The sequence below is a fragment of the Bradyrhizobium sp. HKCCYLR20261 genome (assembly GCF_051168435.1).
GTDB lineage: Bacteria > Pseudomonadota > Alphaproteobacteria > Rhizobiales > Xanthobacteraceae > Bradyrhizobium.
In genome coordinates this window covers 103,850-334,535 of record NZ_JBNPUZ010000007.1, presented here as the reverse complement: position 1 = coordinate 334,535, position 230,686 = coordinate 103,850, and the positions used below count along the sequence as shown (strand labels likewise).

At 65.0% G+C, this 230,686-nt stretch carries 204 protein-coding genes and 1 pseudogene (2 of these 205 cut by a window edge); 90 read left to right on the top strand and 115 right to left on the bottom strand.

From position 1 onward, the window contains the following. Positions 1–19 carry the 3' portion of an EAL domain-containing protein gene (locus ACQR1L_RS19595; RefSeq protein ID WP_434859551.1) on the top strand. It extends 1,556 nt beyond the left edge of the window, so only the last 19 of its 1,575 coding nucleotides appear in the window; the start codon falls outside the window, past its left edge; its stop codon occupies positions 17–19. Between the two features lie 13 nt (positions 20–32). On the opposite strand, the gene ACQR1L_RS19590 is transcribed toward ACQR1L_RS19595, so the two are convergent. Continuing rightward, on the bottom strand, positions 33–461 hold the full coding sequence (locus ACQR1L_RS19590) for a CHRD domain-containing protein (protein ID WP_434859550.1): 429 nt from the start codon (positions 459–461) through the stop codon (positions 33–35). Between the two features lie 171 nt (positions 462–632). On the opposite strand from ACQR1L_RS19590, the gene ACQR1L_RS19585 reads away from it, so the two are divergent. Beyond that, positions 633–1,289: a TetR/AcrR family transcriptional regulator gene (locus tag ACQR1L_RS19585; protein WP_434859549.1), complete on the top strand. Its 657-nt coding sequence runs from the start codon at positions 633–635 to the stop codon at positions 1,287–1,289. A gap of 369 nt (positions 1,290–1,658) precedes the next feature. Here ACQR1L_RS19585 and ACQR1L_RS19580 read toward each other — a convergent pair whose 3' ends face one another. Continuing rightward, complete coding sequence (locus tag ACQR1L_RS19580) at positions 1,659–2,378, bottom strand: GntR family transcriptional regulator (protein ID WP_434859548.1); 720 nt, start codon at positions 2,376–2,378, stop codon at positions 1,659–1,661. A 174-nt stretch (positions 2,379–2,552) separates the two neighbouring features. Here ACQR1L_RS19580 and ACQR1L_RS19575 point away from each other — a divergent pair, with 174 nt between their 5' ends. Genes ACQR1L_RS19575 through ACQR1L_RS19560 form a run of 4 tightly spaced genes read left to right on the top strand, consistent with a single transcriptional unit; the run spans position 2,553 to position 7,214 of the window. Further along, entirely contained in the window at positions 2,553–3,446 is an 894-nt protein-coding gene (locus ACQR1L_RS19575) for a VOC family protein (RefSeq protein WP_434859547.1), read from the top strand. Between the two features lie 30 nt (positions 3,447–3,476). Next, positions 3,477–4,997: a bifunctional 3-(3-hydroxy-phenyl)propionate/3-hydroxycinnamic acid hydroxylase gene (locus ACQR1L_RS19570; protein ID WP_434859546.1), complete on the top strand. Its 1,521-nt coding sequence runs from the start codon at positions 3,477–3,479 to the stop codon at positions 4,995–4,997. 31 nt (positions 4,998–5,028) lie between these two features. Next, positions 5,029–6,348: an MFS transporter gene (locus tag ACQR1L_RS19565; RefSeq protein WP_434859545.1), complete on the top strand. Its 1,320-nt coding sequence runs from the start codon at positions 5,029–5,031 to the stop codon at positions 6,346–6,348. A 14-nt stretch (positions 6,349–6,362) separates the two neighbouring features. Further along, on the top strand, positions 6,363–7,214 hold the full coding sequence (locus ACQR1L_RS19560; RefSeq protein ID WP_434859544.1) for a fumarylacetoacetate hydrolase family protein: 852 nt from the start codon (positions 6,363–6,365) through the stop codon (positions 7,212–7,214). Positions 7,215–7,602: 388 nt separating this feature from the next. On the opposite strand, the gene ACQR1L_RS19555 is transcribed toward ACQR1L_RS19560, so the two are convergent. From ACQR1L_RS19555 to ACQR1L_RS19505, 11 genes are all read right to left on the bottom strand, one after another. After that, positions 7,603–9,183, bottom strand: a complete 1,581-nt coding sequence (locus ACQR1L_RS19555; protein ID WP_434859543.1) for a DHA2 family efflux MFS transporter permease subunit — start codon at positions 9,181–9,183, stop codon at positions 7,603–7,605. A 10-nt stretch (positions 9,184–9,193) separates the two neighbouring features. Beyond that, positions 9,194–10,462, bottom strand: a complete 1,269-nt coding sequence (locus tag ACQR1L_RS19550; protein WP_434859542.1) for an HlyD family secretion protein — start codon at positions 10,460–10,462, stop codon at positions 9,194–9,196. A 174-nt stretch (positions 10,463–10,636) separates the two neighbouring features. Next, positions 10,637–11,326 (bottom strand): YoaK family protein, encoded by a 690-nt coding sequence (locus ACQR1L_RS19545; protein WP_434859541.1) that lies wholly within the window; start codon positions 11,324–11,326, stop codon positions 10,637–10,639. A 20-nt stretch (positions 11,327–11,346) separates the two neighbouring features. Next, positions 11,347–12,756, bottom strand: a complete 1,410-nt coding sequence (locus ACQR1L_RS19540; protein ID WP_434859540.1) for an alginate export family protein — start codon at positions 12,754–12,756, stop codon at positions 11,347–11,349. Between the two features lie 4 nt (positions 12,757–12,760). Next, positions 12,761–13,651, bottom strand: a complete 891-nt coding sequence (locus ACQR1L_RS19535) for a glyoxalase (RefSeq protein ID WP_434859539.1) — start codon at positions 13,649–13,651, stop codon at positions 12,761–12,763. A 27-nt stretch (positions 13,652–13,678) separates the two neighbouring features. Continuing rightward, positions 13,679–14,104, bottom strand: a complete 426-nt coding sequence (locus ACQR1L_RS19530) for a DoxX family protein (protein WP_434859538.1) — start codon at positions 14,102–14,104, stop codon at positions 13,679–13,681. Continuing rightward, positions 14,104–15,981 carry an amidohydrolase gene (locus tag ACQR1L_RS19525; protein WP_434859537.1) on the bottom strand — a complete coding sequence of 626 codons (1,878 nt, stop codon included), beginning with the start codon at positions 15,979–15,981 and terminating at the stop codon, positions 14,104–14,106. Before ACQR1L_RS19525 ends, ACQR1L_RS19530 begins: the two co-directional genes overlap by 1 nt. Next, positions 15,978–16,265 (bottom strand): XapX domain-containing protein, encoded by a 288-nt coding sequence (locus tag ACQR1L_RS19520; protein ID WP_434859536.1) that lies wholly within the window; start codon positions 16,263–16,265, stop codon positions 15,978–15,980. Before ACQR1L_RS19520 ends, ACQR1L_RS19525 begins: the two co-directional genes overlap by 4 nt. 14 nt (positions 16,266–16,279) lie before the next feature. Continuing rightward, a complete protein-coding gene (locus ACQR1L_RS19515; RefSeq protein ID WP_434859535.1) occupies positions 16,280–16,924 on the bottom strand; it encodes a hydrolase in 645 nt (214 codons plus the stop codon). Positions 16,925–16,954: 30 nt separating this feature from the next. Next, positions 16,955–17,461 (bottom strand): hypothetical protein, encoded by a 507-nt coding sequence (locus ACQR1L_RS19510; protein WP_434859534.1) that lies wholly within the window; start codon positions 17,459–17,461, stop codon positions 16,955–16,957. A 15-nt stretch (positions 17,462–17,476) separates the two neighbouring features. Continuing rightward, positions 17,477–18,301, bottom strand: a complete 825-nt coding sequence (locus ACQR1L_RS19505; RefSeq protein ID WP_434859533.1) for an alpha/beta fold hydrolase — start codon at positions 18,299–18,301, stop codon at positions 17,477–17,479. Between the two features lie 150 nt (positions 18,302–18,451). On the opposite strand from ACQR1L_RS19505, the gene ACQR1L_RS19500 reads away from it, so the two are divergent. Further along, entirely contained in the window at positions 18,452–19,498 is a 1,047-nt protein-coding gene (locus ACQR1L_RS19500; RefSeq protein WP_434859532.1) for an AraC family transcriptional regulator, read from the top strand. Between the two features lie 17 nt (positions 19,499–19,515). Here the strand turns inward: ACQR1L_RS19500 and ACQR1L_RS19495 are convergent, their stop codons facing one another. Then, complete coding sequence (locus tag ACQR1L_RS19495; RefSeq protein WP_434859531.1) at positions 19,516–19,974, bottom strand: nuclear transport factor 2 family protein; 459 nt, start codon at positions 19,972–19,974, stop codon at positions 19,516–19,518. Between the two features lie 118 nt (positions 19,975–20,092). Continuing rightward, positions 20,093–20,893 carry a bifunctional hydroxymethylpyrimidine kinase/phosphomethylpyrimidine kinase gene (gene thiD / locus ACQR1L_RS19490; RefSeq protein ID WP_434859530.1) on the bottom strand — a complete coding sequence of 267 codons (801 nt, stop codon included), beginning with the start codon at positions 20,891–20,893 and terminating at the stop codon, positions 20,093–20,095. Between the two features lie 122 nt (positions 20,894–21,015). Between thiD and ACQR1L_RS19485 the strand changes: the two genes are divergently transcribed. Continuing rightward, positions 21,016–21,261 (top strand): Lrp/AsnC ligand binding domain-containing protein, encoded by a 246-nt coding sequence (locus ACQR1L_RS19485; RefSeq protein ID WP_434859529.1) that lies wholly within the window; start codon positions 21,016–21,018, stop codon positions 21,259–21,261. A gap of 345 nt (positions 21,262–21,606) precedes the next feature. Then, positions 21,607–22,671: a helix-turn-helix domain-containing protein gene (locus ACQR1L_RS19480; protein WP_434859528.1), complete on the top strand. Its 1,065-nt coding sequence runs from the start codon at positions 21,607–21,609 to the stop codon at positions 22,669–22,671. Here the strand turns inward: ACQR1L_RS19480 and ACQR1L_RS19475 are convergent. After that, complete coding sequence (locus tag ACQR1L_RS19475) at positions 22,625–25,132, bottom strand: bifunctional diguanylate cyclase/phosphodiesterase (protein WP_434859527.1); 2,508 nt, start codon at positions 25,130–25,132, stop codon at positions 22,625–22,627. The two genes, ACQR1L_RS19480 and ACQR1L_RS19475, sit on opposite strands and share 47 nt — an antisense overlap. Before the next feature lie 245 nt (positions 25,133–25,377). On the opposite strand from ACQR1L_RS19475, the gene ACQR1L_RS19470 reads away from it, so the two are divergent. After that, positions 25,378–26,538 (top strand): ABC transporter substrate-binding protein, encoded by a 1,161-nt coding sequence (locus ACQR1L_RS19470; protein ID WP_434859526.1) that lies wholly within the window; start codon positions 25,378–25,380, stop codon positions 26,536–26,538. Positions 26,539–26,576: 38 nt separating this feature from the next. Here ACQR1L_RS19470 and ACQR1L_RS19465 read toward each other — a convergent pair whose 3' ends face one another. The 11 genes from ACQR1L_RS19465 to ACQR1L_RS19415 all read right to left on the bottom strand — a co-directional run bounded on the left by ACQR1L_RS19465 (position 26,577) and on the right by ACQR1L_RS19415 (position 42,023). Next, the gene (locus ACQR1L_RS19465) at positions 26,577–27,497 is read right to left on the bottom strand and encodes a c-type cytochrome (protein ID WP_434859525.1); all 921 of its coding nucleotides are present in this window, start codon (positions 27,495–27,497) and stop codon (positions 26,577–26,579) included. Between the two features lie 137 nt (positions 27,498–27,634). After that, positions 27,635–28,087: a c-type cytochrome gene (locus ACQR1L_RS19460; protein ID WP_434859524.1), complete on the bottom strand. Its 453-nt coding sequence runs from the start codon at positions 28,085–28,087 to the stop codon at positions 27,635–27,637. A gap of 132 nt (positions 28,088–28,219) precedes the next feature. After that, positions 28,220–30,529 carry a xanthine dehydrogenase family protein molybdopterin-binding subunit gene (locus tag ACQR1L_RS19455; protein WP_434859523.1) on the bottom strand — a complete coding sequence of 770 codons (2,310 nt, stop codon included), beginning with the start codon at positions 30,527–30,529 and terminating at the stop codon, positions 28,220–28,222. A gap of 210 nt (positions 30,530–30,739) precedes the next feature. Then, positions 30,740–31,705 (bottom strand): DUF1775 domain-containing protein, encoded by a 966-nt coding sequence (locus ACQR1L_RS19450; RefSeq protein ID WP_434859522.1) that lies wholly within the window; start codon positions 31,703–31,705, stop codon positions 30,740–30,742. A 12-nt stretch (positions 31,706–31,717) separates the two neighbouring features. Beyond that, positions 31,718–32,140 (bottom strand): copper uptake system-associated protein, encoded by a 423-nt coding sequence (locus ACQR1L_RS19445; RefSeq protein WP_434859521.1) that lies wholly within the window; start codon positions 32,138–32,140, stop codon positions 31,718–31,720. Positions 32,141–32,149: 9 nt separating this feature from the next. Next, positions 32,150–34,324 carry a TonB-dependent receptor family protein gene (locus tag ACQR1L_RS19440; RefSeq protein WP_434859520.1) on the bottom strand — a complete coding sequence of 725 codons (2,175 nt, stop codon included), beginning with the start codon at positions 34,322–34,324 and terminating at the stop codon, positions 32,150–32,152. Between the two features lie 41 nt (positions 34,325–34,365). Continuing rightward, the gene (locus ACQR1L_RS19435; protein ID WP_434859519.1) at positions 34,366–34,749 is read right to left on the bottom strand and encodes a DUF2946 family protein; all 384 of its coding nucleotides are present in this window, start codon (positions 34,747–34,749) and stop codon (positions 34,366–34,368) included. Between the two features lie 114 nt (positions 34,750–34,863). Next, entirely contained in the window at positions 34,864–36,393 is a 1,530-nt protein-coding gene (gene murJ, locus ACQR1L_RS19430) for a murein biosynthesis integral membrane protein MurJ (RefSeq protein ID WP_434859518.1), read from the bottom strand. Between the two features lie 333 nt (positions 36,394–36,726). Then, positions 36,727–38,466 carry a DUF6119 family protein gene (locus tag ACQR1L_RS19425; protein ID WP_434859517.1) on the bottom strand — a complete coding sequence of 580 codons (1,740 nt, stop codon included), beginning with the start codon at positions 38,464–38,466 and terminating at the stop codon, positions 36,727–36,729. Positions 38,467–39,820: 1,354 nt separating this feature from the next. After that, on the bottom strand, positions 39,821–40,969 hold the full coding sequence (locus ACQR1L_RS19420; RefSeq protein ID WP_434859516.1) for a DegT/DnrJ/EryC1/StrS family aminotransferase: 1,149 nt from the start codon (positions 40,967–40,969) through the stop codon (positions 39,821–39,823). Positions 40,970–41,021: 52 nt separating this feature from the next. After that, positions 41,022–42,023: a Gfo/Idh/MocA family protein gene (locus tag ACQR1L_RS19415; RefSeq protein ID WP_434859515.1), complete on the bottom strand. Its 1,002-nt coding sequence runs from the start codon at positions 42,021–42,023 to the stop codon at positions 41,022–41,024. A 347-nt stretch (positions 42,024–42,370) separates the two neighbouring features. Here ACQR1L_RS19415 and ACQR1L_RS19410 point away from each other — a divergent pair, with 347 nt between their 5' ends. Beyond that, positions 42,371–43,084, top strand: a complete 714-nt coding sequence (locus ACQR1L_RS19410) for a DUF1223 domain-containing protein (RefSeq protein WP_434859514.1) — start codon at positions 42,371–42,373, stop codon at positions 43,082–43,084. 7 nt (positions 43,085–43,091) lie between these two features. On the opposite strand, the gene ACQR1L_RS19405 is transcribed toward ACQR1L_RS19410, so the two are convergent. From ACQR1L_RS19405 to ACQR1L_RS19380, 6 genes are all read right to left on the bottom strand, one after another. Further along, the gene (locus tag ACQR1L_RS19405) at positions 43,092–45,311 is read right to left on the bottom strand and encodes a tetratricopeptide repeat protein (RefSeq protein ID WP_434859513.1); all 2,220 of its coding nucleotides are present in this window, start codon (positions 45,309–45,311) and stop codon (positions 43,092–43,094) included. 82 nt (positions 45,312–45,393) lie between these two features. Beyond that, complete coding sequence (locus ACQR1L_RS19400) at positions 45,394–47,616, bottom strand: tetratricopeptide repeat protein (protein ID WP_434859512.1); 2,223 nt, start codon at positions 47,614–47,616, stop codon at positions 45,394–45,396. A gap of 90 nt (positions 47,617–47,706) precedes the next feature. Next, a complete protein-coding gene (locus ACQR1L_RS19395; RefSeq protein WP_434859511.1) occupies positions 47,707–49,926 on the bottom strand; it encodes a tetratricopeptide repeat protein in 2,220 nt (739 codons plus the stop codon). Positions 49,927–49,995: 69 nt separating this feature from the next. Further along, on the bottom strand, positions 49,996–51,408 hold the full coding sequence (locus ACQR1L_RS19390) for a mannose-1-phosphate guanylyltransferase/mannose-6-phosphate isomerase (RefSeq protein WP_434859510.1): 1,413 nt from the start codon (positions 51,406–51,408) through the stop codon (positions 49,996–49,998). Positions 51,409–51,420: 12 nt separating this feature from the next. Further along, positions 51,421–52,437, bottom strand: a complete 1,017-nt coding sequence (locus tag ACQR1L_RS19385) for an NAD-dependent epimerase (RefSeq protein WP_434859509.1) — start codon at positions 52,435–52,437, stop codon at positions 51,421–51,423. A 10-nt stretch (positions 52,438–52,447) separates the two neighbouring features. Beyond that, positions 52,448–53,731, bottom strand: coding sequence for a nucleotide sugar dehydrogenase (locus ACQR1L_RS19380; protein WP_434859508.1), 1,284 nt, complete (start codon positions 53,729–53,731; stop codon positions 52,448–52,450). Between the two features lie 195 nt (positions 53,732–53,926). On the opposite strand from ACQR1L_RS19380, the gene ACQR1L_RS19375 reads away from it, so the two are divergent. Beyond that, positions 53,927–54,889, top strand: coding sequence for a lysylphosphatidylglycerol synthase transmembrane domain-containing protein (locus tag ACQR1L_RS19375; RefSeq protein WP_434859507.1), 963 nt, complete (start codon positions 53,927–53,929; stop codon positions 54,887–54,889). Between the two features lie 3 nt (positions 54,890–54,892). Here ACQR1L_RS19375 and asnB read toward each other — a convergent pair whose 3' ends face one another. The 3 genes from asnB to ACQR1L_RS19360 form a co-directional block, all read right to left on the bottom strand. Beyond that, complete coding sequence (gene asnB / locus ACQR1L_RS19370; RefSeq protein ID WP_434859506.1) at positions 54,893–56,863, bottom strand: asparagine synthase (glutamine-hydrolyzing); 1,971 nt, start codon at positions 56,861–56,863, stop codon at positions 54,893–54,895. A gap of 16 nt (positions 56,864–56,879) precedes the next feature. Beyond that, complete coding sequence (locus tag ACQR1L_RS19365; protein WP_434859505.1) at positions 56,880–58,856, bottom strand: TIGR04372 family glycosyltransferase; 1,977 nt, start codon at positions 58,854–58,856, stop codon at positions 56,880–56,882. A 612-nt stretch (positions 58,857–59,468) separates the two neighbouring features. Then, positions 59,469–60,548, bottom strand: a complete 1,080-nt coding sequence (locus ACQR1L_RS19360; RefSeq protein WP_434859504.1) for a hypothetical protein — start codon at positions 60,546–60,548, stop codon at positions 59,469–59,471. Positions 60,549–60,886: 338 nt separating this feature from the next. Here ACQR1L_RS19360 and ACQR1L_RS19355 point away from each other — a divergent pair, with 338 nt between their 5' ends. The 15 genes from ACQR1L_RS19355 (at position 60,887) to ACQR1L_RS19285 (ending at position 76,873) form a co-directional block, all read left to right on the top strand. Then, positions 60,887–62,389, top strand: coding sequence for an MBOAT family O-acyltransferase (locus tag ACQR1L_RS19355; RefSeq protein WP_434859503.1), 1,503 nt, complete (start codon positions 60,887–60,889; stop codon positions 62,387–62,389). Between the two features lie 51 nt (positions 62,390–62,440). After that, the gene (locus ACQR1L_RS19350) at positions 62,441–63,649 is read left to right on the top strand and encodes a hydrolase (RefSeq protein ID WP_434859601.1); all 1,209 of its coding nucleotides are present in this window, start codon (positions 62,441–62,443) and stop codon (positions 63,647–63,649) included. Between the two features lie 92 nt (positions 63,650–63,741). Beyond that, positions 63,742–64,887 (top strand): hypothetical protein, encoded by a 1,146-nt coding sequence (locus ACQR1L_RS19345; RefSeq protein WP_434859502.1) that lies wholly within the window; start codon positions 63,742–63,744, stop codon positions 64,885–64,887. Between the two features lie 471 nt (positions 64,888–65,358). Next, a complete protein-coding gene (locus ACQR1L_RS19340; RefSeq protein ID WP_434859501.1) occupies positions 65,359–66,864 on the top strand; it encodes a PfkB family carbohydrate kinase in 1,506 nt (501 codons plus the stop codon). 9 nt (positions 66,865–66,873) lie between these two features. Beyond that, on the top strand, positions 66,874–67,596 hold the full coding sequence (locus ACQR1L_RS19335) for a nucleotidyltransferase family protein (RefSeq protein WP_434859500.1): 723 nt from the start codon (positions 66,874–66,876) through the stop codon (positions 67,594–67,596). Positions 67,597–67,704: 108 nt separating this feature from the next. Then, positions 67,705–68,643: an NAD-dependent epimerase/dehydratase family protein gene (locus ACQR1L_RS19330; RefSeq protein WP_172112740.1), complete on the top strand. Its 939-nt coding sequence runs from the start codon at positions 67,705–67,707 to the stop codon at positions 68,641–68,643. Further along, positions 68,640–69,248 (top strand): SIS domain-containing protein, encoded by a 609-nt coding sequence (locus tag ACQR1L_RS19325; protein ID WP_035640025.1) that lies wholly within the window; start codon positions 68,640–68,642, stop codon positions 69,246–69,248. The genes ACQR1L_RS19330 and ACQR1L_RS19325 overlap by 4 nt, the downstream gene beginning before the upstream one ends. A 12-nt stretch (positions 69,249–69,260) precedes the next feature. After that, positions 69,261–70,259, top strand: a complete 999-nt coding sequence (locus tag ACQR1L_RS19320; protein WP_434859499.1) for an NAD-dependent epimerase/dehydratase family protein — start codon at positions 69,261–69,263, stop codon at positions 70,257–70,259. 42 nt (positions 70,260–70,301) lie between these two features. After that, positions 70,302–71,150 (top strand): transketolase, encoded by an 849-nt coding sequence (locus ACQR1L_RS19315; protein WP_434859498.1) that lies wholly within the window; start codon positions 70,302–70,304, stop codon positions 71,148–71,150. Further along, positions 71,147–72,070, top strand: a complete 924-nt coding sequence (locus ACQR1L_RS19310; protein ID WP_434859497.1) for a transketolase family protein — start codon at positions 71,147–71,149, stop codon at positions 72,068–72,070. Before ACQR1L_RS19315 ends, ACQR1L_RS19310 begins: the two co-directional genes overlap by 4 nt. Positions 72,071–72,078: 8 nt before the next feature. After that, positions 72,079–73,116: a zinc-binding dehydrogenase gene (locus ACQR1L_RS19305; protein ID WP_434859496.1), complete on the top strand. Its 1,038-nt coding sequence runs from the start codon at positions 72,079–72,081 to the stop codon at positions 73,114–73,116. A gap of 9 nt (positions 73,117–73,125) precedes the next feature. After that, on the top strand, positions 73,126–73,740 hold the full coding sequence (locus ACQR1L_RS19300; RefSeq protein ID WP_434859495.1) for a hypothetical protein: 615 nt from the start codon (positions 73,126–73,128) through the stop codon (positions 73,738–73,740). Beyond that, positions 73,727–74,764, top strand: coding sequence for a phosphotransferase (locus tag ACQR1L_RS19295; protein ID WP_434859494.1), 1,038 nt, complete (start codon positions 73,727–73,729; stop codon positions 74,762–74,764). The genes ACQR1L_RS19300 and ACQR1L_RS19295 overlap by 14 nt, the downstream gene beginning before the upstream one ends. 27 nt (positions 74,765–74,791) lie before the next feature. Then, complete coding sequence (locus ACQR1L_RS19290; protein WP_434859493.1) at positions 74,792–75,454, top strand: class I SAM-dependent methyltransferase; 663 nt, start codon at positions 74,792–74,794, stop codon at positions 75,452–75,454. 201 nt (positions 75,455–75,655) lie between these two features. Next, the gene (locus ACQR1L_RS19285; protein ID WP_434859492.1) at positions 75,656–76,873 is read left to right on the top strand and encodes a methyltransferase domain-containing protein; all 1,218 of its coding nucleotides are present in this window, start codon (positions 75,656–75,658) and stop codon (positions 76,871–76,873) included. Between the two features lie 51 nt (positions 76,874–76,924). Here the strand turns inward: ACQR1L_RS19285 and ACQR1L_RS19280 are convergent, their stop codons facing one another. Beyond that, on the bottom strand, positions 76,925–77,893 hold the full coding sequence (locus ACQR1L_RS19280; protein WP_434859491.1) for a hypothetical protein: 969 nt from the start codon (positions 77,891–77,893) through the stop codon (positions 76,925–76,927). Between the two features lie 552 nt (positions 77,894–78,445). On the opposite strand from ACQR1L_RS19280, the gene ACQR1L_RS19275 reads away from it, so the two are divergent. The 10 genes from ACQR1L_RS19275 (at position 78,446) to ACQR1L_RS19230 (ending at position 91,111) form a co-directional block, all read left to right on the top strand. Beyond that, the gene (locus ACQR1L_RS19275; protein ID WP_434859490.1) at positions 78,446–78,982 is read left to right on the top strand and encodes a WbuC family cupin fold metalloprotein; all 537 of its coding nucleotides are present in this window, start codon (positions 78,446–78,448) and stop codon (positions 78,980–78,982) included. After that, entirely contained in the window at positions 78,979–79,719 is a 741-nt protein-coding gene (locus ACQR1L_RS19270; protein ID WP_434859489.1) for an SDR family NAD(P)-dependent oxidoreductase, read from the top strand. Before ACQR1L_RS19275 ends, ACQR1L_RS19270 begins: the two co-directional genes overlap by 4 nt. A 70-nt stretch (positions 79,720–79,789) precedes the next feature. After that, positions 79,790–81,055 (top strand): methyltransferase domain-containing protein, encoded by a 1,266-nt coding sequence (locus ACQR1L_RS19265; protein WP_434859488.1) that lies wholly within the window; start codon positions 79,790–79,792, stop codon positions 81,053–81,055. A 168-nt stretch (positions 81,056–81,223) separates the two neighbouring features. Then, a complete protein-coding gene (locus ACQR1L_RS19260) occupies positions 81,224–82,066 on the top strand; it encodes an ABC transporter permease (RefSeq protein WP_434859487.1) in 843 nt (280 codons plus the stop codon). Between the two features lie 22 nt (positions 82,067–82,088). Next, positions 82,089–82,838 carry an ABC transporter ATP-binding protein gene (locus ACQR1L_RS19255; protein WP_434859486.1) on the top strand — a complete coding sequence of 250 codons (750 nt, stop codon included), beginning with the start codon at positions 82,089–82,091 and terminating at the stop codon, positions 82,836–82,838. 41 nt (positions 82,839–82,879) lie between these two features. Beyond that, on the top strand, positions 82,880–83,947 hold the full coding sequence (locus tag ACQR1L_RS19250; protein WP_434859485.1) for a glycosyltransferase family 2 protein: 1,068 nt from the start codon (positions 82,880–82,882) through the stop codon (positions 83,945–83,947). After that, positions 83,944–86,067: a TIGR04372 family glycosyltransferase gene (locus ACQR1L_RS19245; protein WP_434859484.1), complete on the top strand. Its 2,124-nt coding sequence runs from the start codon at positions 83,944–83,946 to the stop codon at positions 86,065–86,067. Before ACQR1L_RS19250 ends, ACQR1L_RS19245 begins: the two co-directional genes overlap by 4 nt. Positions 86,068–86,356: 289 nt before the next feature. Continuing rightward, entirely contained in the window at positions 86,357–88,789 is a 2,433-nt protein-coding gene (locus ACQR1L_RS19240) for an NF038122 family metalloprotease (protein WP_434859483.1), read from the top strand. Positions 88,790–88,946: 157 nt separating this feature from the next. Further along, complete coding sequence (locus ACQR1L_RS19235) at positions 88,947–90,104, top strand: glycosyltransferase family 4 protein (protein ID WP_434859482.1); 1,158 nt, start codon at positions 88,947–88,949, stop codon at positions 90,102–90,104. Continuing rightward, positions 90,101–91,111: a glycosyl transferase gene (locus ACQR1L_RS19230; protein WP_434859481.1), complete on the top strand. Its 1,011-nt coding sequence runs from the start codon at positions 90,101–90,103 to the stop codon at positions 91,109–91,111. The genes ACQR1L_RS19235 and ACQR1L_RS19230 overlap by 4 nt, the downstream gene beginning before the upstream one ends. On the opposite strand, the gene ACQR1L_RS19225 is transcribed toward ACQR1L_RS19230, so the two are convergent. From ACQR1L_RS19225 to rfaD, 4 genes are read right to left on the bottom strand one after another with little or no spacing between them, the layout of a single operon-like run. After that, positions 91,097–93,010, bottom strand: a complete 1,914-nt coding sequence (locus ACQR1L_RS19225; protein ID WP_434859480.1) for an SDR family NAD(P)-dependent oxidoreductase — start codon at positions 93,008–93,010, stop codon at positions 91,097–91,099. The genes ACQR1L_RS19230 and ACQR1L_RS19225 overlap by 15 nt on opposite strands. Further along, positions 93,007–94,290, bottom strand: coding sequence for an O-antigen ligase family protein (locus ACQR1L_RS19220; protein WP_434859479.1), 1,284 nt, complete (start codon positions 94,288–94,290; stop codon positions 93,007–93,009). The genes ACQR1L_RS19225 and ACQR1L_RS19220 overlap by 4 nt, the downstream gene beginning before the upstream one ends. Continuing rightward, a complete protein-coding gene (gene rfaE1, locus ACQR1L_RS19215; protein WP_434859478.1) occupies positions 94,287–95,759 on the bottom strand; it encodes a D-glycero-beta-D-manno-heptose-7-phosphate kinase in 1,473 nt (490 codons plus the stop codon). Before rfaE1 ends, ACQR1L_RS19220 begins: the two co-directional genes overlap by 4 nt. Before the next feature lie 47 nt (positions 95,760–95,806). Continuing rightward, on the bottom strand, positions 95,807–96,787 hold the full coding sequence (rfaD, locus tag ACQR1L_RS19210) for an ADP-glyceromanno-heptose 6-epimerase (protein ID WP_434859477.1): 981 nt from the start codon (positions 96,785–96,787) through the stop codon (positions 95,807–95,809). 149 nt (positions 96,788–96,936) lie between these two features. Here rfaD and waaF point away from each other — a divergent pair, with 149 nt between their 5' ends. The 3 genes from waaF to ACQR1L_RS19195 are packed head-to-tail and all read left to right on the top strand — an operon-like array spanning position 96,937 to position 99,183. Continuing rightward, complete coding sequence (gene waaF, locus ACQR1L_RS19205; protein ID WP_434859476.1) at positions 96,937–98,001, top strand: lipopolysaccharide heptosyltransferase II; 1,065 nt, start codon at positions 96,937–96,939, stop codon at positions 97,999–98,001. Between the two features lie 57 nt (positions 98,002–98,058). Next, positions 98,059–98,655 carry a D-sedoheptulose 7-phosphate isomerase gene (locus ACQR1L_RS19200; protein WP_434859475.1) on the top strand — a complete coding sequence of 199 codons (597 nt, stop codon included), beginning with the start codon at positions 98,059–98,061 and terminating at the stop codon, positions 98,653–98,655. Continuing rightward, a complete protein-coding gene (locus ACQR1L_RS19195; protein WP_434859474.1) occupies positions 98,656–99,183 on the top strand; it encodes a D-glycero-alpha-D-manno-heptose-1,7-bisphosphate 7-phosphatase in 528 nt (175 codons plus the stop codon). It begins immediately after the preceding gene. Here ACQR1L_RS19195 and ACQR1L_RS19190 read toward each other — a convergent pair. Beyond that, on the bottom strand, positions 99,165–100,211 hold the full coding sequence (locus tag ACQR1L_RS19190) for a glycosyltransferase family 4 protein (protein WP_434859473.1): 1,047 nt from the start codon (positions 100,209–100,211) through the stop codon (positions 99,165–99,167). The two genes, ACQR1L_RS19195 and ACQR1L_RS19190, sit on opposite strands and share 19 nt — an antisense overlap. Before the next feature lie 131 nt (positions 100,212–100,342). Between ACQR1L_RS19190 and galE the strand changes: the two genes are divergently transcribed. From galE to ACQR1L_RS19170, 4 genes are all read left to right on the top strand, one after another. Next, the gene (gene galE, locus ACQR1L_RS19185; protein WP_434859472.1) at positions 100,343–101,356 is read left to right on the top strand and encodes a UDP-glucose 4-epimerase GalE; all 1,014 of its coding nucleotides are present in this window, start codon (positions 100,343–100,345) and stop codon (positions 101,354–101,356) included. A 105-nt stretch (positions 101,357–101,461) separates the two neighbouring features. Further along, positions 101,462–103,267 carry an ABC transporter ATP-binding protein gene (locus ACQR1L_RS19180; RefSeq protein WP_434859471.1) on the top strand — a complete coding sequence of 602 codons (1,806 nt, stop codon included), beginning with the start codon at positions 101,462–101,464 and terminating at the stop codon, positions 103,265–103,267. Between the two features lie 30 nt (positions 103,268–103,297). Continuing rightward, positions 103,298–103,996, top strand: coding sequence for a fumarylacetoacetate hydrolase family protein (locus tag ACQR1L_RS19175; RefSeq protein WP_434859470.1), 699 nt, complete (start codon positions 103,298–103,300; stop codon positions 103,994–103,996). Between the two features lie 1,509 nt (positions 103,997–105,505). After that, entirely contained in the window at positions 105,506–106,291 is a 786-nt protein-coding gene (locus tag ACQR1L_RS19170) for a hypothetical protein (RefSeq protein WP_434859469.1), read from the top strand. 169 nt (positions 106,292–106,460) lie between these two features. Here the strand turns inward: ACQR1L_RS19170 and ACQR1L_RS19165 are convergent, their stop codons facing one another. Continuing rightward, positions 106,461–107,564 (bottom strand): cyclase family protein, encoded by a 1,104-nt coding sequence (locus tag ACQR1L_RS19165; RefSeq protein ID WP_434859468.1) that lies wholly within the window; start codon positions 107,562–107,564, stop codon positions 106,461–106,463. A 118-nt stretch (positions 107,565–107,682) separates the two neighbouring features. Here ACQR1L_RS19165 and ACQR1L_RS19160 point away from each other — a divergent pair, with 118 nt between their 5' ends. Next, positions 107,683–108,756 (top strand): CobW family GTP-binding protein, encoded by a 1,074-nt coding sequence (locus ACQR1L_RS19160; protein WP_434859467.1) that lies wholly within the window; start codon positions 107,683–107,685, stop codon positions 108,754–108,756. 127 nt (positions 108,757–108,883) lie between these two features. Here the strand turns inward: ACQR1L_RS19160 and ACQR1L_RS19155 are convergent, their stop codons facing one another. From ACQR1L_RS19155 to ACQR1L_RS19140, 4 genes are all read right to left on the bottom strand, one after another. Continuing rightward, a complete protein-coding gene (locus ACQR1L_RS19155; protein ID WP_434859466.1) occupies positions 108,884–109,291 on the bottom strand; it encodes a hypothetical protein in 408 nt (135 codons plus the stop codon). A 69-nt stretch (positions 109,292–109,360) separates the two neighbouring features. After that, a complete protein-coding gene (locus ACQR1L_RS19150; RefSeq protein WP_434859465.1) occupies positions 109,361–110,290 on the bottom strand; it encodes an aspartyl/asparaginyl beta-hydroxylase domain-containing protein in 930 nt (309 codons plus the stop codon). A gap of 235 nt (positions 110,291–110,525) precedes the next feature. Next, positions 110,526–110,681: a hypothetical protein gene (locus ACQR1L_RS19145; RefSeq protein WP_434859464.1), complete on the bottom strand. Its 156-nt coding sequence runs from the start codon at positions 110,679–110,681 to the stop codon at positions 110,526–110,528. A gap of 421 nt (positions 110,682–111,102) precedes the next feature. Next, on the bottom strand, positions 111,103–111,795 hold the full coding sequence (locus ACQR1L_RS19140; RefSeq protein ID WP_434859463.1) for a PilZ domain-containing protein: 693 nt from the start codon (positions 111,793–111,795) through the stop codon (positions 111,103–111,105). A 711-nt stretch (positions 111,796–112,506) separates the two neighbouring features. Between ACQR1L_RS19140 and cpaB the strand changes: the two genes are divergently transcribed. Genes cpaB through ACQR1L_RS19120 form a run of 4 tightly spaced genes read left to right on the top strand, consistent with a single transcriptional unit; the run spans position 112,507 to position 116,834 of the window. After that, positions 112,507–113,313, top strand: a complete 807-nt coding sequence (gene cpaB / locus ACQR1L_RS19135) for a Flp pilus assembly protein CpaB (protein ID WP_434859462.1) — start codon at positions 112,507–112,509, stop codon at positions 113,311–113,313. Between the two features lie 17 nt (positions 113,314–113,330). Beyond that, positions 113,331–114,800: a type II and III secretion system protein family protein gene (locus ACQR1L_RS19130; protein WP_434859461.1), complete on the top strand. Its 1,470-nt coding sequence runs from the start codon at positions 113,331–113,333 to the stop codon at positions 114,798–114,800. A gap of 34 nt (positions 114,801–114,834) precedes the next feature. Next, a complete protein-coding gene (locus tag ACQR1L_RS19125) occupies positions 114,835–115,572 on the top strand; it encodes a CpaD family pilus assembly protein (protein WP_434859460.1) in 738 nt (245 codons plus the stop codon). Continuing rightward, positions 115,569–116,834 carry an AAA family ATPase gene (locus ACQR1L_RS19120; protein WP_434859459.1) on the top strand — a complete coding sequence of 422 codons (1,266 nt, stop codon included), beginning with the start codon at positions 115,569–115,571 and terminating at the stop codon, positions 116,832–116,834. Before ACQR1L_RS19125 ends, ACQR1L_RS19120 begins: the two co-directional genes overlap by 4 nt. A gap of 3 nt (positions 116,835–116,837) precedes the next feature. On the opposite strand, the gene ACQR1L_RS19115 is transcribed toward ACQR1L_RS19120, so the two are convergent. The 3 genes from ACQR1L_RS19115 to ACQR1L_RS19105 form a co-directional block, all read right to left on the bottom strand. Continuing rightward, a complete protein-coding gene (locus ACQR1L_RS19115; protein WP_434859458.1) occupies positions 116,838–117,707 on the bottom strand; it encodes a tetratricopeptide repeat protein in 870 nt (289 codons plus the stop codon). Between the two features lie 96 nt (positions 117,708–117,803). Further along, a complete protein-coding gene (locus ACQR1L_RS19110; protein ID WP_035640658.1) occupies positions 117,804–118,049 on the bottom strand; it encodes a PilZ domain-containing protein in 246 nt (81 codons plus the stop codon). A gap of 118 nt (positions 118,050–118,167) precedes the next feature. After that, positions 118,168–120,096 (bottom strand): FAD-binding monooxygenase, encoded by a 1,929-nt coding sequence (locus ACQR1L_RS19105; RefSeq protein WP_434859457.1) that lies wholly within the window; start codon positions 120,094–120,096, stop codon positions 118,168–118,170. A gap of 98 nt (positions 120,097–120,194) precedes the next feature. On the opposite strand from ACQR1L_RS19105, the gene ACQR1L_RS19100 reads away from it, so the two are divergent. Continuing rightward, positions 120,195–120,647 carry a MarR family winged helix-turn-helix transcriptional regulator gene (locus ACQR1L_RS19100; protein WP_434859600.1) on the top strand — a complete coding sequence of 151 codons (453 nt, stop codon included), beginning with the start codon at positions 120,195–120,197 and terminating at the stop codon, positions 120,645–120,647. Positions 120,648–121,065: 418 nt separating this feature from the next. On the opposite strand, the gene ACQR1L_RS19095 is transcribed toward ACQR1L_RS19100, so the two are convergent. Next, positions 121,066–122,523: a flavin-containing monooxygenase gene (locus ACQR1L_RS19095; protein WP_434859456.1), complete on the bottom strand. Its 1,458-nt coding sequence runs from the start codon at positions 122,521–122,523 to the stop codon at positions 121,066–121,068. A 149-nt stretch (positions 122,524–122,672) separates the two neighbouring features. On the opposite strand from ACQR1L_RS19095, the gene ACQR1L_RS19090 reads away from it, so the two are divergent. After that, positions 122,673–123,398 (top strand): hypothetical protein, encoded by a 726-nt coding sequence (locus tag ACQR1L_RS19090; protein ID WP_434859455.1) that lies wholly within the window; start codon positions 122,673–122,675, stop codon positions 123,396–123,398. A gap of 146 nt (positions 123,399–123,544) precedes the next feature. Continuing rightward, complete coding sequence (locus tag ACQR1L_RS19085; protein WP_434859454.1) at positions 123,545–124,276, top strand: alanyl-tRNA editing protein; 732 nt, start codon at positions 123,545–123,547, stop codon at positions 124,274–124,276. A 265-nt stretch (positions 124,277–124,541) separates the two neighbouring features. On the opposite strand, the pseudogene ACQR1L_RS19080 reads toward ACQR1L_RS19085, so the two are convergent. After that, positions 124,542–125,033: pseudogene (locus tag ACQR1L_RS19080) on the bottom strand (AAA family ATPase). A 268-nt stretch (positions 125,034–125,301) separates the two neighbouring features. Between ACQR1L_RS19080 and ACQR1L_RS19075 the strand changes: the two are divergent. From ACQR1L_RS19075 to ACQR1L_RS19055, 5 genes are all read left to right on the top strand, one after another. Next, positions 125,302–126,048, top strand: coding sequence for a DUF6881 domain-containing protein (locus ACQR1L_RS19075; protein WP_434859453.1), 747 nt, complete (start codon positions 125,302–125,304; stop codon positions 126,046–126,048). Between the two features lie 184 nt (positions 126,049–126,232). Then, positions 126,233–126,511, top strand: a complete 279-nt coding sequence (locus tag ACQR1L_RS19070) for a PepSY domain-containing protein (RefSeq protein ID WP_172112682.1) — start codon at positions 126,233–126,235, stop codon at positions 126,509–126,511. Between the two features lie 54 nt (positions 126,512–126,565). Beyond that, on the top strand, positions 126,566–127,183 hold the full coding sequence (locus tag ACQR1L_RS19065; protein WP_434859452.1) for a cytochrome b/b6 domain-containing protein: 618 nt from the start codon (positions 126,566–126,568) through the stop codon (positions 127,181–127,183). Positions 127,184–127,353: 170 nt separating this feature from the next. Beyond that, the gene (locus ACQR1L_RS19060; protein WP_434859451.1) at positions 127,354–128,385 is read left to right on the top strand and encodes a hypothetical protein; all 1,032 of its coding nucleotides are present in this window, start codon (positions 127,354–127,356) and stop codon (positions 128,383–128,385) included. Between the two features lie 107 nt (positions 128,386–128,492). After that, complete coding sequence (locus ACQR1L_RS19055; protein WP_434859450.1) at positions 128,493–129,365, top strand: urea carboxylase-associated family protein; 873 nt, start codon at positions 128,493–128,495, stop codon at positions 129,363–129,365. A gap of 73 nt (positions 129,366–129,438) precedes the next feature. On the opposite strand, the gene ahcY is transcribed toward ACQR1L_RS19055, so the two are convergent. The 3 genes from ahcY to ACQR1L_RS19040 form a co-directional block, all read right to left on the bottom strand. After that, entirely contained in the window at positions 129,439–130,860 is a 1,422-nt protein-coding gene (gene ahcY, locus ACQR1L_RS19050; RefSeq protein WP_434859449.1) for an adenosylhomocysteinase, read from the bottom strand. Between the two features lie 201 nt (positions 130,861–131,061). Next, positions 131,062–132,258: a methionine adenosyltransferase gene (metK, locus tag ACQR1L_RS19045; protein ID WP_434859448.1), complete on the bottom strand. Its 1,197-nt coding sequence runs from the start codon at positions 132,256–132,258 to the stop codon at positions 131,062–131,064. A gap of 76 nt (positions 132,259–132,334) precedes the next feature. Beyond that, the gene (locus ACQR1L_RS19040; RefSeq protein WP_006609480.1) at positions 132,335–133,684 is read right to left on the bottom strand and encodes a hypothetical protein; all 1,350 of its coding nucleotides are present in this window, start codon (positions 133,682–133,684) and stop codon (positions 132,335–132,337) included. 157 nt (positions 133,685–133,841) lie between these two features. On the opposite strand from ACQR1L_RS19040, the gene ACQR1L_RS19035 reads away from it, so the two are divergent. Both ACQR1L_RS19035 and ACQR1L_RS19030 read left to right on the top strand, forming a co-directional pair. Beyond that, entirely contained in the window at positions 133,842–135,524 is a 1,683-nt protein-coding gene (locus tag ACQR1L_RS19035) for a caspase family protein (protein ID WP_434859447.1), read from the top strand. Between the two features lie 148 nt (positions 135,525–135,672). After that, the gene (locus ACQR1L_RS19030; RefSeq protein WP_434859446.1) at positions 135,673–136,056 is read left to right on the top strand and encodes a DUF2147 domain-containing protein; all 384 of its coding nucleotides are present in this window, start codon (positions 135,673–135,675) and stop codon (positions 136,054–136,056) included. 126 nt (positions 136,057–136,182) lie between these two features. Here the strand turns inward: ACQR1L_RS19030 and ACQR1L_RS19025 are convergent, their stop codons facing one another. Then, complete coding sequence (locus ACQR1L_RS19025; protein ID WP_434859445.1) at positions 136,183–136,890, bottom strand: response regulator transcription factor; 708 nt, start codon at positions 136,888–136,890, stop codon at positions 136,183–136,185. A 543-nt stretch (positions 136,891–137,433) separates the two neighbouring features. Between ACQR1L_RS19025 and ACQR1L_RS19020 the strand changes: the two genes are divergently transcribed. From ACQR1L_RS19020 to ACQR1L_RS19000, 5 genes are read left to right on the top strand one after another with little or no spacing between them, the layout of a single operon-like run. Continuing rightward, complete coding sequence (locus tag ACQR1L_RS19020; RefSeq protein WP_434859444.1) at positions 137,434–138,666, top strand: acyl-CoA dehydrogenase family protein; 1,233 nt, start codon at positions 137,434–137,436, stop codon at positions 138,664–138,666. A 28-nt stretch (positions 138,667–138,694) separates the two neighbouring features. Next, on the top strand, positions 138,695–139,243 hold the full coding sequence (locus tag ACQR1L_RS19015; protein WP_434859443.1) for an NAD(P)H-dependent oxidoreductase: 549 nt from the start codon (positions 138,695–138,697) through the stop codon (positions 139,241–139,243). A 47-nt stretch (positions 139,244–139,290) separates the two neighbouring features. Further along, a complete protein-coding gene (locus ACQR1L_RS19010) occupies positions 139,291–140,091 on the top strand; it encodes an alpha/beta fold hydrolase (RefSeq protein ID WP_434859442.1) in 801 nt (266 codons plus the stop codon). A gap of 23 nt (positions 140,092–140,114) precedes the next feature. Continuing rightward, entirely contained in the window at positions 140,115–140,558 is a 444-nt protein-coding gene (locus tag ACQR1L_RS19005; RefSeq protein ID WP_434859441.1) for a cupin domain-containing protein, read from the top strand. A 45-nt stretch (positions 140,559–140,603) separates the two neighbouring features. Next, positions 140,604–141,890, top strand: a complete 1,287-nt coding sequence (locus ACQR1L_RS19000) for an MFS transporter (RefSeq protein WP_434859440.1) — start codon at positions 140,604–140,606, stop codon at positions 141,888–141,890. Between the two features lie 167 nt (positions 141,891–142,057). Here ACQR1L_RS19000 and ACQR1L_RS18995 read toward each other — a convergent pair whose 3' ends face one another. The 6 genes from ACQR1L_RS18995 to ACQR1L_RS18970 all read right to left on the bottom strand — a co-directional run bounded on the left by ACQR1L_RS18995 (position 142,058) and on the right by ACQR1L_RS18970 (position 148,288). Further along, complete coding sequence (locus ACQR1L_RS18995) at positions 142,058–143,176, bottom strand: cobalamin-independent methionine synthase II family protein (protein WP_434859439.1); 1,119 nt, start codon at positions 143,174–143,176, stop codon at positions 142,058–142,060. Positions 143,177–143,531: 355 nt separating this feature from the next. Further along, positions 143,532–144,248 carry an ABC transporter ATP-binding protein gene (locus ACQR1L_RS18990; protein ID WP_434859438.1) on the bottom strand — a complete coding sequence of 239 codons (717 nt, stop codon included), beginning with the start codon at positions 144,246–144,248 and terminating at the stop codon, positions 143,532–143,534. Beyond that, positions 144,248–144,994, bottom strand: coding sequence for an ABC transporter ATP-binding protein (locus ACQR1L_RS18985; protein WP_434859437.1), 747 nt, complete (start codon positions 144,992–144,994; stop codon positions 144,248–144,250). The genes ACQR1L_RS18990 and ACQR1L_RS18985 overlap by 1 nt, the downstream gene beginning before the upstream one ends. Next, positions 144,991–146,028 carry a branched-chain amino acid ABC transporter permease gene (locus tag ACQR1L_RS18980; RefSeq protein WP_434859436.1) on the bottom strand — a complete coding sequence of 346 codons (1,038 nt, stop codon included), beginning with the start codon at positions 146,026–146,028 and terminating at the stop codon, positions 144,991–144,993. Before ACQR1L_RS18980 ends, ACQR1L_RS18985 begins: the two co-directional genes overlap by 4 nt. A 7-nt stretch (positions 146,029–146,035) precedes the next feature. Continuing rightward, positions 146,036–146,905 (bottom strand): branched-chain amino acid ABC transporter permease, encoded by an 870-nt coding sequence (locus tag ACQR1L_RS18975; RefSeq protein ID WP_434859435.1) that lies wholly within the window; start codon positions 146,903–146,905, stop codon positions 146,036–146,038. A 240-nt stretch (positions 146,906–147,145) separates the two neighbouring features. Then, on the bottom strand, positions 147,146–148,288 hold the full coding sequence (locus ACQR1L_RS18970; protein ID WP_434859599.1) for an ABC transporter substrate-binding protein: 1,143 nt from the start codon (positions 148,286–148,288) through the stop codon (positions 147,146–147,148). A gap of 368 nt (positions 148,289–148,656) precedes the next feature. Between ACQR1L_RS18970 and ACQR1L_RS18965 the strand changes: the two genes are divergently transcribed. Next, on the top strand, positions 148,657–148,938 hold the full coding sequence (locus ACQR1L_RS18965; protein WP_434859434.1) for a hypothetical protein: 282 nt from the start codon (positions 148,657–148,659) through the stop codon (positions 148,936–148,938). A gap of 142 nt (positions 148,939–149,080) precedes the next feature. Here ACQR1L_RS18965 and purU read toward each other — a convergent pair whose 3' ends face one another. Beyond that, on the bottom strand, positions 149,081–149,944 hold the full coding sequence (purU, locus tag ACQR1L_RS18960; protein WP_434859433.1) for a formyltetrahydrofolate deformylase: 864 nt from the start codon (positions 149,942–149,944) through the stop codon (positions 149,081–149,083). Positions 149,945–150,097: 153 nt separating this feature from the next. Between purU and ACQR1L_RS18955 the strand changes: the two genes are divergently transcribed. Next, positions 150,098–150,940: a uroporphyrinogen-III synthase gene (locus ACQR1L_RS18955; protein ID WP_434859432.1), complete on the top strand. Its 843-nt coding sequence runs from the start codon at positions 150,098–150,100 to the stop codon at positions 150,938–150,940. 131 nt (positions 150,941–151,071) lie between these two features. Here the strand turns inward: ACQR1L_RS18955 and fcl are convergent, their stop codons facing one another. The 3 genes from fcl to ACQR1L_RS18940 form a co-directional block, all read right to left on the bottom strand. Continuing rightward, on the bottom strand, positions 151,072–152,055 hold the full coding sequence (fcl, locus tag ACQR1L_RS18950) for a GDP-L-fucose synthase (protein WP_434859431.1): 984 nt from the start codon (positions 152,053–152,055) through the stop codon (positions 151,072–151,074). After that, entirely contained in the window at positions 152,039–153,094 is a 1,056-nt protein-coding gene (gene gmd / locus ACQR1L_RS18945; protein ID WP_434859430.1) for a GDP-mannose 4,6-dehydratase, read from the bottom strand. The genes fcl and gmd overlap by 17 nt, the downstream gene beginning before the upstream one ends. Before the next feature lie 148 nt (positions 153,095–153,242). Continuing rightward, on the bottom strand, positions 153,243–153,917 hold the full coding sequence (locus ACQR1L_RS18940; protein WP_434859429.1) for a Crp/Fnr family transcriptional regulator: 675 nt from the start codon (positions 153,915–153,917) through the stop codon (positions 153,243–153,245). A gap of 323 nt (positions 153,918–154,240) precedes the next feature. On the opposite strand from ACQR1L_RS18940, the gene ACQR1L_RS18935 reads away from it, so the two are divergent. From ACQR1L_RS18935 to ACQR1L_RS18890, 10 genes are all read left to right on the top strand, one after another. After that, on the top strand, positions 154,241–155,062 hold the full coding sequence (locus tag ACQR1L_RS18935) for an ABC transporter ATP-binding protein (RefSeq protein WP_434859428.1): 822 nt from the start codon (positions 154,241–154,243) through the stop codon (positions 155,060–155,062). Next, a complete protein-coding gene (locus ACQR1L_RS18930; protein ID WP_434859427.1) occupies positions 155,059–156,990 on the top strand; it encodes a long-chain fatty acid--CoA ligase in 1,932 nt (643 codons plus the stop codon). Before ACQR1L_RS18935 ends, ACQR1L_RS18930 begins: the two co-directional genes overlap by 4 nt. A gap of 121 nt (positions 156,991–157,111) precedes the next feature. Next, positions 157,112–158,005, top strand: coding sequence for a branched-chain amino acid ABC transporter permease (locus tag ACQR1L_RS18925; RefSeq protein WP_434859426.1), 894 nt, complete (start codon positions 157,112–157,114; stop codon positions 158,003–158,005). A gap of 110 nt (positions 158,006–158,115) precedes the next feature. Next, on the top strand, positions 158,116–159,189 hold the full coding sequence (locus ACQR1L_RS18920) for a branched-chain amino acid ABC transporter permease (protein ID WP_434859425.1): 1,074 nt from the start codon (positions 158,116–158,118) through the stop codon (positions 159,187–159,189). A 57-nt stretch (positions 159,190–159,246) separates the two neighbouring features. Beyond that, positions 159,247–160,533, top strand: coding sequence for an ABC transporter substrate-binding protein (locus ACQR1L_RS18915; protein ID WP_434859424.1), 1,287 nt, complete (start codon positions 159,247–159,249; stop codon positions 160,531–160,533). 164 nt (positions 160,534–160,697) lie between these two features. Further along, positions 160,698–161,537: an ABC transporter ATP-binding protein gene (locus tag ACQR1L_RS18910; protein WP_434859423.1), complete on the top strand. Its 840-nt coding sequence runs from the start codon at positions 160,698–160,700 to the stop codon at positions 161,535–161,537. A gap of 166 nt (positions 161,538–161,703) precedes the next feature. Then, the gene (locus tag ACQR1L_RS18905) at positions 161,704–162,927 is read left to right on the top strand and encodes a phenylacetate--CoA ligase family protein (protein WP_434859422.1); all 1,224 of its coding nucleotides are present in this window, start codon (positions 161,704–161,706) and stop codon (positions 162,925–162,927) included. A gap of 133 nt (positions 162,928–163,060) precedes the next feature. After that, on the top strand, positions 163,061–164,251 hold the full coding sequence (locus tag ACQR1L_RS18900; RefSeq protein WP_434859421.1) for a CaiB/BaiF CoA transferase family protein: 1,191 nt from the start codon (positions 163,061–163,063) through the stop codon (positions 164,249–164,251). A gap of 167 nt (positions 164,252–164,418) precedes the next feature. Continuing rightward, positions 164,419–164,580, top strand: coding sequence for a hypothetical protein (locus ACQR1L_RS18895; protein WP_434859420.1), 162 nt, complete (start codon positions 164,419–164,421; stop codon positions 164,578–164,580). A 515-nt stretch (positions 164,581–165,095) separates the two neighbouring features. Further along, positions 165,096–169,061 (top strand): autotransporter domain-containing protein, encoded by a 3,966-nt coding sequence (locus ACQR1L_RS18890; protein ID WP_434859419.1) that lies wholly within the window; start codon positions 165,096–165,098, stop codon positions 169,059–169,061. 222 nt (positions 169,062–169,283) lie between these two features. Here ACQR1L_RS18890 and ACQR1L_RS18885 read toward each other — a convergent pair whose 3' ends face one another. The 6 genes from ACQR1L_RS18885 to ACQR1L_RS18860 all read right to left on the bottom strand — a co-directional run bounded on the left by ACQR1L_RS18885 (position 169,284) and on the right by ACQR1L_RS18860 (position 176,024). After that, entirely contained in the window at positions 169,284–170,804 is a 1,521-nt protein-coding gene (locus ACQR1L_RS18885; protein ID WP_434859418.1) for a tripartite tricarboxylate transporter permease, read from the bottom strand. Between the two features lie 129 nt (positions 170,805–170,933). After that, positions 170,934–171,476, bottom strand: coding sequence for a tripartite tricarboxylate transporter TctB family protein (locus tag ACQR1L_RS18880; protein WP_434859417.1), 543 nt, complete (start codon positions 171,474–171,476; stop codon positions 170,934–170,936). Between the two features lie 24 nt (positions 171,477–171,500). Next, the gene (locus tag ACQR1L_RS18875) at positions 171,501–172,487 is read right to left on the bottom strand and encodes a Bug family tripartite tricarboxylate transporter substrate binding protein (protein WP_434859416.1); all 987 of its coding nucleotides are present in this window, start codon (positions 172,485–172,487) and stop codon (positions 171,501–171,503) included. A gap of 132 nt (positions 172,488–172,619) precedes the next feature. After that, a complete protein-coding gene (locus ACQR1L_RS18870) occupies positions 172,620–173,417 on the bottom strand; it encodes an enoyl-CoA hydratase/isomerase family protein (RefSeq protein WP_434859415.1) in 798 nt (265 codons plus the stop codon). Next, on the bottom strand, positions 173,417–174,610 hold the full coding sequence (locus tag ACQR1L_RS18865; protein ID WP_434859414.1) for a pyridoxal-phosphate-dependent aminotransferase family protein: 1,194 nt from the start codon (positions 174,608–174,610) through the stop codon (positions 173,417–173,419). Before ACQR1L_RS18865 ends, ACQR1L_RS18870 begins: the two co-directional genes overlap by 1 nt. Before the next feature lie 208 nt (positions 174,611–174,818). Beyond that, the gene (locus ACQR1L_RS18860; RefSeq protein ID WP_434859413.1) at positions 174,819–176,024 is read right to left on the bottom strand and encodes a pyridoxal-phosphate-dependent aminotransferase family protein; all 1,206 of its coding nucleotides are present in this window, start codon (positions 176,022–176,024) and stop codon (positions 174,819–174,821) included. 128 nt (positions 176,025–176,152) lie between these two features. On the opposite strand from ACQR1L_RS18860, the gene ACQR1L_RS18855 reads away from it, so the two are divergent. From ACQR1L_RS18855 to ACQR1L_RS18845, 3 genes are all read left to right on the top strand, one after another. Next, positions 176,153–176,914 carry a GntR family transcriptional regulator gene (locus tag ACQR1L_RS18855; protein WP_434859412.1) on the top strand — a complete coding sequence of 254 codons (762 nt, stop codon included), beginning with the start codon at positions 176,153–176,155 and terminating at the stop codon, positions 176,912–176,914. 122 nt (positions 176,915–177,036) lie between these two features. Then, positions 177,037–179,991 carry an FAD-binding and (Fe-S)-binding domain-containing protein gene (locus ACQR1L_RS18850; protein ID WP_434859411.1) on the top strand — a complete coding sequence of 985 codons (2,955 nt, stop codon included), beginning with the start codon at positions 177,037–177,039 and terminating at the stop codon, positions 179,989–179,991. A 166-nt stretch (positions 179,992–180,157) separates the two neighbouring features. Then, entirely contained in the window at positions 180,158–180,586 is a 429-nt protein-coding gene (locus ACQR1L_RS18845) for a GlcG/HbpS family heme-binding protein (RefSeq protein WP_434859410.1), read from the top strand. Positions 180,587–180,612: 26 nt separating this feature from the next. Here the strand turns inward: ACQR1L_RS18845 and ACQR1L_RS18840 are convergent, their stop codons facing one another. Together ACQR1L_RS18840 and ACQR1L_RS18835 are read right to left on the bottom strand one after the other, a co-directional pair. Further along, positions 180,613–180,930, bottom strand: coding sequence for an addiction module antidote protein (locus ACQR1L_RS18840; RefSeq protein ID WP_434859409.1), 318 nt, complete (start codon positions 180,928–180,930; stop codon positions 180,613–180,615). 38 nt (positions 180,931–180,968) lie between these two features. Then, positions 180,969–181,220 (bottom strand): type II toxin-antitoxin system RelE/ParE family toxin, encoded by a 252-nt coding sequence (locus tag ACQR1L_RS18835; protein ID WP_434859408.1) that lies wholly within the window; start codon positions 181,218–181,220, stop codon positions 180,969–180,971. Between the two features lie 385 nt (positions 181,221–181,605). Between ACQR1L_RS18835 and ACQR1L_RS18830 the strand changes: the two genes are divergently transcribed. Next, the gene (locus ACQR1L_RS18830; RefSeq protein WP_434859407.1) at positions 181,606–182,610 is read left to right on the top strand and encodes an SDR family oxidoreductase; all 1,005 of its coding nucleotides are present in this window, start codon (positions 181,606–181,608) and stop codon (positions 182,608–182,610) included. A gap of 87 nt (positions 182,611–182,697) precedes the next feature. Further along, entirely contained in the window at positions 182,698–183,060 is a 363-nt protein-coding gene (locus ACQR1L_RS18825; protein WP_434859406.1) for a VOC family protein, read from the top strand. Between the two features lies 1 nt (position 183,061). On the opposite strand, the gene ACQR1L_RS18820 is transcribed toward ACQR1L_RS18825, so the two are convergent. The 7 genes from ACQR1L_RS18820 to ACQR1L_RS18790 form a co-directional block, all read right to left on the bottom strand. Further along, a complete protein-coding gene (locus tag ACQR1L_RS18820; protein ID WP_434859405.1) occupies positions 183,062–183,931 on the bottom strand; it encodes a GNAT family N-acetyltransferase in 870 nt (289 codons plus the stop codon). Positions 183,932–184,653: 722 nt separating this feature from the next. Beyond that, on the bottom strand, positions 184,654–185,433 hold the full coding sequence (locus ACQR1L_RS18815; protein WP_434859404.1) for an enoyl-CoA hydratase/isomerase family protein: 780 nt from the start codon (positions 185,431–185,433) through the stop codon (positions 184,654–184,656). A 72-nt stretch (positions 185,434–185,505) separates the two neighbouring features. Beyond that, positions 185,506–186,243 (bottom strand): esterase/lipase family protein, encoded by a 738-nt coding sequence (locus ACQR1L_RS18810; RefSeq protein ID WP_434859403.1) that lies wholly within the window; start codon positions 186,241–186,243, stop codon positions 185,506–185,508. After that, complete coding sequence (locus ACQR1L_RS18805; protein ID WP_434859402.1) at positions 186,243–189,668, bottom strand: acyl-[ACP]--phospholipid O-acyltransferase; 3,426 nt, start codon at positions 189,666–189,668, stop codon at positions 186,243–186,245. The genes ACQR1L_RS18810 and ACQR1L_RS18805 overlap by 1 nt, the downstream gene beginning before the upstream one ends. 94 nt (positions 189,669–189,762) lie before the next feature. Then, the gene (locus ACQR1L_RS18800; RefSeq protein WP_434859401.1) at positions 189,763–189,963 is read right to left on the bottom strand and encodes a hypothetical protein; all 201 of its coding nucleotides are present in this window, start codon (positions 189,961–189,963) and stop codon (positions 189,763–189,765) included. 100 nt (positions 189,964–190,063) lie between these two features. Then, a complete protein-coding gene (locus tag ACQR1L_RS18795; RefSeq protein ID WP_434859400.1) occupies positions 190,064–190,330 on the bottom strand; it encodes a hypothetical protein in 267 nt (88 codons plus the stop codon). A gap of 171 nt (positions 190,331–190,501) precedes the next feature. Then, a complete protein-coding gene (locus ACQR1L_RS18790; RefSeq protein WP_434859399.1) occupies positions 190,502–192,589 on the bottom strand; it encodes a molybdopterin oxidoreductase family protein in 2,088 nt (695 codons plus the stop codon). A gap of 341 nt (positions 192,590–192,930) precedes the next feature. Here ACQR1L_RS18790 and ACQR1L_RS18785 point away from each other — a divergent pair, with 341 nt between their 5' ends. Continuing rightward, entirely contained in the window at positions 192,931–193,617 is a 687-nt protein-coding gene (locus ACQR1L_RS18785) for a GntR family transcriptional regulator (RefSeq protein WP_434859398.1), read from the top strand. Between the two features lie 14 nt (positions 193,618–193,631). Beyond that, entirely contained in the window at positions 193,632–194,675 is a 1,044-nt protein-coding gene (locus ACQR1L_RS18780; RefSeq protein WP_434859397.1) for a TRAP transporter substrate-binding protein, read from the top strand. Positions 194,676–194,752: 77 nt separating this feature from the next. Here the strand turns inward: ACQR1L_RS18780 and ACQR1L_RS18775 are convergent, their stop codons facing one another. Next, positions 194,753–195,484, bottom strand: a complete 732-nt coding sequence (locus ACQR1L_RS18775; protein ID WP_434859396.1) for a Crp/Fnr family transcriptional regulator — start codon at positions 195,482–195,484, stop codon at positions 194,753–194,755. A 551-nt stretch (positions 195,485–196,035) separates the two neighbouring features. Further along, a complete protein-coding gene (locus ACQR1L_RS18770; protein WP_434859395.1) occupies positions 196,036–196,749 on the bottom strand; it encodes a helix-turn-helix domain-containing protein in 714 nt (237 codons plus the stop codon). Positions 196,750–196,890: 141 nt separating this feature from the next. Between ACQR1L_RS18770 and ACQR1L_RS18765 the strand changes: the two genes are divergently transcribed. After that, positions 196,891–197,208: a c-type cytochrome gene (locus ACQR1L_RS18765; protein WP_434859394.1), complete on the top strand. Its 318-nt coding sequence runs from the start codon at positions 196,891–196,893 to the stop codon at positions 197,206–197,208. Positions 197,209–197,227: 19 nt separating this feature from the next. Here ACQR1L_RS18765 and ACQR1L_RS18760 read toward each other — a convergent pair whose 3' ends face one another. From ACQR1L_RS18760 to ACQR1L_RS18750, 3 genes are read right to left on the bottom strand one after another with little or no spacing between them, the layout of a single operon-like run. Further along, a complete protein-coding gene (locus tag ACQR1L_RS18760; protein WP_434859393.1) occupies positions 197,228–198,328 on the bottom strand; it encodes an ABC-type transport auxiliary lipoprotein family protein in 1,101 nt (366 codons plus the stop codon). Between the two features lie 3 nt (positions 198,329–198,331). Beyond that, complete coding sequence (locus ACQR1L_RS18755) at positions 198,332–199,111, bottom strand: ABC transporter ATP-binding protein (RefSeq protein WP_434859392.1); 780 nt, start codon at positions 199,109–199,111, stop codon at positions 198,332–198,334. A gap of 3 nt (positions 199,112–199,114) precedes the next feature. Further along, the gene (locus tag ACQR1L_RS18750) at positions 199,115–200,251 is read right to left on the bottom strand and encodes an MlaE family lipid ABC transporter permease subunit (RefSeq protein ID WP_434859391.1); all 1,137 of its coding nucleotides are present in this window, start codon (positions 200,249–200,251) and stop codon (positions 199,115–199,117) included. A 160-nt stretch (positions 200,252–200,411) separates the two neighbouring features. Between ACQR1L_RS18750 and ACQR1L_RS18745 the strand changes: the two genes are divergently transcribed. Then, on the top strand, positions 200,412–200,675 hold the full coding sequence (locus ACQR1L_RS18745; protein WP_434859390.1) for a hypothetical protein: 264 nt from the start codon (positions 200,412–200,414) through the stop codon (positions 200,673–200,675). Next, complete coding sequence (locus ACQR1L_RS18740; RefSeq protein ID WP_434859389.1) at positions 200,676–201,176, top strand: phage holin family protein; 501 nt, start codon at positions 200,676–200,678, stop codon at positions 201,174–201,176. Positions 201,177–201,201: 25 nt separating this feature from the next. Here the strand turns inward: ACQR1L_RS18740 and ACQR1L_RS18735 are convergent, their stop codons facing one another. Next, positions 201,202–203,895: a bifunctional acetate--CoA ligase family protein/GNAT family N-acetyltransferase gene (locus tag ACQR1L_RS18735; RefSeq protein ID WP_434859388.1), complete on the bottom strand. Its 2,694-nt coding sequence runs from the start codon at positions 203,893–203,895 to the stop codon at positions 201,202–201,204. 229 nt (positions 203,896–204,124) lie between these two features. Between ACQR1L_RS18735 and ACQR1L_RS18730 the strand changes: the two genes are divergently transcribed. Both ACQR1L_RS18730 and ACQR1L_RS18725 read left to right on the top strand, forming a co-directional pair. Then, the gene (locus ACQR1L_RS18730) at positions 204,125–205,114 is read left to right on the top strand and encodes a zinc-dependent alcohol dehydrogenase family protein (protein WP_434859387.1); all 990 of its coding nucleotides are present in this window, start codon (positions 204,125–204,127) and stop codon (positions 205,112–205,114) included. A 25-nt stretch (positions 205,115–205,139) separates the two neighbouring features. Further along, positions 205,140–206,684 carry an AAA family ATPase gene (locus ACQR1L_RS18725; protein ID WP_434859386.1) on the top strand — a complete coding sequence of 515 codons (1,545 nt, stop codon included), beginning with the start codon at positions 205,140–205,142 and terminating at the stop codon, positions 206,682–206,684. A 45-nt stretch (positions 206,685–206,729) separates the two neighbouring features. Here the strand turns inward: ACQR1L_RS18725 and ACQR1L_RS18720 are convergent, their stop codons facing one another. Then, positions 206,730–208,403: a PHA/PHB synthase family protein gene (locus ACQR1L_RS18720; RefSeq protein ID WP_434859598.1), complete on the bottom strand. Its 1,674-nt coding sequence runs from the start codon at positions 208,401–208,403 to the stop codon at positions 206,730–206,732. A 212-nt stretch (positions 208,404–208,615) separates the two neighbouring features. After that, complete coding sequence (locus ACQR1L_RS18715) at positions 208,616–209,083, bottom strand: hypothetical protein (protein ID WP_434859385.1); 468 nt, start codon at positions 209,081–209,083, stop codon at positions 208,616–208,618. 55 nt (positions 209,084–209,138) lie between these two features. Here ACQR1L_RS18715 and ACQR1L_RS18710 point away from each other — a divergent pair, with 55 nt between their 5' ends. Next, positions 209,139–209,867, top strand: a complete 729-nt coding sequence (locus ACQR1L_RS18710; protein ID WP_434859384.1) for a CBS domain-containing protein — start codon at positions 209,139–209,141, stop codon at positions 209,865–209,867. A 57-nt stretch (positions 209,868–209,924) separates the two neighbouring features. Here ACQR1L_RS18710 and ACQR1L_RS18705 read toward each other — a convergent pair whose 3' ends face one another. The 25 genes from ACQR1L_RS18705 to ACQR1L_RS18585 form a co-directional block, all read right to left on the bottom strand. After that, on the bottom strand, positions 209,925–211,193 hold the full coding sequence (locus ACQR1L_RS18705; protein ID WP_434859383.1) for a CaiB/BaiF CoA transferase family protein: 1,269 nt from the start codon (positions 211,191–211,193) through the stop codon (positions 209,925–209,927). A gap of 154 nt (positions 211,194–211,347) precedes the next feature. Beyond that, positions 211,348–211,809: a GNAT family N-acetyltransferase gene (locus ACQR1L_RS18700; protein ID WP_434859382.1), complete on the bottom strand. Its 462-nt coding sequence runs from the start codon at positions 211,807–211,809 to the stop codon at positions 211,348–211,350. A 4-nt stretch (positions 211,810–211,813) separates the two neighbouring features. Further along, positions 211,814–212,113, bottom strand: a complete 300-nt coding sequence (locus ACQR1L_RS18695; RefSeq protein WP_434859381.1) for a hypothetical protein — start codon at positions 212,111–212,113, stop codon at positions 211,814–211,816. Then, complete coding sequence (locus tag ACQR1L_RS18690) at positions 212,110–212,493, bottom strand: hypothetical protein (RefSeq protein WP_434859380.1); 384 nt, start codon at positions 212,491–212,493, stop codon at positions 212,110–212,112. Before ACQR1L_RS18690 ends, ACQR1L_RS18695 begins: the two co-directional genes overlap by 4 nt. A gap of 1 nt (position 212,494) precedes the next feature. After that, a complete protein-coding gene (locus ACQR1L_RS18685) occupies positions 212,495–212,737 on the bottom strand; it encodes a hypothetical protein (RefSeq protein WP_434859379.1) in 243 nt (80 codons plus the stop codon). A 126-nt stretch (positions 212,738–212,863) separates the two neighbouring features. Beyond that, entirely contained in the window at positions 212,864–213,547 is a 684-nt protein-coding gene (locus ACQR1L_RS18680; protein WP_434859378.1) for a hypothetical protein, read from the bottom strand. Positions 213,548–213,784: 237 nt separating this feature from the next. Further along, complete coding sequence (locus ACQR1L_RS18675) at positions 213,785–214,792, bottom strand: phage tail protein (protein ID WP_434859377.1); 1,008 nt, start codon at positions 214,790–214,792, stop codon at positions 213,785–213,787. A gap of 231 nt (positions 214,793–215,023) precedes the next feature. Then, positions 215,024–215,542, bottom strand: a complete 519-nt coding sequence (locus tag ACQR1L_RS18670) for a hypothetical protein (protein ID WP_434859376.1) — start codon at positions 215,540–215,542, stop codon at positions 215,024–215,026. A 7-nt stretch (positions 215,543–215,549) separates the two neighbouring features. After that, positions 215,550–216,710, bottom strand: a complete 1,161-nt coding sequence (locus ACQR1L_RS18665; protein ID WP_434859375.1) for a hypothetical protein — start codon at positions 216,708–216,710, stop codon at positions 215,550–215,552. A gap of 27 nt (positions 216,711–216,737) precedes the next feature. Further along, complete coding sequence (locus tag ACQR1L_RS18660) at positions 216,738–217,616, bottom strand: tail fiber domain-containing protein (protein WP_434859374.1); 879 nt, start codon at positions 217,614–217,616, stop codon at positions 216,738–216,740. Positions 217,617–218,439: 823 nt separating this feature from the next. Continuing rightward, positions 218,440–219,303, bottom strand: coding sequence for a hypothetical protein (locus ACQR1L_RS18655; protein WP_434859373.1), 864 nt, complete (start codon positions 219,301–219,303; stop codon positions 218,440–218,442). Positions 219,304–219,502: 199 nt separating this feature from the next. Beyond that, positions 219,503–219,853, bottom strand: a complete 351-nt coding sequence (locus ACQR1L_RS18650; RefSeq protein ID WP_434859372.1) for a hypothetical protein — start codon at positions 219,851–219,853, stop codon at positions 219,503–219,505. Positions 219,854–219,911: 58 nt separating this feature from the next. Continuing rightward, positions 219,912–220,226 (bottom strand): hypothetical protein, encoded by a 315-nt coding sequence (locus ACQR1L_RS18645; RefSeq protein WP_434859371.1) that lies wholly within the window; start codon positions 220,224–220,226, stop codon positions 219,912–219,914. Next, positions 220,223–221,695, bottom strand: a complete 1,473-nt coding sequence (locus tag ACQR1L_RS18640; protein ID WP_434859370.1) for a hypothetical protein — start codon at positions 221,693–221,695, stop codon at positions 220,223–220,225. The genes ACQR1L_RS18645 and ACQR1L_RS18640 overlap by 4 nt, the downstream gene beginning before the upstream one ends. Positions 221,696–221,815: 120 nt before the next feature. Continuing rightward, positions 221,816–222,427, bottom strand: a complete 612-nt coding sequence (locus ACQR1L_RS18635) for a hypothetical protein (protein WP_434859369.1) — start codon at positions 222,425–222,427, stop codon at positions 221,816–221,818. Continuing rightward, complete coding sequence (locus ACQR1L_RS18630) at positions 222,427–223,464, bottom strand: hypothetical protein (protein ID WP_434859368.1); 1,038 nt, start codon at positions 223,462–223,464, stop codon at positions 222,427–222,429. The genes ACQR1L_RS18635 and ACQR1L_RS18630 overlap by 1 nt, the downstream gene beginning before the upstream one ends. A gap of 1 nt (position 223,465) precedes the next feature. Continuing rightward, a complete protein-coding gene (locus tag ACQR1L_RS18625; protein WP_434859367.1) occupies positions 223,466–223,897 on the bottom strand; it encodes a hypothetical protein in 432 nt (143 codons plus the stop codon). A gap of 22 nt (positions 223,898–223,919) precedes the next feature. Then, positions 223,920–224,573: a phage adaptor protein gene (locus ACQR1L_RS18620; protein ID WP_434859366.1), complete on the bottom strand. Its 654-nt coding sequence runs from the start codon at positions 224,571–224,573 to the stop codon at positions 223,920–223,922. Continuing rightward, a complete protein-coding gene (locus tag ACQR1L_RS18615) occupies positions 224,564–224,902 on the bottom strand; it encodes a hypothetical protein (protein WP_434859365.1) in 339 nt (112 codons plus the stop codon). The genes ACQR1L_RS18620 and ACQR1L_RS18615 overlap by 10 nt, the downstream gene beginning before the upstream one ends. After that, positions 224,902–225,213 carry a hypothetical protein gene (locus ACQR1L_RS18610; RefSeq protein WP_434859364.1) on the bottom strand — a complete coding sequence of 104 codons (312 nt, stop codon included), beginning with the start codon at positions 225,211–225,213 and terminating at the stop codon, positions 224,902–224,904. Before ACQR1L_RS18610 ends, ACQR1L_RS18615 begins: the two co-directional genes overlap by 1 nt. Before the next feature lies 1 nt (position 225,214). Further along, positions 225,215–225,577: a hypothetical protein gene (locus ACQR1L_RS18605; protein WP_434859363.1), complete on the bottom strand. Its 363-nt coding sequence runs from the start codon at positions 225,575–225,577 to the stop codon at positions 225,215–225,217. An 81-nt stretch (positions 225,578–225,658) separates the two neighbouring features. After that, positions 225,659–226,621, bottom strand: a complete 963-nt coding sequence (locus ACQR1L_RS18600) for a DUF5309 domain-containing protein (protein ID WP_434859362.1) — start codon at positions 226,619–226,621, stop codon at positions 225,659–225,661. Positions 226,622–227,068: 447 nt separating this feature from the next. Beyond that, positions 227,069–227,518 carry a hypothetical protein gene (locus tag ACQR1L_RS18595; protein WP_434859361.1) on the bottom strand — a complete coding sequence of 150 codons (450 nt, stop codon included), beginning with the start codon at positions 227,516–227,518 and terminating at the stop codon, positions 227,069–227,071. A 492-nt stretch (positions 227,519–228,010) separates the two neighbouring features. Continuing rightward, positions 228,011–228,310, bottom strand: coding sequence for a hypothetical protein (locus tag ACQR1L_RS18590; RefSeq protein WP_434859360.1), 300 nt, complete (start codon positions 228,308–228,310; stop codon positions 228,011–228,013). Further along, entirely contained in the window at positions 228,303–229,937 is a 1,635-nt protein-coding gene (locus ACQR1L_RS18585; protein WP_434859597.1) for a portal protein, read from the bottom strand. The genes ACQR1L_RS18590 and ACQR1L_RS18585 overlap by 8 nt, the downstream gene beginning before the upstream one ends. A 138-nt stretch (positions 229,938–230,075) precedes the next feature. Here ACQR1L_RS18585 and ACQR1L_RS18580 point away from each other — a divergent pair, with 138 nt between their 5' ends. Next, positions 230,076–230,378: a hypothetical protein gene (locus ACQR1L_RS18580; protein WP_434859359.1), complete on the top strand. Its 303-nt coding sequence runs from the start codon at positions 230,076–230,078 to the stop codon at positions 230,376–230,378. Between the two features lie 92 nt (positions 230,379–230,470). Here the strand turns inward: ACQR1L_RS18580 and ACQR1L_RS18575 are convergent, their stop codons facing one another. After that, on the bottom strand, positions 230,471–230,686 hold the 3' portion of the coding sequence (locus ACQR1L_RS18575; protein ID WP_434859358.1) for a hypothetical protein. Its footprint extends 399 nt past the window's final position; only the last 216 of its 615 coding nucleotides appear in the window; the start codon falls outside the window, past its right edge; its stop codon occupies positions 230,471–230,473.

Here is a 230,686-nt window from a genome sequence, read left to right as displayed (position 1 = left end):
GCCGGAGCTGGCGGCGTAGCGCGCTCGTCCAACTACTGCCTGATCATCTGGCCGCGGATCTCGCCGCCCGGGTTGGCCTGGGTGTGGATGTTGGCGTACCACTTCCCGGCCAGCAGATCGGCGGCCTGCGCCTCGGTGAGCGCCGCCGCGCCGGTGATCGGCGGCTCCGGACTCTTGAACGGCAGCACGATGCCGGCGGTCTTGCCGGGCTCGCTCGGGCCGTGGAAATGCGCGCCGATCGGCGGCCCGCTGAGGCCTGAGAAGGTGATCTTCCAGGTCAGCGTCCTGGTCGCGATGTCGAAGGTTGCCTCCGCGGTGCCCGAGGCCGTACTCGCGTTCGGCGGCACCTCGTTTGCGGCCTTCAGCTCCGATTTCAGGACGACGGTGTCGGCGTGAGCGAGCGGCGCGGCCGCGAGGCCGGCCAAGAAGGCGAGCAGCGCCCAGCCAGACGTCCGATGCATGGTTTCCCCCAGATGTTTTCCGCAGTCTGGAGTGTGAGACCCCTCGAGGCAAGCCGATATTCCGCAAGCCGTACTGAACCCGCGGCAGCCGGCTTGATTGATCAGAAGCGGCCGCTGTGCCAAACAGGCGGACCCCCACGAGGAGCACGACAGAAGGCGATGGCGGAACGGATGGCTGCTTCCAAGACGGCGCGCGGCAAGGTCGGACGGCCCTCGCTCGAACGTGCCGGCGAGGTCGAGGAGCGCATCCTGGATGCCGCCAAGACGGTGTTCCTCGCCCACGGCTTCGAGGGCGCCAGCGTCGACGAAATCGCGCAGACCGCGCGGGCCGGCAAGCCGACAATCTACGCGCGCTTCCCCAGCAAGGCGGCGCTGTTCGCGGCGGTGATCGCCCGCCAGGCGGCGAACAACACGCAATATGAGAATTTGGTGCCGCAGGGGCGCAGCTTCCGCGCGCGCCTCGTCAACCTGGCGCTGACGCTGATCGAGCGCGCCTTCGTCGGCGAGACCATCGGCCTGATGCGCACGGCGATCGCCGAGAACCCGCGCTTCCCCGAACTGACGCTGGAGATCCAGGATTCGGCGCGCGAGCGCGCGACGCGCAATGTCGGCCAAGCGATCGCCGAATTGGCACGCGCCGAAGGCCTTTACGGCAAGGGCGCCTTCGCAGCCGACAGGATCGGGGAGACCGCGAAGATCTTCATCGATCTCGTCGTGTTCTCGATGCTGTTCCGCGCCCTGCTCGGCGAAGACATGCGCGCGCTGAAAAAGGAAGCGCAGGCCTATGTGGAAGGGCGTGTGGATTTTTTCCTGTCGGCGGCGACGTGAGAAGGCAGTCCAACAGCATCTGCGCGGAACACGGCTCAGCAAATAGTCCGTATAAGCGCCCGGACTGACGAGAGGAGAGAATGCATGCAACTCTCTCCGCACGTCATCCCGGGGCGTTCGCGCGCAAAATGGCGCAGCCATTTTGGAGCAGCGCGAACGAGCCCGGAATCCATAGCCTCAGGCTGCGATGAGGTGCGAGCTGCGCGTGGCGGAAAGCGTGGGCCACGCTGACAGACGTGGTTATGGATTCCGGGCTCGCGCTGCGCGCGCCCCGGAATGACGGGGGGAGAGAGCCGGCACATCACTCACGATGTTGGGGATGCGCTAGGCGTCGCGCTGGAGCTGGCACTCCGGCAGATGCCGCAACACCTATTTCTCCCCGCCCCTCGCCCTCAGCTCCGGAAAGATCGTCTCGTCCTGCAGGATGACGTCGGCCGTGCGCTGGTAGTGCGCGGTCAATAGCGCGACCGCGCCCTCGACATCGGCGTTCAGCACCGCCTGCACGATTGCGGCGTGCTCGTCGCCGACGGCGCGTGACGGGAACGCCTTGCGGATCGAGAGCCGGCGGTAGCGATAGAGCTGGTCGGCGAGCTGCTCGCAGAATCCGATCAGAGATTGCGAGCCGCAATTTGCGATCAGAACGCGATGATAGATCCGGTGCAGCTTTTCCCACTCCTTATTGTCCTCGAACGTCGTGGCGCTGAGCGAGCGCGGCGCGCGGCTGAGGCGATGCTGCGCCAGCACCAGTTGTTCCTCCCAGGACGGCGTTGCCGCCTTCATCGACTCCCGCAGCGCCAGCGCCTCGACCCAGCAGCGCGTCTTGGTCAGTTCGGCGAGCTCGGCGCGACTGATGTCCTTGACGTAGAAGCCGCGCTGCTCGCGCACCTCGACCAGCCCGTCGGCGGTGAGGCGGTTGAGCGCCTCGCGCAGCGGCGTCTGCCCGGTCTGATAGGTCTCGGTCAGGAAGCGCATCTGTAGCTTGCGCGACGGTGCCAGCCGCCCGGACAGCAGGTCCTCGCGCAACCGGTCATACACATGGCTTGCCTGGGTCGACGGGCCCTGCCCGTCGGCCTCGATCACCGCGTCCAATTTCGATCTCCCTCGGAATCGCCGCTCATGTATAGAGCTTGGTCTCGAGACATAAAATTTATAAATTATGATTGATTTCAATTTTTTATGTAATAAAAGAGCTCAGCCGCCTCGCCGGCCGAAAGCAAAAAGCATCGCGCGCTCCTGCCAGGGATCGCGCCGGAGGACTCGTCCATGACCCGATTTCCGGTCACGGCTCTGCGCAGCGTCGACCTCGGCACGTCCGATCTCGGCCGGTCCGAGGCGTTCTATCGCGACGTCTGGGGGCTGGAGCGGGTCGCGACGGCCGATGGCGTCGTCTATCTGCGCGCGACCGGGAGCGACCATCACGTCGTCGCGCTGCACCGAAGCGACCGCACCGAGTTGAAGGCGGTGACGTTCCGCGTCGCCGAGGTCAGCGATTTCGAGCCCATCGCCCGCCACGCCATCCGCGAGGGCGCGACCTTGATCGCGGCCGCCGCGCCGAACCCGGCGCCAGATGGCGGCGTGATCCTGAGCCTGCGCAGCCCGGAGGGCTGCACGCTGCGCTTCGTGCATGGCGACATCACGCATGAGGCCAGGCCATCGCGGCCGGAGCTGCCGGAGCGCCTCGCCCACGTCAATCTCAACAGCACCGATGTGGACCGCACCGCCGCGTTCTATGAGAAGGCGCTCGGCTTCCAGCTGACGGATCGCTCGGCGGCGATGGCCTTCGTCCGCTGCAATTCCGACCACCATGCCGTCGTCATCGCGAGCGCCAAGGTGAACAGCCTGAACCACGTCGCCTTCCTGATGCCGACCTGGGAGGGCGTGATGCGCGGCGCCGGCCGCATGATCGATGCCGGCTATCCGATCGCCTGGGGCGTCGGCCGCCACGGGCCGGGCAACAACGTGTTCGCCTATTTCATCGATCCCGTCGGTACCGTCATCGAATACACCGCCGAGGTGCTGCAGGTCGACGACGACTATGTCGTGCACGGCCCGGAGCATTGGGTCTGGCCGCCCGGCCGCACCGATCAATGGGGCATCGCGCCGCCCAAGGCCGATCACGTCAAGGCCGCGCAGCTCGCGGTCGGCTTCGCCGCCTGATCCCAGTCCCAGCTACGAGCCTCCCGCGTCATGTCAGCAGAACATCATCAGGTCGTCATCATCGGCTTCGGTCCGACCGGCGCCGTCGCAGCCAGCCTGCTCGGCCGCGCGGGCATCTCCACGCTCGCGATCGACCGCGCCCGCGAGATCTACGACAAGCCGCGTGCGATCGCCCTCGACCACGAGATCATGCGGCTGTTCGACAATCTCGGCATCGCCGGTGAGGTCAGCCGCTACGTCGCGCCGTTCCCGGCCTCCGAGCACTTTGGCGCGCAAGGGCAATTGATCCGGCGCATCGACATGGTCGGCGAGCCCTACCCGCTCGGCTACACGCCGAGCATGGTGTTCACCCAGCCGCCGGTCGAGCAGGTGATGCGCGACCGTGTCGCCGCCTGTCCCTCGGTGACGGTCGAGCTCGGCACGACGCTGACCGACATCCGGCAGGATGCGAACGCGGCAACCGTCGTGCTGCAGCGAGAGGACGGCAGCACGCGCGAGGTCAGCGCCGACTACGTCATCGCCTGCGACGGTGCCTCCAGCACCGTTCGCCAGACATTCGGCATCCGCTTCGACGATCTCGACTTCGACGAGCCGTGGCTGGTGGTGGACCTGCGCGTCAACGTGACAGGCGCCGGCAAGCTGCCAAAGACGGCCGCTCAGTTCTGCAATCCGGCGCGGCCGACGACCTACATCATCGGGCCCGGCAATCACCGCCGCTTCGAGATCATGCTCCGCCCCGGCGAGGACCGCCATGCAATGGAGCAGCCGGATCAGGTCTGGCGCCTGTTGTCGCCCTGGCTCTCTCCCGAGGATGGCGAGCTGTGGCGCGCGGCGAGCTATCGCTTCCATGCGCTGGTCGCGAGCCGCTGGCGGCAGGGCCGCGTGCTGCTCGCCGGCGACGCCGCGCATCAGCAGCCGCCCTTCATCGGCCAGGGCATGTGCCAGGGCCTGCGCGATGCAGCGAACCTCAGCTGGAAGCTGATCCGCGTGCTGCGCGGCAAGTCGCATGACACGCTGCTCGACAGCTACGAAGCCGAGCGCAGCACCCATGTGCGCGAGCTCACCACGCGCATCAAGGCGATCGGCCGCGTCATCTGCGAGCAGGATCCGGTCGCCGCGGCAGCGCGCGACGAACGCATTCTCGCCGAAGGCGGCGGCGCGCCACGCACCATCACCCGGCAGGAGATCGTGCCGCCGCTCACGACGGGGTTGCTGGCCTCGAAGCCGAACGCCGCCAACGGCACGCTGTTTCCGCAGCCCTGGATCGTCGGCGACGGCGGCCGCGCACTGCTCGACACGGTCGCTGGCACCGGCTGGCGCCTCGTGCTCGACGGCCGCGCGCTGAACGCTCCGGCCCTGCCGTCCGACATCACGGCGATCGCCATCGGCGGCGGCGGCCTGCGGGAGGAAAGCGGCGTGGTCGAACGCTGGTTCGAGCGCCATGGCTGCCACGCCGCGCTGGTGCGGCCCGACCACTACGTCTACGGCGTCGCCAAGGACGCTCCGGAACTTGCCGCGCTACTGAGCGAGCTGAACGACCGACTGAACTAATCAAAACAACAACATCACACGGGGAAGCGCCATGACGACACCAACGGGAGCCACGACCGGATCGGCAGGAGGACGCGCCATCGCCGTCCTCATCATGCTGTTCCTGTTCCAGACCTTGAACTTCTTCGACAAGCTGGTGTTCGGCCTGTCGGCCGTGCCGATGATGAAGGAGCTGGGCCTGAGCCCGAAGGATTTCGGCCTGATCGGCAGCAGCTTCTTCCTGCTGTTCTCGCTGTCGGGCATGGCGGTCGGCATGTTCGTGGTCGGCCGCTTCCCGGTGAAATGGCTGCTGCTGATCATGGCCGGCATCTGGTCGGCGACGCAGCTGCCGATCTTCTTCTCCAGCTCGATCGCCGTGCTGGTGATCTGCCGCATCATCCTCGGCGCCGGCGAAGGCCCTGGCCTGCCGACCGCGCTGCATGCCTGCTACAACTGGTTTCCGCAGGACAGGCGCAGCGTGCCGAGCGCCGTGGTGCTGCAGGGCATCAGCGTCGGTCTGTTGGCGGGCGGTCCGATCCTGACTTATGTGATCGTCAACTATGGCTGGCGCACTGGCTTCCTGTTCTGCGGCCTGCTCGGGCTCGCCTGGATGGTCGGCTGGTTCTTCGTCGGCGGCGAAGGCCCCTACTCGGCGCAGGCGCCGCAGGCCGTTGCGAGCGACAAGGCGCTGCCCGCGCGCGTGCTGTGGGGCGATGCCACCGTGATCGGCGTTATCATCATGTCGACCGCGTCGTACTGGATCGTCGGCATGTCCGCGACGTGGCTGCCGCCTTTTCTGCAGCTCGGGCTTGGCTACAAGCAGGTCGAGGTCGGCTGGATCATTTCGGGCATCTACCTGTTCCAGTCGCCGCTGCTGCTCGGCGGCTCATGGCTCACGCAATTCCTGCAGCGTAAGGGCTTCAGCCTGCGCGCCTGCCTCGGCCATGCCTCGGGGCTGGCGCTGCTCGCCGCCGGCTGCGCGCTGCTGCTCAGCATCGTCACCACGGGCCCGCTGCAACTCGCCTGCGTCGCGATTGCCTTCGCAGCTCCCAGCCTCACCACGATCTTCGGCCCGGTCGCGCTCGGCGCCATCGCGCCGGCCGTGCAGCGCGGCCGTCTGATCGTCGTGATCTATTCGGGCAACGCCGCCTCGGCGCTGATCTCGAACGCGCTCACCGGCTGGATCGTCGGCGAGGCCGGTCCCAACGCGCCGCTCGGCTATGCCCATGCCATGACCTTCACCGCCGGCGTGCTCATCGTCGGCGCCATCTCCGCCTTCGCCCTGATCTTCCCGGAGCGCACCATTGCGCGCTTCGCGCGGACGGCGCAGGAACCAACCTCCCCCTCCGCCATCGCGGCGGTCTCGACCTGACCAGAGGACATCCCATGAAATTCGCGAGCTTCACCATCAACAACACGCCGTCCTGGGGACTGGTCGAAGGCGACGAGGTCGCCGATCTCGGCGTCGTCTTGCGCGATCGCTTCCCGGACCTGAAATCGGCGATCACCGCCGATGCGCTGAAGGAGGCGGCGGCGGCGGCCAGCGGCGCCAAGCGGCATGCGCTGTCGGCCATCACCTTCCTGCCTGTCATCCCCAACCCCGACAAGATCCTCTGCATCGGCCTGAACTACGAGACCCACCGCAAGGAGACCGGCCGCTCAGAGGTCGAGAACCCCACGGTGTTCGGCCGCTTCGCCAACAGCCAGACCGGGCATCTTGCGAACATCATCCGCCCGCGTGTCTCGACCGATCTCGATTTCGAAGGCGAGCTCGCCATCGTCATCGGCAAGCCCGGCCGCTACATCCCGCGCGCCGAGGCCTTCAAGCACATCGCCGGCTATGCCTGCTACAATGAGGGCAGCGTGCGCGACTTCCAGCGCCATACGCATCAGTTCACCCCGGGCAAGAATTTCCCCGACACCGGCGCGTTCGGGCCGTGGCTGGTGACGGCTGACGAGATCGACGATCTCGGCCCGCTCAAGCTGCAGACGCGGCTGAACGGCGAGGTGGTGCAGGAGGCGACGATCAGCCAGATGATCTTCGATATCCCGCGCCAGATCGAATATTGCTCGTCCTTCACCCGGCTCGAGCCCGGCGACGTCATCGCCACCGGGACCCCCGGCGGCGTCGGCTCCCGCCGCACGCCCCCGCTGTGGATGAAGCCGGGCGACGTGGTGGAGGTCGAGATCGACAAGATCGGGCTGCTGCGGAACGGGATCGCGGACGAAGCGGTGTGAGCTCGCCTTGTAGGGTGGGCAAAGCCGCCGCCGAAGGCGGCGGCTTGTCCACCGTGCATCGGCGAACTCATCAGCCAACGGTTGGCACGCCGCCATTGTCGCCGGCGTTGGTGGAGAGAGCACGGCAGCGCCTTTGCCCACCCTACAATCGAACGCTCTCCTCCGTCATTCCGGGGCATTCGCGCGCAAATGGCGAAGCCATTTTGAGGCAGCGCGAATGAGCCCGGAATGACGGGAAGCGGGAGCGAGAGTCAGGAGGCCATTGTCATTCCGGGGCAGCCCGCCAGGGCTGAACCCGGAATCTCGAGATTCTCAGGTGCGCAACTGCGCAACGTAGTTCGATGCTTGCGCATCGCCCCGGAATGACAGCCGAGATCCCAATTCCCCCTCAATGCGCCATTGCCGGGCCGCCGCCGAGCTTCACCTTGCGCAAGGTCAGCGCCAGCGGAATCGCCGAAAGTGAGATCAGCATCAGCGCCCAATACACATCCACATAGGCCAGCAGCGAGGACTGCATCTGCACGGTCTGGCCGATCCAGGCCAGCGCCTGCTGCTTCGCCAGTACCATCGAGCTGCCGTGGGCGGCGAAGTAGTTGGTCACCTGGTTCAGCGTGTCCTGATAGGCCGGGTTCGACGGGATCGTGCCCTCGACGAGACGGTTTTGGTGGAACTGGCCGCGATGCGCGAGGATATTGGCGGCGAGAGACACGCCGATCGAGCCGCCGGTGTTACGCGCGGCGTTGATCAGCGCCGAGGCCTGGTCGGTTCGTTCAGGGGGAATGCCGTTGTAGGACGCGGTCGTGATCGACAGGAAGATCAGCGGCAGGCCGATGCCGATCAGCATGCGGGACTCCGCGAAGAACCAGAAGTCGACATTGGCGTAGACCCGCGTCAGGTCATACATCGCGAACGCCACGACGGCGGCGCCGGTCATGATCATGTATTTCGGCTGTACCTTGCCGGAAAGCCGCCCGACCGCGAACATCATGGCCATGGTGACCAGGCCGCCGGGCGACAGCACGAGGCCGGCCCAGGTGGCGGTATAGCCGAAATCCTGCTGCACCATCTGCGGCAGCATCTGCGTGGTGCCGAGCAGGATGGCGCCGGTCGCGAGCATCACCAGGAAGCAGGCGCCGAACTGGCGCGAGGCCAGCATGCGCACGTCGACCGTCGGGTTCTTCTGGTTCATCTCCCACGGGATCATGGCGATGAAGGCGGTGACACAGACCGCGGCAGTGATCACGATGAAGCGGGAGTCGAACCAGTCGTCCTCCAGGCCGCGATCGAGCATCAGTTCGAGCGCGCCAAGGAAGGTCGCGACCAGGATGAAGCCGACGACGTCGAAGCCATGCGCCTGCTTGCGCCGCTCCTCGGTGACCTCCTGCGGCTCCTTGAGGATCAGCCCGATCAGCACCATCGCGGCGACGCCGACGGGACCGTTGATCAGGAAGCACCAGTGCCAGGAGGCATTGTCCGAGAGATAGCCGCCGAGCGTCGGACCGACCACAGGCGCGACGACAACGGCGACGCCGAACAGCGCGAACGCCTGGCCACGCTTCTCAGGCGGAAAGGAATCGGCGAGGATCGATTGCGCCACCGGCACCATGCCGCCGCCGCCGAGCCCCTGCAGGATCCGGAACAGCAAGAGCACCTGGAGGTTCCAGGCGAAGCCGCACAGCACCGAGCTCAGGGTGAACAGGCCGAGGCACATGATGAAGAAGGTCTTGCGGCCCAGGCGCTTGGCGAGATAGCTCGACGCGGTCAGGATGATCGCGTTGGAGACGAGATAGGTCGTCACTACCCAGGAGGATTCGTCCTGGCTGACGCCCATGCCGCCCGCGATATAGGGCAGCGCGACGTTGGCGATGGTGGTGTCGAGCACCTCCATGAAGGTCGCGAGCGCAACCAGCACCGCGATGATCCACGGACTGCCGGCGCGCGGCGCGGAGGGAGCAGCAGCCTCACTCATGGCGAACCTCTTACAGCACGGCCTTCAGCCGCTCATAGAGCGAGGGCTTGGGATCGACCCGCACGGTCGGCACCACCGACATGCCTGGGCCGAGCGCGACATCGGTCGGCGGATCGTCCATGTCGATCTTCACCGGCACGCGCTGCACGATCTTGACGTAGTTGCCAGTCGCGTTCTGCGGCGGCAGCAGCGAGAACGCCGGGCCCGAACCGGACTGCACGCTGGCGACATGGCCGCGGATCTCGCGCTCCGGATAGGCGTCGATCTCGAGGGTCACCGGCTGGCCGGGACGCATCTGGTCGAGCTGAGTCTCTTTGAAATTGGCGGTGACCCAGACCTCGTCGGGCACGAACATCGACAGCGCCGTGCCTTGGGCGGCGAACTGGCCGTCGGCGGCGCTGAGGTTGACGACACGGCCCGGCTGCGCCGCGGTCACCGTGGTGTAGGACAGATTGAGCTGCGCCTGGTCGCGCTGCGCCTGCGCCTGGGCGAGATTGGCATCGGCGCTCTCGCGCTGCGCCTTCAGCGACTCGAGCTGCCGCTGCGCGACCTGCAGGTTGGCCTGCGCCGAGGTCAGTCCGGCCTTCGCCTGCTGGAGCTGCGAGGTATATTGCTGCTCGCTCTGCACCGTGCCGGAGCCGGTGCGGGCGAGCTGCTGATAGCGGTCGGCCTGCTGCTGGGCGAAGGTCAGCCCGGCCTGCGACTGCTCGACCTGGGCCTGGCCCGCGGTGATCTGCGCCTGCTGCACCGCGATCTGCGCGTCGATGTTGTGGATCGCGGCCTCCGCCGATCGCACCTGCGCCTCGGCCTGCGTCAGCGCCGTCCTGTAGTCGCGGTCGTCGATGCGGGCGATCACATCGCCGGCCTTGACATGCTGGTTGTCGGTGACCGGAACCGCGGTGATGTAGCCCGAGACCTTCGGCGCGATCGAGAACTGGCGGGCCGCGATGAAGGCGTCGTCGGTGCTCTCGAAATGGCCCGCCGCGTCGTAATAGATGTAGCCTCCGGTCGCGGCGGCCAGCAGCAGAACGAGTCCCAGCGCGGTCCCCACCGGATGCCGCCGCAGCACGCCTCGGCGCGGCTTGTCGCCCTGCTCGCTCTGCCCCTCCGGGGCGGGAGCAGTCTCATCCGGCTGATGCGTTTCCCGATCGGCCTCGCGGCGGAGCTCCTTGACGGCATCGCCGCGCCATTGCTTCAACGCGCGCTCGCGCGCCGGGATGGCCGGATCGGAAGGCTTGGAGGGCGGCGTGGACTCGGTGGTGGACGACTGGACGGCCATTGCGGCGCTCCGAAAAGAACGAAACTGTTCCGTTCTAAAATAGAGAACGGATCTCAACAGGCAAGCCCGGAGCCCCGCTTCTGGATCGATAACTTTTCGTGAGCGGACCCTAAAATTTCCGTCATCCAATCGTGGGCACGATCGGATCGGCTGGCCGCGATGACGATATGGAGTTCAGCGCGCCGGCGGCGGACCAGCCATGCGCGCGACGAGCGTCAGCGCAGCGACAACAGGCGGGATCACGAAGCACCAGCTCCCGAGCCTGACGAACAGCAGCGCGGCTGCGCCGCAGCCGAGCGCGAAGGCCGCGACGTTGACCGCCATCTGCACCAGCCGCGCCGGCGGCGGCGCCTGGCCCTTGTCCCTAATATAGATCTTGTCGGCGAGATCGATCATCACCTGCGTGGTGGTGCCGGTCATCAGCGTCGAGGGCGGCGCGGTCGGCAGATGGATGCGATGCACGGCGTTCTGGATCGCCATCGCCGCGACCAGCACCATGCCGGTCAGGATCGCCTCGTGGCTGTCGCCGTTGTGGAACGGGCCGAAATGGATGGCGAGCGCGGCCCCGAGCACGAGTAACACAAGCTTGACGGCAATCAGCACCTCGAAGGCGCGCGACCATCTGCGCGAGAGCAAGCTCCCCGCCAGCCGCGTCGCGATCACGACCACGCAGAACACCGGCAGCGCCAGCAGCTTGGCGATCGCCCCCGAGGTCCCCAGTGCCAGCGCCGCGCCGAAGGTCACGAAGTTGCCGGTGACATGCGCGGTGAACAGGCCCTGCAGCGCCAGGAAGCCGGCGGTGTCGACATAGCCGGCATTGACGCTGAGCAGCAGCGGGACGATGCGCGAGTCGGTGGTCGCCATGGTGTTTCTGCCTTCCTTCGTCAGAGCGCGTATTTCAGCTCGACGCCGATGTAGTCGGAATCGTGGCCGCCGGCGCGGCGGAGCGTATCGCCGATGTCGTAGTGCACGGCTTCGATCGCGCCGGTGAGGTTGGCATTGAAGCGGTAGTCGGCGCGCAGCTGCGCATAGGCGCCGGACCACATACTGCCCTGCCCGGCGGTGCCTGCCACGGCGACGTTGGGCTGGACGTAGATCGCGTCCGCCGCCGTCGCGCGCCATTGCAGGCCCACCGCGGCCATGAACGACAGCGCCGCGGTGGGCTTCACCGTCAGCGACGGCTTGAGGTGGATCAGGTTGGTGTAGCCGGTGAAACCGGCGAGCGAGAAATAGTAGCCGTTCGGGAACAGCGGATTGAAGGTCTCGATCCTGTCGTCGCCGCGATGGCGGTCGCCGGAGGCGCCGTCGAGCTGCAGGCCGATGCGCGGCTGCCAGGCGACATCGGCGAACGTGTAGCCGGCGCGCGCGCCGGCGCCCCAGGCGCGGATCTGCTTCGCGCCGACCGAGCCCGCCTGCCCCATGGCTTCGAGATCCCAGTCGAAGCCGGCGAGCTTGCCGGCGAAGCGGAGGTCCAGCACGTGGCGCTGCTCGAGGCCCGCGGCGTCGAGGAAGCGGGCGTTGTCGCGCTCGTAATAGGAGTAGTACGCCGACAGCTCGTTGGTGCCGAGCACCTGGCGTTCGACGCGAAAGGTATGGAACAGGAACTTGCCGTTGGACGTATCGTCGAACGGCCGCACCAGATTGTACTGCACCGGCTGGCTGACGAAGCCGATGAAGCGCCAGGGACCGCTCTCCCAGTCGCCCCACAGCGCATCGAAGGACTGGCGCACGTTCGGCCCGTCGCGCGAGGAGACGAAGCGCTGCAGGTCGAAGTCGAAATCCTGCCGGCCGACACGGGCCTTGAACGTGCCCTGCTCCGTCGCGTTGACGTAGGCGAGGAAAGCCAGCCGGAGGTCGAGCGGGTTCTGGTCGACCGAGGTGATGTTCGCCTTGCCGAAGGCTCTCGCGTCCTCGAGCTGGACGAAGGCCTGCCAGTGCTCGTCGAAATGCGCATCGGCATGGATCTGCAGCCGTTGCAGGACGTGGGAATCGGGCTTGGCGCCGCCGATGCCGAAGCTCGCCGCGTCCAGGCTCTCGAACCGCTCGCGCAGGGTCATGCCGAACGAGACGTAGCTCTGCGGCACGCCGGCCTGCAGCGGAATGTACTTGATCGGATCGAATGGCTGCGTGCGCAGCGCCGGATTGGCAAGAACGGACCAATCCTCCTGCCAGCGGTTGGTGCGGATGGCGGGACGGGCGTCCTCGGCGACGGCGAGGCCGCACGACATCGCGACCATCGCAAGCGCCGCCGCCGTCCTCGTCAGTGCCTGACCCATCCGCACGCGTGTCCCCATCAGGTTACTTTACCAGCGCGTGGATCTCCGCGACATAGCCGCCGGGAAACTGCACCAGCGCCTGCTCGCGCTTGTCCGCGGTGAAGGGCTCGACCAGCACGGTCGCGCCCGACGCCTTGGCCTTGTCGAGCGTCGCCTTGAGGTCGGCGACCTCATAGCCGGTCATCTCGCGGCCGAACGGATATGGCAGATGGCCGTCGGTGACGAGCACGGTCATGCGGCCGAACACCGACTCGATGCGGATGCGCCGGTAGCGATCGTTGGGACGGCCGATCTCGACGCCTGGCGCCTTGGCCTCGTCGGAAACGACCTTGCCTTTCGCAAAGCGCAGGAAGGCGCGCGTGAAGGCTTCGGCGCGATCGGCCGAGACATAGACGCGGTTCTCCGGAACCGTCTCGAACGCCGCATAGGACGGCTTGGTCGTGTGCCAGTAGAGCTGCATGTTGACGCCGCCCGGCCACTGGATCACGGCATCGCGGCCGATCGGATCGGGAAACGGCGAGACCACAACGTCGGCGCCGGCGGCCTTGGCCGCCTTGATGGCGGCGTCCATGTCGGTGACGAGATAGCCGGTGCGCTCGGCGCCGAACGGATATGGGATCGGAGTCTTGAAGCCGAACAGCGACACCGTGCCGACCGGCGTCTGCAGCAGCTGCGAGGTCGTGCTGCTCGGCGTCGGTGTCACCGTCACGACGACCTGCTTGGTGCTCTGGCCGCCGAAGGTCGCCAGGAAGCTGGTGACGAACTTCTCGACATCGTCGGGCGCGACATAGACATGCGTCGTGTCGTATTGCGCACCGACGCCAATGAGGGGCGCAGCGTCCTTGGCGAGCGCGGGAGCGGCGAGCAGCGAGGTGGCGACGAGTGCGCCGAGCAGATGACGGGAGCGGAGCATGACAACCTCAGACAAATAGAAACCGGATCAGGCGCGGCGGGCGCGCCAGGACATGATGGACACGAGCACGAGGCCTGCGATCAGGCCGAGATGCTCGAAGAAGGAATTGAGCGCCATGAAGCGGTCATGGCCCTCCATGTGCCAGAAGTCGTTGGCGGTGAGCATCGCGACGAAGGTGAGCACGCCGAGCGCGCCGGCACCGAGCCAGACGAACCGGTTGACCACGACGAGCAGCGAGCCGATCAGCTCGACGGCGATCGCGGCGGCCGCCCACAGCGCCGCCGGCCGCAGGCCGAAATGAGCCTGCTCGGCGATGGCGCCGGGGAAGTCCATCAGCTTCTGGACGCCGCCGATCAGATAGGCCGAGACCAGCGCGAGCCGGGCCGCGGGCCAGAGCCACGGCCAATCGAGCATCCCGGCGATCGGGCGCGGCGTATCGGACATTGCGGCCATTACACCGCCCAGCAGGCGCAGCCGAGCGCGCCCCAGAAGCTCTTGAGATCAGCGACCGGCAATCGGCTCGACCATGAGCGAGCATGGTCGTGGCCGTGCAGGCCGCAGCTATTGGCGCAGCCGCACATCTGCATCGCCTGCGCACGGACGGCGCCGGTGTCGTCCTTCGCGAGCCACGCGCCGTAGCCGCCAAAGCGGCGCACCGGCGACCAATCCGGCATCGCCGGCGGCGGCACGGCGTCGTCGAGCGTCTTGAAGTCCGATGCCGCGTAGACCACGCGGCCGCCGACCATGGTGAGGTCGCTGGTGATGTCGGCGATCTCGACCTCGGCGCAGGCGAAGAAGTCCCGATCCGGCACGATCAGATCGGCGAACTGGCCGACCTCGATGCGGCCCTTCTTGCCCTCTTCATTGGAGAACCAGGTGACGTTCTCGGTCCACATCCGCAGCGCCGTCTCGCGATCGAGACAGTTGCGTTGCGGATACAGCCGCAGGCCGCCGACCGTGCGCCCCGTCACGAGCCACGACAGCGAGACCCAGGGATTGTAGGACGCGACCCGCGTCGCGTCGGTGCCGGCGGAGACCTTGACTCCCTTGTCCAGGATCTTCTTCACCGGCGGCGTCGCCTCGGCCGCGCCAAACCCGTAGCGCTCGACGAAGTATTCGCCCTGATAGGCCATGCGGTGCTGCACGGCGATGCCGCCGCCGAGCGCGGCTATGCGGTCGATCGACTGGTCCGAGATGGTCTCGGCGTGGTCGAAGAACCAGTTGATGCCGTCGAGCGGCGTGTCCTGGTTGACCGTTTCGAACACGTCGAGCGCGCGCGAGATGGTCTCGTCATAGGTCGCGTGCAGCCGCCACGGCCATTTGTTCTGCACGAGGATGCGCACGACCTCTTCGAGCTCGCCTTCCATCTCCGGCGGCATGTCCGGCCGCGGCACGCGGAAATCCTCGAAATCGGCGGCCGAGAACACCAGCATCTCGCCGGCGCCGTTGTGGCGGAAATAGTCGTTGCCCTGCTTGTAGGACGAGCTCTGCGTCCAGCGCAGGAAATCGTCCTTCTCGCCCTTCGGCTTCTGCGTGAACAGATTGTAGGCGAGCCGGATCGTGAGCTGGCCGTCGTCGGACAGCTTCTGGATGACCGCGTAGTCGTCGGGATAATTCTGGAAGCCGCCGCCGGCGTCGATCGCGCCGGTGACGCCGAGCCGGTTCAGCTCGCGCATGAAGTGGCGCGTGGAGTTGAGCTGGTAGTCGAACGGCAGCTTCGGTCCCTTGGCCAAAGTCGCATAGAGGATGGCCGCGTTCGGCTTGGCAAGCAGCAGCCCCGTGGGATTGCCTTGCGCGTCGCGCACGATCTCGCCGCCCGGCGGCTGCGGCGTGTCCTTGTCATAGCCGACGGCGCGCAGCGCGGCGCCGTTCAGGATCGCACGATCATACAGATGCAGCAGGAACACCGGCGTATCCGGCGCGACCGCATTGAGCTCGTCGATCGTCGGCAGGCGCTTTTCGACGAACTGATGCTCGGTAAAGCCGCCGACAACGCGCACCCATTGCGGCGGCGGCGTGATCGCGACCTGCGCCTTCAGCATCGCCATGGCGTCAGCGAGCGAGCGCACGCCGTCCCAGCGCAGCTCCATGTTGAAGTTGAGCCCGCCGCGGATGATGTGGAGGTGATTGTCGATCAGGCCCGGCAGCACGCGGCGGCCCTTGAGATCGATCAGCTTCGTCGCGGGGCCGGCGAGCTTCATGACGTCCTGCTCGTGGCCGACCGCCGTGAACACGCCGTCCTTGATCGCGACCGCATTGGCGTGCGGGTTGGAGCGGTCGAGCGTCGTGAACAGGCCGCGATGCAGGATGAGATCGGGATGGTCGCTCATGAGGCCTTCTCGTCTGGCGCAGGAGTGGTCGTGGTCTCCGCCCGGCCGTGATGGCCGGGCAGCAGGCCGAAGATGTGCGTGGCGCAGGCCGCCTTCTGCCAGGCCGCAGCAATGCTGCTGCCATCGAGGAGCTGCCGGCCCACGGGGATCACCTGCTCTCCGACGAGGATGCCGAGCAGGCCGACCAGCGCCACCAGAGGCGGCGCCGGCGAGCGGACCTGAAGCAGGCTGTAGATCACGCCGACCAGCAGCCCTGCCCCGAGCGAGAACAGATAGATCTTCATGGGATGCCTCAGCGCTACTTTGCGCCGCCCTCGGAGGCGTGCTCGCCAAGCGCCCATTTCGAGAAGCGGATCTGGATGCCGTAGGGCGAATGCGCCTTAAGGATCTCCATCATGCCGTCATAGGTCTCGGCGCGCGCCCAGTCCTGCTGCAGCTCGAAGGCGAACTGGCACGAGGTGATCGGCACCGCGCCGGCCTGCACCGCGCGATCCATCGCCCTGTTATGCGCCTCGAGAGAGAGATCGCCGCAGGCATCGGCCGGGATGTAGATCTCATAGCCCTCGCGCAGCATGTCCAAGGTCGGGAACAGCACGCAGGCCTCGGTCCAGAGTCCCGCGATGATGAACTTCTTGCGGCCGGTCGCAGCGACCTGCTTGCGGAAGCCGGCGTCGAGCCAGGAGTTCATCGCCGTGCGGTCCACGATGTCGTGCTCGGGAAACAGCTCGGTGATCTCCGGCATGAACGGGCCGGAGAACGAATCCTTGGCGACTGTGGTGATCACCGTCGGCAGCTTGAACAGCTTGGCCGCCTTGGCGACGATCTGGATGTTGTTGAACACGCCGAGACGGTCGTGCGACTGCACGCCCTGATACATCGCCGGCTGATAGTCGATGAGCGCGACGGCGCAGTTCTGGGGGGTGAGCATTTCGAGCTTGGACACGTGGTTCTCCTTGAGAAGCGGATAATTGACTCAGGCGAGGGAAGCCCGCGGCGCGACGGAGGCGAACCGCCGCCATGAGACGATGCCGAGGCCGATGAACAGCAAGAGAGTGACGATCTGAGCAGCCGCAAACGGCGGCTCGCTCTGCGTCGGCGCCAGCGCGTTGAGCGCGCCGATCTTCTGGAACGACTGCACGATGGCAACGAAGACGTTGAGATAGAGCGAGAGCAGCGACGTCACGACGTAGACGCGCCCCCACCATCCCGACAGCGCGAACACATAGAGCGCGGCAGCGGCCGCCGTGAGCAGCGCGAGCAGGATGATGCCGATGATGCGCGGCGGGTCGAGGCCGAACGGCGGCAGCGGAAACCCGGTCACGCCGGTGAGGAAGGTCGTGAGCAGGAACAGCGCCGCCCACACCGCCAGATGGCGGCCCGCCAGCATGCCGCCGAGCATGATGAGCCCGGTGACAATTCCGATGAGGCTCAGCACCACGTGAATCTGAAGAAACAGAGTCGTCGGAATTCCCCAGGTCATGCAACTCTCCTCTGATCAGCCCTTGATGAAAGCCAGCAAATCGGCGTTGATGGTCGCGGCCTCGGTGGTCGGCATGCCGTGCGGAAAGCCCTTGTAGGTCTTCAGCGTGCCGTTCTTGAGCAGCTTGGCCGAAAGCGGCGCGGAGTCGGCATAGGGCACGATCTGATCGTCCTCGCTGTGCATCACCAGCACCGGCAGCGTGATCTTCTTGAGATCCTCGGTGAAGTCGGTCTGCGAGAACGCGACGACGCCGTCATAATGCGCCTTGGCGCTGCCCATCATGCCCTGCCGCCACCAGTTCTGGATGACAGCCTCGGACGGCTTGGCGCCGGGCTTATTGAAGCCGTAGAACGGGCCGGCGGCGACCTCGCGGTAGAACTCCGAACGCCGGGTCGCAGTCTGGGTCTGGAAATCGTCGAACACAGACTTCGGCAAGCCGCCCGGATTGGCCGCGGTCTGCACCATCAGCGGCGGCACGGCGGCGATGATCGCGGCCTTGGCCGCGCGGCTCTCGCCGTGACGCGCGAGATAATGCACGACCTCGCCGCCGCCGGTCGAATGGCCAACATGGATGGCGTTCTTGAGGTCGAGATGCGCGGTCAGTTCCGCCAGATCGTCGGCGTAGTGGTCCATGTCGTGGCCGTCGGAGACCTGGGCCGAGCGGCCGTGGCCGCGGCGATCATGGGCGATGACGCGGAAGCCATGATTGAGGAAGAACATCATCTGCGCGTCCCAATCGTCGGACGACAGCGGCCAGCCATGGCTGAACACGATCGGCTGACCGGTACCCCAGTCTTTGTAGTAAATCTCTGTACCGTCGTTGGTTTTGAGAACGGGCATGGTTTGTCTCCTGCGCCAGCCGCACGATCGCTCCGACGAATTTCGTATCGCGATCGCCAATTCCAGGTGCTATGCAGTCTCATGTGCACCTGCACAATGATCCGAGGACGCCAAAGCACTGGCTCCAGAAGCCATGGGGTAACCGAGGGGATGGCGCAGCTTCGATCCACATCGTCAGCCTGGATGCGTGGCGTCGCCAGCACGTTCAATGAGCAAGGCCTCGACGCGGCCGCGCTGTTCGCCGAGGCCGGCCTGTCGATCGCGGATCTCGAGGATTGCGATCGCCGCTGGCCCACGGAGGCCTTGAGCCGGTTGTGGGTGCTGGCGGCTGAACGCTCGGGCAATCCCGATATCGGCCTCGTCAATGTCGCAGCCCCACGCCCGCACAATTATGGCGTCGCGGGCTATGCGATGATGTCGAGCCCGGACCTGCAGACCGGCCTGACGCGGCTGATCCGCTACATGTGCCTGGTCAGCGATGCCGTCGCGATCACGCTTGAGGACGGCCAGGGCGGCCGCTGGGTGCGCACCGACGTCTATGGCGGCGAATGGCCGATCCCGCGGCAGCGCTACGACTACGGCATCATCAATCTGCTCAATCTGTGCCGCTGGATGCTCGACCGTCCGCTGACGCCGCTCGCGGCACGCTTCACGCATGCCGTGCCGCTGTCGATCGCGGCCTACAACAGGGCGTTCCAGTCACCGCTCGAATTCGATGCCCCGTTCAACGGCTTCCTGGTGTCGGATGAGGATCTCGCCTGCAAGCTGACGACCTCGGCGCCCGAGTTGATGCCGATCCACGACCGCATCGCCGACGAGGCGCTGGAGCGGCTGGTCAAGACCGACACCGCGTATCGTGCGCGCGTCGCGATCGCCAGACTGCTTCCGGACGGCAGCCCGTTGCGCTCGGCCATCGCGGCTGCGCTTGGCTTGAGCGATCGCACCTTCCAGCGCAGGCTCGCCGACGAGGGCCTCTCGTTCAGCGATCTCGTCGACGAGACCAGGCGGGAGCTTGCCCAGCGCCATCTCGCCGATCAGCGCCTGTCGCTGACCGACATCGGCTATCTGCTCGGCTATGCCGATCAGAGCACGTTCTTCCGTGCTTCCAACCGCTGGTTTGGTGAATCGCCGGGCGAGTATCGGGCACGCATCAGCAACGGGCATTCGCGCGAGATCGAGGCCGCCCAGCAGAAGTGAGCGGCCGCGCCGCGGCGCTAGAACATGCCGTTGGTGTTGGCCGACTGCTCGGGGATCGGCTGCACCGAATCCCAGTGCTCCTCGATCTTGCCGTCCTTCAGGCGGAAGATGTCGACGATCGCATTGCCGCGCGTGCCGGGCTCGCGGACGGCATGCACGCGCAGGATGACGAAATCGCCGTCGACCAGCACCTTGGTGATCTCGCTGCGGGATTGCGGATACTTCGCCTTCAGGAATTCGATGAATTTGCGAAAGCCTTCCGGGCCATCCTCGGCGCTCGGATTGTGCTGGATGTATCTGCCGAGATATTTCGAGGCGGCCGCGAAATCCTTGCGGTTCAGCCCCTGCTCATAGAAGTCGAGCACGATCTGCTTGTTGCGCTCCTCGTCGGCCGAATAGGCGCGCTCCGCCAGCGCGGGCGTCGCAACGATACCGGCAAGCGCAACAGCCAGCGCCGCGACGATTCCTGTCCTCATACAATCATCCCCTGATACCAAGCACCGTCCGTGATGATCGGCGGCCCGTCTCCACGTAGCATGATCGATCGCCATCACGCGGATGGACCGCAGATTGCGGTCTCAAAACCGTGTGACCTCAATAGAACCGGTAGAGATGATGCACCGGCCCGTGGCCATGACCGACCGTGAATCGATCGGCTGCCGCGATCGCGCCGGAGATGAAGGCCTTGGCGTGGCGCACAGCCGTCTCAAGGCTTTCGCCCTTTGCCAATCCGGCGGCGGCGGCCGATGACAGCGAGCAGCCGGTGCCGTGGGTGTTCTGCGTGGCGACCCGCGGCGACGGCAGGGCAATGGTGTGCTCGGCCGTGACGAGATAGTCCGTGCTCTCTGCGCCCTGCCCGTGGCCGCCCTTGATCAGCACCGCCGGGCAGCCGAGCGTGAGCAGGCGCATGCCCTGCGCGGCAATCGCCTCCTCGGAGGTCGCGACCGCCTCGTCCAGGAGCGCCGCCGCTTCCGGCAGGTTGGGCGTGATCAGCGTCGCCAGGGGGATCAGCCGGCGGCGCAGCGCGTCGATGGCGTCCTCCGGCAGCAGCCGGGCGCCTGACGTCGCCACCATCACGGGATCGAGCACCACATGCCTGGGCGTCCAGCGGTCGAGGCTCGCCGCGATCGCCTCGGCGATCGGCGCCTGCGCCACCATGCCGATCTTGACCGCGCCGACCGCGAGATCGTTGAACACGGCGTCGATCTGGGCCGCGACGAAATCGGGCGGCACCAGGTGCACCCCGGTCACGCCGGTCGTGTTCTGGGCGGTCAGCGCCGTGAGCACCGAGGCGCCGTAGACCGACAGCGCGGCAAAGGTCTTCAGGTCGGCCTGGATACCCGCTCCGCCCGAGGAGTCGGAGCCGGCAATGGTGAGTGCGACGGGGGTGCTCATGCTCCTCTCCTAGCGCGGGCCGGTCGCGCCCGGCAAGCAGGCCCGGTCGCCGGAGAAACCGTATCGACTTCGCCGGAAAACGCTATATTGAGGCTTGAAACGCCTTCCGGAGACCGTCTGCAATGGTTCCCTTCTTCGTCCAGATCAAGTGCAAGCTCGGCCAGTCCTACGTCGTGGCCAATGCGCTGGCAGAGGCCGAAATCGCCTCGGAGATCTATTCGACGGCGGGCAATTACGACCTGCTGGTGAAGTTCTATGTCGACAACGCCACCGACATCGGCCACTTCGTGAACGAGAAGGTGCAGGTGCTGCCGGGCATCCAGGACACCCATACCATCATCACGTTCAAGGCCTTTGGCGCCAGCTAACGCCGGCCGTTCGACGCTGACCGCGACAAAGGCGCCCGTCGTCACCGACGGGCGCCGAGGTCCTCAAAATGGGTCAAGCATGGTTTCGTCATGAAAGACGATGGTGGCCGATCCCGGCCTCGCGCCAGATGATCTTGGCGCGGCGGAAAGCCGGGACCCTTCGACCGCGAGGGGCAACGGGGGGACCGTCGAACAGTCCGGCTTTCCTTTTCCGCAACTTGGCGATAGGCGTCCTATAACGGGTGCCCGGCGTGCCGGGTCAAGGCGAGCGAGCCGTCCGAGACAAACGATCAAGACATTGAGACGAACGCTCAAGACAGTCTGCGACGTCGTATGAAGAGTGAGATGACAGCCGTTTCGTCCCTGCTGCCGAGTTACGGCTTCTCAGCCGCGCAGATGGACACCGAGACCAACATTGCAGCCTGGCGCGAGGCCGTCTCGACGTTCTTCGACGTCGACGAGCTCGCCTACGGCGAAGCCGAGCCGTTCAGGGCCGATGTCGTATCCTACGCGCTGGGCTCCATCCTGCTTGGATCGGCTCGCGCCAGCAGCCAGCGCTTTCGGCGCTCGGCGGAGACGATCGCACGCAGCGGCGTCGATCATGTCATCGTTCAGCTCTACGTCAGAGGCGGCTACACCGGCGTCGCGGGTCAACGCGCCATCAAGGTCGAAGCCGGCGATCTCTGCGTGCTCGATCTCGCCCAGACGCTCGAAACGCGGGCGACGCGTTTCGAGAACCTGACCATGGTGGTCCCGCGCCCCATGTTCGACGCCCGTCTGCTGCGGGTCGAGGATCTGCACGGGCTGGTGCTGCCGCGTGACGGCGCCATGGCGCCGCTGCTGGCGCGGCATTTCGGCGCACTGCTCGAATGCGCCCCGCGGATGAGCTTCGACGAGTGCCACGCCGTGGTCGACGGCACGATCGCGCTCATCTCGGCCTGCCTGCGCGGCGAGCTCGAGCGGCGCGATGTCGACCGCAGCGTGACGGCCGACGCCTCGCTGCTGCGCATCCGGCAATACATCGAGTCCCAGCTGGCGAGCCCCGAGCTGAGCGCCGACGCCATCGCACTGCATTTCGGTCTGTCGCGCGCCTCGCTGTACCGGCTGTTTGCGCCGATCGGTGGCATCGCCGACTATATCCGCAGCCGGCGGCTGCATCGCGCCTTCTTCGATCTCGCCGGCACCGGATCGCGCCAGGTGCGCATCAGCGAGGTGGCCCGGCGCTGGCAGCTCGGCACCGACGCGCATTTCACCCGGCTGTTCAAGACCGCCTATGGCATCACGCCGAGCGCCGCGCGCGAGGCGGCTATTCTCGGCCTGCCACGGCCGCAGGCCGACGCGGAGGCTGAGCCGGCCTCGCCGCTCAGCCGTTGGATGCGAGGGATAGCAGCGCCCCGGACCGGGGAATGAGCGCGACCACGGCCGCCGGGCGCGGATCGCCCTCCTCCGCAGCCACCTCGGTCTCCTGCGCGTCGTCCTGGTCGGTGCCGACGCGCGCGATCTCCAGGTGCTTCTCGAGCTGCTCCACCGGCATCGGCCGGCCCAGCAGATAGCCCTGCGCGAAGTTGACGCCGAGTTCGCGCAACTGCTTCAACTGCTCCTCGGTCTCGACGCCTTCCGCGGTGATCTGGATGCCGAGGCCGCGCGCCAGCGTGACGACCGAGGAGATCACGGCCGCGCTTTCGTCGCGGACGCTGAGATTGGCGACGAACGATTTGTCGATCTTGATCTTGTTGAAGGGGAACGCCGTCAGCGAGCGCAGCGACGAATAGCCGGTGCCGAAATCGTCGAGCGCCAGCGAAATGCCGAGGCTCTTGAGCCGGTCGATGAAGCTCTCGTTTTCAGCGGCGCGCTCCAGCAGCACCGACTCGGTGATCTCGATCTCCAGGCGCTTCGGATCGAGGCCGGAGCGTGCCAGCGCCGACTGGATGACGTCGAACAGTTCCGCCTGCTTGAACTGGACCGGCGACAGATTGACCGCGACCTTGAGATCATCGGGCCAGGCGGTGGCGTCGTCGCAGGCGCGACCGATGATCCACTCGCCGAGCGGCACGATCAGTCCGGTCGATTCCGCCAGCGGAATGAACTTGTCCGGAGGCACCAATCCCTTGACCGGGTGACGCCAGCGCACCAGCGCCTCGACGCCGCGGCGCTCGCGCGTGTCGGCGTCGTAGAACGGCTGGTAGTGCACCTCGAACTGACATTGCGCGATGGCGTCGCGCAGGTCGCCTTCGAGCGTGTTGCGCGCCTCGAGCTCGGCGGACATCGCGTCGTCATAGAGCGTGTAGCAGCTGCGGCCGGCGGACTTCGAGCGGTAGAGCGCGAGGTCTGCCTTCTTGAGCAGATGCTCCTGGTCGTGGCCGTGCTCCGGGGCCAGCGAGATGCCGATGCTGGTGCCGATCTCGACGCGCTGTCCGCTGATCTGGAACGGCTCGGCGATCAGCCGGGTGATACGCTGGGCGAGCTCGGTCGCGGCCAGGCGCTGGTCGCCGGCACCGGCCTGGATCAGCGCGAACTCGTCGCCGCCGAGGCGGGCCAGCACGTCCTTGGAACGGAGCTGCGAGCGCAGCCGCTGTGCCACCTGCACCAGCAGTTCGTCGCCCGCGCCATGGCCGAGCGAGTCGTTGACGTTCTTGAAGCGGTCGAGGTCGAGCAGGAAGACGGTGAAGCGGCCGTTCCTCTCGTCGTTGATGCGCTCCATCTCCTCGAGGAAGAAGGCGCGGTTCGACAGCCCGGTCAGCGCGTCGGTCTGCGCGAGCTCGAGCACGCGGCGGTTGGCGAGCGCGAGCTGCTGCGCGTTCCGGCTCGACAGCGCGAGATAGACCGCGAGGAAGATGGTCGTCGCCAGCCCGGCCGCATACAGCGCAAGCGCCCTGTTGTGGCTCACGACCAGGCCGCCGCCGGCAGGCGCGGCCTGGAACACCCAATCGGCATCGCCGATGCGCAAGGTGGTGGACCAGATGCTCGGATCGGCCGGCCAGCGCTGCGGGTCGACGCCGGAGGCATTGATGACACGCTCGGGCGGCAGCAGGTTGATCTGCAGTGCCGGGCTGTTCGGATTGTTCGCACGCACCGACTGCAGCAGCATCGGCAGATCGAACACGCCGACGATGAAGCCGGAGAGATTGCGGCGGCGGTCGGCCACCGTGGTGCGCGACGTGCCCTTGGCATAGACGGGGATGCCGATCATCACCGCGTTGTTGCGCTCGTTCTGATTGATGAGATTCTGCCGCGTGCGCAGCGCGCCGATCACGTCGTAGTCGCGCGACTGCTCCAGCACGGCGCGATGATCGGGGATGCTCCAATAGTCCAGGCCGTAGACGGGCGAGGTCTTGGCCTCGGTGGAGAAATAGACCGGGAAGTATTCGTCACTTTCCGGCGCGACGGTGCCGTCCGGATAGGACTTGATGCGGAAGGCCGGAACGCCGTCGGTGATCGCGGCGGCTTCATATTCGCCGCGCTCCTTGCGCTTGATGCGCGGCAGCCAGGCGAGGCGCAGCATGCCGCGATGGGCTTCGAACAGGCGCGCGCTGAAGGTCTGATACTCGCTGCGGGTGATGTCGTCGTTGGCGGATTCGAAGCGGGTGCGCAGCGCGGTCAGCCGGCTGACATATTCGTTGACGCCGTTCTGGACCAGGATCGCCTGGGCTTCGGCGACACCTTCGAAATCGGTCCGCGCCAGCCGGTTCTCCCAGCGGCCGACGGCCACCGTGCCGACAACTGACAGCACCACGCCGATGCACGCGGCGATGATCGCGGGACGATAGAGCCGGTATTTTGATAACGACGCGCGCAGCCTTTCACGCCCGCTACCGTTGCGAGCATCATCACGTCGTTGCAGCGTCGGTGCGCTGTACTCTTCAACCTGCAATATGGCCCCCGCCTGACGGCTGCCCCTCACTCACACGAGGGACATGACGCTCATGCTCGCTGCCTGAAGTTAAGGACGGTCAAAGATGATCAGTTGCGGAGTACCAGAAACCAGGGCTTGGTTAACGGCTGACTGTCGATGCACGGTCAAAACGCGATCAAGCGCGGATGCATCCTTAGCGAGGTCTTCATTCAAACGCGCTTAGGATGAGGTGTCATGTGGCCACCCGTGCATCGAAGATCGCAATGAACTGGCTTTCAACCTTCAAGACCTCCATCGCTCTCGTGCTGCTCGCCGCCGCACTGCCCCTGGGGTCTGCGCGCGCCGACGAGCTCGGCGTTACCAATGACTCGATCCTGTTCGGCCAGGTGGCGGCGCTGGAAGGCCCGTCGGCCGCGCTGGGCCAGGCGGCCCGCCAGGGCCTGCTGGCGGCCTTCAGCGAGCTCAATGCCAAGGGTGGCGTCTACGGCCGCAGGCTGAAGCTCGCGAGCCGCAACGACGGCTACGACCCGGACCGCTCGGTGGTCGAGACCATCAAGCTGATCTACGAGGACAAGGTGTTCGCGCTGATCGGCGCCGTGGGCACGCCGACCGCGATGGCGACCGCGCCGATCGCGGCCTCCAACGACGTGCCCTTCATCGGCCCGGTGTCCGGCGCCGAATTCCTGCGCGCGCCGGAATTCCAGAACATCGTCAACATTCGCGCCAGCTACGCGGCGGAGGCCGAGGCCTCGATCAAGCATCTGACCGAGGATCTCCGTCTCACCCGGATCGCGATCTTCTATCAGGACGACGCGTTCGGCCGTGACGTGCTGGCCGGCGTCAAGACCCATCTCGACAAACGCGGTCTCGAACTCGCGGCCGAGGGCACCTTTGAACGCAATACGCGCGCCGTCGGCGCCGCGCTCAAGGTCATCCGGCGCGCCGAGCCGGAGGCGGTGATCCTGGTCGGCACCTACGGCCCCTGCGCCGAGTTCATCAAGATGGCGCATCGCTCGGGCTTCAACCCGACCTTTGCTGCCGTCTCCTTCGTTGGCGGCAATGCGCTCGCCAAGGAGCTCGGCCCGGAAGGGCGCGGCGTCATCGTCTCCGAAGTGGTGCCGTTCCCGTGGGACACTGACCGGCGCGTCGTCGCCGACTACCAGGCGGCGATGAAGACGCTCGACCCGAGCCAGACGCCCGATTTCATCGGGCTGGAGGGCTACATCACCGGCCGCCTGGTGGCGCGCGCGCTTGCGATGACCGGGCCGAACCCGACCCGGGCGGAGCTGCTGCGGATCATCAACGATGTCGGCCAGTTCGACATCAGCGGCCTCGTCGTCAGCTTCGGCAACGCCCGCAAGGACAATCCGCCGCAGGTGTCGCTGACCGTGATCCAGGGCGACGGCAGCTTCAAGCCGATCTGAGCCCGCGAACCGTCAGCTCGCAGGTTCAGTTCGCAGGTTCAGTTCGTAGATTTCTTGGGCTTCGGCGGGCCTTCGACCGGCGGTAGCGATTTGAGATAGACCGCCATCGCCTTGCGATCCTCGGGCGTGAGCTGCGAGGTGTTGCGGATCACGCGGGCCATCGATCCGCCGGCGCTGTCGCCATTGGGCAATTGCCCGGTCTCCAGGAAATAGCTGATATCGCTCTCGCTCCAGTCCGACAGGCCCTTCTGGGTGATGTTCGGCACGAAGCCCCGGCCTTCCGGATCGGGGCCGCCGGCGAGCCGCTGCGCCGCCTTGATGCCGCCGAGCGGGTTGCGCGGGCTGTGACACTCGGCGCAATGGCCGAAGGTGTTGACCAGGTAGGCGCCGCGATTCCATTCCGCCGAGCGCGACGCATCGGCTGCAAACGGCTTGTCGTCGAAGAACAGGAGCTTCCACATGCCGACGGTGCGGCGGATGTTGAACGGGAATGGCAGCTCGTGCGGCCGCGAGGCGCCGCTGACCGGCGGCAGCGTCTTCATGTAGGCGAACAGGTCCCTGACGTCGTCGACCTTCGCCGCCGCATAAGAGGTATAGGGGAACGCCGGATAATAGTGGCTGCCGCCCGGCGACACGCCGCGCACGACCGCGTTGACGAAGTCGGCCTCGCTCCAGCGCCCGATGCCGTCGTTCGGGTCGGGCGAGATGTTGGGCGCATAGAAGGTGCCAAACGGCGATTCCAGCGGCAGGCCGCCGCCGAGCTTCAAACGGTCGGGCTGGTTGGGCACGGCGTGACAGGACGCGCAGCCGCCGATGTTGAACATCTCCTGGCCGTTGGCCAGATCCGGCGCGCGCGTCGCGGCCGCAAGCACGATCGTTGACGGCCGGGTGATCCACCAGAATACCGCAAGACCGGCGACGCCGAGCACACACAGGGCAAGCAGGAGTCTTCGGTACATGGTGGCTCCGTCACTGCGGGGAGGATGGCGATCGATCCGGCGGCGCCGGTTATGCCCGCGAGAATAAGACGCCTGTCCCGGACAAACAAACGGGGGCGAACGCGTCGCCGCGTCCGCCCCCTCGAACTTGCGTCAGATCAGCTGTTCTTGAGACGGAAGGTCTCGTGGCAGCCGCCGCATTCCTTGCCGATCGCCGGCGCGGTCGCCTTGAGGCTGTCGAGATCCTTGATCTTGGCCTTGGCCTCGGTGACGACCTTGGCGAAGCTCTCGATCTTGGCGTCGAAGCCGGCCTTGTCTTCCCAGATCTTCGGCGACGGGGCGTAATCGCCCTCGAACTTCGCGCCCTTCAGGCTGGCCGGATACATCGTCGGCAGCTTCTTGGCGGTATCTTCGAGCACGGCCAGAGCGGCATTGACGGCGGCCTGGTCATACGGCTTCTCGCCCTTGACCATCGCGATCAGCACACCGCCGAGGTTCTTGGCGTTCGCCTTCATGATGTCCTGGCTCTGCTTGACCAGGTTGTCCTGTGCCATCACGGCGCCGGCCCCGAGCAGCAACGCTGCTGCTGCCACCACGACAGTCCGCTTCATCAATTCGCTCCTTTGTTGTCACAATCCCGTCCAGCCCACCCGGACGGGTCGCGCCTGTTTGGTCAACCCCTGCCCCGGCGGGTTATTCCGGAATTGAGGCGGATATCGGAGAGGTCCACTGGGAGAGGGTACTCAGAGACTGTGACGGCGATGCTGCTCCCGGATCGCGATCCAGACCCGCTCGGGCGTCGCCGGCATGTCGATATGGTCGATCTTGTACTCGCGCCACAGCGCTTCGACGATCGCGTTGACCACCGCCGGGCACGAGCCGATCGCCCCCGCCTCACCCGCGCCCTTGACGCCCATCGGGTTGGTCTTGCAGGGCACGTTGTGCGTCTCGAAGGTGAAGGTCGGCGCGTCAGCCGCGCGCGGCAGCGCGTAGTCCATGTAGCTGCCGGTGACGAGCTGCGCGTCGGCGTTGCTGTAGACCACCTGCTCCATCAGCGCCTGCCCGATGCCCTGCACCGCGCCGCCATGGACCTGGCCGGCAAGCAGCAGCGGGTTCAGCGTCACACCGAAATCGTCGACGATGACGTAGTTGACGATTTTGATGATGCCGGTCGCCGGATCCAGCTCGATCTCCGCGACATGGGTGCCGTTTGGATAAGTGCCGTCGGCGCTGGCGAAAGTGGCGCTGCCGGCGAGCTTGGCGGGATCGACGCCGGGACGCTTGGCGAGATCGGCGAAGGAGATCGACCGGTCGGTGCCCGCGACGCGGATCACGCCATCGGCAATCTCGAGGTCGCCCAAGCCCGCCTCGAGCGCTTCGGCCGCGATCTGCTTGAGCTTGTCGCCGAGCTCATGCGTGGCACGCTGCACGCTGACGCCGCCCGACGGGATGGACGCTGAGCCGCCGGTGCCGAGGCCCGTCGGAACCTGCGCGGTGTCGCCCTGGTGGATGTGGACGCGCTCCGGCGGCAGGCCGAACTGCTCGGCGACGATCTGCGCATACGCGGTCTGATGGCCCTGCCCGCTCGACTGCGTGCCGATCAGGATCGTGACGTCGCCGTTCGGATCGAGCTTCACATGGGCGGTCTCCTCGCCCATCGTGCCGCACACCTCGACATAGCTCGCGAGCCCGATGCCGCGGACGAGGCCATTCTTCTTGGCCGCCTTGGCGCGCTTGGAAAAATCCTTCCACTCGGCGATCTCCATCGCGCGCTTCAGATGCGCGTTGAAGTCGCCGGAATCATAGACCTTGCCGGTCGCGGTCTTGTAGGGCAGCGCGCGCGGCGGGATGAAGTTCTTGCGCCGGATGGCATCAACGCTCATGTCGAGCTTGCGCGCGCAGGCATCGACCAGGCGCTCGACGACATAGGCCGCCTCGGGTCGGCCGGCGCCGCGATAGGCATCGACCGGCACGGTGTGGGTGAAGATCGTGCGCACGCGGCAATGAAAGGCCTGGATGTCGTAGAGGCCCGGCAGCATGCCGGCGCCGCCATGCGGGATGTAGGGCGCGAAGGTCGAGAGATAGGCGCCCATGTCGCCCATCAGATCGACGTCCATCGCGAGGAACTTGCCGTCCTCGGCCAGCGCCATCCGCGCGGTCGTGACGTTGTCGCGGCCCTGCGCATCGCCCATGAAATGCTCGGAGCGGTCGGCGGCCCAGCGCACCGACTTGCGCAGCCGCTGCGCGGCGACCGCGACCAGCGCGTATTCCCGGTACGGAAACAGCTTTGTGCCGAAGCCGCCGCCGACATCCGGGCAGATCACCCGCATCTTCTCGGTCGGGATCTTCAGCACGTTCTGGCAGAGAATGTCGCGCAGCCGGTGGCTGCCCTGGCTGCCCGCCGTCAAGGTGAGGTGATCGCGCTTGGTGTCGTATTCGCAGACCGCGGCGCGCGTCTCCATGAAGCTCGCGACCACGCGCGGATTAACGATGCGGATCTCGGCCACCGCATGCGCCTTCGCGAACGCCGCCTCGGTCGCCGACTTGTCGCCGATCGAGACGTCGAACAGCACGTTGTTCTTGTGATCGGCCCACACCTGCGGCGCGCCCGGCTTGATCGCGTTGACGACGCCAGTAACCGCTGGAAGCGTCGTCCACTCGACCTTGATCGCCTCGAGCGCGTCGCGCGCGTGATCGAGCGTATCGGCGACGACGAAGGCCACGGCATCACCGACATGACGCACCTCGTCCTTGGCGAGGATCGGATAAGGCGGCGCGGTGAACGGATCGGTCTCGAGGTTGAACAGGCACGGCAGGCCGCCGAGTTCCGCCGTGTCCTCGGCGGTCAGAATCAGCGCCACGCCCGGCAGCAGCCGCGCCGCGGCGACGTCGATCGTGAACTTGGCATGCGCCTGCGGCGAGCGCAGCACCAGCGCATGCAGGGCGGCCGATGGCGCGAGATCGTCGGTATAGCGGCCCTTGCCGCGAATCAGCGCGTCATCCTCTTTGCGGAGAACGCTTTGTCCCATACCGAACTTGATTGGAGCTGCCATCTGGTTTCTCATCCCGCTTCGTTTTGGCGATGTTGGCGCCATATTGCAGCGGAACGCGAGCCCGCGCAAACGGCATATCGGCCGCAGGGGACCACGATCGGTCAACTCTCGTCGGGTCGACGTCCGGCTCGCACCGGATCACGTGATATTGCATTGCAATGGACGCTCCGGCGCACGGTCCGGCGCCGGAGCCCCTGCCCTATCGTGCCATCAATGATGCGCGTGCTCCGCCTTGGCGCCGTCCTGCTGACCACCGGGCGCCTGCGCGCCGACGCCGAGCACGTCGAGCAGCACCGCCATCTTGCCGGCGCGCTCGAACTGCAAGGTCACAGGAACAGACTTGCCCTCGACCAGCGGCGCCTTCAGGCCGGTGAGCATCAGGTGAATGCCGCCTGACGTGAGCGTGACCGTCTGCCCTGCGGGGATCGGCAGGCCGCCGTCGATCGGCCGCATCATCATGACGCCGTCGCGCGTCGACATCTCATGGATCTCGACGCTCTCGGCGATGTCGGCGCTGGCCGCGACGAGCCGGTCCGGCTCACGGCCCATATTGGTGAGCGAGAGATAGCCCGCGCCGACCTTTGCGCCCCCGGGCGTGGCGCGGCTCCAGCCGGACGACACGATGATGTCGCCCTTGGCGACACCGCGCGGCGGCGGCTCGGCCGACGTCAGCCGCAACAGCGGCGCGGGATATTTCAGCGCATGCGGATCCTGGCCGGGCGCGGCGAGCTCGACCCATTTCGCCGTGCCCTTCTCGCAGTCCTGGACCGCGGCGATGGGCAGGACATCGCCCGGCTTGAACGTGTCGGCCACGAATCCCGTGAAGATGAACTCGTCGTAGTAGCCGTCCTCCAGCCGGCCGCTCCAGCTGATCTCCTTGACCCCTTCGCTGAGCTGCGCGCCGTGGAAGAAATTATAGGCCCGCGCGTAAGCGCCCTTCTTGACCTCGATGGTCCAGCCCGGCTTCGGCATCGGCTTGATCGCGATCAAGCCTTCCGGCACCTGCACGGTCAGCCGCACGGTCGCTGCGCCCTCGCAGCCATGCGGCACGGCGAGCACGGCCTTGAAGGTCTTGCCGATGCGCGTCTCGGATTTGTCGAGCACAACATGCGCGCTCGCATGGCTGCAGAAAGACGCGACAGACAAGGCGGCGAGTGCCAGCACTGCGGATTTCATGATGGCTTCCTTTCACTTGGTTCCGGAGACAGGCGCGTCCATGCGGACGATGCCTTCGAATGACGACAGCAGCGCGAGGCGTTCAGCCGGCAAAGGCCGCTCGGCGGCGGCCAGCCGCTGCGCAAGCTCGGCCGCCTCGCCCGCCGGCAGGCCCGCGAGCTGCAGCGCCTTCGGATCCTTGATGCCGTCGCCGGCACAGAGGACCAGCGCCCAGCCTTTGGCGCCTTGCCTGAGCAGCGCGCGGCCGCCCTGGGCGCCTTGCGTCCAGTCGGCGATCGCATGCGCGCCTGCGATGACGACGGGGTCGACGACGAGCCGGGCCTCCGGCTTGTCGAAGGCGGCCATCAGCACCGCGCGCACGGCCTCGTCATCACCGGCGGCATGAGACGGCGTGGCGGCGACGAGCGCCGCCACGATCATGAGACGCTTCAACATCGCGCCGCCTCACAGCCTGTAGCGGAGGCCGGCATAGACGCCGCGGCCATTGCCGGGGTTGAACAGCGTCGACGTCGGTGTCGCGCGATCGATGATGCTGGTGGTCGCGATGTACGCCTTGTTGGCGAGGTTGCGCCCCTCGAGATAGGCCGAGAAATGCTTGCCGTCGTCATAGGTCGCCTTCAGGCCCCACAGCAGATAGGGGTCCGTGGACAGCGTGTTGGCGCTGTCGACGAAATAGGATTGCGGCACCCACTCGATGTTCGGCCCGAAGGCGAAGCCCGCCGGATGCTTGTACAGCAGCTCCGCGCGCAGGAAGTGCGGCGGTGCGCCCGGCAGGCGGTTGTTGCCCCAGGTCGCGTCGTTGCTGTAGCGGAAGTCGTTATAGGTGTAGGCGAGGTTGAGCCAGACGCGGTCCGGCGCATCGCTCTTCACCGCGAGCCCCTTCAGCAGGCTGAGGCCGAGCCCGGCCTCGATGCCCTGATGCATCGTCTTGTCGGCATTGGTGACGTTGCAATTGCCGAACGACGAATAGAAGCATTGCAGCTCGTTCTGGATATCGGCGTGGTAGAGCGCAAAATCCCAGGTGACGTCGGGCCGCCGGCCGCGCGTGCCGATCTCATAGGTCGTCGCGGTCTGCGCCTTGATGTCGTAGAAGCGCACCAGCGCGCCCCTGCCCTCGCCGAAGCTCGGCGCCTCGCCGCTGCGCGAGATGTTGGCGAACACCTGCCAGTTCGGATCGACATCCCAGAGCACGCCGACCTTCGGGCTCGCGAGGTCGTAGCTGGCGCGGCCCGCGGCGTCGCCGTTGAGCGTGAAGTTGACCTGCTGGCTGCGGACGGCATGCAGGAACTGCGCACCGGCGATCAGCGAGACGCTCGGCAGCGCGTACCAGGCATTCTCGGCATACAGCGTGTAGTTCTCCGGATTCTGGGTCAACGAGGACATCTGCATGCCCTTGTTGCCGCCGGTGTTGACGAACTGGTTGGCATCCGTGGTGCCGTTCTGGATGTTCAGCCCGACCGTGAAACGGTTGCGATGGCCGCCGATCTCGCGATCGTCCACCGCGCGCACGAAGCCGCCATAGTCGTGATAGCGATAGTCGAGCCACTGGAAGATCGGATGCATCAGATGCCGGTCGACGGCGAACACACCGAACTCGACATCGGTGTTGTCGAGGTGGATCGTCGACTTGTTGGCGACGCGGACCGTGTCGATGTTGCGCTGCCAGTCGTTGAGCACATTGTTGGCCGCGGCCGTTTGCGGCGAGTTGAGCGCGCTGGTCTTGCTCACCTCGCCCGGGATACGCTGCCGCACCGAGTTGGCGTTGAGATAGAAGCGGGTCTCGAAATCGGGCGAGACCTGGTAGCCGAGATTGGCGCTGCCGCGCTCGGACGTACCCCAGCTGTGGTCGCGATAGCCGTCGACGCGCGACGCCGAGCCGGTCACGAAATAATCGGCCGCGCCATACACGCCTCCAGTGGAGGCCTGGCCGCGCAGGAAGCCGAACGCGCCGCCATCGAGTCGGCTCTCGAACGCCGAGGCGTCGCGCCCGGTCGGCGTGACGAAATTGACGGCGCCGCCGAGCGAATTGGCGCCGTAGCGCAGCGCATTGGCGCCCTTGTAGACCTCGACATAGCGATAGGCGGTCGGATCGATCTCCTGGAAATCGCCGTAGCCGTCGGCGGTGTTGATCGGGATGCCGTCGAGATAGAGTTGCGTGCCGCGCAGATGGAAGTTGCGCGACAGGCCGGAGCCGCGAATCGACAGCCTCGTGTCGTCGCCCCATTTCGGCTGAGCAAACACGCCGGGCACGTAGTCGAGCACGTCCTTGATGGTCTGCGCCGCGCCCGTCTTGAACGCGGTATCGGGCACGACGGCCACCGCACCCGGCGTCTGCTGGATGCGCTGGGTTGCCGTTTGCGTGTTTGGCGAAGTCCGACTCGGCGCCGGACCGGCGGGAGCCGCCGCGGCCGTCTGCGGTGCGGCGGCTGATCGCGGCGCGCGCGCTCTCCGCGTGGACGGATCACTGCCGGCGGGCCTCGCCGGACGCGACGCTGCGGGCCTGCCCGGGTCGACATTGACCGTCGGCAGATTGCTTGGCTCGCGGGCTTGCGAGAAACAGGGAGATGACAACGTGACGAGGCACGTCGCCGCGCAAAGCGCGGTTACGGAACGGGACATGATGAACCTCTGGACGAACGAAACCTGACGACAAACGGCGATCAGGCGTTCGCGGGAGGTCCTTGCGACAAACGGGGTTCACGGAGGCGGGAATCGCGCGCAGCCCAGGCGGCGAAGCTGGCAAGCCTCAGCTCGCTGGCGCTGCGCAGAAGCAGCGCGGCGACCGGTGTCGGCACCGGCGCGGCGTGGGCGGCGAAGGCGCAGACCGCGCAGAAGTCCTTATGCAGGACGGCCGAGTCCGGCGCGCTGGTGCCGTGGACGGTCCCATCGATGTCGGTGCAGATCACGCCGAGATCGTTGGCGGCAGCGGCCGCCATCTGCGCCGACATCGCGCCGGCGAGCACCATCTGCAACGCGATGAGATAGGCGGCCAGAATGCCGACCGTCCTCCTCGCCCAATGTGCAGTGCCTCGCCGTCGCGTCACGGATGATCCCCCCGTGCGCGACAATATTCGCGGGGCCGCAGTGGCGCAAGGCATAACAGATGCGCGCACGATCTCATCAGTTCGCGCGCACGCGTCTCATGCTGCGCGCAGGCCTCAGCGGCGCACCAGCGCCTTGAGCCAGCGCAGGCCGAACAGCCCGAGAATGGCGGCGGCATAGATCACGGCGCCGACCACGATCAATAGGCCCAGCATGGCCTCGTCCTGCACGCGGCCGAGGAAGGTCAGATGCGGCGTTGCCAGGACAACCGTCAGCCACAATGCCGCCGCAAGCAGGACGCCGGTGGCCGCAAATTTCAGCAGCGACGCGCTGAGACGGCGATCGACCACGAGATAGCGCTTGTGCACGGCGAAGCCGAGCACCAGCAGCAGATTGATCCAGGCGCCGACGGCGGTCGCCAGCGCGAGGCCGACCTGGGCCAGCGAGCCCATCAGCAGCACCTTCAGCATGACGTTGACCGTCAGTCCGGTGAGCGAAGCCTTGACGGGCGTCGCCGTATCCTTGCGCGCGTAGAAGGTCGAGACCGCGCTGCGGATCATCACGAAGGGAATGAGCCCGACGGCGTAGGCGGCGAGCGTCGCGCCGGCCGCCGCCGCATCGCCCTTGGTGAAGGCGCCGCGTGCGAACATCGCGCGCGTGATGACGTCGGGCACGGCGAGGAAGGCGGCGACGAACGGCACCGAGAACAACAGCGTGAACTCGAAGGCGCGGCGCTGCTGCTCCATGGCGCCCTGGTGATCACCCGCCGTCAGCCGCCGCGACATCTCCGGCAGCAGCACGGTGCCGATGGCGATGCCGATCACCCCGATCGGCAGCTGGTTGAGCCGGTCGGCATAATACAGCGCCGAGATCGCGCCCGCGGGGAGGAACGTCGCGATGATGGTGTCGGCGAACATCGCGACCTGCGTGCCCATCGATCCCAGGGTCGCCGGCCCCAGCGCCTTGAAGAAGGCGCGGATGTCGTCGTCGAGCTTGAGCGGCGCAAACCGCGGCAGGCCGCCGTGGCGGGCGAGATCGCCGGCCAAAAGGAAGTATTGCAGGAACCCGGAGATCAGCACGCCCCAGGCCGCGGCATGACCGGCATTCGGGAAGAACGCCGCCAGCGCCAAGGTCACCATCATCGCGAGGTTGAGAAAGATCGAGGCCGCCGCGGCGCTGGCAAAGCGCTGCATCACGTTGAGCATGCCGCCATACAGCGTCACCAGCGTGATCAGCAGCAGATACGGAAAGGTGATCCGCGTCAGCGTGATCGCCATGTCGCGCTGCGCGGGATCGTCGGTGAAGCCCGGCGCCAGGATCGTCATCGCCTGCGGCATGAACACCCAGGCCAGGATCAGCAGCACGATTTGCGAGGCGAGCAGCAGCGTGAAGATCCGGTCGGCAAACAGGCTCGCCGACGCCGGCCCCTTCTCGCCATGGACATGCGCATAGGCGGGAACAAAGGCCGCGTTGAACGCACCTTCGGCGAAGATCGCCCGGAAATGGTTCGGCAGCCGGAACGCGATGAAGAACGCATCGGCGACCGGCCCGGCGCCGAGGATCGCCGCCAGCATGATGTCGCGGGCAAAACCGGTGAGTCGCGACAGCAGCGTATAGCCGCCGACGGTGAAGATACGTCCGAGCATGGGGGGCTTGTAGAGGATCGGGGGCGGAGTTTGAAGCGGGGAACGGGTCCAACCAATTGCGACCGAAGTGTGGCGCTTGACGCCCCCCCCCGCGCTGAGGCGGACTGCATATATCGACGTTGGCGTTCCAGCGGTCCGCCGGGATACTCCTTGCGCCCTTGCGCCCTTGCGCCCTTGCGGCACCGCGACCACGCGGTCTTAAGGCATCTACCTGCCGTCCACCTTTTCTCTAAAAGCTAATTTCCAGCACGACCACGACACGAGGGCAGATGCCCCACCTCTGAGTTCTCAGCGAAATCGACAATGTGCTTCGCGTCATAGACAGCCGGACGCTCAAGAAGGCCGCCTAATCTGCGTTATTCTGAAATCCAGATCTTGCATCCTCATCTGCTTCGACAATTCCTGCAGTGAGAACTTTGCAATGTTGGAATTGAACAACCTGACGTTCTTTATGTCGCGATGGACGCTCGCCGTATCGAGTACGGCCAACACGTACACGATCTTTTTATTGAAGAGTTCTACAAACTCATCCTCGCTCACCCCCTCCGTTTGACGGCCAGCCCTATCAAAGTAACCCTCTCCTCCGATTTTGTCTTTGAGCGAGCGATACGTATTTCGAATAAACTTTCTTTCGGTCTTCAAGTCCTGCTGAATTCTCGTCGCAGCAATGAAAATCTGAGCACATAGATCACGCAGAGTATTCGAAAAACCCTTCTTGACGTGATAGAGATACAAGTTCTGCTCGTCCCATCGAAGGATATCGCACGGCTCGATATTCTCTGGAACTATCTTGTCAAGAACCAGGGCATTGTTTGACCCTATATATTGACCGTTGTAGTCATTCTCTGTGGGGAGCGCCTCGGCCCACGCCTTATCGAGACCATCGACGTAGTGACCCTGAATGTAGCTTTCGCAATACTCGTTCAGCCGCTCGATGAATGAATCACGTATGAGATACCAGGCCGCATCGATGAAAAAATATCGCCTGTTGTCGCACGGCACATCCCCCAAAAGATGATCGACGAGACCGCCCTCCGTGAGCAAGCGCCCCTCCTCATCGTATGCAGATATTACTATGTTTCGCGCAAGCTTTTCAAACGCCTCTTGGTTCTCCGGCGTTTTTGGCAAAGATCGAAAAACATCAAATACAGAATCCACATTGGACAATTCGTCGAATTCACGCTCACCAAATGCGCCTCCCTGGCTCTTTTTGGTGATTGCATAGTGAGAAGCCGTGAGATATTTTTCCACTTCGTAGTGGCAAAGGTCGAAATCGATACCATTGCTAGGCTCGGAGTAGCGTTTCCATAGCTGCGCGAACAGCTCCTTGTTCAATCGATCTATCAGCGCCTGACTTCTTTTTTTGGTGAGTCGCTCAATATCGTTGATTGAAACCGGCTGCTCCGTCTCCAAAACCGACTCACATCCGTTGATAAGCATCACCAACTGATCAAACGAGATGTCCTTGTTGACTCGAAAGGATGACTTTGCAACGCACAACGAGGCTTTTTTGATATCGTCCTCGGTGAAGCCGAGCTTTGCCGTCAGGATTTCTTTGTTTAGATGCGCCTTGAGCTCCTGATAAATTTTACCGAAACCATCATTGTCGAATAAATTGAAGTTGTTTCGGAAATATTTGGTCGTCCCCATTATTCCACCCACGATGCTTTTTTCTCTCGTCGATTTGAGTATTTTGTCCTCTTTCTTTATAAGGCGAGCAAATACATCAATACCAAAATTCCTATCGATGCGGTCTTGTATAACGAAATGTCCGTGGCCGCCGGTGATCGCGTACAACCTATCCGTCCTTGAAAGGAAGAGAACAAATCCCTCTATGCGACTTTTTCCTCCTTGCCCTATTTCCTCGTTGGCCTTTGAGATAGCTTGAACGAATTCCTTCCATCTCGGAGAGGACGACCTAATCTGATAGTATAGCTTCAACTTGAATTCGTTCACTGTTTCAGCTTCGAGCGCTTGCTCTGAAAATCCCTTGCCTTTAGCTATCTCCGCTGCTTCCTCCAAGGAGATGCCGGCTTCCATCTTATAGATAGCAATTTGCAATTTCTCTGACATGAAGTTGCCCACCTATTGATGATTACGCCTTAGTTGATACGTCCTTCCAGTTGCAACGCGAAATGCTTTCTCCCTTCATTCCGCAGCGTCGACATAAATTCCCAAGATTTTTTCCGAAGGGTTGTGCCTTGATCGACAGAACTAACTATCGAGTCCGTAATTCTACGGGCATCCCAGTTCATTGGACGAACAGGGTGAGCATCAATCGCCGGCTCTGACACTAGTCTTCAGTCACTAGCGCCCCTGTCCAAGAGGGGCGTCCTTGACAAACAGTCGAACTGAGTTCGAGTCGGGTATAGGGCAGATTGCGCTCGCCTGATCCGCTAAATGGAAAGCTCCTTACACGCAGGCAACACCACAAGATTCCGGCAATTATAAATACCTTGCGTTTTTACGGAAATCATGATTATCTCCCGCCATCCCGCCATCCCGCCTCATGCAGAAGGGGCGTAGCGCGCGATCGTCACGACACGCGGGGCGGGGATGCGATGGCCGTGGGAGCTTGCAGCATGTCCTTGATCGGCGTGCGGACGAACGGGCGCTCACGGACGGTCAAGTCGCGTGGTCCTGGCCTCCCGATGCTGAGGTCAAGTTCGCGCTCGTGCTGATCGCACGGCGCAGACGACGGTGGCCAACGAGCCGGGCACCGGGGAGATCGCGGAGCAGCCGGAAGCCCATCGCGCAGGGAATGCCGGAATGTCGGCTGAACCTGTGGTACCTGCCGCCTGCATTCTTGTTCGCAGGCGGGCCATGGGTGAGGCCTTCACCCGGCATTCCCTGCGCCCTCTGCACGCTTTGCGAGGGCGAGTTGATCGCAAGCCTCGGGCATCAGTTGCCGCGAGACCGCGCCCCTGTGTCGATCGCTGTTTGAGATGTAAATCGGAATCGAGCCCACGGCCGTAGGGTGGGCAAAGCAGCCGCCCGCAGGGCGGCCGCGTGCCCATCGCGCATCGGCATCGGTGGTGGAGAATGGTGGGCACGGCGGAGCAACAATCACACAGATGGGGCGCGCCTTTGCCCACCCTACGCGGCCGTAGCCAAACCCACCGCTGTGGTCCGCTTGAAAGGCGGTCGCGCCTTACCCACAGATGTCGTCCCGGACAAGCCTGCCGGCGCGAAGCGGCGGCGGGCGCCGATCCGGGACCCATACACCGTGGCCGATGTGTGGGGCAAAGGGCCAATGACCAGCGGGGCCCAAACCGCTCCCTGGGGGTATGGGTCCCGGCGCCGCGTGCGCAATTGCGCACTAGGCCGGGACGACATTGGTGTGTGGGGCTACCTGTGGGGGCAGATCAGCTCGACAGGCGCGGCTCACCGCGACTCGGCGAGCCGGACGACGTGCGATGCGCGCGGCTCAGGCCAGCGCGCCGCGCACCACGTCGATGATGCGGGCCTGCGTCGCCTCGTCCAGATAAGCGTGCATCGGCAGGCTGATGACGTCCGACGAGAGCTGCTCGCTGACCGGCAGGCCGCCATCGGCGCTCGGGAAGACGCGATACGCGGTCTGCTGGTGCATCGACTTCGGATAGTAGATCGCGGTCGGGATGCCCTGCGCCTTCAGCGCGGCGGCGAAGGTGTCGCGGTCGACGCCGCGCGGCAGACGGATGGTGTACTGCGCCCAGACCGAGGTGCAGCCCTCGACGAGGCGCGGCACCTTCACGACGTCGGCCAGCGCCGCGGTGTAGCGCTCGGCCACCGAGTTGCGCGCGGCGATCTCGTCCTCGAAGATCCGGAGCTTCTCGAGCAGCACCGCGGCCTGGATGGTGTCGAGCCGCGCGGTGAGGCCGAGGCGGACGTTGTCGTATTTGTCGCTGCCGCCGCCATGGGCGCGCACGCTGCGCAGGCGCTCCAGCAGGCCGGCATCGTCGGTGAGGATGGCGCCGCCGTCGCCGAAGCAGCCGAGCGGCTTGGCCGGATAGAAGCTGGTCGCGGTGGCCAGGCCGAAGGTGCCGATGCGGCGGCCCTTGTAGCTGGCGCCGAAGCCCTGCGCGGCGTCGTCGAGCACGAACAGGCCTTCGTCCGCGGCGATCGCGGCGACCGCGTCATGGTCGGCGGCCTGGCCGAACAGATCGACGGGGATCACGGCCTTCGGCTTCAGGCCGAGCCGCTTTGCCGTGGCGATGCCGCGGCGGAGCGAGGCCGGATCGATGTTGAAGGTGTCTTCCAGCACGTCAACGAAGACCGGCGTGGCGCCGGTCAGCGCCACGGACTCGCCGGTCGCGCAGAAGGTGAAGGACGGGCACAGCACGGCGTCGCCCGGGCCGATGCCCTGGGCCATCAGCACCATCAGCAGCGCATCGGTGCCGCTGGAGCAGCTCACGGCATATTTGGCGCCGCAGAACTCCGCCAGCTCCTTCTCGAGCTGGATGATCTCGGGGCCGCCGAGAAACTGGCAGTGCGCGAGCACGCGGGCGACGGCCTCATCAAGGGACTTGCCGAGCCGCTGACGCTGCGCGGCGGTGTCGATGAACGGAATGGGCTGATGACGCAGGTGCTGATTCATGAGCTCTGACAACGGTTCGAAACGGACAGGGATGGAGCGGGTGACGCCCGGGCTAGCCGGCCGCGCGGAGCTTGGCGGCCTCCGCCGGACGATGGCTCGAGGTCTCCAGGCACTGCGTGGCGATCGCGAGGCTGGCGACTCCCTCGTCGCCGGTCACGGCCGGCGAGGTGCCGGAGCGCACCGCGTGCAGGAACGCGATCAGCTCGGCGCGCAGCGGCTCGTCATGGCCGACCGGCAGATGCCGCATCGAGTAGCTGCCGTCCGGCTTGAAGCCGAAGCATTCGGTGACCTGGCGGGTGAGCAGGTCACCCATGATGTACTTGCCGCGCGTCGCGACCGTGACGTTGCGCGCCTTGAACGGCGTCAGCCAGTTGGTGTTGATGTGGGCGAGCACGCCCGAGGCGGTGCGGAACTGCAGCAGCGCGATGTCCTCGCGCTCGGCCACCGCGCTCGACAGCTGCGGCTGCACCTCGATGATATCCGACTCGGTGAACCAGCGGATCAGGTCGATGTCGTGCACGGCGAGATCGATGACGACGCCGACATTGGACATGCGCGGCGGGAACGGGCCGACGCGGGTGATGGCGATCGACAGGATGTCCTCGCCGGCGATCGCCTTCTTGATCGCGGCCACGGCCGGGTTGAAGCGCTCGACATGGCCGATCATCAGGGTGACGCCGGCGCGGTGCGCGGCCGAGACGATCTCCTTGCCCTCTTCGACCGTCGAGGCGATCGGCTTCTCGACGAGCAGATGAACCTTGCGGGCGATGCAGGCGAGCGCGAGCTCATGGTGCAGGTGAGTTGGGGCGGCGATGGTAACTGCGTCAACGCCCTCGGCGGCGAGCTGATCGAGGCTCTCGAAAGTCGGGCAGTTCGCAAGCTCGGTGACGCGGCTGCGATGCGCGGGCAAGGGATCGACGACGCCGACCAAGTGGACATCGGGAAGACCTGCGAGCACACGGGCATGGTTGCTGCCCATCACGCCGGCTCCGATGACGCCAACGCGCAGCGCCTGTCTCAGATCGGCCTTGTGGCCCGCCCCCTTGGAACTCATGTCGCTCGACCCCATCGATGTCACGGAATGGCCATAACAGTTAATGAACTGCAAATCAGCCGGACGAAGCTCTCCTAGCATGGCGCTTCCGGCGAGGCGAATGCCGAAAGCCTTTTCAGGACACGATTTGATTCAGAAAGTTACATCACAGGAGAACGAAAAGCGGAGCAGTTTGAAGGGCCTGCAGCGAGCCCTTCGCGTGTGGCGGTGGTCTTGCTCAACGATCGCGACAGGCCGCGGAGACATGGGATCAACGCGTTCACGCCTGCGTGTAGGCCGCGTACCGAGGTAACGCGATGGATCGCCCAGCCGAAGACAGAGCCATGTCACATCGCGGGAGAACGCCCATGACCATCCGCCTCGCCTCGCTTCGCCACGCTTCGCATGTCGCCCTGCTGCTCGGGTCGTTCGCCCCCTGGGCGCCGTCCGCCGCCGCAGCCGCGGAGCGGCTCGTCGTGATCGAACTGTTCACCTCGCAGGGCTGCTCCTCCTGCCCGCCGGCCAACGCGTATCTGAACGAGATGGTGCGGCAGCGGCGCGACGTGCTGCCGCTGGCGTTCCACGTCACCTATTGGGATCGCCTCGGCTGGAAGGACCCGTTCTCATTGCAGGCGGCGACCGATCGTCAGGCGCGCTATGGCAGCCGCTTCGGCGACGGCTCCTACACGCCGGAGATCGTCGTCGACGGAGTAACGAGCCATGTCGGCTCCAACAGGGCCGAGATCGGACCGGCGATCGATCGCGCCAGGAGCGCGAGCGCGACGGCTGCAAGCGTCAGGCTCGCGCGCAGCGGCGACAAGCTCACGGTCGACGTCGGCAACGGCGAGGGACGCGGCCGCGTGCTGCTGGTCGGCTTCGACCGCCGCCACGAAACGCCGATCCGCCGCGGCGAGAATGGCGGCCGCACGCTGGAGGAGCTGAACGTCGTGCGGTCGGTGCGCTCGCTCGGCGAGTGGAGCGGAGCGGCGCTGCGCCTCACCGAGTCGATGCCGGAGGGCGAGGATGCCGCCGTCCTGCTCGAAGCGCCGGACGGACGCATCGTCGGCGCCGCGCGCTTGTAGCCCGAGGTCAGGAGGAGGAGCAGAAACTGCGCCAGAACTGACGATAGCCCTCCTCGACCTTGCGGGTGTAGGTCTCGACGTTGCCGGCCGCGGAATTGGCGGCCATTGCCGGCAGCGCCGCGCGCAGCTTCGCGAGCTCCCCGGGCGCCGCGGCATGTTTGAGGGCGATGGCGAGATAGCTGTCGTCATCGCTCGCCACGAAGTCATCGAGACCAACCGCGACGTTGATCGCCGCGGCCGCGCGCGCGGCGGCGCCCTGCCCGAGCTTGGCGATGACCGGCACGCCGGCCTGCAGCGACTCCCAGGTGCTGACGCCGCCATTCTGCGGGAACGGATCGAGCGACATGTCGATGTTCGCGAACTGGGCGATGTGCTGGTCGCGCGTCGACAGGCCGAGGCAGGTGACGCGCTCCTCGGCGATGCCATTGTTGACGAAGCGGGCGATCAGCGCGTTGCGCACCAGCGCATCGTCGAGCGCGCCGTTCTTGATGACGATCCTCGCCTCCGGCAGCGCGCCCATAATCCGCGCCCACAGCGCCAGCGCGGGATCGGAGATCTTGTCGATGCGGTTGAAGACGCCGAAGGTGACGAAGCCGTTGCGCAGCATCGGAAGCGGCGTCGGCTGCCAGCCCTGCAGCGGGTCGGTGGTGATCACGGCCGGCAGGTCGTAGACCTGCTCGGCGAACAGCGGACGCACCGGCTCCGGGATGGTGACCGGGTCGGCGAAGAAATAGTCGATGGTCGGCAGTCCCGTGCCGGTGCCGCTGCCCCAGGCGGTGACCTGGATCGGCGCCGGCTTGCGGGCGAACACCGGCAGCCGGTTGCCGGCGGAATGGCCGGAGAGATCGACGAGGATGTCGACCTGATCGGCGTCAATCCGATCCGCAAGTTCCTCGTCCGACATCTGCCAGGCGTCGACCCAGAGGTCGGCCGCCGCGCGGCACTGCTCGGTCATCGCGTCGCGCAGCGGCGAGCAGGAGTAGCAGACGACCTTGAACGCGGCGTGGTCGTGATGGCGCAGCACCGGCAGGAATGTCAGCGCCGCCGAATGGCTGCGGAAATCAGACGAGACATAGCCGATCGTCAGCCGCCGCTCCGGATCGCGATCACGCACGGGCGGCGGACGGCGTTCGATCGCGGCGCCGATCCGGGTCCACCATTCGCGCCTGATCGCCTGATGCTGGGCGAAGCCGGTGTCCGGCATGAAGTCGAGCAGGAAGATCTTGGCCGTGATCGCATCGCCATAGGCCGGATTCAGTTCGAGCGCGCGATCGAAATGCGCAAGACCTGTGGCGAGATCGCCCTGCTTGCAGAAGCATTCGCCGAGCCATGTCCAGGCGACTTCGGACGTCGGATTGAGCTCCAGAACTTTGCGGCAGGCATCCATTGCGGGGGCAATGTTGTCCCTGATGACGCTGAGCTGCGCGAAGCCCAGCAGCGCCACCTCGTGGCGCGGATCGAGCGCCAGCGCAGCCTCGAAATCGGGCATCGCCTTGTCGAAGCGTCCGGCCTGCTGATGCAGCCGGCCGCGCTGCGCCAGCACCTGCGCGGCGTTCGGCTTGATTGCGAGCGCGGCATCGAAGGCCGCCAGCGCTTCGTCGGAATGGCGGAGCGCAATGCTCGCGAGCCCCTTGCCGAACATCGCCTCCATGTGGCGCGGATTGAGCGACAGCGCCCGCTCGAAGCTCTGATTGGCCTCCGCATTGCGGGCCAGCGGCAGCAGCGCCATGCCGCGATTGCAATAGGCGTCGGCATAGTCGGGCTTCAGCGCGATCGCGCGGTCATGCGCTGCTATCGCCTCTTCCGGCCGCCCCAGCCGCATCAGGGTGTTGCCGAGGCCGGTGAGCGCGACGAGCAAATTGGGCTTCAGCGCGATCGCACGCTCCTGGCATTTGCGCGCCTCCTCGAACCGCTTGCGGTTGAACAGCGCGAGGCCGAGATTGGACAGTGCCTCGGCATGGCGCGGCTCGATCTCGACCACCCTGGTCAGCGCCTGCTCGGCCAGCTCGAACTGGCCGCCGTCGAGCGCTGTGACGCCACGCAGATGCAGCGCATCGACATGATCCGGCAACAGCGCCAGGATATCACCGCAGATCGCCTGCGCCTCGGCGTGACGGCCGGACCGATAGGCGGCGACGGCGCGCGGCATCAGCTCGTCGGTCTGCTTGCGGTGCTTCTTCTGGAGCCGCGCGTTCTGAAAGGCGCGAGACCCGACATTGCTAGCCAAAGACTTGCCCCCCCGAGGCAGTATGCAGATCCTGAGAACGCGACGAACATTTGCGTGGCCTCGTCCGAGGCCACCGCTTATTTCACTCTCCACCGCCTGCGCAATAGCGACGCCAGAACAGGCGGTAGCCCTCCTCGACCTTGTGCGTGTAGGTCGCGACATTGCCGGCAGCCGAGTTCGCCGCCATCGCCGGCAGCTCGGCGCGCAGCTTGGCCAGCTCCTCCGCCCTGGAGGCCCAGCTCACGGCGAGCGCAACATAGGCATTGTCATCCCTGGCGACGAATGCGCCGAGCCCGACCGCCGAGACGATCCCGGCCGCGGCGCGCGAGGCCGCGCTTCGACCGAGCTTGGCGATCACGGGCACGCCGGCCTGCAGCGATTCCCAGGTGCTGACGCCGCCATTCTGCGGGAACGGATCGAGCGAGATGTCGACCAGGGCAAACTGCGCGATCTGCTGCTCGCGCGTCGACCGGCCGAGGCAGACCACGCGCTCGGGCGCCACGCCGTGGGCCGCGAAACGCGCCAGCAGGCGATCGCGCAACAAGGGATCGTCCAGCGAGCTGCTCTTCATCACGATCCGGGAGTCCGGCAGCGCCTGCATGATCCGCGTCCAGACACTGAGCGCGGGATCGGAGACCTTGTCGAGGCGATTGAACACGCCGAAACTCACATGGCCGTTGCGCAGCATCGGCAGCGGCGTCGGCACGAGGCCGGGCAAGGCTTCGGTGGTGATCACGGCGGGCAGATCGTAGACCTGCTCGGCGAACAAAGGGCGCACGGCCTTCGGCACCGTCACGGGATCGGCGAAGAAGTAGTCGATGGTCGGCATCCCCGTGCCGGTGCCGCTGCCCCAGGCCGTCACCTGAACCGGCGCGGGCTTGCGGGCGAACAACGGCAGCCGGTTGCCGGCCGAGTGACCGGAGCAATCGACAAGGATATCGACGCCGTCAGCCTCGATCTGATCGGCGAGCTCATCGTCGGAAAATTGCGAGGCATCGATCCAGACGTCGGCACAGGCGCGGAACTGCGAAGTCACGGCGTCATTCACGGGAGAGCAGGCGTAGCAGCAGATGCGGAACGCCTGCCGGTCGGCATGCTTCAGAACCGGCAGATAGGTCAGCGCCGCAGAGTGATTGCGGAAGTCCGACGAGACGTAGCCGATCGTCAGCCGCCGCTCCGGATCGCGGTCACGCGGCGGCGGCGCTCGGCGCGCGATGTGGCTGCCGATGCGCTGCCACCATTCGCGCCTGACCGCCTGATGCAGCTCGAAATCCGCCTCGGGCGAGAATTCGAGCGTGAAGATCTTCGCAGTCATGGCCTCCGGAAAGTCGGGCCTGATCTCCAGCGCGCGATCGAAATGCGCAATGGCGGCATCCAGCTCTCCCTGCTTGCCGAAGCAGATGCCGAGCCACAGCCAGGCGTCTTCGGAACGCGGATTCTGCTCCAGCACCTTGCGGCAGCCATCGACGGCCTGGGCGATGTCGGTGAAGTGGTCGAGCTGCGCCTTGCCGAGCAGCGCGATCTCCAGCGTCGGATCGCGCGCCAGCGCCGCCACGTAGTCCGCCTTGGCGAGGTCGAAGCGCCCGGTCATCTGATGCAGCCGGCCGCGCTGCGCCAGCACCAGCGGCGCACCCGGCCTGATCGCGAGCGCAGCATCGAAGCAAGCGAGCGCCTCCGCCAGATGGCGCTGCTCGAGGCTGAGCAGCCCCTTGCCGAACAACGCCTCCATGTGGCGCGGGTTGAGCGACAGCGCGCGGTCGAAGCTCTGGATCGCCTCGGCGTTGCGGTTGAGCGGCAGCAGCGCCATGCCGCGATTGCAATAGGCATCGGCGTAGTCCGGCTTCAGCGCAATGGCCCGGTCATGCGCGGCGATCGCCTCGTCAGCGCGTCCGAGACGCATCAGCGTGTTTCCGAGCCCGGTCAGCGCGACCACGAGATTCGGCTTCAGCGCGACCGCCCGCTCCTGGCATTTGCGGGCGTCCTCGAAACGCTTGCGGTTGAACAGCGCCAGCCCGAGATTGGACAGCGCCTCCGCATGGCGCGGCTCGATCTCGACCGCCTTCGTGAGCGCCTGCTCGGCGAGATCGATCTCGCCGCTGTCGAGCGCGACGACGCCGAGCAGATGCAGCGTGTCGAAATGGTCGGGCAGCAACGCCAGGATCTGGCCGCAGATTGTCAGCGCTTCGGCCCGCCGGCCGGCGCGATAGGCCGCGACCGCGCGCGGCAGGAGATCATCGACCTGCTTGCGATGCTTCTTCAGCAGCCGCGCGTTCTGAAATGCGCGCGAACCGACATTGCTTGCCACGAGTGGCCTCCAGGGGGTGACGCATTAGCACTCACTCGAACAATGGGACGCGTGAACAGGGAGAGGACAGTGAACGCGAACGCAGGACCGTCAGCCAGCGGCACAATAGTCGCGCCAGAACTGGCGATAGCCGTCCTCGACCTTGCGCGTGTAGGCCTCGACATTGCCGGCAGCGGAGCTCGCGACGCGCGCCGGCAGTTCGGCCCTGACACGCGCCAGCGCCTCGGGATCCGCCGCATGCTTGAGCGCGACCGCGACGTAGCCGTCATCGTCCTCGGCGACCCAGTCGTCGAGCCCGATCGCCTTCACGATCGCGCCGCCGGCGCGCGAGGCCGAGCTGTTGCCGAGCTTCGCCACGACGGGCACGCCGGCCTGCAGCGATTCCCAGGTGCTCACGCCGCCATTCTGCGGGAAGGGATCGAGGGATATGTCGATCTCCGCGAAGGCTGCGATGTGCTCCTGCCGCATCGACGATCCCAGGCAGGTCAGCCGGCTTTCGACGATGCCGTGCGCCACGAAGCGCGAGATCAGTCCGTCGCGCAGGAAAGCATCGTCGAGCGCGCCGTTCTTGATGATGATGCGGGCGTCGGGAAGCGCGCGGAGAAGCGCGGTCCAGACAGTCAGCACCTGGTCGGAGATCTTGTCGACCCGGTTGAACACGCCGAAGGTGATGTGGCCGTTGCGCAGCATCGGTAGCGGCGTCGCCTGCGCGCCGGGCAGCGGATCGGTCGTGATCAGCGCCGGAAGATCGTAGACTTTTTCCGCAAACAACGGCCGCACCGCCACCGGCACCGACACCGGATCGGCGAAGAAGTAGTCCATGGTCGGCAATCCCGTGCCGGTCGCATTGCCCCAGGCCGTGACCTGGATCGGCGCGGGCTTGCGCGCGAACACCGTGAGGCGGTTGCCGGCCGAGTGGCCGGAGAGGTCGACGAGGATGTCGACCTGATCGGCCTGGATGCGGTCGGCGAGTTCGTCGTCGGACATCTGGGCGGCATCGACCCAGATGTCGGCCGTCGCCCTGCACTGCTCGGTGACGGAATCCAGCTGCGTCGAGCACGAGTAGCAGACGACCTTGAAGGCGGCGTGGTCGTGATGGCGCAGCACCGGAAGGAAGGTCAGCGCCGCCGAATGGCTGCGGAAGTCCGACGACACGTAGCCGACCGTGATGCGGCGGTCCGGATTGCGGTCGATGGAGGCGAACTGGCGCTGCGGGATGCGCGCGCCGATGCGTTCCCACCATTCGCGCCGGACCGCCTGATGCACGGCGACGTCGGCGCCGGGATAGAAATCGAGCGCGAAGATCTTCTTCAGGATGGCATCCTCGAAATCCGGCTTGATCTCGAGCGCGCGGTCGAAATGCTGGATGGCGCCGGCGGTATCGCCCTGCTTGGCGAGACAGGTGCCGAGCCAGATCAACGCCACCTCGGACCTCGGGTTCTGCTCGAGCACCCGCTTGCAGGCGACCATCGCTGGCGCAATCCGCTCGGTCAGGACGCAGACATGCGCCTTGCCGAGCAGTGCAGACTCCTGCCCGGGATCGACCGCCAGCACAGCATCGAAATCCGCCTCGGCCTCCGTGAACCGTGCCATCTGCACGTAGAGCCGGCCGCGCTGCGCGATCACGGCGGCCGCTCCCGGCTTGAGCGCGAGCGCCGCATTGAAGGCCGCCAGCGCCGGCTCGAGGTGCCGCAGATTGATGCTGACGAGCCCCTTGCCGAACATCGCCTGCATGTGGCGCGGCGCCAGGGCCAGTGCGCGATCGAAACTCTGCCTTGCCTCCTCGTTGCGCAGCAGGAGCAGTTGCGCCATGCCCCGGTTGCAATAAGCGTCGGCGAAGTCGGCCTTGAGCGCGATGGCGCGGTCATGCGCTTCGATCGCCTGCGCGAACAGCTGCATGTTCATCAAGGTGTTGCCCAGGCTGGTCCAGGCCGTCGCGAAGGTCGGCTTGAGCGCGACGGCGCGCTCCTGCACCGCGCGCGCCTCCTCGTAGCGCTTCAGGCTGAACAGCACGAGGCCGAGATTGGCAAGCGCCTCGGCGTTGCGGGGCTCCACGGCGACGGCACGGGTGAGCGCCTGCTCCGCGAGATCGAACCGGCCGCTGTCGAGCGCGGAGGCGCCCAGCAGGTGGAGAGCGTCGAAATGATCGGGTACGAGGCCGAGCGCCTGGCCGCAGATGGCCTGGGCCTCCGCGTGCCGGCCCGCGCGATAGGCCTCGACGGCCTTCGGCATCAGGCCATCTGCCTGCTTGCGGTTCTTCTTCTGCAGGCGCGCGTTCTGGAACGCGCGCGATCCGATCGTGCTTTGCAACGAAGCTCTCCGGCGGGCTGATCCGGGGCTATCTAGCACGGCTCGCCTGATTCGCGGCGAGCGCCCGCTTTACTCGCGGCGGTAATCGTCCTCGATCCGGATGATGTCATCCTCGCCGAGATACGAGCCGGTCTGGACCTCGATCAGTTCCAGCAGGATCTTGCCCGGGTTCTCCAGCCGGTGCACCGCGCCCATCGGGATATAGATCGATTCGTTCTCGTGGACGGTCTTGACCGTTTCGTTGACCGTGACCCGCGCCGCCCCGCGGACGACGATCCAGTGCTCGGAGCGGTGGTAGTGCTTCTGCAGCGACAGCCGCTGGCCGGGCTTCACCACGATGCGCTTGACCTGGTGGCGCTCGCCATTGTCGACCGATTGATAGCTGCCCCAGGGGCGGTGGACCTTGATGTGCGCCTCGGTAACCTCCGGCGCCACGGTCTTGAGCTTGGCGACCAGCCGCTTCAGCCCGTTGGCGTCGCGCTGGCGCGACACCAGGACCGCGTCCTGCGCAGCGACGACGACGAGATCGTCGACACCTTCGAGCGCCACCAGCGCCTTGTCGGTGACGACGTTGCAGTTGCGGGAATCCTCGAACACGGCGGTGCCGCGCGCGGCGTTGCCCTGCCCGTCCTTGTCGGACAGCTCCCAGACCGCGTGCCACGAGCCGACGTCGGACCAGCCGCACGACACCGGCGCGACGGCGGCCCGCTCGGTCTTCTCCATCACGGCATAGTCGATCGAGATCGGCTTGGCTGCGGCGAAGGCATCGGAGTCCAGGATGATGAAACTGAGATCGCGGCCGGCCTTGGCGACCGCGTCGGCGACGCTCTGCACGCTGCCGGCATCGTACTTGCGATACTCGTCGAGCAGCACGCCGGCACGGAACATGAAGTTGCCGCTGTTCCAGAGATAGCCCTCGCCGATGTAGCGCTCGGCGGTCGGCTGGTCCGGCTTCTCGACGAATTTGGCCACGGCCCGTACTTCTCCGGAGACCACAGCGCCAGGGCTGATGTAACCGTATTCCGTCGCCGCACGCTCCGGATTGACGCCGAAGGTGACGATCCGGCCAGCTTCCGCCGCCGCCAGCCCCTGCCGGCAGGCCGCCACGAAGGCCGTGTTGTCGCGCACGACATGGTCGGCCGCGAGCGCCAGCACCACGGCGTCCTGGTCGCGCGACTGAGCGAAGGCGGCGCCGGCGGCGATCGCCGGCCCAGAGTCGCGCCGCATCGGCTCCAGCAGGACATCGGCCTCGATGCCGATCTCGGCAAGCTGCTCCAGCACCATGAAGCGATAGGCCATGTTGGTGATGATGATCGGCCGCGCGAACAGGTCAGCGTCCGACACGCGCAGCAGCGTGTCCTGGAAGGTGGAGCGCGCGCCGAACAGCGGGAGGAACTGTTTGGGCCGCACTTCGCGTGAGGCCGGCCACAGCCGGGTCCCGGCGCCGCCGCACATGATGAGGGGAATGATGCGTCCGGTCATGAAATCAGTCCATCAAATCTGGTGGTAATCGCGATACCATTTCGCAAAACGTGAAATGCCGTCGGCGATCGACGTCGCCGGCCGGAAGCCAATGTCCCGTTCGAGGTCGCTGACGTCAGCATAGGTCGCCTCGACGTCCCCGGGCTGCATCGGCAGCATCTCCTTGATCGCCGGCCGGCCGAATTCCTTCTCCAGCAGCGTTATCACGTCGGTCAACTGCTCGGGGTGATTGTTGCCGATATTGTAAATCCGCCATGGCGCCCGGCTGCTCGAAGGATCGGGCCTGTTTCCATCCCAATCCGGGTTTCCCTGTGGCGGACGGCCGATCAGGCGGCCGATGGCCTGAACGATATCGTCGACATAGGTAAAATCACGCCGCATCTGGCCGTGATTGAACAGCCTGACCGGCTGTCCCGCCAGGATGGCCTTGGCAAAGATGAACATCGCCATGTCCGGCCGGCCCCAGGGGCCGTAGACGGTAAAGAAGCGCAGCCCTGTGGCCGGCAGCCGGTAGAGATGGCTGTAGGAATGCGCCATCAGTTCGTTGGCCTTCTTGCTCGCCGCATAGAGGCTGATCGGATGGTCGACATTGTCCTTGACCGAGAACGGCAGCTTCGTATTCGCGCCGTAGACCGACGAGGACGAGGCGAACAGCAGGTGCCCGCAGCCGTGATGCCGGCAGCCCTCGAGCACGTTGATGAAGCCTTCGAGATTGGCGTCGACGTAAGCATGCGGATTTTCCAGCGAGTAGCGCACGCCGGCCTGGGCGGCGAGATGCACCACCGCGGGAAATCGATTCTGGGCAAACAGCGCCTTGACGCCGGCGCGATCGACGAGATCGAGCTTGTGGAAGGTGAAGCCGGGCTGCGCCTTCAGGATCTCCAGGCGCGCGTCCTTCAGCTTGGGATCGTAGTACGAATTCAGATTGTCGAGCCCGACGACCTGCCGCCCCTCGGCGAGCAGCTTCTGTGACAGGTTAAAGCCGATGAAGCCGGCGGCGCCGGTCACGAGGATGGGCTGATCGGCCATGGTCACTTCCTTACGGTCGCCAGAGTTCGATGGCGGCGGGTTTGCTCGCGCGGTCGAGCTTCATCTTGACGTCGAGCACGAGGCCGCTCTCCTCGCGCAACAGCCGCTGAACCAGCGGCCAGCCGCCGGCCAGGAACGGATCGTGCGAGACCGCGAGCACGACGGCGTCGGCAGGCTGCAGCTCCATCATCGGCGTGAGGCCGATGCCGTATTCTTCATGCACGGCGGCGGCATCGGCGAGCGGATCGGCGACCTGCACCTCGATGCCGAACGACTGCAATTCGCTGATGATGTCGATCACGCGGGAATTGCGGATGTCAGGAACGTTCTCCTTGAACGTCATGCCGAGGATGGTGACGACGCCGCTGCGGCCGCGCCGCTTCAAAAGCCCACGGATGCATTCCCGCGCGATGCGCCGCCCCATCTCATCGTTGATCCGGCGGCCCGCGAGGATGACCTCGGGGTGATAGCCCGCCTTTTCGGCACGATAGGTGAGATAATAGGGATCGACGCCGATGCAGTGGCCGCCGACGAGGCCCGGCGTGAAGGGCAGGAAGTTCCACTTGGTTCCGGCCGCCGCCAGCACGTCGCCGGTGTCGATGTCGAGCGCCTGGAAGATCAGCGACAGCTCGTTCATGAATGCGATGTTGAGATCGCGCTGGGTGTTCTCGATCACCTTGGCCGCCTCGGCGACCTTGATCGACGGGGCGCGGTGGATACCGGCCGACACGACGGAGCCGTAGACGGCGGCCACCGTCTCGAGTGTCTCGGCGTTCTGGGCCGAGACCACCTTGGTGATGGTCTCGAAGCGATGCGTCTTGTCGCCGGGATTGATGCGCTCCGGCGAATAGCCGACGTTGAAGTCGCGGCCGGCCCTCAGCCCCGAGCCGCTTTCGAGCAGCGGCACGCAGTCCTCCTCGACCGCCCCCGGATAGACCGTGGACTCGTAGACGACGATGTCGCCACGCTTCAACACGGCGCTCACGGCCCGGGTCGCGGCGAGCATGGCGCCGAGATCGGGCCGGCGCGCGCTGTCGATCGGTGTGGGGACGGTGACGATGAAGAAGTCGGCCGCGGCCATCTCACCAGGGTCGCTGCTGAAGCGCAGGCCGGGCCAGCGGAGGTCGGCCGCATCTACTTCGCAGGTCCGGTCCCGGCCCTCGCGGAGCTCGGCGACCCTGACGGCATCGATGTCGAACCCGATGACCGGGCAGCCCGCGCGCGCGAACGCGGCGGCGACCGGCAGGCCGACATAGCCGAGGCCTATCACCGCAATCTTCCGGCCATGAGACATAAATTGATATTCCGGTCGTTTCGGAGGCCATTGACGCCACCCCTGCGACTGTTTAGCCACCGGGGCATCGGGACCGCAAGGGGTCGGCCGCCCCGATGGGCCGGTCCCATCCGGGCCTCGATGCCGCCAGGACGGGAGTTGCGCGTCTCGCACTCGGCTTGGGACCTTTCAACCAAGAGCGAAGCCAGCCCTCGCATGCGAGCGTTTTTGATTCTCATTCTCCGGATCGTGGTTTCGCTCGCTTTGCTGTATCTCGCGCTGCGCGGGATCAACTTCGCGGCGATCCGCGAGCGGCTCAGCCAGATCAGCATCGGCTGGATCGTGCTGGGAGTGGCGATCACGCTGCTGCAGATCTTCATCGGCGCGCTGCGCTGGCGCGAGATCTCGGCACTGTGCGGGGCGCCGCTGACCGACATGCGCGCCTTCCGCTACAACATGATCGGCGCCTTCTTCAATCAGACCCTGCCCTCCTCGATCGGCGGCGATGCCGTGCGGCTGTGGCTGATCGGCCGCACCGGCGCCGGATGGCGCGCGGCCAGCTACTCGATCCTGACCGACCGCGCCGTCGGGTTCATCGCCCTGGCGCTGATCATCGTCGCGAGCCTGCCGTGGAGCTACGGCCTGATCGCCAACGAGAACGGACGCCTTGCGCTGGTACTCGTCGATGCCGCCGCATTGGCGGCGGGCGCCGGCTTTCTGATCATCGGCTACCTGCCCGCCGCGTGGATGAAGGCGTGGTGGCCGACGCGTCACGTCTATGCCTGCTCGGTGATCGCCAACAAGGTGATCTTCGGCAAGGCCACCGCGGTGAAGATCGCCGCGCTCTCGCTCTCCGTCCACGTGCTGGCCGTCGTCATCGCCTGGTGCGCCGTGCGCTCGATCGCAGCGTCCGTCGGCTTCGAGCAGCTGTTCCTGCTGACGCCGCCGATCATGCTGATCACGATGCTGCCGATTTCGATCGCGGGCTGGGGCGTGCGCGAAGCCACCATGATGGTGACGTTCGGCTATGCCGGGCTGGCGCCGGCCGACGGCACGGTGGTCTCGATCCTGTTCGGCGCGATCTATTTCATCGTCGGCGGCATGGGCGGGCTGGTGTGGATCCTCAGCGCCGAGAAGGGCGCGGGCCGGATGGCTATCCCCGCGACCGCGGAGGAGTGACGCCTAACGGTTGGCCGCCCATTGGTCGTGCCAGGCCTGCGCCATCAGCACATTCCACAGCCAGTAGGCGTGATTGTGCCGGCGGCTGAGATGTTCGTCGAACATGCGCGTTACCCGCGCAGGGTCGAACAGGCCTTGCCGCTGCAGCCGCGATGACGACAACAAATCCGCCGCCCATGATTTCAGCGGGCCGCGGAGCCAGGCGTCGATCGGGATGCTGAAGCCGGTCTTCGGCCGGTCGATCATCTCGGCGGGCACATGGCGATACAGCACCTGCCGCAGCAGCCATTTTCCGCGGCCATCGCGCACCTTCATGCTGGCGGGAACCCTGGCGGAGAATTCGACGACGTCCTTGTCGAGGAACGGCACGCGCGTCTCCAGCGCCACCGCCATCGCGGCGCGATCGACCTTCTGCAGGATGTCGTCGCTGAGATAGCTGAGGGAGTCCGCGAGCGTCATGCGATCGAGCGGATCGAGCGGTTGCGTCAGCTTGTGCAGTTCATCGGCCGCCCAGCCGGCGCGCTCCTTACCGCCGATCACCGTGCGGGCGGGATCCTGGTCGATCGAGCACAACGTCCGGTACAGGCCTTCGAAACCGTCCGCGGCCATCAGGCGGCCGAGCTTGGCGGCTTGATCGCCGGCATGCCGCACTTTAAAGCGCGCCGGAAGAATGGGCTGCAGCGCCGACAGGATCGTGTCCGCAGGTTCCGGCGCGACCGCGCCGAGTGCGGCCCCGAGCATCCGCCGCACCGGCACCGGCAGCCGGCCGAGGCGCGCCTGCAGCCGCTCGCCCCAGACATGCCGGTTGTAGCCGCCGAACAGCTCATCGCCCGCATCGCCGGACAGGGCCACGGTCACGTGGCGGCGCGCCAGTTGCGCCACCAGATGGGTCGGAATTTGCGAGGAATCGGCGAACGGCTCGTCATAGATGAGCGGGAGCCTGGGAACCACGTCCATCGCGGTCCGCGCATCGACATAGAGATCGGTATGATCGGTGCCGAGATGCTGCGCCACCTTGCGCGCATCCTCGGCCTCGTTGTAGCCGCCCTCCGCAAACCCGATGCTGAATGTGCGCACCGGCCGGCTCGTCTGGGCCTGCATCAAGGCGACGATGGTCGACGAATCGACGCCGCCGGACAAAAAGGCGCCGAGCGGCACGTCCGCGAGGCATTGGCGCTTCACGGCGGCGGACAGCAGCTGTTCCAGCCGCGCAACCGCGTCCGGCTCGCTCTGGATGCGATCGGATTGGGCGGCGACGACGACGTCCCGCAGCGACCAATAGGCCTGCGGCGCGGGCAGGCTCCCCGGCGCGGCGTTCGCGGAGAAGCTCACGAACGAGGCCGAAGGCAGCTTGCGCAGGCCGGTCCAGATGGTCGCGGGCGCCGGAACGTAGGAGTAGCGCATGAACGATGTCAGCGCCGCGCGATCGAGCGACGGCGCCCATGAGGGGTGCGCAGCAAGCGCATTCAGCTCCGAACCAAAGACCAGGTCGGTGCCGCACCAGCCGTAGACCAGCGGCTTCTCCCCGAAGCGATCGCGCGCCAGGGTCAGCTGCCGCATCTCGGCATCCCATAGCCCGAACGCGAACATGCCGATCAGGCGCTGCAGCGCCGGCTGGATGCCCCATTGCCTGACGGCGGCAAGCAGCGTCTCGGTGTCGGAATGGCCGCGCCAGTTCGGCGCCCCGCCGCACGCCTCCAGCTCGGCCCGAATTTCGAGATGGTTGTAGATCTCGCCGTTGAAGGTGATGGTGTAGCGCCCGCAGGCGCTGTGCATCGGCTGCGCGCCCGCCTCGGAAAGATCGAGAATCGCCAGTCGCCGCTGGCCGAGGGCCAAACCGACATCGGCCCGAGTCCACAGCCCCGATGCATCCGGCCCGCGATGGGCGAGCGCCGCCGTCATGCCGGCGACGACGCCGGTCAGCATGCTCTCGTCAGCCCCGCCCGGCCGCAACAGTCCGGTTATGCCGCACATGAGTTCTCGTTCAACGCTAAGGCTCTTCGAGGCAGAGCTCGGCTACCCCCGCCTCATTCGGGAGAAACGTCTTCTCATGCTTGGCGAGAAACGCAAGGCTGGGCCGACTTGGACCGTAGAAATAGGGCAGCGCGAGGGAGCGCTTCCAGCGATCCAGAAGTCCCGCCGTGTCATAGCGGGCCTCGAATTCCGCCGATCGTCCCTCGGCCAACGCCAGGACTTCCTCGACCGCATGACAGATCTCATCGGACGAATTGTTTTCCGGATGCGCGCCGTTCCTGCCCAGCACGGCGGCATCAAAAACCCGCCATCGCCACGGCTCGCTTGTCAGCTGCCGCTGCGTCAGCGTCGTTCCATCCCTCAGCCTCACGTGCTTCAACGCGAAACGGACATTGGCGTGCCAGAGCTGGGCATCGGTCGTGATGGCATTGACGATGGCACAGGGAATCCCAAAGCTCACGGCCACGTTCGTCAGTCCGGACGTGGTCCCGACGAAGGCGCGGGCATGACGGATCAAGTGAATATCCATCAACTCCGAGCGGAACTCGCTCAATGCGTAGTCGATGGTTCGCTCCATCGGAGGAAGCTTGGGAGATTTTGGCCCACCAAGCTTGATCACCCATCCACCCCGCGAGGTGATCAGTCGGATGGCCTCGAGCGACGTTTCGATCGGCGCATTGCGATGCGTCTGCCCTGTCCCCATGAACTCGAAATAGTGGGCTGCATCGCGGGTGTGCAGGCAGACGTACCAGTCGTCGGGCTTCATTCCGTATCTGGAACAGAGCCGCCGGAATCCGTCGGCGGCAACATCCGCAAGATTGGTCGCCTGATCATAGACCTCCCGCAACGGATGCGGTCGTCCTTCGCGCTCCCATTGCTCGATGGCGATCGCTCCCGCCTCCTGCCACGGCACGGCACGTCCGTCCGGCAGCCGGCACGCATTGAAATTCAGGCCATACCATCGCTGAAGGGACAACAACTCATGTGCGGTCCGCTCAGAGATCGACTCACCGACCACGAGGATCTGACCGAAGCGTTCGAAAAGACGGAAGAATGGGTCGTTGGCAATCAATCCCGGGCGCGCAACGATCACCGCCTTGCCCGACCACCAGCGAAGCTCACGCATACGAAACAGAATGTCGAGCATCCCCAGATGGCCGATCTGGGTGGCCCATTCCTCCGGCACCAAACGCAGCTCCTCCAGGGAGACGTCGAGTCGGCGGAGCAGGTCTGCCAACTCTGCGGATAGCAGCGGTGGCGATTGGCGGAGTTCCTCTTGCGCGTCCAAAGCACGTTCGAACAAGCGAGTTCCAAGCTCGCCGCGTCCGACATGCGTCACCCGCTGTCCAGTGAAGTTGCACAGATCGAACAGCCGGCCGGGCGCTCCCGAGAGCACATCGATTTGGTTGGGAAAATAGCGTGACGAACCGCGAGCAGCGATATTCTGATGAGGACGAAAAAAATGCAGGCTGCCCCGGCAGGCCCAGAATAGCGCGTCCAACGCACCCGCTTCATCGCCGTCAATGATCTGGAGCATCGCCCTGTGAAAGGCGAGATCGATGATTCGGATCAGATCGTCGTCTGTCGCTCCCGCTGCCGCATCCAGGGCTTCATCGAACTCGCCCAGTTCGAAGAGCGACCTCACGAGCGCATACCTGACGGCCGGGCTGTCCAAACGCAACGTCTCCCGACGCACAGACTCGATCACCTTCCGATAGGCTCCGATCCGGTACAGGACATGGATCGATGCCCGATAGAAGCGACGACTGAGAGCCGTCGAATAGCGGTAGTCAGCGTGCTCCGCGAGATGAGATGTGACGTAGGGAAAGTAGGCCTGGTACATCCGCTCACGCAGCGGCAATCTCACGAACTCGGCGATGACGAGACCAAGGAACACCAATCGCCGCGGCAGCAGACTCAGCGCCGCGCCGAACGTGATGAAAGCCAGATAGACAAACCTGCGATAGCGAGCGGGCTTCATTTTGAGCTTCAACTTCCTCCGGTAACGCCCCAACGGAGCCGATGTACCTGCTTCCCCGCAGACAGATTCAGCTTGGGTTGGATGACCGAAGCAAGTTGCGTGCAAATACGATGTCGACGATCAGCTTCGAGAATGAATTCATAAGAATGCGAAGCCCCAAGGAACAACGGGCATTGCCGAGCTATCAGCTCGGCAATGGATGATCCAAAGTTGTATCGTCTGCCCCAGGCACGACGTATAGCAGAGCGAATGCTGCCAAGCCAAGCCGAACCTCGCGACAGACTGATCGGCGCCGACAGAGTGCAGAAATCCGCAACTTGCTGCCTTGCTGTTCATCTGGCTTTCAGCTCGGCGCAAACCGAATCTCACCGCGAACACATGCCACCGCGCTATACAGCGCGTTCAGCGAACACCGCACGCTTCGACCTGTCCTGCACGATTGCCGGCTTCGATGAACGGAGCCCCCTGCCCGGTAGCCTCCCCATCCCCTGGCTCGTGAACCGAGATTCGTCAGCCCAATCGGCAGATTCCGTACGCCAACGCGCCTGCGAATCGATCTCATCTGGCGCCGCGGGACGACATCCGCTTCTCACAACATGAAGCGGCCGCCATGTCGCATGAACTTCAGTCGGCGAGTCCGAGCCTGCTGGAAAATGCCTGCTTGAACGCCCGCGTCCGGACGATCTCGCGCGCGAGATAGCTCGTGTATTTTTCTGCGCCCCGGCGGTCCAGGTGACCGCCGCCGTCCACGGTCGTCATGCCGTCGAAGGGCGGCGCGATCAAATCCACGTCGAGCGCTTTCGCCAGCTCTTCGGCCTGCTTCAAGCATGACTGGCTGTGCGGAACCAGGGTAAGCACAGCGCGACCGCCGATCTCCTTCAGCATCGTTTTCGCGTAGTCGACAATCACGGGCGTGGTATGGCAGTCCGGGTCGCGCGCTGAAACGAGCGGCTTGTTGCCGTCCGCGACATAGGCTGGATTTGCGTCCAGCCCGAGGTCTCCGTCGGAAATGTTCCGGTACAGCCCGGATGGGGTGAACTGCCCACTGCGATACGCAGCCACCATGTCCTCGATGCGCCAATGAAGATTGCGCCCCACGACCGTCAGATATCCACGAAGCCGCGTGCGCGTCACCGCAGCGATCGGCATTTTTTGCGGGCCCAGGGTGACATTCAGATCGTTGCTGAAGAAGTGGACGAACTGATCGTCGGCGTTGATCACCCAGAGCGGCGGGTGGATCTTCCAGCGCTCGATGAGCCGACGGGAGAACTCGCCCCCGCGCAGACCCAGGAAGGACATGTTGTAGATCTTCAGGCGAGACAGCTGCGGGTCTGCGAGAAGCGTCCGGCGATCGAGAGCATAACCGACGAACGATGGGCCGAGAAAGACGATGTCCGAGCTCCGGGCCGCGTCGACTGATGAGCCGACATTGCTGAAGAAGACGTCCTGATCCTGGATTTGCGGCACATTGCGCCCGCCGAAATCGCGGTACCATCCGGCATCGCCTTGGCGAGGTATCTGCAGCCAGCCGTCGCGAAACGTCCAGCCGTCATATGAAAACAGGGCAATGCCGACGACGAACAGGCCAAAGACGACAACTCCGCAAAGGCCGACAACGAGAAGGTAGCGTCGGACCGCGGGCGTTCCAGACTTGGCTTCGGACCCGGCTTCGGACTTGGCCCCCGCTCCGGCGACTGATGACATGGCTCGATCTCACTTCCACGGATTCCGGAACATGCTGAGGAGCGTTCGCTGCCCCTCGAGTGTAGCCACCAACTGACCAGCTCACGCCACCCCTGAACGCAGAGCCGTTTCCTGGAGCGCCGGCCGCAGCAGCGCGGCGCGCATTTGCGAGTTGCCGATCAGATTTGACGAAGCCGCTTGCGGACTTAAAGCATCATCAGCACCGTTCAGCCAGTCCGACGGCGTGTCGGAGAACCACAATCCCACAGACTTTCGACGCCCGCACCCAGGATAACCTTGGCATGGCGTACGATCGTTGATAAACCAAATTAACCCGCGGCAACACCAAGAAACTTTCCATGCTCTTCACGCAGTTCGAGTTTCTGTTCCTGTTCCTGCCGGTGACGTTCGCCGGATACTTCCTGCTGGCGCGGTTTGTCGTTTCTCCCGTCGCGCGCCTGAGCTGGCTGGCCGCCGCATCGCTGACGTTTTACGGCTATTGGGACATCCATTTCGTCCCGATCATTCTCGTTTCGATCGTCTTCAATTATACGATGGGCCTGCTGATCGCGGGACAACAGGGGAAGGCGCGCAGCGGTCTCTTCGCCGGCGCCATTACGCTCAATCTCGCGGCGCTGGCCTTCTATAAATACACGAATTTCGGCATTCAGATCCTCAACGCGCTGAGCGCATCCAAGTATCCTTCGCTCGCGATCGTGCTGCCACTGGGAATCTCCTTCTTCACCTTTACCCAGATCGCCTATCTCGCCGACGTCTATGGTGGCTATTCCGACGAGCGCAGCTTCGTCAAATATGGCCTGTTCGTCACCTATTTCCCGCATCTGATCGCAGGACCGATCCTCCATCATCGCGAGATGATGCCGCAGTTCGGCTCGGAGGAAAGCCGGAAGATCTCGCTCGAGAACATCGCCATCGGCCTGACGATCCTGACCATCGGCCTGTTCAAGAAGTCGTTCATTGCCGATGGTTTCGGGCTCGTCGCCAATCCCGTCTTCCAGGCCGCGAATTCCAGCCATCTCCATCTGATGGACGCCTGGGGCGGCGCGCTCGCCTATTCGCTGCAGATCTACTTCGACTTCTCCGGCTATTCGGACATGGCGATCGGGATTTCGATCATGTTCGGCATCAAGCTGCCGTTCAACTTCGATTCGCCGTACAAGTCACAGAACATTGTCGAGTTCTGGCGCCGCTGGCACATCTCGCTGTCACGCTTCCTGCGCGACTACCTCTACATTCCTCTCGGGGGCAACCGTCACGGCGAGCACAGGCGGAACATCAACCTGTTCACGACCATGCTGCTCGGCGGCCTCTGGCACGGCGCCGGTTTTACCTTCGTGATATGGGGCGCCCTGCACGGGCTCTTCCTCATCATCAATCACCGCTGGAGCAAGTTCGTTCAGCGACAGCCGACGCTCGCGCGTTTGTCCAGCTCCATCTGGTACGCCGCAGCCGCGCTGCTGCTGACGCAGTTCGTCGTCGTTTTGGCGTGGGTGTTCTTCCGCGCCGACAATCCCGCTGCGGCCGTGAGGCTGATCAAGGGGATGGTCGGTCTCTCGAACTCCGAAAAAATCACGATCAGCAATCTCATCGACGCACGGATCATGCTGGCAATCGTGCTGGGCTATGCGGCCTGCCTGGGATTGCCCAACGTGAACGCGATGTTCGATCGGTGGAAGGTCGGGCTCGAAACCTATCACAATCCGCGCCCCTGGAGCATTCTCAGTCTGAAGTGGCGTCCGTCATTGCCCTGGGCGATCGGCACATCGGTCGCGCTGGTCGCAGCCGTCCTCATGAACATCATCGCCGGCGACACGTCGCAGTTCCTTTACTTCCAGTTCTAGTCGCCCTCAGATGATCCGCGGGGCTGATCCGGCAGAACTTGACGATTGGCGATGCTGACGAACGGCGAAGGCGACGATCGCAGCGTGATTGGTTCGCCGCAGCGAGCCGATGCCCCTCCGCAGCCCGACCGGACGAGACGCTATGTCATCAGCGTCTTGGCGGCTTCCGCACTCGCGGGCTACTTGCTTCCCCTCGGTCTTTTTCGGGCTGGAGAACGGTTCGGTGCGTCGAGCAGCCTGCAGCAGCTTGCCAACTCGCAACGGGACAATCCCGAGCAGATCGTGCTTCCCTACGATTTGCGCTACAATGCGGCGTTCAAGCTGGCGCGGCTGGAGCAAGAGCGCCCCGACATCATATGGATCAGCACGTCTCGCGCCGGAGCATTCCGCGCCGAGATGTTCAAGCCGTACCGCTTCTACAATCTGTCTTTCACCGCCTGGACCACGGGCCAAACGGCCACGCTGTTCGACTTGGCCACGCGGCAACACCGACCGCGGATAGCGATCCTGTCGCTGGACCATTTCCTGTTCGCCGACAGATGGGAGGAATGGTTCGCGATCACGCGAAAGATGCACGAGAATTGGCCGCTCTCCTACCTGAGCGGCAGCCTGCTCGACTTCGCCCGGACGGCGACCCGCCATCCGGCCACCTTCCGAAACTATTTGAATGCGCCGACGGTGTTCACCGGAACCCAATCGATCCTTCACGAAGAAGGTTTCCGCAGCGACGGTTCTTACCAGTATTCACCCGCGCACCTGGCTGATGCCCGGTCCCGATTCATGAACGCCGCCACCCTCGCCGACACATTGCCGCGTGCGGCAGGCATCTCCCCCTGGCTCAAGCGGCCAATCGCTGCCTTGGCCGAGATGGCGCGGACGCGTGGCATCACCTTGCTCGGGGTGCAACTTCCGTTCATCCGCGCCGGCATCGAACTGCTGGATCGCGAACAAGGCGGTCGCTACGGGTTCGGCGCCTGGCGCGAGTTTGCCACGCAGGACATGCGCGATTGGCTGAGGACGCTGGGCATTCCGCTCTTCGATCTGGGACGACTGGAATTCGAGGACGAGACCGCGAGCTTTGTCGACGCCTATCATCTTGCAGAACGTGGCGCCGCCAAGGTGATGCTGCATCTGCTCAAGGATGATGAGTTCCGCGGCATGTTCGCGAACATCGACGCAACTGAGATCGAGCGCAACCTCGACACCGCGGCCGGGCATCAAGCGCCGAAAACAGCCATTGGGGATGGCGAAAGACGCTAGCGTCGGGGTGGACGGGAGCCCCCTGGGAAAGTACGGATAACGGTGGATTTTTCCGAGACTTAAGATAGAGTTTCCAGCAATTCGAGGCGGGGTTGGCATCGGCCGTGACGCGCTATGTTGTAGTTGTACTGGCGCTGCTCGCGGCTTTATTGTTGCCGCTGCTTGCAAGCCTCGAATGGATCGGCTGGCGGCTGGGTGCAACAGTGCCGCTGTCGAGCATCGCTGCCGAGCAATCGCACCATGATCGTATTCTCTGGCTCGGGTCTTTCAAGGACTACGCCCCCTACAAGCTGGAACGCATCAAGCAGGTTCAACCCGAGGTGCTGCTTGTCGGCAGCTCGCGGTGCGGTCAGGCCCGCGACCAGATGTTCCGGCCCTATGTCGCCTACAATGCATGCCTGACGGCGTGGCCGCTCACCCACGTCGTCGACTTCATCGACCGCGCCACTCACGTCGCCAAACCTCGTGTCGTCATCGTCGCGCTGGATTACTTCCTGTTCGGCGATTCTCTCGCAGAAGTCTGGCAGAAGGAGCGCACGATGGACTTCAGCCAGGGGCTGGCGTCGCATCGTCGGAAATTGCACGATGTCATCGACTTCGTCATGCGAACCCATGGCAACCGCGATGCCATCCTCTCCGCGGTGACCACTCCCCAGCACGAGCCGATCGACGGCAACAGGCTGATCGGGACCGAGGCCATTCGCGGCCAATTCGGCTTCCGCAAGGACGGTTCGGTGATGGTCGCTCCGCCCTATCGGAATCTTGCCGCGGAAACCTTAGCGCGCGGCGCTCAATACGTCACGTCATCCTTTCCCGGAGCCCAGCATCTCAGCGAGCGGCAGCTCGGCGAGATCGAGCGGCTGTCCCGACTGGCGCGCGAGCGCAATTTCACGGTGATCGCTATTCAGTACCCTCTGCTGGAGAGCGCCGCGGCTTTCCTCGATACCGACGAAAACTACTGGCCCTATTCAGGATTGTGGCGGGAGCTGAAGAGCCCGCAGACCGCAAGCAGATTCGCGCAATTGGGAATTTCGTTCTTCGACATGAGCCGTACCGAGATTTCGCAGACGACTGAGAACTTCTTCGATCCGGCTCATCCCTCGGAACGCGGCATGCTGAAGACCTATCTCGCATTGCTGAACCGCCCCGATTTCAGCAGGCACTTCCCGCGCATCGATCGCAACGAACTCGCGGCCGACCTCGACCGCAAGGAAGAGCAGTTCGATCTCTATCACTGACCAGAGCGCGAGGATCCTCCCCTCCATCGCTCTTGCTCTCCGTCGCCATCGGCCGCGACGTTCAAGGGCACAACGCGAGATCTCCGCGCGGCGCGTGTGGAGACGACCATCCCGGGCATGAACGCAGCATGTCTCAGCAGGATTGGCCGCTGTGAACCGACATCCGTCACCCTGAGATCTGCGCGATGATCGCAACTTCATCGTCCGAGAATTCAACAACAGGCCGTGCAGGGGTTTGTGCTGCTGCGCACACCTGTTAAAGAGGGGTGCACAACGCCTGGATGCCTCGCGCCTCTCGTCACCGATCATGAGAATGCTTCGACTTTTCGCAATAGAATCAACGTCGACGAGGCGTGCTGAAGTTGGACCTTCGCCGCTACGATCACCCGGATCCTGGCCGTTGCATCGGCGATTCGCATACGCAGCCGGCAGCGAGGCCCATTCAGGACAGATGAGCCGGAGTCGAAGCCCTTGGATCAGGTTATCGAAATGACGCAGATGGATCTGGTCTGTCAGACAATTCGCGCTTCCTGCGAGCCCGGTCAGACGATTGCCTTCGTGTCAGGCAACTTCAACGTCGTGCACCCCGGACATCTACGGCTTCTGAAGTTCGCGGCCGAGCAGGCCGATGTGCTCGTCGTCGGCGTCAATCCGGACTCGACGCCCGGCGTGACCCTGGCGCAGGACATGCGGCTGGACAACGTGCGCTCCATCTCGTTTGTGCACCATGCCGTGCGTTTGGAGACCTCCGCGTCCGACTTCATCGGGCAGTTGAAACCGACGATCGTCGTCAAGGGCAAGGAGTTCGAGGACCGGACCAACCCGGAACAGGAGGCTGTGGACGCCTATGGCGGCCGACTGATCTTCTCCTCCGGTGAACTGCGCTTCGCCTCGCTGTCGCTGCTGGAACGCGACGCCAACATCGACATCTCCACCGTCCGCAAGCCGCTCGAGTTTCCGAAACGCCACGGTTTCGAGATCTCGAGCCTGAAGGACCTGCTGCGCAAGCTCTCGGGCATGCGGGTGGCCGTGATCGGCGATCTGATCGTCGACGAATATGTCACCTGCGACGCCGTCGGAATGTCGCAGGAGGATCCGACCATCGTCGTGACGCCATTGATGACCCGAACCTTCGTGGGCGGGGCCGGCGCCGTGGCGGCCCACGCCCATGGGCTCGGCGCGGATGTGAGCTTCTTCACCCTGGTCGGGGACGATGATGCGGCGCGCTTTGCCCGCAGCACGCTTGAGCAGCACGGCGTGAATTTCAACGCCTTCGCCGACCAGACCCGGCCGACGACGCGCAAGCAGCGCTTTCGCGCGCTGAACAAGACGCTGCTGCGCGTCAATCATCTGCGCCAGCACGCCGCGGACGCCGATCTGCAGCGGCAGATGCTGACCTCGGTCGAACGCGCCCTGAAGACCTGCGATCTGCTGCTGTTTTCCTGCTTCAATTACGGCTGCCTGCCGCAGGATCTGGTGGATGCGATCGCCGATCTCGCGCGCTCCAGAGGCGTCATGATGGCCGCCGACAGCCAGGTCTCGTCGCAGACCGGCGACGTCTCCCGGTTCAAGGGCATGACCTTGCTGACGCCGACCGAGCGCGAGGCGCGCGTCGCGCTGAACGACTTCATCTCCGGCCTCGCCGTCATCAGCGAGCGGCTGGTCGAGCGGGCACGCACCAAGAACCTGGTGATCACGCTGGGCGCTGAGGGCGCGCTGATCAACACCATGGCCGAAGGCGCCTTCACCTCCGACCGTCTGCCCGCGTTCAACCCGTCGCCGAAGGACGTCTCCGGCGCCGGCGACAGCTTCTTCATGGCCTGCTCGATGGGCCTGCGCGCGGGCGCCGATATCTGGCGAGCATCTTATCTCGGCTCGCTGGCCGCGGCGCTGCAGGTCTCCCGCGTCGGCAACCTGCCGCTCACGACAGCGGAACTGGTCAAGGAAATCGACGAAACCGGCTTCAGCCACGAGTAGGATGTCGTCATGCGTGCCCTTCTGCTCGCGGCCGGGATCGGAAGCCGGCTGCGTCCGCTGACCAACACGACGCCGAAATGCCTGGTGCGTGTGCACGACCGGCCCCTGCTGGACTACTGGCTCGACCTCGTGTTCGAAGGCGGCGTCGAGCGGGCGCTGCTCAACACGCACTGGCTGGCCGAGCAGGTCCGGGCCCATGTCGCGCAGTCGCGCTGGCGCAACCGGATCGATCTCGTTCACGAAGATGAACTGCTCGGCACCGGCGGCACCGTGCTGGCCAACCGCGCTTGGTTCGGCGACCAGCCGTTCATGGTCGCCCATGCGGACAATTTGACGGATTTCGACGTCAAGGGGCTGCTCGCCGCCCATCACGGCCGGCCGTCCGGCTGCATCATGACGATGCTCGCGTTCCGGACCGACGATCCAAGCTCGTGCGGGATTCTCGAACTGGATGATCAGCGCCGTGTGATCGCCTTCCACGAGAAGGTCAAGAATCCGCCCGGGAACCTCGCCAATGGCGCGGTCTACGTGTTCGAGCCCAGCGTGATCGCCGACATCGCGGCGCTCGGAAAGCCGGTCGTCGACCTCTCCACCGAAATCATCCCCAACTATTTGGGACGCATTTTGTGCGTGGAAACCAGCGGTTATCATCGGGATATCGGCAACCCGGAAAGCTTGCGCCGGGCTCATTTGGAGTTTAATCACGAACCGCGCCGTGGCGGGGACGTTTGACGGGCGGCTATTGCCGCCGGGCCGGTCGCCTTCCCCAGCCAATTTGTATAAAGGTGCGCGCGACGCGCCAGCCGGCGAGACGACAGGCGAGCCACGGGGATTGCTCAGATGAAAGTATTCGTGACCGGAGCGTGCGGCTACAAGGGCAGCGTGCTCGTGCCGAAGCTGTTGAAGGCCGGCCACAAGGTCGTTGCGTTCGACATCATGTGGTTCGGCAACTTCCTTGAGCCGCATCCGGATCTCACCGTCGTTCAGGGGGACGTGCGCAATCCCGACGCGATTGACCTGACCGGCGTGGACGCCATCATCCATCTCTCCAGCGTCGCCAATGACCCCTGCGGCGATCTCGATCCGAAGCTGACCTGGGAGATCTCCTGCCTCGCCACGATGCAGCTCGCCGATCGCGCCTACCGCCACGGTATCAAGCGCTTCATCTACGCGTCCTCTGGCAGCGTCTACGGCGTGAAGGAAGAGGAGCAGGTCACCGAGGATCTCGAGCTGCTGCCGATCTCGGAGTACAACAAGACCAAGATGTGCGGCGAGCGCATCGTGCTGTCCTACAAGGACGACATGGTGGTGCAGATCGTGCGCCCCGCCACCGTGTGCGGCTACTCCCCGCGCCAGCGCCTCGACGTCTCCGTCAACATGCTGACGATGCAGGCGCTGATGAACGGCCGCATCACGGTGTTCGGCGGCGACCAGACCCGGCCGAACATCCACATCGACGACATCACCGACCTCTATCTCTTCCTGCTCGATCATCCCGAGCACACCGGCGTCTACAATGCCGGCTTCGAGAACATCTCGATCCTCGACATCGCCAACATGGTCACCAAGCACGTGCCGGCCGAGGTCATCGTGACGCCCTCGAACGATCCGCGCAGCTATCGCGTCAACTCCGATCGCCTGCTCGCGACCGGCTTCCGTCCGAAGAAGACGGTGGAGGACGCGATCAAGGAGATCATCGGCATGTACTCGCAAGGCCAGCTCAAGAACGACGACCGCTGGTACAATCTGAAATGGATGGAGAAGGAGGTCGTGAAATGAACGTCCTGGCCTTCAAGACCCCCGGCAGCCTGTTCGCCGACTACACCAGCCGCTTCAGCACCGTGCTGAAGGATTTCGACTGGGCCCCGGTCGAGAAGCTCGCCTATGACCTGCGTGACTGCTGGCAGACCGGCCGGCAGGTGTTCTTCTGCGGCAATGGCGGCAGCGGCGGCAACGCCAACCACCTCGCCAACGACTTCCTCTACGCGCTGTCGAAGACGCCGGGCTCCGGCCTCCGCGTGCATTCGCTGTCGTCGAATCCCTCGGTGATCACCTGCCTCGCCAATGACGAAGGCTACGACCAGGTGTTCTCGCTGCAGCTCGCGGTGCTCGCGCGCAAAGGCGATGTGCTGATCACCTTCTCCGGCTCCGGCAATTCGCCGAATATCCTGAAGGCGCTCGAAGAGGGCAAGAAGATCGGCATGACCTCCTATGCCGTGCTCGGCTTCACCGGCGGCAAGGCCAAGGCGCTGGCCGACGTGCCGATCCATTTCGCCGTCGACGACATGCAGATCGCCGAGGACGCGCAGATGGTGATCGGCCACATGATCATGCAGTGGCTGTATGCCCAGCGTGGCGACATCATCACGACGCGCGAGGTCTGACGGACAGAGACGATGGCTGCGAACGAAAAGTACCTGATCCTCGGCTCGAACTCCTTCTCGGGCGCAACCTTTGTCGACTTCCTGGCCGCGGCCGGTCACGACGTGATCGCCACCAGCCGCTCCGACGAGCCGCATGACGCGTTCCTGCCCTACAAGTGGCAGAAGCGTCCCGGCAAGGTCCGCTTCCAGCGCGTCGACCTCAACCACGATCTCGAGGCGCTGAAGGCGCTGCTCAAAGCCGAGCGGCCAACCCATGTCGTGAACTTTGCCGCGCAGAGCATGGTCGGCGAGAGCTGGCTGTACCCGGACCATTGGATGATGACCAACGTCGTCTCCGCCGTCCGCCTGCACGACATCCTGCGCAACTATGACGGCCTCGACCGCTACGTCCACGTCACGACGCCGGAAGTCTACGGCTCGACCGAGGGCTGGGTGCGCGAGGATGCGCCGTTCAACCCGTCGACGCCTTATGCCGTGTCGCGCGCGGCCGGCGACATGAGCCTGCGCACCTACTTCGCCAACTACCAATTCCCGGTCGTGTTCACCCGTGCGGCCAATGTCTATGGCCCGGGCCAGCAGCTCTACCGCATCGTGCCGCGGACCATCGTCGCGGCCATGACCGGGCAGAAGCTGCGCCTCGACGGCGGCGGCAAGTCGGTGCGCGTGTTCATCCACATGACCGACGTGTCGGACGCGACGGTGAAGATCGGCCGCAGCGGAAAGCTCGGCGAGACCTATCACATCTCCGGCTACGAGCTGGTGTCGATCCGCACTTTGGTCGAGATGATCCTCGCCCGGCTCGGCAAGAACTTTGAGGACTGCGTCGAGATCGGACCGGAGCGGCCCGGCAAGGACACCGCCTACACGCTCGACAGCTTCAAGCTGCGCACCGAGCTCGGCTGGCGCGACACCTTCTCGCTGGAACAGGGCATCGACGACGTCATCGCCTGGGCGCGGCGCTTCGAGGATGTGATGGCCAAGCTGCCGACCAAGTACGAGCATAAACCCTGATTTATTCCTGCGCCTCCCCGTGGGGCGCGACTGGAGAGCACGATGAACGTGGCAGTCCGGAACACCGCGGCCAAGCCCGACGTGGCCGCCCTGAAGGCGCAGGCCGCCAAGCTGCGCGGCAAGATCATCGAGATGTCGCACAAGGCCCAGGCCGCGCATCTGGCGTCGTCGCTGTCCTGCGCCGATGCGATGACCGCCGCCTATTGGCACGTCCTGAACATCGACCCCAAGAACCCCACCGATCCGCTGCGCGACCGCTTCATCCTGTCCAAGGGCCACGCCGCCGCAGCGCTGTTCGCGACCCTCGCCATGAAAGGCTACTTCCCCCTCGAGGAGCTCGACACCTACTGCCAGGACGGCGGCCGGCTCGCCGAGCATCCGCCGGCGAACCTGCTGCCCGGCGTCGAGGCCGCCACCGGCTCGCTCGGCCACGGCCTGCCGCTCGGCTGCGGCATGGCGCTGGCGGGACGCATCAAGGGCGAGAACTACCGCGTGTTCGCCCTGCTCTCCGACGGGGAGAACAACGAAGGCTCGGTGTGGGAGGCCGCGATGTTCGCCGCCGCCCAGAAGCTCGAGAATGTCTGCGTCGTCGTCGACTACAACAAGTGGCAGGCGACCGCGCGCTCCAACGAGACCCTGATGCTGGCGCCGCTGCGCGACAAATGGGCCGCCTTCGGCTGGGACGCGCATGAAATCGACGGCCATGACGTCGGCGCGCTGGCGGAGGCCATGCAGAACATCCCGAACGGCTCGGGCAAGCCGGTGGCGCTGATCGCCCACACCGTGAAGGGCAAGGGCGTGTCGTTCATGGAAGACGACAACAACTGGCATTACCGCGCCCCCACCGCTGAGGAAGTCGTCAAGTCGTTCAAGGAGCTCGGCCTGTCATGAGAAACGCGTTCGCGGACGAACTGACCAAGCTCGGCAATGACGACCCCCGCGTCGTGATGCTGTCGGGCGACATCGGCAACCGCCTGTTCGACAAGTTCAAGGACAAGCACCCCAGCCGCTTCTTCAACTGCGGCGTCGCCGAAGCCAACATGATGGGCGTCGCCGCCGGCATGGCCATGAACGGCCTGCGCCCGGTCGCCTATACGATCACGCCGTTCGTGACGACGCGCTGCCTGGAGCAGATCCGCACCGACGTCTGCTATCACGAGGCGCCGGTGACCATCGTCGCCGTCGGCGCCGGCCTCGCCTATTCCGGCCTCGGCCCGACCCATCACGCCTGCGAGGACATCTCGTTCCTGCGCTCGATCCCGAACATGGTCGTGATCTGCCCGGGCGACGCCTTCGAGGTCCGCGGCGCCCTGCGCGCGGCGATGCAGCAGGACCGCCCGGTCTACATCCGCATGGGCAAGAAGGGTGAGCCGGTCGTTCACAAGGGCCCGATCGCGGATTTCAAGATCGGAAAGGCGATCACGATCGAAGAAGGCAGCGATGTGTGCCTGCTCTCGACCGGCAACATGCTGCCGGAAGCCATTGAAGCCGCACATAAGTTGAAGGAAAAGGGCATCTCCGCCGAGGTCGTCAGCTTCCACACCGTGAAGCCGCTGGATGAGGACAAGCTCAAGCAGGCGTTCAGCCGCTTCAAGCTGGTCGCGACCATCGAGGAGCATTCGCTGATCGGCGGCTTCGGCGCGGCCGTCTCCGAGTGGCTCGTCGACAGCGAGACGCAGGCGAAGAAATTCCTGCGCTTCGGCACGCCGGATGCCTTCTTCAAGAAATCCGGTGAACAGGAATATGCCCGCGAGGTGCTCGGCCTGACCGGCCACCAGATCGCGGACAAGATCATCCACGCCTTGAGCTGAGACATCACATGAAGACCCAAGCTGCCCTCCTGGTCCAGACCGGCCAGCCGCTCGTGCTCGCCGAGATCGAGACGCCCGCCTTGAAGCCGGGCCAGGTGCTGGTCGAGATCGCCTATTCCGGCGCCTGCGGCACGCAGGTGATGGAGTGGCGCGGCGACAAGGGCGAGGACAAATGGGTGCCGCATTGCCTGGGCCACGAAGGCACCGGCACCGTGATCGAGACCGGCAGCGCGGTCACCAAGGTCAAGGTCGGCGACAAGGTCGTGCTGTCCTGGATCAAGGGCACCGGCATCGAGGCCGGCGGCGCGGTCTATGACTGGGACGGCAAGAAGGTCAACGCTGGCGGCGTCACCACCTTCCAGCGCCATTCGGTGGTCAGCGAGAACCGCCTGACCCTGCTGCCGCCCGACCTGCCGATGGATGTCGCGGTGCTGCTCGGCTGCGCTGCGCCGACCGGCATGGGCGCGGTCTACAACGTCCTGAAGGTGCAGCCGGGCGATGCGGTCGCCGTGTTCGGCACCGGCGGCATCGGCCTCAACGCGCTGATGGCGGCGGCGCTCGCCGGCGCGATGCCGGTGATCGGCATCGACCCCAATCCGACCCGCCGCGCGCTCGCGCAGATCTACGGCGCGACGCATGTGATCGACGCGGCCGGCGACGTGCTGGCCGAGATCAAGAAGATCGTGCCGCAGGGCGTTGATCTCGCGGTCGAATCCTCCGGCATCCCCGGCGTGATGGATCAGGCGATCAACGCCACCCGCCAGCAGGGCGGCCGCGCGGTCGTGATCGGCAACGCCAAGCATGGCGCGGCGCTGACCTTGAACCCCGGCGTCTTCAACCAGGGCAAGAGCCTGCTCGGCACCTGGGGCGGCGACAGCGTGCCGGATCGCGATTACGGGCGCTACGGGCGGCTCTTGAGCTCCGGCCGCTTCCCGGTGCGGGACCTCTTGTCGAAGCCTTACAGCCTCGCCCAGGCCGACCAGGCGCTGCAGGACCTCGCCGCCGGCAAGGTCGGCCGTCCGCTGATCGACATGTCGCTGGCTTAAGTTCTGGCCATGCGGATCGGGATCGACTTCGACAACACGATCGCCTGCTATGACGGCGTGTTTCATGCGGCCGCGCTGGAGCGCGGCCTGATCCCGGCTGACCTCGGCCGCGACAAGAACAGCGTCCGCGACCACCTCAACGGCTCCGGGCGCAAGGACGACTTCACCGAGCTGCAGGGCTATGTCTACGGTGCCCGCATGGACCTCGTGTCGCCCTATCCTGGGTTCGCCGAGTTCGTCACGGCGGCCCGCGCCGCCGGCCACGACCTGTTCATCGTCAGCCATAAGACCAAGCACCCCATTCTCGGGCCGAAGCACGACATGCATGCCGCCGCGCGCGGCTTCCTGACCGATCGCGGCCTGATGGGCACGGCGCACGGCCAGATCGCGCCGGACCGGGTGTTCTTCGAGCTGACCAAGGACGAGAAGGTCGCGCGCGCCCATGCGTTGGGCTGCGAGGTCTTCGTCGACGATCTGCCGGAGATCCTGGGGATGAGCGGCTTCCCTGAGGGCATGCGCAAGGTGCTGTTCGACCCGGAGAACCAGTTCGCCGCCAAGGCCGTGCCTTACGAGCGCCGGGCGTCGTGGTCCGAGATCGCGGCGGATATCCGTGACCGCGGCTGAGGCCAGCGCCGATGCCGCTCTGCTGGCGCTGGCACAGCGCCTCGCCGCGCAGGCCGGCAAGGCCAGTCCGACGGCGCTGACGCGGCTCGCCGGCGGCCGCAACAACCAGGTCTTCCGTCTCGATACTGAAGATGGCCCGCTCGTCCTCAAGCGCTACTTCACCGACGCCCGCGACACCCGCGACCGGCTCGGCGCCGAATGGAGTTTCGTCAGCCATGCCTGGTCGAACGGCGTCCGCGTCGTTCCGGAGCCGCTGGCGTGCGACCGCGCCGAGCAGGCCGGGCTCTACAGCTTCGTCGAGGGACGCAAGCTGACCGCGGTCGAGCTGGCGCCGGCGCATGTCGATGCCGCGATCGACTTCGTGCTCGCGGTGAATGCCCCGCCCCGCCCGGCCTTGGCGCCGGGATCAGAGGCCTGTTTCTCGCTCGCCGAGCACCTCGCCACCGTCGAGCGCCGGGTGGCGCGGCTGGCGACGCTCGATGCCGACGTGCCGCATGTCGCCGCGGCCCGGCAGTTTGTGGCGGAGCGGCTGCAGCCGGAATGGGCCGACGTGAAGGCCAACATTTTGCGCGGCGCTGCGGCTGAAGGGCTTGCCTTCGAGGCCGCCATCCCCGCCGATCAGGTCTGCCTGTCGCCGTCCGATTTCGGCTTCCACAATGCGCTGATCGACGATCAGGGCAAGCTGAGCTTCCTCGACTTCGAATATGCCGGCCGCGATGATCCGGCCAAGCTGGTCTCCGACTTCTTCTGCCAGCCGGAGGTGCCGGTGCCGCTCGCGGTGCACGAGCACTTCATCGACCGGCTGACCGAGGGCCTCGCGCTCGACGCCGCCAGCGTGGCGCGCTGCCGGCTGTTGATCGACGCCTACCAGGTCAAATGGACCTGCATCATCCTGAACGACTTCCTGCCGCTCGGCGCCACGAGGCGCGCCTTCGCCGACACCGGCGCCTGGGCGCAGCGCTGCGCCGCGCAGCTCGCCAAGGCCGAAGCGCAGCTCGGCCTGATCGGCGCCACATCCGATTAATCGACACTCACACGTCCGGAGATCTTCATGGCCTATCGCGAGTTCGTCAGTCTCGTTCACAAATCGACCAAGCGCGACTATCTCGCGCGCGTCACCCAGCGCGACAAGGCCGATGTCGCGGAAATGGCGATCAAGTTCGACTACGACTATTGGGACGGCAGCCGCGAGACCGGTTATGGCGGCTACAAATATGACGGCCGCTGGCGCAAGGTCGCCGACGCGATGATCGAGACCTACGGCATCAAGCCGGGCATGCGCGTGCTCGACGTCGGCTCCGGCAAGGGTTTCATCCTGCACGATTTCCGCGAGGCGATTCCGGATCTCGAGGTCGCCGGCATCGACATCTCCTCCTACGGCGTCGAGCACACGATGGAGAGCGTGAAGCCGTTCTGCCAGGTCGGCAATGCCGCCAAGCTGCCCTACCCGGACAAGTATTTCGACCTCGTCATCTCGATCAACACGCTGCACAACCTCTACAACTACGATCTCGATGCGGCCTTGCGCGAGATGGAGCGCGTCAGCCGCGGCGGCAAGTACCTCTGCGTCGAGGGCTACCGCAACGAGCGCGAGAAGGTGAACCTGATGTACTGGCAGCTCACCTGCCGCATCTTCCACACCCCCGAGGAATGGGCCTTCGAGTTCAAGCGCTCCGGCTACACCGGCGACCACGAATTCATCTTCTTCGAGTGAGTTTGAGACGAGGGCGGCGACTGTGACGTCATGACGATGGGATGTTTCGTCGGCGGCCTCGGGCCGCCCTCTCATCGGTCTCCCGCCGGATGATGGGGAGCGATGTCGCATGAGGTTGCGAGCGGCCTCGCCGCTCGCTGCTGGTCATTCGGGTTCAGGTTTGAGTACCAATCCAGGTTCATCACGGGACAACCGATCGCGATGAGTAACGCCCGCTCCGATCAGAACCACGAGACGTGTTGCCGGGTTTGCGGTCACCCGATCGGGTCGTCGCCGCTGTCGCTCGGCCATTTGCCGGTCTGCAACGATTTCAGCGACGATGGCGTGGTCGACCGCAGGGTCGATCTCGACATCGTCGAATGCGAGTTCTGCCAACTGGTGCAGTTGCGCAGCACGGCTTCCACCGATCTGCTGATGCCGCGCGTGGCGTGGATTCGCTATCGCGAACCGGAAGGCCATCTCGACGCGCTGGCGGCCAGCCTGCTCTCGCTGCGCCCCGAAGCCCAACGGGCGATCGGGACCGGTCCTTTCGAACTGCCGCTGCTGTCCCGGCTCGGCGGGCGCGGGCTGGAGACCAGGACTCTGCCGCTCGGCGTCGACGCCCCCGCCGGCCGTCATCCGTACCTCGAAAGCTGGCAGGCCATCCTCAACGACGAACGGCTGTCGGCCGACTCGGCAGAGCACGGGACCTTCGACATCGTCTCGTGCCGCTACATCGTCGAGCACAGTCCGACGCCCGTGGCCGCCTTACGGGCCCTCAAGCATCTGCTCAGCCCCGAGGGCCTGCTGCTGGTCGAGGTCCCCGACAGCAGCAAGTTTCTGGCTGCGCGCGACTATTGTTTTCTTTGGGAAGAGCACAGCTGCTATTTCGTCGAGGAGACCTTGCGCCTGTTGGCGCAGGCGAGCGGATACCGGGTGCTGACGCTGTTGCGTTATCCCGGCGCGCTCGAAGACGCGCTGGTCGCGGTGCTGACGCCGTCGCCGGATGCGCCTCCCCTCCCGATGCGGGGCGCGTCGGAGCTGTTCCGGAGCTATCGTCAGGGATTTCTGGACCAGCGGGGACAATTGCAGTCGCTGCTGCGGACAGCCGCCGGCCCCAACAAGGATGGTCTGGCCCTGTTCGGCATCGGGCATCACGCCATCATGTTTGCAAACGCCTTCGGGGTCGCCGACATGATCGCGCTGGCGGTCGACGACGATCCCGACAAGGCGGGCTTCTTTCCGCCTGGGTTCAGCGTCCCCGTGGTGGGTTCAGAGCGCCTGCTCGCGGATCAACGGATCGGCACATGCCTGTTTGCGGTCGCGCCCCACATCGAAGGACGGGTGCGCGACAAGCTTGCGCCGCTCGCCGAGCGCGGAGTCGTCTTCCGTTCGGTCTACGCTTCGCTGAACAATGCCATCACTGGCGGTCTCGGGTGACGGCTTCAGGCCTTGCCTTGCAGGAGCTTGCGGCGCCGCAAGCTCCCGCCATCAGGCTGACATCTCCCATCTCCCGCTCCGGACCCGACGCACCAGGTCTGCCGCGTCACGGAGCGGCTTCGTGATGTGCCAGGACCGTGATCGCTTGAGCGCAATCAATTCGCGCTCCGCGGCCAGCAGTTCAGATAGTCTCTGTTTGGGTACGTTGCCGGCGGGCATCGCGCCGCCGCCGTTCTGATAGCGCTCCAACATCGTCGAATTCACCTGCGAATGCGCTGTCGCGATTTCGAGCGATGCCCGGAATGGCGCGTGCTTGGTTTTCCGCAGAATGACGTGAATGTTCAACTGCGGCACGCGGTTGTCCTGTCCCAAGGGGGCAGTGTTGCTCAACAGCGAATCTCCCCCCATGGATTCGATTCCGATGACGTCGATCCTGCTTTCGCCGGCCGGCGTCACCGCCATGTGCTCGACCATGTAGCCGTTCGCCTGAGCCATCTCGCGGAAGAACAGCGGTGTATAGCAATAATAGCCGTGATCGAGATATCCGCTCGCCGGCAATTGGTGATACGCGATGCCGCCGACCTTCAACGCATCGTGCACGAACTCGAAGCAATTCCACTGGTTGAAGATGTGCTCGGTCGTCCCGAAATTGAAGACGACGTCGTAGTGATCGATCATGTCACCGGGCACTGTATCGAAATTGAGGTCCAGGATCCTCGTCTTCAGGCCGGGGCACACGTCGACGGAATTGTACTCGATGTTGGTCAGGTCCGTGATTTCGGAGAACAGCGTCGTTCGCTCTTCGGGACGCGGGGTCGAAAAATACACGAGGCGCTGGATCTCTTTGTCGAGCTGCGGGCCAGGCATGGTCGACCCGCCCTGGCGTTCGATGAACTCCCGGATCTGCTCCTCCTTCACGAGCAGCACGTTCTGAGGTCCGATATCGAGCACCTTGTTTAGCTGCGGCGTCAAAAATCCCTTGCGCTGCAAATAAATCGGGCCGTTCAAATTCATACCCACCGACAGAGTCTCCCTGCACTAGACCGACGCGGCACCCAAAAGCGCGGTGTCGCAGCCCCATTTGGATCGAGAAGATCATCAAGTCAGAAACGAGCCGAGGCACAACGCGCAACAATCAATCAAGCCGAGGCTATCAATCGTGGTTGCACCCGGAAACCATCGCTACCACATCGTGCACGACGGCGTCCGAGGATAGCGGGTTGCATTTCGTTGACCAGCGGAATTTCCAGCTGCAGTAGCTCGATCAGGAGCGGTGCGCGGATAAGTCGCTATCGACCGAGCTGGACGGGGCTGCCGCGCTTTTGCGCCTCGAACATCGCGCCCCGGCCAATGATCTAGCCTGCGGAAAAGCCCCGGTTTTGCATCCTGCCTGCGCCGCCCTATGCTAGACCCTCATCGTCCGATAGCCCGAAGAGCGGATCCCTCCCCGCCTGGTGCCACGTCCGACCATGTCAAGAGGCACGTGGCTGGAGAACTGGCACATGTGCGGTGTGAAGTGCGCTCCGTCTGCGCTAACCTGGACGGCAACTCCATTCTGAAGGACATGGCGCCATGAGCCTCGTTCAAAAATCTCCCGAGGTGTTCCTGGCCGAGGGTCCCATCGCCTCGGTCGGCGTGGCCGAGATCAGCACCCTCAAGGCCGCCGTCAAGGCCAGCCCGAAAAAGCGGGCCCGGATCAATACGCATCCCGACGGCGAGGACCAGTTGCACGAGATGATCATCGCGATCGACGCGAGCAGCTACATCCGGCCGCACAAGCATCCCGGAAAAAGCGAAGCTTTCCACATCATCGAGGGCGAGGTCGACATCGTCGTGTTCAACGATGACGGCGGCATCGAACGGGTGGTGGAGCTGGGGGCGCCGGGCGGCACGCGTCCGTTCTACTACCGGATGTCGAACGCCTTCTTCCATACGCTGATCATTCGCAGTGATCTCCTGATCGTGCATGAGATCACCAATGGACCGTTCCGCCCCGGCGCCAGCGTGTTCGCCGATTTCGCGCCGGAGGACAGCGACGCCGCCAAGGCTGCTGCCTACCAGGCCGATCTCGTCAAGCGCGTCGCGGCGCTTCAGGACGCCGCAGCATGACCGAGCATGCTGTTGTCGTCGGCGGCACCCGCGGCCTCGGCCGCGTGGTGGTCGAGCGATTTCTGGCCCGCGGATGCGCGGTCAGCGTGGTGTCGCGGCAACGCCCGGCCGATTTTCCCGATCAACCCGGACTGAAACATTTTTCCGCCGATCTTGAGCGGAGCGACAGCTTTTCCAGCCTCTGGCGCGACGTCGCCGACGCCAATGGTCCGGTCCGCTACCTCGTGCTGAGCCAGCGCTTCCGCGGCCAGGGCGACCCCTGGGCCGGCGAGATCCAGGTCGGCCTGACCGCCTCGCGTGACCTGATCGAGGGCTTTTCCGGCCATTTCGCCGAAGCCGGCGACCGTGCCATCGGCGTGGTCAGCTCGGTCTACGCCGAATTCGTCGGCTCGTCGCAGCCGGTCGGCTATCACGTCGTCAAGGGCGGCCTCAACGCGATGGTCCGCCACTATGCCGCCACGCTCGGCCGGCGCGGCATCCGCGTCAACGCGATCATGCCGCTGACCTATCTGAAGCGCGAATCGCGCATCTTTTACGAGCAGAACGACAGGTTGATGGAGACCTACCGCAAGCTGGTCCCGCTCGGCCGTCTCGGTACGGCCGAGGAATGCGCCGACGCGCTCGATTTCCTGTGCAGCGAGCGTTCCTCGTTCATCAACGGGCAGAGCCTGTTTCTGGATGGCGGAGTGTCCACAGTCTGGCAAGAAGAGGTCGCCAAGAGCTTCGCGGGCCTGTAAAACGCGGCGCAAATCTCTCTTCGGCCGACCACCCCGCCTCTGCGGGCCCGCAACCCAGGATCGCCAGTACATGCAACACGTCAAGCACAAGACCGATTGCCGCCTGTGCGGCTCGACCTCGCTCGATCACGTGCTGCCGATCAGGGCCTCTGCGATCGGGGACGCCTTCGTCACGGCCGATCGGCTCAACGAAAAGCAGGACCTCTATCCGCTCGACTGCTATCTGTGCCTGTCCTGTGGCCATCTGCAGAATCTCGACGTCGTCGATCCCGACATCCTGTTCCGCGACTACACCTACCGCACCTCGGTGTCGCTCGGCCTCGTCGAGCATTTCAAGCGCTACGCCCAATCCGTCGTGTCGACGCTCGCGATCCCTGCGGGCAGCCTGGTCGCGGAGATGGGCAGCAATGACGGCTCGCTGCTCAAGGCGTTCAAGAACGAGGGCATGCGCGTGCAGGGCATCGATCCGGCGCGCGACATCGCGGCGACCGCGACTGGCGAAGGCATTCCGACGATCCCGGATTTCTTCACCAGCGCGCTGGCGGCCCGGATCAAGGCCGAACAGGGCGAAGCCAAGCTGTTCTGCGCCAACAACGTCTTCGCCCACATCGACAACATGTCGGATGTGGTGAAGGGCATCCGGCTGCTGCTGGCCGACGACGGCGCCTTCGTGTTCGAAGTCTCCTACATCGTCGACATGATCGACAACATGGTGTTCGACACCATCTATCACGAGCATGTCTCGCATCATGCGCTGATCCCGCTCGAGACCTTCCTGAATCGCCATGACATGACGCTGTTCCATGTCGAGCGGACCGGGACCAAGGGCGGCTCGATCCGGGCCTTCGCGCAGCCGAAATCGACCGGCAAGCGCTCGCGCTCGGCGGAGCTGTCGCAGCTGATCGCCGAGGAGGAGCGGCGCGGTGTGACCAAGCCGCAGATCTACCGCGACTGGTTCGTGGCCATCGAAAACTGCAAGCGCAAGGTGCTGGCCGCCGTCGATGCCGCGATCGCTGAGGGCAAGCTGGTCGCCGCCTATGGCGCCTCGACCACCACGACCACCCTGCTCTACCATTTCGAGCTGGAGAACCGGATCAAGTTCATCGTCGACGACAACCAGCTCAAGCACGGCCGCTTCAGCCCGGGCGCCCACATTCCGGTGCTGCCCTCCAGCGAACTCGCGACGCGCAAGCCGGACCTGGTGGTGATTCTCGCCTGGATCTATGCCGATCCGATCCTCAAACGGAACCAGGCGTATCTCGAGGCCGGCGGCCGCTTCCTGGTGCCGCTCCCTGAGCCTCGCATCGTCGCTGCGGCCGGCACGGCGACACTCTGAGCCCACGGGGCGGATCTCCACGCCCCCCTGATGGCCCCGGGGCTGCCCGGTTGACAGCCCCCGCGTAACATGGTCCAGCAAGCGCTGACGATCCGTCGCTGCCGCGCCGGATCCCGAACGGTTTCGGCTGACAGGCCAGACACTTACGGCACATGCGAGGTAGCGGGAATGACCACCCTGACCGATGGACAGGTCGAGCGGTTCGTGGTTGCGGATAAGCGTCGCTTCTCCTGGGCGCGCTGCCGCGAGGACATCGCCCCGTTCATCACCCGTCACGTCACCTGGCGCGCCCTGGCCGCCGGCGATATCCGCTCCAAGTACCGCCGCACCATGCTCGGACCATGGTGGATCACCGCCACCAATGCGATTACGGCCCTGATCATGGGAACGGTGGCCGGCCGGTTCCTCGGCGCGGACATGAAGACCTACCTGCCCCACTTCATGGTCAGCATGACGATCTGGAATTTCATCTCCTCGTCGCTCAGCGAGTCCTGCTACACGATGATCAATGCGGGAGGCATGATCAAAGCGGTCGACATGCCGATCCTGATCCACATCATGCGGATGGTTCAGCGCAATCTGATTATCTTCCTGCACAACATCGCCGTGATCCCGTTCATCTGGCTCGTCTATCCCTGGTCGATCGGTTTTGGCAGCGTGCTGGCGCTGTTCGGCCTCATGATCGTCTACGTCTTCGTCGTCAGCGCCTCGATGATCGTCTCGATGATCTGCGTGCGCTATCGCGACGTGCCCCCCGTCATGGCCGCCGTGCTGCAGCTCCTGTTCTTCATCTCGCCGATCATCTGGGAGCCGTCGCATATCCGCGGCGGCGAGTGGGCAGTCACGCTCAACCCGATCGCCTATCTTCTCTCCATCACGCGCGGCCCGCTGATGGGCAACGTTCCCAACCTCGCCACCTGGGCCGGTGCCATCGGCGTTGTCGCCGTGCTGACCGCCGCCATGGTCTATATCTACACGCGCTACCGCTCGCGCGTCGTCTACTGGGCCTGATGATGGCCATTCGAGATCCCTCATGCCTCTGATTGAAGCCAAGCAAATCGGCATCGAATTCCCGGTCGCGCCGCCGAACGCGCGGTCGTTTCGGCATCTGGCCATCAAGGCGGCCTCGCGCGTCGGCGGCCAGGTCTCCCGCAGCCAAGGCTCGTTCCAATTCGTCCAGGCGCTCGACGACATCAGCTTCACCTTGAAGCAGGGCGACCGGCTCGGCCTCGTCGGACACAATGGCGCCGGCAAGACCACGCTGATCCGCGTGCTCGCCGGAATCTACGAGCCGACACGCGGCTCGCTGCGCGTCGTCGGACGCAATGTGCCGATGTTCGACATCGGCCTCGGCATGGATGAGGAAGCCTCGGGCTACGAGAACATCCGCACCCGCGGCCTCATCCTGGGCCTCTCCCCCGAGGAGATCGAGCAGCGCGTGCCGGAGATCGCCGAATTCGCCGAGCTCGGCGACTATCTCGAACTGCCGATCCGGACCTATTCGTCGGGCATGCTGCTGCGCCTGGTGTTCTCGATCGCAGCCTCGATCCATGGCGACATCATCCTGATGGACGAGTGGATCGCGGTCGGCGACGCTCATTTCCGCAAGAAGACGCACGACCGGCTGCAAGAGATCACAGGGCGCTCGGGCATCGTGGTGCTGGCCTCGCACGATCTGGGCCTGTTGCGGGAGACCTGCAACCTCGGGCTCTATCTCGAGGGCGGGCGCGTGCGGGCGTTCGGCGCTCTCGATGACGTCGTGAAAGAGCTGCCTCCGGCTTGAGCGGGCGAACTCGAGACATGCGGCGGGATGTTCGCTGAGCCATGACCCCCACGACCAGCCGAGCCGCCGCGCCGACCGTCACCCTGGTCGTCCCCAACTTCAATCACGCGCACTACCTGCCGGAGTCACTCGGCAGCATCGCCGCGCAGACCCGCGCGCCCGACCGCGTCATCGTCATCGATGATTGTTCGACAGATGACAGCATCGCGGTCATCTCGCGCTTCGTGGCGGACCGGCCGAACTGGCGGCTCATCCGTCACGAGGTCAACCAGGGCGTGGTGCGCGGCCAGAACGAGGCGCTGGCCCTTGCGGAGACGGAGTGGGTCGGATTTCTCGGGGCCGATGACGCGCTGCATCCGACCTATCTCGAAAAGGCCATGAGCCAAGCCGCGGCTCATCCCGAAGCCGGTCTGATCTTCGCCTGTTGCGAGATCATCGGGCCGAGCGGGCCGTCCGCGAAGCGCATGCTGCGGCCGATGATGCTGCCGGCGTCCGCATCAACGATGCTGGCGCCCGCCGCCGTCCGCCGCATGCTGGGCTTCGGCGACAACTATTTCTCCGGGACCACCTCGCTGTACCGCAAGCAGGCCTTGCAGGCGCTCGGCGGTTTCGACGTCACGCTGGGCTCGTTCTCGGATGCGTTCCTCGCCCGCCGGCTGGCGCTCACCTATGGCTGTTCGTTCATCGCCGACGTCCTCGGCTATTGGCGCATCCACGGCCAGAACTACTCGACCGCGACAGCAACCGACCCGGCATTGCTCAACGCCAAGCTGGCCGAGATTTCCACGCTCATCCAGCGGAGCAGCCTGTTTCCTCCCGGCTATGACCAGGCATTCGCACGGCGGAACCGCTTCGGCGCGGCGCGGACGGTACTGGGCAACGCGATGGCGCCCGCGGCAAAGGCCGCACGCGTCGCCGCCCTGCTCGACGGAAACGTGCTCGACACCCGGCTGCTGCATGTGATGCTCAGCCTCGGGGCAGCCGGACGACTGGCTGCTCTCGCCTGGATCACCCTGAGGACCCGCCCGATGTCGCTCATGCGTCTGCTCGCCCAGCGCGGGGTTCGACGGCAGATCATCTCCGCGACCCCGGCGTACCGCGCGCCATGACGACGCGCGCCCCCTTCGGCTCTCTGCGCCATCGCCTCGGCAAGCGGATGGCGGGCAGCCGGCCGCCCGCGCCGGTCACGACGTCGGTCGCGCCGGCAGCGACCGGGAGCCTGCCGGTGCCGGGCAAATGGTCACCACGGGTCTGGCTGACTGGGACGGCCTTTCGCCTCTATGCGTTCCTGAGCGCGCGGCGCCGGCAATTGCTGCCGCTGACCACCCGCGCCGCCAATGTCCTCGATAACCACGTCATCCTGGCGCCCGCAGGCGCACGGCTGCTGCGGTCGATGGACCGCCGGCTGGCCGAAGGCTCACGGATGGACGATCTGCTGGCCCGCGTCGTCTCGACCACGCTGGCTGCCGCGGCGCAGGTGCACCTGGCCGCGAGCCGCAAGCCGAGCGCGCTGCGTGCGGTTCGCTTGCTGAACCTGATGTTCCGCAGCCAGATCCGTGCGCGAGCAGGCGTCGGCGCCCAGGCCTATTTCACCACCCTGGCCCTGTGCAGCGCTTATGATCGTATCGTGCGGGAGGTGCCGCAGCCCGAGACGATCGACAGCTTTGCGATCAACTTCGCGGCCGGCGTCGCTCACATGTACCGCGGCAATCTCACGCTCGCCGCTCACTTCCTCGAAGCCGCCGCATCCTCCGGGGACGGCAACGCGCTGCGTAAGCTCGGCGCTGTCCATGCTCTGGCCGGCGATCACGCCCAGGCGGCCGCCTGCTTCAAGGCCTCGGTCGAACGCGATCCGCGCTCGGTGATGGCGCATCAAAATTATGCCGGGGGCTACGACCCGTCGACCTACACGCCCGGCTCCTGGGAGCTGGAGAATGCCGGCGAACTCCTGATCTACGACAATCTGATTCAGCTCGGCGAGAACTTCTATCATCAGGGTCGTTACAACGACACGTTCCGCAGCTATCAGGCGGCGCTCGATCATCAGGACGCCCTGGCGCGCAGATGGTCTGTTCCCGACAAGCTGGTCCAGCGGATCGCCGCCGCGAGCAGGATCTTCGATCCAACACTCCCGGTCCGGCTGCTCGGCTACGAATGGGTGACGTTGATCGGCCATATCGGCTTCATCGACTGCCATCTGCGCATGGCCGCGATGGGCATCCTGCCCCGCGCCAACTACGTGCTGCTCGCCCCGCCCAACAAGGTGGTCAACCAGCCCTTTCTCAGGCTGTTCGAGCAGCATGTCACGATCATCGAAGACCCGGGTCTCGTCGATGAGCTCCTGCCCTATCAGCGGCTGGTCGGGGATCAGTTCATTGCCGTCCGCGGCAAGGATGGCCTGGCCGAGCCCTGGGCGCACGCAGCCTCGCGGGCCCAGGTCGCCTGGGCTGAACAGCAGCGCGGGCCGCTGGTGACGGTTTCAGCAGAGCTGATGGAAAAGGGAGCCGGCAAGCTGCGCGCCGCCGGCGTCACCGCCGACTGGTTCGTCGCAATCCACATCCGCGAAGGCGGCTATCACGGCGACGGTCCCGGCACGACCCGCCAGCATCGCTCCGCCAATGTCCGCGACTATCTCGAAGCGATCACCGCCATCACGGCGCGCGGCGGCGCCGTCGTCCGGCTCGGCGACCGCAGCATGACGCCGCTGCGCGGCATGGCAGGCGTGTTCGACTATGCCCATAGCGACATCAAATCGGCGGAGATGGACCTGTATCTCTGCGCCGCCGCACGCCTGTTCGTCGGCACCACGTCGGGCCTGACCACGGCCGTGCAGGCGCTTGGAACACCCATGCTGCTGGTGAACTGCATCTCCAATGACTGCCAGTTCTGGCACGAGCGCACCGACTTCACCGTCCGTCCGGTCTACGACCGGCGCAACCGGCGCTACCTGTCGCTGCGTGAAACCTATCGCCAGCCATTGCAGGCGCTGCTGATCGACACCGCCGTGCTGGCGCGCTACGGCCTGGAGGTTCACGCCAACACGGCGCAGGACGTGCTGGAAGCGGTTCGCTACAAGCTCGACGGCCTGGACGGCATTGGCCAGTCCATGCGCGAGGGCGGCCCCCTCCTCGATCGCTATCGGGCCACTCTTCGCGACAACCCGTACAATTTCGGTGCGGCATTGCCCGTGCCTGCTTTTCTCGATCGGGTTCCTGAACTCTTGGACTGAGCGCGCGAGGGAAGCCGCGTTCGATCAACGCCCACCTGTATCCCAGTAATTTCCCGATGTTCGGCACATTAACCTTCGGGCAAGACGATCGGCCTGATAGGTAAAGCCTGCAGGAGCGCGAATCGCCGCCAGCGGATGGACGTTGGCGATCAGTGCTCCGCCGATACGAATTGCAGGGACTGAGGCAATGTCAGCGTCGCTACAGGGCTCCCCGAACACAACCCAGGCAGGCGACGAACGGACCCCTCCGTCTACGCCCATCGAGCTTCCGGAAGAGGCCGTCGAATCCTTGCTCGCTCAGGGCGATTTCGCCGGCGTCGGCGCCATCACCTCGGTGACGGCAGGCGGGCTGACGATCAATCTGCTGTTCGACACCGCGGCGATGAATGCGCCCGCGAGCTTCCGGGCGGGCATTCAGCAAGCCGCGGCAATCCTGACCTCCGCGATCTCGGATCACATCACGGTCAATCTCAAGATCGATTACAGCGGCACCGGAGGCGGCGCGGCTGCCGGGCCGGACAACGGTCAGTGGATGAGCTATTCCAGCGTCCGCTCCAACCTGATCACTAATGCGAGCCCCGGTGACACCACCTTCAATGCCCTGCCCACCGGATCCAGCATTCAGGGACAGTCCTACGTCGCGGTCTGGAATTCGCAGCTGAAACTGTGGGGCGGGCTGAGCGCCAACGACGCGACCACCGATGACGGCAGCGCAACGTTCGCGACCGACATCAATCCCAATTTGCTGGTCGGCGTCGCATTGCACGAACTGACGCACGCCTTCGGCCGCGTCCCCTACGGGCCGCAGCCCGACGTGTTCGATCTGTTCCGTTTCTCCAGTCCCGGCGTCCGCCTGATGACCGGCGGCGCGACGGCGTCGACGGCCTATTTCTCGGTCGATGGCGGCTATACCAAGCTCGGCGACTATGGCCAGTCGTCGGATCCCAGCGACTTCCTGAACAGCGGCGTACAGGGAGCAAACGATCCGTTCAATGAGTTCTATACCTACAATACGCTCCAGACGCTCACGTCCATCGACCTCAAGCAGATGGTCGCGCTGGGGTTTCATCTCATCGGGTCGTCAGGCACCGTCATTCGGACGAATGGCGATACGAGCCTCACACAGGTCGGAAGCTCATACTATCTGAACAGTGTTTCGGGCGGTGTCGGGCCTGTCCTGAAGTACGCCGGCGCGGCCGTCCTCGCCGGCCAGTTCGGCAGCATCGCCCCCATCGGAGCGGTCAAGACAGCCGCCGGCTATGACGTCGCCTGGCAGATTCCCAGTACGAACCAGTTCACGTTCTGGACCACGGACAACAACGGAAACTATACGTCGAACCTGTCCGGGATCGTGTCCGGCAACAGCATCACATCCGAGGCCCTCGAAACCACGTTCGGCCAGGATTTCAACAACGACGGCACGATCGGCGTCACGGCGGCGCTCGTGCACGCCAACGGCGGGACCAGTCTGCTGCAGATCGCAGACGGCTTCTACATGTACGTGAATGGATCCGGGCCGCAGCTCAAGTACGCCGGCAGTCCGTTCACTGTCGGGCAGTTCGGAACGATCGCGCCGATCGCGGCGGTTCAGGTCGGCAACGGCTTCGACGTGGCCTGGAAGGATTCCGCAACGAACAGGTTCACGTTCTGGACGACCGACAAGGACGGCAACTATACGGGCAACCTCACCGGCTTGGTGTCCGCCGGCAGCTTTGCGACCGAGTCGATGGAGACGACCTTCGGCCAGGACTTCAACGGTGACGGCACGATCGGCGTCACCGCGGCCCTGGTGCGCACGAACGGCTCGACCAATCTGCTTCACATCGCCGATACCTACTACATCTACGTGAATGGCAGCGGCCCGCAGCTGAAATACGCAGGATCACCGGTCACGGACGGCATCTTCGGAACGATCACGCCGATCGGCGCGATTCAAACGGCCACCGGCTTCGATGTGGCCTGGAAGATTCCCGGCACAAGCCAGTTCACATTCTGGGCGATCGACTCCAACGGCAACTACAGCTCGAACCTGAGCGGCCTCGTCGATGGAACGTCTGCGTCGGTGAAGTCGTTCGAGCTGATTTTCCAACAGGATTTGAACGGCGACAGCATCATTGGCCCCCCGAGCTCGACGAGTTTGGCTGCCTCCCCCTCTGCGATCCAGACAGCGGCTTCGGGTCCTTTGGCAGGCCACGCTCTCGAGATTTCGAGCACGTTCAGCGGAGAGCTGATTGGCTACGGAAGCACTGCCGACCAGATCAAGATCAGCAGCCTCGCCTTCGCCTCGCTCCGTTCGGTCTATGACGATCAGAGCGGCCAGCTATCGCTGAACGACGGAACGAGCAGCGCAGTCCTGCACTTCGCAGGCCCCGAGCTCCACGATGGCTTCCACTTCGCCGCGGACAGCAACGGCGGTGTGCTCATTTCCGGCGTCAACGCTCCCCCCGCGGCCACCGGTCAGCCGGTCTCCCTTCAGGGACATGACGCCTTCGTCTTCGCCGAGCATTTCGGCAACGTGAGTGTATCCGGCTTCACTCCCGGGACCGACAAGATCGTGTTCAACCAGGGCATCTTCGCTGACCAGGCGGCGCTGCAGGCTGCAATCCATGACGATGCCTCGGGCAATGCGGTCATCACCGATGCGGCTCAGGACACGATCACGATCCAGCATGTGTCGACGGCCGAGCTTCTGTCGCACCTGTCGAGCTTCCATCTGGTGTGAATTCCGGCCATCCGGGTGGCCAAGCCGGCGCCCCCGGCGTTGGTGGGTGGCGCTCTCGATCGTTTCCGGCGTTTCGGCCGCCGTCGGTCGATAACGGCTCGCGCGCGGCGCGGTCTTGGCCTATACGGCGCTGCGACCGCCCGAGACCGTGAAAGTGATGTCCCTACCCCGCCCCGCTTCGCCGCGCCGCCTGCTCTATGTCGCCAATGAGGATTTCGCCTTCCTGATGCATCGCCTGCCGATGGCGCGCGCGGCGCGCGAGGCCGGCTACGAGGTGCATGTCGCGACCAATGTGAATGCGGGCGCGGCCGCGATTGCCGCCGAACGCTTCGTGCTGCATCCGATCCCGTTCCAGCGCGGCGGCTTGTCGCCGTCGTCGGCCTGGCCAACGATCCGCGCCATCCGGGCCGTGCAGGCCGCCATCCGGCCTGACGTCGTGCACCATTCGGGGCTGCAGGCGAGCGTGCTCGGCTCACTCGCCGCGCTCGGGCACGCGACCCCTGTGGTCAACGCCCTGACCGGCCTTGGCTACGTCTTTACCTCGTCGAGCTTCCGCTCGCGCCTGCTCAAGCAGGGCCTGCTATGGCTGCTGCCGCGCCTGATGAACCGGGCGTCGAGCTGCGTGCTGGTGCAGAACCCGGACGATCGCGAGGCGCTGCAGGCGATGGGCGTCCGCGCCGACAAGATCACGCTGATCCCGGGCTCCGGCGTCGACACCGAGCGCTTCCAGCCGCTGCCCGAGCCGGACGGACCGATCACTTATGGCTTCGCCGGGCGGCTCCTCACCGACAAGGGCGTCCGCGCCTTGGTCAAGGCGCACCGCATCCTGCGCCAGCAGGGCCGCGACGATCAGCTGCTGATCGCAGGCTCCCCGGATCCGGCCAATCCGGCCTCCGTCTCGGCCGAGGAGATCGAGGCCTGGCGCAAGGAGCCCGGCATCACCCTGCTCGGCCAGATCAAGGACATCACCGAGCTCTGGCGGCGCTGCCATGTTGCGGTGCTGCCGTCGCATCGCGAGGGACTTCCGGTGAGCCTCTTGGAGGCTGCGGCCTGCGGCCGGCCCCTGGTCTCGACCGATGCGCCGGGGTGCCGCGAGATCGCCATTCACGGCCAGACGGGATTGTCGGTGCCGGTGGAGGATGCCAGCGCACTCGCCGAAGCGATGGCTAAGCTGGCGACCTCGGCCGAACTGCGCACCCGCTATGGCGCGGCGGCCCGGCAGCTGGTCGAGGACAAGCTGTCGGCCCGGATCATCGGCCGCTCGGTGGTCGCGCTGTATGATCGCCTCACCTCCGCGACGGACGCGCCGCGATGATCACAAATCCAGCGACCATCCTGGCCCTTATCGCCCTGCTTGCGGCCGTGATGTGCGCCGTGCTCATCGTGCTGCTGCGTCCCCTGCTGCAGCGCTATGCGTTGGCGCGGCCGAACGCGCGCTCCTCGCACAAGATCCCGACGCCGCAGGGCGCCGGGATCGCGGTGATCGGCGCGACGCTCGTGGTCGGCGGCGCGTTCGCCTCCGTGATGGGCTTTGCGCCACTGCTGATGCTGTTCATCGCGGTGCCGATGCTGGCGCTGGTCGGCCTGGTCGATGATGTCAGACCGATCCCCGTGCTGCCGCGCTTCGTCCTGCAGGGGCTGGCCGTTGCGCTCGTCATCTTCACCGCGCCCGACGACCTCAGGCTGTTTCCGATCCCGCTTGCGGTCGAGCGCATGCTGCTGCTGATCGCCGGGCTCTGGTTCGTCAACCTCGTCAATTTCATGGACGGGCTCGACCTGATGACGGTGTCGGAAGCGGTGCCGATCACGGCGACACTGGTCATGTTCGGCCTGTCCGGATCGCTGCCGTGGCCGGCGACCGCCATCGCAGCAGCGCTCGCAGGCGCCATGCTCGGCTTCGCGCCGTTCAACCGCCCCGTCGCTAAGGTCTTCCTCGGCGATGTCGGCAGCCTGCCGATCGGACTCCTGCTCGGCTGGGGCCTGCTGCATCTGGCGTGGCAAGGATATGTGGCGGCTGCGCTGCTGCTGCCGCTGTATTATCTGGTCGATGCGACCCTCACCCTGCTGCGGCGGATGGCGCGGCGCGAGCCGTTCTGGGCGGCGCACCGCACGCATTTCTATCAGCAGGCGACCGACAACGGCTTCACCGTTGCGCGTGTCGTCGGAGAAGTCTTCCTGCTCAATCTCTGGCTCGCCGCGCTGGCCGGCGCCTCGGTCGTCTTGCAGTCGATGGCGGCCGACGCGGCCCTGCTGCTCGCAGGCCTTGCCGCCGTCGCGTTCGTGCTCCGCCGCTTCTCGCAGCCGCGATCAGGCGGCGCTTGAGCCGAACTCCGGCACGGCATCCTTCAGCACCGACTTGATCGTGACCGGGTCATTGCGCGTGATCGCCTGGTCGAGCGCCGCGATCCAGGCCTTCAAGGTCGGCATCGGCGGCTCGTTCGGGGTGGCCGCCATGATTCCGGCGACGCCGATCTCGACCGGCGGCTCTTCGCTGGCGAACAAGATCTCGTTGAGCCGCTCGCCCGGACGGATGCCGGTGAACTTGATCTCGATGTCGTAGCCCGGCTGCAGCCCTGAGAGGCGGATCATGCGCTCGGCCAGCTCGACGATGCGGACCGGCTGGCCCATGTTGAGCACATAGACCGACACATCCGGGCGCTGCGGCGCCAAGGCGTGCGAGGCTGCAGTGATGACGAGGTCGCAGGCCTCGCGGATGGTCATGAAGTAGCGGACCATGTCCGGATGGGTCACGGTGACGGGACCGCCCGCCTCGATCTGCGCCTTGAACTTCGGCACGACGGAGCCGTTGGACGCCAGCACGTTGCCGAACCGCACCGAGATCAGCCGCATCGGCGGCCGGCCGGCGGGACGCTCGGCGAGCTGGCGATCGAGCGCCTGGCAGTACATCTCGGCGAAGCGCTTGGTGAGGCCGAGCATCGACACCGGCTCGATCGCCTTGTCGGTCGAGATCATCACCATGGCCTCGGCGCCGGCGGCCATCGCGGCATCGGCGACGTTGATCGAGCCGAAGATGTTGGTCTTGACGCCTTCGCTCCAGTCGCGCTCCAGAATGGGCACGTGCTTCAAGGCGGCCGCGTGAAACACCAGATCCGGCTTGAACTCGCCGACCAGCGCGAACACGCGGTCGCGATCGCGGATGTCGGCAATGCGGCCCTCGACGGCCACATTCGCCTCGGGGTCCGCCGCGAGCGCCTCGGTGATCGCATAGAGCGCCGGCTCGGAGTTCTCGAGAATGAGCAGCCGCGCCGCGCCGAAAGCCACGACGCGCTGGCAGATTTCGGCACCGATCGAGCCACCACCGCCGGTGACGACGACGGCCTTGCCCTTCACCAGCGCTTCGAGCCGGCCGTAATCGATCTTGTGGCTCGGCCGCAGCAGGAGATCTTCGACCGCGACCGGCGCCAGCCGTGGCGCATCCCCGCTCTCCAGCGACGGCAGCCGGCTGACGATCAGGCGCAGCCGGCGCGCGCGCATCAGGAACGTCTCCGGATGGCAGTCGGGCTCGAACGCAGTCGGCATCATCAGCGCGCGCGCGATCGGCCGCTCGCGCCGGGCAAAATCGGCGGCGACGTCCTCGACGTCGTCGATCCCGCCGAGCACGGGAACGCCACGGATCAACTGGCCGCGATCGGCCGCCGACGGCGAGAGAATGCCGATCGGCCAGATCCGCTTGACGGCGCCACTTTCGATGCCGCGCAGCACGACCTCGGCATCGGCGGCGCGGCCGATCAGCAGTGCCGGCGCGGCATCGTCGGACTTGGCGTGCCGGCGCACCCGCGTGTAGCGGAAGTAGCGGTAGGCGAAACGCAGCGCGCTCAGCCCGAGGATCTCGAGGAACCAGTACAGGATGATCGTGAGCTTGCCGAAGAAGAACGTGCCGCGCACGTTCGGCGCCACGATGATGTAGTCGAGCACCAGCAGCGCCAGCGTCAGCACGGTCGCCACGCGGACGATGTTGAGCGCATCCGGCAGCGAGATGAACCGCCACTTCGTGGTCAGCAGATTGGAGAAGTAGAAGACGATGAAGCTGAAGGCGATGAAGTAAGGCAGAAGCTGCAGCAGCAGCGGCACCCGCTCCCAGAAGGAGCTGGCGCCTTCGAAGCGGATGTAGAACGCCGCGAACAGCGCGACGACGCTGACCAGGATGTCATGCGCCGCGATCAGCAGGTTCCGGTAGGTCAACTGGGCCAGACGCGTCATGACGTGACAGGCCCCTGTGTCGTCTCGGCCTGCGGCCGCGATCTCAGCACCATGCCGCCGGCCACGCCGACGCCGATCACATACATCCACCCCTCGTGGAAATCGAAGATGTGCGAGTTGAACAGCGAGGTGAAGATGTTTTGCACCACCACGAGCAGGCCGATCCACGGTACGAGCCCCTCGCCACGGAACAGCAGCAGATGCACGGCCCACATCGCATAGAGGATGATCACGCCGAGCGCGCCCCATTGCACCGCGACGTTGAGCGTCTGGTTGTGCGGGTTGCCGATCACCTGGCCCGAGGCAAGCTCCTTGGTTCCGCTCGCGGCGAGCTCGAACAGATGGCGCGTCGAGCCGGAGCCATGGCCGATCAGCGGCGCCTCGGCGAAGAAGCGCAGCGATTTGCGCCAGTATTCCAGACGCTCCCCGATCGAGGTCGTGGCGCGATCGTTCCGATAGTCGTCATACTGGCTGGCGAACGTCGCGACCTTCGCCTGCAATTGCGGCGAGACCGCCCATGCCGCGAAGCCGAACGCCAGAGCGGAGACCGCGATCAGGAGATTGGCGCGCCATTGCAGATGCATCAGGCCGAACACCGCGACCAGGATCGGGATCGTCACCAGCGCCGTCCGCGAGACGACGACGAAAGCCATGTTCGCGAGGAAGGCGATCATCAGCGCCGTCAGCAGAGAGGCCTGCCAATAGCGGCGCGAGCGCAACAGCTGCGCGATCGGATAGGCCAGCGCCACGGCGCAGAGCGAGAACTCCTGGCCCTGGTCGATGTAGTTCTTCACGAAGATGCCGCGGTCGGCATTGGCCTTCAGCGCCAACGCCGGATTGAACGCGACCGCCGTCGACGCCACCACCATCAGCGCGCAGGAGCCGAGAAAGGCCGCAAACACCCACAGACCGCGCTCCGAGCGCTGGAAGTGATAGAACAAGGCCGGCAGCACCAGCAGCTTGGCCGCCGGTCCGACCGCATACAGCCGCGCCCCCCAGGCAACGTCGGACCACAGCGTTCCGAGCAGCGCCAGCAGGAACAGCCCGATCGGCGCCAGCGCGATCGGCCGCTTCAGCACCCGCAGCAGGCGGTCGATGTCGAGAAACGGCACCATCGTGATCAGCATGACCACGCCGAGGATCGACACCAGCGACGTCGACCACGGCAGCGAGACCGCGAGCAGGATCGCAACGACGTCGGACGTGGTCCGCCATGCCGCGGGATCGCGCCAGCGGCGCACCAGCAAGGTCGGGCCGGGATGGCCTGCCAGCGCGCTCATCGCTTGTCGCTCCGCGCGCGATCCACCAGCGCCGTCGTGCTGTGTCCCTTGAGGATGTCGATCAGCAGGACCTCGCCGCCATGGGCCTCGACGACCTCATGACCCACCACCTGCTCGCGCGTATAGTCGCCGCCCTTGACCAGCACGCTCGGCCGGACCAGCTCGATCAGGCGCAGCGGCGTATCTTCCCCGAAGATCGCGACGGCATCGACCGCCTCCAAGGCCGCCAGCACTTCGGCGCGCGCGCGCTCGTCCTGCACCGGCCGGCTTTCGCCCTTCAACCGCTTGACCGAAGCATCGCTGTTCAGCCCGACCACGAGGCGGTCGCAGGCGGCGCGCGCTGCCGTCAGCACCTTCACATGGCCGGGATGCAGGATGTCGAAACAGCCATTGGTGAAGCCGACGCGCAATCCGTCGCGGCGCCACGCCTCGACGCGCGCGACCAGATCATCATCGCCGGTGACGATCTTCTCCTCGGCCGCGAGATAGGCATGCGGCAGGATCTTGCGCCGGAGCTCGGCCGCGGTCACGCTTGCGGTGCCCTGCTTGCTGACGGCGACGGCCGCTGCCGCGCTGGCCATGCGCAACGCGTCCGCCCAGCCGGCGCCGGCCGCCAAGGTCGCCGCCAGCACCGCGACCACCGTGTCGCCCGCGCCGGAGACGTCGCGCACCTTTACCGGATAGGCCGGCACGTGGACCGGATCGCCTTGCCGCGGCACCAGCGTCATGCCGCGCTCGCTCTGCGTCACCAGGATCGCCTCGCAGTCGGCGAGGTAGATCGCATCTTGCGCGGCCACGGCGATCTCCTGCTCGGTCTCGGCGCGGCTGCGCGTGGCTTCCGAAAACTCCTTGCGGTTCGGCGTCAACACGCTGGCGCCGCGATAGATCGCGAGATTGGCGCTCTTCGGATCGACGATCACCCGTTTGCCTGCCTTGCGCGCGGCATCGATCACGTTTCGCAGCACGCGCGCCGTCAGCACGCCTTTGGCGTAGTCCGACAGCAGCACAATGTCGGCGCGTGCGAGCAAGGGCAGGATGGCCGCGATCAGCGTCTGCTCAATCTCGCCGCTCGCGGGGGCGGCACGCTCCCAATCGGCCCGCAGCATGTGAGTGGAGAAATGCTCGGAGACGAAGCGCACCTTGCGGGTCGTCGGCCGCACGGGATCGCGCACCAGCACGCTCTCGATGCCGGCCTCCTTGGCGAGTTCGGCCTCGAGCTGATCACCGGCCGCGTCCTGCCCGATGAGGCCGACGAACACGCAGCGCGCGCCGAGGGCGGCGATGTTGCGCGCGACATTTCCGGCGCCGCCGATGTTGGTCTCGCTGCGCCGGACGGCGATGACGGGCGCAGGCGCCTCCGGCGAAATCCGTGACACCTCGCCATAGACGAACTCGTCCAGCATCAGGTCGCCGACGCACAGCACCGTCTGGCGGGCGATCGCTTGCGAGAGATCGTCGAAGTCGAACATCAGCGGCAGTCTCGATACGTCTGGATGGGGGTCAGCGTGATCATGCTCTAGCGGAATCGATCGGCCGAATCGAGATAGCCGCGGACATAGTCGGCGACGGCGTCCTCGAGCGAGGTGAAGCCGCCATTATAGCCGGCGGCCTGCAGCCGGCGGACGTCGCTCTTCGTGTAATATTGGTAGCTGTCGCGAATCGCCTCGGGCATGTCGACGTACTCGATCAGCGGCGTGGCTCCGAGCGCAGCATAGGCCGCCAGCATCATCTCCTTGAAGCTGCGCGCCTCGCCCGTGCCGACGTTGAACAGCCCGGACACGGACGGCGAGGCCAACAGCCACATCATCACGCGCACGATGTCGTCGACGTAGATAAAGTCGCGGCGCTGGTCGCCGTCCGCAATGCCCTCGCGATGCGACTTGAACAGCTGGATGGTGCGGCCGGCCTTGATGTCGTCGAAGCGGCGGGCGAGCACGCCGACCATCGGTCCTTTGTGGTACTCGTTGGGCCCGAACACGTTGAAGAACTTCAAGCCTGCATATTGCGGCGGCAGCTTGTCGCCGCGCTCGGCGCGCGCCGCAACCGCCATGTCGAACAGATGCTTGCTCCAGCCATAGAGGTTCATCGGCCGCAGCGTTTTCAGCGCGGCGAGCGAGGGATCATCGACGAAGCCTTGCGCGCCGTCGCCATAGGTGGCGGCCGAGGAGGCATAGATGAACGGCGTGGCGCTCCCCGTGCACCAGTCGAGCAGACGCAGCGAGGTGCGGAAGTTGGTCTCGATGACCAGATCGCCATCGACCGCAGTGGTCTCGGAGATCGCGCCGAGATGCAGGACGGCGTCCAGGCGGCGGCCGTTGAGCCACTCGCCGAGTTCCGCCGGCGGCACGACGTCAGCGAGCTGCCGCTTGGCCAGATTGCGCCACTTGCCCTCGCTGCCGAGCGTATCGCACACCACGACGTCGGTCCGGCCGGCGTCGTTGAGCGCCGCCACCAGATTCGATCCGATAAACCCGGCGCCGCCGGTCACCAGCAACATTGCGCAACCCGTCCTGATCCCGAAAACCCGGCCCTCGCGTAGCGCATGCGGGGCCAAAGTGTAAGCGGTTTGGTGACGGCAGCGCTCGCCCACTTTACCTGCGGCGGCCGAGCGGCTACCAGCGCCGCGCACAGGCAAGCGGATAAAGAATGAACGTGAATTCGGCCAAGGTCGAGGTGGACGCCGACGACGCCAGCCCGATCCTGATCATCCCCTACATGTGGATCGGCGATTTCGTCCGTGGCCACACCGTGGTGCGGGTGCTCAAGGAGCGCTGGCCGAATCGTCCCGTCGACCTGCTGGTGACGTCGCTGTGCGCTCCGCTGGTCGATTACATGCCCGGCGTCCGTTCCGGCATCGTCTGGGACCTGCCGCGCAGCCGGCTGGCTTTGGCCAAGCAGTGGCACCTCGCCAGCCTGTTGCGCGAGCGTCACTATCGCACCGCTTTGGTGATGCCGCGGACCTGGAAGTCGGCGCTGGCGCCCGCGCTGGCCGCGATTCCCGAGCGGGTCGGCTTCGTCGGCGAATTCAGGTTCGGGCTGCTGAACCGCTGGCGCTGGGGCGAGAAGAAGCTGCCGCGCTTCATCGACAAGAATGCCGCGCTGGCGCAGCCCGACGGCGCGCCGCTGCCGCCGGAATGGCCGGTGCCGCAGTTGCGGGTGCCGGCGGAGGACGTCGCGCGCTGGCGGGAGGCCAATGGCCTGGGCAGCCGCCCTGCCGTCGCGCTGGCGCCGGGCTCGGTGGGCTCTGGCAAGCGCTGGCCGTTCTATGGCGAAGCAGCCCGGCTGCTGATCGCCGCCGGCCTCGATGTCTGGGTCGTCGGCGGCCCCGGCGAAAAGGCGCTGGCCGCGGAGATCGTATCCCAGGGAGGGCCTGACGTCCGCGACCTCACCGGAACCGACCTGCGCAACGGCATTCTGGCCATGGCGGCGGCCGGTGTCGCCATTTCCAATGATTCGGGCCTGATGCACATCGCGGCGGCGCTGGGCACGCCGACCATGGGCATCTTCGGCCCCACCAGCCCGTACCACTGGGCCCCCCTGAATGGTCTCGCCGCGACGGTGCAGACCAAGACCCAGGTGCCCTGCCAGCCCTGCCATCGTCCGGTCTGCCGCATGAACGACCACCGCTGCATGCGCGACATCCCGGCCACCGACGTGGCGACGCTTGCGCAGCAGATCCTGGCCAAGGCCGCGATCCCGGTGGGACCCTAGCTTGCGCGGCGGCGCCGCGCCCCCTACACCGGCCCTGTTGCCATCCGAGCCGCCACCGTGACCTCCGCACCGGACCGCCTGATCGCCAGCCATCTCGCCCGCTCGCAGGCGGCGATGACACGTGCCGCCGGCGATGCCGCGATGCTCGCGAGCGCCGAGCGGATCGCCGCTGAGATCATCGCGGCGCTGCGCGGCGGCCATAAGCTGCTGATCGTCGGCAATGGCGGTAGCGCGGCGGATGCGCAGCATATCGCCGCCGAGATCGTCGGCCGCTACAAGCAGGAGCGGCCGGCCTATGCCGCGATCGCACTGACCACCGACACCTCGGCGCTCACGGCAATCGGCAACGACTACGGCTTCGATCACGTTTTTGCCCGCCAGGTCGAAGGCCTCGGCGTCAGCGGCGACGTGCTGCTGGCGATCTCGACCTCCGGCCGCTCGCCGAGCATCCTCAACGCGCTGCGCAAGGCGCGCGAGCGCGGGCTGGTCACGATCGGCTTCACCGGCGCGAAGGGCCTTGCGATGGGCGAGCTGTGCGACGAATTGCTGGTCGCGCCGAGCGACGACACGCCCTTGATCCAGCAGATCCACCTCGCCACCGCGCACGGCATTTGCGAGACCATCGAGGCGGCCTTGATGCGAGACCAGACCTGAATGACCACAGTGCAGCTCAAGCCCGCGGCGTTTCTCGATCGCGACGGCGTCCTCAATCACGACGACAACTACATTGGCTCGCCCGAGCGCATCCGCTGGATGCCGAATGTCGCGCCGGCGATCCGGCGGCTCAATCAGGCCGGCTACCACGTCTTCCTGTTCACTAACCAGTCCGGCGTCGCGCGCGGGCTGTTCAGCGAGCACGACGTGCTCAGCCTGCATCAGTGGATGCGGGCGGAGCTGGCGGCGCAGGGCGCCGTGATCGACGACATCCGCTATTGCCCGTACCATACCGAGGGCTCCGTCGCGCGATATCTGCGCGAGCATCCCTGGCGCAAGCCGCAGCCGGGCATGATCCTCGACCTGATGCAGCACTGGCCCGTGCAGCGCGAGGGCAGCTTCGTGATCGGCGACCGGTCTTCCGACATCGCCGCCGCCGAGGCCGCCGGCCTGCCGGGCTTCCTGTTCGCCGGCGGCGACCTCGATGCGTTCGTCGCCGACGTCATTGCTCAGACCAGCCCGCGATAGACTGCGGCGATCTTCTCGGCCTCGGCTTCGAGGCTGAACTTGTCTACCACGCGCGCCCGCCCCTTCTCGCCCATCGCCTGCGCCGCCGCCGGCTCCCGCATCAGCGGCTCCAGTGCTGTGACCAGCGCATCGACATCGCCAGGCGCCACCAGTCTGCCCGTGACGCCGTCCTCCACCACGATCTCGGCGGCGCCCGCGCGTGCCGCCACCAGCGCGGCGCCGGCGGCCATGGCTTCGATCAGGGTCAGGCCAAAACCTTCGTTGCGCGAGGTGAAGGCGTAGATCGTCAGCCGCTGATACCAGCGTTGCACCTCGGCGATGTCGAGCTCGCCAGTGATGACGATGCGCTGCTCCAGGCCCGCGGCGGCGATCTGCTTCCTCAGTTCGCTCGCGAACGGCATCTGTTCGGGCGTGACGGCGCCGACCAGGACGGCGGAGAAATCCGGATAGCGCGGCAGCAGCCGGCACATCGCGGCGACGAACACATCGCTGCCTTTCTGCGCGCGGACACGGCCAAAGCAGCCGATGGCGTATTTGCCGGGAAGTCCGCTCTCGGCGAAGGCAGCCGCGCGATCGACGGGCGGCTGATACACCTCGGTGTCGACGCCATGCGTGATCACAACGGCCTCGCGCTTCAGATAGGACGCCGAGATGTCACTCGTCGCGATGATCGCGTCCATGCGGCGGATCAGCCAGCGCGTGATCCAGCTGTGATGGCGCTGTGCGGCTGATGTGAACACCAGCTTCAGCGGCCAGCCGAGCGCGCGCAGGAGCACACCGACGATCATCTCGTCGTTGCGGCGCGCGTGCCAGATCAAAGGCCGCCGCCGGCCCCACAGCTTCATCACGTCGGCCACGCCGATCCGCGCGATCCCCTCCGGCGCGTAACTGCCGAACCAGGCCGCGCGCACCAGCTTCGCCAGCTTCGGCGCCACCATCCGGTTGGTCGCCGTCACGCCGGAGTAGCGCCGGTGCAGGTTCGGCACGATCACGTCGAGATCGGCGGCGGAAAACGGCTCGGAACCCACCCAATCACTCCAATTTTAGCGGTTCCCTATACGGGACATTGAGCACCGCCGCCAGTTCGCATCCCCGTTCAAGAAGTCCTTCATTTCATTGGCGTTACCGTGCCTGAAAACAACAGGGATTGCGGCGAACGATGACTGTATTGGTGACGGGCGGCGCCGGTTATATCGGCAGCCACATGGTGCTCGCTTTGGCCGAAGCCGGCGAGAACGTCGTGGTGATCGACAACCTCTCCACCGGCTTTTCCGCTTTCGTGCCCGACGGCGTGCCGCTGTTCATCGGCGATGCCGGCGACGAGAACCTGGTCGATGGCGTCATCAGCCAGCACGGCGTCGACAGCATCATCCATTTCGCCGGCTCGGTCGTGGTGCCGGAGTCCGTGCGCGATCCCTTGCTGTATTACCGCAACAATACCATGACCACGCGCAGCCTTTTGAATGCGGCGGTCAAGCGCGGCATCAGCCGCTTCATCTTCTCCTCGACCGCCGCCGTCTATGGCGAGCCGGAGCAGGTTCCGGTTCTCGAGACCGCGCCGACGCGGCCGACCTCGCCCTACGGCACCTCGAAGCTGATGGCCGAGATCATGCTGCATGACGCGGCCGCGGCGCATGACCTCAACTATGTCGTGCTGCGCTATTTCAACGTCGCCGGCGCCGATCCGCAGAGGCGCATCGGCCTCGCCACGGTCGGCGCCACGCATCTGATGAAGATCGCGATGGAGGTCGCCACCGGCCAGCGCGCCAAGATCGACATCTTCGGCACCGACTATCCGACCCCGGACGGCACCGCGATCCGCGACTTCATCCATGTCAGCGACCTCGCCCAGGCGCATCGCGCCGCGCTGGCCTATTTGCGCACCGGCGGCGCCTCGGTGACGCTGAATTGCGGCTATGGCCGCGGCTATTCGGTGCTCGAGACCATCGAGGCCGTCCGCCGCGTCTCCGGCCGCGCCATCCCGACCCAATCGATGCCGCGCCGCCCCGGCGACATCGTCAGCATGGTCGCCGACACCAGCCGCCTCAAGGCGCTGCTGGATTGGACGCCGGCCTACGACAATCTGGAAACCATCGCCGCCCATGCGCTGGCCTGGGAGGAGAAACTGTTCCTGGAACGCCACAGCGGCGCCTTGCAGCGGGCCTCGGCGTAGAATCAAGCACTTAGCCGGAGAACGGGGGGCTTGAAAAAGCCGCCCCGAGCGGGCAAGCACACCTGTCCGCTCCGGCGATTTGCCGAGGGGCGGCCAGGGACCAGAATGGCCGAATTTCCCAAGAAGATCACCGACGATCCCTATGGCGCCGCGATCCTGATCCGCCGCCTCGTGATGGAACAGGGCCTCGTCTACTGGCGCCGCTATCTCACCGCCTTCGCGCTGATGGCCGTCGCCGCCGGAGCGAGCGCCGCGGCGACCTACGTGCTCGGCCAGGTCATCAACAAGGCCTATGTCGAGAAGAGCATCCCCGGCATCGTCGCGCTCTCCGGCGTCACCGTGCTGCTGCTGTTCGTCAAGGGCATCACCACCTACAGCTACGCCGTCATCCTGTCGAAGATCTCCAACGCCATCCTAGCCAACAACCAGCGGCAATTGTTCGCCAAGCTGATGAACGAGAGCGTCGGCTTCTTCTCCGAGCGCCATTCCTCCGAGTTCCTGGCCCGCCTCACGTCCGGCGCCAAGTCGATCACCGACATCCTGAGCATGCTGATCAACGCCATCGGGCGCGATCTCGTCACCCTGATCAGCATGATCGCGGTGATGGTGCTGCAGGACCCCTGGATGTCGCTGCTCGGCCTCGTCGTGGTGCCGCCGGCGATGCTGGTGCTGCGCAAGCTGGTCAAGCGCATCAAGGGCCTCGCCTACAGCCAGTTCACCGGCAATGCCGACATCCTGGAGACCATGCAGGAATCGCTGCAGGGCATCCGCACCGTCAAGGCGTTCACGCTCGAGGACACGATGCGGGCGCGCATCGATGCGAACATCGCCGCGGTCGAGCAGAACTCCAACAAGATGGCCCGCGTCTCCAACCGCTCCAATCCGCTGATGGAAATGCTCGGCGGCTTCGCCGTCGCCGGCTGCCTGATGTATGCCGGCTATTCCGTGGTCGCGCTCGACGCCACGCCGGGCCAGTTCTTCTCCTTCATGATCGCCTTCCTGATGGCGACCGAACCGGCCAAGCGCCTCGCCCGGCTCAACATCGATCTCAACAGCCAGCTCGTCGGCGCGCGCATGCTGCTCGAAGTCGTCGACAGCCCGGCCAGCGAAAAGCCCGATGACGACAAGCCGGCGCTGAAGCTCAGCCAAGCCAAGATCGAGCTGCGCGACGTCTCCTTCGCCTATCGCGACAACGAGCCGGTGCTCAACCGGATGAGTTTTGTCGCCGAGCCCGGCAAGGTGACCGCTTTGGTCGGCCCGTCCGGCGGCGGCAAGTCGACCGTGCTGGCGCTGCTGCTGCGTTTCTACGAGGCCACCGAAGGCGACATCCTGATCGACGGCCAGTCGATCGCGCAGGTGTCGCGGCGAAGCCTGCGCGAGCAGACCGCCTATGTCGGCCAGGACGTCTATCTGTTCCGCGACTCCATCCGCGCCAACATCGCCTTCGGCAAGCCCGGCGCCACCGAGGCCGAGATCATCGAGGCCGCGAAGGCGGCCTGCGCGCACGACTTCATCATGGGCTTCCCGCTCGGCTACGACACGCCGGTCGGCGAGCACGGCACCCAGCTCTCCGGCGGCCAGCGCCAGCGCATCGCGGTCGCCCGCGCGCTGGTCCGCAATGCGCCGATCATCCTGCTCGACGAGGCCACGGCGGCGCTGGACTCCGAGTCGGAGCGCCAGGTGCAGGAGGCGATCGAGCATCTCTGCCAGAACCGCACCACCATCGTCATCGCGCATCGCCTGCACACCATCATGAACGCCGACGCCATCCTCGTCGTCGAGGCCGGCGACATCGTCGAACGGGGCCGGCATGACGATCTGTTGCGCCGTGGCGGCCGCTATGCTTCGTTCTTCCGCCTGCAACAGCGCGACATGGGGCCGAACGTGATCCCCATGACCGCGACATCCTGACAAGCCCATTTCACCGCATCGAGACCTTTCATGAGCTCCACCGTCATCCCGGCCTTCCCGCAGCCTTCCCTTCCCGTCACAGGCGAAGCCGGTGTCTTCCCGGTCCGCCGCATCTGGTGCGTCGGCCGCAACTATCTCGAGCACATCCGCGAGATGGGCAATGACGAGCGCGACCCGCCGTTCTTCTTTGCGAAGCACGCCGACATGCTGGCGCCCGAGGGCGCGGTCATCCCCTACCCGCCGCTGACCACGGACATGCATCACGAGGTCGAGCTGGTGGTCGCGCTCAAGAGCGGCGGCCTGAACATTCCGACCGACAAGGCGCTCGACCACGTCTACGGCTACGCCGTCGGCATCGACCTCACCCGCCGCGACCTGCAGCTCGCCTCCCGCAAGATGCAGCGCCCGTGGGAAGTCGGCAAATCCTTCGACCATTCCGCGCCCTGCTCGGCGATCCAGCCCGCAGCCAAGATCGGCCACCCCGCGAAGGGTAAGATCTGGCTGTCGGTCAACGGCACCGAGCGCCAGGCCGGCGATCTCTCCGAGCTGATCTGGAACGTGCCGGAGATCATCTGGAAGCTGTCCCAGCAGGTCGAGCTCGCCGCCGGCGACATCATCATGACCGGCACCCCCGCGGGCGTCGCGGCGATCGTCGCTGGCGACACGATCGAATGCGGCGTCGACGGCGTCGGCACGCTGAAGGTGAGCATCGGGCCGGCAGCGAAGTAAGCCGCCTCGCCTCGCAGACCGGCCTCAGCGCCACAGCCCTTGCAAAAGGCCACGCCCAGCGCGGCCTTTTTCGTTCGCGCCTTCCCGCAACGGCCACACTCTCACACCACGGCCGGTCCACTCCCCTCCCCCTTGCGGGGAGGGGTCGGGGGTGGGGGTCCCCGAACTCCGCTCTCTCAGCAGCGAAGAAAACGCGTCAACGACAACATCCCCGCCGCGATGCACGGGCACGCAGTCCTCGCGCCTCTAGAACACCGCCCAATCGGAGCCATTCCACGCCTCACAACTGACATCAGCGCCCGGAGTCCCCCACCCCCGACCCCTCCCCGCAAGAGGGGGAGGGGAGCGCACCGTGGTGGGGGTCCCCGAATTTCGCTCTCTCAGCAGCGAAGAAAACGCGTCAACGGCAACACCCCCGCCTCGGTGCTCGGGCACGCAGTCCTCGCGCCTCTAGAACACCGCCCAATCGGAGCCATTCCACGCCTCCCAACTGACATCAGCGCCCGGAGACCCCCACCCCCGACCCCTCCCCGCAAGGGGGAGGGGAGCGCACCGTCCGCGCAGCGAGACCTCACCCCTCATGGTGAGGAGCGCCGCGCCGATCGGGCCGATCCGAGGCAAGATAGTCGGACGCGGCGCGTCTCGAACCATGCGGCCCCGGACGTGCGGCACACCTCATCGCCGACGGCACAAGCCATCAGCCGGCGCATGGGCATGCACCATCATCTGATCCACAATCTCAAACAGCATCGGGCTGATCAGGGACACGAGCATCCACCGTCCCGCGACGCATCCCGCGCCCGAGTCATGCTCCAACTCCCGCCCTCTTCCAAAATGGAGGGCGCAGGGAAGGCCGGGCGCTGGCCGCGCCCGTGGCCCGCCTGCAAACAAAAAAGCAGGCGGCAGTCACCACAGGTCTGGCCGAACACACCCGGCCTTCCCCGCGCGATGGTTTTAACAGGCTATAGCGCGCTCTTCCTGGTGCACCGGGCTTTCTGGCCACCATCCCCAACGCGACGCCGTCAGGCGTCGTCGCCTGGTTGATACTGGCATCGGAGTATCAGAACCACACGCCTTCACCGTCCGCGAGACAAGCGGTCGTCCGTGCTCATCACACGCCGCCGCCCGCGTCCACCGCATCCCGCTGCCAACGTCCGTGACGACCGCGAACCGTCCCCTACCGTGCAACGGGATGGGCGGACTGTAATGCTGATTTGACGAAACTGTCAAGCTGATTTTGCTTTTTCGGAATACTTGATGGGGTTTCAGATCAGAGACGTGATTTGCCCGACGGTTCATAAAAAGCGCCGCGCGTCGTTTATGAGCGAAGGCAGTAATGAACCAACCTACACTCGCCACTCAAACGGTCGAGAACCAAAAATACTTAGGAGCACTCAAGATGACGTGTTAACCAGCCGCAGAACGCATCTTCGATTGTGTGCGGCTCCTGATGCTATCGTGCCACGTATCAAGAAAGGTCCGCACTCTCCTTTTCATCGGGTAGTTTGAATGTCAGCCGAAAAATACCCCGAGGATATGATCGAGCACCTCGTTCGCGATCCGAGCGATCCCGAATATGGCGAACTTGTCTCACCGAGAGAGCCGCTACCTGGAGGTTGGTTCATCGAGGGCGCACGTACTCCTTTGGATGACGACGAACTTCTGGCGCGTGCACTGGCCGGAGCGAGAGACAAGGCGAGACTGGCACCAACGACCTGGCAAGGTCCGATGCGTTGGCGAACGCAGCACGGACCAGCCATAGTTTCCTGGCTTTTGGGTAAGCCGCGGCAAGCCTGGAATGTGCGACTTGCGGACGACCGTCGCACGAAGGCGCTCAAAATAAACCATGGCATGCTTTGGAGGCGGACCGCGGATCATCCTCCGCGAAAATATCGAACTGGCAAAGTCGAGATCACGGAAAGTGATGTTGCGTTCATCGACGTTGATGATCCCTACCCGTACGAGCGGCCCACACTAGACGGCGCCCCCAGTCTTGAAAACGATCTCGCTTCCGATCCGGCCTTCGTGAGTGCCCTGGCGAATGCCGACTTTGCCCTAGCTCTGGTGGCAGAAATGAACCAAGTGGACTATGTCCGCCTCGATGGTGCCAGAACCGGTCACCACTATTTCCGTCGAGATGAGGCCGCTTGTCTGGCTGCCCGTCTGAGGGGACTTGGCGAGGAAATGGAGGACTTCCAATATTGGGACCAGATGGTACCAATGACCGAACTGGGAATGCTTCGGGATGAAGTACGAAAGCACCTTCTACGCATGAGCTGGCAACCGCGACCTTAAGGATACCAGCGCAGAGCGGATTAGCATGTGGGCGTAATCCGCCGCGTTTCGCGGCGAAGGGTGGCGGATTTCGCTGCGCTAACTAATCAACCTACCTTCTCTCACCAAACACCGACATCGTGATCCCCTCGCGTGGGTGAGATCTCACCCACGCGTCGGCCGCATGCGATCACGTAATCGCAATCGGGCAGCCGTTGCTGCCGGTGGCGCCCTTGATGGGGGACGGGGTGAAGCAATAGACGAACTGATATTTCTTCGCGGCGATCAGTTCGTCGAACACCAGGTTCTCGTGATTGTGGATGCCGTTCTTGGTCTGCAATTCGGCATGAACCGCGAAGGCGAGCGACTTGTCGGGATTGGGGACCACCTCGACGGCCCAGGTGTCGGCGCCGGTCAGCGCCAGATCCTTCTCGATCACCCAGCGGGCGGCGTCGAGGCCTATGCCGGGTTCGCCGCTGTTGAAGCGGTCGTTGTTCTTCATCCACAGCGAGCCCCAGCCGGTGTGGAAGAAGATCGCGTCACCCGGCTTGATGTCGGCCTCGCTCATGTTCTGCTTCTGCAAGGCCGCCTTGATGTCCGCCGAGGTGATCTCCTGGCCGGCGTCCATCATGCCGCCCTTGAGCGCGACCATGTCGATCAGATGTCCGCGGGTGAACAGCGGCTTCAGCTTCTCGACGCCGAGCTTCTTGAGGCCGTAGGCGTCGCTGATCTCCGCTGCGGAGAAGCCGTTGTAGAACTTCATCTCGCCCTTGTCGCCGTCCTTGCCGAGCTGGAGGCCGATGTGGCCGAGACCGTCGAACTGGGTGCCGGTCTGGCCGATCTCGGTAGCGAGAAACTCGTCGTGATAGACTAGGCGGTTGTCGCCGAACGGGCCGCCGGTCGGGCTGCCGGGAATCCGCAAGGCAAACACGCGCGCGCCGAACAGCGGCATGCCGGTCTCGTAGACGCGGCCGATCTTGTAGATCTTGCCGTCCTTGATCCATTTGACGGTGTCGAGAACCTTCTCGGGCGTGATGTGGTTGGACGCGCCGGACTCGTCGTCCTTGCCCCATTTCGACGGCCACCACGGCTTGTCAGTCCCCTTCGGCATCGGCGTGGTCTGCGCCTGCGCTTCGCTGATCGGCGCCAGCGAGAACTTGCCGTGCATGGAGCCGGCAAGCGCCGCGCCCGCGGCCCCCGCGAGACCTGCCGTGCGCAGCAATGTCCGGCGATCGGTGGCCGGTCCCTCGTTGCGATCCTGATTGGTCTGCTGACTCCTGACCTCGTCGTCCATCGTCACCCTCCCCAGGTTGAGCTCATTTGCTGAGCCTTTAGAAAATCATTTTCGGCATGCTCCTCCTCCGTTAGTCTAATGTCCAGCGACAAATACAAGACAGTGGGGAGAGGCGCCGATGAGTCTGTTCGAGAGCGACAAATCAGCTCAGCGCTTGCCGGTGTCGTTGATCACTGGCTTTCTCGGCAGCGGCAAAACGACGCTGCTCAATCGCTTGCTGCGCCGCGATGAGATGAGCGACAGCGCCGTCATCATCAACGAATATGGCGAGATCTCGCTGGATCATCTGCTGGTCGAACGCGTCGACGGCGAAGTCGCCGTGCTCGCGAGCGGATGTATCTGCTGCACGATCCGCAGCGATCTCGAAGAGACGCTGCGCACGCTGCTGGTGCGGCGCGACCGCGGCGAGGTGCCGCCATTTCGGCGCATCCTGATCGAGACCACCGGGCTTGCCGATCCCGCGCCGATCCTCCAGTTGCTGTTGAACAATCCGCTGGTCTCGCATTTCCTGCGCCTCGATACGGTCGTGACGACGGTCGATGCCGTCAATGCCACGCATCAGCTCGACCGCCAGGATGAAGCGGTGAAACAGGTGGCGCTGGCCGACCGGCTGTTGGTCACCAAGTCTGACCTGGTCAGCGATGTTGCCGCATTGGAGCAGCGGCTCAAGCGGCTCAATCCAGGCGCCCACATCGCGCGCGTGCTCCATGGCGAGATCGATCCCGCCGATCTGTTCGGGGCCGCGCTGATCGATCCGGAGAAGAAGGCGGTGGACGTCGCGCGCTGGCTCAACGAACACGCTTTCGCTGACGATTGCGGAGCCGCGCATGAGCATCACACCCACGATCATGGCGGTCACGGCCATCACGATCACGGCCACGCGCATGAGTCGGCGGTCACGAGCTTCATGATCGCGTTCGACGAGCCGCTGGACTGGATGACCGTGTCCGGCTGGCTCGCTTATCTTCGCCAAGTGCGTGGCGAGGATCTGCTGCGGGTGAAGGGCATCCTCAATCTACACGGCGAACCGACGCCGGTGGTGATCCACGGCGTGCACCATGTCTTCCATCCACCGGTGGCGCTTGCCGCCTGGCCCGACCCCGACCGCCGCTCGCGCATCGTCTTCATCACGCGGGGAATTGCGCGGGACGATGTGCTGGAGTTGTGGGAGGTCGGCCGCGCAGCGGCGTAGAGGCGGATAAGGATGCTTAGGGCGGATGAGCCGAAGGCGTAATCCGCCGCGCTACGTAACGAAGGACGGCGGATTACGCTACGCCAATCCGCCCTACTCTCGGTTGACGGGACGCCGCGACAAGAATTTATTCCGGCAAGCACAAGGCCAACGGTCCATCCTTGGCGACCAAACGGGACCAACCTGGTTTGCTTCCCTGCGTCAATTTCGCCAGAAGCACTTCCGAGACGCGAATAGAGGCAGACATCTCGGAGCCCGGTGAATCCCAGTCGACCGAGATGGAAGTCGCCGACGAAGGAGGTGAAAACTTCACAGTCGGGTCGATGAACGCAGCCGGATTGGCATAGGGCGCGGCCTCGCGGTCGTGCCATTCGGGTTGCTGAGGGGCCGGACAGCGGTTGTAGAGCCAGACGTCGCCGCAGATCGAACCGCTCGCGTCGAGCCAATAGGCATAGGCGACCCGGCCGTCGTCCTCGACCACGATCGTCGCTGAACCATCAGGCGAGACAAACTCTCGAAGAAAACCTTCGTTCAAGAATGCTCCTTGGCAGTCTCCCCGGACAAGAAGCGGCGGATTACGCTCCGCTCATCCGCCTCACTCTCGTCATCGGAACGCCGACACCACGATCGCGCCGACGATCGCCACCGTCAGCGTGTACTTCGCCGCGTAGTACACCGTCCTGTTCCACGCCTTCACCTTGCGCGTGGCGAGATGAAACTCGTACAGCTTGCCGAACACCTTGTTCAGCACGCCGACGTGCTCGCCCTCGACGTTCTGCGTGGCCGACGCCTTGACGATGTGGTGGCTGACCCAGCGGTTCATGGCGGTGAAGACGCCGTATTTCATCGGGCGCTCGACGTCGCAGAACAGGATGATGCGGTTGACGTCGGTCGCGTTCTCGGCGCTGTGAATAAAAGTCTCGTCGAACATGAAGGCCTCGCCGTCGCGCCAGACGCAGGGCACGCCGTCGACCAGGATACGGCACTTGTCGGAGTTCGGGGTGACCAGCCCTAAGTGATAGCGCAGCGAGCCGGCGAAGGGATCGCGGTGGGCGCCGAGCTTGCCGCCGGGCGGCAGCATCGCGAACATCGCGCCGTGGACGTTCGGGATGGAGTTAAGCAGATCCACCGTCTTCGGGCACAGCGTGCGCGCCGACGGCAGGAAGTCGTCGTACCATTTCAGATAGAAGCGCTTCCAGCCGCTCTTGAAGAAGGAATAGAAGCCCCAATCGTTGTTCTTGGCGGCCGCGCGGATGAAGCCTTCGTCAAACAGGCGCACCGCCTCCTCGCGGATCTCCTGCCAATTGTCGGTGAGCTTCTGCAATTCCGGAAACTGCTCGACCGGGATCACCGGCGTGTTCGGCACGGCCGAGCCGGCATACATCAGCACGTTGTAGGGGGCGAGATAGGTGGAGTGATCGCCGAGCTGGCGCGCGAAGCGCAGCCGCTCCTTGCCGCGGAAATGGACGTAGAAGGTGGCCCCGATCAGGATGTAGAGGCCGACGAGTTGTGGCGCGAAGATCTGACTGAGCATGCCCGGTCCCCATGATCCGGCCGCTCAGAGCGTGTTGCGCACAACCGTGTCGCCTTGTGGGCGAGGAAAAACGGTAATCTGATGCCAGCCGCATGGCCTTAATTTAGCCGGAAGCGCGGCAGGCTGCATCCCCCAGGGGACGAGTTGTGATTGGAAACGCACCGCAATAATCGCCCGGCGTGCCCTGGCGGCAACAGCCGGAGCGGTCGCGGCGCCCGCCGTCGGCCTGGCGCGGTCAGCCCCGCGCCATCTCCTGCAGCCCCTTGAAGGTCAGCCGCTTGGGATCGCGTACGCCAGCGAGATACATCCGGCGGATGAAGGCGGCGACCGCCTCACGCTCGCACCCGGTCAGGACGACGATGGCGTCCACCGCGGTCTTCTGGGCCTCCATGGGACTGATCCTCCTGGCATTGCACCCGGCACCGCAAAGCTTTCACGACGCCGCTTAACAGCGCGTTAACCGTGCGGACGCCTGCCGGTTCCCCTTGCCCGGATTCGTGCCCTCACCCAATACGCGAAACTGCGGATGTTGCTCGGCAGACGCAGTCGGTGGCATGCGGCCCCTTGGCGGACCGTGGAGGCGACGTCGATCGCGCCGGGTTGCCCACCCTCCCCTGGAGGGGGAGGGTCGGTCGCACGCGAAGCGGGCGAGCGGGGTGGGGTGATCTTTCCGCAGACGCTGGCGCGAGTGGAGAGATCACCCCACCCCGCCTCACGGTTCGCTTCGCGCTCCGTGAGGCGACCCTCCCCCTCGAGGGGAGGGTGAAAAACCGTCTGCGCGGTGAGAACGCCTTCCATCGGGCCGCCGGCCTTCACACCATGAAGAAATCCTCGGGCGCCTCGACGCGGTGGTCGTCATGCTCCGTAGCGAGCTTGTGCCGCGTCGGGCGGGATGGCGGCGTGATCACGCGACGCTCGAGCTCCGAGGACGCCGGGATCGTGTCGACGAACCTCACGGCAAAGCCGTCGGGAAAATGCCGGACGACGCGGCCGATGCAGCTGCCGACCGCGAGCGGCGTGCCGATTTCCGGCTGGACGGCTGCCGAGACGGCCGCACCCGACATCGAGGCATCGATCACCAGGCACGGGATGCAGCTGCCGTCGGCGAGCGTCAGCTCGGAATGCGGCGAGTTCGGCACGAAGCGCGCGTCGCGGCGGGAATCGCGGATCGACGGGTCCTTCTGCTTCTTTTCGAGCCACACCAGCTTCTCGGCGAGCTTGGCGCGCTCGGCGCGCGTCATCTCCAGCTCGAGCAGGAAGCCGCCATGCACGGTGTCGCTGATCTCGCCCTCGAACTTGCCGAAGTCGCGGAAGTACGACGTCAGGCGGTCACCGACCTTGCCGACCACGGGCACGTCGAGCAGCGCGCGAAACGGCGACACGCGCGTGGTGCGGCAGGCGAAGGAGCGCAGCTTCCCCTGCGGATCATACCAGTTGGGCAGCGTGTAGGTGCCGACCGTCTGGATCCGGACCGCACGCTGCTTCAGGAATCGAGCAACCGACATTGCACGCCTCCCCTCACCCCCCATCCATCCCCGTGACTCCCGACCGCCGGCCGCGGCTCGCGGCACGGCGCAGGCAATGCAATCTCTGCGTGTATTTTCGAGCAAAATACGCCGCGCATGAACCCAGCCATCATGGCCGGACGGTGCGCGCAAAATCCTAAGGAACTCTGAAAATCAGGACGGAAATCCCGCCCAACGGAATCGTAGGTCCAACCCGTTTCGGCTTTCTGAAGATGCCGCTCCGTCTGACTACGGTGCAGCGCGGAATGACGTGGCGACATCTCGTCTCCCATCGAAGGCGCTGCGTACGTGGCTCGCGCGGCGCGGATGCAAATGGCGCGCGGCCGATCCGCGCCACCGCACAACCATTCGGCGTCGGCGACGTTCCTCGCGCGAGTTGTTAGCAAACGATCAAGCTTAACGGAATCGGCACTGAGGCGCCGCTGCAACTCACGATCTCATTCTGCCGAGTGAGCGCCGACGGATGCGTGCAGGCGCGCTGCGCGCAAAGTGCTAACACATTCGCGGCGTTTCATTATTTGCACGCTAACAACCTGTTCACCACTTGCACAATCGTTGCTTGAGGCAGGGGCTGCGGTCCGCCGCGTTCAAGTCTGTCTATACCATTGGCGCTTAGTCGTTAGTGAGGGGGACAGCTGTCACTCGGCTCGCATGTCGCCCCTGTTGTGAGTGAGTAGAGTAGTCACGCAGATGATGACCGCACGCATCGTGGTATTAACCATCGCTCTCGGCGCGGGCGGCGTTGCGGCCTACCTCGTCAGCACCTCCGAAAGCCAGCCGCAGGCACCGGTCGCGCCGGTCGCGCAATTGCCGACCGTCGAGGTGCTGGTGGCCAAGAACGACATCGGCCTGGGACAGCCGATCAAGCAAGGCGACCTGATCTGGCAGACCTGGCCTGAAGCGGCGAGCAACATCTTCATCCGCCGCGGAGACCGCCCCGAGGCCGCCACTCAGTTGATCGGCTCGATCGCGCGCTCGCCCTTCGTGATCGGCGAGCCGATCCGCGAGCAGAAGCTGGTGAAGGCGGACGGCTCCGGCTTCATGGCCGCGATCCTGCCGTCGGGCATGCGCGCGATCTCCACCGAGATCTCGCCGGAGACCGGCGCGGGCGGCTTCATCCTGCCGAACGACCGCGTCGACGTCATCCTGTCGAAGCGCGACAAGAATCCGGACCGGCCGGGCGCGCCCGACAACGTCACCTCCGAAATCATCCTCTCCAACGTGCGCGTGCTGGCGATCGACCAGGCGCCGAAGGAGAAGGAAGGCCAGAACACGGTGGTCGGCAAGACCGTGACGCTCGAGCTCAAGCCCGAGCAGGCCGAGACGCTGCAGCGTGCGCGGCAGACCGGATCGCTGGCGCTGGCGCTGCGCTCCATCGCCGACGTCAATGCGGCCGACGCCGGCAAGACCGACACGCAGCAGCAGATGGCGCGACGGGGAAGCTCCATCGAGATCATTCGCTATGGGATCACGAGCCAGCTTTCGGCGGCGAAGTGATGAGAAGGACGGGGACAATGATGGGTGGGCATCAACGCGCAGCGCTCGGAGCATGGGCCGTCCGCGCACTCTCAGTGACGGCCGCGCTCGGCCTCGTGCTCAATCCGGCGTTCGCGCCGGTGAAGGCGGCCGAGGACAGGCTGGACACGCCGATGGTGTCGGTCGGGTCGTCGAAGGTTCGCTATCTGTCGCTCGGCATCGGCAAGTCCGTCGTCGTCGACTTCCCGCAGGACGTCAAGGACGTGCTGGTGGCCGATCCCAAGATCGCCAACGCGGTCGTGCGCTCAGCGCGGCGCGCCTACATCATCGGCGCCACCGTCGGCCAGACCAACGTCGTGTTCTTCGACGGCGAGGGCCAGCAGGTCGCGGCCTATGACATCGCCATCAAGCGCGATCTCAACGGCGTGCGCCAGGCGCTGAGCCAGAGCATTCCCGGCGTCAAGATCGACGGCGTCGGCGACGGCGTGATCCTCACCGGCTCGGTGTCGAGCCCGGTCGAGGCGCAGCAGGCTGGCGAGATCGCGGCACGGCTGGTCGGCGGCAACGAGAAGGTCGTCAACTCGATCGTCGTGCGCGGCCGCGACCAGGTGATGCTGAAGGTCAACGTCTCCGAGGTCCGCCGCGAGGTCGTCAAGCAGCTCGGCATCGATCTCAGCGCCAGCATGACCTACGGCACCGCGGTCGTGAACTTCAACCAGACCAACCCGTTCACCGCCTATGGCAAGTCGCTGGTCGGCACCAACGGGCTCTCCGCCACCGGCGGCGGCCTGTCGTCGGTGTCGGCGACGATGCGCGCGATGGAAACCGCGGGCGTGGTCAAGACGCTGGCCGAGCCGAACCTCACGGCGATCTCCGGCGAATCCGCGACCTTCATCGCCGGCGGCGAATTCCCGATCCCCGGCGGCTATTCCTGCGATCCGACCACGCGGGTCTGCAGCACCTCGATCACCTACAAGAAGTTCGGCATCTCGCTGAACTTCACGCCGGTCGTGCTCAGCGAGGGCCGCATCAGCCTGCGCGTGATGACGGAGGTGTCGGAGCTGTCGAACGACAACGCGATCACGGTGTCCTACGCGCTGACCTCGGCCTCGACGTCGTCGGTCACCATCCCCGCGATCCGCACCCGCCGCGCCGAGACCACCTTGGAGATTCCCTCCGGCGGCTCGATGGCGATGGCCGGCCTGATCCAGAACCAGACCAAGCAGGCGGTCAACGGCCTGCCCGGGCTCAACCAGCTGCCGGTGCTCGGCCAGCTGTTCCGCAGCCAGGACTACGTCAACAACGAGACCGAGCTGATGGTGATGGTGACGCCCTATGTGGTGCGCGCCGTCGCCCAGAAGGAGCTGTCGCGCCCGGATGACGGCTTCGCGCCGGCCACCGATGCGGAGTCCGCTCTGCTCGGCCGCATGAACCGGCTCTACGGCATCGCCGCCAAGGTCGACACGGCGACGGGGCAGCCGGCCGGCTTCGGCTTCATCATCGACTGAGACGCGCGGGATTTCGGGGGCACGGGGAACGATCATGGCGAAATCATCTGCACGGGACGGACGGCGCGCGCTGCAAAGGCTTTCGGCCATCGCCGGATTGGCGCTGACGCTCGGCGCCTGCAACTACACCACCGGCGAGGTCGTCGCGACCATTCCGGATGACTACAAGATGCGCCATCCGATCGCGATCGAGGAAGGCCGGCAGTCGACCGTCGTCTTCATCGGCAGCGGCCGCGGCGGCCTGACGTCGCAGCAGCGCGCCGATGTCGCCGGGCTTGCCCGCAACTGGCTGCGCGAGGGCACCGGCGGCATCGTCGCGGAGGTGCCGACGGGCACCTCGAATGCGCGCGCCGCGGCGGACGCCTATCGCGAGATCCGCGCCACGCTGACCGCGGGCGGCGTGCCCGGCCACGCGATCAGCTTGCGCAACACCATGCCCGACGATCCGCGCCAGCTCGCCGTCATCCGGCTGACCTATCCAAAGATCGCCGCTGTCGCCGGTCCCTGCGGGTTGTGGCCCGACGATCTCGGGCCGAACATCAACAACCCCGGCTACAGCGCCAATCAGCACTACCAGAATTTCGGCTGCGCCACGCAGCGCAATCTCGCCGCGATGATCGACAACCCGGCCGATCTCGAGCAGCCGCGCGCGGAAACCGCCTCCTACACGCCGCGCCGCTCCGCCCTGTTCGAGAAATACCGCAAGGGCGAGTCGACGGCGGTGACCTATCCCGAGACCGACAAGGCCAAGCTCAGCGAAACAGGCAAATGATCAACGCGTCCCGTCAGAGCCAGGAGGAGCAGCCGGGCCCGAGCGGCCCGATGCTCGACGATCACATCGCGCCGGTGCCGCGCGTCTCCGTGCAGGCATTCACCGAGACCGACCAGACCTCGGCGGCGGTGCTCGCCGCCAGCCAGGACCGCAGGCTCGGCAAGGCGCACATCACGATCAAGGCCGGCGGCATGGCGCGGGCGATCGAGACCTATCATTCGCAGCCGACGCCGAACGTCATCGTGATCGAGACCAAGCCCGGCGGCGACATCATCGGCGGCCTCGACGATCTCGCCAGCGTCTGCGATCCCGGCACCCGCGTGGTGCTGATCGGCAGCATGAGCGACGGCGTCGCCTATCGCGAGCTGGTGCGGCGCGGCGTCAACGACTACGTCGTCGGGCCGGTCGAGACGATCGACATCATCCGCTGCATCTGCAGCCTGTTCTCGGCCTCCGAGGACGTGATCACCGGCCGCATCATCGCTGTGGTCGGCGCCAAGGGCGGCGTCGGCGCCTCGACGGTGGCGCACAACGTCGCCTGGAGCATGGCGCGCGACCTGACGCTGGATTCCGTCGTGATCGATCTCGACATGGCGTTCGGCACCGCCGGCCTCGACTACAACCAGGATCCGCTGCAGGGCATCGCCAACGCGATCTTCCAGCCCGATCGGCCCGACACCGCGCTGATGGAGCGCCTGCTCGCCAAATGCACCGAGCATCTCAACCTGCTCGCGGCGCCCGCGACGCTCGACCGCGTCTATGATTTCGGCGCAGACGCCTTCGACGCGATCTTCGATACGCTGCGGCTGACCCAGCAATGCATCGTGCTCGACGTGCCGCACCAATGGTCGGCCTGGACGCGCCATGCGCTGATCAATGCCGACGACATCCTCGTCGTCGCCGAGCCGGATCTCGCCAATTTGCGCAATGCCAAGAACCTCCTCAGCGTGCTCAAATCGTCGCGGCCGAACGATCGGCCGCCGCTGTACTGCCTGAACCAGGTCGGCATGCCCAAGCGGCCGGAGATCGATCTGAAGCGCTTCGCCAAGACGGTCGAGGCCGAGCCGGTCGCGATCATCCCGTTCGACTGCAAGCTGTTCGGCACCGCCGCCAACAACGGCCAGATGATCGCGGAAGTCGGAGCGCTGAGCCGCACGCCGAAGCTGTTCAAGGAGATCGCCAACCGGCTGACCGGACGCGTCGAGCCGAAGCCGCAGCGCTCGCTGCTGGCGCCGATCGCAAAGCTGCTCGGCGCGAAATAACGCTCAGTCGTCGCTGCGGCTGAGCGCCTTCGCCAGCGCCTTGTCCGGCTGCCCCGCGACGGGACGATCGTGGCGCGGCGAGAGCTCGCGCTGCGCGACCTGGCGGCGCACCAGGATCTTCTTCACATAGGCGACATTGGCGCTCGCCTGCTCCGGCGGCAGGCCGGAGCGCGCGATGGTCTCGGCCTCGCTCATGCGGCCCTGAAGGCCAACGATGACGGCGAGATTGGTGCGGACGCGCGGGCTCGCATCGGGATGCGCAACGGCCTTGCGCAACTGCTCCTCGGCCTTCGGCAGCTCGCTGGACAGCGCGTAGGACAGGCCGAGATTGGACAGCACGGACGGATCATCAGGCGCGATCTTCAGCGCGCTGATGTAGTACTGCCGCGCCTCCTCGTTGCGCCCCATCTGGTCGAGCACGGCGCCTTGCGCCGACAGGATGCGCCAGTCGGGATCCTCGGGCGAATGCGCCCGGCTCAGCACGTCGAAGGCCTGCTGGAAATTGCCGTTGTCGGCGAGCGCGCGGCCGTAGGCGGCGAGCAGCCCCTTGTGGCCGGGATTGGCGATGGTCGCCTGCTCCAGCACGGCCACGGCCTGCGCGCGCTGGCCGGTGGCACGCAGGGCGACGCCATAGCGCAGCGCGATGTCGGGATCGTTCGGCGTTGCGCGGAAACGCTCGCGGAGCTGATCGAGCTCGGCGCGCGGGTCGGACGCGGGCGCGGCCGGCTTTTCAGCCTTGCCGCCGAGCGCGCCGGTGATGTCGCCGAGGTCGGTGGTCTGGCATGCGCCGAGCCCGAGCAGGACGACGCCGAAGCACAGCGCGAACGCCGCCGGCCGGCGCAGAGGGAGAGATCGAGAGGGCCGCGTACGCATGCAACTGAACTACTTCGGGACCGATGATCTGCACGCTGGCAGATTAACCCTAAGGTCCCGTTAAGCGAGCGCGGCGGCCGCAACTCAATCCAAGAATCAGTCGATGAATTCGGCGCCGAACTCGCAGCCGATGCGCCAGGCCAGCCGGCATTTGCGCTGGTGGTCGGGCGCGAACACGATGGTGAACTGCGGCGGGATCTCGACGAATTCGGCGACCACCTTGACGCCGCCGTCGGAAATATCCGTCACGGTGCAGTCACGCGGCAGGCTGCCATTGCCATAATGGATCTTCGCGATCCTCCTGCACAGCCGACGTTCGCTCTTGCGACGGTTCGCCAACATCAACATCTCGCCACTCGCCCACTCAATCGTCCATCCTGAGATCGAATTTGTAGCGCGGAAAGATTTGGATCTGGCTATCGCGGAGGCCGGGAATCCGGCGATGTGATTTGCATTTCGTTTACCTTCCGGCGGCGGGCCGCATGAAGCCGGCGAAATAAGCGGCCAGCCTGCCGAAATCGTCGACCGGCATCACGTCGGCCACATACTGGTCGGGCCGGACGATCACGAGGCAGCCGCTTGCGCGATCGATGCCGCGCATGGCGAAGATGTCGTGGCCGCTCTTGAGGTCGGGACAGTACATCTTTTCGTAGTCGATCAGGCCGTAGCGCCCCTTCTTCGGCAGCAGCAACGCCGGCAGGGCCTCGATCGCAAGCTCGCGATGGCCCTGCTGGAACACCGCCCTGAGATCGATGACGGCATCGATGTCGGCGCCATCGGGCGTGTAGTGCCGCACGGGTGACGCCGCGTCGTCGGCGAGGAACCTGCACAAGCGGTGGATGGCGGCGTTCGGCGCGCTCGGGTCCTCGGCGCCGGCGAAGGCGAACAGCCGGAAGCGGCCGTCGGCCTGGACGACATGGCCGAGCTGCAGCGGCTTGGCATCGCCGAGCCGGATGACGGGCGCGGAATGGAAGCGCTTGCCGATCACAAGGCCCGCGGCCAGTTGCTGGAAGGTGTCGTCCCCGGTGAGGACCGAAGGCCGGTAGTGGGTCGCGGTGCCCGCGGTGTAGCGGCCGTGGCGCACGAAGTAGTCCTGCGTCTTCGCCGCATCCGCCCCGCCCTGCTTGGCGGCCGAGGCGAGAATGCCCGACCATTCGCGATCGAAATCGATCAGCTCCTGCGCGATCGCCTTGCGCTCGGCCGAGTAGCTGTGCAGCAGCTCCGGCGCGCAGCGCCCGCCGAGCACGGCGGCGAGCTTCCAGCCGAGATTGAAGGTATCCTGCATCGACACGTTCATGCCCTGCCCCGCCTTCGGGCTGTGGGTGTGGCAGGCATCGCCGGCGATGAACACGCGCGGCAGCCGCGAGGCGACCTCCGCCTCCGGCACGTCGTCGAACTTGTCGGTGATACGCTGGCCGATCTCGTAGACCGACCACCACGCCACTTCCTTCACCTCCAGCGTATAGGGCGCGAGAATGCGCTGCGCCTTGGCGATCACCTCGTCGACGGTGATGTTGCGCCCGGCGACACGCTCACCGACCTCGAGCTTGGCGAGCTCGACATAGAGCCGCACGAGATAGCCACCCTCGCGCGGGATCACCAGCAGGCTGCCGTCCCTCGATGATTGGATCAGCGACTTGAAGCGGATGTCCGGGAAGTCGGTCACGGCGAGCACGTCCATCACGCCCCAGGCATGATTGGCGGAATCGCCATGCAGCTCGCGGCCGATCGCCTTGCGCACCACGCTGCGCGCGCCGTCGCAGCCGACGACATAGCGTGCCTTGATCGTCTCGACCTGCCCTTCATGCGCGGGATCGATGCGGTCGAAGCTGACGGTTACGCCGTGCGCGCCGGCTGGCGCGGCCGGGTCGATCGCGAGGTCGCGCAGCCGCCGCGAGTAATGCGGTTCGAGCCGGCTCGCCGAGCGGCGCATGATGTCGAGAAAGAAATCGTGCACGCGGGCCTGGTTGAGCACGACATGCGGCATCTCCGACAGACCGTCCTCGACGTCCTGCACGCGGCCGCTGCGCGTGATCTTCGCGCTGTCGGCGGCATCTGGCTTCCAGAACGTCGTTTCGTTGATCCAGCAGGCTTCCCTCAGCACCTTCTCGGCGAAGCCGTAGGCGTTGAACATCTCCATGGTGCGGCAGGCGATGCCGTCGGCCTGTCCGAGCAGCAGCCGCCCGGGTTTCTGCTCGACGATGCAGGTCTTGATCTCGGGAAAGGCGGAGAGCTGAGCGGCGAGGTTGAGGCCGGCAGGGCCGCAGCCGACGATCAGGACGTCGACCTCGGCCGGCAGCGCGCCGGTCGCACCCGAGCTCGCCACCCGCTCGGCAGCGTCCGCAATGTCGGGATCACCCGGCTGGAATCCGTTCAGGTGGAATTGCATGAGGCGCCCTCCCGCGTTGTTCCTTATTGATCAGTATACTGATCATCAGTATACTTGTCAAGCAAGCAGAGGAGATGGGATTGGCCGAGATGCAGGACATGCCGGGGCACCTGGCACGGCGGTTTCAGCAGATCGCGGTGGCGGTGTTCCTGGCAGAGGTCGAGTCGGCGGGCTTCGACCTGACGCCGGTGCAATACGCGGCGCTGGCGGCGATCGCGGCCAATCCGGCGATCGACCAGATCACGCTGGCCGGCCTGATCGCCTATGACCGAACCACCATCACCGGGGTGATTGATCGCCTCGCGCAGAAGGGTCTGGTCGTCCGCCAGGCGAGCCTGCGCGACCGGCGCGCGCGGGAGCTCTCGATCACGGCGGAGGGGCGACGGACACTGGAGGCGATCACGCCGGCGGTCGAGGCTGCGCAGCGGCTGATGGTGCGCGGCCTGACGGGGGCCGAGGCGAAGGAGCTGGTGCGTCTGATGCAGAAGGCGATTGCCGCCGGCAACGACCTCAGCCGCGCCCCGCTGCGCGAGGGCGCGGCGGAGCGGTGAGTGTTGACAGCCGAGGATGTGACCCGCTCATTCGCCCCGAGCGCACCGTCATCGCGGCGGCGACGTTCGTCCTGCCTGTGCAGCACCGGTCTCAGTGACAAAACCTCTGCCTGAACACGCCCGCTGGCGTGTTCCAGGATCGGCGCGCAAGCCCCCCGGGTGCCGATCCTCTCCATGAACACGCCTCTTGGCGTGTTCATGGTCGGTGTGCAGGACCGCTTGGGTGCCAGAACCTCATGGTGAGGAGCGCCGCGGGACTGGTGGAGACAACGCGCAGTGTTCGTTGCGGCGCGTCTCGAACCATGAGGCCACCGCTCGGGCCTCGCCCTTCGAGACGCCCGCCTATAGGCGGGCTCCTCAGGGTGAGGAGAGATAGTTCGCGGTGAAGCTCAGTCGGCCTGCCGAGGCAGATGTCAGATCACGAATACCGCATCACCCCGTCATCCACCTTGCCGAAACGCAGCGAAACGATGTCCAGCGCGTAGTTCTGGTAAAGCCGCCAGGGCCGCTTCGAGCCCTGCTTTGGCAGGTCGGCGATCGACCGCTGCACATAGCCGGAGCTGAAGCTGAGCGACGGCAGCGGCATGACGGTGGTGTCCTCATTGTGCGGCACGCATTGGCGGTAGCCGTGCCGGTCCATGTAGTTGAGCAGGCGGCAGACATATTCGCAGGTCAGGTCGCATTTCAGCGTCCAGGAGGCATTGGTGTAGCCGAGCGTGGCCGCGAGGTTCGGCACGTCGGAATACATCATGCCCTTGTAGTTCAGGGTCTTGGCGAAATCGATCTTGCGGCCGTCGACCACCACTTCGATGCCGCCGAGGACCTGTAGCACGAGTCCTGTCGCGGTGACGACCACGTCGGCCTCGAGCTCGCTTCCATCGGACAGGCGCAGGCCGCGCTCGGTGAAGGTCTCGATCCCCGCCGTCACCACTGACGCCCGCTGCTCGCGGATGGTCTTGAACAGGTCGCCGTCCGGCACCAGGCACAGCCGCTGATCCCATGGGTTGTAGCGCGGCGTGAAATGGGTGGCGACGTCGTAGCCCGGGCCGAGCGCGGCGCGCACGCCGCCGAGGATGAGCTGCTTGACGCGCTCCGGCTTGCGCCGGCTGAGCTGGAAGAAATACATCCCGAACAGCACGTTGCGCCAGCGGATCAGGTGATAGGCGAGGCTCGCGGGCAGATGCCGGCGCAATTTGTTGGCGAGCGCATCCTGCGCCGGACGCGACACCACATAGGTCGGCGAGCGCTGCAGCATCGTGACATGCGCCGCGGTCTTGGCCATGGCCGGAACCAGCGTGACGGCGGTGGCCCCGGAGCCGATCACCACCACGCGCTTGCCGGCATAGTCGAGATCCTCAGGCCAGGCCTGCGGATGCACGATACGGCCCTTGAAATTCGCCATGCCCTTGAAGTCCGGCAGATAGCCTTTTTCGTAGCGATAGTAGCCCGAGCACATGAACAGGAAGCCGCAGGTGATCTGCACGGTGTCCGTGCCCTGCTCCGTCGTCCGCTCGGCTTCCACCGTCCAGCGCGCGTCCGCGCTCGACCAGGACGCACGGATGACGCGATGGTTGAAACGGATGTGGCGGTCGATGCCGTTCTCGGTCGCGGTGTCGCGAACGTATTTCAGGATCTGCGGCCCGTCGGCGATCGCCTTGGGATCGGTCCACGGCTTGAACGAATAGCCGAGCGTATACATGTCGCTGTCGGAGCGGATGCCGGGATAGCGGAACAGGTCCCAGGTGCCGCCGATGGCGCCCCGCCCCTCCAGGATCGCGAACCGCTTGCCCGGACATTTGTGCTGCAGATGATAGGCGGCGGCGATGCCGGACAGTCCGGCGCCGACGATCAGCACGTCGACATGTTCTGTTGACATGAGGCGGTCCTGGCGTTCCCTGAAGCGAGCGTCTTGCGTCTCGTCACCGACAGTTGCAACCCTGCTCGCCGCTGTCAAATCGGCCGTGCATTGGCATTCGATCAACTCTCCTGCTCTATCAAGATGACCCCGATGAGACGGACCTCGCGATGAACGCCCCCGACCCGCTTCAGCAGACGCCCGGCGACGGCAGCAGCCGGGAACGCGACAGCGTGCGGGCCAAGCGCATCGCCCTGGGCTTTTCGCTGACCGCGATCGGGCTGGGAGCCTGGTCGCTGTTCCCCAGTTTTCCGGCCGGGCAACTGATCGCGGTGGTCACCGTCATTCCGCTGCTGGCGCTGATCCTCACGCTGCGCTTCCCCGGCCTGTTCAGGATCGGACTCGGCTCCGGCTACGGCGCCAATCTCGGCACCGGCTGCATCGTGGCCGCCGGGACGCTCGCTGCGCGCACGCTCTCGGATGTCAACCTCGTCAGTTGGCTGCCGCTCACGGCGTTCGCCATCGCCGTCGCCATCATCTTCCTCGTCGTCGCCATGCGGTTCGAAACCCAGTTGCGCCGGCGCGGCTGGCGGCTGCTGCTCGCGTCTGTCTTCGTCGGCGCCTATGCCTTCGGGACGCTCGGCCAGTTCAACACCGCACTCGATCGCTCGGCCCCGGCCCTGCTGCGCAGCCGGGTGCTGTCAAAACACCTCGGCCACAGCCGGCTCGCGGGCCACCAGGTGACGCTGGAGGCCTGGGGACCGTTCGCAACGCCGACGCAGGCGCATGTGCCACAGGCACTGCACGAGCGGCTGCAGCCGGGCGACACCGTGTGCCTGCGCCTGCGCGACGGCGCGTTTCGCATGGCGTGGTTCAGCGTGGCGGCGTGCCGGTGAAGGACGGCAGGCACATTGCACGGATCAACCACGCTGCGTAGACTTCGTAGCCCGCATGAGCGCAGCGACATGCGGGGTCTCATGCGCATTCTCGGTGAACCCGGATGTCGCTGCGCTCATCCAGGCTACGCAGCGATCCCATTCGCATGACCGACTTTCTTCCCCGTCCCTTCGCCGTCGAGCATCCCGAGGTGCTGAGCCTCGACCTGCCCACGCTGGACGCCCGCCCGGGCGCGGTGCTGCTGGCGCGCTCGCCGTTCTATCCGGGCGGCGGTGGTCAGTTGCCGGACCGCGGCACCATGGCCTGGAACGGGATCGTGCGCGACGTCGTGGGCTTCGAGGCGACCGCCGAGGGCCTCTGGCACCTGATCGGGGATGAGGCCATTCCCGACGGGACAATCGAGTTGCGCGTCGACCACGCCTTCAGGCAGCGGATGTGCGAGCAGCACACGGTGGCGCACCTCGTCAACAGCGCGGTGTACACGCTGTTCGACGGCGCGCTGCTGACCGGCGTCCGCATGACCGACACCGACGAATTCAGCGTGGACTTCGATCTGCCGAAAGTGGCGCCGGAGCAGCTGCGCGCGGTGGAGAACGCGGTCAACGCCGCGATCGCCGACGACCGCCCGGTGCGCACATTCGACATGGACTACGACGCGGCGCAGGCCACAGCCGGACTTTTCCGCGCCAAATCCGTCGCCCCGCCGCGTCAGGCCGACGGCATGATCCGCATCGTCGACATCGACGGCCTCGACCGCCAGGCCTGCGGCGGCACGCATCTGGTCTCGACGGCAAAGGCGCGGCGCATCCGCATTCTGAAGGTCGACAACAAGGGCCGGCAGAACCGAAGATTTCGGATCGGCTCGGGTGCGGCATAGACGCGCCGTTCAACGCGTCGCCGCCACGTCGTCATCGATGAAGGCCAAACTCTCTCCGGCGTCATTCCGGGGCGCGCGCAGCGCGAGCCCGGAATCCATAGCCACGCCTCCCCTAGAGCGTGGGTTGATTTCTCCACGATGATCTGACCGCTCATGCCGGCCTGTGGCTGTGGATTCCGGGCTCATTCGCACGTCCGCTCGCGCGAACGTGCGAATGCCCCGGAATGACGGGCGGATGGAGCTGGCCCTTGCGCGGCCAGCGACGTCAGGGCCGATGCACGATCACGTCGAACCCTTCCTCGGGCGTCGGCGCCACGAAGTACGACGTGAACAGGTCGAACTCCTCGTCCGTCACCGTGAAGGCATGCCCACCCGCTTCGTTTCACGCCCGCAGCCGCGCCTTGCAGATCTCGTCGGGGACGTCGAGATGATGCAGCTGATGCGGCACGCGGGCCGCCTCGCACAGGCCGCGCATCCAGGCGCGGCTCGCCAGCGTGTTGGCGGGGAAATCGAGCACGACCGAGACGCCGGCACACAGCAGAGCCACGACATGCGGCCCCATGACGGCCCGCAGCCGCGACGAATTCCGGACATAGTCGGCAAGGCTGGTCTGCTCGCCTGGATAGAGCTGCGCCAGCCAGTCGTCCTCGGCGACCACGATGGTGGCCGGGCGCCGGCCGAGCTCAGCCACGAGCGTCGACTTGCCGGCAGCGATCTTGCCGCACACCAGGTGCAGCGTGGGTGGGTTCGAAGACATGATGAAAGACCTCCGGCGCCAGCTCGGGCACTCGACACGTTCACAGATAGTTCGCAGGCAGCATCGCCCGGCCCGACGGATCAGGCCGGGTCGGTAATTCGGCGCCCGAGGGCCGCGCCTGCGAGGTGGACGTGTGAGATCATGCCGGTGATCTTGTCAGAGATCGGAGACGTCGTCCAGGGAGCACCTTGCCGGCGTTGACGATCCGCGGGCCCGTCCCGTTACAATGGCGTGCTGCACCGATCACCATCGTCCCTTTGCGTTCGATGTGCGCAGCATCGGCACCTCCGGCCCATTCAATGACGAGCCTTCCATGACTCACGCCGAACAGATCTTCGACTATCGCTTTCCGAACGTGGACATGGCCATTGTGACGGTGAAACGGCGACTGACGGAGCTCGCGGCAAGCCACGGCTGGACGGTCGAGGCATGGCAGGAGGGCGGGCTCGGCGACGCGTCAGGCGTGCTCCTCAGACTCGGGTCGGGTCGCATTGTTCTGCTGATGGAGCTGCGTCACCAGATCGAGCATTTCGGCGCGACGGGGCCGACCGCCTTCATCGATGGCGCCGAACTCGCCACAGATGGCGTCGCGCTCCTGGTCGCCGAGCTCCTTGCCGCGCTGGGATTGAGCGAGCAGGAGACGAGCTGGATCGCGCCGCCCGAAAGCCAACGAGCCGCGCTGGACTTGATCAACCATCTTCGCTCCCGGCCTCCGCCGCCGTCGGTCGGACCGCCGCACAGCTACATGCACACGATCAATCCCCCGGACGGCGATACCGAAATCGAGTGCTATGGCGAGCTCGACCGCGATCGTTGTCCGATCCGGTGGATCAGGATGTATCCCGACGGCCGGCTCGAGACCTGCAGTTTCGCTCAGGCGAATTGGCGCGACGTCATGCCGGAAGGCACGATTCCGTCGCTTTCCGAGATCAATGCCCTCAGCGGATTTTCCGCGCGAGAGATCTCGGCGTCCGACTTCGAGGCGGTGTGGCGGAAGGCACTGGGCTTCAAGTGATGAGCGAGACCTAACGTCGCGGATGCGGGGGCAAGCGCGGCACCCCTTGTTTTGCAGCTTCGGGACGAATTTGGAAGTCCTCTAAGAGCGATTCCAGCTGCCGCTCCGTTGACACATTCATGCCATTGCCGTCTTCCCTGATCCCACGATGCATCGTGTTTGAATTTGCTCATTGGAGGGATTGATGAGACTGACCACCGCCGCCCTGCTCGGCGCCGCACTCGCCGGCTTCGCCATCTCGCCGGCCCTGGCCGACGGCTACAAGGACTGCACCAAGCTCGACAAGGCGCAGTGGAAGCCGGCCGCCGAGGCCGAGGCGAAGGCCAAGGCGCTGGGCTACGAGGTGCGCCGCTCCAAGATCGAGGGCAGCTGCTACGAGGTGTATGGCGTCAAGGAAGGCAAGCTGTACGAGCTGTTCTACAGCCCGGAGGACCTCAGCCTGAAGCACACCGTCGCCAAGTAAGCGGCAGAGACGTAGTCGGCAGAGGCGTCATCCGGCGCGGCTGGATGACGTGACATGATACCGATGCACGGCACAGCTCCCAGCGCCAGCGTGAAGACCCCGGACCCGGCCGAGACGGTGCAGGTCTGGGACCTTCCCTTGCGCCTGTGGCACTGGCTGCTGGCCGTGCTGGTGCTGATCGCCTGGGTGACGCCGAACGTTTATGATGGGCTGCACCGGGTGGCGGGCTACGCAATCCTCGGGCTGCTCGCGTTCCGACTGATCTGGGGCCTGATCGGCACGCGCCATTCGCGCTTTCGCAGCCTCAAGGCGCGGCTGCGCGCGACGCCCTCTTATTTGTGGAGCCTGCGGCGCGGCAAGACCGGCCGCTATCTCGGCCTCAATCCCGCGGGCACGGCGATGCAGCTTGTGCTGCTGCTCGTGCTGATCGTCTCCGCGGTCACCGGCGCGATGCAGGTCACCGTGCGCTTCTTCGGCCTCTGGTGGGTCGAGGACACCCACGAGGTGACGTCGTATCTCTTGATCCCGCTCGTCGTGCTGCATGTCGCCGGCGTCGTGCTGGTGAGCCGGATGCAGGGCGAGAATCTCGCGCGCGCCATGCTGACCGGGCGCAAGCTGCTGCGGCGGACGATGCCTCGCGCGCACCGCGACCGCCCAAGACTCAACTCATAAGCGACACACGGAACTCGCAATCCGCGGCCGTTGCGCTGATGTCACAGGTCACGCAAAAGCTGCCGGCGGCACACGCTGTGATATTGCGCCCGGCCGCCCGGCACCGAACAATCGCAGGTATCGGATGCCTGACCGCTCCTGCTCGCAGGGGCCTGGATCTCGGAGGCCGGATGATGAGCTCGCAGCAGTTCACCACGCGTGCGTTGTGCCGATCTTTTGTCCTCGCCGGCTGCGTCATGGCCTGGCCTGCCGGCGCTGCCGAGCCGGAGGCGGCGACGCCAGTCGTTGCAGAGGTCACGGCGGTGACCACGACCGAGGCCGCGGCTGCGCAGCCGCTCTCGTCGGAAACGGCGCTGACGACGGCATCGATCACGCCGTCGGCGGCTCTCCCTGCCGACGAATCGCCGGCACCGTCAGGCGACATCCCGAAGCCCACCGTCGCCAGCGCCGATCGTATCGAAATCCTCGACGAGTGCCCCGATATCGACGCCTGCGTCGACCGCTATCTGTTCGCGCTGTATGAGCGCGCGCCGAAGCTGGACAAGATCAGGGAGACCGAGCGCCGCGTGGTCACCATCAAGCGCAAGGGTCGCTTGGTCAAGGTGACGCGCAGCTTCACCAGGCTCGTGGACAATGATTTCACCTGGAAGGATCCGAAGGCCGCCGAGCGCGTCGGCCGCAGCATGGCGGAATACGTCATCGGCGGCATGGACCGCGGCTTCAAGCTGAAGCTGTTTCACACGCTGCACGCCGCCGAGGCCGCAGGGCTCGCGCCGGGCATCACCAGCGGCTTCCGCGACGATTATCGCCAGGAGATCGCCAGCGGGCTGAAGGCCGCCAGCAACCGCTCCTATCACGGCGGCAGCCTGCGCGGCGGCTACGGCCATGGGCTCGCGGCCGACATCGTCAGCGTCAACGGCGCCACCCGCGCGCAGCGCTGGGTCGCGACCGAGCAGCTCTGGAAGTGGGTCGACGCCAATGGCAAGAGCTATGGCATCGGCCGGCCCTATCTCGATCGCGACCCGCCGCATGTCGGCCCGGTCGACGGCGAGGAATACACCAAGCACCGCACGCCGGCCGTGAAGCTCGCGGCGGCGGAGACGAAGAAGCATAAGCGGATCGCAGCGCGGTCGGAGCATCATCCCGCCAAGCGCGCGAAGGCCGTGCGCGCCTCGGCGCTGGGCTCGCGACGGACCGGCTAACGCAGGCCAGTCGATCGGCCGTCCGGACGGCAATCGGCCGCCCGGGACAGAAGCGGCCGAGAGGCGCTATGGTGACGGTCTCCCACCTGCCGCCTCATGAGACGATCATGCCATCACAATCGCCGCCCGAGCCCGCCGATGCCGCCGCACGGCGCGCAGTCCGCCCCGCCATTGTCTATCCCGCCGGCACGCTGCCGCGGCCGGACATGACGATGCTCGAGGCGGCGCGGCAGACGCTGAGCAAGGTCGACGAGGTGATCGTGCCGCCGCGCGATGCGCGCAGCTTTCGGGTGGCGCGCGGGCAGTTCTTCCGCATCGTCAGCATCGAGGGCCCGCAGGTCGGAGACCTCAATCTGTGGCATGCGCATGATCTGTCCGAGCGCTTCTTCAGCGGCAAGACGCGGGCGCTGCATGCCACGCACGTCTCCACCGGCGACCGGCTGTGGAGCACCATGCCGAACCTGCGGCCGATGGCCACGATCAGCTACGACACGCTCGGCTGGTACGGCTTCGACGCCGACGGCGCCGGCATCCACGACGTGATCGGCACGCGCTGCGATCCCTACACCAACCGCCTGCTCAGCGGCGGCAGCTATGACTTCTGCTGCCATTCGAACCTGTCGCGTGCGCTGGCCGCCGAGCTGAAAGCAGAGCCGCGAGCCGTCGAGCATCACGTGCACGACGTCCTCAACGTCTTCATGTGCACCGGCTTCACCCGCGATACGCATCAGTACTTCATGAAGGCGAGCCCGGTGCGTCCCGGCGACTTCATCGAGTTCCTGGCCGAGATCGACCTCATTGGCGCGCTCTCGGCCTGCCCGGGCGGCGACTGCGGCGCGACGCATTCGAGCGATGCGGCGGCCTGCCATCCGCTGCGCGTCGAGATCTACGAGCCCGACCGGACGCGGCTGGCCGGCTGGCCGTGGCCGCAGCCGAACGACTATCATCGCGGCCACGGCGCGGCGCGCGCGGGCGGCTGAACGGAGCTGGACAAACAAAAGGCCGGGGCGATGCCCCGGCCTTCGTCGTCTCCGCCGCGCGTGAGCGCTGCGATCAGTAGCGGTAGTGGTCCGACTTGAACGGGCCTTCCTGCTTGACGCCGATATAGGCGGCCTGGTCGGGACGCAGCTCGGTGAGCTTGACGCCGATCTTGGACAGGTGCAGGCGCGCGACCTTCTCGTCGAGCGACTTCGGCAGCACGTAGACTTCCTTCTTGTACTTGCCGTCCTTGTTGTTGGCGTAGAGCTCGATCTGCGCCAGGGTCTGGTTGGTGAACGACGCCGACATCACGAAGGACGGGTGGCCCATCGCATTGCCGAGGTTCACGAGGCGGCCTTCGGACAGCAGGATCATGCGCTTGCCGTCGGGGAAGGTGATCTCGTCGACCTGCGGCTTGACGTTCGTCCACTTCAGGTTCTTCAGCGAGGCGACCTGGATCTCGTTGTCGAAGTGGCCGATGTTGCAGACGATGGCGCGATCCTTCATCGCGCGCATGTGCTCGATGGTGATGATGTCCTTGTTGCCGGTGGCGGTCACGAAGATGTCGGCACGCGGCGCGGCGTCTTCCATCGTGACGACCTCATAGCCCTCCATCGCCGCCTGCAGCGCGCAGATCGGATCGATCTCGGAGACCATGACGCGGCAGCCGGCCTGGCGCAGCGAGGCGGCCGAGCCCTTGCCGACGTCGCCGAAGCCGGCGACCATCGCGACCTTGCCCGACATCATCACGTCGGTGCCGCGGCGGATGCCGTCGACCAGCGACTCGCGGCAGCCATAGAGGTTGTCGAACTTCGACTTGGTGACGCTGTCGTTGACGTTGATCGCGGGCCACAGCAGCGTGCCGGCCTTCTGCATGTCGTAGAGGCGATGCACGCCCGTGGTGGTCTCTTCCGACACGCCCTTGATCGACTTGGCGATCTCGGCGAAGTAGCCCTTCGGCTTCTCCTTGAGCTGCTTCTTCAGAAGCGCGAAGAACACCTCCTCCTCCTCGGAGGCCGGCTTGTCGAGGAACGCGGTGTCGCCGTTCTCCGCGCGCAGGCCGAGATGGACGTACATGGTGGCGTCGCCGCCGTCATCGAGGATCATGTTCGGGTGGCCGCCGCCGTGCCAGTCGAACAGCTTGGCGGTGTAGTCCCAATAATCGACCAGGGTCTCGCCCTTGACGGCGAACACCGGAATGCCGGCGGCGGCGATCGCGGCGGCGGCGTGGTCCTGGGTCGAGTAGATGTTGCAGGAGACCCAGCGGATGTCGGCGCCGAGCGCGGCCAGCGTCTCGATCAGCACCGCGGTCTGGATGGTCATGTGCAGGGAGCCTGCGATGCGCGCGCCCTTCAGCGGCTGCTTCGGGCCATACTCCTCGCGCGTCGCCATCAGGCCGGGCATCTCGGTCTCAGCGAGCGAGATCTCCTTGCGGCCGAACTCGGCGAGCGAAATGTCCTTGACGATGTAGTCGGTAAAGCCTGGCTTGGCGGTCATGTCGGGTTTCCTGGTCGGATGAATTCGAAACTGGTCGTGACGAACGAAGAGAGACGCGTCGAGGCGCAGTCCAGATCACTCCCCCCGTTCCTCACGGGGAGAGGCAACGGCGGCCTTCTGCCGCCGTCTTCAGTCTGACGACACCGATGCGAAGCATCGGCTGTCATCTCTCCCCGCGCGCGGAGAGAGATGACGTATGCATCACACCGCGCGCTTGAGCGGCTCGACGAGGTCGGTCTTCTCCCAGGAGAAGCCGCCCTCATTGTCCGGCGTGCGGCCGAAATGGCCGTAGGACGACGTGCGCGCGTAGATCGGGCGGTTGAGGTCGAGGTGGGTACGGATGCCGCGCGGCGTCAGGTCCATGGCCTTGGCCACGGCCTTCTCCAGCGCATCCTCCGACACCTTGCCGGTCCCGTGCGTGTCGATATAGATCGACAGCGGCCGCGCCACGCCGATGGCGTAGGCAAGCTGCAGGGTGCAACGGTCGGCGAGACCGGCGGCGACAATGTTCTTGGCGACATAGCGCGCCGCATAGGCGGCCGAGCGGTCGACCTTGGTCGGGTCCTTGCCGGAGAACGCGCCGCCGCCATGCGGAGCCGCGCCACCGTAGGTATCGACGATGATCTTGCGGCCCGTGAGGCCGGCATCGCCGTCGGGACCGCCGATGAAGAACTTGCCGGTCGGATTGATGTGCCAGATCGTCTTCGAAGTGATCCAGCCTTCCGGCAGCGCCTTGCGCACGTAGGGCTCGACGCGCTCACGCACCTGCGCCGAGGTCATGTCCTCGACCAGATGCTGATGCGAGACCACGATCTCGCGCACGCCGACCGGCTTGCCGTTCTCATATTGCACGGTGACCTGGCTCTTGGAGTCCGGGCCGAGCACCTTTTCGACGCCGGAGTGACGGGCTTCCGAGATCAGGCGCAGGATCTTGTGGGCGTAGAAGATCGGCGCCGGCATCAGATCCGGCGTCTCATTGGTGGCGTAGCCGAACATGATGCCCTGGTCGCCGGCGCCCTCTTCCTTGACTTCGCCCGGCTGCAGCGCGTCGACGCCCTGCGCGATGTCGGCGGACTGCGGGTGCAGCAGGATCTCGATGTCGCAGGTCTTCCAGTGGAAACCCTTCTGCTCGTAGCCGATGTCCTTGATGGCCTCGCGGACGACGTGCTCGATGTGCTCGTTGGTGACCGAGGACGGGCCGCGGGTCTCACCGGCGATCACGACCTTGTTGGTGGTGGCCAGCGTCTCGCAGGCGGCGCGGATAGCCCACGGATCGATGCCGGCCTTCGGTCCTTCGCGGTAGAACAGGTCGACGATCTCGTCCGAAATGCGGTCGCAGACCTTGTCCGGATGGCCTTCGGACACCGATTCCGACGTGAACAGATATGACGCGCGCATCAAGCAACCCCTTCTTTGCCGCCCACGGCGGTCGTTTGTATTGATCTCAAGGTGACCTCGATTGATCCCCAGGATGTCAGTCGCGACGCCGCGAGATGACGTAGGACTCGTCGTAGAACCACAGCCCGTTGTGCTTTCGCAGGACCTCTCTGGCGGCGTCGAGCGCGCGGGACGAGTGGGCCACCTCGGTCAGGCGGTCTTCCTCGATCTGCGCGACATACACCGCCGCGTTCCAGGCTGCAAAGGCCGTCGAGGTTCCGATCGCACCGGTGACCTCGTTGGGCAGAGCCTCCATCTCATACCTGAAAATCGAGCGATTGTCCGCATAGGCGTTAAAATTTAAGTCCCGCCCACTGGAGCCCAGCTCGTACTTGACGGCGCGCAATAGCTCATGGCGGCTGACCGAGAAAGGATTTTCTCCGGGCCACACCGACTGGATGATTTCCAGGCCCGGATCCTGGCCGTGGGAGTGGATTCCGATCAGCCGGCCGCCCGGCTTCAGCGCCCGCGCCAGCGGTGCGATGATGCGCTTGGCGCGGAAATTCACCGAGGACCGCGCCCGGTAGGGCTGCGAGGCGATGATCAGGTCGAAATTGGCCTCGACCCGCCCTGCCCTGGGAATGATGTTGTCGAGCAGGAAGCGGTGGTCCTCGCGATAGAGCACCAGCGCGATCGGCCGCTCATAGACCGGCATGCCCGTCCGCTGGGAGACGTTGGCGCGCCAGTTCTGCTCCAGGAACGGCTTCAGCGCCGTGATCTGGGCCTCGAAATCTCCCGAGGAATCGCCCTGCAGCACGACCTCGTGCCAGATCATCGAGGCCGCCACCGAGGGCGAGGCCGGCGTCAGCCATGGTGCCTCGGCATAGTTCATGTTGGTGAACACGAACACCGAGGCCGGATGCTCGAACAGCCGGTCCGGCACTTTTTCGAGCGTCAGCCGGACGTCCTCGAGGCTCAGCTCCTTGCCGGCGACATAGAACGGAATGTGTGGAAAACGGCCGTGCATCGTGCGCAGCACCTTCGACAGCACGGTGCCGTCGCCGACGCCCGCGTCGAACAGCCGCAACGCGGGCGGACGCGGATGTATGCTGGCGAGCTCCAGGCCGACGCGCTCGGCGACCACCCGCTTCTCGCTGCAGGTGTGCACGAACAGCAGATATTTCTGCCGGTTCTCGAAGAAGCGGAAATTGCTCTTGGGGTCGCGCTTCTCCGGCACAACGTCGAGCCGCGGCGGCGGCAGCGTGCCGGTGGACGCTGCGATATAGGCCTGGATGCGGTCCAGCGTGTCGATGGTGATGCGCTTGCCCTCGCGCAGCCGCTGCACGAGCTTGCCGTCGTTCACGGCGCGGCGGCCGAACGTCGATTCCGCCATGTCCGACTGGCGGCAGAACTCCGTGATCTGGGCGAGCAGCTGATCGTTCTTCATGCGGCCGGGAACGGGTGGGAAACGAGGGTGGGCAGATGCCCGTTGGCCCAACGCTGTAGCACCTTCTGCCCACCAATGGAAAGGGGCTGAACCCGGAACTGCCCGGACGCAACAAACCGGAGTGGTTCCCGCCCTCGCTTCCCCCCGGTCCCTGCCGATGCGCCGCTCTTTCCTGCTGCTGATACCGCTGCTGACGGCCCTCTGGGCACCTCCCAGCTTGGCCCAGTCGAAGTCCCAGCTCGGCCCGCTCTGCACCACCGAGACCACGCCGGCCGACCAGATGATCGCGGCCTGCAACAAGATCATCGCGCTGAAAGTGTTCTCCGGCGCTCAGTTAGGGACGATCTACTTCTGGCGCGCTGTCGGCTGGAACAAGAAAGGCGACTACGCCCATGTGATCGCCGATGCGACCGAAGCGCTGCGGCTGCAGCCGGCACAGGCGATCTACAATCTCCGCGGCTCGGCCTATTACGACAAGGGCGAGTATGAGATCGCGATCGCCGATTTCAACGACGCGCTCAAGGGCGGCCCGCCGAGCGGCACGATCTTCCACAACCGCGGCAATGCCTATCGCGGCACGGGCGACTACGCCAAGGCGATCGCCGACTATGACCAGGCGATCAGGCTGACGCCGAAATCCGCGCTGTCCTGGCAGAACCGCGGCATCTCCAAGGCGGCGACCGGCGATCTCGACAGTGCGCTCACCGACATCAACGAGGCCATCCGGCTCGATCCGGCCTTGGCCTCGCCGCTGGTCAATCGCAGCGTGATCTGGCGCGCCAAGGGCAATGTCGACCGCGCCATCGCCGATGCCTCCGAGGCGGTCCGGCTGGCGCAGAATCCACCCGTCAATGTGATGACCCCACCCGGCAGTGTGGTCATCTCGGCGCATGTGCATCGCGCGCTGGCCTATGAGGCGAAGGGCGAGCGCGATGCCGCCAAGGCCGATTATGCCGCGGCGCTGAAGCCCACCGCCTCCGATGCCGGCAGCAAGGCCAACCAGGCCACCGCGAAGGTGCGGCTGTCGCTGCTGTCCGAGCCCCCTGCTCCACCGGCGCAACGCGCCGAGCCGGCGGCAGTCTCGCCCTCCTCCGAACTGGCAGCGGCTCAGACCTTGCCGCGCATGGCGCTGGTGATCGGCAACGGCGCCTATGCGCATGTGCAGCCGCTGCCCAATCCGCCGCGCGACGCGCGCATTGTTGCCAAGAGCCTGCGCGACATCGGCTTCACCGTCGTCGAGGGCATCGATCTCGATCGCGCGGCGATGCAGGCCAGGACACGCGACTTCCTGCGCGAGGCGGCGCAGGCGCAAGCGCAGATGGCCGTGGTGTTCTACGCCGGGCACGGCGTGCAGATCGACGGCCGCAACTATCTGGTGCCGACGGACATCGCGCCCTCCGCAGGCAGCGACGTGGTCACCGCGATGATCGACATGGACCAGATCCTGGCCGGTCTCGATGACCAGATCCGCACCAACATCCTGATCCTCGACGCCTGCCGCAACAATCCGTTTGCTGCTCCCATGACAGCCAGTCCCGGCGCGAGCCGAAGCCTGAGCGCCAGCGGTCTTGCCGCGCCGACGTCGCTCGGGGCCGGCGCGACGTCCGGAGCGGGCACGCTGATCGCCTTCGCCACGGCGCCCGGCAAGGTCGCGCTCGACGGCCAGGGCGACAACAGCCCGTTCTCGGCGGCCTTGTCGCGACACATCGGCACGCCCGGCCTCGAGGTGCAGCAGATGCTGACGCGCGTCCGCGCCGAGGTCGTCGCCGCCACCCAGAACAAGCAGGTGCCGTGGTCGAACTCGTCGCTGCTCGGTGAGGTCTATCTCGCGGCGAAATGAGCCGCGGCTGGGGGCATCACCCGGCACTGCGGCGGATGCAGCGTGGTCGAATCCTGCTATCCTCACGGCCGACAGAGACGACACGGATCGCAGCCGGACGCCGCGACCGCAGGCAAACGTTCGTCTCGCATGCCGGGGAGAGGCGTACATGATCAATCGACAGAGTCTCGTCGTTGGACTGGGCTTGGCGCTTGCACTTTTGGGCAACGCCGCGCGCGCCGACGACGTCACCGGTGTCTGGCTGCGCGAGAGCGGCGCCTCGAAGGTGAAGTTCGCGCCCTGCGGCGGCGCCGTCTGCGGCACGCTGGTCTGGATCAAGGACGGCACGGATACCCCGGCCAAGGTCGGCCAGCGATTGTTCTCCGGGATGAAGTCGACGGGTCCCAACGCGTGGGCCGGCAGCTACAGCAATCCGGATGACGGCAAGACCTATGATGCCAAGATGACCCTCTCGGGCAACACCCTGACGACCTCGGGCTGTGCGCTCGGCGGCATGATCTGCCGGTCATCGACCTGGACGCGGGCGAACTGAGATCAGGAAAGCTGGATCCGGCAGGGCCTGATCCTGCTCGATCATCTCTGATCTCAGACGCCGATGACTTCCCCAGATTCTCTCGGCGAGCTCGCCCCCACAGGCGCAGATAGCGCTGACGATCGATCAAGAAGAGAGAGGGCGACAGCCGGGGGCGCGGGTCGCAACCTGTGCTTTGGTCATGGATCGCCGGCCGGGCATGTTCAGCAACAAGGCCGCCAGCTCGGTGCGATTGTGGGCTCCGAAGCGGCGACACAGGTTTGCGACATGCTCCTTCACGGTCTGATCCGAGATCCCCATCTCCCGCGCGATTTCCTTGTTGGTTTGGCCACGACACACGCGAACAGCCACCTCGGCCGAGCGTGGCGGAAGCGATGCGGACAGCAATGGTGCCGGTTCGTGAACCGGGCTGCCACTCAGATGCGCCTCGATCTCGCCGGCTTTCATGTTCGTCAAAGCGAGCGAGCCGGCACGGCACAGGAGTTCCATGCGCTGCCGCGTCCGCGACGTGTACGGTGCATCCTTGTTAGTCGTCGCGGTGAACAGCACGCCGACGATCTTGTCGCTGCTCCACAGCGGCCCACCCATGTTGTAGGCAAAGCCCCATTCGTGCAGCATCTCGAACGATGCACTGTGCCGCCATTGCTGCGGACCGACCACGGATTCGCCGTCGGCCGCGCAGCCCCTGGTCATGATGCAGTCGAGCACGGGATCACACTTCCAGAAACCGGCCTTGTAGTTCTCCAGCAGGCCCTCGGCGACATGATCGCTGTAGACCAACTCAGGCTCGAGGCCATCGAGAAGATAGAGACCGACTGTCGGCGACCCTGTCATGCGCGCAATCGCAGAACAGCAGGCAATGCCGAGTGACCGAACGGACCGGCTCTCTGCGATCGAGAGCAGCTGATCTGCGAGCTGCCTCTCGGGCAGACCACCCCCATGCTCCTGTTCGGCTCTCACCAACGTTCCTCGCGAGATCGTGTCGCGCCCGAGAGCAACGACGTGGAATTGGCGATTATTATAGGCTTAAAGCTTCGTCGCTGCTTGTTGTCTGGTCAAGCGAAAAGAAGCGGCAAAGCTTCGTTCCAAGGGCTCAGCTTTGCGGCAGTGCACCTCTGTCGTCCCCCCCATGATGGGGGATTGCCCGTTCACCGACCTCATCCCTAGCATCCAAGCATCGTGATCGCGCGGCCATTGTTGCGCGGTTCCGACGGGGAAGGTCGACATCATCGCAAGCCGTCCATCACACGTGCCAACCGGCTTGGCACGCGACGGACTCGTATTGCACAGCGCCGCCCCGTGTTCACACCGACCCGAGCCTTCCCGCCGCCCATGCGCGCGTGGGCGGCCAACAGCCTGACGTTGGAGACATCGACCATGAGCCTTCTTGCACAGCGCGCGGCCAAATCCACCGCAACGCCGACGGTGGCCGACTTTCATGCCCGGCTGGACGCTCTGCTTCCGCTGGTCGAGTCGAAAGCCGCCGAGGCCGAGGCGCAGGGCTATCTGACCGATGACGTCGTGGCCGCGCTGCGCAAGGCCGGCATCTACACCATGCTGTTTCCGAAGGAGGTCGGCGGCGCCGAGCTTCTTCCCTACGACGCGATGACCGTGATCGAGCGCCTCGCCTACACCCACGCATCCGCCGGCTGGTGTGCGATCGGATGCAACATGGAAGGCACGACACTCGCCATCTACCTCGAGGATGAGGGCGTGAAACAAGTGTTTGCTGGTGGCCCGGATATCACCATTGCCGGCAACGGCGTTCCACGGGGATACGCTCGCCCTGTCGACGGCGGCTATATGATCCGCGGCAATTGGGCCTATGGCAGCGGCATCCAGCATGCAGAGTGGGTGCATTCCGGCTGCTTCGTGACGGACGCATCCGGCAAGGACATGGTGTTGGGGCCGAACGGCCAGCCCAAGATCGTCGTCGCCCATCATCCGCGCGCGACGATCAAGCTGATGGGCAATTGGGACGTGCTCGGCCTGCGGGCGACCGGAAGCTTCGACTATACGCTGAGCGAGGGCGACGAGCTGTTCGTGCCTGCTCACATGACCTACGATTTCGACATCGAGGCGCCGCGCCGCGGCGGCGCGCAAGGCGGACTCGGACTCGCAGGCTACAGCGCCTGGGCGCATTCGGGCTGGGCGGTCGGCGTCGGACGCCGCATGCTCGACGAACTCGTGAAGGTCATCGTGCAGCGCCAGGACCCCTTCGGCAAATCGCGCGAGAGCGCGAGCTTCAAGTTTCAATACGCGCAGGCCGAAGCCCGCTTCCGCGCGGCGCGGGCGCTGGTGCATGAAACCTGGCAAGACGTCTCCGAGACCTGCGCCAACGGCAAGAAGCTGTCGCTGGACCAGTTGACGATGATCAAGCTGTCGCTGCGCCACATCCACGACGTGCTGTCCGACGTCGGGACGTTCGCGCACCGCGCCGCGCGCGGAGCCTCGCTGCACAACACGCCGATGCAGCGTTTCTATCGCGACATCCACGCCGGCACTCAGCACATCCTGATGGCCGACCAGATCGTGGAGGAATGCGGCCGCGCGCTGCTCGGCCTTCCCGGCCCGGGCGCGCAATGGACCGTATTCGGGGTCACGGGCTGAACGTGCGGCTGGGCATGAGGGCGTGGACGTGACGACAGCTCGGATCGTCGGTTTCTGCGGCAATAGCTGGCGGCCGGCAAAATCGCGCATACTGATGGAAGCCGTCGCTGCCGATCTGCGCGACAAGCACGGCTTCGAAACCAACGTGCTCGACCTCGTCGATGCGGGCACAGGCCTCGCCGCCTTCACCCGCATCGGGCTCGACGGCCAAGCCAGCGCTGTCGTCGAAGCCATCGAGCAGGCCGATGGCCTCGTGATCGGATGCCCGGTGTTCCAGGGCTCCTATCCCGGTCTGTTCAAGCACGTCTTCGACCTGATCGAACCGCGCAGCTTGCGCAATCGGCCGGTGCTGCTCACGGCCGTCGGCGGCGGTCTGCGCCACTCCCTGGTGGTCGAACACCAGCTCCGTCCGCTGTTCGGCTTCTTCGAGGCCTGCACGGTCTCGACCGCGATCTACGCCAGCAGCGGCGACGTCCAGATCGATCAACCGTTCGCGCCGGCGATCACGGAGCGCATCGCCAATGCGGTCGAGCAGTTCGCCATGATGCTCGACGGCCGCCGGGCGAACGCCGCGTGAACTTGCCTCCCGACACACGACCACAGACATCAGCCGGAGTTGGCGCCTTGCACGACACACTCAAACTCTCCCCCGATCTCACCGGCTTCATTCGGAGCGAATACGACATCAACGGCGTGCAGACGGTGGTCCTGCAGATCGGAAGCGGTCCGCCGCTGGTGTTCCTGCACGGCACCGGCACCTTCACCGGCTTCGAGATGGCGCGGGACTGGGCGAAGCGGCACACCGTGATCATTCCCTATCACGCCGGCTTCGGCGAGTCCGGTGATGCCGATGCGATCGACACGATCGAGGATCACACGCTCCACTACATGGATCTGTTCGATCGACTCGGGCTTGCGCAATTCGACCTCGCCGGCTTCTCGCTGGGCGGATGGCTCGCCGCGGAGTTCGCGATCCGCCAGCCGTATCGCGTGCGAAAGCTGGTCCTGGTCGCCCCCGCAGGTCTCGTGGTGCCGAGCGCGCCGGCACCGGGACTGTTCGATATCCCGCCGCAGGAATTGCCGGCCTATCTCGCGCATGATCCAGCCGCAGCGCTGCGTTACTTTCCAACCGCTCCAGACCCCGACTTCGACCAGCGCCTGGGACGCGAGGTCACAGGCTTCGCCAAGCTGATCCGCGACGAGCCTCAGGGCAATCCCAAGCTCGCGAACTGGCTGCATCGGCTTGCAATGCCGACCCTGGTGCTGTGGGGCGCGGCCGACCGGCTGCGTCCGACGGCCCAAGCGGAGGCCTGGAAGTCCGGCCTGCCCAAAGCCCGCGTCACGCTGGTGCCCGCGACGGGCCATCTCGTCTTCGAGGAGACTCCCGCTGCCGCGCAGCACGTCCTCGATTTTCTCGCCGATTGAACACCGCAACAGAGGACACAAGCATGATCGAGATGCCCCCGGGCGTGACCCCGTCCGAACAAGGCTTCGGCAACATCGTCTGGAACATTCTGGGCCAGACCTACACGCTCAAGCAGCACTCCGAAGCCTCGATGGCCTGGCACGCAGTGTTTCCAAGCGGGACGTTCGTGCCGCCGCATGTGCATCCGACGCAGGACGAATTCGTCTACGTGCTGACCGGCCGTTACGACCTGTGGCTCGACGGCAAGGATTTCGTGGCCAAGGCCGGCGATCTCGTTCGCATGCCCAAGGGGATCCCCCACGGCATCTTCAACAAGTCGGGTGAGACCGCGACGAGCCTGTTCTGGGTGGCGCCGACGCGTTCGCTGAAGGAGCTGTTCGAGCGGATCCATGACCTCGCCGATCCCGAGGAAGTCGTGCGCCGCGCCGCCGAGCACGAGGTCAATTTCCTGCCGCCGCCCGCCTGACTCCCGGGCCCGTGCCAGACGATATCCAGCCTGCGAGGATCGACCATGACCGTGCTGACGACAAACTGGACGACAATTTCCGAAAGCGACCGCCGCCGGATCGCACGCTGGCAAAAGGGAATGCTGGCGCTGGCGGTGCTCTGTGAGATCTTTCTTGCGGCGGACTGGTACGCCTTCGCGGCGGTCCTGCCCTTCGTCTCCGAAAGCCTCAAACTCGATGCCGCCGAGGCAGGGTTGGCGCAAGGAATCTTCGCGCTCACCTACGGCATCGGAATGGTGGTGTGGTCGCCGGTCAGCCGCTCGATGACCGCGCGCAATCTGCTGCTGATCGGGCTTGCCGGCACCGGCCTCGGCATGGTGCTCCAGGTGTTCGTCCAGAGCTATCTCCAGCTCATCCTGCTGCGGCTCGTGATCGGCTTCTTCGACGCGGCCATCTTCATCGGCAACATGAAGCTGATCTTCGGCTGGTTTCCGCAGAGCCAGCGCGGCTCGGTGGTCGGGATCATCCTCGCCGCCTATAGCCTCGCCATCACGCTGGATTTCGCGCTCGGCATTCCGCTGACGATCGCGACCAGTTGGCGGACCTTCTTCGCCGTTCTGGCGGTGGGAACGCTGATCGTCGCGGCGGTCGACGCGCTCGTCGTCCGCAATCATCCGCGCGAGATCGATGTCGACGGCTTCACCTGGGGCAACGAGGCCCAGCAGCAGCATCTGCCGCTCGGCGAGATCTTCCGTTCGAAATGGATCGCGGTCGGCGGCTTCGGCATCGTGGCCTGCACCTTCGCCATCGCAGGCACCGCCACCTGGGTCGTACCTGCCTTCATCGCCGTGCAGCACATGGCGCCGGACTCCGGCGCGGTGATCGGCACCGTGATGGGACTGTCTCAGGTGTTGTTCCTGGTGATCGGCGGCTACATGTCCGACCGCTTGGGCAAGCCGTTCATGATCAAGCTGACCGCATTCCTGGCCCTGCTCACCGCCCTGATGTTCCTGTGGAGCGTCGTCACGCCGATGCCGTTCGGCATGCTGGTGCTGTTTGCGGCGCTCAGTGGCATCGCGCTGCTGGGCGGCGGCGCGATCTTCGCCCTGTTGAGCGAAAAATACTCCGATGCGCTCGCGCCGGCGGCGATCGGCTATGCCGAGGTGTTCGGCATCCTCTCGGCCTTCGTCGCACCATGGATGATGGGCGCGATCATCAGCGCCTCGGCCGGCTCGTTCACCGGCGCCTTCATCGCCTTTGCCGCGGTCGAGTTCATCATCGTCGGCCTGCTGATGATCCTCGCCCGCGACGACGTCAGGCAGGCGGTGACCGTCGGAAGTCCCGCGGAATAGGTCGCAACGACTTTGCGCGGGGCTGTCGTCCCACGTGTTGCGACGTTCCCGAGTGAAGGGTGCTGCACTAACGCAAACGGGGCGGACATCGAGTCCGCCCCGCTTCGATAAGGTCACGTGAGCGGCGCTGGGATCAGCCATCGCTCAGGGCTCCGCTCCTAAAGAGCTTACTTCCCCCAGATCTCCTCGGCGAGCTCGACGCAGAGGCGCAGCTTGGCCCACTGCTCTTCCTCGCTCAGGATGTTGCCTTCCTCGGTCGAGGCGAAGCCGCATTGCGGCGACAGCGCGAGCTGGTCGAGCGGAGCGAACTTCGAGGCCTCTTCCATGCGGCGCTTGATGTCGTCCTTCTTCTCGAGCTCGCCGACCTTGGAGGTGACGAGGCCGACGACGACGACCTTGTTGCCCTTGGGCAGGAAACGCAGCGGCTCGAAGCCGCCGGCGCGCTCGCTGTCATACTCCAGGAAGTAGCCGTCATAGTTGGTGTTGGCGAGCATGGTCTCGGCGACCGGCTCGTAGCCGCCCGAGGAGATCCAGGTCGAGCGGAAATTGCCACGGCAGACATGGGTGGTGATGGTCATGTCGGCGGGACGGTCGGCGATCGCGTAGTTGATGATGCGCGAATAGATCTGCTGCAGGCCATCGGGATTGTCGCCACGCTCGCGCGCCTTCTGCAGCTCGTCCTGCGAGCAGAGATAGGCCCAGACGGTGTCGTCGAACTGCAGATAGCGGCAGCCGGCGTCATAGAACGCCTTCACGGCCTTGCGGTAGGTCTTGCCGAGATCCTCGTAGAACGCGTCGAGATCGGGATAGACGTCCTTCGAGATCGACTTGCGGCCGCCGCGGAAGTGCAGCACGGCCGGCGACGGGATCGTCATCTTCGCCGTCACATGCGCCGTATCGGCGTGCTTCTTGAGGAAGCGGAAGTGGTCGAGCATCGGATGGTCGTCGGGGAAGTCGAGCTTGCCGATCACGCGCACCGCGTCATGACGGGTCTGCACGCCCGTGAACTGGATGCCGGCGTCGGGATGAAACAGCTCGCAGCCGGTCAGCTTGGCGAGGAAGTCGAAATGCCACCAGGAGCGGCGAAACTCGCCGTCGGTCGCGAGCTTCAGGCCGGTCGAGGCCTGGCGGTGTACGACCTTCTCGATCTCCATGTCCTCGATCTTGGCGAGGTCGGCCGCGGAGATCTCGCCCTTCTCCAGCTTGGCGCGGGCGTCCTTGATCTTCTGCGGGCGCAGCAGGCTGCCGACTTCGTCGGCGCGGAAGGGAGGCTTGGTGCGTTGCATCTGTTCACTCCTTGGAATGGTCGACGTCTTCGATTGGGTCGTTGGACCGGTTGAATGATCTACCTTGACGTGCGGCCCCGTGGCCGGCGCCCGCGCGTTCTCAAAAGCCGGGGCAAGCCCTAGCGCGTCTCCGATCAGTATACAATTCCGTTCGGTCAGGATTGTGTGCGGGGCGTGGAAAGTCCCACCCGTGCGCCGGTCTGGCTTTGGAGTCTAGGCCGATTTCACGATTCCGGTCATAGGGCGCTCTTGACTGCGCTCCCTGCGGTCGATGTTCCGGTATACAGAATAACACCCCCGCTCCTGTTCGAGACAGCTTGCCTCGCCGGCCAGGCCCGTCCAGCGAACCCGAGCATCAGTGCGCCGCAGCGCTGGCGACTCCGAGGTGCCGCTCCAGCGGCGCAGGGTCAGCCTTCAGGTCGCTTGACGGCGCATCGTGCACGATGGTGCCGCGCTCCAGGATCACGACACGGTCGGCCAGCGCGAGCAGCTTCTGCGCATGCTGCTCGACGATGATCGAGCACAGCCCGCCGGCGCGGCTGATGGTGCCGATCGCGGCCAGGAGCTCCTCGACGATGATGGGCGCCAATCCTTCGGTCGGCTCGTCCAGCAGCAGCACCTTCGGGTTCAGCGTCAGCGCGCGGCCGATCGCCAGCATCTGCTGCTCTCCGCCGGAGAGCTGGTTGCCGAAATTGTTGCGGCGCTCCTTGAGCCGCGGAAACATCTGGTAGACGCGCTCGACCGTCCACGGGCCCGGCTGCGCCACCGCGGTCATGTTCTCCTCGACCGTCAGCGAGCGGAAGATGTTGCGCTCCTGCGGCACCCAGCCGATGCCGGCGCGGGCGCGCTGGTCGGCGCGCAGGGACGTGATGTCGGTGCCGCCGAGCGCGAGCTTGCCGGAAAAGCGGCGGGTGACGCCGACGATGGAGTTGATCAAGGTGGTCTTGCCGGTGCCGTTGCGGCCGAGCAGCGCCAGCACCTGGCCTTCCGGCAGCGACAGCGACATGTTCGGCAGCACGACGGCCTGGCCGTAGCCGGCGCGGAGGTTCTCGATGGCGAGCAGATCGGTCATCACGCGGCCTCGCCGAGATAGACGGCCTTGACCTGCGGATCGCGCGCGACCTCCTCAGGCGTGCCCTCGACCAGAAGCGCGCCGGAGACCAGGACGGAGATGCGGTCGGCGAAGGAGAAGACGAGATCCATGTCGTGCTCGATCAGCAGCACCGTGACGTCGCGCGGCAGCGCGGCGACGGCGGCGAGAATGTCCTTGCGCTCGCCCTCGGGCACGCCAGCTGCGGGCTCGTCGAGCAGCAGCACGCGCGGCTTGGCGGCGATCGCGACCGCGATCTCGAGCAGGCGCTGCTTGCCGTAAGGCAAGGTCGAGGTGCGGTCGTTCATGACGTCGAGCAGCCGGAAGCGCTCCAGGGTCTCGGCGATCTCGGCATTGATGTCGTCGCGCGTGCCCATGCGCCGCCACCAATTGCCGCCGCCGCCGAGCCGCTCGGACACGGCAAGGCCGATGGTCTCGAGCGGCGTCAGGTCCGGATACAGCTGGTTGATCTGGAAGGTGCGCGACAGGCCGCGCAGCACGCGCTTGTGCACGGGCAGATCGGTGATGTCCTGGCCTTCGAGCAGGATGCGTCCCGAGCTCGGCTCCAGTACGCCGGTGAGCTGATTGATCACGGTGGTCTTGCCGGCGCCGTTCGGGCCGATCAGCGCGTGCCGGGCGCCAGGAACGATCTGAAGGGAGAGATTGCGGGTGACGTGGAGGCCGCCGAAATGCTTATCGAGGCCGCGCGTTTCCAGGGCGTAGGTCATGGCGCTTCGTTGTCGGTGAGGGCCACCGCGGCCTTGCGGCCGGCGATCTGCCGGAGAATCAAATTGGGCAGCCACAGCGCATAGCCATGGATACGATGGCGGCCGACCAGCACGATGATCACGAGTACGAGGCCGATCCAGAACATCCAATATTGCGGCGTGATCCACTGAAACAGCTCCTGCAGCATCCGGAACACCGCGGCGCCGATCAGGCCGCCATAGAGATAGCCGGAGCCGCCGATGACCAGCATCAGCACGAGGTCGGCGGAGCGTTCGAACGAGAACACGTCGAGCGAGGCGAGCGCCGTGGTCTGCGTGAACAGCGCGCCGGCGACGCCCGCGTAGAACGCCGCGACGGTGTAGATCGCGATCAGGCGCTTGTTGACGGGAATGCCGACGGCGGCGGCGCGCAGCGGATTGTTCTTGATGGCGCGCAGCGACAGGCCGAACGGCGAATGCACGATGATCCGCGCCAGCAGGAACAGCACGAACAGCACCGCGAGCGCATAGAAGAAGCCGGTCTTGCCGAACATGTCGAAGGCGAACATTCCGAAGATCGGCTGGATGTCGATGCCCTGGAGACCGTCGGTGCCGCCGGTGATGTTGGAGAAGCGCTCGGCGAGCGCCTCCATCAGGAGCGCGATCCCGAGCGTCACCATCAGCCGCGTCAGGTCGACGCCGCGGATGACGAGGAAGCTGGTGGCGAAGCCGAGCACGGTGGCGGCAAGGCCGGCGACGATCAGCGCCAGCACCGGCTCGTTGATGAGGCCGTGCACCGACAACAGGCCGGCGCAATAGGCGCCGACGCCGAAGAACGCGGCGTGGCCGAGCGAGACGATGCCGGCATAGCCGAGGATCAGATCGAGCGACAGCGCGAACAGCGCCAGCCGCAGGATCTCGGTCATGATCAGATAGCGCGAGGGAAACGCCAGCCCGACCGCCAGGACGACGATCCAGAAGGCGAACTCGCTCCAGTGCCAGCGGCCGTGCTGCCTTGCGTGAAAGCCGACCTCGGTTTGTGCGTTCGTGGTCATGCGATCCTCACCGCGTCGCCGTGCGACCGAACAGGCCGTTCGGGCGCCAGATCAGGATCACGATCATGATGGTGTAGATGACGAAGGGTCCGAGCTTGGGCACGTAATACTTGCCGGCGACATCGCCGATGCCGAGCAGCAGCGAGGCCAGGAACGGACCGGTGATCGAGGACGAGCCGCCGACGGTGACCACGATCAGGAAGTAGATCATGAACTTCAGCGGGAAATACGGATCGAGGCCGAGAATCTCGGCGCTCAGCGCGCCGCCCAGGCCGGCAAGGCCGCAGCCGAAGGCGAAAGTGAAGGCGAACACCTGCGGCACGTTGATGCCGAGGCCGCTGGCCGCGCGCGGATCATCCACCGCGGCGCGCAGCCGGCTGCCGAAGCGAGTCTTGGACAGGACGAGTTGCAGCCCGACTGTGAGCAGGCCGCAGATCACGATGATCATCAGCCGGTAGCGGCCGATGCCGACGCCGAAGATGTCGAACTGGCCCTGCAGCACCGCGGGCAGTTTGATGAAGATGCGCGACGAGCCCATGATGTAGTCGACTGTCGCGACCGTCATGAAGACAAGCCCGATCGAGAACAGCACCTGGTCGAGATGGCTGCGCGCGTAGAGATGCTGGTAGAGCGTGCGCTCCAGCAGAGCTCCGATCAACGCGCTGGCGACGAAGGCCATCGGCAGCGCGGCGAAGAACGGCCAGCCGATGCGGTTGACGAGCACCGCGCAGACATAGCCGCCGGCCATCGCGAAGGCGCCGTGCGCCAGGTTGACGAAGTTCATCAGGCCGAGCGTCACGGCAAGCCCGCAGGCCAGCACGAACAGCAGCATGCCGTAGGCGACGCCGTCGAACAGATTGGTGAGGATGGAGGTCATTGAGGTGTACGTCGGCCCCTGGTCTCATCCCTTCCAGGGAAGGGCACACATCAAACGCTTGCTCGGTCAGCGCCTCCCCCGCTTGCGGGGGAGGTCGGATCGCATCATCAGATGCGATCCGGGTGGGGGAAACCACACGAGCAGTACGCCGTGGGGCGCCCCCACCCCGGCCCTCCCCCGCAAGCGGGAGAGGGAGCGCACCACCCGTGCGGTGCGCCCTTCGATGACGCCGCTAAGGCGTCACTTCTTCGCCTTGCCCGGATCCTTGACGGCTTCGAAGGTCTGGAACTCCACATTGTAGAGTTCGCCGTCGACCTTCTCGACCTTGCGGATGTAGATGTTCTGGACGATGTCGCGGGTTTCCGGATCGATCGAGATCGGGCCGCGCGGGCTCTCCCAGGCCATCCCCTTCATCGCCGCGATCAGGGAATCGCCGTCGGTCTTGCCCTCGGTCTTCTTCAGCGCCTGATAGATCAGGTTGATGCCGTCATAGCCGCCGACGGCCATGAAGCCGGGACGGCTGTTGAAGGCCTTCTTGTAGGCCGCGACGAACTCCTTGTTCTTGGCCGAGGGATGCGCCGCCGAATACATGTGGGCGGTGACCGCGCCGAGCACGGCGTCGCCCATGTCGTTCAGCAGGTCGTCGTCGGTGACGTCGCCCGGTCCGATCACCTTGATGCCGCTCTTGTCGAGGCCGCGCTCGGCATATTGCTTCATGAAGTTGCCGCCCTGCCCGGCCGGCACGAACACGAACATCGCGTCCGGCTTGGAATCCTTCATGCGCTGCAGGAACGGCGCGAAGTCCGGGTTCTGCAGCGGCACTTTGACTTCCTCGACGATCTCGCCGCCACCGGCGGTGAAGCGCTCCTTGAACGAGGCCAGCGCGTCGTTGCCCGGCGCGTAGTCCGAGGTCAGCGTCGCGACCTTCTTGATGCCGTTCTTGACCGCCCAGTCGCCGATGATCGTGGAGGACTGCGGCAGCGTGAAGCTGGTGCGGACGATGTAGGGCGACTTCTCGGTGATGATGGAGGTGCCGGCCGCCATCACGACCTGCGGGATCTTGCCTTGCGTCGCGAGCGGCGCGGCCGCGAAGGCCGCCGGCGTCACGCCGAAGCCGGCAATGACATTGACCTTGTCGTTGACGATCAGCTCCTGCGCCAGCCGCTTGGTGTTGTCGGGCAGCGCGGCGTCGTCCTTGAGGATGACCTGGATCTTCTTGCCGGCGACGGTGTCGCCGTTCTGCTGCATGTAGAGCTTGATCGCGTTGTCGATCTGCTTGCCGGTCGACGCCTGGCCGCCGGTCATCGGCACGATCAGGCCAATTTTGAACGTATCCTCGGCGTAAACCGGACCAGCGGCAACCGCGGCCGCGCCGAGCACCATCAGCCCCGCAATTCGATTGTTCACGTGCCATCCTCCCTTTGCGCCGCCTCTGAAGGACGGTGCTTAAGACCAAATGCCCAGTTTTGCGGCGACGCTAGAGCGATTTGTGATCTCCGAACATCTGCCGCACGCTCTAACAGCTATAGCAATTCGGAATAGATTCTGTATGCCAGCCATGCAACTGCGTAATTTCTGAGAGGGTTTAGCCCCGCGTGGCCGTGGGACAAAGTGCTGGGGAGCGAGTACGTTTACCGTAATATGATACCTTTATTTGGAGCCCAGCGCGTCGCTGGGTGACGACAAACCCGGGCCGCTCAACTCGCCTGCCCTGGTCCCAAATGCCCCGTTCGACATGGTGTTGCCGAGACATGCCACGCAGTTTCCGCCTTCTGATCCCGCTATTGGCCGTCTTTGCCGTGCTGCCCCTGGCCGGCTGCTCGTCGATCAACGCGAAGGTCGGCGCGGGCATGGGCGACGCGATCCCGCAATGGGCCGGCGGTCTGCCCGCGGACGCCCCGCCCCGTCCCGGAACGGTCGAATACGACCGGTTCATGCAGGAGCGGGAGCGGCGGCGGCAGATGCCGGCGAGCGAGCGCGACAAGGAGACGCAGTCCGACGCCAAGGCCCAGGCGCCGGCGTCCCAACGCTGAGGTCACCCCTGCTCGCGCCGTTCCACCCCGGCGCGCCAATGTCGCGATGGGCTTTGCGCATGACCCAGGACATGGCGTTCGACGCCACGCCCACGATCCGCGATGTCGGCTGGACCGCCCGCGACTTCCGCCAGCGGTTCGACTAGTCCATGAACACGACCGTCTTGCGGCCGTTGAGGATGACGCGGTCCTCGAGGTGATAGCGGATCGCCCGCGCCAGCACGCGGCGCTCGATGTCGCGGCCCTTGCGCACGAGGTCCTCGGGCGTATCGCGATGGCTGATGCGCTCGACGTCCTGGTCGATGATCGGGCCTTCGTCGAGGTCGCGGGTCACGTAGTGCGCGGTGGCGCCGATCAGCTTGACGCCGCGCTCATAGGCTTGGTGGTAGGGCTTGGCGCCCTTGAAGCCCGGCAGGAACGAGTGATGGATGTTGATGCAGCGGCCGGACAGGCTCGCCGACATCTCGTCCGACAGGATCTGCATGTAGCGCGCCAGCACGACCAGATCGGTCTGCGTGTCGTCGACCAGCTTCAGGATCGCCTGCTCCTGGTCGCGCTTGGTGTCCTTGGTGACCGGCATGTGGTGGAACGGAATGTCGCCGAAATCGAGCCCGGCATAGGTCTCGCGCGGATGGTTGGAGACGATCGCGGTCGGGATCATCGACAGGTCGCGGGTCCGCCAGCGGTAGAGGATGTCGACCAGGCAATGGTCGAACTTCGACACCAGCAGCATCACCCGGCGCTGCCCGGCGCGGTCGCGCATCTGCCAGTCCATTGCAAAGCGCTCGGCGATCGCGGCGAAGCCGGTCTGCAGCGCCGGCAGGTTGACGGCGAGATCGGCGGCGGTGAACACCACGCGCATGAAGAAGTGACCCGTCTCGAAGTCGCCGAACTGCTGGGCGTCGAGAATGTTCTGGCCATTATGGGCAAGGAACGTGGACACGGCCGAGACGATCCCGGGACGATCCGGGCAGGACAGGGTCAGGACATACTGGTGGTCGGACATGGCGATGGCGTCACCGGCGGGGAGATGAAGATGAATGATGCGGCGGGCTTGGCGCCCGTTCGGCCCTGCTCTACCACCCTCCGCACGCTTGCGCCAACGCTCGACGCGGAGGCAGGATGAACAAAAGATCACCTCTCACCGGCGAGACCAACCATGGCTGACAGGCTGACCGGCAACCGCATCCTCATTCTGGAGACCCGCGAGGAGGCGCAATTCTCCCGGCTGCTCGCCGAACAGGGCGCCGACGTGCTGCAATGTCCGATGTTCACGATTGAGGATGCGCCCGACCCGGCGCCGGTCGAGGCCTGGATCCGCCGCGCCATTGCGCAGCCGTTCGATGATCTGGTGCTGATGACCGGCGAGGGATTGCGGCGGTTGATGACGGTGGTGCGCCGGATCGGCGTCGAGGCCGAGTTCGTCGCAGCGCTGGGCAAGGCCCGCAAGTTCACCCGCGGCCCCAAGCCAGGGCGCGCCTTGCGCGAGCTCGGCCTCGAGTCGCAGGCGACGACCGAGAAGCCGACCTCCGAAGGCGTCGCCGAGTTGCTCGGACGCTACGACCTGAAGGGTCATCGTCTCGGCCTGCAGCTCTATCCCGACAAGGACCATTCCGCGCTGATCGGCGCGATCACGGCCGGGGGCGCCGCGGTGGACCCGGTGCTGCCCTATGTCTACGACGCGAAAGCGGCGGATTCGAATATCCTCACCGCCATCGACGAGATGATCGCGGGCCATGTCGATGCGATCGCGCTGACCAGCTCGGGCCAGCCGCGCCGGCTGTTCGACGTCGCCAAGGCGCACGGCGTGGAGGACCGGCTGCGGCAGGGACTGGCACGGACGCAGATCGCATCCGTGGGGCCGGTCGTGACCGATGAGCTCGCCGCGCATGGGCTGTCGCCATCGATCACGCCGGTGGGCGAGGCCTACTTCATGAAGCCGTTGATCTCGGCGATGGCCACGGCGCTGGGTGTGAAGGCACAGCGAACGGCACCTCATTGAAGATGTCGTCCCGGGCTTGACCCGGGACCCATAGCCACCGGCCGGGATGAGGCAGGTCACCGCCAGCCCGGTTCCCTAATAGCGTTCGGTGGCTATGGGTCCCGGCTCGAGGCCGGGACGACGGCGGAGAGTTACGCAAGAGCCTGCCCGGTCTCCTGCAGGAACGCCTGATAGGCGCGCTCTATTCCCTCCTCCAGCGAGGTCGTCGCGCGCCAACCGAGCTTGGCGAGGCGCGAGACGTCGAGCAGCTTGCGCGGCGTGCCGTCGGGGCGAGAGGGATCGAAGCTGAGGCGGCCCTGATAACCCACCGTGGCGGCCACCACCTTCGCGAAATCGGCGATGCTGATATCCTCCCCGGTGCCGATGTTCACCAGCTCGGCGTCCGAATAGGTCTTCATCAGGTGCACGCAGGCATCGGCCATGTCGTCGACATAGAGGAATTCGCGCCGCGGCGTGCCGGTGCCCCACACCACGACCTCCGGCGCCTCGCTAAGCTTAGCCTCGTGGAAGCGGCGGATCAGCGCCGCGACGACGTGGCTGTATTCGGGATGATAGTTATCGCCGGGACCATAGAGATTGGTCGGCATCACGTTGATGAAGTCGGCGCCATATTGGCTGCGATACGCCTCGACCATCTTGATGCCGGCGATCTTGGCGATGGCATAGGGCTCGTTGGTGGGCTCGAGCTGCCCCGTCAGCATGGCATCCTCACGCAGCGGCTGCGGCGCGAGCTTCGGATAAATGCAGGACGAGCCCAGAAACATCAGCTTCTCGGCGCCGTTCACATGCGCGGCGTGAATGACGTTGGTGGCGATTGCGATGTTGTCATAGATGAACTCGGCGCGCAGCGTGTTGTTGGCGACGATGCCGCCGACCTTGGCGGCCGCGAGGAACACGGCCTGAGGCTGCATCCGCGCGAACCACGCGAATACCGCGGCCTGGTCGCGCAGGTCGACCTCGCTGCGCGACACCGTCTGCAGCGTGACGCCTTCGCTCGCCAAGCGCCGCACCAGCGCGCTGCCGACCATGCCGCGATGGCCGGCGACGAAGACCCGCTTGCCACGGAGATCAAAAGGCTGGAGTTCAAAAGGCTGGAGATCAGAAGGCGTGGCCACGCACCGTCTCCTGCCGCGCCGCGCTGAGATCGCTCGCAACCATCTCCTTGACCAGCTGCGCGAAGCTGGTCTTCGGCGCCCAGCCGAGCCTGTCGCGCGCCTTGCTGCAGTCGCCGACCAGAAGATCGACCTCGGTCGGCCGGAAATAGGTCGGGTCGATGCGCACCACCGCCTTGCCGGATCTGCAATCGATGCCGGTCTCCTCGACCCCCTCGCCGCGCCATTCGATGCGGCGGTCGACCTCGGCGAAGGCGAGCTCGACCAACTCGCGCACCGAATGCGTCTCGCCGGTGGCCAGCACGTAATCGTCCGGCGTCTCGGCCTGGAGAATGCGATGCATGCCCTCGACATAGTCGCGGGCATGGCCCCAGTCGCGCTTGGCCTCGAGGTTGCCGAGATAGATCGTCTCTTCCAGGCCGGCCTCGATCCGCGCGACGCCGCGGGTGATCTTGCGCGTGACGAAGGTCTCGCCGCGAATCGGGCTTTCATGATTGAACAGGATGCCGTTGCAGGCAAACATGCCGTAGGCTTCGCGGTAGTTCACGGTGATCCAGTAGCCGTAGAGCTTGGCGCAGCCATAGGGTGAACGCGGGTAAAACGGCGTGGTCTCGCGCTGCGGGATCTCCTGGACCAGGCCGTACAGCTCCGAGGTGGAGGCCTGGTAGAACCGCGTCTGCTTCTCCATGCCGAGAATGCGAATGGCTTCCAACAGCCTGAGCACGCCGAGCCCGTCGGCATTGGCGGTGTATTCCGGGCTCTCGAAACTGACGCCGACATGGCTCTGCGCGGCGAGATTGTAGATCTCGTCGGGGCGGATCTGCTGCACCAGCCGGATCAGGTTGGTGGAGTCGGTCATGTCGCCATAATGCAGCAGGAACGGCACGTTGCCTTCGTGAGGGTCGCGATAGAGATGATCGACCCGCGCGGTATTGAAGGACGATGAACGCCGCTTGATGCCATGCACGGTATAGCCGAGGCCGAGCAGATATTCGGCCAGATAAGCCCCGTCCTGGCCCGTGACGCCCGTGATGAGGGCCACGCGGCCGCTGCAATTCTGCCCCACCATACCGTCTCCACACACTGACTCCGGCCGCCAGGGCCGCAGGTTCCCTGACGAGTCCATAGCCGGGACCAGCGGTCAAGCCCCGCAGACAAAGCCGCGCAAGATCAGCCGATTCAAGGCGGATTTAATCCCCGTAGCAGCGCAGCCGGTCGAGATCGAGCACCGTCACCCCGCCATATTCGACGCGCAGCAGACCCTCGCGCTCCAGCGACTTGAGGCATTGATTGGCATTCTGCCGCGACAGGCCGGACAGCGCGCCGATCTCCTCCTGGGTGATCTCCAGGTGGCGGGTCGTGTTCGGGTAGAGGATCGGATTGAATAGCGAGGCGATGCTGCGCGCCAGCCGCGCCGTCGCATCCAGCGTGCGGCCGACCTCGACGAGACCGATGAACTGGCCGAGCCGCTCATTGAGCTGGGTGACCAGGAAGCGGTTGAAGCCGACGCTGTTCTCGAACAGCCACATGAAGGTCGGCCGCTCCATCAGCGCCGCGCGGCTGTCGCGCAGCGCCACCACGTCATAGCGGCGCGGCTCGTTCTTGAGCACGCTGCCCTCGCCGAACCAGGCGCCCGCCGACATGCCGGCAAAGGTCGTGGCCTTCCCACCCCGCGATACCGTGCTCATGCGCGCGAGGCCCGTGACGATCCCCGTCCAATATTCGAACTGGTCGCCCCGCAGAAAGATGTGCTCGTTGGCCGCGAAGGAACGCTCGACGATGCCGGCTGCGGCCACGTCGATCTCCTCGGGCTTCAGATGGCGCGACCAGGGCGCAATGCGCAGCAGGGTGTCGGAAGAGATCAAGCCGTCATCTCGTCGTGTCGAATCCCACGGCGATCATATTGCATCGCAACAACGCCCGGATGAATTTTGCCTGGGAATTGTCAGGCACAAGACAGTTCCTGATAGCGCTTTCTCCTATCCAGGACCACCGCATTCGACTCGCCGAAGCCCACGCCGGGCGCATCGAGATGCGGCAAAGTGCACCCATCCGGGGCGGCCCGTCATTCGTCGGATGGCGCGGAACCGGCCCGCGGGATAGGCTTGCGCCAAGCGACGAGTTCAACGTCGCGCCACACGATTCCTGAAGAGCGCGCAAAGCGCCGAAGACCGTTCGGGAGGACGACTTGGACTATACGTTGGAAGCGCGCGGAGTCTCGCTGCGTTTCGGCGGGGTGAAAGCCCTGACCGACGTCAGCTTCGGCGTGCGCGAGGGCGAGCTGTTCTCGATCATCGGCCCGAACGGCGCCGGCAAGACCTCGATCGTCAACTGCATGTCCGGCCGCTACAAGCCGACCGAGGGCCGCCTGCTCCACCGCGGGCGCGACATCACCGGCCTGCCGCCGAACGCGCGCGCCAATATCGGCATCGGCCGCACCTTCCAGAACCTCGCGCTGTTCCACCACATGAGCGTGCTCGACAACATCATGGTCGGGCGCCATCACCTGTTGAAGAACAACTTCCTGACGGGATCACTGTACTGGCTGACCGGCGCGCGGCGCGAGGAGCTGAAGCATCGCGAAAAGGTCGAGCAGATCATCGACTTTCTCGACCTGCAGTCGGTGCGCAAGGCGCCGGCCGGTACCCTCTCCTACGGCCTGCGCAAGCGCGTCGAGCTCGCCCGCGCCATGGCGCTGGAGCCGCATCTCATCCTCCTCGACGAGCCGATGGCCGGCATGAACTTCGAGGAGAAGGAGGACATGGCCCGCTACATCGTCGACCTCAACGAGGAATACGGCATGACGGTCGTGATGATCGAGCACGACATGGGCGTGGTGATGGACATCTCCCACCGCGTCATGGTGCTCGATTTCGGCCGCAAGATCGCGGAGGGCGATCCCGCCGCGGTGCTCGCCGATCCCCACGTCAAGCGCGCCTATCTCGGCGAGGAGGACGAGCTGCTGGTCGATCCCGACGAGGCGCCGTCCATCGCGGAGGACGCGGCATGATGGACTATGCAGGCCGGGTCAAGCAGGCCGACACCTATCCGAAGCTGCTGCGGCTGAATGCGAAAGAACACGGCCGTGAGATCGCGCTGCGCGAGAAGGATCTCGGTCTCTGGCGCACCTTCACCTGGGCCGACTACCAGACGCGCGTGCGCGACTTCGCGCTCGGGATGGTCGAGCTGGGTCTCGGCAAGGACGACGTGATCGGCGTCATCGGCGACAACCGGCCGGACTGGGTGGCGGCGGAGATCGCAACGCATGCGATCCGCGGCCACAGCCTCGGCCTCTATCGCGACGTGCTCGACGACGAGGCCGCCTATCTCCTGAACTATGGCGAGGCGCGGCTGGTGTTCGCCGAGGACGAGGAGCAGGTCGACAAGCTGCTCAACCTCGCCGAACGCGTGCCGGCACTGAAGCACATCATCTATTCCGACCCGCGCGGCATGCGGAAGTATGACGATCCGAGATTGATGCCGGCCGACAAGCTGGCCGAGCTCGGCCGCGCCCGGGCTGCGCGCGAGCCCGATCTCTACGACCGGATGGTCGATGCCACGGTCGGCGACGACGTCGCCATCCTCTGCACCACGTCGGGCACGACCTCTCATCCCAAGCTCGCGATGCTCTCGGCCGCGCGCGTGCTCAAGCATTGCGCGACCTATCTCGCCTTCGACCCCAAGGGGCCGGAGGATGAATACGTCTCGGTGCTGCCGCTGCCCTGGATCATGGAACAGGTCTACGTGCTCGGCAAAGGCCTGCTCTGCCGGATGAAGGTCAACTTCGTCGAAGAGCCGGACACGCTGATGAACGACTTCCGCGAGATCGCGCCGACCTTCGTGCTGTTCGCGCCGCGCGTATGGGAGCAGATCGCCGCCGACGTCCGCGCCGCCGTGATGGATGCCTCGCCGCTGAAGCAGCGGCTGTACCACGTGGGCATGTCGGCTGGCCTTGCGGCGCTGGAGAAGGGCCAGCATTCGGGTTTCGCCGACATGCTGCTGTTCCGCGCCTTGCGCGACCGGCTCGGCTTCACCCGGCTGCGTTCGGCCGCCACCGGCGGAGCCGCGCTTGGGCCCGATACGTTCAAGTTCTTCCGCGCCATGGGCGTGCCGCTGCGCACGCTGTACGGTCAGACCGAACTGCTCGGCGCCTACACGCTGCATCCTGACGACAAGGTCGATCCGGACACCACGGGCGTGCCCATGGCCGCGGACATCGAGATCAAGATCGACCAGCCGGATAGCCAGGGCATCGGCGAGATTCTGGTGCGCCATCCCAACATGTTCCTCGGCTATTACAAGAACCCCGAGGCCTCGGCTGCCGATATCAAGGACGGCTGGATGCATTCCGGCGATGCCGGCTATTTCAACGACGCCAGGCAGCTGGTCGTCATCGACCGCATCAAGGACCTCGCCGAGACGTCGCGCGGCGAGCGCTTCTCGCCGCAATATATCGAGAACAAGCTGAAATTCTCGCCCTACATCGCCGAGGCCGTCGTGCTCGGCGCTGGCCGCGAGCATCTCGCGGCGATGATCTGCATCCGCTACTCGATCATCTCGAAATGGGCGGAAAAGAACCGCATCGCCTTCACGACCTATTCCGACCTCGCCTCGCGCAACGAGGTCTATGCGCTCTTGCAGAAGGAGGTAGAGACGGTCAATGCCCATCTGCCGCCCGCCCAGCGCATCACCCGCTTCCTGCTGCTCTACAAGGAGCTCGACGCCGACGACGGCGAGCTGACCCGCACCCGCAAGGTGCGCCGCAGCGTCATCAACGAGAAATACGCAGACATCATCGACGGCATCTATGGCGGCAAGCCGGCGATCCCGGTCGACACCGTCATCCGCTTCCAGGACGGCACGACGCAGCGCATCCGCACGACGCTGAAGGTGGTGGATCTGGGTGGCCATGGACCGATGGCGGAGGCGGCCGAGTGATGCGCTTGCTTTCAAACCCGGTCGTCATGCGCGGGCTTGACCCGCGCATCCATCCCCTTCCGAAAACCTCTCTTGCGATGGATCGCCGGGTCAAGCCCGGCGATGACGAGTGAGACTGACCATGAACTCCGCCTTCCTCATCCAGCTCCTGGTCAACGGCCTCGTGGTCGGCACGCTCTATGGCGTGGTCGCGATGTCGTTCGTGCTGATCTACAAGGCGACGCAAGTCGTCAATTTCGCGCAAGGCGAGCTGCTGCTGATCGGCGCCTGGGTGTGCTGGACGCTGCTCACCAAATTCCAGGTGCCGTTCTGGGCCGGCATGCCGCTGTCGCTGATCTTCATGTTCGCGTTCGGCATCGCCATCCAGGTCGTGATCCTCCGGCCGATGATCGGCGAGCCCATCATCTCGGTCATCATGGTGACCATCGGCCTCTCGACCGTGTTCCAGGCCGCGCTGAAATGGATCTACGGCGTCAACCCGCAGCCATTCCCGCCGGTGTTTTCCAGCAAGGCCGTCGACCTCTTCGGGCTGCAGATCCAGACCGTCTACGTGATGAGCCTGGTCGTGTCCGTGCTGATGATGCTCGGCATGGCCTGGTTCTTCAAAGCCTCGAAATACGGCCTCGCCATGCGCGCCACCGCCTTCAATCAGCAGGTTGCGCAGTCGCTCGGCATCTCCGTCAAGAGCGTGTTCGCGATGGCCTGGGCGATCTCGGCAACAGTCTCGGCGGTCGCCGGCGTCGTCGTCGCCGTGGTCAATGGCGTCTCCTCGGGTCTGTCCGCCTACGGCATCAAGGTGTTTCCGGCGGCGATCCTCGGTGGCCTCGACTCCGTCGGCGGCGCAGTGCTCGGCGGCATCATCATCGGCCTCTTGGAGAACATCGCGCAATATGTCGACAGCCAGTACCTGCACTGGGGCAATCTCTACGAGATCGCGCCGTTCTACGTCCTGATCATCATCCTGATGATCAAGCCCTACGGCCTGTTTGGCACCCGAGACATCGAGCGGATATGAGCATGATCGCCGAAAAGTGGGCACCGGCTTTCGGTAACGATCATGCTCAAACAAAGAAGAACGGCGAGCCCATGACGCAACTCAAGCCTGAGGCGAGATAGAAGCCCATCATGGTCGCACGTTCCACCATTCCCGCCGGTGACTTCCGCACCTCCTACGCGGCCGACACCACGATCTTCCCGACCACGACCAGCCGCAATTTCGCGATCGCCGGCGTGATCCTGCTGTGCTTCGCACCACAGGTATTCTCGGAGTTCTGGCTGTCGATCGCGATCCAGATCGGCATCTTCTCGATCGCAGCCCTCGGCCTGAACATCCTGGTCGGCTTCACCGGCCAGATCTCGATCGGCCAGGCCGGCTTCTTCCTGCTCGGCGCCTTCACCTCGGCCTACCTTAACAACGCCTATGCGATCCCGGTGTTCTTCGCGATTCCGCTCGCCGGCGTGGTCACCGCGCTGGTCGGGCTCGTGTTCGGCCTTCCCGCCGCGCGGCTGAAGGGGCTCTATCTCGTCATCGCGACGCTCGCCGCGCAATACATCCTGCTCGACTTCTTTTCACGGGCCGAGTGGTTCTCCGGCGGCTCGGTGCCTGCGTCGGCCAATCCGTTCTCGATCTTCGGCTACACGCTGCGCGGCGACCGGCAATATTTCTACGTCGTTCTCGCCTATGTGCTGGTCTGCTACATCCTGGTCACCAATCTGATGCGCACCCGCGACGGCCGGGCGCTGATCGCGATCCGCGACCATTATCTCTCGGCCGAGATCATGGGCATCAACCTGACCAAATACCGGACGCTGTCGTTCGGCCTCGCCGCCTTCTTCGCGGGCATCGCAGGCGCGCTGTATGCGCACTACCAGCTGGTGGTCTCGCAGGAAGGATTCGGCATCGAGCGCTCGATCCTGTTCCTGGCCATGATCATCATCGGCGGCACCGGCTCGATCATGGGTACCTTGATGGGGACGGCCTTCGTGGTGCTGCTGCCGGAATCGATGGAATGGCTCAGCCATCATCTCAAGGGCGGCGCGATCGACAAGGCGCTCGCGCTCAACAACAATATCACCTTCCTGCGCGAGATCGCGATCGGCCTGATCATCATCGGCTTCCTGATGTTCGAGCCGGACGGGCTGGCGCATCGCTGGCGGCAGATCAAGACATATTGGAAGCTCTACCCGTTCTCGCATTGATTCCAACCAACAGGGACCGGCGACAATCCGGCCCGGACCACCACAGGAGGAAGCACTATGACGATCAAATCATGGCTCGGCTCGGCGGCGCTCGCGCTGCTGGCAGGCACCTTCGCCAGCTCGGCGCAAGCGCAGCAGATCGCGATCGGCCATCTGCAGGATCTCTCGGGCGGCACGTCGGACGTCGGCACGCCCTATGGCCAGGCCGTGGTCGACACCTTTGCCTGGGTCAACAAGAACGGCGGCATCGGCGGCAAGCAGCTCGCGGTCGACAGCAACGACTACGGCTACCAGGTGCCGAAGGCGATCGCGCTGTACAAGAAGTGGTCGGCGCCGGACAACAAGGTCGCCGCGATCATGGGCTGGGGCACCGCCGACACCGAGGCGCTGACCGGCTTCCTCGCTAACGACAAGATCCCGGACATGTCCGGCTCCTACGCCGCCGCGCTGACCGACCCGGAAGGCACCAGCGGCAAGGCCAAGCCCGCGCCCTACAACTTCTTCTACGGCCCGAGCTACTCGGACGCGCTGCGCGCCGAGCTGACCTGGGCGGCCGAGGACTGGAAGGCGAAGGGCAAGCCCGGCAAGCCGAAATTCGTCCACATGGGCGCCAACCATCCCTACCCCAACGCGCCGAAGGCCGCGGGCGAAGCGCTCGCCACCGAGCTCGGCTTCGAGGTGCTGCCGCCGCTGGTGTTCGCGCTGGCGCCGGGCGACTACAGCGCACAGTGCCTGAGCCTGAAGAGCTCCGGCGCCAACTACGCCTATCTCGGCAACACCGCGGCCTCCAACATCTCGGTGATGAAGGCCTGCAAGAATGCCGGCGTCGACATCCAGTTCCTGTCCAACGTCTGGGGCATGGACGAGAACGCCGCCAAGACCGCGGGCGATGCCGCTGACGGCGTGATCTTCCCGCTGCGCACCTCGGTCGCCTGGGGCGGCGATGCGCCGGGCATGAAGACGGTGCAGGAGATCTCGAAGATGTCGGATCCCACCGGCAAGATCTATCGCCCGGTGCACTACGTCGCCGCGGTCTGCTCGGCGCTCTACATGAAGGAAGCGCTCGACTGGGCGGCGAAGAACGGCGGCGCCACCGGCGAGAACGTCGCCAAGGGCTTCCACCAGAAGAAGGACTGGGTGCCGGCCGGCATGGAAGGCGTCTGCAGCCCCTCGACCTGGACCGAGAAGGACCATCGCGGCACCATGAAGGTCGACCTCTATCGTGCCCGCGTCACCGGGCCGACCGATGGCGACCTCAACGACCTCATGGCCAAGGGCGTCATCAAGCTCGAGAAGGTCAAGACCATCGAGCTGCCGCGCAAGGCCGAATGGGCGGGTTGGTAAGCTGTTGAGCTGCTGCCGAGCAAGCTCTGCAGCAACTCCACACACGATCGTCATCCCCGCGAAAGCGGGGATCCAGTACGCCGCGGCTTCTCGGTGAAGCAACGGCGTCTCTGGAATACTGGGTCCCCCGCCTTCGCGGGGGACGACAGCGGTGGACAACCACGATGACCGAAACACTCGACTCTCCGCGAACCGGCACAACCAGCGCGACAGCAGCCCCTCTGCTCTCCGTGCGCAACATCGAGGTCGTCTATGACGACGTCATCCTGGTGCTGCGCGGGCTGAGCCTCGACGTCCCGAAGGGCGCCATCGTCGCGCTGCTCGGCGCCAATGGCGCCGGCAAGTCGACGACCTTGAAGGCGATCTCCGGTCTGCTCAAGACCGAGGATGGCGAGGTCACACGCGGCGAGATCATGTTCGACGGCGCGCGCATCGACGGCATCGATCCCGAGAAAATCGTCCGCCGCGGCATCTTCCAGGTCATGGAAGGCCGGCGCATCGTCGCCGACATGACCTCGCTGGAAAACCTCAAGCTCGGCGCGTTCACCCGCAGCGATCGCGAAGTCTCAAAAGACATCGAGATGGTGTACAACTACTTCCCGCGGCTGAAGGAGCGCACCGGCCTGGCCGGTTATCTGTCCGGCGGCGAGCAGCAGATGCTGGCGATCGGGCGCGCGCTGATGGCGCGGCCGAAGATGATCCTGATGGACGAGCCGTCGATGGGTCTCTCGCCGCTGCTGGTCAAGGAAGTGTTCGCGATCATCAAGGAGATCAACCGGGATCTCGGCGTCACCATTCTGCTGGTCGAGCAGAACGCGCGCGCGGCGCTGTCGGTCGCCAGCCACGGCTACATCATGGAGCAAGGCAAGGTGGTGCTCGACGGCACCGCGGATGCGCTGCGCGACAATGAGGACGTCAAGGAATTCTACCTCGGCGGCGCCGGCGACCAGCGCAAAAGCTTCAAGAACCTGAAGAGCTTCAAGCGGCGAAAGCGGTGGCTGTAGCTCTTTCTTCTCCCTCTCCCCGTTCTTACGGGGAGAGGGTCGGGGTGAGGGGCAGCTCCGGGCACCGCGCCTGCTGAGAGCCCCCCTCACCCGCATCGCATCTGGCGATGCGATGCGACCTCTCCCCGCACGCGGGGAGAGGTGAAGCGGCACCTGGGGACCTGACATGACCACCCACTACGACGCCCTCGAGACCCGTGATCCCGCCGAACGCGAGCAGGATCTGTTCGGCCGCCTGCCCGACGTGCTGCGTGCGGCGATGAACGCGCCGGCCTATGCGGCGCTGCTGCAGGGTATCGATCCACAGGACATCACAAGCCGTGCCGCGCTCGCCCAGCTTCCCGTGCTGCGCAAGTCCGAGCTCCCTGCCCTGCACAAGGCGGCGCCGCCGTTCGGCGGCTTCGTCGCGCGACCGCCCGGGGCATTCTCGCGCCTGTTCACCTCGCCCGGGCCGATCTTCGAGCCGGAGGCCGCGCACGCTGATCCCTGGCGCGGCGCCCGCGCGCTGTTCGCGGCCGGCTTTCGCAGCAGTGACGTCGTGCTCAACACCTTCAGCTATCACCTCACGCCCGGCGGCTTCATCTTCGACGCGTCGGCACGCGCGCTCGGCTGCGCGGTGATCCCCGCCGGTCCGGGCAATACCGAGGCGCAGTTCGAGCTGATCGAGGCGTACCGTCCGGTCGGCTACAGCGGCACGCCCGACTTCCTGAAGATCCTGCTCGACGCCGCCGCGACCGCCGGCCGCGACGTCTCCTCCCTCAAGCGCGCGCTGGTGTCGGGCGCGGCGTTCCCGCCGTCGCTGCAGGCCGAGATCAAGGCGCGCGGCATCGATGCCTACCAGGCGTTCGGCACCGCCGATCTCGGCATCATCGCCTATGAGACATCAGCGCGCGACGGCATGGTCGTGAACGAGGACCTCATCTTCGAGATCGTCCGCCCCGGCACCGGCGATCCCGTGGCGGACGGCGATGTCGGCGAGATCGTCGTGACCTCGCTCGATCCTGACCATCCCTGGATTCGCCTGGCGCTCGGCGACCTCACCGCCGCCTTGCCCGGCCTCAGCGCCTGCGGCCGCACCAACATGCGCATCAAGGGCTGGATGGGCCGCGCCGACCAGACCACCAAGGTCAAGGGCATGTTCGTGCGGCCCGAGCAGGTCGCCGAGATCGGCAAGCGCCATCCCGAGCTCGGCCGCCTTCGTCTGGTCGTCACCCGCGCCGGCGAGACCGATGCGATGACGTTGAAGGCCGAATGCGCCTCGCCGGCAGACGGGCTGCAAGAGGCACTCGCCACCAGCCTGCGCAGCGTCGCCAAGCTCGGCGGCCAAGTCGAGCTGGTCGCGCCGGGCACGCTGCCGAACGACGGCAAGGTGATATCAGACGAACGCTGAGCCTGGTTCCTGCAACCGAGGCGAAGCCCTGCGGCGACGGCATGAGCCGCGCCCTGCGCACGTCCCATGCGCAATTGTCGCCTCCCGCGCGCTCTCCTATACAGCCATGTCACGTTCCCTGGAGTTCGTCCGCATGGCCTTCCCGCGCGCGTCCAAAGCCCTGTCCCGCTTCACCGTGCTCGATCTGACGCGGGTGCGCGCCGGCCCGACCTGTGCGCGGCAGTTCGCCGACTGGGGCGCCAACGTCATCAAGATCGACGCTGTCATGGAGGATGGCGGCGAGGCGCTCGGCGGCCCGCGCCGCGGTTCCGACTTCCAGAACCTGCATCGCAACAAGCGGGCGATGACGCTCAACCTGAAGGACCCGAAGGGCGTCGACGTGTTCATGCGGCTCGCCAAGCAGGCCGACGTCGTCATCGAGAACTATCGTCCCGACGTGAAGACCAAGCTCGGCATCGACTACGAGGCCGTGCGCAAGGTCAATCCGCGCATCGTCTATGGCAGCATCTCCGGCTTTGGCCAGGACGGTCCCTATTCCAAGCGGCCGGGCTTCGACCAGATCGCGCAAGGCATGGGCGGGCTGATGTCGATCACCGGCGCGCCCGGCGAAGGCCCGATGCGTGCGGGCATTCCGATCGCCGATCTCTCCGCCGGCCTGTCCTGCGCGATGGGCATCCTCACCGCGCTGCTCGAGCGCGAAGTCTCCGGCGAAGGCCAGTGGGTGCAGACCTCGCTGTTGCAGGCGCAGATCTTCATGCTCGACTTCCAGGCCGCGCGCTGGCTGATGGAAAAGGACGTCGCGCCGCAGGCCGGCAACAATCATCCGACCAGCATCCCGACCGGCGTCTTCAAGACCTCCGACGGCTACATCAACATTGCCGCGACCGGCGGGCGGATCTGGGAGCGGCTGTGCCAGACGCTCGGCGCGCCCGAATGGATCGACAATCCGGACTACGCCACGGCGCCGGCGCGCTCGAAGAACCGCGACGCGCTCAATGCCGAGATCAACGCGCGCACGCTTTCAAAAACCAGCGAGCAATGGGTCGCCGAGCTCAACGCCGCCGGCGTGCCCTGTGGGCCGATCTACGCAATCGATCAGATGTTCGAGGATCCGCAGGTCAAGCATCTCGGCATGGCGCAGCCGGTGCCGAGCGACGACGGCCGCGACATCACGCTGGTGGCGCAGCCCTTCACCTTGTCCCGCACACCGACCCGCATGGCGGCGCGGCCGCCGGAGTTCGGCGAGCAGACCGAGGAGATCCTCTCCGAGTTCGGCTTCACCGACGGCGAGATCGCCGATCTCCGCCTGCATCGTGTCGTGTGAGCAGGTGCAATATGACGAAGCCGCGGCATCCCGTCGCTGTGGCCCAGATGTCACCACGTTGGAACTTCGACCTTGACCGGATTGAGGCCGAGGCAAGACCGCGTTAATCTCTTCTCATCAGTTGACGCGGACCTGAGGTGGCCCGCGGGCGTAAGGAGTAGCGGGTCATGAGCGCATCCGAGTTGAACGAGTTTCTGACGGCGATGGACATGGTCCGCGACGTCAACGCGGCCGCTCTGACCAAGGACAGCGCTGTCCTGTTCGACGAGACGGTGCTCGACAACGACTCGGATTGGTACCACCTGCCGGTCGAGGAGACCGTCAACTGAGACGGAGCTGACGCCAGCACGCGCGCGTCCTGTCGATGTAGTATCACCAAGCCTTCGTTCGATGAACCGGACGGAGGCTTTTGCTTGTCTCGTCCCGCTGATGAGCAGGCCGTCCTGACGAGGACAGCACAAAAAAAGCCCGACGCAAGCGCCGGGCAAGGGATCGTCTCGGGAGGAAACATCAGGGCGCGATGACCATCCGTGAGGCGTCACCACGCTGAGCAGGACGAAATCTGCCCATGAATGAAGCCTACCACCGCTCTGCCTAAAAAGCTGTCATCGCAAAGACACAACCTCTGGAGAAGCGCCGGGGCGAATCGAACAACGGTCCGCCGCAGTCAATCCGGCCTGTCGCGACCGTGTCGGTGGTGCCACAGTCCGGCCGCGAACCGCGCGGCGCTGCAATTCACCCAAAAAGTCACAGTTCCCGTCTCCGCATTTTTGCGTGCTTTGGATGACGGCCTCTGTCCGTCGATCGGCACCGGCCCTGACTTCGAGCTGCGCAAAGGGCTGGCGTGCTGATTCCAGAAACATCGAACACCGATCGTGCGGCCGGTTCTCTCCGACGGACCCGCCTGCATTGGCTCACGGCGACCACGGCGCTGCTATCGCTCGCACTGGCAAGCCCAGCGCTCGCCCAGGCGACCAGCGGCGGCTCCGGCGGCAACGTCAACGGCATCGGCAACGGCGGCGCCAGTTCGGCAACCGGCACCGGAGCGAATGGTGTTGCGGGCAGCAACCTCACGCAAGGGGGCGGCGGCGGCGGCGCAGGCGCGATCGGCGGTGACGGTGGTGGCGATTACTCCGGCGCGTTCAGCGGCGGCCGGGGCGGCGTAGCGCCGGGCGAACAGGGGAATAGCGGCCAGGGCGGCGGCGGCACGTCGAGCGGCGGCGGTGGCGGTGGCGGCGCTCATGGTGCGGTGGTCACGACGGACGGCAGCAATACTGCGACCATTACTGGCGGCTATGGCGGACGCGGCGGCTCCGCCAGCCTGAGCTGGGGCGGTGGTGGCGGCGGCGCAGCCGGCTATGGGCTCGTCATCGACGGCACTGGCCTCAACTACACCAACACCGGCGCGATCGCCGGTGGCATCGGCGGTCCGGGCGGCACGGCCAACAACAATGGGCATGGCGGCGCCGGCGGCGATGGCGGCTACGGCGTCTATCTGACCGGCACGGGCGTTCTCACCAATTCCGGCAGCATCACCGGCGGCAACGGCGGCGACGGCGGCAATGCTCTCAACAGCAGCCAGCCCAACGCGGGCGGGGACGGAGGCAATGGTGGCGCGGGCGTCGTCTTCGCGACCGGCGGCACGCTGATCAATTCCGGCAGCATCACGGGCGGCGCGACAGGCATCCGCGGCATCGGCGGCAGTTCGTCTAATGGCGTCTTCGGGTCAGCGGGCAACGGCGTGCGCGGGGCCAATCTCACCGTCATCAACAGCGGCGCGATCTCGGCGGGATCCAATTTGAGCGGCGATCCCTTGTTCGACGCCAACGCCATCACCTTCACCGGCGGCAGCAACGTGCTGGAGATCTGGGCGAGCTCACTCATCAACGGCAATGTGGTCGGCACCGGCAGCGACACGTTCCGGCTGGGTGGCGCGGCGAACGGCACATTCGACGTCTCCAGCATCGGCGGCTCGGCGCAGTATCAGGGCTTCTCGAGCTTCGTGAAGACCGGCACCAGCACCTGGACGTTGACCGGCACCACGGCCGCCGTCACGCCCTGGGCGATCAACCAGGGCACGCTTGCGGTTTCCTCCGATGCCAATCTCGGCGCGGCCTCCGGCGGGCTCTCCTTCGGCGGCGGCACGCTGCAAGTTCTGGCGGGCTTCAGCTCCAGCCGCAACATCACGCTCAATGCCGGCGGCGGCAGCTTCGACACCAACGGCTACAACGCCACGCTCAGCGGCACGATCTCCGGCAGCGGCGGCCTGACCAAGTTCGGCACCGGAGTCCTGACGCTGAGCGGGATCACCAGCTACGCCGGCGACACTCTCGTCAGCGGCGGCACGCTGCGGACCGGCGCGTCCGGCGTTCTCTCGGTCGCCAGCAGCTACATGATCGCGACAGGTGCGACGCTCGACCTCGATGGCACCGGCCAGACCATCGGCGGGCTCAGCGGCAGCGGCAACGTGCTGCTCGGGAGCAACGGCTCGCTGGCGATCGGCGACAATGGCGGAGCCGCGGTGTTCTCCGGCACGATTTCGGGCAACGGCACCTTCGTCAAGAGCGGGCCCGGACTCCTGACGCTCAGCGGCACCAACACATACAGCGGCCTGACCATCGTCGATGGCGGCACGCTGCGCGCGGGCGCGGCCGGCGCCTTCGCACCTTTGAGCTCTTTCGAGGTCGATAGCGGCACCACGCTCGATCTCAACGGCTTCAACCAGACCATCGCCTCGCTCACCGGCGGGGGCGCCGTGCTGCTCAGCGCGGGCACGCTGACATCGGGCGGCGACAATACCAGCACGAACTTCCTCGGCACGATCTCCGGCAGCGGCGGCTTCACCAAGGTCGGCACCGGCACGATGCGGTTCGACGGAGCGACCACCTACACCGGCGCGACGACGATCAGTGCTGGTACCCTGCAGGCCGGCGCCTCCGGCGTGCTCGCCTCGGCCAGCGCGTTCATGATCGCGTCAGGCGCGACGCTCGATCTCAACGGCTTCGATCAGGCCATCGGCTCGCTGGCCGGCAGCGGCAATGTCCTGCTCGGCGCGGCAATGCTGACGGCGGGCGGCAACAACGGCAATACCAGCTTCTCCGGCGCGATCTCCGGCAGCGGCGGCTTCACCAAGACCGGCACCGGCCGGATGACGCTCACCGGCACGAACAACTATACCGGCGCCACCATCGTCAACGGCGGCGTGCTGGAAGTCGCCGGCGCCATCACCAATACCTCGGGCGTGACGGTCAATGCCGGCGGCACGCTGATGGGCGCGGGTCTCGTCGATCCGCCGATGACGGTGAGCATCAACAATGGCGGCACGCTGGCGCCGGGTAACGGCACCGCCGGCTCGTCGATGACCATCATCGGCAATCTCGCCTTCCAGTCGGGCGCGGTCTATCTGGTGCAGCTCGATCCGACGACGGCTTCGTTCGCCAGCGTGAGTGGATCTGCCTCCCTCGGCGGTGCGACCGTCAACGCCGTGTTCGGCACCGGCGGCTATGTCGACAAGCGCTACACGATCCTGACGACCAGCGGCGGCATCTCCGGCAGCTTCGGATCGGTCGTGAAGACCAACCTGCCTTCCGGCTTCAAGACCAGCCTGAGCTACGACGCCAACAACGCCTATCTCGACCTGGTCCTCGCCTTCGCCCTGCCCGGTGGCCTCAACGGCAATCAGAAGGCGGTCGGCGACACGTTGTCGGCCTACTTCGATCGCACCGGCGACATTCCGGTGGTGTTCGGCCGATTGAACCAGGCTGGTCTGACGCAGACCTCTGGCGAGAGCGCCACGGGCGTGCAGCAGACCACCTTCAATGCGATGAGCCAGTTCGCCGGCCTGCTCACCGATCCGTTCGCGCAACGCCAGGGCAGCGGTGGTGCGAGCAGCTACGCCGACGCGGCGCGCAAACGCACCGATGCCTTCGCGATGCTGCCCGACGACAGGCCAGCGGACTTCGCGCAACGCTGGAACGTGTGGGCGGCCGGCTTCGGCGGCTCGCAATCCACCAGCGGCAATGCGAGCGTCGGCTCCAACGACACCACCAGCCGCCTTGCCGGCACCGCCGTCGGCGCCGACTATCGGATCGCGCCGCGCACCATCGCAGGCTTTGCCCTCGCCGGAGGCGGCACGAGCTTCAGCGTCAACGGCCTCGGCTCCGGCCGCTCCGACCTGTTCCAGGCCGGCGCCTATCTGCATCACCATGTCGGCCCTAGCTATCTGCGGGCGGCGCTGGCCTATGGATGGCAGGACGTCACCACCGACCGCACCGTCGCAATTTCTGGCACGGACCGGCTGCGCGCGAGCTATCAGGCCAATGCGTGGACCGGCCGCATCGAGGGCGGCACGCGCTTCGTCGCGCCGCTCGGCGGCATCGGCGTCACGCCCTACGCGGCAGCGCAGGTGACCAGCTTGCGCCTGCCCACTTATATCGAACAGGCCACCGCCGGCGCCGCGACCTTCGCCCTGACCTACGCAGGGAAGACCGTCACCGACACGCGCACCGAGCTCGGCCTGCGCTCCGACAAATCCTATGCATTGGCAGACGGCAATCTCACCCTGCGCGGCCGCCTCGCGTGGGCTCACGACTTCAATCCCGATCGCTCCGTCGCCGCGACGTTCCAGACGCTGCCCGGCGCGAGCTTCGTCGTCAACGGCGCAGCGCAGGCGCGCGACTCTGCATTGACCACGACCTCAATCGAGATGAACTGGCTGAACGGCTGGAGCGCGATGGCGACGTTCGAGAGCGAAGTGTCGAACGTGACGCGGTCGTATGCCGGCAAAGGGACAGTGCGCTACGCGTGGTGAGAGCCGGTGTGGCGATTGACACCGCCGAATTGATAGGCGCGTGGCCCATCGCGCCTCCAACGTCATTCCGGGGCAATCGACAGCGCGAAGCCGCGCAGCGGCTACGCGTTGGCGATTGAACGCGGAATCCCGAGCTGTCGAAAAGAACGCCAACTCATCTCCAGATTCCGGGTTCAAGGCCTGCGGCCTTGCCCCGGAATGACCGTGGGTGGAAGACCGCGCCTAAGCCTCAGCCTTCGCTGCCGGCGGGCTCGACTTGCTGACGCTCGCCACCAGCCGATCGATCAACGGCCAGAACAGCAGCACGATCGCCAGTGTCGTGATGGTGCCGACGAGACCGTTCGCCCAGAACACCTTCATGTTGCCGCCCGAGATGATCATCGACTGCCGGAAGGCGTCCTCGGCGCGGCTGCCGAGCACCAGCGCCAGCGTGAAAGGCGCCAGCGGAATCTTGATCTTCTTGAAGACGTAGCCGACGACGCCAAAGCCGAGCATCAGCCAGACGTCGAACATCGCGTTCTGAATCGCATAGGCGCCGATCGCGCAGGACACCACGATCATCGGCGCCACCGCCGCGAACGGCACGCGCAGGATCGAGGCGAAGATCGGCACGGTGGACAGCACCAGCACCAGGCCGACGACGTTGCCGAGATACATCGAGGCGATCAGGCCCCAGACGAAATCCTTGTGCTCCACAAACAAGAGCGGGCCGGGATTGAGACCCCACACCATCAGGCCGCCGAGCAGGATCGCCGCGGTGCCCGAGCCGGGAATGCCGAGCGCGAGCATCGGCAGCAGCGCGGCGGTGCCCGAGGCGTGCGCCGCCGTCTCAGGCGCGAACACGCCCTCGATGCGGCCCTTGCCAAAGCTGTCCTGGTCCTTGGAGAAGCGCTTGGCGAGGTTGTAGCCCATGAAGGAGGCCGCGATCGCGCCGCCCGGCGTGATGCCGAGCCAGCAGCCGATCACCGAGGAGCGGAACAGCGTCATCCAGTATTTCGGCAGGTCCTTCCAGACGGCGAGCACCGTGCGCAGCGAGATCGACGCGGCGTGACCGCGCAGCGCCAGGCGCTCCTCCATCGTCAGCAGGATCTCGCTGATGCCGAACAGGCCGATCACGGCGACCAGGAAGTTGATGCCGCGCAAGAGATCAGTCGAGCCGAAGGTCATGCGCAGCTGGCCCGAGACGGTGTCCATGCCGACGCCGGCGAGCAGCAGGCCGAGTGCCATCGCGATGACGGTCTTGTGCTTGTCCTCACGTCCCAAGCCGACGAAGGAGCAGAAGGTGAGCAGATAGACCGCGAAGAACTCGGGCGGGCCGAACTTCAAAGCGAAGGACGAGATCCACGGCGCCAGGAAGGTGATCAGCAGCACCGCGACCAGCGAGCCGATGAAGGACGAGGTGAAGGCCGCGGTCAGCGCCTCCGCCGCCTTGCCCTGCTGCGCCATCGGATAGCCGTCGAAGGTGGTCGCCACCGACCAGGCCTCGCCGGGAATGTTGAACAGGATGGAGGTGATCGCGCCGCCGAACAGAGCGCCCCAATAGATGCAGGACAGCATCACGATGGCCGAGGTTGGATCCATCGAGAAGGTCAGCGGCAACAGGATGGCGACGCCGTTGGGGCCGCCGAGCCCCGGCAAGACGCCGACAAACACGCCGAGCACCAGCCCGACCATCATCAAGAGCAGCGTCTTCCAGGTCAGGAGGACCGCGAACCCGTGCAGCAGCAGACCCAGAGCTTCCATTACTTGGCTTCCATTGGTCAGTTCCACTTACTCCGTCATCGCGAGGAGCGAAGCGACGACGCGATCCAGGAGTTGTCAGGCTCGAGTCTGGATTGCTTCGCTTCGCTCGCAATGACGGTGGGAGGATTGTTAGTGCCCGAACGCCGCTTCGAGCGGTCCCTTGGGCATGATCACGTCGAACACGACATCGAAGGTCACGAACATCACGGCGCTGAACAGGAACGCCGTGAGCAGCGACTTCCAGATCGCGATCTTGCCGACGATGCGCATGAAGCCGGCGATCAGGAGGAAGCTCGCGACATAGATGCCGAGGAACTGCATGGCGATGCAGAACAACAGCGTGGGGACGAACACCGCCATCACGCGGCGCAGCTGCGCCCGCGTGACGAAGGTCTCGACCGCCTCCTTGCGCGACAGGAACGCGGCGGCGATGCCGTAGAGGCTGGCACCGCCGAGAATGACCGAGAGGTAGAACGGGAAGTAGCCGGGCTCGGGACCGGTCGAGTCCCAGGACGCGCCGGTCCGCCAATTGTCCCAGGCCAGCAGGACAGCGAGCCCGAGCAGCAGCAGCGACACCGCCACGTCGACCGTCCGGTTGGATGTCACGGACGGAGAGTTCTCCTCCGGCGCAGTGGGATCGTCGACCGCGATCTCGAGCTCAGCGTTGGACATGGATCCTGCTCCCCTCGCCCCGTCCTACTTCGCGACGAAGCCGGCTTCAGTCATCAGCTGCTTGTTGAGCGAGCCGTCCTCTTCCAGGAACTGCAGCATGTCCTTGCCGGTGAGAAAGATCGGCTTGAGCGCCTGCTTTTCCATGTAGTCCTTGTATTCCGGCGTCTGCACCAGCTTGCTGAACAGGTCGACGTAGAACTCCTGCTGCTCCTGGGTCACCTTGCCCGGCAGGAACATGCCGCGCAGCATCAGATACTGCACGTCGAGACCCTGCTCCTTGCAGGTCGGGATGTCGTTCCAGGACTGCGTCTCCGTGACCTTGGTGGTGTAGGAGATGCGCTCCTTGTCGAACACGCAGAGCGGACGCACCTGGCCTGCACGCCAGACTTCAAGGTTCTCGGAAGGATTGTTGACGTTGGCCTCGGTGTGGCCGCCGACCAGCTGGGTCGCGGCCTCGCCGCCGGACTTGTACGGCAGATAGGAAAACTTGGCGCCGGTCTTCTTCTCGAGGAAGACGGTCAGCACGTGATCCTCACGCTTCGAGCCGGTGCCGCCGAGCTTGAACGGCGAGCTCGATGCCTTGGCGGCGTCGATGAACTCCTTCACCGTCTTCGGGCCATTGACGTTGTCCCACAGCACGAACTGGTCGAGCGCGATCACGGCGACCGGCGACAGCTCGCGCCAATCGAACGGCAGCTTGGCCGACAGCGGCAGCATGTAGATCAGCGAATAGGCGATCAGCACCTTGTTCGGATCGCCATCGCTGGACTTCATGTACATCAGCGCCTCCGCGCCGGACGCGCCACCCTTCAGCGACACGACGACCGGCTGCTTCAGCAGATTGTTCTTCTGGATTGCGGCCTGCATCATGCGAGCCATCTGGTCGGACGCGCCACCGGCGCCGGCGGCTACGACGATCTCGACCGGCTTGGTCGGTTCCCAGCCGGCAAAGGCCGGCGCACTGGCGAAAAGAGCCGCGGTGGTGGCTGCGATCTTGATCAGGTTACGCACGTGTTTTCATCCCCGTTCGAAGTGCCAGCTTGTATCCTACCAGGATACTGTCGGCTTATTGTGATCACTTCAAGAACACAAGCGAGATGCGGCCTCATGATGTCGTCATAAGGTCGCAAGCCCAGCGTCAGACTACTTGCCCTTCCAGTTTGGCGTCCGCTTGTTCAGGAACGCATCCATGCCCTCGCGGAAATCCTCGCTCATATAGGCCCGCAGAATCAGGTCCTCGCCCTCGTCGCGCGACAGCGTCCGGCGGATGCGGCGCACCGCCTCCTTGGTCACTTCGAGGGTGATCGGCGCATGCGAGGCGACCAGCTTCGCGGTCTCCAATGCGCGCGCCTGCAGCGTGTCGACATCCGGCACGATCTCGTTGAGCAGCCCGAGCGCCAGCGCCTCGGGCGCCTCCACCAGCCGCGCCTTGAAGATCAGATCCTTGGTGCGCGCCGGGCCGATCAGGGACACCACGCGCGAGATGTTTGACATCGACAGGCAATTTCCGAGTGTACGGGCGATCGGAAAACCGATGCGTGTGGTCTCGGTGCCGATGCGGATGTCGCAGCAGGCCGCGATGCCGGCGCCGCCACCGGTGCAGGCGCCAGCGATCGCGGCAATGACGGGGACGCGGCACAACTCCAGCGTGCCGAGCACGCGATCGATGCGCGCCTCGTAGTCGAGCGCGTCCTGCGCCGTCTTGAAGGCGCGGAATTGGGAAATGTCGGTGCCGGAGGCGAACGCCTTGTCGCCGGCACCGGTCAGGATCAGCGCCTTGATCGACCGGTCGGCGTTGATGGCCTCGCAGATCGAGGCCATCTGGTCGTACATCGCGAAGGTCATCGCGTTGCGCGCCTGCGGCCGGTTGAAGGTGATCTTGGCGATGCCGTCGTCGACGGCATAGATGAGATCGTCGGAGCCGCTCGCAGGCGCGTTCATCAGGCCACCTTCGGAATCGGCGCGGCCTCGCGCGCCTTGAGGACATCCATCGCCGCGAGCACGCCACCGGCGCGATGCGGCACATTGGCGAGCGCAAGGCCCATCTCGACGCCGGACAGCGTCCCCATCAGCATCAGGTCGTTGAAGTGACCGATGTGGCCGATGCGGAACACCTTGCCCTTGATCTTGTTCAGGCCGGTGCCGAGCGACATGTCGAAGTTTTCCAGCACGGTCTTGCGGAACGCATCGGCATCGTGCCCCTCGGGCATGACGACGCCGGTCAGCGCCGGCGAATGCGCCTGCGGGTCGGCGCATTGCGTGTCGAGGCCCCAGGCCTTCACGGCGGCGCGCGTCGCGAGGCTGTGGCGGCGGTGGCGCGCGAACACGTTCTCATGGCCCTCCTCCTCCAGCATCTTCAGCGCCTCGTTGAGGCCCATCAGCAGATTGCAGGCCGGCGTATAGGGGAAGGTGCCGAGCTTGTTGAAATTGATGATCTCCTGCCAGTCCCAATAGGAGCGCATGCCGGGATTGGCCTTGGCCACCGCAAGCGCCTTCTCGGAGACGGCGTTGAAGCCGAGCCCCGGCGGCAGCATCAAGCCCTTCTGCGAGCCGGCGACGGAGACGTCGATGCCCCAGGCGTCGTGCTCATACTCCATCGAGCCGAGGCCGGAGATGGTGTCGACCATCAACAGTGCCGGATGGCCGGCGCGATCGAGCGCCTTGCGCACCTCCAGCGGCGGCGTCAGGCAGCCGGTCGAGGTCTCGTTGTGCACGACACAGACGGCCTTGATCTTGTGCGCCTTGTCATCGACGAGGCGCTGCTCGATCGCCGCGATATCGGCACCATGACGCCAATCGCCGGGGATGAAGTCGACGTCGAGCTTGAACTTGTCGGCGATGCCCCGCCACAGCACTGCGAACTGGCCGGTCTCGGCCATCAGCACCTTGTCACCCGGTGCAAGCGTGTTGACGATCGCGGCTTCCCACGCGCCCGTGCCGGACGACGGATAGATGATCACCGGCTGCTTGGTGCGGAAGATCCGCTGCGACGCTGCGAGCACCGCGAAGCCAAGCTCAGCAAACTCGGGGCCGCGATGATCCATCGTCGGCATGTCCATCGCGCGCAGCACGCGGTCGGGCACGTTGGTCGGCCCCGGAATCTGAAGAAAATGCCGTCCTGTGTGCACAGTCATTGGCGTCCATCCCCGGTCATTTGGTTGGTGCGCGGACGTGGCATGCCACGCGCTCGTCGCGCTTTTCTCCCGCCAGACCGCTGGCGTCAACAAAGAAGACGCGAGCACCGATCGCTTCGGGCTGACATCCCTCAGATGCACACGACTCCCTTTCTTCTGTGCAGTGCGACACCAGCCGGAATGACCGGCCGCCGCCCGCGATTTCGCCTTACTTCACAACTGCGAGATGCCGCGGCGCATTGCCGGGCATCGGCTGCTCCAGCAGCGCCATGGCGGCATCGACGCCGCCGCCACGATGCGGCACGCCGGCGACCCGGAGCCCCATCTCGACACCGCTCAGCGCCGCCATCAAGGTCAGCTCGTTGCACTCGCCTAGATGGCCGATCCGGAAGACCTTGCCGGCGACCTTGGACAGGCCGGAGCCGAGCGACATGTTGAAATTGTCCAGCACGACCTGGCGGAACTCATCGGCATTATGGCCGGGCGGCATCAGCACGGCGGTCAAGACCGGCGAATGATCCCTGGGCTCCTGGCACAGCACCTCCAGCCCCCAATGCTCCACCGCCGCGCGGGTCGCAGCCGCGAGCCGCTGATGGCGCGCAAACACCTGATCGAGGCCTTCCTCGAGCAGCATCGCAATTGCCTCGCGCAGGCCGTAGAGCAGGTTCGTCGCCGGCGTGTAGGGGAAGAAGCCGTTCGCATTCAGCTTCAGCATATCCTCCCAGTCCCAGAACGAGCGCGGCATCTTGTTGCTCTTGGCAACCGCGCGCGCCTTGTCAGAGACGGCGTTGAAGCCGAGACCCGGCGGCAGCATGAACCCCTTCTGCGAGCAGGAGACCGCGACGTCGACCTTCCACTCGTCGAAGCGGAAGTCGGCCGAGGCGAGACCTGAGATGGTGTCGACCATCAGCAGCGCCGGATGCTTGGCGCGATCCATCGCCGCGCGCACTTCGGCGATCCGGCTGGTCGCACCGGTCGAGGTCTCGTTGTGCACGACCATGACGGCCTTGAGCTGATGCGCGGTGTCGGCCGCCAGCTTCTCCTCGATCACCGCGGGATCAACGCCGCGGCGCCAATCGCCGGGAATGAAATCGACCTCGATGCCCCAGCGCGCCGCCATCTGCCGCCACAAGGTAGCGAAGTGGCCGGTCTCGACCATCAGCACCTTGTCGCCGGGCGATAGCGTGTTGACGATCGCGGCCTCCCAGGCACCGGTACCGGAGGACGGATAGATGATCACCGGGCTGGTCGTCTTGAAGATCTTCTGCGAGCCGCTGAGCACGGCCTTGCCCAACTCCGCGAACTCGGCGCTGCGATGGTCGATCACCGGCATGTCCATCGCCCGCAGCACGCGCTCGGGCACGGGGCTCGGGCCCGGAATATGCAGGAAATGACGACCTTGGTGACGGGTCACGGCAGAACTCCAGGGAAGCAGCGGCATCAAGGCACCCACAATTGCATGCAATTTTCTCAAGAACAAGAGATCAACGCATGCATTTCTGCAATCGACCCCATCTGTAACTACCGCTACAATGGGCCAGCATGAGTTCCACGATTCCAGATATCGAAACTGTCGATGTGGGCGAGCCGACCAGCCGCCCCTCCCCCGCGCGCGACGAGACCTCGCTTCACGAGGAGATCCTGGCGCGGCTGCGCGACTATATTGTCGAGGGTCATGTCGCCGATGGCGGCCGGCTGTCCGAGCGGCAGCTTTGCGAAATGCTGGGGGTCTCGCGCACGCCATTGCGCGAAGCTCTCAAGGTCCTGGCGGCTGAAGGCCTGGTTGAGCTGCTGCCGAATCGGGGGGCCCGCGTCCGCCCCTTGAGCGCGTCCGACATCCAGGAGCTGTTTGACCTGATGGGCGGCCTCGAAGGCCTCGCCGGCCGCCTCGCCTGCGAGAAGATCTCGGATGAAGAGATCACAAAAATCGAACAATATCATCATGATATGTACGGTTTTTACATGCGCCAGGACATGCAGGGCTATTTCCGCATGAACCAGCTCATCCACCGCGCGATCGTCGATGCCGCCGCCAACGCCACGCTTCATGCGACATATGAAAGTCTCGCAGGGCGTATTCGCCGGGTCCGCTTCTCCGCCAACTTCGCCCGCAAGCGTGAGCGCTGGAGCGAGGCCATGCGGGAGCATGAACTCATCCTCGACGCGCTGCGCCGGCGCGCCGGCAGCGAGCTGTCGGACATCCTGTTCCAGCACCTGCGCAACAAGGGTGCCGCTGCGATCACCTATTTCGCCGAGGATCAGAACGGCACAGCGACCGCGCCCGGCGGCAAGCCGACAGGCTAGACTAAGGTCGAGGTCGCTCCTCTAAAATTGCATGCAATTCGGTTGACGCTGTTCCATAAATGATTGACACCGGGGCAAGGCCCGGTGAACTGCGACGCGACCAGGGCTGATCAGGGATCACCATGCCGAACGCCAAAGCCGGTCCGTCCAGGCTCGAACAGAAGCTCCGTGCCGAGATCACGGGCGACGTTTTCTTCGACCGCTTCAACCGCGGCCGTTACGCCACCGACGCCTCGTTCTACCAGGTCATCCCGGCCGGCGTGGTCGTGCCGCGGACCATGGACGAGGCGCTGCGTGCGCTGGCGATTGCACGCGAGGACGGCCGCATCGTCACCCCGCGCGGCGGCGGCACCTCGCAATGCGGCCAGACCGTCAACGAAGGCATCGTCGTCGACTTCTCCAAACACCTGAACCGCATCGTCTCGCTCGACGTCGAGGGACGCACCTGCGTGGTCGAGCCGGGGATCGTGCTCGACGACCTCAACCGCCAGCTCAAGAAGCACGGGCTGTGGTTTCCGGTGGATGTGTCCACCGCCTCACGCGCCACGATCGGCGGCATGGCCGGCAATAATTCCTGCGGCGGCCGCTCGCTGCGCTATGGCACGATGCGCGACAACACGATCGCCATCGATGCCGCGCTCGCCGACGGCACGCTCGCGCTTTTCGGCGAGGTGCCGCGCGATCTCAACGACGTCAATGCGTCGGACAAGACCCGCGCCCTGTTCCGCGACATGCTGGCATTGGGCGAGCGCGAGGCGGCGGAGATCGCCGACAGCTTTCCGAAGGTGCAGCGCCGCGTCGGCGGCTACAATCTCGATGCCCTGACGCCGCGCAATGCCGCCAACAACCTCGCCCACCTGCTGGTCGGATCGGAAGGCACCCTCGCCTTCTCCACCCGCATCGAGCTGAAGCTGTGGCCGCTGATCCGCACCAAGGTGCTCGGCGTCTGCCATTTCGGCAGCTTCTACGAGGCGATGGATGCCGCCCAGCATCTGGTCAAGCTGAAGCCGATCGCCGTCGAGCTGGTCGACCGCACCATGATCGGGCTAGGCCGTGATATCGCGATGTTCCAGCCGGTGATCGCGGCGGCCGTCCGCGGCGACCCCGACGCCATCCTGGTCGTGGAGTTCGCCGAGGAGACGACAGACGAAAACCTCGCCAAGCTGAAGCAGCTTGGCGAACTGATGGGCGACCTCGGCTTTGCCTGGAGCAACGGGCCACGTAAATGGGGCGGCGTGGTCGAGATCACCGAGCCCGCGCTGCAGACCGCCGTCGCCGATTTCCGCGCCGCCGGGCTCAACGTGATGATGTCGATGAAGGAAGCCGGCAAGCCGGTGTCGTTCGTCGAGGATTGCGCGGTGCCCTTGCCGCATCTCGCCGACTACACCGCGCGCCTCAACGACGTCTTCGCCAGGCACGGCACCCGCGGCACGATGTATGCGCATGCCTCCGAGGGCTGCCTTCACGTTCGCCCCGTGCTGAACCTGAAGCTGGAGAAGGACGTCAAGGCGATGCGGGCCATCGCCGAGGAAGCGTTCGCGATGGTGCGCGAATACAAGGGCTCGCATTCCGGCGAGCATGGCGACGGCATCGTGCGCTCGGAATTCCACGAGCAGATGTTCGGCCCTCGCATCGTCGCCGACTTCAAGGAGATCAAGCAGCGCTTCGACCCCGGCAACGTGCTCAACCCCGGCCGCATCGTCGATCCGCCCAGGATGGACGACCGCACGCTATTCCGCTATCCGCCGGACTATCGCGTCAATGACATCAAGACCGTGCTCGACTGGTCGGCCTATCCCGGCGCCGCCGGCGGCTTCCAGGGCGCGGTCGAGATGTGCAACAACAATGGCGCCTGCCGCAAGCTCGATGGCGGCGTGATGTGCCCGTCCTATCGCGCCACCCGCGACGAGAAGGATGTCACGCGCGGTCGCGCCAACACCTTGCGGCTGGCGATCTCCGGCCAGCTCGGCTCCGGCGCGCTGTCCTCCGACGAGATGATGGAGACCTTGAAGCTCTGCGTCTCATGCAAAGCCTGCCGCCGCGAATGTCCGACCGGTGTCGACATGGCCAAGATGAAGATCGAGGTGCTGGCGGCGCGCGCGAACTCGCATGGCCTCACGCTACGCGACCGGCTCGTGGCCTACCTGCCGCGCTACGCCGATCTCGCCGCCCGCTTCGCGCCGCTGGTGAACCTGCGCAATCAATTCGCGCCGCTGCGCGCGCTGATGGAGCGCGTCGCAGGCATCAGTGCCAAGCGCAAGCTGCCCGCGTTCCGCAGCGACACTTTCCGCGTCGACGCCGAGGCATTCGGTCCCGAGAACGGCCGCGAGGTCGTGCTGTTCGGCGACACCTTCAACCGCGTCTATGAGCGCGAGAATCTCGAGGCCGCGCTGCGCGTGCTGATCGCCGGCGGCTATCGCGTCTACGTGCCAAAGCCGGCCGATGGCGGTCGTGCGCTGTGTTGCGGCCGGACGTTCCTCTCCGCGGGACTCGTCGACGAAGCCAAGTCCGAGCTGCAGCGCCTGGTCGACACCTACGCGCCGTTTGCGTCGCGCGGCGTGCCGATCATCGGGCTGGAGCCGAGCTGCCTGCTGACGCTGCGCGACGAATTGCTGTCGCTGCGCAACGACGCCACGGCCAAGACGATCAGCGCCCACGCCCTGCTGCTCGAGGAATTCTTGGCGCGCGAGGCCGAGAGCGGCCGGCTCGCCCTGCCGCTTGGTCCCCTGCCCGGCAAGGCCTTGTTGCACGGCCATTGCCACCAAAAGTCTTTTGCTGCGTTCAAGCCGGTCGAGCAGGTGCTGCGGCTCATCCCCGAGCTCGCGGTGGAGACCATCGAGTCCTCCTGCTGCGGCATGGCCGGCGCGTTCGGCTATGGCGCCGAGACCTACGAGGTCTCGCTGCAGATGGCGGAGGCCTCGCTGCTGCCGGCGGTGCGCAAGGCTGAAAGCACGACCTTCATCGTCGCCGACGGCACCTCCTGCCGCCACCAGATCCACGACGGCGCCGCCCGCGGCGCCGTCCACGCCGCGCAGCTCCTGGCGATGAGCCTGGATCGGGCGCAGCTGCGCGCGTAGTTCAAGCGTTGGCAGCCGCGGAGCGCGATCTCGATGTTCGTCATTGCGAAGAGCGAAGCGACGAAGCAATCCAGGGTTTCATGCGTGGCCCCTGGATTGCTTCGCTACGCTCGCAATGACGGCAAGAGCCACCTCATTATTCGTTGAACCGACAAAGGACTTCGACATGGCCGACCTCTCGCTCGACACCGCCCGCAAGATCCTCGATGCCACGCTCGCCAAGGGCGTCGAGAAGAAACTGAAGCCGCTCGCCGTGATGGTGCTCGACGCGCGCGGCTGCCTGAAGGCCGCCGTCGCTCAGGACGGCACCAGCCTGATGCGGGCCGAGGTCGCGCATGGCAAGGCCTATGGCGCGCTCGCGCTCGGCCTCGGCTCACGCGCGCTGTTCCAGCGCGCCCAGGAGCAGCCCTATTTCATCGATGCCGTCAACACGCTGGCGCAGGGCCGCATGGTGCCGGTGCCCGGCGGCGTGCTGATCATGGACGGCACCACTTTGCTCGGCGCGGTCGGCGTCTCCGGCGACACGAGCGACAACGACGAGATCTGCGCCGTCGCCGGCATTGAAGCCGCCGGCCTCAAGGCGAATGCGGGCTGAGTTCGTTCAACTCGCCGATACTTGGACTAAGCCGAGCGGCGCCGCTTCGACACGGGGCCGCTCATGGCCTGACGAGCAGACAGCGTCAGGCCCAGCGCGTTGACGATGCGCATGACTGTGCCGAATTCAGGATTGCCGGTCTCGCCCAGCGCCTTGTAGAGGCTCTCCCGGTTGAGACCTGCCTTCTTGGCGATCTCGGCCATTCCCCGGGCGCGGGCGACCAGCCCGAGAGCGTCCCGAACGAAATCAGCATCACCGGATTCGAGCGCAGCAGCAATATAGGCCGTCTGGCGTTCCGGCGTGTCCAGATAGTCGGCCGCATCAAACGGCGCCGTTTTGGTCATCACACAGTCTCCGCCAAAGCGCGAGCGCGCTTGATGTCCTACTGCTGCCGACGCTTGTCGCCGCCACACAGCAGGATCACGATCTCGGCTCCCCGATGTACATAGTAGACGCGGTAGCCTGGCCCGTGATCGATGCGCATTTCGAAAACGCCGCCACCGACACTTTTTGCATCTCCAGGGTTCCCCAACTCCATACGGCGAATCCGGCCGATGATGCGCGCCGCCGCGTCTGCATCCCTGAGGTGACGCAGCCCGGCCGAAAATTCATCCGTCCGACGCACCTCAATCATGCGCAGATTGTCGCCTATAGGCTACAGCCTGGTCAATCCTTCATGATGGTTCGCATAGCAACCTTTCATTCCTCCGCGGCTTCCTGGTGATCTCACCATGGAGGCCGCATGACCCAGATTCCGCTGCCGGCATCGGCGCTGGCCGAGAACCATGAGGCCGATGCCGCGCCGGACCCGCGATCCGCTTCGCAGCTCAGGCCCGCCAGGAGATGAAGCTGGCACTTGCCGCGCTCGCGCGCGATTTCGATTCTGTCCCGGTTCCCGAGGACACGCGCGACGGCCTGCATCGCTGAGCTTAACAAGAGTTCATCGGGAGCGGACATTCGCGGCCGAAACATTGCCGGCCGCAGAACGTTTGTACGACGGGGTGCACGGAGAACCGGACATGCCTCGGATCAGAGCCCGCACCGTCATCATCACCGGCGCTTCCGCCGGGGTCGGCCGCGCCATCGCCAAGCGCTTCGGCGAAGCGGGCGATCGTGTCGGCCTGATCGCGCGCGACGAGGATGCCTTGCGCGACGTTCAGCGCGAATTGCAGGCGCGCTTCGTTCATGCCGAATATGAATCGGTCGATGTCGCAGACGCGCAGGCCCTGCTCGATGCCGCCGAACGGCTCGAGGAGCGGCTGGGACCGGTCGATATCTGGATCAACGATGCGATGGAGACGGTGTTCTCGACCGTCGCCGACATCACTCCTGAGGAATTTCGGCGCGTCACGGAGGTGACCTATCTCGGGTTCGTGCATGGAACGATGGCGGCGCTGCGCTCGATGCGCCGGTGCGGCGAGGGCCGGATCATCCAGATCGGCTCTGCGCTCGCCTATCGCGGCATTCCTTTGCAGGCGGCCTATTGCGGCGCCAAACACGCGATCCGCGGCTTCACCGATTCGCTGCGCGCCGAGTTGATGCACGAGCGCTCGCGCATCTCGCTCAGCATCGTCGATCTTCCCGCGGTCAACACGCCGCAATTCGACTGGGCCCGCGCGCATCTCGCGCACACGCCGCGGCCGATGGGACGGCCGGTCGAACCCGAGGTGATCGCGGACGCCGTCTACCGCGTCGCCGATGGCGGCTTTCGCGAATATTGGATCGGCTGGCCGACGCTGCTCACGATCCTCGGCAATGCCGTCGCGCCTGCTTTGCTCGACCGCTATCTTGCCGCCAAGGCGATCGCCGGGCAGCAGACCGATGTGCCGCTGGTGCCCGACCGCACCGACAATCTTGACCACCCGGTCACGCGCCTGCACCGGACCCGCGGGTCGTTCAGCCAGGGCGCGGCCCAGCAGGCCATGCTCATGCCGGGCGACGTCGCGCGGGCCGCGACGGTCGCGATCGGGGCCGCGATCTTCTTCGCGCTCGGGGCCACAATGACCCGGCGGCGGTGGCGTTAGGCCACGTGCCGCAATGCTGCCCTTGCGCGACCCCAGTCAGATGCGTTTCTCTGTTCCGCGGCTTCAAGTCCGGTCCGGAGAGTCTCCATGACCATCGAGAGCATCAGCGCGATCACCATCGCCACCCACGACATGGCCCGCGCGGTCGCCTTCTATCGCGCGCTCGGCTTCGCCGATATCCCCTATGGCGGCGCGGAGTCGCCGTTCACGACCTTCCGCGTCGGCGCGGGTTATCTCAACCTGATCACGATGCCGGAGGACAAGCAGTGGAGCTGGTGGGGCCGCATCATCTTCCATGTCGGCGACGTCGACGCCGTTTATGGAAAGGCGCTGGCGGCCGGCTTCGAACCCTCCACCACGCCGCGCGATGCCGAATGGGGCGAACGCTATTTCCACCTCACCGATCCCGATGGTCACGAATTGAGCTTCGCGCGTCCACTCGGCAAATGAGCTAGCCGAGCTCGAACGTCGTGACACCGAACACCCGCTCGATCCGCAGCGGCTGGATAGGTCCGGTGTACATCCGCGCGGTCTCGAACACCGGCTTGAGCCCGAGGCCTTCGGCGAGAGCCACTGCCTCCGCATTGATTGCGGGCACGTCGAGGAACACCTCGCCATCGCCCGTCGCGCCCAGCAGCGCCGCAACAACAGTCTCGGCATCGCTACGGCGATCCGCAACCAGCGGACCAATCTTGTAGCCGGTGCGACAGGGGCGGATCACGCCCCAGGCCACCAGCTCACCGCCCCTGACCAACGCCCGACCGACGTGCTGGGGCGTGCCGATCCAGGTCTCAAGGAACGCACGTCGCTGCGCCGGAAACACGGTCGCGTCCGAGGCTTCGATCTGCGACATCGGCACGTCCGCCAGCGCGACGAGATCTGGCCCGACCGTGGCCGGTCTGGCGGAGGGCCGCCCGCCACAGCGGATGTTGGCATAGGCTGAGCCGAAGCCTGACTTGCGATAATTGTCCTGCTGAGCGACCACGCCGTCGAGGCCAACGACCCGCGCCCCCGCATGCGCCATCGCCGCCTGCCACAGCCGCAGACCGTATCCCCGCCCGCGCATGTCCGAACGGACGATGTAGAAGCCGAGAAAGGCAAAGCGATCGTCATAGTTCACACAGGACACGGTCGCCACCGGCTCGCCCCTGAGCTCGGCGACGAGGAAGCCCTGCGGATCGACCGCCGCGAAGCAGGCCGCGTCGGAGAGACCCGGATTCCAGCCTTCGGCCGCAGCCCAGTCGACGGCGAGAGCAATCTCGTCGGCGCGCATAGGGCGAATGGCTAGGCCATCGCCGTCGAATGCAAGATGTGAGGTCATGGCGTCATGGTAGTCCCGCCCCACGCAATCCGCAGCAGGAAATGCTCACGCAGTGAGACTTTGCCCGTCGGGTTACTATGTCGCACCCTCCGGGCCGTTGCGTCGTCGGGCAAATCAGGCGCACATTTTCCGCTGTCACGGCCTACGAGAGGGGCGCCTCGCGATCGTCACGAGCGTTGGACCGTTGATGCGATGGCCGTCGCGGCATCAGGCGCGTTTGCGCAAGACGACTGGTGACGTGGCGGACGGCGAAATCGTGTGGTCCTGACATCCCGACGCTGATGTCAACTCACGACGAAGCTTGGCTTCGCGCGAGGATGGTGGCCAGAAAGCCCGGCGCACCAGGGAGATCACGTATAAGCCGTAAGCCCATCGCGCAGGGAAGGCCGGAAGTTGCGGCCAAACCTGTGGTGACTGCCGCCTGCTTTTCTTCCTGCAGGCGGGCCATGGGGGCGGCGAGCTCCCGGCCTTCCCTGCGCCCTCTTCTTCAGAGGGCGGATGTCAGATCAACAACTCGGGCGCGACGCGCCGCGAGATCGCGGATGTATGTGTTCAGTTTGACGACAGCAAAGATGTTGGGAACGCTCGGGCATCTCAACCGGCGTCATTCCGGGACGCGCCTGAAAGGCGCGGGCCCGGAATCCATAACCACGATCGGGCGTATGGATTCCGGGCTCGCGCTGCGCGCGCCCCGGAATGACGCCGAATTGATAGTGGCGAGACTACTTACCCGGCCAGACCGGCTTGCGCTTCTCGGCAAACGCCTTCAGCCCTTCCTTGGCGTCCTCGGTCATCGCGAGCAGCGCGATCTGGCTTTCGAGATAGGCGATGGACTCGTCGAACGACATCGAGGCGATCGCGCGCATCGCATATTTGCCGCGGCGGATGGCCGTCGGCGATTTGTCGACGATGCGGCCGATCAGCCAATCGACCTTGGCGTCGAGTTCGGCGGCCGGGACGACGTGATTGAGCAGACCTGCGGACTGAGCGGCCTTGGCGTCGAACGGCTCACCCGTCAGCGCCCATTCGTTGACGAGCCGCGGCGGCGCCATGCTCTGCAGCAGGCTCAGCACCTGCATCGGGAATACGCCCACCTTCACTTCCGGCAGGCCAAAGATGACGTGATCGGCAGCGACCGCCATGTCGGTCATGCACAGAAGGCCCATGCCGCCCGCCATGCAGACGCCGCCGACGCGCGCGATCGCCGGCTTGGTGGCGTTCTGCGACAGCCTGAGCAGATCGGCATAGTCGACATTGGGGCGCGAGAAATCCATCGCGAAGGCCGCGCCCGAGTTCTGCAGGTCGGCGCCGGCACAGAAGGCCTTGTCCCCTGCCCCCGTCAGCACGATGACGCGTATCTCAGGGTCCTCATGCGCCTGGCGATAGCCGCGCGAGATCCCGGCGATGACGTCACCGTTGAGGGCATTGCGTTTCTCCGGACGGTTGATGGTGATCCAGAGGGCCTGCCCGCGCTTGTCGAGAATCACGCTGTTATCGGTCATCGCCTTGCCTGTCGCTTGCTGTCGAATGCGAGATTGTCGCGGGATAGCGGCGGGGAGCAAGGAAAACTTGCGTCAGGAGGCCGCGCGGCGGCCGATCTCGGCGATGGCGTCGCGCAGCAGCGGGCGCACCGGTTCGAACTGGCCGTCGCGCAGGAACGCGATCGTCTGCCGGACCGAGGTGGGGTGCACCAGCAGGCCCATATGCGACGCCTTGATCACCGTGTAGTCGGTCATCTCGGCGAGCTTGCAGCTCTCGACCGAGACGCGGCCGTCATTGGGCCATGGCAGCAGAAACAGCCCGGAGATCGGATCGAGGAAGCGGCTTCCGGCGATCACGCCGATCTCGTAGTCCGCCGGCGGCAGCGATGCGAGCGCTGCGCTTTTTGTCGTCACCAACTGCAGGCCTGCAGGACCGAAATAGGCGCGGTAGAGCCCGACATTCTGCAGCCGGTCGGCGAGTTCGCTACCGCCATTGGGCGTGCCCAGCATGACGACGCGGCCGAGCCGCCGTGGACGGTGATGGGCGATGGTGACGCGCGCCAGCAGCCCGCCCATCGAATGGGTCACGAAATGGATCGGTCCGTCGAGGCTGTGGGCAAAGTCGCTGATGGCGGGATGGATGTCCTCAGCCAGTTCCTCCAGCGGCTTCTTGCGACTCTCATAGTCGAGGTTCAGCGTGGCGAAGCCCGCGCGCTGCAGTCGCTTTTCCAGCGGGCGCAGCATCAATGAGCGGCCGGCGATGCCATGCAGCAGGACGACCCCCGCGTCGCGGGGGCCATGCTCCTGGCGAAATCGGCGCGGCGATGCCATCACGCCACTTCTCGTTCCCCGGGCTCGCGTTCCGAAGCCGCGGCCTTGGCAGTCTCTTCGGCCAGCGCCTTGGCGCCGACATAGTCGGTCTTGCCCGAGCCGAGCAGCGGAATCTTGTCGACCACCATGACGACCGCCGGAACTGCAAGCTCGGGCGCGCCCTGCGCCTTGGCCTGGCGCTGCATCGCCGCGCGCTCGGCGTCCTTTTGCGTCGTGATCAGCACGATGCGCTCGCCCTTGCGCTCGTCGGGGATCGACACCGCGACGGAGGCGGCCTGCGGCCACAAATTCGCGGCGATCTGCTCGACCACCGTGAGCGAGACCATCTCGCCGGCGATCTTGGCGAAACGCTTGGCGCGGCCCTTGATCGTGATGAAGCCCTGCTCGTCGATGGTGACGATATCGCCGGTGTCGTGCCAGCCCTCGGGCAACGCTTCGAGCACGCCGGGATTTTCGGCACGGACATAACCGAGCATGACGTTGGGACCGCGGACCGACAGCCGGCCGCCCTCTTCGATGCCCGGCACCTTGTCGAGCCGGTACTCCATCAGCGGCGACAGGCGGCCGACGGTTCCGACGCGGTTGGCCATCGGCGTGTTCATCGCCAGCACCGGCGCCGTCTCGGTGACGCCATAGCCTTCGAGAACACGGATGCCATAGCGCTCCATGTAGATCTGCCGCGTACGATCCTTGACCGGCTCGGCGCCGGCGATGACGAGCCGCAGGGTGCGGAAATCATAGGCATGGGCGGACCGTGCGTAGCCGGTGAGGAACGTATCGGTACCGAACAGAATGGTCGCGCCGGTCTGGTAGATCAATTCCGGCACGATCCGGTAATGCAATGGCGACGGGTACATATAGATCGGGATGCCCGCCAACATGGGCATCATCATGCCCCCGGTGAGGCCGAAGGAGTGGAACACCGGCAGGACGTTGAACACAAGATCGTTAGCATTGGCATCGACCCGCGCCAGCGCCTGAGCCGCATTGGCCAGGATGTTGCGGTGGGACAGCACCACGCCCTTGGGCGTGCCCTCCGAGCCGGAAGTGAACAGGATGACGGCTGGATGATCGGCATTGCGGGCGACGCGCGGCTTGGTGCCGTCGAGGATGCCCTTGAGCTTGTCGACGGCACTGACGGATGTCTTCACATCCTCGAGGTAGACGAGCCGTGCCTGCCCCTCGATCGCGGTGATCAGCTTGTCGAGCTTGCCCTTTTCAATGAAGGCGCGCGATGTCAGCACGGTCGTGACCTGCGCGGCCTTCATTGCCGCAAGCACGTTCACAGGGCCGGCCGAGAAGTTCAGCATCGCCGGCACCCGGCCGATCGACTGCAGCGCCATGAACACGACGGCGACGCCGGCGGAGTTCGGCAACAACACACCAATGTTCTCGCCGACCATGGTGCCGTGTTCGAGCTTGCGGCTGAGCACCTGCGCGCCGAGCAACAGTTTGCGATAGGTCAGCTTGGTGCCGAGCGGGTCCTCGATCATCACCTTGCCGGTGTCGTGGTCGCGATGGGCATGGGCCAGCGCCTCGAACAGCGTGCGGTCGAGCATCGCGTTCTTGACCATCGCCTCGATCATGACGTCCTGCAGCGCGGCGCCGGCGGCGTTGCGGCGGGTCTTGCCCTTCAGCGATGCGTCGACGTTCAGCTTCACCGGCGGCAGGATCGTCACCGTCACCTTCGGGAACCACGAGCGCTTGATCTGGCCGTCCTTGAGGTAGCTGAGATGCGAGCGCTGCGCGCCCTCGATGCGCACGGGCACGACGACGGCGTCGGCCTTGTCGGCGATCATCGCGGTGCCGTCATAGACCTTCATCAGCGAGCCCGAGACCGTGATGCGGCCCTCGGGGAAGATCACCACCGGCTCCTGGCTCGCCACCAGCTTGATCAGATCACGCGCGCCGAGCGGCTTCGTCGGATCGATCGTGATGTGGCTCACCATCTTCAGGAAGATCTTCGCCCACCAGGCCTTCGAGATGCCGGTGTCGACGGCGAAGGTCGCATCGATCGGCAGCACGGCGTGGAGCAACGGACCGTCGATCAGGCTGACATGGTTCGGCGCGATCAGCATCCGGGTGCCCACCGGCGGCAGGTTTTCCAGGCCGCGCACCTCCGTTCGGAACAGCGCACGGAACAGCATCGCACCGAAATCGCGCACGCCTTCGCGGCCCCACTTGGTCAGTACGAACCAGACAGCGCCGAAGCTTGCCAGCGCGAGGCCGAAGAAGATCCAGGCGATCGAGACGCCTGCGGCCTGAAGACCGGCCACGCCGAGCGAGCCGACCACCATGAACGCGGCCTGCAGCACATTGCCCGCAGCGATGACACGGGCGCGTTCGTTGGGCTCAGACCAGGCCTGGACGGCTGCGAATGCCGGCACCACGAACAGGCCGCCGCCGAAGGCGAACAAGGCAAAGTCGATCAGCATGCGCGCTCCGGCCCAAGAGCCGATGAAGCCGAGCGGCGCGACATCCTTCGCGGTATCCGTGGTCGCAATCGCCCAGGACAGATCGAGACCAAGCACGCCCATGACGATCGCGCCGATCGGCACCAGAGCCAGGTTGGGGCGAACGTGGCTGAGGCTGGCGGCGAACAGCGAGCCGATGGCGATGCCGATCGCGAAGATGGCGAGGCACAGCGTGACGACGCCCTCGGTCCCGCCGACGACATCCTTGACCAGGGCCGGCAGCAGCGACAGCACGACGGCACCGACCAGCCAGAACCAAGACACGATCACCATGCCGTCCCACAGCCGCGGGGCGGCATACAGCGACTTGAGAAGATGCGAGGTCGAGGTCCAGGGATTGGCCGTGATGCGCAGATCTGGCGCTGACGGCGCGGTGTGCGGAATGCGCGAGGCCGAGGCCCAGGAGATCACGGCAAGCCCGATCACTGCGAGCGCGACCCATCCCATATGCGATGAGCCGGAGACCAGCTGGCCGCCGGCGATCGTGCCGATGAGGATGGCCATGAAGGTGGCGCCTTCCACCAGGGCGTTGCCCGTCGCGAGCTCGCCGACGGTCAGCTGGTCCGGCAGCATCGCGTATTTCACCGGGCCGAACAGCGCCGCGATCACGCCGAACATGCCGAGCGCGACGAACAGCAGCGGCACCGAATGCAGGAAGAAGCCCAGCGCTGCAAAACCGGCGGCGAAGATCTCCGCAAACTTCAGCCGGCGCGCGACGACGCCCTTCACATAACGATCGGCCAATTCGCCGCCGAGCCCGGACAGGATGAAGAACGGGAAGATGAAAACTGCACCGGCGACCGTCACGAGCGCATCGCCATGCGACGCAACGGCGCCGTAGAGCAACATGATGACCAGCGCATTTTTCAGGACGTTGTCGTTCAGCGCCGACGCGAATTGCGCCCAGAACAGCGGGGCAAAGCGGCGCGACGACATCAACTGCTTGATCATGGTCGTTTCCTGGTGTGTTGCGGCGCATGTGCCGCCGATAGCGCGAGGTTGAAAACTTGCTGCTGAAATGGACTCGTCCGACACGGGCGCGGCGTTACGCGCCGCTCCGTCCCGGTCTGCCGTATCGGCCGCTCCGCCGCGGACGCCGCGACAACAAAGCCATCGTGTCGGCCAGCGTGAAGGAGGACCACACCAGCGCCACGAGCCCCGCCGCGAAGCCGCCGCGTGGCGGCCAGTCGAGCGGCAACGAAACGCTGCCAGCCCCGACCAGCACGAACGATAGGGCGAAGGTCATGTGCAAAAAGCTTATCCGGAGCGAGGACAGCTGCACGCATGAGGTGAGACGTGAGGACATGGTGACCGCTTCGTTGCGCAGGGGCCGGGGATTTGAGCCGTCAACTCAGTTCGCGGAGGTAGTGGAAGCAACCGAATAGGCTGCCGCGGCGGAGCCAGCGCCCTTCGCGGCCGGCGGCGCGATAGAGGTGGTTGCCGGCTTGCCGCCGTGTGCGTCTTGCCGCCAGCAGGCCGGCGACATCACAGGCGTTGGCGATACGCTCAATGCGCGCCACCATCAGGTGAGACGCTGCGCGCGCTAAACCGTTCATCAAGACTTCCGACGAGGTCGACAAAAATCGCGGACTGGAGAGGCTGAGGACCGACATTTGAAAACTTCCCGTTTTGAGCATCGCTCAAAACGAATACCTCGGATTTGAGCGGCGCTCAAGAAGAACCCGCAAGGGAGCCCGCCGGTGGGTAAACGAAATCTTCCCGGCGCGCGAAAGCAGCGCGTACCGGGACATCAAGAATTTGAAGTTATTGGTGTTTTCTGACTGTTACGCGACCGACTTCCGCAGCCAAACCTTGTTGTCGTGGAAGGCCGCGCCGCCGATCGGTGCGACGGTATCGGCGCCCGTGAGCGTATTAATGCCGCGGCCGCCGGCATGAGCGCGGTTGGGATGGATCGATTCGGCGATCAGCACCCCGCGGCGGACGCCATCGAACAGCCGCGCCGTCAGCGACGTCTGCCCGCGCGGACTGCCGAGCGTCACCAGGTCGCCATCGACGATGCCGAGTGGCGCGGCATCGAGAGGATGGATCATCAGCGACGGCGTCCCTTCCCTCGCCTGAGAGGAAGGGGTCTCGTTGAACGACGTATTGAGGAACGATCGCGCCGGGCTTGTGGCGAGGCGGAACGGATGCTCCTGATCGACCTCCTCCGTCACGGCCCAATGATCCGGCAGCGAAGGCATGCGCTCAGGGTTGCCCATGACCCGGCCGAACGGCGGGTGCGCCCAATCCGCCCTGAAGTGGAACTTGCCGTCCTGATGCGCGAAGCCATCGAGATAATGCGAGGTGCGGAAATCGGGCTGCAGATCGCGCCAGACATCGGCTTCGAGCGCGGCAATATCGCCGTGACCGCTCTTCTTCAGCGTCGCATCGATGAGTTCGCGCGGCGTCATCTCGAAACCCGGGTGAACCGCACCAAGCCGGCGCGAGAGGCCCTGCAGCACCTCGTGGTTGGAACGGCATTCGCCCGGGGGATCGATCAGCTTCGGGCCAACGGAAATATGCTGGTGACCACCGCCGTAATACAGGTCGTCGTGCTCCATGAACATCGTCGCCGGCAGCACGATATCCGCCATCAGCGCCGTCTCTGTCATGAACTGCTCATGCACCGCGACGAACAGGTCCTCGCGCGCGAAGCCCTCCCGGACCCGTTCCTGTTCAGGCGCAACGGTCATCGGATTGGTGTTCTGGATCAGCATCGCCTTGACCGGAGGGCCGCCGCACAGCGCCTCGCGATCACCGGTCAAGATGCGCCCGATCTGCGACTGGTCGAGATAGCGGGTCGAATGATCGATCGCGTCATGTCCCTCGATGATCGACTCGTCGAAATGCCACAGCGCGGCATTGTTGAAGAAGGCGCCACCGCCTTCATACTGCCAGGCGCCGGTCACGGCGGGAATGCAGGACGCTGCATGCATCTGCGTCGCGCCGTTTCGACTGCGCGTGAAGCCATAGCCAAGGCGGAAAAAGGTTCGCTTGGTCTCTCCCACCAGCTTCGCAAAGGCCTCGATCTCGGCTACGGGAACGCCGGAGACCTGCGACGCCCATTCCGGCGTTCGTGTCTTCAGATGCGCCTCGAGCTCATCCGGACAATCCGTGTACTTCGCCATGTAGGCGCGGTCGGCATGCCCGTCCCGAAACAACACATGCATCACGCCGCAGGCAAATGCGCCGTCGGTGCCGGGACGCAGGATGATCTTGATGTCAGCCTGCTTCATCGTTTCGTTGTCGTAGATGTCGACCGCGGCGATCTTGGCGCCCCGCTCCTTCCGCGCGCGCGCGGCATGGGTCATGACGTTGACCTGGGTGTTCACCGGATTGGTGCCCCAGATCACCACCAGGTCCGACAAAGCCATCTCGCGCGGATCGACACCGGCAATCTTGCCGGTCCCGATCGCGAAGCCGACGCGGGCGACATTGGCGCAGATGGTCGAGTAGAACCGCGAGTACTTCTTGACGTGGGTGAGACGGTTGAGGCCGTCGCGCATGACGAGGCCCATCGTGCCGGCGTAGTAGTACGGCCAGACCGACTGAGCACCAAAATCCCGCTCGGCCTCCGAAAACCGCATGGCGATCTCGTCGAGCGCCTCATCCCAGGTGATGCGCGCAAATTGCCCCGAACCTTTCGGGCCGACGCGACGCATCGGATGCATCAGGCGGTCAGGATGATGAATGCGCTCGGCGTATCTTGCGACTTTCGCGCACACCACGCCGGCCGTATAGGTCTGTCGCTTCGAGCCGCGAACTCGGCCGATCGTCTTCTCGTCGATCACCTCGACGTCGAGCGCGCAGGCCGAGGGACAATCGTGCGGACAGGTGGAGTGGCGGATATTGAGGCGGGTCTGCTGGTTCATGCGGGATTGGTAACACCAAACATGTCTCTCGCCGAGAGCATTCGCGAGGCATTCGCATGAACAAGATTCGTGCGCCGAGGGATAGCGCGGGAGCAGGCGAACTCGCTGCGCCACCGATGTCCTCGGTCGCAGTCACCGCGAGAGAAGGCGAAGTCTTCCGCACGATCGAGCGAAAACCCGCGATCCCGGCTTTGCAACGCAGCACAAGGACTCGTCGAGCAACGGGCCTTTTGGGTTGTCAAACCGGTTTCATATACTAATATATCAATCTTAGGAAACGCCAGATGCCCAGTCGAGGCCCAAGGAAATTGGTCCCTGTGCCACGCCCTGTGTCGGCACGTGTGCGCCGCAGCAGCCGGCCTCGCGGCGCGACAGTGGCATCGCGCATCTATGCCGATCTCAAGGTCGAACTCGTGTCGCTTGTGCGCCTGCCCGGCGAGCCTGTCTCAGAAGCCCGGATCGCGTCCGCCTATGGCGTCAGCCGAACCCCGGTCCGCGAGGCCATCCTGAAACTCGCGGATGAAGGACTGGTCGAAATCTTCCCTCAGTCCGGTATTTTCGTCTCGCGCATTCCGGTCGCTGCGCTCCCCGAGACGATCATCATCCGAAAATCGCTCGAAGAGACCACGGCCCGCATGGCGGCCGAGCATGCCACGTCGACCAAGCTTCTCGACCTCCATACGACCCTCGAGCGCCAGCGCGATTCCTGCGCTGCCAAAGACCGCGAGGCCTTCCATCAGGCCGACGAATCGTTCCACGCTGGAATTGCCGAGGTTGCCGGTTATCCCGGGATCTGGAAGCTGATCCAGCAGGTCAAGGTGCACGTCGACCGTTATCGGCGGCTAACCCTCCCGCAGATCGGACGGATGGCTGAAGTGGTTGCCGAGCACGAGCAGATCTTGCAAGCGATCGAGCGGCGCGACCCGGAGGGTGCCCGGGCGGCGATGGCAAGTCATCTCGAACGGCTCCTCGGCGACATCTCTGAAACTCAGACGCTGAACCCGGAATACTTCGCTCAACCAAGCTAACAGGTGGCCGCGCCTTGGCCGCGGTCGCAGCACATGCCAATGTCCGTGGGAGCGGCGCCATGAAGAGACGCGACTTCGTCAAATTGAGCATGGGCTTTGCGGGCCTTGCGAACCTGCCGACCGTCTCGAATGCGCTCGCGCAAGCAACGGCCGCGTTCAAGGCGGCCGATGTTCAGCCGCCGGGCTATCCCACTGTGGTCGCGACGGAGAATCTCGGCAGGAAGCTCACAGCATCGACCAATGGTCGGCTTTCGATGCAGATGTATCCGTCCGCCCAGCTCGGCGGCGAGAAGGACACGATCGAACAGACCCGAACCGGGGCTATTCAAATGCTGCGTGTCAGCGCCGGCTCGCTCGGACCAATCGTCGACGACGTCAACGTCGTCAACATGCCGTTCCTGTTCAGGAGCATCGCGCACTCTGAAAAGATGATGGACGGTCCGATAGGTCAGGACCTTCTCGATCGTGTCAGCGCCGATCCCAATGCCAATTTGGTCGCGCTTTGCTGGATGAATTCGGGTGCACGCAGCATCTACAACACCAAAAAGGCGATCAGAAGGGTCGAGGACGTCAAGGGTCTCAAGATCCGCGTGATCAGCAATCCGATCTTCATCGATATGATGAATGCGCTTGGCGGCAACGGCGTCGCGATGAGTTATGAACAGGTCTTCAGCGCGCTGCAGACGGGGGTGATCGACGGAGCGGAGAACAACTTACCGAGCTACGTCTTCAGCAATCAATACACGGCGGCGCGATACTACTCCCTGACGCAGCATCTCGTGATCCCGGAGCTGCTCGTCTTTTCGAAGCGAGCCTGGGCGACCTTGTCGACCGATGATCAAGCGCTGATCAAGAAGTTCGCGCGCGAAGCCCAGGTCGAGGAGCGCGACCTCTGGAAGGCCTATGAACGGGAAGCGATGGAAAAGGCGAAGGCTGCAGGATCCGAGATCATTGAGATCGCCGACAAAGCGCCGTTCCAGAAGGCCGTCAAGCCGGTCTGGGACAAGTATGGTCCGAAGTACCAAGAGATGATAAAACGCATCCAGGACATCGCGTAGGCCGAATCGGGCCGGCGGGCGCCCTGCCCTGCTCCGTCACCAGACAGCGACACACTTGGCGCGGTTCAGAAGCAGCCCTACTCGTCCTCTTGCTGGGCGGCTTCCGCCAAGCCGCGGAGCGGCTCTGGATTGAGCAGGACGATCGCCCCATGCTCGAGCCGCACCCAATCTCGCGCGGCCCAGGCACGCAGCTGCTTGTTGATGCTCTCGCGGGTCATGCCGACCATCTCGCTGATCTCCTGCTGCGTGATGGCGATGGTGCGGCTGGCGGGGTCCAGCTTGCGCTTCTCCGTCAGGCCGAGCAGAGCGCTGGCCAGACGACGTGGAAGGTCTTGGAGGATCACCTGCTCGACCTGATCGCTGGTCCAGCGCAGCCGATCGCAAAGCAGCTCGATGAACTTCATCGCCAGGACGGGCTGGCTCTTCACGAACGGCAGAAACTCGCGACGATCGATCACCAGGATCTCGCAGTTCGTATTGGCGGTGGCGTCCGCCGTCCGTTCCCTTCCGTCGAGCACGGCGACCTCCCCGAAGAGCTCGCCTGCGCTGATCAGGTTCAGGATTGCGTTGCGGCCGTCCGGCGACGAAACACTGATTTTCACGGTCCCGCTGATCACGGCATAGAGGCTCGAACCGGGATCGCCCTTCGAGAAGATGGTGGCGCCACGCTTCAGGGAGGTCGGCTTGGCGTAGCGGCAGAGCTGATCGAGGGCATCGGCCTCGAGTTCGCGGAACATCGGATGCTGCCGCAATACGGACAGCTTGCCGCTGCTGGACGAACGAACGCTGCCCCTCTTCTCCTCAGTCACACCGCGTCTCCCAGGCGTCCGCATCCCCCGGCGGCCAAGGGGTGGCGTCGCAAGCTGGTGGTGCGCCCTCGATGTCGGAGGACGACGGTCGCGCCGACGTCCACCGGCAAGGACGATCCCATCGGCTTTCGATAGCCGGCCCCTCGATCTCCGCTCACCTTCCGAATACGGCAGATCGGCAGATTGTCCAGGAAAATGCAACGCCGGGCGTCTCGGCAGCAGTCAAAACGAGACGTCCCCCGACGGCGCGTGGTCCGGCGGGGGGTCTGAACGCCTTATTGCAGCGCGGCTATGCCCGCTTGGTCGAGAGGACCTGTAGGCCTGCTCGGGAAGCTGCGGCTTCAGGCACGGTGCTTTGTCTGAGAATCAGCCCACAGCAGAACGGCAGCGAAGGCAACGAAAACACCCACCACAGCAACACTGACCATCACGGCGTCGAACGGCATGTCTCTCTCCCCATTTTTGAGTTGGAGACATTCTTCCCGAGCACCCGCGCGTCCGTCTTTGATCCAGATCAATGCCGAGGCGCGCCCCACATCCCGCGGGGATGGTCAGGCGGCAGCCAGCGCCTCGGCGCGTGCGGAATCGCGCAGCGATACGCCGCCGGGAAGGATGGCGATGATCCCCTCCCGCTCCAGCTTGGTAAAGGTTCGACTGACCGTCTCGATTGTGAGGCCGAGATAATCCGCGATATCCTGACGAGACATCGGCAACGGCACGATGTTGGAGGGGCCGCGCAGCTCGACCAGCCGGTCCCGCCAGCCGACCAGGAACGTAGCGACCTTTTCCTCGGCCGACCGGCGCCCGAGAAGAACCATGTGGTCGCGCGCTTGATTGAGCTCATGCACGGCCAGTTCGTTCATCCGGCGCAGGAGGTTCGGCTTGTCCTCGGCAAATCGGCCGAACGGTCCCCTGGCGAATTGGCACACGGTGACGGGACCAATCGCATCGGCGGAAAATCCATGCCTTTGCTCGGTCGTCATGCCGACGAAATCGCCAGGAAGCGCGAAGCCCACGATCTGTCTGCGGCCGTCGGGCAGAAGCTTGTACAGCCTCATCACCCCGTCCAACACATTGTAGAAACAGGACGACATGTCTTCCTGTGAAAAGATCGTCTCGCAGGTCGAGAAGTGCGCTCTGCGGCTGAGCTGTTCGAACTCACGCATTTCGAACTGGTCGAGCGACGCACAGACGCTGAAACCGCGCACGGCACAATCCGCGCAGGCTTGGCCATGGAAATCGACTGCAACGAGAGACGTCTTCATACAGGGGCTCCGCAGGGCCAGGCGCAAGAGGAATGGCTGCATTCTAGCGGATGCGCCAAGTTCCGATTGATTCAAATCAAACGAACCGACAATGCGGGCCCTATCGTGACCGATAACGGCTTCCTTAAGCGGACATTTTGAATGCAACGCCTCGTTTGGTGTCATCTTCTCGTGGCGATGTCGCTCGCATCGCCATCATACGCAGCGTCGACGCCGGAGCAGCGCGGGCGGGCGTTCGCGAAGGTTCATTGCGCCCGGTGCCATGCCATCGGCCGCACCGGCGACGGCCCCTTCAAGCCGGCTCCGCCATTCCGGACATTGCACCTCCGTTACCCCGTGGAAACCTTGGGGGAAGCGCTGGCGGAGGGCATCGTCACTGGCCACCCGGCGATGCCGCAATTCGAACTGACACCGCCGCAAATCAACGATTTCTTGTCGTATCTCAAGAGCCTCGAATGAGCGTTCGGACCTCCCGGGATCAGAGCGCCTGAACTGTCCATGAAAGGATGGACTTGGCGGCTCTGCCGAATGCTGCGTCGAAGGCGGCGACAGCCTCGGTGGGATTGATCTGCGCAATCGGCTGCGTCTCATCGAACAAGCGCGAAGCGACGACCTTCCCGCTTCTTTCGACCAGACGCGCCGACAGCCCGATGTCCGCCTTGGCACCGCCCTCGGTATCGATGCGGAAGCGCCGGATATCGATCACCAGCTGAACGTCCGGCTGGCCGAGGTCCGAGGCGCGCAGTGGCGCGTGGGCCACGTCATAGTTCTCAAACGTGTCGATCAGCCGGGCCTGGACGAGCTTTGGGATGCTGTCGGCCCAGAGGAATTCGGCAAAGCCGGGGACCTCCCGGATGGGTGAGAACAGCATGCGCTGCGTCTGCAACATCGCAACCGCGGTCGGCTCAGGGATCGCGAGCTGCCCCTTGATCGTCCTGCCGACGGGACCGACGTCTCGCGGCGCTGTCAGATCGTAGGTGATCTTCTGCACCGGCGTGCCGCCGCCGGTCATTTTCTCGAGCCCGGAGACGATGCCATCGAGCTTCCCGGTGTTTCTGGCGAGCCCGTCAGAGAATGTCTTGAGATTGGCGATTGTGTCCTTCAGCGGTCCGGCATTCTCCGCCAGCACGGCATCGACACGGCGCAAGGCGTCGCGGGCAGCCTGCGTCATGCTCTGACCGGCCCCCTGCTCTGCGATCAACGTTGACACCGCCGCCGCAGCGCCAGACGCCCCGCCTTCCAGGGCGATCACAGGCACGCCCGTGAGTCCCTGAAATTCAAGGCCCACCTTCGTATCCACCCGCACCGGGGTCGCTGACGCCACCGAGATCGTCGCATTCACGCGACGAGGGTTGTCAGGCGCCAGTCCGAGCTCCGTCACCTCCCCAACGCGGATTCCGTTGAACAGAACTGCGGCACCAACCAGCAGGCCCGGCACCGATCCTTCGAACTGAACGCGATAAGTTGTGCGCGGCCCGAGCCCACCGGTGTTGTTGAGCCAGTATACGAAACCAAAGATCGCGACGATGGCCGCCAGCACGAAGCCTCCAATGACGGCGAATGGCGCACGGGTTTCCATCTCTCAACTCACTTTCGGTTGCAGCATCTGGGATCGCTTGCCATGGAAGTAGGCTTTGACCCAGGGATGTTCGGATCTCAGAAGATCGCTCATCGGGCCGATGGCGACGATCTTTCCGCCCGCGAGCGCAGCGACACGATCGCAAACGGTGTTGAGGCTGGCGAGGTCATGAGTGACCATGAACACCGTCAGGCCAAGTGTCTGCTGAAGCGTCTTGATCAGGGCGTCGAAATCGCCGGCGGAGATCGGATCGAGACCGGAGGTCGGCTCATCGAGAAAAACGATGGCGGGATCCAACGCGAGCGCTCGGGCCAGCGCGGCACGCTTGGTCATGCCGCCCGAAAGCTCGGAAGGAAACTTGTCGCCATCCTCGGCCCGAAGACCGACCATCTCGAGCTTTGCGATTGCGATCTCGTCCATGAGGCCCTGCGACATCTGCAGGTTCTCCCGCAGCGGAAACTGCACGTTCTGCTTGACCGTGAGCGAGGAGAAAAGAGCGCCCTGCTGGAACAGGATTCCCCAGCGGGTCGCGACGCCCTGCGTCGTGCGCTCTTCTGCACCGCCGAGCTGGACACCCATCACCTCAATGGTCCCGCTACGGCGGGGAATGAGCCCGATGATCGTCCTCATCAGGACGGATTTTCCGCCGCCGGAGGCGCCCACCAGTCCAAGAATCTCACCGCGGCGGACGTCCAAAGACAGTTCGTTGAGAACGACCTGCCGGCCAAATCCAACCACGAGATCGGTGACGCGGATCGCGCTGGACACGTCGAGATCATCCATCGGCTACATCCCGATCGATGCAAAGAAGACGGCGAACAATCCATCCAGCACGATGACGAGAAAGATCGATTTCACCACGGACGTCGTCGTCTGCTGCCCCAGCGATTCGGCGCTGCCTTTGACCCGAAGGCCTTCGCTGCATGCGATGATGCCAATCACCAAGGCCATGAACGGCGCCTTCAGGATCCCGACCTCGAAATGCGTGACCGAGATCGCATCATGCAGCCTGGCGATGAATATCTCGGGCGCCATGCCACCGTAGAGCTGAGCCACGAGGCCCCCGCCGTACAGACCCGCCATCGAACCGATGAAGGACAAGATCGGCAAGGTCAGGATCAATGCGACGATGCGAGGCAGAATCAGCACCTCGACGGGATCGAGCCCCATCGTGACCAGGGCGTCGATCTCCTCGCGCATCTTCATCGATCCGAGTTCGGCCGTGTACGCACTTCCTGATCGGCCGGCGACCATGATCGCGACAATGAGAACGCCGAGCTCCCGCAAGACCAAGATGCCGACCATGTCGACGACATAGGATTCCGCACCGAAGCGTCGAAAGTGGAAGATGCCCTGCTGAGCGATGATCGCGCCGATCAAGAAGGTGATCAATATGACAATGGGGATCGCCTGCCAGCCGATCCGATACATCTGATAGACGAGAGAGGTGACGCGCAGCGATCGTGGCCGGCGCAAGGTGCGAAGCAAGGCAAAGGACAGCGCGGCCAGCATGTCCAGGAACACCGTCACGTCCTTGGATGCGCCCAGAGAGGAGCGGCCGAGATCGGTCAGCTTGGCAACAATCGGATTCTGCTTCGGTACCGGCTCGATCACGCGCCGGTTGACCTGCCGCACCTCTTCGACGAGGCCGGCATAGTTGTCGGCAATGCCGGTGACTTCGACCTGTTTTCCGCCAATGGCGGCGCGGCGGCTGAGTTTCTCGAGCAGCCAAGCGCCGACGGTATCGATCTCGCTGACAGCCGCGAGATCGAGCTTGACGGCCTTGGCTCGATCGATACCGTTATCTACTGAGCTCGTCAGGCTTTCGAGTTCTGTGACATTGAGGGACACCCACGATCCGCTGGGACGGAGTTCGAGCACCTCCTGCGACGAAGCAGCGGTCAGTCCCGGATGCGCACGCAATTGAACGTCTCCCTCAGTCGGCGAGCCGACGCACGCTCGTTCCTAGAACTCGCAGAACCGTCTCGCTTGATCTGCGTCAAACGGCGAGACGCTCAGGGTTGAGCGAGATCAAGCCTCTGGCACCCCCAGGTTCTACATTGAATTCGGCGGAGGACAAACCATGGTCACCGACGGGACGGCGCTCCGAAACGAGCTGCAGCACTTGACGCGTGAACTCAGCAATTTGGTGGAGAAGGCGAACGCATCTGGCGGCGGAACGAATGCACAGTCGATAGCGGGCGCGTTTGCAGCAGCGATCAGTGGTCTGGACACGAGGGACGCCGCCTCTAGAGCTGAGCACCTGATCGAGACCCGCCCGATTGCGACGGTGGCTTCAGTTTTCGCGCTCGGGATGGCGCTCGGCCTCCTGTTGAGGAGACACTAGATGGACACTGAGAACGTCGTCAAACATCTTCGCCTGCTCTGGCGCACGGACCGGGTCATCGCCGACATCAGGCTTCGCCACCTGCTCGTCGGGCTTGGCTTGCGCGCATTCGCCGCTCTGATCGCAGTCTTCGGTCTCTTGATGTTCGAGCTGGCAGCCTATCTTGGGCTCGTCCAGATCACATCTGCCGTGGTCGCCGCCGCAGCACTCGGCGGTTGCAACATCGTGATCGCGGCGCTGCTTCTGATCATAGCGTCCCGCGCGCCCTCCGGCCGCGAGCTCGAGTTGGCGAACGAGATCCATTCATCATCGATGGACGCATTGCAGCTCGAAGCGCGATCGTTTCAGTCGCAAGTCTCGAACCTGATCAACCATCCACTCAACAATCTGATTCCGTTGCTCATCGTTCCGATTGCAACGATGATCATCAAGACGCTCCGCACGCAGGGGCATTCGGAGAGTGAGGCTTCGGGGCCTGCCGAAGCCTCGCATTCCGATTGAAGGATCAGCCGCTCATCTCACCGACCTACAGCCGCAGCTTGACGCTACACAGGTCGCGTTCGGTCGGGTCGGTCTTCACTTCGAACCCGAGATTGCGGCACATCTCCAGCATGACGATGTTCTCCTGCAGGACATCTCCGGAGATCATTTTGAGGCCTTCCGCCTTGGCATATTCGATGATCAACTGCATCAGCGCCCAGCCGAGGCCTCGCCCCTTCAGATCTGACCGCAGCAGAATGGCGTACTCGCCGCTCTCATAGACGGAATCGGAATGAATCCTCACGACGCCGACCAACTCATTGGTTGATTCATCCAGAGCAACAAATGCCATGGCACGAGCGTAGTCGAGCTGCGTCAGACGAGCGATGAACTCGTGCGTGAACTCCTTCATCGGCGCGAAGAAGCGCAAGCGAAGGTCCTCGGCCGTCACATGCTTGAGGAACTCGTGGATGACGGGCTCGTCTTCGGGGCGGATCGGACGGGCAAAGATCCGCCAGCCATCCTTGACCTGGAGATGCCGCTCCCATTGGGTTGGATAGGGGCGCACGGCAAAGTTCGCGTGACCCGAGCCCTTGAACCTCGGCGGCACTTTCCCGACCGCGACACGCGCGTCGACCGCCAGGACACCACTCTCATCGGCGAGCAACGGATTGATGTCGAGTTCCCGGATTTCGGGAATGTCGGCTGCAAGTTGCGCGAGCTTGACCAGGACCAACGCGACAGCATCTGGCTTCACCGCGGGAACGTCCCGATACGCCTGCAGCAGCCGCGAGACCCGCGTCCGATTGATGAGATTGCGCGCCAGATGAAGGTCGAGCGGTGGCAGGCCCAACGCCTTGTCGTTGATGATCTCGACCGCGGTGCCGCCACGGCCGAAGACGATCACGGTGCCGAATGTTGGATCATCGGCAAGACCCATGATCAGCTCCCGCGCCTTGGCCCGAAGGACCATCGCCTGTACGATCACGCCGGAGATCCGGGCGTCAGGACGCACCGCCTTGGCGCGCGCGATGATCTCGTTCGCGGCGTTCCGCACCGCCTCGGCCGTGGTCAGGTTGAGCACCACGCCGCCGACGTCGGATTTGTGAACGATGTCGCGCGAGAGCACCTTGAGCACGACTGTCGCACCTTGAGCAAACAGCCGATTGGCATAGGCAACCGCCTCATCGACCGATGACGCGGCGAATGTCGGGACCATCGCGATGTCATATGCTTCCAGCAGACGGCTGATCTCGACGGGATCGAGCCAGGTTCGGTCGTCGGCAAGCGCTGCCGCAACAATTTGGCGGGCAGTCTCGACATCGGGGGCAAACGAACTCGGCATCGCCGGCGGGACTGCCGCGAGAGAGTCGACCACCTCCCGGTGGCGCACCAGGTGCATGAAGCCTCGGACGGCGTCATCCTCGGTCGGATAGTTCGGAATGCCGCCACCGCTCAAGGTCTCGATGACCGTCTGTTCCGCACCGACCCATGCGGCCAACACCGGCTTGGCCCAGCGTCTGTGCTGCTTTCGATAGTTGCTGACGAATTCCGTCACGGCCGTTGCGATCTCGCTCGCCGAAGCGATTGCAGTCTGGACGTTCATCACGAGGATTGCATCATTGGCCTGGTCGGCGAGCAGCGCCTCCAGCGCCCGCGTATACCGCTGGGCGTCCGCATCCCCGACGATGTCCACCGGATTGGATCCGGACCAGGTCGCGGGCAGGACAGCATTCAGCTTGTCATGGACCGCCGGCGACAGCGCTGACGGGATGCCGCCGAGCTCCACCAGCCGATCGACTGCGAGCACGCCGATGCCGCCGCCATTTGTCAGAATGGCAAGTCGCTTGCCCGTCGGCGACTCCACCCGTCCCAGTGTCTCCGCGCAATCGAACAGCTCGCGCAGATCCGAAACGCGCAACACTCCGGCCCGGCGGAAGGCGGCCTCGTAGACCGCGTCTGCGCCCGCGAGAGCACCTGTATGCGTTGCCGCGGCCTTCGCAGCGATGGCGCCGCGGCCCGACTTCACGACGACGACCGGCTTGACCCTGGCCGCCGCTCTCGCGGCAGACATGAATTTCCGGGCGTCCTTTATCGCCTCGATGTAGAGCAGGATGGCCCGGGTTCCACCATCGAGCGCAAAGTGATCGAGCAGATCCGCGAGGTCGACATCCAGTTGATCTCCGATCGACACGATGCCGGAAAATCCGACACCGCGCTGGGCCGCCCAATCGACCATTCCGGCGGCAATGGCGCCCGACTGCGAAATCAGTGCAAGATTGCCCGCACAAGGCATATGCGCCGAGAACGACGCATTCAGCTTGATGGTCGGCATCATGATGCCCAGGCAGTTCGGGCCGATGAGCCGCATGCTATGCCGTTGTGCGGCCTTCTCAGCCTGATCGGCGAGCGACCCCGCCCCGTGACCCAGCCCCGCCGTGATGATCAGGGCTCCGGCGGCCCCCAAGGCGCCTGCACGATCAACGAGAGCGGGAATCGACGGAAGCGGCGTCGTGATCACCACGAGTTCAGGAACGAACGACAGATCGTCGAGAGTTTTGACGGCAGGAATGTCCGAGATCGCCGGATAGCGCGAATTCACCAGACCGATCTGGCCCTCGAACCGGGCCTTGATGATGTTGTCGAGAATCGCTTTCCCTACGGAATTCGGCCGTGGACTTCCTCCGAGCAAAGCGATGGAGCGTGGCAGCAGCAGGTTCCGCAATCGGTAGGTCGACATTTTGATGATCCAAGGTCAGGCGGCTTGCCGCGTCGGCATCTTAGTTTCAATCCAACGCGGGTCTAGCGCGACTTATCACCCCAGCACCCGGGTCACGATGCATCCTGCTGCCGCAGCTTGCAGCACGCGTGATAAGCTCCTGGCCGCGATGGGGACCTTGACCGAGGTCAAGCGGCGGAAGACGTGAATGCCCTATGTCCTCCGCGCAACATGAGCCGGGAGGCTGTCGATGCACGCGATGCTGTTGCAAGCGCCTGGAACAGCCCTCCGGCACGAGGTTCTGGCAGACCCCGAGCCCGGGCACGGCGAGATTCGCATCAAGGTCAGCGCTTGCGGCGTTTGCCGCACCGACCTGCATGTCTACGACGGAGAACTTCCGAACATCTCTTATCCGATCATTCCCGGGCACGAGATCGTCGGCCACATCGACCGCCTTGGCCCTGGCGTCACCACGCACCAGCTGGGCCAACGTGTCGGGATTCCCTGGCTCGGCCACACCTGCGGTCGCTGCACGTTCTGCAAGCATGGAATGGAAAATCTCTGCGATGCGCCTGCCTTTACCGGTTACACGCGCAATGGCGGGTACGCGACCCACGCTGTTGCAGACGCAGACTTCGCATTTGCGCTCGAAGGCTTCGATGACGAGGTCGCCGCCGCCCCGCTGTTGTGCGCCGGCCTGATCGGCTGGCGATCCCTGGTCATGGCGGGCGAGCCGGAGACGCTCGGGCTCTACGGATTCGGCGCAGCCGGACATATCGTCGCCCAGGTCGCACGCTGGCAGGGTCGCAAGGTCTATGCTTTCACCCGAGAGCATGATCAGTCCGCGCAGGATCTCGCCTACGAGCTTGGTGCCGTCTGGGCTGGAGGATCGGGTCAGAGTCCTGATGTTGCACTCGATGCGGTCATCATCTACGCGCCTGCCGGCGAGCTCGTTCCCGCCGCGCTCCGGGCGGTCCGAAAGGGCGGCCGGGTCGTCTGCGCGGGCATCCACATGAGCGACATTCCAAGCTTCCCTTATTCCCTGCTGTGGGGCGAACGTCAGGTGATATCCGTTGCCAACCTCACGCGACAGGATGGTCTCGACTTCCTGCGCGTCGCCAAGGATGCACGAATTCGAACTCATGCCACCGCCTATCCGCTCTCTGATGCCAACGCCGTTCTGGCTCGCTTGAAGCAAGGTCACATCGTCGGCGCCGCGGTCCTGGTCCCCGATTTCTGAAGCGCAGCACGACGGCAACAGCGTCATGAACTCATCGTCTGACCAGGACCCCGTCTTCTCGTTCTTGGGCGATACCCGGCGCTTTCCGGAAGTTCGCCGGATCGATACACACGCGGCTTCCGTCTTTCTGGCCGGGGACCGAGCGCTCAAGGTCAAGCGAGCCATACGGCTGCCATTCCTTGACTATTCCACCCTCGCGCAACGCAAGGCTGCCTGCCTCAAGGAAATGGAGGTCAATCGTCCCTTTGCGCCGGACATCTATCGGGGCGTCGTCGCAATCACGTTGACCCCGGAGGGATCGTTCGCCATCGACGGATCCGGCACACCGGTCGAATATGCCGTCGAGATGCGTCGCTTCGATGACGATCAGACACTCGACCATCTCGGGTGCCGCCATCACCTGCCGCCCGATCTCGGCGAGCGGCTGGCAGAAGCCATCGCAGCATCTCATCAGGCCGCCGTCTGCCCCTCCTCCAACGAATGGATCGAGTCCCTCCCGAATTGGATCGACGCGTTCGCGGCCAGCTTTCGTGCCGGCGGGCGCTTCGATCCGGCCGGAATTGACGAGCTTCGATCGGCTTGCCATGCCGCGTTCGCACGTCTCCGGCCTTTGCTCGAGCAGCGCACGCGCGCGGGACAAGTCAAGCGCTGTCATGGCGATCTCCACCTCGCCAATATCGTCCTGATCGATGACAAACCCGTCCTGTTCGATGCCATCGAATTCGACGACCGGATCGCCACGATTGACGTCCTCTACGACCTGGCCTTTCCCCTGATGGATCTTCTGCATGTTGAGGAGACGGCGGCGGCCAACCATGTGTTGAACCGCTATCTCGCGATCGCCTCGCCCGACCAGACCGATGGCCTGGCCGCCCTGCCGATGTTCATGGCAATGAGGGCCGCGATCCGGGCGCAAGTGTTCCTGGCAAAGCTGGATCGCGACGCATCCGAACACGCAAGCCCCGGTCGTTCGGCAAACTTCGAGGTCGCCAAGAGCTACTTTCAACTGGCACAAGAGCTGATCCGCCCCGTTGCTCCCATGATGATTGCCGTCGGCGGCCTTTCAGGCACTGGAAAGTCCGCGCTGTCCCGCGCGCTTGCTCCCCATTTGGCCCCTCCGCCTGGAGCGATCGTGCTGCGCAGCGACGTGCTGCGCAAACGTCTGTTTGGGATCAAGGACACCGAGCGCTTGCCGGCAGCCGCCTATACGCCTCAGTCCAGCGCGACAGTCTACCAGGCACTCGCAACGCACGCCCATCGCGTGCTGTCTCACGGCTTTACGGTCGTAGTCGACGCGGTCTTCGCCCGCGCGGACGAACGGAATGAGATCCATGCGCTGGCGAAACGGCTGAACCTGCGCTTTGCCGGACTGTTTCTCATCGCCGACTTGCAGGTGCGGCAAGACCGGATTCAAAGTCGCGTCGGCGATGCGTCCGATGCCACCGTCGCTGTCGCCAAGGACCAGGAGAGCTATGATATCGGCGCGCTCGACTGGTGGCAGGTCGACGCGTCTGGAACACCCGAGGCAACCCTGGCTCTGGCCTTGTCACGCCTGTCGGGCAAGACCTGACGCGAGTTGCGCTCGAATTCTGTCAGATTTAGCTCCGCGCTCAGTTCACGTATGAACGTACTCGCCCGGCGCGGGTCCGAGATCGTTCGTCCCATCAGTCCCGAGGCGAGGCGGCCCACCCGCCGCGCCGGATCGCTGGCCAAGCCAGTCGACCCAGGTCGGCCACCATGACCCTTCGATACGCGGCGAGATGCTCTGCCACTCGTCGGGTCCGAGGTATGGAGCGTCGGCAGCCTTGGTACGGACCTGATGCGAGTGCCCCTGTTCGCCCGGCGGTGCGACAATTCCGGCATTGTGGCCGCCGCTGGCGAGCACGAAGGTCACGTCGGCATCGACCTCATAGTGAATCTTGTAGGTCGACTTCCACGGCGCCACATGATCGCGGAGCGTCCCGACGACGAACATCGGCGTGTGAATATCCGACAACGCGACCGGCTTGCCGTTGACGCGGTAACGGCCCTCGGCGAGATCGTTGTTCAGAAACAGCTTGCGCAGATACTCGGAGTGCATGCGGTACGGCAGTCGAGTCGCATCGGCATTCCACGCCATCAGGTCACTGGGAGCCGCCCGTTCCCCCAGCAGATAGTCACGAGAGACCCTCGACCAGATCAGATCGTTGGAGCGAAGCAGTTGAAACGCGCCGGCCATCTGCGTGGTGTCGAGATAGCCGCGCTCCCACATCATGTCTTCGAGGAAGGCAACCTGGCTTTCGTTGATGAAGAGCGTGAGCTCCCCGGCCTCGGTAAAGTCGGTCTGCGCCGCAAACAGCGTGATCGTCTTGAGCCGCTCGTCGCCATCGCGCGCCATGGCTGCAGCGGTGATCGAGAGCAGCGTTCCCCCGAGGCAATAGCCCGCGGCGTGAATCGGCTGATCCGGAACAATCGTTCCGATCACGTCCAGTGCAGCCATCACACCAAGCGACCGGTAGTCGTCGAAAGCAATATCCCGGTCCTGCGCTTCGGGATTGCGCCAGGAGATCATGAACACGGTGAAACCCATGCCCGTCAGGAAGCGGACCAGCGAATTGTGCGGCGACAGGTCCAGGATGTAGTACTTCATGATCCAGGCCGGCACGATCAGGACCGGCTCCGGCCGAACCGTCTCGGTCGTCGGCGCGTACTGGATGAGCTCGATCAGCCGATTGCGATAGACGACTTTTCCCGGCGCGGTCGCGACCGTCTTCCCAACGACGAACTCCGATTTGTTCGTCGGACTCGTCGGCTGCATCACCTGCATGAGATCGGCGAGCCAGTTTTGCCAACCGAACACGAGGTTCTCGCCGCCGGTCTGAAACGTCTTCTCCAGGACTTCCGGGTTGGTTGCCGCGAAATTCGACGGTGCGTAGATATCGAGAAGCTGCCGAAGCGAGAAGTCGACCACGGCCTCATTGGATGGGTCGACACCCCGAACGCCCGTCGTCGCCTTGTGCCACCACTCTTCCCCTAGCAGGAACGCCTGGGCGAACAGGTTGAAGGGCTGCGTCGTCCATTGCGGCTTTGAAAACCGGTGATCGTTGGCCTGCGGCTTGATCAGATCCCAGGAAGCGCGATGAGGATCGGCGAAATGAACGGATCGTTCGACGACCTGCCGCATGCCATGCCAGGCATCCCGCGCAATCTCGATCTGGCGCTGAGGCGCAGCCGCGAGGTGACAGGCCCAATCCAGATACGCCATCGAAAGAGCCGCAGGCGAGATACCTCCCGTCATGCGCGCCAGCATGGCGCTGAACGCTCTGTCCAGCTCGTGGTCCTCGCGCTGAAACTCTCCAGCGCCCGGATGCCCGTCCTCCGCGAGCTGCTTTGTCGCAGGTGCTACCAAATGGTGATCTGGTCCCACCACGATCGGCTCCCCGGAACGACCAGCGTTGGGCTGCTCGAAGCCGCTTGTTGCTTCATGCTGCAGCTCAACCGGCAGCGACGCTCCGGCATTCTTCAGTTCTGCCACCTTTGCCCCACGAGATTCACGCCGGCATCGATGAGGCGCTGCCCATGCTTGAACAGCCGATCGCAATCACGCCTCATGAACTCGATCTGATGCCGGCCACACTCCTCGACCATGGCCTGGATCCCTTTCACGGAATGCACGCCGGCGAGCTTCGACACGAATTCGGCGAGCAGATGGGTCTCGGTACGCGCGCGATCCAGAGCCTCATTGCTGGCAAAGAGAACCTCCTCCAGCATGATCTGCTGCGAACCGATCAGCAACTCGAGCGCATGCTTGTTGGACAGGGCGACACGTTCGGACAGTTCGGCCGTCTCGTCGGCGATGACTTTGGCCCCGGAGAGCTCAGACATGGCACCTCTCCTCTCGCTGGAAGAGGCCCTCCTTAGCCGATCCCCGGGCGGAAAACCTTGCGCTGCATCAATGACGCGGTCACCTCGCCGATTGACCTGCGTCAAGTCGCAACCTGCGCGACATATTACCGTCAGTCAGCCTTTGACATTGGAGTTCGCCATGCGCGCCCATCAGATCATGACCCGTCCCGTCATTACCGTCACGCCGGACACCTCGATTGTGGATGCGGCCAACATCATGCTGCAGAAGCACGTCAGCGGCCTGCCCGTGGTCGATGCCGCCGGCAAGCTGGTCGGCGTGGTCTCGGAAGGCGACTTCATCCGCCGCACCGAAATCGGCACTGGACGCAAGCGCGGCCGCTGGCTGCGTTTCATTCTCGGCCCCGGGAAATCGGCCGCCGACTTCGTCCATGAGCACGGCCGCAAGGTGTCTGAAGTGATGACGCGGTCTCCTCTCACGATCACGGAAGATGCCGCATTGGCGGAGATCGTGGAGCTGATGGAAAAGAACCACGTGAAGCGGCTGCCGGTGGTCAAAGGTGATCAGGTGGTCGGCATCGTGTCACGGGCCAACCTGCTGCAGGCCGTCGCCACCCTCGGACGGCAGGTGCCGGATCCGACCGCCGACGATGATCACATTCGCAATCGCGTGATCGACACCCTCGAGAAGAACGACTGGTGTCCGTTCGGGCTGTCGGTCATCGCCAAGGACGGCATCGTCCATCTGAGCGGCGTCATCACCGAGGAGCGTTCCCGCCAGGCGGCCATTGTTGCAGCCGAGAACGTCGCCGGGGTCAAGAAGGTCCACGACCATCTCTGCTGGGTCGATACCATGTCCGGCATGTATCTGAACTCGCCGGAAGACGATGAGATGGCCAAGGCCAGCTGATCTGACGAAGGACTACGACCGGTCTCGCGAATCCTCGCCGACGGTTCTGGCGGAGGCTCACACTCGCGAGGCCGGCTCACCCTCTCCAAACGCGCCAGCCCGGCGCGAGCGTTCGATATCCTGCTCAGAGTATCCGAGCCGATCCCGCAGAATGGCGGCCGTATGCTCGCCAAGGCGGGGAGCGGCTGAGGGCTCGACGGTCGGCGTCAACTGCATGGCAATGGGCGGCTCGATATTCGGTATCGTGCCCGCCGTTGCGTGCGGGAGGCGACAGACGCGCTGTCGGGTCCGGACCTCCGGCGCATTGAAGGCCTGCTCGACTGTACGGACGCGTCCGACCGGAACTGACGCCGCGTTCATCCGTGCGATCCAGGCGTCCATGCTGTCGGAGGCGAAGATGTCGGCAATGATGCGGCGGAGCTGAGCGCGGTTGATCCATCTCGCCTTGCGCGTCGCGAATCGCGGGTCACTCAGGAGGTCGGGACGGCCGAAGACCTCCGCCGCCAGCCGTTGATACAACCGATCATTCGCGCACGCCACGTATAGCGGGCCGTCTGATGCTTCGTAGACGCCCACCGTCGGCGAATCGTTTGGCGAGTTGCCCGTTCGCGTCGGATTGACGCCGCTCATCAGGTAGGCCATGCCGGAGAAGCCCGTCATCGCCAGCGCCACATCGAACAACGCCACGTCGACATGCTGCCCGCATCCCAGCTTCTGCCTGGCCGCAAGCGCCAGCAGGATGGCATTGCATGCCGACATTCCCGTCGCCAGATCAATGATCGGGGGACCGGTTCGCACCGGCGGACCGTCGGCGAAGCCATTGAGCGACATGAACCCGCTCTCCGCCTGCGTGATGGGATCGAAACCGGATCGCCATGCGAAAGGCCCTGATCGTCCATAGGCCGAGATCGAGCAATAGATCAGACCTGGATTGGTGCTGGAGACCGACGGATAGTCGAGACCGAACTTCTCCATCACGGAGGACGAGAAGTTCTCGACCACAATATCAGCTTTGCCGATCAGCGCGCGGGCAATGTCGCGCGCGTGAGGGTTCGCGAGATCGAGCGCCATGCCTTTCTTGTTGCGATTGAGGCTGAGGTAGGCAGCGCTTTCGCCACCGCGTTCCGCATGCTCATACGCCCTGGTGTCGTCTCCTCGTCCGGGCTGCTCGATCTTGATCACGTCAGCGCCGAAATCCGCGAGGGTTTGCGTGCACGCAGGCCCGGCAACGACACGCGTGAAGTCGATCACCAGCAATCCGGACAAGGCTGCCGGAGCATCGGCCCGGCGCGGCTCACGATCAGGCAGGACGACCTCGGTCGACATGCACCAGTGTTCCTTCCCCATGCGTAGATCGTCTGCTGCGATCTTTGCGTCTCGATGCATGGTTAGCTCAACCGACGGCGCAACGAAAGCCCTGCCCCGGGCGGCACGCATCGGCCTGCTGCATTGCAGCGCAGCTGCCATCACGGCACGGTCCTTAGGGCGTGAGCATCTTGCGCCAATAGAGCGAACTCTCCCACGCCCATGGGAGTTCCGGCCGGAACAGGGCGTAACCGCAACGGATGAAGTTGTTGGCGGAGACGATATTGCTCGTCGTATCCGACACGAGGCAGTAATAGCCGGACCGCCGTGCATGGCGCTCGATCACCCGCATCAGGCGCCGCTGGAGCCCGTTTCCGCAGGCTTCCTGGACAACGCCAACTCGCGAGAGATAACCTATTCCTCTGCCGATCGACGACGGCACCAGCCCGGCGAAACCTGCGGCCCGTCCATGTTCGGTCGCGAGCCACCAATGCCCGGTCTCGAAATCCGGCAGCGGCGCCTGATCGAGGAACGTGCGCGCATGCAGGTCGGCCAACGTATCGAGAATGTCGGGCTCGCTCGCATCGACCTCCCTGATTTGGAAGCGGCGGTCCCGCTGCAGGCCACGGCTTGCCACCACATCACCTTCCGAGGACGACCTTGATGCCAAGCCAGATCGCGCCGACGAGACCGGTCGCGATCACGGTGATCACCGCCTTGAACGTGTAGCTCTGCGCCTGCTCCACGCTCTTGCGCCAGCGCCGCAGATGCTGAAAGTCGGCCCTGAGCTCCTTTCGGTCCTCCTCCTCGATCCCGAAGGAGGTCAGGATGGTCACGATGGCTCGCATGACGACAGCGTCGATCTCGTCACGCTGGAGCTGGCTCTGTTTCGCCAGGGTCTCCGCGACGACTGCTCTGATCTCGTCATGGGTGATGTTCATCGCCTGATGATCCTTGCAACGTTCTCGAAGCCACGTTTGGCGAAGTAGAAGGAGATGACCAGATTGGCCGTGGTCGATGCGAAGCCGGCCAGCGGATCGGTTGATCCGAGCCCGAGCACCTTGTCCCACACCAGCAGCTTGGCGAAATAGATCGAGACGCAGTAACCGATCAGCTTGTCCGGTTCGTACCAGCAACCGATCTCCGCCGCGCGCAGCCGTAGTTGTGCATCCGACTCGGAGACCTGCGCGGCGATCTCGGTGGCCGCCAGGTCTGCTGCGATCTTGGAGTCGGTATTGCCCGCCTTGAGCTTCGCCTGATAGGCGTCGATCAGCCCCTTGATGACGGGGCCGCCGACAAAGCCGAGAATGCTCATCCACATGTCACGATGCCTTCCCGAGGGAGCGCAGCCGCGCCACGATCGTGATCACCGAGATCACCAGGAATATCCGCCCCACGGCCCGCGGATCCCCCACGGCAGCACTGATCTGCTCCTTGAGGCTGGGATCTCCGAGCGCGTCGCTGACATTGTCGAGGATCGACAGCAAGCATCCGAACAGCGCCAAGAGATAGCCCCAGGCGATCGTCAGCGAATGACGACACGCCGCCTTGATTCTCGTCCACATGTCTCGATCTCCTTGGGATGTGGTGCGCCGTGCTTCCGGCCACCGGGTGAAGCGGCATCGGTGCCGTTTGCCGCCGGCTCATCGATTGCCCGCCTTGCGCAGGGCACACGCAGCGCGTGCAGGGCCTCAGCGCTTGCCGAAAACCCGCTTCAGCAGAACAGCAAAAAGGGCCCCGATGGAGCCCTTTGCTGGATGCGTGATCGACGCTGTCGTCGAGACTTTTGGCGCCCTGTCCGGCGGCGGCCCGGTCTCCGCCGGTCCGTTCGCGAAGGTGATTGATGGATCGATCTCCATCATCGCCTTCAGCAGACCGGCGCAACCAGGCTGCCGGTCCACCGCCTGCGCATCATAGACGCCGTCGCGGACATATTTTCCGCAGCGATATTGATCCGTCCCGGCCCAGACATAGGGCGACGGCACGCCCCGTCGCGCGTAACCAAGCCCGTTATAGTGCTCGAGCAAGGTCAAGGCCCCGCCGATCGACCAGTCCCGCCAGCGCGCCGCATGCGGCGCACAATTGACCAGCGCATCGACCGCGGCGTCCTCCCACGAGGCGAACGGTCCCCGCCCGGCCGGAACATGGACCGAGACACGGTCCCACGGATCTCCCTGGGCCAACGATCGCGACCAGCTCTGCGAGGACTCCCGCTCGTGGATCACGGCGATGATCGGCCAGGGGACACCGGTGACCTTCGAGACGGCCTGGTATCGGGCCTTGGCAGCGACGAGGCGACGGGCGACTGAAGAAAAACTACGCAGGCGATTGGTTTTTATCCACCTTCTGGAATTCTCAGCTTTCAGATCGCACAAAGCGACTACCATTTGACCTCCATTTAAAATTGAAAGAGTGAGGCCGTTGCACCATTCACTCGTGGAAGTTATGCTTCGCCGGAGAAGAGTTTTCGCTGACGGACAGTTCGATGCCGCAATCGGTTCAATTCGTGCTCATTGGCGTAGGAGCGCTAATTTTGGTCTGGGGATTCTTGCGTGAACTAAAACGGCGCAGCTCCAGGACGCTCGATGAAGAGGGCCGATGGTGGTGGTCCATCAAATGATTCGTAATATATAGTTCGACAGAATCGTTGGCTGGATGTTGTTGTGGGAGTTTCCGCCCCCATTGTTTACGGCAACCGGCAGAGATGGAATGTTTACGTTCATAACCTTCGCTGACGCACCGCCTGACGTGTTGATATTTGAAGAACTCGTTGTGACGTTTTGACTTAGTCCGCCGTTGGTGAAAAAGAAGTCGCTCACGTAGAATATTGCAGTCGTAGCGGCAGCAGTCGAAGCACCAGTCAAGGCAGGTACTTCAGACGGATCGAGAGTATGAACGGCCTCACCCCCAACGCCACCTACACTGTGACGAAGGGCGGAAATGGTACTCGATAGCAGGCGATTAGCAGTTGCTCCTCCCATATTGTCGACACAAGCCCTTACCCTGCCCCGGAGATCCGGCAAGTTAAACGTCGTGCTGCCGTCCCCACCGCCAAAAGTCGTCCCCACCAGCGCAAACAGGTTCGCATACGTCACCCGGCTGATGGCTTGACCGTAGGGGAAAGCAAAGCAGCTGTTCGGTGCGGTCGTCCCCCAGAAATCGAGGCCGGCGGCCAACGGGATGTTATAGGGATTTCCATAGAAGCCATGCAGATAGAAGCTGCCGTCGACATGGTTGTAGACGGCAACGTACGGAGTTCCCTGGATGATCGTTCCGGGAAGCAAATCCGCGTTCGGTGCGCTCCGCAGCGGCTTTGAGCCGAGCGAGTCCACGTTGAGGGTTACTGGCGAGCCGTTCGTCACGTGCGGCGTGAACGCGATGAGCTGGCCGTTCAGATGCGGCAGCGTGTCGAACTGCTGGTTGCTCGTCACCGCGTAGGCGGTGCTCGTTCCGGTCGTCGCGATCGCGCCGGCGATGTCGTCGCGATACTTCGCCGTCGCCGCCATCATCGCGCGCGCGGAGTCGTTGATGCTGGACGGCACCTGTCCTTCGGACCAATTGATCGTCGGATCGGCCGTGGCATCGGCGGATGCCGTCTGCGACCATCGATAAAGTGTCATGCTGCTCCCCGAATAAAAAGGGCAGCCAACATGGGCCGCCCGGATGCCGTTTCTGGTCTTGCGCCTGCCGGCCTGTAACTCCGCGATCAGGTCTGTTTGCTGAGCATCAGATATTGCTCACACGCACAGGCCGGCGCTCTGGCGATCAGGAGATTGCGGATCACGCCCTTGGGGACCCCCGGGCTTTCCTTCGCAATCACGTCGACGCGATCCTGGAGGATGCGATCGATCTCACTCCGAAGCTCCCGTATCCGGTCCTCGATGGTCGGAGTACTGCGTGGCTGTTTCATTGGTTTGGTCCTCTCTCGTCTGCGTCGCCGCTTGAAGCCGTGCGATGGTGTCGTTCGCCTGCGCCAGAGCGTTCTGGGCTCGCCTCAAGCTCTTCTCACGCCTCGTCTCGTGCTCCGCGACGAACGTCTTCAGATCGTGCGGCAGAGCCCTGAAGCGCTCCTTCCAGGTTGCCGGCCAGGCACGCGGCGGCGCGAGACCGGCGACATCGTCCAGCACGAGCGCGACAGGCGCTCCTGCTGTCGGATCAGCCAGGTTCAATGCGAGATGCGCCCGAGAGACCTCGTTGACGGCCTCCCAGAGCTTCATGATTCCCAGGCCCGCATGCTCGCTCGCGAAACGGGCGACGGCCGCTGGTGTCGCGGGACAGAAGGCCTCGCCCTCCCGCTCGCACCATCGCGCGAACAGCGGCGCACGCTGCCTGCGAGCCTCGACCAACGCGGCCAGAACCGGGTTCGTCACGGCTGCCTCACGGCCGGCTCGACCGGCGCGCCTGATAGAGCGCGACCGCGTCTTTCAGATCGCCCGAGGAGCTCAGGCGAGCATTGAGCGCGCGCAGATCGGTCCGCGCACGATCGCCCGATGAGGTGGATACGCCGGGGCGCATGACCGGCGGCACGGCCTTCGTCACCACGGCATCCTTGGCCCGCATCATCAGCCGGTAACGCGCCGCGTCATACATCATCCGCTGAAAGGTCGCGTGGCGCATCAGCGGCTCGGTGCGAAACAGGCGGTCGAGCTCGGCCGGCGGAATGCCGTTCTCCTTGGCTACAGCGAGGATCTCCGCCGCGACGGCCTTGCGGACCGCGCGCGGCTCACTCTTCAGCATGCCCTCGAGCCGGCTGTCCTGCTCCTCGGCGAAGCTGTCGAAGCTGTGCCGCGCCAGTTCGGCTTGCCGGCGATGCTCCTCCGCCTGTTGCGCCAGCAATTGATCGGACATCGTGATGGCGGCCTGAACGCGTCCGAACCGTGCCGGATCGTCGCGCGACATCCGTTCCAGCGCGTCAGGGAGCTGTTCGGCAGGCATGCCCGCAAATTCCGGGAACTGGCTCAGAAAGCTCGCCTGCGCGATCTGCAGCGCCGACGCGAGCCCTTCGCGATAGGATTGGCGGGCCCGCTCGGCTTCGCCGATCTTTTCCTCGATCGCCTGCAGCACCTGCGGATGCTGCAGCGCCTTTTCCAACTCCGGCGCGAGCTCCGGGCGCCCGTCGTGTGGCGCTCGGCCGTGCTCCGAGGCCGGCTTGTCCAGGCCGGCGCGCTCCTCGAATTCGTCGGTCGGCTCAGCACTGCTAAGGCCAGGCAGATCCGTGTCATCCGGATCAGGCCCGGCTGCGCGAGGCGACGTCTCATCCGCCTCGGCGGCTCTGACGCGGGCATGATCGCGCGCGGCGCGCTCGAGCGTGACCGCCTCGCTGCGGTCGACCGGATGGCCGGTCTCGTCGACATATTCGCGCACCATGACCGGCGGGCGGCCGTCGGTTCGCCGGTCCGCGGCCTCGCGCAGCGACGCAGCATCGCCGTCGATCGTTTCGCGCTCAGGCCGCTCCTCAGGATCCGGCATCGGCCGATATCCGGCATTGCCGAGCTCGAAAACTGCACCGGTTAGGACGTCTTCCGGTTCATTCGACATACGCATCCGCTCCTCGGAATGTTGCGCTCACTTGCTGCCAAACTTGTTGGTGATGCTGCCGCTGAACGGCTGCAGCAGGCTGTTGATGCCGCCCGCGATCTTGGCGAACTGCTCCGCGCCGGACATCTGCTGCGTCGTCGTCGACGTGCCGTTGCTCTGCTGACCGAGCTGGGCGATCGGCACGCCGATCTGCGCCAACAGCCCGAGCGCCTGCACCGGAATGCCGCGGCGCTGCGCTTCCTCCGCCAAGGTGGCATTGGCGCCGTAATTGTTGGCGTCGAGCGCCGCCTGGGACGCGGTTACGCCCTGCCCCTGGTTGGCCAGGTACTGCTGCTGCATCCCGCCGAGCAGATTGGCCGTGGTGTTGCCGGCGCCGTACAACGCGTTGGCGGCGGCGAGCTGGTTCTGGACATCCTGGTTGTACTGCGCAGCGATCACAGGTGCTTCGGCGGCTGCGACGCCACGGCCATACGCCATCTGATTGGCACCGCTGAAGTCGCGTCCCGCCGCGGCAAACTGACCGTTGATCGACGTGCCGACGTCGTTCTGGATCTGCGCCAACTGCGCCGCAAGCGCAGAATTGTTGCCGATCACGCTGCCATTGGCATAGGGCGCCAGCTGTCCCTGCAGCGTCTGCAGGTTGGTCTGCACAGCAGGCGCCTGCGCCAATGCATTGCCGCCGCCGAGCAGCGACTGCGCGTAGCCGCCGATGCCGGACGCGTAGGGATTGCCCTGCGCCGCATTCTGCTTCAGCACGTCGAGCGCACCGCTCTCGGCGCTTGTCAGCCCGGTATTGTTGAGACCGCTGCTGAGCTGCGACAGAATCCCCTGCAGCATCGGCTGCGCCGGCTGCCACGGCTGCGTCTGCGATTGTTGAGTCTGGGTGCTGGATGATTGTCCGCCCATTGGGCACATTCCTTGAATTGACAATGTTAAGAGTTGGCGCAACTGCAACATCGCAGTTCTCGCACAAGGCGTCCCCGTGACCATGTCTGCGATCCGTTCGGAGGAGACAGCGGCACACGGATCGTTCAATCAAGTCCCCGTGAAAATCAACGTTCCCCAACGCGCGATATCAAGAAGCGCATCTGCGGCTTCGATGGTTCTTCGGCTGACACTGTTTGTGGTGCCCGGATTGGACGACCCTGACCCGTCTGCTGTGAGGCAACAAGTCTCATGTTGGAATCAACTTCATTGCCACTCGCAGCTCTTCTCAGTACCGACGGTAACGTGTGCTGAACTCGCCGCTGATCCAGAAGATTGTTTCCGAGCAGATAGTCAAACAACCAATTGCGGATCTGTGATTCAGGGATTGGTGACGGTTCGGGAACAGGTGCCGGAGTAGGCGGAAAACCCGGACCATCGTTGCCGGGTGGCGCGTAATCTAGCGATGGCGGCACGCCCGGCTTTGATGGATCTTCGAACCAAGAGGGCCGTCTTGACGGCGATCTTGGCGGCGACCTTGGTGTACTCGGGCCTGGCAAAGGAACGCCATCGAACGGCTTTTCGAAATCTTTGCCCCTAAGCCACCTTGTCCAGTCAGGCAGACGCAATATTTCTGGCTCGATCCCTTCACGCACTACATTTGGCAAATCACTCGATTTGTCCCTTGGATTTCCTACCATATCTTCATTCCCCTAGAAAAAAACGGCGCGCCATGTCAGCGCGCCGTCAACATCGAAGTACTTTCGGGTACGAGAATCGCTCGTCTCACATGTCGAAAAGAGCCCTATGGATCATAGATAACCCAAGCACCGAGTTGCCATCGCTCAACAAGAGCTCCGACTTCCTCCTGGCTTTCGGGATAATGCTCGTAAACGATCTTTGTCTTGACCGAACTTTTGTGAAAGCGAGGATGCCATGTCCACATCACAGGCGCTAGTTCGCGCTCTCTTGGCCAGCCAAGACGGCTCAGAGCTCTCCTGACAAATGTGCTTTCAGGCGGCTCTTCAAAATCACGACTGGCGCGCCGTGTGCTCATGAACTTCTGTTTCATTTCATAGATTGGAGCAGGCGCCCAAAAGAACTTGTGTCCCTCGGTGCTACAGTATCCGATGTCAAGGCGGGGCAAATTTTTATCGCGTGCGTTCAGAAAGCCTACGCACAACCCGTCGACCACAAGAGGTTGCCACGCCACCAACCCCTGTTTCAATATGATGGTCATCCCGGAGGCAAACACGAAATAACTGGCACATCCAGCCAAGCAGTAGCTGCGAACAACGACGATAGCGTCGCGAGCACGCAAGCGATCGGCAAGCTTCATCATGGCAACGTCGTCACCACCTTGACTGCGGACAACAAATAATCCGCCGGCCTGCAATTCGTTGACGAGCGACAGATCCTGATCGGCATCAAGACGGCCTTCAAAGCAAAGAGTCCGCCGATCCGGCGAAAGCGACAGCGGACGCGCGACGTCGCCAGCGCAGTATTCTGCAGCAACGCGATAAGGGCCGAAATCAATCTCCTCGGCGAGAGGCGCGTCAATACTCATCATGAGTGCCAGCGCCCCGAGAGCGGCTTTTGCTCCTGAATGCAGAAAGCCAGCTACGACTCTTGCCGTTTGGGCGCGTTCTTCACTTGTCTGGTAAAACATGCGTCTTGCCCGGCAACCGCGCAGTTGGAGGATAACACACTTTCCGAGTAAAAAGGAACATAACAGGAACATCCTGTCAAGCGCATCGGTCGCCCTTGCGCGCCCCCCCCAATCGAAGGCAGCTAATTTGTCCCGTGATGAGATCGCCTTGTCTGATCGGCGCATAAACGAACGCTTTCGGCTCATCAAATCTGATCTGTCATCTCAATTCCTTCTGAAGAATCACATGCGTCTGCCGATAGCCGTCGAGAGCGCGCAGCCAGCCTTTGCGGCCGTGAAGGCGCATGCCGCGACAGCCTTCTGCCTTCGCGTAGGTTTCGATGCCGGAGATGAGCGGCAGCCAACGTGCCATGCTCTGGCCTTCGCAGGCCGTAATGACGCACACCATGCCTGTCTCGGTCAGCTCCAGCCTGGTCGCCGCAACGGCATCGATCGTGGCCGCACCGGAGGCGCCATTCAGCGCAAGCCATAGCAGCGCCCGTCCCGCGAGCACGTCTTGCTCGATCTCTACGAAGGCGGACAGGCCAGTGCGGCGGATCGCTCGCCGCAAGCGCGGCGCGACCTGCGGCCATATCAACTCGACCTGGCGCGGATCGACGCAAGCGAGCTCAGCCGAGCAGTGCATAGCGAAACGTCCGCGTCGCGACAGCACTGCTTGCGTGGGTGAGCGTGAACGAGCCGTTGACGACCGCGCTCACATAGATCGTCCCGTTGCCGAGCTCGGCCGCCGCGCTGGCGGTCGCCGGCGTCAGGATCGGGGTCGATCCAGCCGCGCAGTTCTTGTCGGCGACCACCGTCGTCGTCGCCCCCGCCGAAAGCGTCACGCTGCCGACGGCGTTGGATCGGCCTGCCGCGAGCTGCTGTAGGGCGAGAATGATCTTCTTGAGGTCGGTCTCGGTGATGCCCGGAACATAGGCCGTCATAGCGTGCCGCTCACGGTGAGGTCGGGGACGACGCCCGCGCAGAACGTCCAGGACGAGCCGGCTGGAATGCGTACCCTGAACCGCGCATAGCGCGTGTCCCTTCGAACATCACACCGGCCGGTGCGGCCGTTGACGGCGATCTCCGCGCTCGCTGCAGTGACGGCGGAGGGCGTTTCGCGGGACGAGACCGATCCGTACAGCGACGTTGCATCGGTCACTGGCCGAAAGCCGCGGATCATGATCCGGTTGTCGTCGGTGCCCTGCTCCGCGCTCTCGATCAGCGCTTCCAGATTGCTGCCGCGGAAGAAGCCGAGCACATGGCCTGCGGAGAACTGCGCGATCTCGGGCTGCACGGCCGTCGCGTAGGCGTCGAGGCTCAAGGTCATCGCATCGATCGACGGCGAGATGCTGTCGAGGTTCTCGAGCGTCAGGCCCGTCTGCGACATGCCGAGCAGATATTCGCCGGTCGCCGCAACCGAGAAGAAGCGGTCGAGCAGGAAGTCGTAGCCCAGCAGCTTGTCGTAGCTGCCGATCGCGCCGGATACCGATTTGTACGACCAGAACACGCGGGTCGAACGTGGGTCCGCCGCTCCGATCAGCAGTTGCAGGTTGCCCTTGTCGAGATCGGCCAGGAAGGTGCGGTCGACCTTCTCCCGACCGATTGGCTGCGGGACGCCGCCCGGCTCGATCTTGTGAAAGCCCTGGCCGGCGTAGAAGAAGATCCGCTCGCCGGCGCGGATGATCGAGTAGGGCGCATACAGACCCTTGTCCTGCGTGATGCGATCGATCTGGAAGATGATCGGCGATCCCGGCACGTAGGACATGCGCCGGATCGCCTGGTCCTGAAAGACGATCCCCGCTTCGCCGCCGGCCACGCCGCGGACGATGCCGCCATCGGGAAAGTCCTGATGATCGGAGCCCGCCGTCAGACCGTCCCACGACGTGGCCGAGTTGAAGTTGTTGAGCCCCGACCATTGGATCCGGTACGGCGTGGAGAGCAGCCCCGACAGCACCAGGAAGCGTCCGACCACGCTGATATAGGCGGCCTGCGGCGGCGCGCCGAGTGCATTGTCGAAGCTGGTCGAGGACGTCAGATCGAACACCTGCAGCACCGCATTCGCCTGCGTGGCGAAGACGAGATTGCCGGTCTGCGCGAACTGCCATTGCGCCGAAGATGACAGCTGCGAATAGCCCGCGCCGCTCCTGGACACATCGAGCCAGGTGAAATCGGTGTTGTTGAGCCGATAGAGCCTGGTCGCGGTGCCCGCAAAGGTCACGACCGTGCCGTCAGACTTCAGCGCATAGAATGCACCGCGACAGGGATCGGGCAGAGCCGCCGTGTAGGGCGAGAACGACGGAAACGGTCCGTAACCGTCGCCGCGGGGGACGACGTTCTGGATGTTGCGCGTGGCCTGACCTTCGTAGTCGCTCACGTCGGGTCGATATTCGCCAAAGGCAAGAAGAGGCATGTCACCTCCAGACAAGGATAGCCGCTGCAGATCTCTGCCGCGGTCGGGAAACGAACGGATCAGGTCGGAAGACGGCCCGGAATGCGCCGACGATCGCAGCCGCGATCGCAGGACCAACCGTTAATGGCTGCGCCAGGGCGCGAGAGGCGCAGGAACCGCGTCCCATGACGACGATGCCTGGACGACTGGCTGCCAATGGTCGGCCGCGATCGGCGTCGTCAGCCAGGAGGGCTGAAGCTCGTCGCTTGCCGCCCAGCTGCTTTCGATTAGGCCGAGCGGATACCAGGCTTCAAAGCCCCGCTCACGATCGGAGCTCTCTCCGGCCCATTGATAGCTCCCACTCTGCACGGACATCGCATGGATGAAGGCCGAGGATTGACCGCCTACAGCATAGCTTCCGTTGACAGCGGCCATCTTGGCACTGGTCGCGGACGGCAAGCCGGATGCGGTGAACGCCCCCGCGGAGATCGATGCGGCCAGGGAATAGCGAGCCGGCTGGCCGGACGTCAGCCAGGCGCCCTGCGCGCCGATCAGCCCGACACGCAACGTCGCCTGAGCTCCGACGAAACCGAAGCCGCCGGCCACCGCCGTCAGTGCCCCCTGGAAACTGGCCGCGCTGCCGGAGAGCGCGAGAGACGACGGCTCAGCGATGAACACGGTGTTGGTTGCGGCGTTGCGCGGACTCTGCCCGATCGCAAGACGGCCGATGGCGTCAAATCCGAGCAGCGACATCAGTAGTACTCGTCAATGATGATGATGCCGCTGGCACCGGCGCCGCCGCTCGTGGCCGTGCCGCCACCTCCCGCACTGCCTCCGGCGCCGCCGGCTCCGACTGAATAGGCGTAGGACGCAGCCGGGCTCGAGATCAGCTTCTCGACATAGCCGCCTCCCCCGCCGCCGCCGCCCGCAGTCTGTCCCGCGCCGCCGGTGCCGCCGCCTCCGCCACCGCCGGCGCCGGGCACCGTCGCTGCCGATCCCGCAGCGCCCGGCCAGCCACCTGCCCCGCCGCTTCCGAACGCAGATGCCATCCCGTTCACCCCCTGATAGATGGCGGTCGTTGCGCCCGTCCCGAAGCCGGACCAGGATCGGGACCCATCGATGGTGACATCTCCTCCGGACGATGTTCCTCCGGACTGCGGACTCGATCCGCCCGTCGAGCCGGGACCGCCACCGCCGGCGGTCAGGGATCCGAAGGTGGTTGCACTGCCGATGCTGCCGTTGCCTCCGGCGCTCGACCCGATGCCGCCTCCGCCGCCCCCGCCGCCGCCGACCATGCGAACCAGCAGGGCCCTGCACCCGGTCTTCAGGGTGTAGGTCCCCGCCCCCGATGTCAGAACCGTGCGCGTCCAAATGCCGGGCGTGGCGGCCGCCGCGATGTTGCTGCGCGCCTGGGCTTGCTGGGCTGTCGTGAAGCTGTTGGCTTCCTCGATCGCGACCAGATCTTCCTTCAGCGCAACGACGGCCACCTGCGGCGCTGCCGAGAAGTTGATCTTCGCGCCCGCGCCGCTCTGCCCGGCGGCCGTGCCGGTGCCCAACGAGTTGAACAGCACCGTCGCCCGCGTCAGGACGGCGGTCGAGCTGTTATAGGCGCCCTCGCCGATTTCCCATTGAGTGAGATCCGCGCTCTCGGCGCGATACTTGTAGAGCCGGCCGTTTGCAGCGCCGGCGGCAGCCGGGCTCTGATAGCCCTGGACGGCCGCGGCATAGGTCCAATCGGTCGTGCCGCCGGCCGTCGGCAGGAACCTGCAGATGTCGAGAAAAGCTGCCATGTCAGGTAATCGTCAGGATGCCGTTGACCTGGTCGAGATCGACCGTGAACGTGTTGCCGTTGGTCAGCGTGACCGAGGTGCCATAGTCCCACCAGCCGATCAGCGGCCGCGTCGCCGAGGTCGCGTTGTAGAGCACGGCGTACTGGAAGGGCCCGATCGACCCGCCCGCCGCTGTCCATGACGGATCACTGCCGCCGACGAATCGGAAGGTGCCCGATGTCTGGCCGCCGGTGATCGTGCCGATCGAGACGCCGCCGGCCGTGTAGCCATTCCCGGCGGCGAGATCGGCCGGCGTGTTGTAGACGGTATTGGACGCGACCGGCGCCGTATTGGTGAGATAGATCTTGTAGACATGCGAGGTTCCGGTCAGCATGTCGTGCAAGGCATGCGCAACATCCTGCACGAAGCAGTTGAACTTGTTGAAGGCGGCCATGTGATCCTCGTGGTGAGCGGCGTCAGACGACCTGACCGGACAATCGCATCGTCATCGGTCCGGCGTTGAAGGTCGATGTCAGGCCGAGCGTGTTGAGATCGGCGAGCGCATTGGTGAAGCCGAGGCCCCAGGTCTGGATCCGTCCGTCTTCCTTGAGATAGGGCGCGGACTCCAGCAGCGCGCCGTACAGATAGAGGTCGGGCGCCGATGCGAGCAGCCAGTTGGTGTCGTTGGAGGCCAGCGGCGGAATGGTCCGCCGGTAGACCATCTCGATCGTGTAGGCCGCGTCCGGCCGCGGCGCGAGCTCGATCTGATCTCCGAAGATCGAGAAGTAGCGCGGTTGGCCGGCGACATCGGAGATTCGAAAGCGATACTCATCGAGCTGCACGCCCGACTTGAACTCCAGCGCCGGCTGCCCGCGTGCGCTGACCAGCCGGATGCGTCGCATCGACTGGAAATCGGAGGGCAGCGCGATGAACTCCGGTTCGCTGGAGCCGAGGTCGACGACGGCGATCGCGCGCTGCTCCATCTGCCGGACGAACAGTTGCCGGTTGAACTTGGCTTCCGCAAGCTGAATGAAGCTCGGGATGCGCTGGAGCAGCGTCGTGTCCTGGTCGCGGGCCAGATACTCCGTGACCGCGGTCTGGAGTGATGCATAGTTCGAGATCAGCGGCATGATGCGTCCGCCCTCCATCCGCTCTGCAGGGCAGGCTTGTCCGTCCGCAAATACGCCCACTCGGGATCGTGCAGCTTCTTCTGGACGATCGCATCGAACTCCGGCGTGAACAGGCGCAGACGGGTGTTGCCCCTGGCATATTCCTCGTTCAGCCACTTGACGTAGATGACGTTCGGAATCCGCGCGACGTGACGGCCCCAGTCGCTCTGCTGCGCGTCACGGCGGGCTTCGCTGTTCCACTCCAGGATGGGCGCGACATCCTGAAGATGCTCGATCACGAGGCCTGAGCCGTCGGAATCGAGATGCGGCCGAAGGGTCAGCCCTTCCATCAGGACAGCTCCGTGACCCACAGCGTGCCGGCGGTGGCGGTGACCAGGCCGTTGCTGGCGGCCTTGATGGCCGCAATGTTCTGGCCCGGCGTCACGGTGACGTATTCCACGGTGTTGGCCGGCAGGAACACGTCCGCCGTGGTGGCCGTCTGGGTGCCGTCGCCGATGCGATAGCAGCAGGCCGAGCTCGCTGTGAGGCGAAGCTGGAACGTGCCCGGGCCGAACTTGTTGGTGGCGCCGACGCTGCCGTCATAGGCGATCGTCTGCGTGGTGCCGATGCGCGACGAGGGCTGCTTGGGAAAGAACGACATCTCAGGCTCCCCTGACTGCAATCGAGTAGTGCATCGGGACCGCCGTGCCGGACGCGCCGGACGGCGTCAGCGCGATGACGTCGTCCTCGTTCAGATAGACCGGAGACGCCGGAACGACGGAGAACAGCTGCCCTGCAGCAGAGCCGGACTGCGGAACGGCGAAGCTCGCGACGGAAGCGCCGTTCACTGTGACGGTGACGGTCCCGTCCGCTGTGGTGATAGCGCCGCCGAGGATGCCCGTGACCTTGAGCAGGCGGCCACGGAACGGCGCGCGCGCATAGGCGGCGACGGGACTAGCGCCGCAGGACGGCGTATAGGCCGTCAAATCGGCCGTATTGAGCGTACGATTGCCGGGAAGCGGCATGGTTGAACCTCCAAGAAAAAAGGCGGCCCGAAGGGCCGCCCAAGCATGAGGGGTGACGATCAGGGGTGACGACGAAGTGCGCTACGACGTGGTGTTGTCGAAGATCCCGCCGCTGGCCTTTTCGTTGCGCGCGACGAGCGCGTATTCGGCCAGGATCTGCCGCCGGTCGGAGTCGCCGGTCTTCGCCAGCGGGATCGAGATCATGTTGCGGCCGTTGAGATAGGCCACCGCCCATTTGTCGAGTTCGAGCACGAGCACGTCGCGCGCACGCTGGAAGCGGTTGGCGACGACCTTCAGCTTGCCGAAATCGGACTCATAGGCATCGACCGAGGCGACGATCTTCTTGGACTTGGCCTCCTCGATCGCGGTGGAGCGGCCGGTGAAGGTCGAGAACACCTGCTTGTTGAAGGCGCCGGTCAGGATCGTGCCGGGCTTGCCGCCATTGATCCAGATCGACGACAGCACCGTCTTGAGCCGCGCCTCGGTGAAGGCGATCTGGGTGCCGTCGGTCCGGATGGCGGAGCCGTCGGCTACGCTCGGATCGGCGGCACCGCCGGCGCTGCCCTTGGAGGTGTTGGAGACGATCCACGACAGGATCGAAGCCGTCTTGCGCGGCGTGGTCGTGTTGCCGACGACCTTGGCCTGGTTGGTGCCGCACATGATCGTCTCCAGATCGCGCTTGAGCTCGAGACCCTTCAGCATTTCCTGATAGGCGAGCTCGTTGTCGCGGCCGGCATGATCGACCGCCTGCTGGGTGCCAGAGACCCGCGCGACCTTGTAGGAGATCTGGCACTGGTTGCCGAGGCGCACGGTCGGCGTCGTGACGTTGGTGTTGGGGTCATCGCCTTCGAGCTGAGCATTGCTGCCGTCGGCCGGCGCCAGCGCCTGGGTCTGCCATTCATGGTTGACCGCGGTCGCCTTCTCCTTGTCGACGCCGCTCATGAACGGCGTATCGACCGGGTCGATCCGGTAGATCATGTCGCTGAGATCTTCGCGGTTGCCGACCGCCTGGTAGGTGACGAAAGTAGACGTAGGTGTGGTCATCGGTGATCCCTTGATGATCGTTGCCCAGCGCAGAGCGTTCGTCCGCCGCGTCGCCCGCAAGCGGACGACGCAAGCGCGACGCGCCGCCCTGCGGCTGCGCATATCTGAAGATGGACTAAGTCGTTCAGGTCCCGCCGGCCCGATGGCGCGAGAGGTCAGTCTCGGTTCGGCTCATGCGGAACGTCGATGCCGTGGCGCCCGGAGCACCGGGGTCGGCGGAGCTGCATTCAACGAGGTCGCCTCGAGACACATTGTCCCAAGACGAACAAGTCCCAAGACGAACAAGTCTCAAGACGAACAATCCCGGATCGACGACATGCTTCGGATCAAAAGACATCCAGGCGCAAGTCAAACTTGCGCTCAAGAAAACGCCCGCGCCAAGCGGTCGGCCGCGGGCATCTTCGAATTCTGTGATGATACGTTTATCATGGTGATTTGCCCGACGTGTCAACGAGTGATTGCTGTCGCTCGCCGGAGCAGGAGCTTGGCCATGCCGTGGAACGACACGGTGATCAAAGTCGAGACGAACGTGGTCGATGCCAGCAATAGACCCATGCGAATGCCGCCTCCTAGGCCACTTCCAAGGGAGAACAGCAACGTCATGACCATGCCGAAAATGGCGCTGGCGCAGACGATTTCGACAAGGGCCCGAAATACCGGATGCAGCGTGATGAATTGCCAGGGAAGCAAGGCCGCGAGCCTCGCCCCCATGATCAGAAACGTCACGGTCAAAACCGCCATCGCGGCGGCGACGATAGCGAAGTAGATGACGGCCTCGATCCCTCCCGTGATGATCATGCCGAGTGACACAAGGACGGCGCCACCGTACAGCAGCAGAAACTTGATGATGGCATCGACGATGAAGACGGCATACCACCGCTTTATGACGCCGCTCATGAGACAGCCTTGCCGGCCAAATTGGGATTGAGAACGATGGGGCGAGAATGTGATGAGGTCTTGTCGCTCAATTGAGGACTCCGACAACAGTCATTTTGTGAAAGATCAATCCAGCGATTGATGATCAAGCATCACGCTGCGGACTCCAAGCGGACGGCCAGTGCAGCCCCTTTCTCAATCGTGTGGCGGCTTTTCTCAAGGGCCGGGACGCTCATGGCCATCTCGCGCTTGCCGCCATTACCGCTCAAGGCAAGGCAGGTTCTGGGCGACTTGGCTGACCACGGACCGGCAATGGCGAAAGCTCAACGAACCGTCGAGGCAGACGATCGTCCGGTCGAAGCTGATCGACCTTGCGTACAAGCGTTAGAGACGGTCGGCACGCCGGACCGATGCACCTTCGCATTCTGACCACCGCCAGCCGTTGTCGTTTAAGAGCATAAGGAACAAATAAAGAACAAGTCAACAGCTTTCGTGGTCTTCTGTGCGGCCCGCTTACAGCACGCCAAATCGCTTTCTCCGCTCCGCGGTCTGCGCCAACTCCTTCAGCTCCGCCTCGGCCAGCTTGCCGTTGGCGACGATCGCACCGAGATGGTCGCGCACCTTGCTGACGATGTTGATGGCGAGAAACAGTTTCTCGCGGCCGGCGACATCGTCGATCAGCGTCTGACGCCAGGCCGCGCTGTAGCTCGCCTCGAGCGTAGCGAAGGCGCCGGAGAGCAGCTCATCGTCGAGCAGGGCCCTCGCGCGCACGCCCCGTGCCGCCGTCTGTTGCAGAAGGCTCTCGTCAGTCATCGCGCCGCTCCGTCTTGGTGTCAGATCCGCCATCGATGTGCGCAGCGGCGGCTGCGAGGCCGACCGCCGCTTCAGCGATCTTCATCTCATGAGCCGTGTGCGCCTGCTCGCGCTTTTGCGCCGCCTCGACCGACTTGAGATGCGCATCGAGCAGCGCGATCTTGGCATCCAGGCCGGCCTTGATCTTGGCCAGCTCGATCTCCGCCTGCATCTTCACCTGCTGATGGACCAGGTCATTGTGCGCCTGCTGCTGCGCCAGCTGGGCCTTCTGCGCCGCGATCGCCTGTTCGGTCTGCACCCGCGCCTGCGCCGCGATGAGCTTCGGATCGGGCGGTGGCTGCGGCGGCGCCGGCGGCGGATGCAGCAGGCGGCCGGTCCGCGGGTCGACCGCGGCCGGATCGTTGAAGAAGCGGCCGGGATTCTTGTGACCCATGATCCGGGTCAGTTCGGCCGCCGTGTTGTAGAGCTCGCGGTCGCCGACCAGATTGATCTTGCCGGCCATCGCCAGCTCCTTCTGCACGTTGGCGATCGCCATCGTCTGCGCGAACTGCTGCGCCTTGCCGCCGGATCCGAGCCCGACCTCGATGGTCATGTCGTCCCGCGTCTTCCAGCTGCGCGGATCGACCTGAACCCAGGCATTGCGCAGCCGCACGGTCTGGCGCTGCTGGCCATGCTTGCGGATGGTCGCATGCAGCAGCCCGAACATGTCGCGGACCCCCTCGGCCATGATCCGCGCGATCAGCTTGATGCGCATCTGCGATGCCGAGAAGACCTGCGCGACGGCCGTCGCAGATTGGTTCTGCAGCGCGTTGGCATCGATGCCCTGCGCCTGCTTCGACAGTCCCGAACGGCTCTCGAGCTCGGCATCGATGTATTGCAGCATCGGGTAGATCGAGCTGGTGATATCCGGCACCACCTGCCAGTTCAGGCCGCCCGCGGTCTTGGTGCGAACGACGCCGCCGGGGCGCGAGACCAGGAGATCGTCGAGCGTATTGGGGCCGGCGTTCTGCTCAGCGACTTCCACGCGAGGATTGTTGTGCAGATAGAGATTGTCCAGCGCTCCCCGCTTCAGTGCCGTCTTCTCCCGCTGCAGCGGCATCACCAGGTCGGCGATCGAGCGGCCGAAGAAGCGGTGCGTCATCGGCACCGGCGTGGTTGCGGCGAACGGGATCGCATCGAACGGCGTGATGCAGTCCTGGCCATCCTTGCGCAGGATCTCGCACTCGTCACCGCCGGTAACGATCTGGTACAGGCACGGCCTGCCCTCGCCTTCATAGTCCATCCGGAGGTAATGCTCCGTAATCCGGACCAGCCGGGTGCCCGAATTGGACACGCTCGATGACGTCGGCGAATGCTCGTCGACCGTATCGCGGGCCAGGGTTTCCACGCGCGTGGTCCCGGTAGAGTCGCCGAGCGACCTGATCTGCGCCGCGTCAAATCCTTCGGCAATGAGCTGCGCTTCGGTCTTGGTGACGATGTCGTGGAAACAGTAGTTGCAGTCGCGGATCGAACGCGCACCGCGCTCGATCCCGAACTCCTCGGGCGGCACGCCCATCACCCGCGCCTGGGCGTATCTTCGCGTGGTGACGATGGTGACGTCGTGCGTGATCGGCGGCACCGGTTGCATCGGCGACACAGAAATTCCGTCTGCGCGCAAATGTCCATTCTTGTTGACCGACAAATCGTTCTCCATATCTTGTAAGAATCGAACGTGTGGTACTGCGTGCAGCTCGCGGTTGCGGCATTTGCGAGGGATCGAGCCGTGATGAGCCCTTTTCCTGATCTACTCGTGCTCGGCTGGTTGGCTGGTATTATCGGGATCGCTCACAAAGCGCGTTCGCAGCTTCGTGTTGCCCTCAGGCATCCAGCGCCGGATGCGAGTTCTGCGGACTTTCGCCGATTTGGTCTGACCAAACCGGCGATCTACATCGACCCGGCGAAGCTGTCCGAAGCTGGTCGCTCGCTCCTGTCGCGAGCGCAGTGGGGAGAGCGATTTCTTTTCGTTTGGATCGTCGATGTTCCGCTGCTCGTCTTGATCCCGCTCGTCTCGCCCCCTTTGCATCCGTGACCCAGCACAGCGGCGCTGGCGGAAGCACCATGGTCATGACGGCGGATTCGTTGCGTGACGGATCAACAGATCAGAGCAGCGTACGGCTGCTATCAATTCGAACCGGGACGGTCCCGGAGGTAATCCTGGATCATGCCGAGAAGACCGCCGGCAGATTCCACTTGCCCGGGGGCTCCCGAACCGCCACTCACAACGGAAGCAGCCAGATCCGCGGGAGCTCCGAGACTCGCGCGCCCGTCTTTGATGTAGGGAATGACCGACGCACCATCGAAGAGCACACGGTCGGGAGGGCCTCCCGAAACGGCGCG

Bases quoted from the DNA above. Each gene is read 5' to 3' on its own strand.
- ACQR1L_RS19590 (WP_434859550.1), bottom strand. From the start codon at position 461: ATGCATCGGACGTCTGGCTGGGCGCTGCTCGCCTTCTTGGCCGGCCTC.
- ACQR1L_RS19585 (WP_434859549.1), top strand. From the start codon at position 633: ATGGCTGCTTCCAAGACGGCGCGCGGCAAGGTCGGACGGCCCTCGCTC.
- ACQR1L_RS19575 (WP_434859547.1), top strand. From the start codon at position 2,553: ATGACCCGATTTCCGGTCACGGCTCTGCGCAGCGTCGACCTCGGCACG.
- ACQR1L_RS19570 (WP_434859546.1), top strand. From the start codon at position 3,477: ATGTCAGCAGAACATCATCAGGTCGTCATCATCGGCTTCGGTCCGACC.
- ACQR1L_RS19565 (WP_434859545.1), top strand. From the start codon at position 5,029: ATGACGACACCAACGGGAGCCACGACCGGATCGGCAGGAGGACGCGCC.
- ACQR1L_RS19560 (WP_434859544.1), top strand. From the start codon at position 6,363: ATGAAATTCGCGAGCTTCACCATCAACAACACGCCGTCCTGGGGACTG.
- ACQR1L_RS19555 (WP_434859543.1), bottom strand. From the start codon at position 9,183: ATGAGTGAGGCTGCTGCTCCCTCCGCGCCGCGCGCCGGCAGTCCGTGG.
- ACQR1L_RS19550 (WP_434859542.1), bottom strand. From the start codon at position 10,462: ATGGCCGTCCAGTCGTCCACCACCGAGTCCACGCCGCCCTCCAAGCCT.
- ACQR1L_RS19545 (WP_434859541.1), bottom strand. From the start codon at position 11,326: ATGGCGACCACCGACTCGCGCATCGTCCCGCTGCTGCTCAGCGTCAAT.
- ACQR1L_RS19540 (WP_434859540.1), bottom strand. From the start codon at position 12,756: ATGGGGACACGCGTGCGGATGGGTCAGGCACTGACGAGGACGGCGGCG.
- ACQR1L_RS19535 (WP_434859539.1), bottom strand. From the start codon at position 13,651: ATGCTCCGCTCCCGTCATCTGCTCGGCGCACTCGTCGCCACCTCGCTG.
- ACQR1L_RS19530 (WP_434859538.1), bottom strand. From the start codon at position 14,104: ATGGCCGCAATGTCCGATACGCCGCGCCCGATCGCCGGGATGCTCGAT.
- ACQR1L_RS19525 (WP_434859537.1), bottom strand. From the start codon at position 15,981: ATGAGCGACCATCCCGATCTCATCCTGCATCGCGGCCTGTTCACGACG.
- ACQR1L_RS19520 (WP_434859536.1), bottom strand. From the start codon at position 16,265: ATGAAGATCTATCTGTTCTCGCTCGGGGCAGGGCTGCTGGTCGGCGTG.
- ACQR1L_RS19510 (WP_434859534.1), bottom strand. From the start codon at position 17,461: ATGACCTGGGGAATTCCGACGACTCTGTTTCTTCAGATTCACGTGGTG.
- ACQR1L_RS19505 (WP_434859533.1), bottom strand. From the start codon at position 18,301: ATGCCCGTTCTCAAAACCAACGACGGTACAGAGATTTACTACAAAGAC.
- ACQR1L_RS19500 (WP_434859532.1), top strand. From the start codon at position 18,452: ATGGCGCAGCTTCGATCCACATCGTCAGCCTGGATGCGTGGCGTCGCC.
- ACQR1L_RS19495 (WP_434859531.1), bottom strand. From the start codon at position 19,974: ATGAGGACAGGAATCGTCGCGGCGCTGGCTGTTGCGCTTGCCGGTATC.
- thiD (WP_434859530.1), bottom strand. From the start codon at position 20,893: ATGAGCACCCCCGTCGCACTCACCATTGCCGGCTCCGACTCCTCGGGC.
- ACQR1L_RS19485 (WP_434859529.1), top strand. From the start codon at position 21,016: ATGGTTCCCTTCTTCGTCCAGATCAAGTGCAAGCTCGGCCAGTCCTAC.
- ACQR1L_RS19480 (WP_434859528.1), top strand. From the start codon at position 21,607: ATGACAGCCGTTTCGTCCCTGCTGCCGAGTTACGGCTTCTCAGCCGCG.
- ACQR1L_RS19470 (WP_434859526.1), top strand. From the start codon at position 25,378: ATGAACTGGCTTTCAACCTTCAAGACCTCCATCGCTCTCGTGCTGCTC.
- ACQR1L_RS19465 (WP_434859525.1), bottom strand. From the start codon at position 27,497: ATGTACCGAAGACTCCTGCTTGCCCTGTGTGTGCTCGGCGTCGCCGGT.
- ACQR1L_RS19460 (WP_434859524.1), bottom strand. From the start codon at position 28,087: ATGAAGCGGACTGTCGTGGTGGCAGCAGCAGCGTTGCTGCTCGGGGCC.
- ACQR1L_RS19455 (WP_434859523.1), bottom strand. From the start codon at position 30,529: ATGGCAGCTCCAATCAAGTTCGGTATGGGACAAAGCGTTCTCCGCAAA.
- ACQR1L_RS19450 (WP_434859522.1), bottom strand. From the start codon at position 31,705: ATGAAATCCGCAGTGCTGGCACTCGCCGCCTTGTCTGTCGCGTCTTTC.
- ACQR1L_RS19445 (WP_434859521.1), bottom strand. From the start codon at position 32,140: ATGTTGAAGCGTCTCATGATCGTGGCGGCGCTCGTCGCCGCCACGCCG.
- ACQR1L_RS19440 (WP_434859520.1), bottom strand. From the start codon at position 34,324: ATGTCCCGTTCCGTAACCGCGCTTTGCGCGGCGACGTGCCTCGTCACG.
- murJ (WP_434859518.1), bottom strand. From the start codon at position 36,393: ATGCTCGGACGTATCTTCACCGTCGGCGGCTATACGCTGCTGTCGCGA.
- ACQR1L_RS19425 (WP_434859517.1), bottom strand. From the start codon at position 38,466: ATGTCAGAGAAATTGCAAATTGCTATCTATAAGATGGAAGCCGGCATC.
- ACQR1L_RS19420 (WP_434859516.1), bottom strand. From the start codon at position 40,969: ATGAATCAGCACCTGCGTCATCAGCCCATTCCGTTCATCGACACCGCC.
- ACQR1L_RS19415 (WP_434859515.1), bottom strand. From the start codon at position 42,023: ATGAGTTCCAAGGGGGCGGGCCACAAGGCCGATCTGAGACAGGCGCTG.
- ACQR1L_RS19410 (WP_434859514.1), top strand. From the start codon at position 42,371: ATGACCATCCGCCTCGCCTCGCTTCGCCACGCTTCGCATGTCGCCCTG.
- ACQR1L_RS19390 (WP_434859510.1), bottom strand. From the start codon at position 51,408: ATGACCGGACGCATCATTCCCCTCATCATGTGCGGCGGCGCCGGGACC.
- ACQR1L_RS19385 (WP_434859509.1), bottom strand. From the start codon at position 52,437: ATGGCCGATCAGCCCATCCTCGTGACCGGCGCCGCCGGCTTCATCGGC.
- ACQR1L_RS19380 (WP_434859508.1), bottom strand. From the start codon at position 53,731: ATGTCTCATGGCCGGAAGATTGCGGTGATAGGCCTCGGCTATGTCGGC.
- ACQR1L_RS19375 (WP_434859507.1), top strand. From the start codon at position 53,927: ATGCGAGCGTTTTTGATTCTCATTCTCCGGATCGTGGTTTCGCTCGCT.
- asnB (WP_434859506.1), bottom strand. From the start codon at position 56,863: ATGTGCGGCATAACCGGACTGTTGCGGCCGGGCGGGGCTGACGAGAGC.
- ACQR1L_RS19360 (WP_434859504.1), bottom strand. From the start codon at position 60,548: ATGTCATCAGTCGCCGGAGCGGGGGCCAAGTCCGAAGCCGGGTCCGAA.
- ACQR1L_RS19355 (WP_434859503.1), top strand. From the start codon at position 60,887: ATGCTCTTCACGCAGTTCGAGTTTCTGTTCCTGTTCCTGCCGGTGACG.
- ACQR1L_RS19350 (WP_434859601.1), top strand. From the start codon at position 62,441: ATGCTGACGAACGGCGAAGGCGACGATCGCAGCGTGATTGGTTCGCCG.
- ACQR1L_RS19335 (WP_434859500.1), top strand. From the start codon at position 66,874: ATGCGTGCCCTTCTGCTCGCGGCCGGGATCGGAAGCCGGCTGCGTCCG.
- ACQR1L_RS19330 (WP_172112740.1), top strand. From the start codon at position 67,705: ATGAAAGTATTCGTGACCGGAGCGTGCGGCTACAAGGGCAGCGTGCTC.
- ACQR1L_RS19325 (WP_035640025.1), top strand. From the start codon at position 68,640: ATGAACGTCCTGGCCTTCAAGACCCCCGGCAGCCTGTTCGCCGACTAC.
- ACQR1L_RS19320 (WP_434859499.1), top strand. From the start codon at position 69,261: ATGGCTGCGAACGAAAAGTACCTGATCCTCGGCTCGAACTCCTTCTCG.
- ACQR1L_RS19315 (WP_434859498.1), top strand. From the start codon at position 70,302: ATGAACGTGGCAGTCCGGAACACCGCGGCCAAGCCCGACGTGGCCGCC.
- ACQR1L_RS19310 (WP_434859497.1), top strand. From the start codon at position 71,147: ATGAGAAACGCGTTCGCGGACGAACTGACCAAGCTCGGCAATGACGAC.
- ACQR1L_RS19305 (WP_434859496.1), top strand. From the start codon at position 72,079: ATGAAGACCCAAGCTGCCCTCCTGGTCCAGACCGGCCAGCCGCTCGTG.
- ACQR1L_RS19300 (WP_434859495.1), top strand. From the start codon at position 73,126: ATGCGGATCGGGATCGACTTCGACAACACGATCGCCTGCTATGACGGC.
- ACQR1L_RS19290 (WP_434859493.1), top strand. From the start codon at position 74,792: ATGGCCTATCGCGAGTTCGTCAGTCTCGTTCACAAATCGACCAAGCGC.
- ACQR1L_RS19285 (WP_434859492.1), top strand. From the start codon at position 75,656: ATGAGTAACGCCCGCTCCGATCAGAACCACGAGACGTGTTGCCGGGTT.
- ACQR1L_RS19275 (WP_434859490.1), top strand. From the start codon at position 78,446: ATGAGCCTCGTTCAAAAATCTCCCGAGGTGTTCCTGGCCGAGGGTCCC.
- ACQR1L_RS19270 (WP_434859489.1), top strand. From the start codon at position 78,979: ATGACCGAGCATGCTGTTGTCGTCGGCGGCACCCGCGGCCTCGGCCGC.
- ACQR1L_RS19265 (WP_434859488.1), top strand. From the start codon at position 79,790: ATGCAACACGTCAAGCACAAGACCGATTGCCGCCTGTGCGGCTCGACC.
- ACQR1L_RS19260 (WP_434859487.1), top strand. From the start codon at position 81,224: ATGACCACCCTGACCGATGGACAGGTCGAGCGGTTCGTGGTTGCGGAT.
- ACQR1L_RS19255 (WP_434859486.1), top strand. From the start codon at position 82,089: ATGCCTCTGATTGAAGCCAAGCAAATCGGCATCGAATTCCCGGTCGCG.
- ACQR1L_RS19250 (WP_434859485.1), top strand. From the start codon at position 82,880: ATGACCCCCACGACCAGCCGAGCCGCCGCGCCGACCGTCACCCTGGTC.
- ACQR1L_RS19245 (WP_434859484.1), top strand. From the start codon at position 83,944: ATGACGACGCGCGCCCCCTTCGGCTCTCTGCGCCATCGCCTCGGCAAG.
- ACQR1L_RS19235 (WP_434859482.1), top strand. From the start codon at position 88,947: ATGTCCCTACCCCGCCCCGCTTCGCCGCGCCGCCTGCTCTATGTCGCC.
- ACQR1L_RS19230 (WP_434859481.1), top strand. From the start codon at position 90,101: ATGATCACAAATCCAGCGACCATCCTGGCCCTTATCGCCCTGCTTGCG.
- ACQR1L_RS19225 (WP_434859480.1), bottom strand. From the start codon at position 93,010: ATGACGCGTCTGGCCCAGTTGACCTACCGGAACCTGCTGATCGCGGCG.
- ACQR1L_RS19220 (WP_434859479.1), bottom strand. From the start codon at position 94,290: ATGAGCGCGCTGGCAGGCCATCCCGGCCCGACCTTGCTGGTGCGCCGC.
- rfaE1 (WP_434859478.1), bottom strand. From the start codon at position 95,759: ATGTTCGACTTCGACGATCTCTCGCAAGCGATCGCCCGCCAGACGGTG.
- rfaD (WP_434859477.1), bottom strand. From the start codon at position 96,787: ATGTTGCTGGTGACCGGCGGCGCCGGGTTTATCGGATCGAATCTGGTG.
- waaF (WP_434859476.1), top strand. From the start codon at position 96,937: ATGAACGTGAATTCGGCCAAGGTCGAGGTGGACGCCGACGACGCCAGC.
- ACQR1L_RS19195 (WP_434859474.1), top strand. From the start codon at position 98,656: ATGACCACAGTGCAGCTCAAGCCCGCGGCGTTTCTCGATCGCGACGGC.
- galE (WP_434859472.1), top strand. From the start codon at position 100,343: ATGACTGTATTGGTGACGGGCGGCGCCGGTTATATCGGCAGCCACATG.
- ACQR1L_RS19180 (WP_434859471.1), top strand. From the start codon at position 101,462: ATGGCCGAATTTCCCAAGAAGATCACCGACGATCCCTATGGCGCCGCG.
- ACQR1L_RS19175 (WP_434859470.1), top strand. From the start codon at position 103,298: ATGAGCTCCACCGTCATCCCGGCCTTCCCGCAGCCTTCCCTTCCCGTC.
- ACQR1L_RS19170 (WP_434859469.1), top strand. From the start codon at position 105,506: ATGTCAGCCGAAAAATACCCCGAGGATATGATCGAGCACCTCGTTCGC.
- ACQR1L_RS19165 (WP_434859468.1), bottom strand. From the start codon at position 107,564: ATGGACGACGAGGTCAGGAGTCAGCAGACCAATCAGGATCGCAACGAG.
- ACQR1L_RS19160 (WP_434859467.1), top strand. From the start codon at position 107,683: ATGAGTCTGTTCGAGAGCGACAAATCAGCTCAGCGCTTGCCGGTGTCG.
- ACQR1L_RS19150 (WP_434859465.1), bottom strand. From the start codon at position 110,290: ATGCTCAGTCAGATCTTCGCGCCACAACTCGTCGGCCTCTACATCCTG.
- ACQR1L_RS19145 (WP_434859464.1), bottom strand. From the start codon at position 110,681: ATGGAGGCCCAGAAGACCGCGGTGGACGCCATCGTCGTCCTGACCGGG.
- ACQR1L_RS19140 (WP_434859463.1), bottom strand. From the start codon at position 111,795: ATGTCGGTTGCTCGATTCCTGAAGCAGCGTGCGGTCCGGATCCAGACG.
- cpaB (WP_434859462.1), top strand. From the start codon at position 112,507: ATGATGACCGCACGCATCGTGGTATTAACCATCGCTCTCGGCGCGGGC.
- ACQR1L_RS19130 (WP_434859461.1), top strand. From the start codon at position 113,331: ATGATGGGTGGGCATCAACGCGCAGCGCTCGGAGCATGGGCCGTCCGC.
- ACQR1L_RS19125 (WP_434859460.1), top strand. From the start codon at position 114,835: ATGGCGAAATCATCTGCACGGGACGGACGGCGCGCGCTGCAAAGGCTT.
- ACQR1L_RS19120 (WP_434859459.1), top strand. From the start codon at position 115,569: ATGATCAACGCGTCCCGTCAGAGCCAGGAGGAGCAGCCGGGCCCGAGC.
- ACQR1L_RS19115 (WP_434859458.1), bottom strand. From the start codon at position 117,707: ATGCGTACGCGGCCCTCTCGATCTCTCCCTCTGCGCCGGCCGGCGGCG.
- ACQR1L_RS19110 (WP_035640658.1), bottom strand. From the start codon at position 118,049: ATGTTGGCGAACCGTCGCAAGAGCGAACGTCGGCTGTGCAGGAGGATC.
- ACQR1L_RS19105 (WP_434859457.1), bottom strand. From the start codon at position 120,096: ATGCAATTCCACCTGAACGGATTCCAGCCGGGTGATCCCGACATTGCG.
- ACQR1L_RS19100 (WP_434859600.1), top strand. From the start codon at position 120,195: ATGCCGGGGCACCTGGCACGGCGGTTTCAGCAGATCGCGGTGGCGGTG.
- ACQR1L_RS19095 (WP_434859456.1), bottom strand. From the start codon at position 122,523: ATGTCAACAGAACATGTCGACGTGCTGATCGTCGGCGCCGGACTGTCC.
- ACQR1L_RS19090 (WP_434859455.1), top strand. From the start codon at position 122,673: ATGAACGCCCCCGACCCGCTTCAGCAGACGCCCGGCGACGGCAGCAGC.
- ACQR1L_RS19085 (WP_434859454.1), top strand. From the start codon at position 123,545: ATGACCGACTTTCTTCCCCGTCCCTTCGCCGTCGAGCATCCCGAGGTG.
- ACQR1L_RS19070 (WP_172112682.1), top strand. From the start codon at position 126,233: ATGAGACTGACCACCGCCGCCCTGCTCGGCGCCGCACTCGCCGGCTTC.
- ACQR1L_RS19065 (WP_434859452.1), top strand. From the start codon at position 126,566: ATGATACCGATGCACGGCACAGCTCCCAGCGCCAGCGTGAAGACCCCG.
- ACQR1L_RS19060 (WP_434859451.1), top strand. From the start codon at position 127,354: ATGATGAGCTCGCAGCAGTTCACCACGCGTGCGTTGTGCCGATCTTTT.
- ACQR1L_RS19055 (WP_434859450.1), top strand. From the start codon at position 128,493: ATGCCATCACAATCGCCGCCCGAGCCCGCCGATGCCGCCGCACGGCGC.
- ahcY (WP_434859449.1), bottom strand. From the start codon at position 130,860: ATGACCGCCAAGCCAGGCTTTACCGACTACATCGTCAAGGACATTTCG.
- metK (WP_434859448.1), bottom strand. From the start codon at position 132,258: ATGCGCGCGTCATATCTGTTCACGTCGGAATCGGTGTCCGAAGGCCAT.
- ACQR1L_RS19040 (WP_006609480.1), bottom strand. From the start codon at position 133,684: ATGAAGAACGATCAGCTGCTCGCCCAGATCACGGAGTTCTGCCGCCAG.
- ACQR1L_RS19035 (WP_434859447.1), top strand. From the start codon at position 133,842: ATGCGCCGCTCTTTCCTGCTGCTGATACCGCTGCTGACGGCCCTCTGG.
- ACQR1L_RS19030 (WP_434859446.1), top strand. From the start codon at position 135,673: ATGATCAATCGACAGAGTCTCGTCGTTGGACTGGGCTTGGCGCTTGCA.
- ACQR1L_RS19025 (WP_434859445.1), bottom strand. From the start codon at position 136,890: ATGACAGGGTCGCCGACAGTCGGTCTCTATCTTCTCGATGGCCTCGAG.
- ACQR1L_RS19020 (WP_434859444.1), top strand. From the start codon at position 137,434: ATGAGCCTTCTTGCACAGCGCGCGGCCAAATCCACCGCAACGCCGACG.
- ACQR1L_RS19005 (WP_434859441.1), top strand. From the start codon at position 140,115: ATGATCGAGATGCCCCCGGGCGTGACCCCGTCCGAACAAGGCTTCGGC.
- ACQR1L_RS19000 (WP_434859440.1), top strand. From the start codon at position 140,604: ATGACCGTGCTGACGACAAACTGGACGACAATTTCCGAAAGCGACCGC.
- ACQR1L_RS18995 (WP_434859439.1), bottom strand. From the start codon at position 143,176: ATGCAACGCACCAAGCCTCCCTTCCGCGCCGACGAAGTCGGCAGCCTG.
- ACQR1L_RS18990 (WP_434859438.1), bottom strand. From the start codon at position 144,248: ATGACCGATCTGCTCGCCATCGAGAACCTCCGCGCCGGCTACGGCCAG.
- ACQR1L_RS18985 (WP_434859437.1), bottom strand. From the start codon at position 144,994: ATGACCTACGCCCTGGAAACGCGCGGCCTCGATAAGCATTTCGGCGGC.
- ACQR1L_RS18980 (WP_434859436.1), bottom strand. From the start codon at position 146,028: ATGACCACGAACGCACAAACCGAGGTCGGCTTTCACGCAAGGCAGCAC.
- ACQR1L_RS18975 (WP_434859435.1), bottom strand. From the start codon at position 146,905: ATGACCTCCATCCTCACCAATCTGTTCGACGGCGTCGCCTACGGCATG.
- ACQR1L_RS18970 (WP_434859599.1), bottom strand. From the start codon at position 148,288: ATGGTGCTCGGCGCGGCCGCGGTTGCCGCTGGTCCGGTTTACGCCGAG.
- ACQR1L_RS18965 (WP_434859434.1), top strand. From the start codon at position 148,657: ATGCCACGCAGTTTCCGCCTTCTGATCCCGCTATTGGCCGTCTTTGCC.
- purU (WP_434859433.1), bottom strand. From the start codon at position 149,944: ATGTCCGACCACCAGTATGTCCTGACCCTGTCCTGCCCGGATCGTCCC.
- ACQR1L_RS18955 (WP_434859432.1), top strand. From the start codon at position 150,098: ATGGCTGACAGGCTGACCGGCAACCGCATCCTCATTCTGGAGACCCGC.
- ACQR1L_RS18930 (WP_434859427.1), top strand. From the start codon at position 155,059: ATGATGGACTATGCAGGCCGGGTCAAGCAGGCCGACACCTATCCGAAG.
- ACQR1L_RS18925 (WP_434859426.1), top strand. From the start codon at position 157,112: ATGAACTCCGCCTTCCTCATCCAGCTCCTGGTCAACGGCCTCGTGGTC.
- ACQR1L_RS18920 (WP_434859425.1), top strand. From the start codon at position 158,116: ATGGTCGCACGTTCCACCATTCCCGCCGGTGACTTCCGCACCTCCTAC.
- ACQR1L_RS18915 (WP_434859424.1), top strand. From the start codon at position 159,247: ATGACGATCAAATCATGGCTCGGCTCGGCGGCGCTCGCGCTGCTGGCA.
- ACQR1L_RS18910 (WP_434859423.1), top strand. From the start codon at position 160,698: ATGACCGAAACACTCGACTCTCCGCGAACCGGCACAACCAGCGCGACA.
- ACQR1L_RS18905 (WP_434859422.1), top strand. From the start codon at position 161,704: ATGACCACCCACTACGACGCCCTCGAGACCCGTGATCCCGCCGAACGC.
- ACQR1L_RS18900 (WP_434859421.1), top strand. From the start codon at position 163,061: ATGGCCTTCCCGCGCGCGTCCAAAGCCCTGTCCCGCTTCACCGTGCTC.
- ACQR1L_RS18895 (WP_434859420.1), top strand. From the start codon at position 164,419: ATGAGCGCATCCGAGTTGAACGAGTTTCTGACGGCGATGGACATGGTC.
- ACQR1L_RS18885 (WP_434859418.1), bottom strand. From the start codon at position 170,804: ATGGAAGCTCTGGGTCTGCTGCTGCACGGGTTCGCGGTCCTCCTGACC.
- ACQR1L_RS18880 (WP_434859417.1), bottom strand. From the start codon at position 171,476: ATGTCCAACGCTGAGCTCGAGATCGCGGTCGACGATCCCACTGCGCCG.
- ACQR1L_RS18870 (WP_434859415.1), bottom strand. From the start codon at position 173,417: ATGAACGCGCCTGCGAGCGGCTCCGACGATCTCATCTATGCCGTCGAC.
- ACQR1L_RS18865 (WP_434859414.1), bottom strand. From the start codon at position 174,610: ATGACTGTGCACACAGGACGGCATTTTCTTCAGATTCCGGGGCCGACC.
- ACQR1L_RS18855 (WP_434859412.1), top strand. From the start codon at position 176,153: ATGAGTTCCACGATTCCAGATATCGAAACTGTCGATGTGGGCGAGCCG.
- ACQR1L_RS18850 (WP_434859411.1), top strand. From the start codon at position 177,037: ATGCCGAACGCCAAAGCCGGTCCGTCCAGGCTCGAACAGAAGCTCCGT.
- ACQR1L_RS18845 (WP_434859410.1), top strand. From the start codon at position 180,158: ATGGCCGACCTCTCGCTCGACACCGCCCGCAAGATCCTCGATGCCACG.
- ACQR1L_RS18840 (WP_434859409.1), bottom strand. From the start codon at position 180,930: ATGACCAAAACGGCGCCGTTTGATGCGGCCGACTATCTGGACACGCCG.
- ACQR1L_RS18835 (WP_434859408.1), bottom strand. From the start codon at position 181,220: ATGATTGAGGTGCGTCGGACGGATGAATTTTCGGCCGGGCTGCGTCAC.
- ACQR1L_RS18830 (WP_434859407.1), top strand. From the start codon at position 181,606: ATGCCTCGGATCAGAGCCCGCACCGTCATCATCACCGGCGCTTCCGCC.
- ACQR1L_RS18825 (WP_434859406.1), top strand. From the start codon at position 182,698: ATGACCATCGAGAGCATCAGCGCGATCACCATCGCCACCCACGACATG.
- ACQR1L_RS18820 (WP_434859405.1), bottom strand. From the start codon at position 183,931: ATGACCTCACATCTTGCATTCGACGGCGATGGCCTAGCCATTCGCCCT.
- ACQR1L_RS18815 (WP_434859404.1), bottom strand. From the start codon at position 185,433: ATGACCGATAACAGCGTGATTCTCGACAAGCGCGGGCAGGCCCTCTGG.
- ACQR1L_RS18810 (WP_434859403.1), bottom strand. From the start codon at position 186,243: ATGGCATCGCCGCGCCGATTTCGCCAGGAGCATGGCCCCCGCGACGCG.
- ACQR1L_RS18805 (WP_434859402.1), bottom strand. From the start codon at position 189,668: ATGATCAAGCAGTTGATGTCGTCGCGCCGCTTTGCCCCGCTGTTCTGG.
- ACQR1L_RS18800 (WP_434859401.1), bottom strand. From the start codon at position 189,963: ATGACCTTCGCCCTATCGTTCGTGCTGGTCGGGGCTGGCAGCGTTTCG.
- ACQR1L_RS18795 (WP_434859400.1), bottom strand. From the start codon at position 190,330: ATGTCGGTCCTCAGCCTCTCCAGTCCGCGATTTTTGTCGACCTCGTCG.
- ACQR1L_RS18790 (WP_434859399.1), bottom strand. From the start codon at position 192,589: ATGAACCAGCAGACCCGCCTCAATATCCGCCACTCCACCTGTCCGCAC.
- ACQR1L_RS18770 (WP_434859395.1), bottom strand. From the start codon at position 196,749: ATGAAGACGTCTCTCGTTGCAGTCGATTTCCATGGCCAAGCCTGCGCG.
- ACQR1L_RS18765 (WP_434859394.1), top strand. From the start codon at position 196,891: ATGCAACGCCTCGTTTGGTGTCATCTTCTCGTGGCGATGTCGCTCGCA.
- ACQR1L_RS18760 (WP_434859393.1), bottom strand. From the start codon at position 198,328: ATGGAAACCCGTGCGCCATTCGCCGTCATTGGAGGCTTCGTGCTGGCG.
- ACQR1L_RS18755 (WP_434859392.1), bottom strand. From the start codon at position 199,111: ATGGATGATCTCGACGTGTCCAGCGCGATCCGCGTCACCGATCTCGTG.
- ACQR1L_RS18745 (WP_434859390.1), top strand. From the start codon at position 200,412: ATGGTCACCGACGGGACGGCGCTCCGAAACGAGCTGCAGCACTTGACG.
- ACQR1L_RS18740 (WP_434859389.1), top strand. From the start codon at position 200,676: ATGGACACTGAGAACGTCGTCAAACATCTTCGCCTGCTCTGGCGCACG.
- ACQR1L_RS18735 (WP_434859388.1), bottom strand. From the start codon at position 203,895: ATGTCGACCTACCGATTGCGGAACCTGCTGCTGCCACGCTCCATCGCT.
- ACQR1L_RS18730 (WP_434859387.1), top strand. From the start codon at position 204,125: ATGCACGCGATGCTGTTGCAAGCGCCTGGAACAGCCCTCCGGCACGAG.
- ACQR1L_RS18725 (WP_434859386.1), top strand. From the start codon at position 205,140: ATGAACTCATCGTCTGACCAGGACCCCGTCTTCTCGTTCTTGGGCGAT.
- ACQR1L_RS18720 (WP_434859598.1), bottom strand. From the start codon at position 208,403: ATGCTGGCGCGCATGACGGGAGGTATCTCGCCTGCGGCTCTTTCGATG.
- ACQR1L_RS18710 (WP_434859384.1), top strand. From the start codon at position 209,139: ATGCGCGCCCATCAGATCATGACCCGTCCCGTCATTACCGTCACGCCG.
- ACQR1L_RS18705 (WP_434859383.1), bottom strand. From the start codon at position 211,193: ATGTCGACCGAGGTCGTCCTGCCTGATCGTGAGCCGCGCCGGGCCGAT.
- ACQR1L_RS18695 (WP_434859381.1), bottom strand. From the start codon at position 212,113: ATGAACATCACCCATGACGAGATCAGAGCAGTCGTCGCGGAGACCCTG.
- ACQR1L_RS18690 (WP_434859380.1), bottom strand. From the start codon at position 212,493: ATGTGGATGAGCATTCTCGGCTTTGTCGGCGGCCCCGTCATCAAGGGG.
- ACQR1L_RS18685 (WP_434859379.1), bottom strand. From the start codon at position 212,737: ATGTGGACGAGAATCAAGGCGGCGTGTCGTCATTCGCTGACGATCGCC.
- ACQR1L_RS18675 (WP_434859377.1), bottom strand. From the start codon at position 214,792: ATGACACTTTATCGATGGTCGCAGACGGCATCCGCCGATGCCACGGCC.
- ACQR1L_RS18665 (WP_434859375.1), bottom strand. From the start codon at position 216,710: ATGTCGAATGAACCGGAAGACGTCCTAACCGGTGCAGTTTTCGAGCTC.
- ACQR1L_RS18660 (WP_434859374.1), bottom strand. From the start codon at position 217,616: ATGGGCGGACAATCATCCAGCACCCAGACTCAACAATCGCAGACGCAG.
- ACQR1L_RS18655 (WP_434859373.1), bottom strand. From the start codon at position 219,303: ATGTTTTACCAGACAAGTGAAGAACGCGCCCAAACGGCAAGAGTCGTA.
- ACQR1L_RS18645 (WP_434859371.1), bottom strand. From the start codon at position 220,226: ATGACGGCCTATGTTCCGGGCATCACCGAGACCGACCTCAAGAAGATC.
- ACQR1L_RS18640 (WP_434859370.1), bottom strand. From the start codon at position 221,695: ATGCCTCTTCTTGCCTTTGGCGAATATCGACCCGACGTGAGCGACTAC.
- ACQR1L_RS18635 (WP_434859369.1), bottom strand. From the start codon at position 222,427: ATGTCGCTGCTCGGATTTGACGCCATCGGCCGTCTTGCGATCGGGCAG.
- ACQR1L_RS18630 (WP_434859368.1), bottom strand. From the start codon at position 223,464: ATGGCAGCTTTTCTCGACATCTGCAGGTTCCTGCCGACGGCCGGCGGC.
- ACQR1L_RS18625 (WP_434859367.1), bottom strand. From the start codon at position 223,897: ATGGCCGCCTTCAACAAGTTCAACTGCTTCGTGCAGGATGTTGCGCAT.
- ACQR1L_RS18620 (WP_434859366.1), bottom strand. From the start codon at position 224,573: ATGCCGCTGATCTCGAACTATGCATCACTCCAGACCGCGGTCACGGAG.
- ACQR1L_RS18615 (WP_434859365.1), bottom strand. From the start codon at position 224,902: ATGGAAGGGCTGACCCTTCGGCCGCATCTCGATTCCGACGGCTCAGGC.
- ACQR1L_RS18610 (WP_434859364.1), bottom strand. From the start codon at position 225,213: ATGTCGTTCTTTCCCAAGCAGCCCTCGTCGCGCATCGGCACCACGCAG.
- ACQR1L_RS18605 (WP_434859363.1), bottom strand. From the start codon at position 225,577: ATGCCGCTTCCCGGCAATCGTACGCTCAATACGGCCGATTTGACGGCC.
- ACQR1L_RS18600 (WP_434859362.1), bottom strand. From the start codon at position 226,621: ATGACCACACCTACGTCTACTTTCGTCACCTACCAGGCGGTCGGCAAC.
- ACQR1L_RS18595 (WP_434859361.1), bottom strand. From the start codon at position 227,518: ATGAGCGGCGTCATAAAGCGGTGGTATGCCGTCTTCATCGTCGATGCC.
- ACQR1L_RS18590 (WP_434859360.1), bottom strand. From the start codon at position 228,310: ATGACTGACGAGAGCCTTCTGCAACAGACGGCGGCACGGGGCGTGCGC.
- ACQR1L_RS18585 (WP_434859597.1), bottom strand. From the start codon at position 229,937: ATGCAACCGGTGCCGCCGATCACGCACGACGTCACCATCGTCACCACG.
- ACQR1L_RS18580 (WP_434859359.1), top strand. From the start codon at position 230,076: ATGAGCCCTTTTCCTGATCTACTCGTGCTCGGCTGGTTGGCTGGTATT.